The sequence below is a fragment of the Paraburkholderia sp. LEh10 genome (assembly GCF_017814945.1).
Classification (GTDB): Bacteria; Pseudomonadota; Gammaproteobacteria; order Burkholderiales; family Burkholderiaceae; genus Paraburkholderia.
Window position 1 is genome coordinate 57,672 of the sequence record NZ_JAGIPX010000004.1, and the last position, 205,346, is coordinate 263,017.

A 205,346-nucleotide genomic window follows, 5' to 3' on the forward strand; every position below is an offset into this window, starting at 1 on the left:
CGAAGGGCTGCACGTCCATCTGACGCGCGCTGATCTGCACGAGCCGCACAGCGCCGCCGACGTCGTCGAGGAAGCGACGGGCGCCGTCGGACCCATCGACATTCTGGTCAACAGCGCGGGCGCCGCGCGCCGCTACGATCCCGAAACGCTCGACGCCGACGCGTTCAAGGCGACGATGGAAGCCAAGTACTTCCCGTACATCTACCCGCAGCAGGAAGTGCTCAAGCGCATGACCGAGCGCGTGAAATCCGGCGAGGCAAAGGAACCCGGAACGATCGTCAATATCATCGGGATGGGCGGCAAGATCGCGAGCGACATTCATATCGCAGGCGGCGCGGCGAACGCGGCGCTGATGCTCGCGACGGTGGGCCTCGCCCACTACTACGCGCGTTATGGCATACGCATCAACGCGATCAATCCGGGCGCGACGCTGACCGAGCGCGTCGAGGAAGCGCTGAAACTGGAAGCGTCGCGCGAAGGCATCGAGCCCGCCGAGGCGCTGTCGCGCGGCCAAGCGCGCGTGCCGCTCGGACGCTTCGCGAAACCGGAGGAGATTGCGGACGTCGCGCTGTTCCTGGCGAGCCGCCGCGCGAGCTATGTGACGGGCGCGATCGTCCCGATGGATGGAGGCAGCGCGCCGCTGATCTGAGCGGCGCGCCGCTTTCGATACGTTAGAGGAAGCGGTGGCCGAACCACCAGCCGGCCGCCGCGAGCACCGCGGACGCCGGAATCGTCAGCACCCACGCCCACACGATATTGCCGGCGACACCCCAGCGCACAGCCGACAGCTTCCGCGTCGCGCCAACGCCGACGATCGCGCCCGTGATCGTGTGCGTGGTCGAAACGGGAATGCCGAGGAACGACGCGACGAACAGTGTGATCGCGCCGCCCGCCTCCGCGCAAAAGCCGCCGACAGGCTTGAGCTTCGTGATCTTCTGGCCCATCGTGCGCACGATCCGCCAGCCGCCGAACAGCGTGCCGAGCCCCATCGACACATAGCACGCGCCGATCACCCACAGCGGCGGCGCATCGGCCGTGGCCGACGCGTAGCCCGTTGCGATCAGCAGCATCCAGATGATGCCGATGGTCTTCTGGGCATCGTTGCCGCCGTGGCCGAGGCTGTACAGTCCCGCCGACAGCAGCTGGAACCGGCGAAAGCGCCTGTCGACCTTGCTGGGCGGCGTGCGGAAGTAGATCCACGAGACGAGCAGCATGAAGAACGAGCCGAGCACGAAACCGAGCAGCGGCGACACGAAGATAAACGTGACGGTCTTCAGCAGCCCTTCCCAGTTGAGCGCGCTCCAGCCGGACTTGGCGAGCGCCGAGCCCACCAGCCCGCCGATCAGCGCATGCGACGAACTGGACGGAATACCGTAGTACCACGTGACGATGTTCCAGCCGATCGCGCCCGCCAGCGCGCCGAATACGACGTAATGGTCGACGATGCCGGGATCGATGGTGCCTTTGCCGACCGTCTGCGCGACCTTCAGGTGAAAGATGAAATAGGCGATGACGTTGAACGCGGCCGCGAACGCGACGGCCTGTTGCGGCTTCAGCACGCCCGTCGAGACGACGGTGGCGATCGAATTCGCCGCGTCATGGAAGCCGTTCATGAAGTCGAAGACGAGCGCGACGACAACGAGCGTCGCGACCGCCCAGATGGCGAGTTGTATCGAATGCATTACGCGTTTTCCAGCACGATGCCTTCGATGATGTTCGCCACGTCCTCGCACTTGTCCGTGATGGCTTCGAGCAGCTCGTAGATCGCCTTCAGTTTGATCAGCGTCTTGACGTCGTCTTCTTCGCGGAAAAGCTTCGACATCGCCGCACGCAGCACGCGATCGGCTTCCGATTCCAGACGGTCGATGTCTTCGCAGGCTTTCAGAATGTCGCGCGCCTGCTTCATGTCGGACAGCATGCCGACGGCAGCTTGCACGCGTTCGCAGGTTTTCGTCGAAATATGCGCGAGCTGGCTCGCCTCCGACGTGACGGCTTGCACGTCGTAGAGGGAAATGGCCGTGGCGACGTCCTCCATCAGGTCGAGGATGTCGTCCATCGTGGTGATCAGCTTGTGGATCTCGTCGCGGTCCAGCGGCGTGATGAAAGTCTTGTGCAGCAGATCGATGGTTTCGTGCGTGAGTTTATCGGCGGCTTTTTCGGCCGTTTGCACGTTTTGCTTGTGGACATCGGCGTCGCCGAGGTTATCGATCAACAGTTCGAGCTCGCGGCTGCCCGCGACGATGTGCTTCGCGTGAGCGTTGAAGATTTCAAAAAAATTGCCCTCAGTGGGCATGAATCGACCGAACATTGGGTTCCCAGAAAGTGGTCACGGTGAGGCTGTCATAAAGCCGCAATATTGTACCGTTCCATGCCCTTTCGGGTATTGCGCGCGATGCTCCTTTTGGCACGCGCGCAACGGCAAGCGCAGCCGGGTTTTACCGTTTGCGCCTCGTTGTGCTACTCGCCGCCGTAGAAGTTCTGCGGACCAGCAAAGTTGTCGAATTTCGTGAATTGACCGTGGAATGTGAGGCGAACGGGCCCGATCGGGCCGTTACGCTGCTTGCCGATGATGATTTCCGCGGTGCCCTTGTCAGGACTGTCGGGGTTGTAGACTTCGTCGCGATAGATGAACAGGATCACGTCCGCGTCCTGTTCGATTGCACCCGATTCGCGCAGGTCCGACATCACGGGGCGCTTGTTGGGGCGCTGTTCCAGACCACGGTTCAACTGCGACAGCGCGATCACGGGAACGTCGAGCTCTTTGGCGAGGCTCTTCAGCGAACGCGAGATTTCCGAGATTTCCGTCGCGCGGTTTTCGCCCGTCGAGGAGCCGCTCATCAGCTGCAGGTAGTCGATGATGATGAGGCCGAGCTTGCCGCATTGACGCGACAGACGCCGCGCGCGCGAGCGCAGCTCCATCGGGTTGAGGCCGCCCGTTTCGTCGATGAAGATCTGCGCTTCGCTCATTTTCTGGACGGCGTGCGTGAGCTTCGGCCAGTCCTCGTCCGTCAGTCGGCCCGTGCGCATGCGGTGCTGGTCCAGCCGGCCGACCGATCCGAGCATACGCATGATCAGCTGCGTGCCGGGCATTTCCATCGAGAAGACCGCGACGGGCAACCCGTACTCGACAGCCACGTACTCGCCGATGTTCATCGAGAATGCCGTCTTACCCATCGACGGACGCCCCGCCACGATGATCAGTTCGCCGCCGTGCATGCCCGACGTCATCCGGTCGAGATCGACGAAGCCCGTCGGTGTGCCCGTCACGTCGCTCGGGTTGGCCGTGTGGTACAGCGTGTCGATGCGCTCGACGACCTGCGTGAGCAGCGGACCGATCTCGAGGAAGCCTTGCGTGCCGCGCGCGCCATCTTCCGCAATCGAGAAGACCTTCGATTCCGCTTCGTCGAGCAGCTGCCGGACTTCCTTGCCTTGCGGATTGAAGGCATCGGCGGAGATTTCATCGGCCACCGACACGAGACGCCGCAGCACCGCGCGATCCCGCACGATTTCGGCATAACGCCGGATGTTCGCGGCACTCGGCGTGTTTTGCGCGAGCGCGTTCAGGTACGCAAGCCCGCCCACCTCGTCCGCCTTGCCCGACGTCGACAACGCTTCATAGACGGTCACGACGTCGGCGGGGCGCGTCGCCGCGATCAGCCTGCCGATGTGCTCGAAGATGATGCGGTGGTCGTAGCGGTAGAAGTCGCTTTGCGAGAGGAAGTCGGCGATGCGGTCCCATGCGCCGTTGTCGAGCAGCAGGCCGCCCAGCACCGATTGCTCGGCCTCGATGGAATGGGGCGGGACCTTCAGCGACTCGATTTGAGGATCTTTCGACGGTGCGTTCATGGGGTGGAATTATCGGGCAAAGTGGGACAGCGGCAAAGCGCCGAAAACGCGACGCATCAGGCGGGTTAACGGCTGTTGCGCGGAATAAAAAAGGCAGAGGCCGGTTTCCCGGCCCCTGCCCTTCATCGCCAGAAATTTCCTGGCGACTCTACTTCTTGTCCTAGCGACGACTTAGACGTGCTCGCCCAGTACCGACACCGTGACGTCAACCGTGACGTCCGTGTGCAGCGAAACGTGCACGGGATGATCGCCGACCAGCTTCAGCGGGCCTTCCGGCAGACGCACTTGCGCCTTTTCCACTTCGAAGCCCTGCTTGGACAGCGCCTGGGCGATGTCCGCGTTCGTGACCGAGCCGAACAGACGGCCGTCCACCCCTGCCTTCTGCGCGATCTGAACCGTCAGACCAGCCAGCTTTTCGCCTTGAGCCTGAGCAGCCGTCAGCTTTTCAGCAGCGAGCTTTTCCAGTTCTGCGCGGCGAACTTCGAATTCGGCGATCGCTTCCTTCGTGGCGCGGCGAGCCTTCTTGTTCGGGATCAGGAAGTTACGTGCATAGCCGTCCTTGACCTTGACGATGTCGCCCAGGTTGCCGACGTTCACGACTTTTTCGAGAAGAATGATTTGCATTCGGATGCTCCTTGTGACGTCGTCGGGTTAGGCCTTGTGCTGATCGGTGTACGGCATCAGCGCGAGGAAACGCGCGCGCTTGATCGCCGTGTCGAGCTGGCGCTGATAGTGGGCCTTGGTACCCGTCAGACGTGCCGGCGTGATCTTGCCGTTTTCGCCGATGAAGTCCTTCAGCGTATCGATGTCCTTGTAGTCGATCTGTTCGACACCAGCTGCCGTGAAACGGCAGAACTTCTTGCGCTTGAAGAGCGGGTTTTGTTGCTGACGACGCTTGTCGAATTTCTTACCAGTCGGGCGGGGCATGTTCAGTCCTTTCCAATGTCCTGCAATTCTGTGATGTGAAACACCAGAGTTCTCGCGTTGCGGCTTTTCTTCGCCAGGAAGCCGGTGAAGAGCGTTTCGACGCCCATCTCAACCCGCTCCAGCCTGCCGCTCGCCTCGCCGGCCGCGACCGCCTGCATGGTCAGCTCGACGGTTCGGGCGATGCCCGCTTCGACGACCTGCGTGCGGTGTTGCAACGTACAGCCTGCAATCGGAACGCCGGCGGGGGTGTACCGCACCGGTTCGCGTTCCACGACGCTTGCCGTGAGTTGCAGCCGATTCATCGATTCCTTTTACGAACCTTGTTGACGAGAGCGGCGCGTGACCCTGATGGCTTAATGGTTCTGCTTTAAGCCTGCGCTTCGGTCGACTGCGCTGCAGCCGCCTTCTTGGCTTCTTCGCGCTGCACTTCCTTCATCATCGGCGACGGGCCGGTTTCGGCCTTCTTCATCTTGACGATGAGGTGACGCAGAACGGCGTCGTTGAACTTGAACGCGTGTTCCAGCTCGTCGAGCGTAGTCTGGTCGCATTCGATGTTCATGCAGACGTAGTGAGCCTTCGCGAGTTTCTCGATCATGTAGGCCAGTTGGCGACGGCCCCAGTCTTCGATACGGTGGATCTGGCCACCGTGCGACGTGATCGTGGACTTGTAACGCTCGATCATCGCGGGCACTTGCTCGCTCTGATCGGGGTGCACGATGAAGACGATTTCGTAATGACGCATTACACACTCCTTGTGGATTGAAGCCACCCGGGCGTCGGAACCGGTGCGGCAAGTGAGAAGCCGAAGAATATAACCCGAATCGGCCCGACTTGCAAGATAAAGCTTGAAGTGCGGGACTGATTCGGGTGTATTTTCAACGACTTAAGGCTGGCTCGGGGCGACTTGCGGCGTCGCCCGATGGGCTCGAACGGCGTTCGGCCCGCGGTGGCAGTGTCCGATCCGGCTCAACTTCCCGAATAAGGCGTGCCGGGGTCGGCACCGTGCAGCCGCGCCGTCAGCGCGGCCTGCAGCGCGCCCAGCGATTCCGGCGCGGCGTCCGTCACGGCCCACCACATCATGCCGTCGTCGCGCCAGCGTGCGACGGAATACCCGTCGCGCACGAGTGCCGGGCCGGGTTTGCCCGCCGACCGGTCGTCCTCGGGGAACACGTAGACGTCGATCACGTGTTTCGCATGCCGGTAGGTCAGCACGGCGACGCGCCGGTGCCCGACATAGTCGAGCCGCCCGCCCGCCAGCGGAAACCCGCTCGCGGCCAGATCCTCGACGGGCGGCGCGTAGTCGAGCTTGCCGTTGAACCAGGGCTTCACGGTATGCTGATCCGACGACACGACATCGATATCGTGTCCCGACAGTTGTGCGCGCACATGGCTCGCCACCAGTTCGTCGACGAGCGGCAGCGGCTCGCCCGTGCGATGCAGGCTCACCGCAATGCCCGCCGCGACGAGCGCGCACAACGCCAGCGCGAGACCGCCGCGCCAGGCGGCACCTACGTGCGCTCCCCCTGCGCCTGCACCCGCCAGCGACCCGAAGCCGCCGCCCTGGCCCTGCGGCAGCCGCAGCCAGTCGAGCCAGCCTTTGCGTTGCCTCGCGCGCGGCTCTGATCGCCCGATGCGTTCGCGCGCCCTCTCCTCGGGTTCGGCGAAGTCGGCGGGCGGCAGCGCCGCCATGATCCGGGCGCGCAGATCGTCCGGCGCGCGATGATAGGTCGCCGAGCGCACCGCGCCCTTCATCGCCCGCACCATTTCGCTCTCCCTTCGGCAAGCATCGCAGGTTTCGATATGCCGCTGCACGTCGCGCGATTGCGGCGGCGTGAGTTCATGGTCCGCATTCGCATCGAGAAGCGGCCGTGCTTCGTTACAGTCCATCTGGCGCCTCCTGTGCGATACCACCCGGCAACGCGCCGGGAGCGTGCGACATCCAGCCGCTTGCCGTCTTTCTCGTGGGGTCGGATGCGGGACCGCCTGAGGGCGGCCCTTCGGCAGCGCTGCCGTCACGCGCCGGACGAACTGTCCGGGCCGACGCGCGCACGGCGGGCCGCGCCCCCGACACATCGTCGCCCCCGTCCGGCGCGCGCTGCACAGCGCCTCCATCGCGCGCGCCGCTCGCCTGCCGCGCGCTCCCCTTCGCTTGCAACGACGTGATCGCCGTCGCGAGTTTCCGGCGCCCTCGCGCGAGCCGCGACATCACGGTGCCCACGGGCAGATCCGCAATCGTCGCGATCTCGCGGTAACTCAACTCCTCCAGTTCGCGCAAAATCAGCACCTCGCGATATTCGACGGGCAACTGTTCGAGCGCCTCGTGCACGAGCCGCGTGTCTTCGTCGCGGATCATCAGCGCCTCGGGGTCCGGCGAGCTCCCGCTCCAGCCTTCGAACGTCTCGTCATCGAGGTTCTCGTCGAACTCGACGGTCGCGTTCACGCCGCCCGAGCGCCTGCGCCATTCCGTGTACCACGTGCGCCGCACGATCGCGAGCAGCCAGGGGCGCGCCGTCTCGCCGTGGAACGTGTCGAAAAAGCGGAACGCGCGCATGAACGCTTCCTGCACGACGTCGTCGGCGTCGTGCCCGTTGCCGCACAGCCAGCGCGCGAGGTTGTACGCGGCATCGAGATGCGGCAGCGCCATCTGCTGAAAACGCAGACTGCGCACCGCCTCGGCGCGCGCATCGCCTCCAGCGACTTTTCCCGTCTCACTCACCGATCGCCTCCAGGCTCGCCCAGACTTCACGGCTGCAAAACTCATCTGAAATCCAGTTTATTCCCGCCTTTCGCGCGCACCGCAAAAAATAAAATCCGGGAATAGGAAGCATGGCCTCGCGGTATCGCAAACGAGTCTTTCACTCGCGAGGACAACCATGCAAAGCACTCTGCAATGCCTCAAGCGCCGCGATTTCCTGCGGCTCGCGGCCGTCGGCGGCGCGGCGTTCGCGTCGGCGCTGCCCGGCTTCACCTATGGACGCGACGACGATTTCTATTTCGTCCAGTTGTCCGACGCGCACTGGGGTTTCGAAGGCCCCGGCGTCAATCCCGACCCGAAGGGCACGCTGCCGAAGGCGATCGCCGCCGTCAACGCGCTGCCCTCGCCGCCCGATTTCGTGATCTTCACGGGCGATCTCACGCACACCACGGACGACACCGCGGTACGTCACGAGCGCATGCGCCAGTTCCAGCAGATCGTCGCGCAATTGAAAGTGAAACCGCTCTATCTGATGCCGGGCGAGCACGACGCAAGTCTCGATGCGGGCGCCGCTTACAAGGAGCACTTCGGGCAGACGCACTATACGTTCGATCACAAGGGCGTGCATTTCATCACGCTCGACAACGTATCGGACCCGGCGGGCCGCGTCGGCGAGCAGCAGATCGCGTGGCTCGCCGCCGATGTCGACCGTCAGCCGCAGGACGCGCGCATCGTCGTCTTCACGCACCGGCCGCTCTTCGATCTCGCGCCGCAATGGGACTGGGCGACGCGCGACGGCGCGCAGGTGATCGACGTGCTGAGCCGCCGCAAGAACGTCACGGTGTTCTACGGACATATCCACCAGGAACACCATATGTTGACGGGCAGCATCGCGCATCACGCGGCGCGCTCGCTGATGTTCCCGCTGCCGCCCGCGATGTCGCAGGCGAAGAAGCTGCCCGTGCCGTGGGACGCATCGGCGCCGTATCGCGGGCCGGGCTGGCGGCAGGTGGAAGTCGCGAGAACGTCGGGCGCGCTCGCGCTCGATGAAATGCCGATCAGGACGTCATAACAGGGAGACCGCCATGCAGGCTTTTACGATCGAACGCAAGCGCAGGCGCCTCTTCACGCTCGCCGCGCTCGGCGCGGTATTGGCCGTCGCGGGCCGCTTCGACGCGCGCGCCGCCGAGCCGCGCGTCATCACGGTTCACGCGCGCAGGTTCGTCTTCACGCCGAACCAGATCAAGCTCGCGCCGCACGAACAGGTCGTGTTCGAGCTGACCGCGCAGGACACCGTCATGGGTTTCGCGATCCCGCAGTACAACGTGCGCGCCGATGTGCCGCCAGGCGCCGTCGTGCGCGTGCCGGCCCAAGCGGGAGCGGCGGGCACCGTCGATTTTCTGTGCGACATATTCTGCGGATCGGGGCACGAGACAATGAACGGGACGATCGTCGTGGGTTAGATATCGCGAATCGTCACGACGCATTCGCCCAATAATCCGGCCGCGCATAGACGTCTTTCAGATAATCGATGAAATAGCGCACTTTTGCGGGCACATAGCGCTGCTGCGGATACACGGCGAGGATGTCGTAATCAGGCAGCGCGTATTCGTCCAGCACCGTTTCGAGCTCGCCGCGCGCGAGCTGCTGATCGATCTCCCACGTCGAGCGCCAGCCGAGGCCGAGCCCTTCGGATACCCAGCGGTGCAGCAGCTCGCCGTCGTTGCAATCGAGTGTGCCGCCGACGCGCACCGTCGTCAGCTTGCCGTTGCGCCGGAAGTACCAGCCGCGGTTCTGGCCGCCCTGCAGGTTGAACGCAAGACAGTTGTGGCCCGGCAGATCTTCGAGCGTCTTCGGCTTGCCGTGCTTGCGGAAGTATTCGGGCGTGCCGCACACCACGCGCCGGTTTGTCGCGAGCTTCACGGCGACGAAGTTCGGATCGACGGCCCCACCGATGCGGATCGACAGGTCATAGCCTTCGCGCACCAGATCGACGACACGGTCGGTCAGATTGAACGAGACCTGCAACTCGGGCTTGTCTTTCATGAAATCAGGCGCGAGCGGCGCGACGTGCTTGCGCCCGAATGCGGCGGGCGCCGACACGATCAGATGCCCGTTGACGGAGCGCCGCCCCGCCATCAGTTCGTTTTCCGCCTGGTCCCATTCGCTGAGCAGGCCCCGGCAGCGTTCGAGAAACGCCGCGCCCTCTTCGCTGACGACGAGCCGCCGCGTCGAACGGTACATCAGTTTCACGCCGAGACGCTTTTCGAGCGCATCGATGCGCCGCCCGAGAATGACGGGCGACACGCCCTCTTCCAGCGCCGCCGATGCGAGGCTGCCCGCGTCGGCGACGCGCACGAACGTTTCGATCTGCTTGAAGCGGTCCATCTCTCTCTCTCCCGTCCCATCGAGCGCCCCGTCCGGCGGGCGTCTCCCGTGCTCGCGCGGTGATCGCGCGCAAATTGCATTCCATACTTTTTGTTTTGGAATAAGCGACCTTGACTGATCTTATCAAACCTTAGATGCAGTCTTAAAGTGTGTCCAACACCCATTCACGCCCCACCGGCATTCCAGACTTTCAGGAGACACACATGGCCAAGATGAGAGCCGTCGACGCAGCAGTGCTCGTGCTCGAAAAAGAAGGCATCGACACGGCTTTCGGCGTTCCGGGCGCCGCGATCAATCCGTTCTACTCGGCCATGCGCAAGGCGGGCAACATCAGTCACGTGCTGGCGCGCCACGTCGAAGGGGCATCGCACATGGCCGAAGGCTACACGCGCGCCGCGCCAGGCAACATCGGCGTGTGCATCGGCACGTCGGGCCCCGCCGGCACCGACATGATCACGGGCCTCTACTCCGCTTCCGCCGACTCCATTCCTATCCTCGCGATCACGGGCCAGGCGCCGCGCGCGCGTCTGTACAAGGAAGACTTCCAGGCCGTCGATATCGAATCGATCGCGAAGCCCGTGACGAAGTGGGCCGTCACGGTGCGCGAGCCCGCCCTCGTGCCGCGCGTGTTCCAGCAGGCGTTCCACCTGATGCGCTCGGGCCGTCCGGGCCCCGTGCTGGTCGATCTTCCCATCGACGTGCAGCTCGCCGAAATCGAGTTCGACATCGACACCTATGAGCCGCTGCCCCTCTACAAGCCCGCTGCGACCCGCAAGCAGATCGAAGCCGCGCTTACGCTGCTCAACGATTCGGCCAAACCGCTGATCGTCTCGGGCGGCGGCGTGCTCAACGCAGCCGCTGAAGACCTGCTCGTGCAGTTCGCCGAAACGGTCGGCGTGCCCGTGATCCCGACGCTGATGTCGTGGGGCGCGATTCCCGACGATCACCCGCTGATGGCGGGCATGGTCGGCCTGCAGACGTCGCACCGCTACGGCAACGCGACGATGCTCGCGTCCGACTTCGTGCTCGGCATCGGCAACCGCTGGGCGAACCGTCACACGGGCAGCATCGACGTCTACACGAAGGGCCGCAAGTTCGTGCACGTCGATATCGAGCCGACGCAGATTGGCCGCGTGTTCGGCCCGGACCTCGGCATCGTGTCCGATGCGAAGGCCGCGCTCGAGCTTTTCGTCGAAGTCGCGAAGCAATGGAAGGCAGCGGGCAAGCTGAAGGACCGCAGCGCATGGGTCGAAGAGTGCCAGGCGCGCAAGCGCACGCTGCAGCGCAAGACGCACTTCGACAACGTCCCCATCAAGCCGCAGCGCGTCTACGAAGAGATGAACCAGGTGTTCGGCCGCGACACCTGCTATGTGAGCACGATCGGTCTGTCGCAGATCGCCGCCGCGCAGTTCCTGCATGTGTTCAAGGCGCGCAACTGGATCAACTGCGGCCAGGCCGGCCCGCTCGGCTGGACGATTCCCGCTGCCCTCGGCGTGCGCGCTGCTGATCCGCAGCGTCCCATCGTCGCGCTGTCGGGTGACTATGACTTCCAGTTCATGATCGAGGAGCTGGCCGTGGGCGCGCAATTCAAGCTGCCGTACGTCCATGTCGTCGTGAACAACTCGTATCTGGGCCTGATCCGCCAGGCACAGCGCGCATTCGACATGGACTACTGCGTGCAGCTCGCGTTCGACAACATCAACGCGCCGGAAGTCGAAGGCTATGGCGTCGATCATGTCGCGGTGGCCGAGGGCCTTGGCTGCAAGGCGATCCGCGTGTTCAAGCCTGAAGAGATCAAACCCGCGCTCGAAAAAGCACAGTCGATGCTCTCCGAGTTCAATGTGCCCGTGATCGTCGAAGTGATCCTCGAGCGCGTGACGAATATCTCGATGGGCACCGAAATCGACGCGATCAACGAATTCGAAGATCTCGCCGTGACGCGCGCCGACGCGCCGAGCGCAGTCAGCCTGCTCGACTGAGCGACGCATCCGCCGTCTGCGCTTGATCCGGGCGGACGTGCTTCGAACGAAGCGCATCCGCCCGCGCCACGCTTTTCACGCTTTTCACGCTTTTCAATTTGACCGACCAGAGAGAAAAACAGACATGCCGAAATTTGCCGCGAATCTCACGATGCTATTCAACGAAGTGCCCTTCCTCGACCGCTTCGCGGCGGCCGCCGAAGCGGGCTTCAACGCTGTCGAATTTCTGTTCCCCTATCCGTATCAGATCGGCGAACTGTCGGAGCGTCTCGAGCAGAACCAGTTGAAGCTCGTTCTGCACAACCTGCCCGCCGGCAACTGGGAAGCGGGCGAACGCGGCATCGCTTCGCTGCCTGATCGCGTGGGCGAGTTCCAGGAGGGCGTCGGCCGCGCAATCGAATACGCGAAGGCGCTGAAGGTGCCGCAACTGAACTGCCTCGTCGGCATCCCGAAGGGCGTCGATGCCGACAAGGCCCGCGCGACGATCGTCGACAACCTGCGCTTCGCTGCCGCCGCGTTGAAGAAGGAAGGCATCCGGCTGCTCGTCGAGCCGTGCAACTCGTATGACATTCCGGGCTTCGCGTTGAACCGCTCGTCGGAAGGACTCGACGTGATTCAGGCCGTGGGTTCCGACAACCTGTTCCTGCAATACGACATCTATCACATGCAACGGATGGAAGGCGAACTCGCCGCGACGATCAAGAAGCACTTCGCGCAAATCGCTCACATCCAGCTCGCCGACAACCCCGGCCGCAACGAGCCGGGCACAGGCGAAATCAACTATCCGTTCCTGTTCGATCTGCTCGATTCGCTCGGCTATCAGGGCTACGTCGGCTGCGAGTACAAGCCGCGCACGACGACAGCGGAAGGCTTGGGCTGGCTCGAAAGCGTCGCGGGCGTGAAGCGCGCGCATGCGTCGGCCTGACCGCCCCATCTGACTTCGCGATAGCGACGACTTGCGGCGCCAAGCGAGCACATTTTTCGAACTTCATTACCTGGAGACTCACGCAATGGCAAAGATCGGTTTCATCGGCCTCGGCATCATGGGCGCGCACATGGCGCGCAACCTCATCAAGGGCGGCCACTCGCTGTTCGTCAACGGCGCGTACCCGGTGCCGGACGATCTAGCCAAAACGACCACCGTGGTCGCCGATTCGACAGCTGTCGCGCAAGCAGCCGACATCGTCGTGATCATGGTGCCGGACACGCCCGACGTCGCGAACGTGCTGTTCGCCGATGACGGTGTCGCGAAGGGCCTGACGAAGGGCAAGCTCGTGATCGACATGAGCTCGATCTCGCCGCTCGACACGCAGGCGTTCGCGAAGAAGATCAACGAGCTGGGCTGCGACTATCTGGACGCGCCCGTCTCGGGCGGCGAAATCGGCGCACGCGATGCGACGTTGACGATCATGGTCGGCGGCCCGCAAAAAGCCTTCGATCTCGCGAAGCCGCTGTTCGACCTGATGGGCAAGAACATCTCGCTGATCGGCGACAACGGGGCGGGACAGACCTGCAAGGTCGCGAATCAGATCATCGTCGCGCTGAACATCGAAGCCGTCGCGGAGGCGCTGCTATTCGCCGCGCGTTCGGGCGCCGATCCGGAGCGCGTGCGCAAGGCGCTGATGGGCGGCTTCGCGTCGTCGCGGATTCTCGAGGTGCACGGCGAGCGCATGACGAAGCGCACGTTCAACCCGGGCTTCCGGATCGAGCTGCATCAGAAGGACCTGAACCTCGCGCTCGACGGCGCGCGCAAGCTCGGCATCGCGCTGCCGCACACGGCGAGCGCACAACAGCTCTTCAGCGTGTGCGCGGCGAACGGCGGCAAGGCATGGGATCACTCGGCGATGGTCCGCGCGCTCGAAATCATGGCGAACTTCGAAATCGCGCAGTCGCCCGCTGCTGATCAGAAGGCTGCATAAGCGGCGAGGTTCTTCGACGCAACGACAGCTGCCGTGTGTGATTCACGGCAGCGCACAAGTGGGGCGCCCGGTCCGGCGCGCGGCACGCATCGGATCGGGCAAATCATGCCGCTCTGGGCTGAGAGCGGCAAGTGGGGTCCGCAGCGGCACCCGGCGATGCCGGGGAAGCCTTGGTCGGTCAGACGTCATCGTCGGGTGTCCTGCTGTCGGATTGCTCTTCTATTTTTTTGTCTGCGACGGCGTTGGTTTGGTTTGCGTTTGCGCGGGCATTGCGTGATGCGGTCTCGTTTGCCGCTGTCGCTGGCATCCGTGATAGCGGTCTGCTTTGCCGCTGTCGCTGGCATCCGCGATAGCGGTCTGGTTTGCCGCTGTCGCTGGCATCCGTGATAGCGGTCTGGTTTGCCGCTGCCGCTGGCATCCGTGATAGCGGTCTGGTTTGCCGCTGCCGCTGGCATCCGCGATAGCGGTCTGCATTGCCGCTGTCGCTGGCATGCGCGATAGCGGTCTGGTTTGCGCCGCTGCCGCTGGCATCCGCGATAGCGGTCTGGTTTGCCGCTGCCGCTGGCATCCGCGATAGCGGTCTGGTTTGCCGCTGTCGCTGGCATCCGCGATAGCGGTCTGGTTTGCCGCTGCCGCTGGCATCCGTGATAGCGGTCTGGTTTGCCGCTGCCGCTGGCATCCGCGATAGCGCCTCGCGGCGCGGGCGTTGCCCCTGTGCGGGGCGGCACTTACTTTCTTTGCCGCGGCAAAGAAAGTAAGCAAAGAAAGCCGCTCACACCGCCAATGCTGACGTTTATCCACGGGCTCTCGACGTCCCCGTACTTCGCACCACTAAGTGCTGACCTTGCCCGTTGCCAGCGCACTGACTGGCGCCTCACCCGCTTCGTGCACCTACGTTGCAAACCACGCCTTCGATTATCCAGCGCCCCTATGCGGCAAACCTATGCAGGCCTTCGCGCTATCAGAGCACCTTCGCTGCGCGACATGCCTGCTCGGTGCGGGCGCTGCCATGCGAGGCGCGACAACCAACATATGTTTGCCGCAAAAGGGCGATAAAACATCAGGGATGGTTAGCCGTTGTGCGAGCGCATGAAGTGGGTGAGGGTTAGTCAGCGCGTTGGCAACGAGCAAAGTCAGCACGCTGCCAGTCGAAGTGCGGGATGCTACGAGCCCGTGGACAAGGGTCAAGGGTTGGCGGTGTGAGCGGCTTTCTTTGCTTACTTTCTTTGCCGCGGCAAAGAAAGTAAGTGCCGCCCCGCACAGGGGCAACACCCGCGCCGCGAGGCGCATCGCGGATGCCAGCGCAAAGGCAAAACGAACCGCATCGCGCATGCCATCGACAGCCCCAGAAAAAGACGCAGACAACTTCGATCCGAAGGCCTCAATAACGATCGAAAACCTGCTGCAATGCAGCCGCCGTCGTGAGTCCCGCCGCCAGAGCAAGCATCAGCAGCACGCGCGCCTTGTAGGGATTCAACGCGCCCGCAGTGACGAACCCGAGCGCATCGTCGGCTGCCGCGCCGTTGTGCATCACGTGCCCCGAACCGACGCGCGACGAGCGCACGACCGCCACGCCCGTTGCCGCGGCTTCGGCGAGCGCCGTCTGCATAGCCGAGTGAATCGACCCGTTACCCGTGCCCGCGACGACGATCCCCTGCACGCCCGCCGCGACCAGCGCATCGATGGCGACACGCGACACGCCCGCGTAGCTCGTCACCACTTCGACGACAGGCCACGCGTCGCCGATCACGAACGGCGTCGCAAGCGTATGCGGGCGCACGACGCCGCGCTGAAACTCGACGCGTCCGTCCTGCACCCAGCCGAGTGCGCCGATTTCGGGCGACTGGAATGCATCGACGGCATACGTGCTCGTCTTCACGACATCGCGCGCGCTATGAATGCGATTGTTGAACGCGACCAGCACGCCCTGCCCTTTGGCTTCGGCCTTGCCCGCCACCGTCACCGCATTGAGCAGATTCAGCGGACCATCGGCGGACAACGCCGACGACGGCCGCATCGCCGCCGTCAGCACGACGGGCTTGTCGCCCTTGACGGTCAGATGCAGCAGATAGGCGGTTTCTTCGAGCGTATCGGTGCCGTGCGTGATGACGACGCCGTCGATCTCGTCAGAAGCGAGCAGCGCGTTGACGCGCTGCGCGAGCTTCGTCCATAGCGCAAGCGTCATGTCCTTGCTGTCGACGCTCGCGACCTGTTCGGCCTGCACGTTCGCCACCGACGCGAGCGACGGCACGGCGGCAAGCAGTTGCCCAACGCCGACGACGCCCGCCTGATAGCCCGACGTATTGGTCGCATCGGGGGCCGCGCCCGCAATCGTGCCGCCCGTGGCAAGCACGGCGATGCGCGGCAGCGCGGACGATGTTGAAGCAGAGGTGGTATTCATGGCGGCGATTGTAAGCGATGTGCGCACGGCCGCCATCGATGAATACGCGGGCCTTCTGCACGAAAGCCCGGCGGCGAAGAACGCCCTGGCTTAAGGCGGTATCGGACCGTACCGGGCCTTACAGGGCCGTATCGGGCAGTATCAGGCCGCCTCGCGCAACTGGCTCGCAATATCCGCTTCATGCAGCTGCGGCGCGAACATTTCGATCAGCCGGTACGCGTACGCGCGCAGGAACGCGCCCTTTCGCAAGCCGACGCGTGTCGTGCTCGCCTCGAACAGATGCTGTGTGTCGAGCGCGACGAGTTCGGTGTCGCGTTTCGGATCGAACGCCATCGCCGCGACAATGCCGATGCCCATGCCAAGCTCGACGTAAGTCTTGATCACGTCGGCATCGATTGCCGTCAGCACGACGTCGGGCATCGCCCCCACCTTCGCGAACGCCTGGTCGATATGCGAGCGCCCCGTGAAGTCCTGGTCGTACGTGACGATGGGATACTCGGCGATCTCTTCGAGCGTCAGGTTCTCGCGGCCGACGAGCGGGTGATCCTTCGGCACGACGACGACGTGATGCCACGAGTAGCACGGGAACGTGACGATGTCGGGATAGCGGTCGAGCGCCTCTGTCGAAATGCCGATATCCGCCTCGCCATTGATGATCATCTGCGCGATCTGCTGCGGGCTGCCCTGGCGCAGCGCGAGATGCACCTTCGGATAGACCTCGGTGAACTGGCGCACCACCTTCGGCAGCGCGTAACGTGCCTGCGTGTGCGTCGTCGCGACAACGAGGTGGCCGTTGTCCTGATCCGCGAATTGACGCGCGACGCGGCGCAGGTTCTCCGCATCGAGCAGCATCCGCTCGATCAGCTGATGCACCGCCTTGCCGGGTTCCGTGAGGCCCGTCAGACGCTTGCCGCGCCTGATGAAGATATCGACGCCGAGTTCGTCCTCGAGATCCTTGATCTGCTTCGACACGCCCGACTGCGACGTGTACAGCACGTTCGCGACTTCCGTCAGGTTCATGTTCTGCCGTACGGCTTCGCGCACGAAGCGCAACTGCTGAAAATTCATATCGATGTCTCCCGTTCAGCCAGAGTCAATTTGTTGTTACCGAATGGGATGCAATCAGTGCGCGGGAAACACGCGCAATGCACGCGGCACAGCCGTCACGCCATCGCCGACGGCAAGCTGCAGCTCGCGCCATGCTTCGCGATCGAGTTCCGCTTCGAGCACATGCCCTTCGCGCGCTTCGAGCTCCACGCGCACCGACCCGCCCAGCGTCACCACGCGCCGCACGCCGACCACGATGCCATCGCGACGCCCCGACGCCTCGCGGTACAGCACGAGATCGTGCGGACGCACATAGGCGAAAGCAGGACCCTCGAAGTTCGCTTCGATCGCGATCGGCTGCAACGCGCCATCGACGACGAAGCCCTTGCCGTCGACGCTGCCATGCAAGCGGTTCGCCGCACCAAGAAACTCATAGACGAATGACGTCTGCGGATGGTCATACACCTCTTGCGGGCTGCCCACCTGCTCGACCTTGCCGTGATTCAGCACGACAATGCGGTCCGCGACTTCGAGGGCTTCTTCCTGGTCATGCGTGACGAAGATCGTCGAGATATGCAGATCGTCATGCAGACGGCGCAGCCAGCTACGCAGCTCCTTGCGCACCTTCGCATCGAGCGCGCCGAACGGCTCATCGAGCAGCAGCACTTTAGGCTCGACAGCAAGCGCGCGCGCGAGCGCGATACGCTGCCGCTGGCCGCCCGACAGTTCTGACGGATAGCGCTGCGCGAGCCAGTCGAGCTGCACGAGCTTGAGCAGTTCGTGCACCTTCTCGCGGATCACGGCTTCGGACGGACGCTCGTTGCGCGGCTTCACGCGCAAACCGAACGCGACGTTCTCGAACACCGTCATGTGACGGAACAGCGCGTAGTGCTGAAACACGAAGCCGACGTTGCGCTCGCGCGCGCCCACTTCAGCGACGTCCTGGCCTTGCAGCACGACCTGGCCCGCGTCGGCGTATTCGAGGCCGGCGATCACGCGCAACAACGTGGTCTTGCCGCAGCCCGAAGGTCCAAGCAGGGCGACGAGTTCGCCCGGCGGAAAATCGAGCGAGACATTGTCGAGCGCGGTGAAATCGCCAAAGCGTTTTTGCAGATTGCGTACGGTGATGCCCATCTTTGACCACTCTCCTTACTGGACCGATTGCGTGGCGGCCTGGTTCGACTGTGCGGCCGTCTTCGTGACGGGACCTGCGTGCGCGGGCACATCACGCGCGCTCGCCAGCTCCGCCGACATGTGACGCTCGGCAAGCAGCTTGAGGCCGAGCGTGACGAGCGCGAGCAGCGCGAGTACCGACGCCACGGCGAACGCCGCCGAAAAGTTATATTCGTTGTAGAGAATCTCGACGTGCAGCGGCATCGTATCCGTCTGCCCGCGAATATGGCCCGACACCACCGACACCGCGCCGAACTCGCCCATCGCGCGCGCGTTGCACAGGATCACGCCATACAGCAGGCCCCATTTCACATTGGGCAGCGTGACCCGCCGGAAGATCTGCCAGCCCGACGCGCCGAGCACATGCGCGGCTTCTTCTTCGTCGTTGCCTTGCGCCTGCATCAACGGAATCAGTTCGCGCGCGACGAACGGGAACGTGACGAAGATCGTCGCCAGCACGATGCCGGGCACGGCGAAGATGATCTGTACGTTGTGATCGGCCAGCCACGGGCCGAACCAGCCTTGCGCGCCGAACATCAGCACGTAGATCAGGCCGGAAATGACAGGCGACACGGAAAACGGCAAGTCGATCAGCGTCGTCAGCAGCGCCTTGCCGCGAAATTCGAACTTCGCGATACACCATGACGCCGCGAGACCGAACACGAGATTCAGCGGCACGGCGATCGCGGCCGTCAGCAGCGTGAGCTTGATCGCGGAAACGGCATCGGGATCGGCGAGCGACTCGAAATAGAACACGATGCCCTTGCTCAACGCCTGATAAAACACGGCGACGAGCGGCAGCACGAGGAACAGCGCGAGAAACAGCAGCGCGATGCCCGTCAGAACCCAGCGCACGACGCGCGGCTCGGTCACCGGGTCGGGCCGGCGCGACGCATTGGCGCCGCTCGCGGCCGGGCCCGACAGCACCACGGAATCCCGGCTCATTGCGCACCTCCCGTCAGCGTGGCGCCGGGCGTCGTGACAGACGTCGCGGACGGCGCCGTGCGTCCGCGGCTCGTGCGCCGCTGCAGATACCACTGCAGCGTGTTGATCAGCAGCAGCATCACGAACGACACCACCAGCATCACGACGGCGAGCGCCGTCGCGCCCGCATAGTCGTACTGCTCGAGCTTCGTGATGATGAGCAGCGACGTGATCTCCGACTTCATCGGCACGTTGCCCGCGATGAAGATCACCGAGCCGTACTCGCCGAGCGCGCGCGCGAACGCGAGCGCGAAGCCCGTCAGCAACGCGGGGAACACGGCGGGCAGCACGACACGGCGGAACGTCAGCCAGCGCGACGCGCCGAGGCACGCGGCCGCTTCCTCCTGCTCGCGCTCGAACTCTTCGAGCACGGGCTGCACCGTCCGCACGACGAACGGCAAGCCGATGAAAGTCAGCGCGACCAGCACGCCGGCCGGCGTGAACGCGATCTTGATATCGAGCGGTTCGAGAAACTGGCCGACCCAGCCGTTGCCCGAATAGATCGCCGCGAGCGAGATGCCTGCGACGGATGTCGGCAGCGCGAACGGCAGATCGACGACGGCATCGACAATGCGCTTGAACGGGAACCTGTAGCGCACCAGCACCCAGGCGACGAGAAAGCCGAACACGGCATTGATCAGCGCGCCGCCGAGCCCCGCGAAGAACGTCAGCCGGTACGACGCCAGCACGCGCGGCGATGAAACGGCGCGCACGAACTGGCTCCAGTCGAGCGTGGCCGTCTTGAGGAAAGTGGCCGCGAGCGGTATCAGCACCACGAGGCTCAGATACGCCACCGTGATGCCGAGCGTCACGCCAAAGCCGGGTATCGCGCTTGGCTTGCGAAAGGTCAACGTCGTCATGCGAAAAGCTCTTTCAGGTTATGCGTTGCAACGCGCGCACCGCTCAGTGCCGCCCGTCCATTGCCGAAAGCGCGCCCACGGGCGCGCTTTCCTCAAACATCGCCGCACCGTCGCGTCATTGCGGCTGGTAAATCGAATCGAACACGCCGCCGTCGGCAAAGTGCGTCTTCTGCGCATTCGCCCAGCCGCCGAACGAGTCGTCGACCGTGTACAGCTTCAGCTTCGGAAACTTCGCGGTCAATGCCGTGGGCACCTTGGCCGACCGCGGACGATAGAAGTTCTTCGCCGCGATCTCCTGCCCCTCGTCGCTGTAGAGGAAGTTCAGATACGCTTCGGCGAGCTTGCGCGTGCCGTGCTTGTCGACCACCTTGTCCACCACCGCAACGGGCGGCTCGGCCAGGATGCTCGCCGACGGCACGACGATCTCGAACTTGTCGGTGCCGAACTCCTTCACGGACAGGAACGCTTCGTTTTCCCATGCGATCAGCACATCGCCGATGCCGCGCTGCACGAAGCTCGTCGTCGCGCCGCGCGCGCCGGAGTCGAGCACGCCCGCGTTCTTGTAGAGCTTCGTCACGAACTCCTTCGCCTTCTGGTCGTTGCCGCCCGGCTGATGCGCCGCGTACGCCCACGCCGCCAGGTAGTTCCAGCGCGCGCCGCCCGAAGTTTTCGGATTCGGCGTGACGATCGACACGCCCGGCTTGATGAGGTCGTCCCAGTCCTTGATGTGCTTTGGATTGCCCTTGCGCACGAGGAACACGATCGTCGACGTGTACGGCGACGCGTTGTCGGGCAGGCGCGTCTGCCAGTTCCTGTCGACGACGCCCTTGTTGGCGAGCGCGTCGATGTCGTAAGCGAGCGCGAGCGTCACGACGTCGGCCTGCAGACCGTCGAGCACCGCACGCGCCTGCGCGCCCGAGCCGCCGTGCGACTGCTTGAAGGTGACCGATTCGCCCGTCTTCGACTTCCATTGCTTGCCGAACGCCTGGTTGACGTCCTGATACAGCTCGCGGGTCGGGTCGTACGACACGTTCAGCATCGTGGTATCCGCATGCGCCGGGCCGACCAGCGCCAGCGCCGACGCCGCGCCCAGCGCGAGCGCCGCCAAGAGCCGCTTCGCCGCGCCGCGTCTGCCCGCGACGGCCTTCCTTGCCGCCCCCGCCAACCCCGTATTCCGATTGCCCATCGACCTTCTCCGTCTTGTTGGTTTGACTGCGCGTGCCAGCACGCCCTGGTTGTTTCCGCTGCCTGCCGCGATTCGCTGCTTCACAAGCTGCAAGCGGCTCTCGTGCGGCGCCTGTGTTGCTGTTGCATCAGTGGAGGCCAGTCTATCGAAGGGCTTTCATCATTAAAAATAATGTTTCTTCATTTTTTAATATGCAATAGTGGTAAAGGAACCGCTTCTGTTCGCAAACGCAGCACCGGCGACGCTCGGACGCCCGTTTCCGACGTTCCCGCGACACCCGCGGCGACGAACTTAAAGTAAAGCTTGAAATGCGCCGGATACTGTATAAAAATACAGTCACCTGTCTATCCATACAGTGGCGCCATGACCAAACTCACCGCACGACAGCAGCAGGTTTTCGATCTGATCCGCCGCGCCATCGAGCGCACGGGCTTTCCGCCCACGCGTGCCGAAATCGCGGCAGAACTTGGCTTCAGCTCGGCCAATTCGGCGGAAGAACATCTGCGGGCGCTGGCGCGCAAAGGAGTGATCGAACTGGCCGCAGGCGCATCGCGCGGCATCCGCTTGATCACGAGCCAGGACGACGCGCCGCATCAGTTCACGCTGCCGCACGCGAGCATCATGCAGTTGTCGCTGCCGCTGATCGGCCGTGTCGCGGCGGGCAGCCCGATCCTCGCGCAAGAACATATTTCGCAGCACTTCACATGTGACCCGGCGCTCTTCTCCAGCAAACCCGACTACCTGCTTAAAGTGCGCGGCCTGTCGATGCGCGACGCAGGCATCTTCGACGGCGACCTGCTTGCGGTGCAGAAAAAGAGCGAAGCGAAAGACGGTCAGATCATCGTCGCGCGTCTGGGCGACGACGTGACGGTGAAGCGCCTGAAGCGCCGGCCGAACGGCATCGAACTGATCGCCGAGAACCCCGACTACGAGAATATTTTCGTTCAGGCCGGCAGCGCGGATTTCGCGCTGGAAGGCATCGCGGTCGGGCTGATCCGGCCGACGGAATTCTGATCATCAGAGCACTGTCTGGAGAGACTCATGGAACGCCTTGCCCGCTTGCTGCCTTTTCGTCAGTTCGGTCGCCTTCGCCACCTGCGCAATCTCGTGCCCTGCGCGCCGCTCAGTGAGTCGCTCAGCGCGCTTGCATCGAGCGGCGACGCGTCGCATCTCGCAGGCCGCACGGCGTCGCTCTTCGACGACGAGCGTCAGGCGCTGCCCTCCGCGCTGCCCGCGTTCGCGCGCGTGTCATTGAACTCGGCGCTCAATACGGAGCCCGCGCGCCGCGCGCCCGTGCGCGTCTATCACGGTCCGTCGCGCACGATCATGGTCGGCACGGTCGACGCCGTGTGCCAGATGATCGATCGCGCAATCGCGGAAGAAGCCGACCGGCTCGCGACGCAGGCGGCGTGAGCGGCTGCGTGTCGTGTGCATCAGACACACAACATGCAAGCGCGCTAGCAAGCAAATTCGCGGGATCGTTTTAATGCCGATCGGGTCCACATCGGATCGAAACTGAAAACGGAGAGTCCCCGCACAATGGCAGGTCCTGCACGCATGAAAGGCCGGGTTGGCCGGCCGCTTCTGATCGCGTTGATCGTCGTCGTCGTGGTTGCGGTATCGGGTTATGCGTATGCTTCACCCTATATCGCGCTCGACCGGCTCAAACGCGCCGCCGATTCACGCGATGTCGCAACGGTCAACGAATACGTCGATTACCCGGCGCTGCGCGACAGCCTGAAATTGCAGGTCACCGGGCTGTTGACGCGGCGGCTCGACGTGCAGCACAACGGCAATCCGCTTGCCGCAATCGGTGCGATGATCGGCGTGGCGTTGATCGGCCCGCTCGTTGATGCGTACGCGACACCCGATGGCGTTGCCGCGTTGCTCAATGGCATGCCGCCACGTGGCGAACCGGGTGAGCGTCCGCCTCCGCCGCCTGCCGCGCCGGCAGATGGTTCAACAGGGAAACCCGCAGATAATCCAGCGCCGCCGCCTGCGCCCGGCGCCTCGCGCAGCGAGAAGACACCGCCGCAGCCGCCGCAAACCACGGCGGGATATCGGGGCGTCAACGAGTTTGTCGTCAGTTATCAGCACGGTGTCGGCGACACGCGCTACGCAGCGATCTTCCGCCGCCATGGACTCTTCATGTGGAAGCTGTCAGCCGTCGATCTGAACGGCTGATGCGTGATCGAATGCCTGCAATTCGGCGGATGCTTCACGCCGCCGCTTGCGCCTCCTCGGCTCCCGACGAACACGCGACAAGAATGCTGCACGACACGCGGTCCAGCAGCGGCGTGTTGCCCGCGCCCATCCACCAGCGCGACAGGCCCGTACGGCAGCGATGCCCGACCACCACGAGATCGACATGCAGCTCTTCAGCGAGCGACGCAATCTCGTCGATCGGATGGCCGAACGCGAAGTGCCCCGTCGCCCTCACGCCGCGCTCGGTGAGCCAGTCGACGCCTTCCTGCAGAATTTCGCGCGCGGTCTTCTCGAAGCTGCCGCACGCGACATCCGTCAGCAGGCCCGCGCTTTGGGCAATGCTCGAACGCATGTCGACCACCGACAGCAAATGCGTTTCCGCCTTCAGATCCAGCGCCAGATTCGCGCCGCAACGCAGCGCCTTGCGGCCTTCGCGCGAGCCGTCGTAGCACAGCAGAATCTTGTTGTAGCTCGCCATTTCGCTTCCCCCCTTCCCGCGACCATCGCGGTCTCGCTTGAATCATGGTGCGCCGCAATTCGACATGCAAGGGATGGAAAACGCTAAGTGCGGCCTCCCGCGCAGTCGAGCATGACGCACCGCAAGATGGGCGGTCAGCTACGCCAGCAACGCGTATCCATCCGCCAAACGCGGTTCGCCCAATGCCCTACAATGGGCAGCCGCGTCGCGCTTTGCACCATTTGCGAAATCGCGCCTGGCGCGACGCGTCGAACCCGCTGTGCACACTCCGGAGCATCCGTTTTCGTATGTCTGAAGCCGCAATCGAGTTTCGTCAGGTCGAAAAGCGCTATGGCGACAAAACCGTCGTCGACGGCCTGTCCTTTCATGTGCGCACGGGCGAATGTTTCGGACTGCTGGGTCCCAACGGCGCGGGCAAGACGACCACGCTGCGGATGCTGCTCGGCATCGCCGCACCCGACGCCGGCAGCATCCGGCTGTGCGGCGAACCGATTCCAGGACGCTCGCGGTTTGCGCGGGCACGCGTCGGCGTAGTGCCTCAGTTCGACAATCTCGATCCCGACTTCACGGTCCGAGAAAACCTGCTGGTATTCGGCCGCTACTTCGGCCTGTCCGCCGCGAAGTGCCGCGCGATGGTGCCGTCGCTGCTCGAATTCGCACGGCTGGAAAGCAAGGCGGACGCGCGCGTCGGCGAACTGTCGGGCGGCATGAAGCGGCGTCTTACGCTGGCGCGCGCGCTCATCAACGATCCCGATGTGCTCATCATGGACGAGCCGACCACGGGCCTCGACCCGCAGGCGCGCCATCTGATCTGGGAGCGGCTGCGCTCGCTGCTCGCGCGCGGCAAGACGATCCTGCTGACCACGCACTTCATGGAGGAAGCGGAACGTCTGTGTCACCGGCTGTGCGTGATCGAAGAAGGACGCAAGATTGCCGAAGGCGCGCCGAACGAATTGATTGCTTCAGAAATCGGCTGTGACGTGATCGAGGTGTACGGTCCCGACCCGTTGGCGCTGCGCGACGAACTCGCACCGCTCTCCGTGCGCACGGAAATCAGCGGCGAGACGCTCTTTTGCTACGTCGATGATCCGCAACCCGTGCACGCGAGGCTGAAGCAGCGCGCGGGACTGCGCTATCTGCATCGGCCGGCGAATCTCGAAGACGTGTTTCTGCGGCTCACGGGCCGCGAGATGCAGGACTAGCGCTGCGAGCGCAATCACGATAACCAGCGCCACGAAACCGCACCGAACGACAATGGACGCACGCGCCTACGACACCCCCGAACATACCGAGCCGATGCGCGAGCGTTTTGCCGCGCTGCCGGCAAATGCCGTCAACTGGATCGCCGTCTGGCGGCGCAACTATCTGGTGTGGCGCAAGCTCGCGCTCGCGTCGATGTTCGGCAATCTCGCCGATCCGATGATCTATCTGTTCGGCCTCGGTTTCGGCCTCGGGCTGATGGTCGGCCGCGTCGACGGCGTGTCGTACATCGCGTTTCTCGCGGCGGGCACGGTGGCGTCGAGCGTGATGATGTCGGCGAGCTTCGAGTCGATGTACTCGGGGTTTTCGCGGATGCACGTGCAGCGCACGTGGGAGGCCATCATGCATACGCCGCTCACGCTCGGCGACATCGTGCTCGGAGAGATCGTCTGGGCGGCCAGCAAGGCTGTGCTGTCGGGCGTTGCGATCATGCTGGTGGCGGGCGCGCTCGGCTACGCGAGCTTTCCGTCGATGCTCCTCGCGCTGCCCGTCATCGTGCTGGCGGGGCTGGCGTTCGCCAGCGCCGCCATGATCGTGACGGCGCTCGCGCCGTCATACGATTTCTTCATGTTTTATCAGACGCTGGTGTTGACGCCGATGCTGCTGCTCTCCGGCGTCTTTTTCCCGCTGGCGCAAATGCCGCCCGCCGCGCAGCTCGCGGCTCAAGCACTGCCCCTTGCGCATGCCGTGGACCTGATCCGGGCCGCAATGCTCGATCGTCCCGTCGACGATATCGCGCTGCATGTCGGCGTGCTGGCCGTTTATGTGGTGGTGCCGTTTTGCGTGTCGGCGGTGCTGTTCCGCCGCCGGATGATGCGCTGACGGCGCGCGCAAGCCCGCGCCGCGGCGCCCCAACGCCTGTGAGATCCGTTCAGATCAATCTTCGTCGTCGGACCACGGCACGTCGACGTCCGAGATGAACTCGACCGTCGCGAACGGGCCGCCTTCCTGACGCCCGATCTTGCCGTCCGCACGATGCCATTCGACGCGGAAGACCGTGTTGGGATCGTCCGAGCGCAGTCGGATGGTGCGCAGCTCTTCGGGATCGGCCTCCTCGACGGGGCCATCGAGCGACACCAGCAACGCCTGCGGCCACAAGCCGTCGACGGGATCGTAGATGCGGTCGCCGTCGGGAATCGACGTGTGCGCTTCGACGCCGATCGTCGCTGATGCATCGACGATCATCTTGCCCAATGCACGCAGCACCGCCGTTGCGCGCGCCGAGTTGGCCTGACGAATGGCGAGATCCCCGCGCGTCAGCGCCTGCTCGAGTTTCGGATTGGTTTTTTGTTGGGCCATGCGATGTCCTGAATTAACTGATTGGCGGTTGCCCGCCGTGTGAATGCTGCCTTGTACTGCTTCGCGCTCGTTCATGCCGCCTTGGCGCCGCCTTGTGCAGATTGGCGCCATCGGGCGCCGTCCGGGCCGTCCTGCGCGTGCCTTGCGGCAGCTTGCCGCAAGGTGTCGAGCGGGCGTCAGCGTGGATCCGTCCCGTTCCCGCAGCGCCTCGCAGCGCAACGGCAAGCGGGCACAGGCGGGATGCGCGCGCACCCCGCTTGCTTCCCCAGTTTAGGACGAGATTCGGCACAGCGACGCCGCGATTTATTACCGCCGATTCATCAGAAGCCGAGCGCCACCGCGAGCAGCCCGGCGACGATGCCGAACCCGACCACCGCGACAGCCACGATCGTCAGCACGCGCGGACGGAACGAGCGCGCGAGCATCGCGAGCGACGGCACACTGACGGGCGGCAGCGTCATCAGCAGCGCGCCGGCGGGGCCGACGCCCATGCCGAGCGACAGCATCGCCTGAATAATGGGCACTTCGCCCGCTGTCGGGATCACGAACAGCATGCCCGCGACGGCCAGCGCGACGATCCATATGAAGCCGTTGCCGATTTCAGGCCCGACGTGCGGAAAGAGCCACGCGCGCGCCGCGCCGAGCAGCAGGATCAGCACGATGTATTCGGGCACGAGACGCACCGCCATCCGCGCGAAAATCGACAGCCAGCGCGCAAACGGATTGCCGGCGCGCTGTTCGTCGACGAGCTCGACGAGCCGCGTGTTGGCCGCTTGCGCCTCGGCGGGCGTGACGAGCCGGTTCACGAGATAACCGAGGCCGAATACCATGACGATGCCGAGCACGAGCCGCAGTCCCGCCCAGTGCCAGCCGAGCACGAAGCTCATGAACACGAGCGTCGCAGGATTGAGCACCGAGTTGCCGAGCCAGAACGCGATCGCGCCGCCCGGCGAAGCCTGCCGCTCGCGCAAGCCGGCGACGACGGGTGCCGCGCAGCACGTGCACATCATGCCTGGCAGCGCCAGCAGGCCGCCCGCCGCGACGCTGCCGAAGCCAGTCTTGCCGAGCAGCCGCGCGACCCAGTGCGCGGGCAACAAAGCCTGCACAGCCGAGCCGAGCAGCAGGCCGAGCACCATCGCCTGCCAGATCGCCTTGCCGTACGCGAGCGCGTAGCCGAGCGCCGCGTTCCACGACGGCGCAGGCGGGCTCGCCGCCGTGCCCATCAGAATCGACGTGCCGATCGAATGCGTCGATGCCGCCGTGAACGCGCGGTTGTAGTACGGAAACCATTTAACGTAGAAAAGCCCGGCAACCGCGAGCAGCACGAAAATCGGCCAGGTCGAGGCGGCGGGCGAAGGGGCGGAACGCGTGGTGGTCATCGTCGTGGGTCGGTCCTTCTTCTCGATAGCGCGCGTGGCCGCCGATGCGGCGCACGCCAGCGCGCTATCGTACGCGAGTTGTCGAACGGGCGTGACGGTGCGTGCAGGTTTTGCGGCGAAATTCGCATTGGAACGCGCTTTGGAATTCGCTTTGGAACTTGCTTTGGAATTCACTTCGGAACGCGCCGTCAGCCTGCCGCGACACTCATATCGCGGCACGGCCCCGTCAGCCCGTTGGCATGCTCGCGGCCAACCGGCACGTCAAGCGCTCGAACCACGCGACGCACTCAGGGCGCGGGATTCGGCTGCAATTCGTGCAGCGCGTCGATCTCGGCGAGCAGTTCCGGCGAAAGCTTCACGTCGACGCTCGCGATGTTCTCTTTGAGTTGATCGAGCGACGTCGCGCCGATCAGATTGCTCGTCAGAAACGGCCGGCTGTTGACGAACGCGAGCGCCAGTTGCGCGGGCGACAGGCCATGGCGCTTCGCAAGCTCGACATAGCGCGTGGTCGCCTGCACGGCTTGCGGTTTGCTGTAGCGCTGGAAGCGCTCGAACAGCGTGATGCGCGCGCCCGCCGGACGCGCGCCGCCTTCGTATTTGCCCGACAGCCAGCCGAACGCGAGCGGCGAATACGCGAGCAGCCCGACATGCTCGCGATGCGTGAACTCGGACAGCCCCGCTTCGAACGTGCGGTTCAGCAGGCTATATGGATTCTGGATCGTCACGATGCGCGGCAAGCCGAGCTTCTCCGACGCGCGCAGAAACTGCGCGACACCCCAGGGCGTTTCGTTCGACACGCCGATATGACGCACCTTCCCTTCCTTCACGAACTCTGCGAGCACGGCCAGCGTCTCCTCGATGGGCACCGTATAGGCATCGTCGATCCACGGATACGCGGGGCGGCCGAACGTCATCGTGCTGCGATCGGGCCAGTGCAACTGGTACAGATCGACGTAATCCGTTTGCAGGCGCTTAAGGCTATCGTGCAGCGCTTGCGTGAGATTCCTGCGGTCGAACTGGTTGCCCTCGCCGCGAATATGGCGCGGGTTGTGCGGCTGACGCGCGGGCCCTGCGATCTTGGTCGCGAGCACGATCTTGTCGCGCTGGCCGCGATGCTGCGCGATCCACGTGCCGATGTAGCGCTCCGTCGAACCCTGCGTTTCGGGGCGCGGCGGCACGGGATACATCTCGGCGGCATCGATCAGCGTCACGCCCTGATTGAGCGCATAGTCGATCTGCCCGTGAGCGTCGCGCTCCGTGTTCTGCTCGCCCCACGTCATCGTGCCGAGACCGATCAGGCTGACCTGCACATCCGTATCGCCGAGTCTGCGGTATTCCATCGTGTGTTCCTGTTCGCGTACTTGCTGGTTATAAATCGCCAAAGCGCGAAATTACCACGTCCGCGCGCGACGCGTGCGTGGCTAGAATGTCGGGTGGCCGCAGGCAGCCGCGGCCAGTTTCGATGCGCTTACAACGTTCGGAGTGTCATGTCGGACGCCGACGCAGTTGACGATGCGCATGGGCGTCGCGCTTGGGGCGATTGCGCTGCGGCTTGCCGCGTGGCTGCACGGACACGATGTGCAGCCGGTGACGCCTGCCGATTTCAACGTCGCGTTTTTGCTGGTCGCCGCGCTCGGGCTGGTGGCGATCGCCGATGTGTTCGGGCTCGAACGCGACGCGGGCGCGCATGTCAGCGGGCATCGGCGGGAACGGGCTTGAGTGGCTGATGTGGGGCTGGATGCCTCGAATTTTTTTAAACCGGTTTGGTATCGATTACGCGCCGCGATGAATGTCGAACAGTTTGAATTGCTTGTGACTCGAACGATGCCGTTCGGCAAGTACAAAGGGCGCCTAATCGCCGATCTGCCTGGGCATTATCTGAACTGGTTCGCGCGCGAAGGCTTTCCGCCCGGCGAGATTGGGCGTTTGCTCGCGCTGATGCACGAGATCGATCACAACGGACTGAAAGGGTTGCTCGAGCCGTTGCGCAAAAGATGAGGCGGGTCGGTCGGCGCGGCGCGCGTACGGTGCTTCGCGCCGCATGTCATGGACCCCGAAACAAAAACGGCACTGAGATTGCTCTCAATGCCGTTTCGGTACGCTGAATTCTTTGGGGTGGCTGATGGGACTCGAACCCACGACGACAGGAATCACAATCCTGGACTCTACCAACTGAGCTACAGCCACCACTGCCCTACACATTCGCTGCCTGCCGTGAAGCGCTGGTCAGCAACGAAGAAGCGAGATTATACAAACACGAACCGTATTTGCAAAGCCCTTATTCAAAGATTTCGCTGGGCTCGCGCAAATGCTGCCGCGCCTCGTCGAAAATGGCGAGATCGCGAGCCTGCAGCTTTTTGCTATCCGACAGCACCCGTCGCCAGCCACGCGAGCCCGCCACGCCGCGATACAGCCCCAGCGCGTGGCGCACGATCGCGCCGAGATACGTGCCGCGCGCAAGCTCGGCGCGGCAATACTCGATCAGCTTCGCTTCCGCTTCCTCGCGCGTCGGGGCGGCATCGGACGCGCCGTAGAACCGCGCGTCGACATCAGCGAGCACATACGGGTTGTGATACGCCTCCCGCCCTAGCATCACGCCGTCGACATGTTTCAGATGCGCGTCGACTTCGTCGAGCGTCTTGATCCCGCCGTTGATGATGATCTCGAGTTGCGGAAAATCGCGCTTCAGGCGGTACGCGTAGTCGTACTTGAGCGGCGGAATTTCGCGGTTCTCTTTCGGACTCAGCCCTTTGAGGATCGCATTGCGCGCGTGCACGATGAAGACTTCGCAACCGGCATCGGCAACCGTGCCGACGAAGTCGCGCACGAACGAATACTCGTCGACGGCGTCCACGCCGATCCGGTGCTTGACCGTCACGGGCACCGACACCGCATCACGCATTGCCTTCACGCAATCGGCGACGAGTTGCGGTTCGTTCATCAGACACGCGCCAAATGCGCCGCGCTGCACGCGCTCCGACGGGCAGCCGCAATTCAGATTGATCTCGTCGTAGCCCCACCGCTCACCGAGCTTCGCCGAATGCGCCAAATCGTCAGGCTCGCTGCCGCCGAGCTGCAGCGCGACGGGCGCTTCGTCGGCGGTAAACGCGAGATGGCGCGCGACGTCGCCGTGAATCAGCGCGCCCGTCGTCACCATCTCCGTATACAGCCAGGCGTGCCGCGACAGCGTGCGGTGAAACGAGCGGCAGTGGCGGTCGGTCCAGTCCATCATCGGCGCCACGGATACGCGGCGGGGACTGGCAGCAGGCTTCGAAGACATGGGGCGGCGTACCGAAATGGAAACAAACGATTAGCCCACGATTTTACCGCAACCCGCGCCCGCACTCTTCCTTGCGCGCCGCATCATCTTCGGAAGCCCATGATTTTCATGAGTTTTCAGCCGCGCCGACTCGTTTATAAGGGCGCATACGCGCGAAATGCCCGTCCGATGGGCCTCCCAGCATTGTTTCTTATCTCAGAATAGTAATTTCAAATTATCGGCACAAAGAATCGATAGTAGGGGTATACACTGCTTTCCATCGACGTTGCGAACAGACCGCTTCAGAGCACCGCCCGCAACGTCTTACTGAATCAAACATTACGGAGAGTTCATATTATGAAGACCAAGCTTATCGCCGCAGTTCTGATCGCCGCATCCGCCACGCTGGCAGCTCCCGCTTTCGCAAGCGGCTACGGTCCGGCTCCGCACTACAACCCGACGGTTGGCGCGCCGGCTTCGCAGCAAGGCCAGAACGCGCAGACGCTGGCAGCCGAAGCGCAACAAGCCAACGCAGTCGCGTACGGCGGCGTGCAAAACGGTTCGTCGCAAGCTGGCAAGCACGAGCCGGTGACGGGCCCGGGCTCGGTGTTCTTCGGTCACTAAGCCGAAGTACGGATTTCGTAGCAGGCAGTACCGCGCAGTACAGGCAGCACGCAGTTCCGGCAGTGGAAGCATCAGAAGTTCGAAGTTGCAGTACGCAGTCGAGTCATGGCAGTAGCCTGAAGTCGCAGTGCCGCAGTCTCGAAGTTGACAGCAGCTGAAGTCGCAGTGCCGCGGTCTCGAAGTGGCAGTAGCTGAAGTTGCAGTACCGCAGGTGAAGTTGAAATCTCAGAGGTAGCAGTGCCGCAGTTGCAGTTGCAGTTGCAGTACCGGAAGTAGCAACACCGCAGTGGAAGTCGCAGTACCGCAGTCGAAGCCGTACCGTTGATGGCGAAGTTCGAAGTAGCTGGAAGTAACCGCAGTCTGAAGTTGCCGTACCCTGAAGTACCCCGCCGTTCGTTGTTGCAGGTGTAGTCGAGCCGGATGTTCGCCACGGAACATCCGGCTTCTTATTTGCGGCGTCGAAAACAGGCCGGACGTCTATCCGCCTGCGGCGAGCAGTTCGGTATCGATCGCTTCGCGTGCCGCGCGAAAGCCTGCTTCGGCGGCCGCATGCTCCGTCGGCCAGAATCGGTCGATATGCACGAGCCGCCAGTCGAGCATCACCGCCTCGCCCTTGAGCACGCGAAAATGCGCCTTGACGCCCGTCAGCACCTGCTCGACGGCGACCTCCATGTCGAACTCCTTGTAGCGCTCTTCGTAGTCGCCCATGTCGATGCCCTTCGGCTCCATCGCGCCTCCCGTTGTTCGCAATCAGGTCTCGACCGTCCGTCCGATGGCACCGCTGCGCCGCTCGCGCGATGCGCTCAGTCGCAATCGCCGGACAGGTACTTTCTGCCGTCGCAGGTGATTTCGACGCCCGCGCCCTTTGCCGATTTCGCCACCAGCCCCGCGACCAGCAATTCCTTTTCGACCACAGGCTCGACGGCAGGCGGTGTCTGTCCCGTCCCGACGTCGTTGAGTTGCCGCAGCGTATCGATCGCACCCGTGCTCAGGGATTTCGTCATCGCAGCCTCCGCGCTCGTTGACGGCGCCTCGCCCGTATGGCGCTGCGCCAATCGATGATCAATTCATGCTAGCACTTCCTGCCAGGATTGCTGGACGCCTGGCGCCCGCGGACAACAGTCCGAGGCGGAGAAATCGACATCGCACACCGGCCGTCCGCGTAAAAGGCAAGCCGCATATGGAAATGCGAAGACGAGGCCAAGGCTGGCACGCGCCTAGCAACAGCTTGAAAAGCAAACAGCACGGAGAACGCAATGATTCCGACGATGATTGCTTTGAAACGCTACGCATACGCGTTAATCGGCGCCGCCGCCGTGCTCGCGGCATTGGCGGGCGCTGCCCGGACGGCATGGGGCCAGACCGTCACGCCGCAGGCGGGCGGCACGCCGATGGTAAAACCGCCGCCCGCCGCGGCATCGGGCGCGGCGAGCGCGACCAATCCCGACAACATGCCCGTCAAGAAGCCGCGCAAACCGACCAACGACGACATGATGCACGCCCCGCCCGCCAGCGCGACCAACGCGAGATAGCGGGCGGCGGGCGTACGGTCGAGGGCCGCCGCAACGCGCGTTGCCGGCGCGGCGGCAAACGCGGCTGCAACAGCGCAGCCATAAGCATGGCCACGAACGCGGCCACAGGTACGGCTACAAGCACGGCCATAGTACGGCCACAACCACGGCCGCAAGCATAGCTACAAGTACGGCGACCAGCACTGCCGCAAGCACAGGCTACAAGCGCGCGATCGACACCTCCGTCGATTTCACTAGCGCAACGACTTCCGCGCCCACCTTGAGTTCCAGTTCGTCGATCGAGCGCGTCGTGATGACGGACGTGACGATGCCGAACGGCGTATCGACGTCGACTTCGGACACGACGGGTCCGCGAATGATTTCCTTCACTTTGCCTCTGAACTGGTTGCGTACGTTGATCGCGGAAATGCTCATGTCGGATAGCTCCGTGTGTCGATAAAAGAATTGGGGGGCGCCGATACGCGATTCAGACGGCCCAGCGGATGTCGCGCGGATGCACGCTGCGCAGGTCGTCACGCGCGCCGCCTTCCGGCGTTGTCGATTCATCTGCGGCGTGCGCCTTCATCACACGCTGCAGCACGCGCTCTTCAAGCCTCGCGAATGCCGCCGACGCCCGCTCACGCGGACGCGCAAGCGGCACCGGCTGATCGAGTGCGATACTGCCCTCCTCGATCAGCAGGATGCGATCGGCGAGCGCCACGGCCTCCTGCACGTCATGCGTGACGAGCAATGCCGTGAAGCGATGCTCGCGCCACAGTCGTTCGATCAGCGCGTGCATTTCGATGCGGGTCAACGCGTCGAGTGCGCCGAGTGGTTCGTCGAGCAGCAGCAGTTGCGGCCGATGCACGAGCGCACGCGCCAGCGCGACGCGCTGCCGCTGGCCGCCCGACAGTTGCGCGGGCCAGTCGTTCGCGCGCGCGAGCAGGCCGACTTCGGCGAGCACGGCGCGCGCGTTGTCGCGCGACGAACGGGCGAGGCCCAGCATCACGTTCTGCAGCACCGTCTTCCACGGCAGCAGGCGCGCGTCCTGGAACATGATCCGCGTGTCGAACGGCTGCGAGCCGGCCGCGCGCTTTTCCAGCGTGCCCGAAGTCGGCGCTTCGAGACCCGCGATCAGCCGCAGCAACGTCGACTTGCCGCAACCGCTGCGTCCGACGATCGACACGAAGCTGCCGCGCCCGATCGACAGATCGAAGTCCGCGAGCACCGCGCGCTCCCCATAGCGCATGCCGACACCACGCAGTTCAATCGCAGCGTCCTTTACCTTGGCGCCCGCTGTGCGCGGCGTGAGCGGGTCGGCGCGGCCCGGGTCCGCATCCTCGCTCGAACCACGCGAGCGCGCCGCCGCGTGACCACGCGCCGTCGCACCGGCGGCAGATTCCCGCAGCACGCGGCCGTGCGCGCGCGGCTGCTCGCGTTCGGCTTCGAGACTCGCACCCGCGGCACCGCCAGGCGATGCGGACAACGTGCTCGCACTCATGCTTTCGCTCCTCGTTGATAAGCGGGATGCCAGCGCAGCGACACGCGTTCGAGCCATTTCGCGAGCATGTCGGCAAGCTTGCCGAGCGCCGCATACAGCAGAATGCCGACCACCACCACATCCGTTTGCAGGAACTCGCGTGCGTTCATCGTCATGTAGCCGATGCCCGACTGCGCGGAGATCGTTTCCGCGACGATCAGCGTGACCCACATCAGCCCGAACGCGAAGCGCACGCCGACGAGAATTGACGGCAGTGCGCCAGGCAGGATCACGTCGCGATATAGCGCGAAACCCTTCACGCCGTAGCTGCGCGCCATTTCGATCAGGTTCGCGTCGACGGCGCGGATGCCGTGATACGTGTTCACGTAGATCGGAAAGAACACGCCCAGCGCGACGAGAAACACCTTCGCTTCCTCTTCGATGCCGAACCAGAGGATCACGAGCGGAATCATCGCGAGCGCGGGGATGTTGCGGATCATCTGCACCGTCGTATCGAGCGCGATATCGACGGACCGGAAGAGGCCCGTCGCGAGCCCGAGCACGAAACCGATGCCGCCGCCGATCGCGAAGCCCGACACCGCGCGCCATGTGCTGACCTTCACGTCCGCCCACATTTCGCCCGACTCGATCAGCGACCACGCGGCCTTCACGACGGCGAGCGGCTCGGGCAGCACGCGCGTCGACAGCACGCCACTGCGCGCCGCCGCTTCCCACGCGAGCAGGATGATCAACGGCATGATCCACGGCGCGGCCTTGCGCGCGAGCGCCACACCCGCCTGATGGTGGCGGGACACACCCAAAACAGTCGACATCAACAGACTCCTTTCGTCGGGACGCGCGCACGAACGCGTCGTCCGCGCGCTTGAACGCCCGGTTCAGCTTTGCGCTGTCTTCGGCGCATAGTGATTGCCGACGATCTCGCCGAACGGCCCCGAAAGCGGACCGCTCGCGCTCGTGCGCTGGTGTCCCGGCAGCAGCGGGAACACGAGTTCGGCAAACCGGTATGACTCTTCGAGATGCGGATAGCCGGACAGGATGAACGTCTCGATGCCGAGCTCCGCGTATTCGCGCATGCGCGCGGCGACCTGTTCCGGGCTGCCGACGAGCGCCGTGCCCGCGCCGCCGCGCACGAGGCCGACGCCCGTCCACAGGTTCGGATAGATCTCGAGATCCTTGCGCGTGCCGCGCCTGCCGCCGTGCAGCGCGGCCATGCGCCGCTGGCCTTCGGAATCCATCTTCGCGAACGACGCCTGCGCGCGCGCAATGGTGTCGTCGTCGAGCTTGCTGATGAGCGTGTCGGCGGCATCCCACGCTTCTTCCTCCGTCTCGCGCACGATCACATGCAGGCGGATGCCGAAGCGGATCTTGCGGCCATGCTGTGCGGCGCGCTCGCGGATGTCGGCGATCTTCTTCGCCACGGCTTCGGGCGGCTCGCCCCACGTCAGATACGTGTCGATATGCTCGCCCGCCATCTCGTGCGCAGCCGGCGACGAGCCGCCGAACCACAACGGCGGATGCGGATTCTGCACGCCCGGATACAGCACCTTGCCGCCCTTCGACTTCAGATGCTTGCCGATGAAATCGACGGATTCGCCTTGATGCGCGCTCGTCAGCAGGCCGCGCCAGATGCGCAGGAATTCATCCGTGATTTCATAGCGCGTGTCGTGATCGACGAACAGGCCATCGCCTTCCAGTTCGGCCGCATCGCCGCCCGTCACGACGTTGATCAGAAGCCGCCCGCCCGACAGCCGGTCGAAAGTCGACGCCATGCGCGCCGAGAGTCCCGGCGACGAGATGCCCGGCCGGATCGCGACAAGAAACTTCAGGCGCCGCGTGACGGGAATCAGGCTCGACGCGACGACCCACGCGTCTTCGCACGAACGGCCCGTCGGCAGCAGCACGCCTTCATAGCCGAGCGTGTCGGCGGCAACGGCGATTTGCCGGAAGTAATCGTAGTCGGCCGCGCGCGCGCCTTGCGATGTGCCGAGATAACGGCTGTCGCCGTGAGTCGGAATGAACCAGAACACATTCATGTGCTGCTCCTGCTTTGTTCGAGATGAGGTCGACGAATGATTGGCTTTATCGTGGCTGTATCGTGGCTGTATCGCTCGCGATCGTTGCGCCCGTTGCCTCGTTGCATTGGCGACGGGCGTGAGCGCGCGCTGCCACGTATGCGGTGGCGCATCGATAGCGAACGGTCGAAGAAGGTCGCGTCAGCGGCGACAGCGAGGCGGCCTGCGCATCAGGCCCGGGCCGCATGCCGTGCATGGTGCCGGGCACGCGCGAATCGGCATCGGATGAAACATCGCGGCGGGTTCTCTCATGTGAATCGATCGGATAGGCGCACGCATCGCGCGGCGTGCATCGCGCTCATGCGTGTCAACGCAACGACGTCGCGCGCATCAAGCTTCATGTGGCGCGTGAAATCGCGCGTGCTCGCCGCCGTCTGCCTGGAAAAACAGTCTATGGATCGCGCTCTTTCTTTTGAACGATTTTTTTTTGCTTAGGTTTTCCACTTTCCTGATTTACCTGATGCCGCAGCATAGGTCGCGAAAAGCGCATCTCCAGCGCGAGCGCGCACCGAAATCCAACTGCGCCGCCGATATAATGGCGCACGTTTCCGATCAACCCGCGCGGGCTGCGCCTGATTTACGTCGCCCGGCGTCCGTCGCTGTCAAGCATGCAAAAGATCATCCTGCCGTTCGTGTCCGGCTTTCTCGCGTCGCTGTTCTTTCACGAGTCGACGCTCGCGCTTCTGCACGCCGCCGGCATCATCGACCCGACAGGGTTCTCGACCACGCCCTTCGTTCCCATCGGCTTGCCCGAGTTCATCGCGAATGCGATCTGGAGCTCGGTCTGGGCGGTGCTGATGGCGTGGCTGTTGCGCGTGTCACCCGAGCGTCCCGCGCCGTGGGTTCAGGCGTTTCTGTTCGGCGGCATCGTGCTGACGGCGGCGAGTGTGTTCGTCGTCGATCCCATTCGCGGCATCTGGCCGACGGGCAACATCCTGCCGCGCCTTGCGCTCGGCTTCGCGTCGAATGCGGTGTGGGGCTGGGGCGCGCTCGTGTTCATGCGCGCCTTCATGACGGGCGAGGACTGAGCCCGCCTGCTCCGCTGTCGCGTCAGCCCTGCAGGTCGCGCAGCGGATGCTCGTTCGCGGGCCACGGGCTCTCGAACATCTTCTCGACGTCCGCGCGCGTCACGTCCTCGATGCGCGCAATGCGCCACTTCGGCTTGTTGTCCTTGTCGATGATGCGCGCGCGGATGCCTTCCGGCGCGTCGCCCCGCTCGAACGACGAGCGCGTCAGATCGAGGTCGCGCCGCAGGCATTCGGCCATCGTGCCTTCGGCGCGCGTCACCACTTCCAGCGACACCGCCATCGACAGCGGCGAGCGCTCGCGCAGCACGGCGCCCGTCTGCTCGGCCCAGTCCGCATACGCGCAATCGCCTTCGCGATCGAGCGACGCGATGATCCGCGCGACATCGGGCAGCGCGAAGTGCCTGTCGATCATCGCGCGCGCGTCGGCGAGCGGCGAGGTATCGGGTGTCGGCACGACCTTGTGAAATTCCGCCTCGTGCCGGACACAGGCCACCACGTCGGCGCCCTGCTCGAACGCTTGCGACTTCAACCGTTCGATCAGCGCGGGAATCGCTTCGTCGGGGATGTACGCGTCGGCGAGGCCGGCGTAGAGCGCGTCGGCGGGTCCCATCGTCTCCCCCGTCACGGCCAGATAGCGGCCGATCGCGCCCGGCGTGCGCGCGAGAAACCAGCCCGCGCCGACATCCGGAAACAGGCCGATGCGCGTCTCGGGCATCGCCATGCGCGTCGACGAAGTCACGACGCGCAAGCCGCCCGTGCGGTGCGCGCCCTGCGAAATGCCCATGCCGCCGCCCATCACGACGCCGTTCGTGAACGCGATATACGGCTTCGTGTACGTGAAGATCGCGTGATCGAGCCGGTATTCGTCGATGAAGAACGTATCGACGGCATCGCCGTCGCCGCGCCGGAACGACTCGTACAGATACCGGATGTCGCCCCCCGCGCAGAACGCGCGCGCGCTGTTGCTGCGCACGACGACGGCCAGCACGCCGGGATCGTCGCGCCATTGGTCGAGCGCCGCGTGCATTGCGCGCATCATCGGGAGGGAGAGCGCGTTCAGCGCCTTGGGCCGGTTCAGTTCGATGAAGCCAATGCGATTGGCGGTGTACGCGATGAGTTCGTCTGAGGCGCTACGCAGTTCGGGTGTCGACATGGTTCGTGCGTGATGCGATTGATGAGATGTGCGACGCAACGGTAGCACGCGTGTTTGACTTCTTCAGTGAAACTGGCGACGGGCGTGGCAAGGGAGCGTGCGGCTCAGACGCCGTTCGCCTTTGACGGTGCGTTGCGCTTTGCCTTCGTTTTCGTCGCGTTGCGGGCCTCGTTGGCGATTGCGCTCCCGTCTGCTGCGACGTTCGCACCAGCGTTCGCCGCAACATTTGCCGCAGCGTTCGCCGCGCACGGCTGCGCTGCGCCGAACCACGCGACGAGCGCCGCATCCACCACCGCTTCGAGCGGTGCGCGCGGAAACACGGGGCAAGTCAGATGCAGCGCGACGATGCCATGCAGCGTCGCCCACAGCGCTTCGCCGCACACCTCGCTGCTGGCCGCATGCGGCAGGCGTCCGCCCGCCTTGAGCGCATCGATCGCCTCGACGAGCAGCCGGAACGCGGTGTCGCCGGCGTCGTCTTGCGTCCCGGCATCCGCGCCCGCACCGCCGACGAGGGCTGCACCCGTGTACGACGGGTCCTCCATGAAGATCAGACGGTACGTCTGCGGATGCGCAACGCCGAACGCGACATACGCGCGCCCGATTGCCTTCAGCCGTTCGGCGGGATCGGCGATGGCGATCAACGGCTCGAAGGTGGCGAGCAGTTGCGCATAGCCCTCTGTGCAAAGCGCGCGCGCAATGGCATCGCGGCTTTCGAAGTGCAGGTACAGCGTGGCGGGCGAATATTCGATCGCATCGGCGATCTTGCGCATCGACAGCGCGCCAAACCCTTCGTGCATGACGATGCGTCGCGCCGCATCGAGGATGCGCTCGCGCAACGCCTGCTTCTGACGAGTCTTTCTTTCTGCGATTCCCATGCGAGCGATTTTCCGGTTGACAAACTGAAAAGTCAAATTAAACTGAACACCGTTCACTGAACGCTGTTCATTAAATTTCTTACACTCAGTCCGTGCTGAATAAGGACCAGCATCACGTGGTCGGCGGGCGTATTTCGGAAAGGTGTCATGGAAACGGCAGGGCAGATCGGCCTGTTCGGCGCGGCGGGCGCCGCAGGTCTCAGCATTGCGCACGCATTGAGCGCGGCAGGCCGCCGGTATCGGGTGATCGGACGCGGGCGGGCGGCGTTGCAGGCGTCGTTCGGCCAGGATCCGCTCGCGGACATCGCAACGTGGAACCCGGACGACCCCGCGTCGATTGCGGCCGCCGCGACTGGCCTGCAAACGGCTGTGTATCTCGTCGGCGTGCCGTATCACGAGTTCGCGAAGCATCCCGTGCTGATGCAAAAGACCCTCGACGGCTTTCGCGCAGCAGGCGTGCAGCGGCTGATCCTGATCGGCACCGTCTATCCGTATGGGCGCCCGCGCAGCCATCCCGTCACCGAATCGCATCCGCGCGCGCCGCATACGTTCAAGGGCAAGATGCGGCTCGCGCAGGAAAATCTCGTCATCGACGCGCATGGTCGCGACGGGCTCGACACGCTCGTGTTGCGCCTGCCCGATTTCTACGGCCCGGGCGTCGAACGCAGCTTTCTGCATCGGGTGTTCGAGGGCGCCGCGCGCGGCACGCGCGCGCAAATGATCGGCCCCATCGACGTGCCGCACGAGTTCGTGTTCATGCCCGACGTGGGGCCCGTCGTCGAGCGGCTTTCACGCACGCCCGAAGCGTTCGGGCGCGTGCTGCATCTGGCGGGCGCGGGCACGATCACGCAGCGCGAAGTCGCCGCGCGCGCCTATGCGCTCGCTCAGCGCCAGCCGAAGCTGATGGTGGCGGGCAAATCGATGCTGCGCGTGATGGGTCTTTTCGATCCCATGCTGCGCGAACTCGTCGAAATGCACTACCTGTTGACGGACCCCGTCGTGCTCGACGATTCGGCGTTGGCCAGGCTGATTGGCCCCGTGACGAAAACGTCATACGAGGCGGGCATTGCGCAGTCGTTCGAGGCTGCGCTGCGCAGTGCGCAGCAGGCGGCAGCGCAGGCCGCGTGAGTGCGCCGCGAGCGTGCCTGAAAGGGGTGGATGGGGGTGGATGGAAATGGCGGCGCGATCGACGAGCTGCCGGGTGCATGCGCCATGCACGCCCGTCGTGCCTGCGCCTAGGCGCCTGCCAGATTGCCCGGCGGAAAGTGCCCGCTCTTTAGCAGAACCGGGGTGCCGTTGCTGAGCAGCAGATGCTCGCGGGCAACGGCTTCGATGTGCGCCCGGCCCGCGTCGAAAGCGCGGCGCCAGCCTTCCGTGTCGTTCGCCTCGGCGCCGAAGTGATCTTCGAGCGCTTCGACTGAAATCGCGCACGGCACCCGTTCACCATCGACCAGCGCCGGAAACACCAGCGTCAGATTGAAATCGCGATAAGCGGGCGCGTCCGCGGGAAAACGAATCTCCATAGTGACCTCATCGGGAAAATTCGGCGGCAAGGGCGAGCGGCCGCGCATTGCGCGAATGGCGCGAGATGCGGACGACGGGCCCGGTCAGCGCGGTAATGGTACTCGTACCCGCATGCGGCGGTCCAGCACCCATCGTGAAACGCATGTGCGAAATCGGGCTCATCGGGCCCGCCGCGCCGGCGCTGCGATGCGCGATCGTGCGCAGGCGGATGCCGCCTCAATGACCGTCGAGCAGCCGGTCGACATACGCGCGGCCCGCCTGCTCGACGAAAATCAACGCTTCATCTTCCGTCGCGAAGCGATGCTCGTCGCCGATTTCGACCAGCGTTTCCATCCGGTGCGGATCGTCCGGCCCGCCCTCGGACAAACTCACCGCCCCGACGTACAGCCCTTCGCGCTCGCCCGCCCGGCGCGCCTGCTCGTGCGCCGGCACGAAGCGCGCCGACGCGCTGATGTAATAGCCCCTGTAAGGGCCGCTCACCCGCTCTGCCATATTCGCCTCTCGATTGCTCTGTATTCACTCGATCCATTCGATGCTTCAGCCGCGCGCGGCACACCACGTGCGGTACACGGTAAGTCCTCGCGCCGCGCCATAAGTTCGATGCACCGATACTTGCGGGCTCGACGGGCACGCGGCACGTGCGGCGCACAGCCGCCTGCAGCCGCGCAGGCGGGCCGAACGACAGTCGAACAGGCGACGGGCGTAATGGGCGACGCCGGCAAGTTCCGGACGAGCACCGACGATATGGGAAAATATTCTCTTCGAGAGCGCGAAGCCCCCGGACCTGACGCAGCCAATGCATGGTCCGCGTACGCGGAAAATCATGGCATCGACATTCCGAAGCCGATCGGCGTCTGGGAAGATGCCGCGTCGAAGGAAGGCGCCGATAGCCGACGCCTCGTCGAGCAGGCCGGCATCCGCGCCGACCTGCCGGACACAGGACACCTCAGCGTGCGACGGGAAGTCTGAGCGACAAGCGCGATCGTTTCGTGCCCGCATCGGCTGCGCGATGTGCTCGAATTGCAGCGCTGCCGCGCGCACCAACTCCGCGTGCTCTCGTGATGGCATTGGCGGCGTCGCCCACATCCCATTTCCGGAAGGACACACAATGAAGTCGATCGAACGGCGCGCGCGCCCTACCGCTTTTTCACACGCGATCCGCGCAGCCGCCTTGCCGCTGGCCGCCCTTGCGATCGCGAGCCTTGGCGCCTGCGCGTCGTCGAACACGACGAAGCTTATCAACCTGCCCAATGGCGAAACGGGCTTTGCCGTCAGCTGCAGCGGCGCGGATGCGAGTTCGAGCTGGGCCTCGTGCTACGTGCAGGCCGGCAAGGCGTGCGGCGCGACGGGCTACGACATCGTGTCGAAGGATAACGACGAAGGCGGCATGGCGGGCGGCGGCATCACGAACGTCGTGTCGGCGAACGTGAAGAACCGTTCGATGGTGATTCGCTGCAAGTAACGCGCGCATGCGGGCATCCGGCGCGCCGTGACGTCCACTTCGAGCCGCGTCCGGTCGATCCGTCACGCGCCGGGCCGCGTCAATGCGCCTGCATGTTCGAAAAGAGATTGAGCACGACGACGCCCGCGACGATCAGGCCGAGTCCCGCGACAGCGGCGAGATCGGGTATCTGGCGGTACATCACGATCGCCACCACGGTGATCAGCACGATGCCGACGCCGGACCAGATTGCATAGACGATGCCCACGGGCAGGCTCTTGAGCGTGAGCGACAGGCAGTAGAACGAAATCCCGTAGCCGAGCAGCACGACGAGCGCGGGCACGAGACGCGTGAAACCTTCCGACGCGCGCAACGCCGAGGTCGCGATTACTTCGGCGACGATGGCGATCGCGAGCAACGCATAAGGAGGCACACGCATGCGTCACGCCTTTGCAAGCGCGAGCTTGCTGTAGTCGTGGCCGAGTTGCGCGCACAGCGCCTCGACGACGAGTTCATGATCCGCGCGTTGCGGCAATCCCGACACCGTCACCGAGCCGATCACGCCCGCGCCCTTCACGGTCAGCGGAAACGCGCCGCCATGCGACGCATAGTCGGATACGGCGAGACCGTGCTTGTCGGCAAGCGTCGCGTTCGACTGCTGCAGCTTCAGGCCGACTGCGTATGAGCTGCGGCGGAAGTGCGCGACGGTGTTGCCCTTGCGGCGCGCCCAATTGACGTTGTCGGGCGTCGCGCCTTCGAGCGCGCAGAAGAACAGCGGCTGACCGAACGAGCGGATGTCGATGGCGAGCGCGAGGCCGCGCGCTTTCGCGATCTCGTGCAGATACGCGCCGAGCTGCCACGCGCTGTCGGCATCGAAATGAGGAAAGACGAGCGCGTGCTCCTGCGCGGCGATCGACTGCAAATCGTGAGCGATATCCATGGCGTGTCGAAGTAGCGTGAGGGCATGCCGCGCCGGCACGACGGCTTGCGCGGCCCTAAAGAATGGGCATTCTAGCGCAGGCGGTACGCGTGAAGCCGCGCGCCAACGTGCTGGCCGCGCCCCGCGATCTGTTCCGCGTATCGAATGCTCGCACATCATGGACGCGCATTCGATACGCGTGTCGCGGCACGCCAATTCGCCGTCGCATTCCCCTCTTTCATGTCGATCCTTAAAAACCCATTGCATCGACCATGCGTTTGTCCTATAATCTTTTCTTCGACGGACGCGGGGTGGAGCAGTCTGGCAGCTCGTCGGGCTCATAACCCGAAGGTCGTAGGTTCAAATCCTACCCCCGCAACCAAGTACGTCTGCTTCCGTTCTGGTTAGCTCACCGTCGCACCATCAAACCCGCCAATGGCGGGTTTTTTGTTTTGGAGCCGGCGATCACCGGCAATCACATTCCTTCCGCCCGCTGCTTTGGCCAACAGCCGCGCATTCGCGCGACACACACGGCCCGCCCCACGTCCACGCCCCAGGCGTCATCGTGAAACCCCAGCCCGGTGATACACTCCCATCACTGTTCTCCATCCCCTCCCTATGAAATTCTGTTCCATCTGCGGCAACGCAGTGAACCTGAGCATTCCGCCCGGCGACAACCGGGAGCGCTTCGTCTGTGCGAGCTGCGGCACCGTGCACTATCAGAATCCGCGCAACGTGGTCGGCACCATCCCTGTCTGGGACGACAAGGTGCTGCTGTGCCGCCGCGCGATCGAACCGCGCTACGGCTACTGGACACTGCCCGCGGGCTTCATGGAAATGGGCGAGACCACGTCGGAGGCCGCCGCGCGCGAAACACTGGAAGAAGCCGGCGCGCGCGTCGAAGTGCAGAACCTCTACACGCTGCTGAACGTGCCGCACGTGCATCAGGTGCATCTGTTCTATCTCGCGCGGCTCCTCGATCTCGACGTCGAAGCGGGCGAAGAGAGCCTCGAAGTGCGACTCTTCGAAGAACACGAGATTCCGTGGGGCGACATCGCGTTCCCGACTGTCGCGCAGACGCTGCGCTTCTTCTTCACCGACCGCGCATCGGGCAACTACGGCCTGCATACGGGCGACATCTTCCGCTCGCTGCGCGACGGCTGACGTGCACACAACCGGCAGCGCATGGTTCCCTGGCTAGGCCCCGACGATCCGTTTCCGCCCATCGAGCGTGCGCTGTCCGCGACGAGCGGCGCGCCCGGCCTGCTCGCGGCGAGTTCGGACCTGCTGCCGTCGCGGCTCATCGACGCCTATCGTAGCGGCATTTTCCCGTGGTATTCGGACGGCCAGCCTGTGCTCTGGTGGACGCCTGACCCCCGCATGATCCTGCGCCCGCGCGAGTTCAAGATTTCGCCTTCGCTGAAAAAAACGCTCAAGCGTGTGCTGCGCGACGACGCATGGGAAATCCGCGTCGACGCCGACTTTCCCGCGGTGATGCGCGCCTGCGCGCACGCGCCGCGCAACGGCCAGCGCGGCACGTGGATCACCTCGGATGTGATCGACGCCTATACGGCGCTGCACCGTCGCGGCGACGCGCACAGCATCGAAACCTGGCACGCCGGCAAACGCGTCGGCGGTTTGTATGGCGTGTCGTTCGGCAAGATGTTTTTCGGCGAATCGATGTACGCGGAAGTCACGGATGCATCGAAAATCGCGCTCTCCGCGCTCGTTTTCCACTTGCGACGTCACGAAATAGAAATGATAGACTGCCAGCAGAACACGTCGCATCTGGCGTCGCTGGGCGGCCGGGAGATCGCACGCAAGGCGTTTGTCGCGCATGTGCGCGCGGCCGTCGACTCGGCGCCGATTCCCTGGCCGTTCGACAAGACCGTGTTAGGCGATCTTTTCGCGCCGGCCGCCTGAATGTGCGGGACGTCGAGGGCCGTCGGCGCCGCGCAAATGCTGAGCTTCGTCATTGATGTGTTCTGCCCGTACGCTGCAAGCTGATGTCCGGCACGTCGCCGGCAATCGGCCCGGCAATCGTCCGGATGTGCAAAACCAGAAACGCTTCGAGAGCTGCTAACGTGACTCACCCGAATGAGCTGCCGCTTTCACCGCTTTCGGCGCTGCAATTCTATGCAACAGCGCCTTACCCTTGCAGCTATCTGGAAGGGCGCGTCGCGCGCTCGCAGGTTGCGACGCCCAGCCATCTGATCAACTCCGACGTCTACACCGAACTCGTCAGAGCCGGCTTTCGCCGCTCGGGCGTGTTTACGTACCGGCCCTATTGCGACGGCTGCCGCGCATGCGTGCCCGTGCGCGTGCCCGTCGAACGCTTCAAGGCGAACCGCACGCAGCGGCGCGTGTGGAAAAAGCACGGCGGCCTGATCGCCACCGTCGCGCCGCTGCACTATGACGAAGAGCATTACGCGCTCTATATGCGCTATCAGTCGGCGCGTCACGCAGGCGGCGGCATGGACCGCGACAGCCGCGACCAGTACGAGCAGTTCCTGCTGCAAAGCAGGATCAACTCACGCCTCGTCGAGTTCCGCGAGCCGGCCAATCCCGGCTATGCGGGCCATCCGGACATGCCCGGCCCCTTGCGCATGGTCAGCATGATCGACATCCTCGGCGACGGGCTGTCGTCGGTCTATACGTTCTTCGATCCGGACCAGCCGCACACCAGCTACGGCACCTACAACATCCTCTGGCAGATCGAGCAGGCGCGCAGCCTGAAGCTGCCGCACGTGTACCTCGGCTACTGGATACGCGAAAGCCCGAAAATGGCCTACAAGGCCAATTTCACGCCGCTCGAAGGGCTTTTCGACGGCGCGTGGAAGGTGCTCGACCCGGGCGCGCCCGATCTCTCGACCGTCGATGCCGCGAAAGGCGGCCAACGCGTGTTCCGCGTCGCCCGCGATTGATCGCACGCCACGCGCACTCGCTGTTGCCCGCGTGCACGTCACACGGCGGCGCATTAAAACAGAAACGTCGATAGCCGCCGCGCCGAACCGTTAAAATAGCGGGTTCTCATTTTCAGCCGCCAGGCGCCCCGCCGTGTTCAGTTCCCTTTATCCGCTCGTACGCGCCCCACTTTTCCGCATGGACGCGGAAGACGCTCACCATCTGACCTTGCGCCTCCTCGGCGCTGCTGGACGCGCCGGCGTCGCGGGCGCGCTTGCGCCGCGCGTGCCCGATGCGCCGCGTACCGTGATGGGCCTGACGTTCAGGAATCCCGTCGGCCTCGCTGCGGGTCTCGACAAGGATGGCGCGTGCATCGACGGTCTTGCCGCGCTCGGCTTCGGCTTCATCGAAGTCGGCACCGTGACGCCGCGCGCGCAGCCGGGCAACCCGCGCCCGCGCATGTTCCGCCTGCCGAAGGCAAACGCCGTCATCAACCGGATGGGCTTCAACAACGCGGGCGTCGAACAGTTCGTGCAGAACGTGCAGGCCGCGCGCTATCGCGGCATCCTGGGGCTGAACATCGGCAAGAACGCCGACACGCCGATCGAGCGCGCCGCCGACGATTATCTCTACTGCCTCGAACGCGTGTATCCGTTCGCGAGCTACGTGACCGTCAACATCTCGTCACCGAACACGAAAAATCTGCGCCAACTGCAAGGCGCGGACGAACTCGACGCGCTGCTCGCCGCACTCAAGGACAAGCAGCAGCGCCTCGCGGACCTGCATGGCAAGCTCGTGCCGCTCGCGCTGAAAATCGCGCCCGACCTCGACGACGAGCAGGTCAAGTCGATTGCGGACACCTTGCTGCGCCACCGTTTTGAAGGCGTGATCGCGACCAACACGACGCTCTCGCGCGCGGCCGTGCAAGGCCTGCCGCATGCCGACGAAGCGGGCGGCCTGTCGGGGCGGCCCGTGTTCGATGCGTCGAATGAAGTGATCCGCAAGCTGCGCGCGCAAGTCGGCAGCGACGTGCCCATCATCGGCGTCGGCGGAATTTTCTCGGGCGCGGACGCGCAGGCGAAGCTCGATGCGGGCGCATCGCTCGTGCAGCTCTATACGGGCTTCATCTATCGCGGCCCAGCCCTCGTCGCCGAATGCGCGCAGGCGCTCGCCGCGCGCGCCGCCTGAGCGCCGCAGCCTGCGCGACGCGCACACCGCGGGCCTCGCGCTGACGCGGCTCAGCGCGCCGCGACAGCATCGAGCCGCGCGCCGAAGCGCTCCAGCCGTGGCTTGTAGAAGTGATCCAGATCGAGCGAATAGGCGACGCGCCGCGTGCGGCCCATCAATTCGTCGCGCGGAAAGAAGCCGAAATAGCGCGAGTCCGCGCTGTCGTCGCGATTGTCGCCGAGCATCAGATACTCGCCCGCGGGCACCGTGACGGGCCCGAACGAGCTGCGCGGACTCGGCTCCGTTTCCGACAACCGCACGACATGCGCAACACCCGCGAAGCGCTCAGTCAGATAGCCGCCGGGCGAAATCGCGTCGACGGGCAGCGGCGCGAGCGCGAGCAGCTGATAGCTCGCGCGCACGCCGTTCACATAACAGCACGTTGTCGCGCATCGCGACAGTATCGCCAGGCAAGCCGATCAGCCGCTTCACGGTCAGCTCGTGCGCCGCTGACGAATCGACAGTCACGACGTCGCCGCGCTGCGGCTCATGCAAATGCGCAATCGCGATTTGCGTGAGCGGGATGCGCAGGTCGTAGGCCATCTTGTCGACGAGGATGCGGTCGCCTTCGCGTATCGCCGGCAGCATCGAGCCGCTCGGCACGACGTTCCAGTCGGCGATCGCACTGCGAAACAGCACCATCAGCGCGATGAACGCGACGAAACGCTTGTACTCGCGCCACGGCCGGGCCAGCATGCGCATCATCGCGCTCCTCGAAAACGACAGCGGCCGCAAGCACCGCCCTCAGGCCGCGACCATCCTCCCACGGCGCACGAAGACAGCGCAGTTTCACTCGCACGGGAATCGCAGCCCGAGCGCTGCGCGCGCCGCATCGGCCATCGCAATCATCTGACGCGACTTCGCGTGCGTCATGATCGGGCTTTCGAGCTGCCCTGCGCGAATGAGATCGCAGAAGTGCGCGGTCTCGTAGTTGAGGCCGCCGCCTTCGAACGGCGCATCGAGTTCGACCACGCGGCCATCGACATAACGCACCGTCGCGCGCGCCGGGTTCCACCAGTTCTCGTGGATCGTGATGTGGCCGCGCGTGCCCGCGATGAACGCATCGCCCTTGCCGAACAGATCGAGGCCGCAAAAAATCTGGGCAAGCCCGTGCTCATGCCGGCTGTTGAGACTCGCGAACGTATCGACGCCCGTCGGCCCAAGCCGCCCCAGCGTCTGCACGTCGAGCGGCGCGCCGAGCCAGTCGACGGCGAGAAACATCTCATAGATACCGATATCGAGCAGCGCGCCGCCCGCCTGTTCGAACGACAGCGACGGATGATCGTCGGGCACGCCCGGCACCGAGCAGCCCGCGCGCACGAGGCCGATCTCGCCGATGGAATCGGCTGCGAGGTGCGCGCGCAGTTTCTGATAGAGCGGATAGAACGGCGGCTTCATCGCTTCCATGAAGAGCCGCTGCGACGCGAGTGCGCTGGCTGTCACGCGATCGAGTTGCGCCGCGTTCACCGTCGCGGGCTTTTCGCACAGCACATGAAGTCCGGCTTCGAGTGCGGCGATCGCATACTGCGCGTGGCTATCCTGCATCGTCGCGATATAGAGCGCGTCGATGCCGCTTTGAAGCAGTGCGTCGAAGCTGTCGAGCGCTTGCGCGCGATGCTGCTGCGCAAACGTTTCAGTGGGCGCGCGACGGCGTGACCAGACTGCCGTCAGCCGCGTGTGCGGAACATGCGTGAGACTTTGCGCGAAACGTTGGGCAATGCGACCCGTGCCAACGATGCCCCAGCGTATTGTTGCGCGATTCCCGGGCGGGTTGAGGTTTGCTGCGTGATTCATCCGTCGCGAGGCGTTCATCTATCCATTGAGTGATTGTGAGAACCGGCATTGTCGCCGATGTCGACCTCACTTTCCCGGATATCATTCCCGCGGCGCGTTGGCCTTGCTCTGCTCTGTCCTTCTTCTTCGTCTGACTTATCGTTCCGCAGGCCCGTCGGGCATCGCGACGCTCATGCGGCTCATCGAGAAGTCGATCAGCGCGATCGCCGCCGCTTCCGCTTCCTTGGCGTCGTGCTTCTCGATGGCCTCGACCACGCGCGAATGCAGGCGCACCGTTTCTTCCCATGCGCCCTGCGGCATATCGACGAGCGGCTTCAACGCCGACAGCGCGCCGCGAATGATGGCCGCCATCTGCTGGAAGAACTGGTTGCCGCTTGCGGTGACGATCCGCGTATGCAGCACTTCATCCGCAGTCTGATGGCCAGGCTCGCCAGGCGGGCTGTTGCGGAAAGCCTCGAACGCATCGCGGATCGCGGCGATGTCCGAAGCATTGCCGCGCGTCGCGGCCTGCGCGGCGGCGCGCGGTTCGATCAGCACGCGGAACTCGATCACGTCGCGCAGAAACGTCGGATCGGGCTTCGCGCGAAAGCGCCAGTTCACGACGTCCTCGTCGATCATGCGCCAGTCGTGCATCGGCCTGATGCGCGTGCCGATCTTCGGCCGCACGTCGAGCATGTGCCGCGCGAGCAGCATCGACAGCGCCTCGCGCATCACCGTGCGGCTGACGTCGAATTCCTTCGACAATACGTCTTGCGGCGGCAGCACCGCGCCATATTTTTCTTCGACGATCCCGGTCACGAGTCCATCCATGACTTTGCTGACCAAGGAACGTTCTTTATTGGTTTGTTCCATCATGCTTCTCCCCGATGCGGCGTTTTCGCCTGCGATGAATGTGGATCACGTGCCCTCGTGTCATTTTTAATTGTGAACGCTACGTTGCTTCGCTTTATCTGCATGCGCCAATCGGGAACCACCCCGACAGGGTATTCCCTCCGATTAATTGTTTCGTTCGTGCAACGCGTCGTGAAACGAAGTCGGAATCACATCGCAACAAGCCTGCGCAATGGGGAAAAATTGCATTGAAAACACCGCACGCAATCACTGGCAGACGACGGTTACATTCGTTACGTTTGTTACCAATCGAATCAATTAGCAGTCCGCAAGCACTGACGCGTACGTTTGCTCCGCGTCGCTCGCGCAGCCCGCTCTTCGAAGCGCGCAGCGCCCACCCGTCTCGTTACCTATTGCCTCCGTCAACAACCGTCCACCGCACGACGCGTGGCATTCGTCGAAAACGCCAGCGGCTCCTGCCTGTCGAGCGAAAAGACCTGTACTTCACTGATGAATCGCTTCGATCGCCATCACGGCTCGCACCCGACGCTACCGCTGCCAGTGCCATCGCTGCCCTCTCCAGCAGCGTGACTCTGACAATCCGTTTGCGGTCGCATCGCATACGGCATCCGACACTGCCATTCAAGCAGACTTGCATGCCGCTCTTCTGTGCGAGTACACACAGAGAATTATTCGCAATGATGCGGCCGCAAGCATCTGGTTGGACGGCTGCATCATCCGCGAGACGCATTTGCGGCGTCACAGAAATTCGAAGCTATCGACGATGGTGTCGCTCTCGCGTTCGCGGCGCTGCACGGCGAACAGGTTGCGGCTGCCCTTGCGAGGCTGCCATCTGAGGCTGATGTGCGGCGTGCCGCGCTCGAGCAACCGGCCATCCATCTTTCTGAAGCCGAACTGCTCATAGAAGCCGCTCAGCCCCGCAGGGGCCGTCACCCACACCGCGCGTCCTGGCCAGCGTTTGCAGATCACTTGCAGCGCACGCTCGATCAGCGCGTGTGCGGTGCCGTCGCCGCGCCGGCCCGGGCTCGTCAGGATCTTGTCGATCGCGATGTCGGGCTCTTCGCTGTCGCACGGCCGGATGCGCGCGTACGCGAGAATGGGCATCTGGCGCGTCATGTCGTCGACGGCGAACAGATGCAGTGCGTGCTCGTCATGACCGTCTGCGTCGAGATGGACGTGCGATCGTTCGACGACGAACACGGCGCTGCGCGCACGCATGATCAGATACAGCTCGCGCGCGGTGAGTTGGTCGAACTCCAGCGTCTTCCAGTTCATCGCGGCTCCCTATGACGGATGATGATCGGGCACGTTCCGGCGGGCTGTTCCCGTTGATATGGCCACACATTACTGACGGTGCTCCCGTGATTCAGTGCGCAATCGCACCGACCTTCCACCTTGCGCCTGCGCTTTCGACACGCGTGCAGCGGCACGTCATCGTGCCGCTGTCATCGCGATGCCGCGTGTCTGAACGGGTGACGATCGACGTGACGGTGCATTGTCAATTCTCCTTTAGCGGCTCGCATGCCATGAAGACACTTGCTGCAACGCATGCTCGCGAAACGCAACAGGTTCGCTTGCCCGCTAGTCGACTTGCAGGCCGTGTTACAGGCTTGACGCCAAATTGCAAAGCACCGGCGACCCATCCTGGCCGGGCCGTGTTCGCTCCATATTCGCTTCTTGAAAAGGCCGGCTGCTCGACAGGCGCGCGCGAAGCCGTTGTCGTCGGGGCTCGCACCAACACAGGCGCTCGCAATGTTGGGCCGTACCGAACACCTTCATCGCATAAGCCAGCAATTCGATGCCGCAAAAAGACAGTCACCCGCGACAGCGACGCGGGCCATGCAACATATCTGAATCAATTCTGGCGACCCGACGAAACGTTCGCGTGACACACTTTCGGCGCGAGTTTCACCCTTCAAAGCACCTTTGAAGACGCCCATACGCCTCCCCAAACACCAATCCCATCAATGACTTATGGATCGTAGTTAATGAAAATTGCAATAACGCACCGCAAAAAAGCGTTTTGCAAAATTGAAACAAAAGTGCGTGTTTTGCGGTTTATCGACGCGCGGGCGGCGACGCGAGGCCGCGTCGCTGCTCGCTGGCGGGGCGATTGGCATGTTTGTCGCTAAAGATGTCGCACGGCAACAGCGCCAGCACGAACCGAGAGGTGAAGGCGCGAGAAAGCCGGACGGGGCCGGACTGCGTTTAACAGCCGCTTGCCAGGCGGAACAACAACGGACGCAGCGCCGGACAAGAACAGCTATGCGCGTGATGCGCGGCTTCATGCGAGGACCGATCATGTTGACCCTTCAATCCGATCTTCACGGCAACCATTTGCTTGGCTCGCTGCCTTCTCACGAATGGCAGGCGCTCGTCCCCCATCTCGAGCTCGTCCATCTGCGCACCGAACAGTTGCTCTGCGATTCGGGACAACGGATTCATCATGTGTACTTCCCGACGAGCGCGATCGTTTCGCTGCTCTCGACGATGGAAGATGGCGGCTCCGTCGAGATCGCCGCCGTGGGACGCGAAGGGATGACGGGCGTGCCCATCCTCACGGGCGGCGAGACCATGCCGAACCGCGTGCAGGTGCAATGCTCGGGCTTCGCTTATCGCATCAGCGCACAGGCGCTGCGCCAGCAACTGCAACGCTCGGACCTGCTGCGCCGGCTGATGCTGCTCTACATGCACGCACTGCTTACGCAGGTCGCGCAGACGGCGGCGTGCAACCGTCACCACTCGCTGAGCAAGCAGTTGTGCCGGTGGCTTCTGATCGAAGTGGATCGCGTCGCGTCGAACGATCTGACCGTCACGCAGCAGCTCATCGCCGACATGCTCGGCGTGCGACGCGAAGGCATCACGGAAGCCGCGGGCAAGCTGCACGACGAAGGCCTGATCCATCACAGCCGCGGCCATATCAAGGTGCTCGACCGCAAGGGACTCGAAGCGCGTGCATGTGAATGCTATGGCCTCGTGAAGCGCGAGTTCGACCGGCTGCTGCCGCGCCTGCATCAAGCCGAGGCGGTGAACTGAAGCCGATAGCGGGGTTCGGATCCGATTCTGATGTGTCGCTCGCGGCCCGGATATGCGGTTCGTCATCGCAGGCGCTGAATGCGCTCTCGCACCGATCGAACGCCACGGCACCGGGCGGCTGCTGATCGCATTGCCATGCGTGCTCGTGCTGCCGTTCCCGTCGTACCTGCGCTGCCCGTCGGTTTCAAGGAAATGTGCGCGCCGATACGAACGCACCGGGCAACGACCCGCTTTCGACGCAGATGAAGAGCGTGCATTCCTCAATGCCGGCACACCGAATGCAGCGCTGAAACGTGACGCAAGCGAGCCGCAACGACGGGTGCGTCATGTGCCGGGCGTCAGCACGAAGTCGGCCTCTTCAGACTTCCATCACGGCTCATCGAGCAGCCGTTGCATGATACGAACAAAAACGCGCCACCTCGCACGAAGCAAGGCGGCGCGTCGGCGCACGCGGGCGCGCTGCAGCGATCAGCTGCGCGCGTACTCGATCGTCTCGACGCCCTTGCTCGTGCCAAGCAGGCACAGGTCCGCGCCGCGCGCGGCGAACAGACCCACCGTCACGACGCCAGGCCACGCATTGATGTGCGCTTCAACGGTGCGCGGATCGCTGATGCGCAGGCCCTTGACGTCGATGATCTCATTGCCGTTGTCGGTGATATAGGGCGCGCCGTCCTTCGTCACGCGCACGACGGGCACGCCGCCCATTGCCGTGACGCGGCGGCCGATGGCCGTGCGCGCCATCGGCAGGACTTCGATGGGCAGCGGGAACTGGCCGAGCACGTCGACGACCTTGCTTGCGTCGGCGATACAGACGAATTTCTCCGCCACCGACGCGACGATCTTCTCGCGCGTCAACGCACCGCCGCCACCCTTGATCATCGCGCCACCGTGGTCGATCTCATCGGCGCCATCGACATAGACGGTCAGCGATTCGACGTCGTTCAGGTCGAACACCTGAATGCCGTGCGATTGCAGGCGCTGCGTCGTCGCGACCGAACTGGACACGGCGCCGCGATACCGCGACTTGTGCGCGGCGAGCGCATCGATGAAGCAGTTCGCCGTCGAGCCGGTGCCGACGCCGATCACGGCGCCTTCGGGTACGTTCGCGACCACATAGTCGGCGGCGGCGCGGCCGACCAATTGCTTGAGTTCGTCTTGAGTCATGATGGGAATGCTTGAGGCAGGCGGAAAAGCATGAGTTTACCGGAGTCCGCGCGACGGGCCTGATTTATTGCGCGCAAATGCGGTGCTGCCCTTCAGCCTGAATGATGCAATCCTGAACCATTCAGGGTGTGGCTTTGGCGGGTGGCGCGGCGGCATCCGGCAGGTATTTGTCGAGCAGCGCCTGCGCGATCGCATCCGTTTGCGCATCCGGGTTGCCTGAGTAATCGGCGGCACGGAAATGCATCTGGAACGCGGCAATGACGCGCCGCGTCCTGTCGTCGAGCACACCGTCCGTCGCGACTTCGTAGCCATAGCGCGCGAGCTTCTGCTGGAGCGCGCACACGTCGGTGGGCGCATGCGGATCGCGGCCCGCCAAGCCTTTCGTGACGGCGGCGTCGTCCGGCCATGCTCCGATGCCCGCATCGTAGAGTTGCTTCCACGGAAACAGCGGGCCAGGATCGATCTTGCGTTGCGGCGCGATATCGCTGTGGCCGACGACGCGCGTCGGCGCAATCGCGTAGCGTGCGACGATATCCTTCGCGACGCGGATCAGCGCGTCGACCTGCGCGGGCGGATACGGCTGCCAGGTGCGGCCTTGCGGCGTATCGACGGGCCCGAGATTCACATTCTCGATGCCGATCGACGCCGCGTTCAGTTCCGTCGTGCCCTGCCAGTAGCTCAGCCCCGCATGCCATGCGCGCTGCGATTCGGGAACGAGTTGCCAGACGATGGGCTCGCCGTTCTTCTCGCGCGGATGGTCGGGGACGACGTAGTGCGCGCTGACCTGCTCTTGCGTCAACACGTCGAGAGATTGCGCCTCGTCGATTTCGGTGTAGTGCATGACGAGAAAACGGATGCGAGTGTCGGCGTATCGCGCGTGGCGGGACGTGTCGGCGTAGTAGGCGCCCCGATCGATGACGCTGGTCGTGCAGGCAGTGGTGAGGAGCGTGGCAAGTGCGAGCGTTGCCAGCCGTTGCATCGAGAGGGGCCGTTTGGGAAAGGTCATTGGATCGTCTCTTGCGTCGCCGCGTGCCGGCATTTCATTGCTTCGCCCGGGCCTGCACGGACATCCGCGTTGCAAGACGCTATCGCGGATGCCGGCGAATTCGAAGGCAGATCAACATCAGCCGTCGCGAACGACCACCGGGTTACTTCTTCCCCACCCGCTGCCGCACTGCCTCGAACAGACACACGCCGCTCGCCACGGAAACGTTCAGGCTCTCGACCGACCCCGCCATCGGAATCTGCATCACTTCATCGCAGGTATCGCGCGTGAGCCTTCTCATGCCCTCTCCCTCGGCACCCATCACGAGCGCGACGGGACCATCGAGCTTCGTCTCATAGAGGGAAGCCGTCGCATCGCCCGCCGTGCCGACGACCCACACGCCCGCGTCCTTCAGTTCGCGCAACGCGCGCGCAAGATTGGTCACGGTGATGTACGGCACGGTATCCGCCGCGCCACTCGCGACCTTCGCCGCCGTCGCATTCAGCCCGACGGCCCGATCGCGCGGCGCAATGACGGCATGAGCGCCCGCCGCGTCGGCGACGCGCAGGCACGCGCCGAGGTTGTGAGGATCAGTGACGCCATCGAGCACCAGCAGCAGCGCCGGCCCCTGAATGCCATCGAGCAGTTCCGCCAGATTCTGCGCAAGCGGCAGGTCGCCCGCGCGCGCGACGATGCCCTGATGGCGCTCCGTATGCGCGAGGCCCCACAGGCGCGTTTCGTCGGCGGCGATCAGACGCACGCCCGCCTCTTTCGCCACGGCGAGAAACTCGTTCATCCGGCGATCGCGGCGCGTCTGGTCGTAATAGATTTCCTCGACCGTCGATGGATCGTGACGCAAGCGTGCCGTCACCGCATGAAAACCGTAGAGAACCTTGAGACGTGACATGACTGAAACAACCTTTGAATGAGCGCGCCCGATGCAAACGATCAGGGCGCGCCCGATGGAGACGAGCGCCGCGCCGCGAATGCGCGCGGCGATACTGCACAATCAACGCTTCTTGCGCGACGCCTTCGGCGATGATTTTGCGGACGCGCGCTTCTTCGACGCGCCCGCCTTGCGCGCCGCGCGGGCTTCCTTCACGGCGGCTGTCGGCGCCGATGCGGCCTTCTTGCGGCGCGAGCCGTCGACCTGCGCCACGCGCTCGATGGACCGCACGCGCGGGCCGCCGAGATCGCTCGCCTTCTCGGCGGAACTCGCGCGATGCGCCTGCATCTTCACGGGCAAGTCGCGCACGAGGCGGAAATCGATCTTGCGCGCGTCGAGATCGACGCGGCTCACCTGCACGCGCACGCGATCCGACAAACGATAACGGATGCCCGTGCGTTCGCCGCGCAGCTCGTTCTTGATCTCGTCGTACTGGAAGTAGTCCGAGCCGAGTTCCGTCACATGCACGAGCCCTTCGATAAAGAGCGAATCGAGCTGCACGAAAATGCCGAACGACGTCACGCCGCTCACCATCCCGCCATACTCTTCGCCGAGCTTGTCGCGCATGAAGTAGCACTTGAGCCACGCTTCGACGTCGCGCGAGGCCTCATCGGCGCGGCGCTCGTTCGCCGAGCAATGCAGGCCGAGCTCTTCCCAGATCGCCGTGTTCGGGCGTCCGCGGCCGCCGCGCTTCTCGTTTTCCGCCTGCAGCGCGCGGGCGCGCGGCGACAGCGCCGTGTTCAGCTCGACGCCGGGCGGCGTGTGCGGCTCGTACTTGCGGCCCTGCAGGATCGCGTAGATCGCGCGGTGCGTGAGCAGATCGGGATAGCGGCGAATCGGGCTGGTGAAATGCGCATAGGCCTCGTACGCGAGACCGAAGTGACCGATGTTGTCCGGGCTGTAGACGGCCTGCTGCATCGAGCGCAGCAGCATCGTCTGCAGCATCTGCGCGTCGGGACGGTCGCGGATGTGCGCCATCAATGCGGCGTAGTCGCTCGCGTGCGGCGTGTCGCCGCCGCCGAGCGTCAGGCCCATGCCGCGCAGGAACGTGCGCAGGTTTTCGAGGCGCTCCGCTGTCGGTCCCGCATGCACGCGATACAGACCCGGATGCTTGTTGCGCTTCATGAAGTCGGCCGCACAGACGTTCGCGGCCAGCATGCATTCTTCGATCAGCTTGTGCGCGTCGTTGCGCGTGCGCGGCACGATCTGCTCGATCTTGCCCTGCGCATTGCAGACGATGTACGTCTCCGTCGTATCGAAGTCGATCGCGCCGCGCTTCTGGCGCGCGGCGAACAGCGCCTTGTAGACGCCGTACAGGTTCTGCAGTTGCGGCAGAAGCGCGGCGCGGCGCGTCGCTTCCGGACCCTTCGTGTTGGTCAGGACGGCGGCGACTTCGGTGTACGTGAGACGCGCGGCCGAATGCGTCACGCCGGGATAGAACTGATACGCCTTGATCTCGCCGCGCGCGGTAATGACCATGTCGCATACCAGCACGCAGCGGTCCACATTCGGGTTCAGCGAACACAGCCCGTTCGACAGCTTTTCCGGCAGCATCGGAATCACGCGGCGGGGGAAATACACCGACGTGCTGCGCTCGATCGCATCGACATCGAGGCCGGTGTCGGGCAGCACGTAATGCGACACGTCGGCGATCGCGACGATCAGGCGAAAGCCGTCGCCGCGCCCGACCTTGACGGGCTCGCAATACACGGCGTCATCGAAGTCGCGCGCGTCTTCGCCGTCGATCGTGACGAGGGGCACATCGCGCAAGTCGACGCGATGCCGGATATCGACGGGACGCACTTCGTCCGGCAGTTTCGCGGCCTCTTCCACTGCGGCCTGGCTGAACTCGTGCGGCACGCCGTACTTGCGCACCGCGATTTCGATTTCCATGCCGGGATCGTCGATATCGCCGAGCACTTCCACCACGCGTCCGAGCGGCTGCGAATGACGGCTCGGAAAGTCGGTCAGCTCGACCACGACGACCTGCCCGACCTTCGCCTTCTTCGTGTTCTGCGTGATCAGGATGTCGTGGCCGATGCGCTTCTCTTCGGGCGCGACGATCAGCGCGCCGTTCTCGTTGAGAAGCCGCCCGATCACGCGCTTGTTCGCGCGCTCCGTCACCTCGACGATATGGCCTTCGGGACGCCCGCGCCGGTCATAGCCAACGATGCGCGCGAGCACGCGGTCGTTGTGCATGACCTTCTGCATTTCGCCCGTCGGCAGGAACAGATCGTCCTGGCCGTCGTCGCGGATCAGAAACCCGTAGCCGTCGCGATGGCCCTGCACGCGGCCCGCGACGAAGTTCGACGGATGAGTCAGTTGATAATGCCCGCGCTGATCGAGTCTGATCTGGCCATCGCGCTCCATCGCGGCGAGGCGCTTGAAAAACCCTTCGCGCTCCTGGCGCTTGATCGACAGTGCTTCGGCGATGTCGTTCGCTGCAAGCGGCGTTTCACTCGTGCGCAGCACGCCGAGGATTTCTTCGCGGCTTGGAATCGGATACGGATATTTGCTCAAGGGCTTGTCGATGATTGTTCTCGTTGCGTGGACGTCGGCGGGTGTGTTGACGTTGCTCTTTCTGAACTGCAACTGCGCTCGTTCGTGACTGCGACTGCTCTCTTGCTCTCTGACTGACGACAACCGTGCGGCCACCGTGCTGCCCCCGACATGCTGCCCGGGTGGCGGCACGAAGACCCCGTCATTGCACGCGACGGGTCGCCGCACCGTGCCCGCATACTACTGCGGGGATTCTAACACCCGTCTTGCGCGCCACGCGCCGCCTGGCGGGCGATTGCGCGCGCTGCGCGGGCAGCGTCCCACGCGGCGCGTGCGCCCCCGGGCAGTTTTCGCAAAACACTTGACACGATTTCTCGACACGCTATAATCGCTGTCTCTGCTTCAAACGCACCTTGCCCAGGTGGCGAAATTGGTAGACGCACTAGGTTCAGGTCCTAGCGGTGGCAACACCGTGGAGGTTCGAGTCCTCTCTTGGGCACCAGATTCAAATGAAAGCCGCCTTCGGGCGGTTTTTCATTGTTGTGAGAGCACTGCTCTTTCGCTGCGGTTTTCGGATCGTGGAGAAGGCGGTGTGAGAAGTTGCAGTACCTGTTGAGCGCGAGTCATTTGATGCGCGAACAACCAGGCGAAAAGATGAAGCGTTTTTCGAAATACCGATTGACACGCAGATTCTTCTCGCTACAATAGCGGTCTAGCTTGAGACGTGCCCAGGTGGCGGAATTGGTAGACGCACTAGGTTCAGGTCCTAGCGGTGGCAACACCGTGGAGGTTCGAGTCCTCTCCTGGGCACCACGCTCTCAACGCTAAAACAGATCACCCCGCAAAGCAGATAGCTTGCGGGGTTTTTTGTTTCTGGCGGCCGCTCATCATTGGGCGTGCGAGCGTCCTTGCACCACGCTGCGTCGTTTGCATCGCGTCCTCGCAACCGCAACCCTATGTGCCATCGCGATGTAATCGTCGAAATCGGCGGCCGTGCGCGGCCTTGTTGATAACCGCCGCGAATCCAAATGGGCAGCGAGAATTGATTGCCTGGATATTACGAATGCCAAACTCGACTCTGGTAAAAATACTACATTGATTACATTTACCAGACATTGCCGCCTCTGCGGAACGAATTAACCCAGGGGTAAGCACGGATAAGCCTGCGTTGTTCCATGCAGCCGCTTAATGTCCAGCGTACACTCGTTCGGAAGCCTTGATCCACGGGGCGCGGCATGCCGCGCAATCGCCTTTTGAACGCCCTCTAAAACGGCACTGGCCGGCACGAATATCGGAGACAGGAGAACAATCCAATGAGTTGGACTCGGGAACAGAGAAACGTCACGATTGCAGCCTATTTAGGCTGGACACTCGACGCATTCGATTTCTTTTTGATGGTCTTTATTCTGAAAGATATCGCGGCGGAATTTAATACCAAAATCCCGGAAGTCGCATTCGGCATTACGCTCACTCTCGCGATGCGCCCGCTCGGCGCACTCATCTTCGGGCGGCTCGCCGACAAATTCGGTCGCCGACCAACCTTGATGATCAACATTGCGTGCTACTCGCTGCTCGAACTGCTATCGGGCTTCTCGCCCAATCTCACGACGCTGCTGGTCTTGCGCGCCCTCTTCGGGATCGCGATGGGCGGCGAATGGGGCGTCGGCTCCGCGCTGACGATGGAGACCGTGCCCACGCACGCGCGCGGCTTCGTCTCCGGCCTGCTGCAAGCGGGCTATCCGAGCGGATATCTGCTCGCGTCGATCGTGTTCGGCGTGCTCTATCCATACATCGGCTGGCGCGGCATGTTCTTCGTCGGCGTGCTGCCCGCGCTGCTCGTGATGTACGTGCGCGCGCACGTGAAGGAGTCGCCCGCGTGGGTCGCAATGGAAAAGCAGCCGCGCCCGGGTCTGCTCGTCACGCTCAAGCGCAACTGGGTGTTGTCGATCTACGCGATCATCCTGATGACGGCCTTCAACTTCTTCTCGCACGGCACACAGGATCTGTATCCGACCTTCCTGCGCGAACAGCATCACTTCGATCCCCATACGGTCTCGCTGATCACGATCACGCTGAACATCGGCGCGATCGTCGGCGGCCTTGCATTCGGCGCGTTCTCGGAGCGGATCGGCCGTCGCCGCGCAATTTTCATCGCGGCGCTGATCGCACTGCCCGTGCTGCCGCTGTGGGCGTTCTCGAACACGGCCATTGCGCTCGCGGCGGGCGCGTTCCTGATGCAGATCTCCGTGCAAGGCGCGTGGGGCGTGATTCCCGTCCATCTGAACGAGATCTCGCCCGACGAAATCCGCGCGACGTTCCCCGGCCTCGTCTATCAGCTGGGCAACCTGCTCGCTTCCGTCAACGCGACGATGCAGGCGTCGTTCGCCGTCAGCCACAACAACAACTACGCGCTGGCGATGGCGCTCGTCGCGGGCACGGTCGCCGTCGTGATTGCCGTGCTGATCCTGTTCAGCCGTGAACGACGCGGCATAGACATGACGCAATCCGCCGAGCAGGTCGCGGCGACCGCGCACTGAGCGCACGCAACGCGCGCCCGAAGCACAGGCGCGCCGCCGCTCCCTCGCCATGCAGCAGCGACGAGGCCGCTCCGATTCATGTCGGAGCGGCCTTTTTTGTCGGCCGCTTTTAGCGGCGTCGACCGACACGCGTGTTCTTCGACTTGCGTTGCGAGAACTCATTGACGATGCTCGAGGTGTCAGCGCTCGGCAGCACGCCGGAGAGCGCGCCAATCGCGACAATCGCGACAATCGCGAAGATCCGCAACCGGTCGCGCGCCTCGCGTCGCCGATCGCGCTTGCATGCGTCACGGCATCAACCAGGCACGCGGGCTGCAACGAAAGACGGCGAACCCACGCGCCGCGTCACGGACAGCCGAAGCGCACCACTCGAAGAAAAAAGACGAGCCCGCACATCGGGGAACGTGCTCGCCGAACGAGACGAAAAGGAGAAGTCGCCATGTCGTGGTTCATCGTTGCGTTGATCGCCGCCGCTCTCGCGCTCGTCCACGTGCAGGCGCGCGCGTCGTGGTGGCTCGCGTTTCTCGCCGCATGGGTCGCGGCCGCGTATCTGTCGGGCGCAGCGGGCGCGGCGGCGACGCTCCTGCTGGCGCTCGCGCTCGTCATCCCCGCGCTCGTGCTGACGATCAGGCCGCTGCGCCGCGCGTGGCTGAGCCGTCGCGTGCTCGGCACTTTCCGCAAGATCCTGCCCGACATGTCGCAGACCGAGCGCGACGCGCTGGAAGCCGGCACGGTCTGGTGGGACGCGGCGCTCTTCTCGGGACGCCCTCACTGGGACACGCTGCTCGGCCATGGCCCGGCGCGACTGTCGTCCGAAGAGCAGGCGTTTCTCGACAACGAATGCGAGCAGCTTTGCGATCTCGCGAACGACTGGCAAACGACGGCCGTCTGGCAAGACCTGTCGCCGCAGGCCTGGCAGTTCATCAAGGACAAAGGCTTCCTCGGAATGATCATCCCGAAGCAGTACGGCGGCAAACAGTTCTCCGCCTACGCGCACTCGCAGGTCATCATGAAGCTGGCCACGCGCTGCTCGGCGGCCGCCGTCACCGTGATGGTGCCCAACTCGCTCGGCCCCGCCGAACTACTGCTGCAATACGGCACCGACGCGCAGAAGAACCACTATTTGCCGCGTCTTGCCCGCGGCGACGAAATCCCCTGCTTTGCGCTGACAAGCCCGTACGCGGGCTCCGACGCGGCGTCGATTCCCGACGTCGGCATCGTCTGCAAGAGCACGTTCGAAGGGCGCGAGACGCTCGGCTTCCGCGTGAGCTGGAGCAAGCGCTATATCACGCTCGGCCCCGTCGCGACCGTGCTCGGCCTCGCGTTTCGCGCGCTCGACCCCGACCATCTGCTTGGCAGCGAAGACGAGCCCGGCATCACCTGCGCGCTGATTCCGGCACGCCATCCGGGCGTCGACATCGGGCGGCGTCACTGGCCGTTGAATGCCGTGTTCCAGAACGGCCCGAACTCGGGCAACGACGTGTTCATCCCGCTCGACTGGGTGATCGGCGCACGCGCGCAGGTCGGCAACGGCTGGCGCATGCTGATGGAGTGCCTCGCGGCGGGCCGCGCTATTTCGTTGCCTTCGTCGAACGTGGGCATGTCGAAGTCGGCCGTGCGCAGCGTCGGCGCGTATGCGGCCGTGCGTCGCCAGTTCCGCACGGCGATCGGCAAGTTCGAAGGCGTGCAGGAAGCGCTCGGGCGCATGGGCGGCAACCTCTACGTGATGGACGCCGCGCGCCGCCTGTCGGCACAGGCCGTCGATCTCGGCGAAAAGCCGTCGGTGATCTCGGCGATCTCGAAGTACCACATCACCGAGCGCAACCGCGAGGTGATCGACGACGGCATGGACGTCGTCGCGGGCAAAGGCATCTGCCTGGGGCCGTCGAACTTTCTGGCGCGCGCGTATCAGCAGGTGCCCATTTCGATCACCGTCGAAGGCGCGAACATCCTCACGCGCTGCCTTATCATCTTCGGCCAGGGTGCGATCCGCTGTCATCCGTATCTGTTAAAGGAGATGGCCGCGACGCGCGAAGCCGACCACGTGAAGGCGCTGCGCGATTTCGATGAAGCGTTCTTCGCCCATCTGGGCTTCACGCTGTCGAACGGGGTGCGCAGCCTCGTCCACGCCGTGACGGGCGGCGCGATGATCGCCAGGCCGCAGCGCGCGCATACGCCCCTCGCTGGGTATTACCGCGCGGCGACGCGCCTCTCGACGGTGTTCGCGCTGCTCGCCGATGTGTCGATGTTCGTACTCGGCGGCGACCTGAAGCGGCGCGAGTGCATCTCGGGACGCCTCGGCGACGTGCTGTCGCAGCTCTACCTGATCTCCGCGACGCTCAAGCGCTTCGAAGACGAAGGCCGCCAGCCCGACGACCTGCCGCTCGTGCAATGGGGTGTCGAGGACGCGCTGCACCGCGCGCAGACGGCCCTCGACGGCGTGCTGCAGAACTATCCGAACCGCTTCGCCGCGGCGCTCGTGCGCGCGCTCGCGTTCCCGTTCGGCCTGCCGCATCGTGCGCCGTCCGATGCGCTCGGCAGCGCGATCGCCGCGCTGATGCAGACGCCGGGCGCGGCGCGCGAGCGGCTGCTCGCGGATTCGTACGTGCCACACGCCGACGTCGACGCGCTCGGCTACGGCGAGCTGGCGTTCGCGCTGACACCGCGCGTCGCGCAGATCGAGCAGCGGCTGCGCGACGCGATCAGGCATGGCCGCCTCGAGCCGCTTCCGCAAAGCCTCGCGGAGCTCGCCGAGTGGAACGAAGCGGCGCATCAGCGCGGCCTGATCGACGAAGACGAGCGCAAGCTGCTCGAAGACTACGCGCGCTTCGCGGCACAAGTCGTGAAGGTCGACGACTTCCCGGCGGATTTCGGTCTGCTCGCCGACCTGCAAAAGCGCAAGGAGGCGCTCGACAAGGCGATGGATCTGGCCGCATGACCCGTTGCATGACAGCAGCGGCGGCGGCCGCGGGCCGTGCCGAAACAGCGTGCCGGACCCGGTGGGACGGGACCCTGCTTGCGGCAAGTCACGCGCTCCGTGCACACTGACGCCATCCGTCGGGGCCAGGAGCCAATAACGATGAACGATTCCTACCTGAACTTCGTCAATTCGCCGCTGGGCGCGCGGGTCGCGCGCTCGCTCGGCTTGCCGAAGCCCGAGGTGCTGCGCCGCTACCGCGCCGATGCGCCCGAATTCGACGGCATCGTCGCGATCGGCGCGGGACGGTCGCCCCAGTTGCTGGACGCGTTCGCCGGGGTGGTCGCGCATCTCGGCATGACGAGCGTCGCGCATCCGGGCGCGGGCCTGTGGGTGCCCCTCGCCAACCGCCACGGCCTGATGACGGGCCGCTTCGAGCCCGCCGAGCCCAGCGCAGGCGCGCAGGCGCGCGTGCGGGCGCTCGTCTTCGACGCAAGCGGCATCGACGACAGCACGCAACTCGATTCGCTGTACACGTTCTTTCACGACACGCTGCGCTCCCTCGACAAGTGCGGCCGCATCGTCGTGCTCGGCCGTCCGCCCGAAGCGTGCGCGACGCCGCGCCAGTGGACGGCGCAACGCGCGCTCGAAGGGGTGACGCGCTCGCTCGGCAAGGAAGCGCGGCGCGGCATCGCGTCGAATCTTCTGTACGTCGCAGCGCACGCCGAAAGCGGCATCGAATCGACGTTGCGGTTTTTTCTATCGCCGCGCTCCGCGTATGTGTCGGGCCAGGTCGTGCGGATCGGCGCCGCGCCGCTGACGCTCGGCCCGGACTTCGACTGGACCCAGCCGCTCGCCGGGCAGCGCGCCGTCGTGACGGGCGCGGCGCGCGGCATCGGCGCGGCGATCGCCAACGTGCTCGCGGCGCAGGGCGCGCACGTGATCGGCATCGATACGCCCGCCGCCACGGATGCCCTCGACGCCGCCATGCGCCAGATCGCCGGCACGGCGCTCGCCTTCGATATCGCCGCGCCTGAAACGCCCGCGCAGATCGCATCGGCGCTCGACGAGCTCGGCGTCGACATCGTCGTGCACAACGCCGGGATCACGAAGGACAAGACCATCGCGAAGATGAACGCGCCCGCGTGGCGCAATGTGATCGACATCAACTTGTCCGCGCAGGAGCGCATCGACGACGCACTGCTCGAAGCGGGCACGTTGCGCGACGGCGGACGCATCGTCTGCGTGTCGTCGATCAGCGGGATCGCGGGCAATCTCGGGCAGACCAACTATGCGGCGTCGAAGGCGGGCGTAATCGGCCGCGTGCAGAGCATGGCGCCGTATCTCGCCGGCCGGCGCATCACGATCAACGCGGTCGCGCCCGGCTTCATCGAAACGCAGATGACCGCGAAGATGCCCCTCGCGCTGCGCGAAGCCGGCCGCCGGATGAACGCGATGAGCCAAGGCGGCCAGCCCGTCGACGTCGCGCAGGCCATCGCGTGGCTCGCGCACCCCGGCTCGGCGGGCGTGACGGGCCAGGTCGTGCGCGTGTGCGGGCAGAGCCTGATAGGAGCGTGAGCGTCATGGCCGTTTTCGACTCCAGCCCGATGTTTGGCGCGCCTCGCACGAAGACAGTCGTCGTGCCGGAATTGCCCGCGCCCGCGAAGCTGTACGCGCGCGCGCTGACGGGCGTCGCCAAGCACTTTCAGCGCAATCGTCCGACGGATCTGCCCGCGCTTCGCTTCGTGCGCCCGGCGGTGACGCTCGACTCCGTCGCCATCGAGCGCTACGCGCGCGTCTGCGGCTTTTTCCCCGAGCAGGGCATTCCGTTCACGTATCCGCATCTGCTCGCGTTTCCGCTGCATCTGCTGCTTCTGACCGACCCGGCGTTTCCGTGGCCCGCGCTCGGCATCGTCCATCTGGCGAACAGCGTGCACATGCGCCGGCCGCTCTCGTTCGACGACACGCTGCGCGTCGAGGTCGAATTCGGCGCGCGGCTGCGCCACGACAAAGGCCAGGCGTTCGTGATGCAGACGCGCGTCTACCGGCGCGGCGAGGCCGTGTGGGACGGCGACAGCATCTATCTGAAGCGCGGCGTCGCGGCGAGCGGCGATCCCCTTAGCCCGCTGCAGACGGCAAGCGGCACGCTCGCGCGCGCGTCGCGCTGGCAGTTGCCGTCGCAGCTGGGCCGCGACTACGCGAAGGCATCGGGCGACTACAACCCGATCCATCTGACGATGCTCTCCGCGAAAGCGTTCGGTTTTCCACGCGCAATCGCGCACGGCATGTGGACGCTCGCGCGCGCGTGCGCGGCGCTGCAACCGCCGAAGCGGCTCGCCGATGCGACGCTCGCGGGCGAGTTCAAGGCGCCGCTGCTGCTGCCGGGCGACGCGTCGTTGTGGACGTCCGCGCCCTCGCCCACTTCGCGCGAATTCGAAGTGCGTGACCCCGAGGGCGGCAAGCCGCATCTGCGCGGCCGGTTTCAGTGGAACCTGCAATGACGCGGGCGGTACCCGTCGTAGCGCTCATGACGCAGGTAACGCGACTGGCGCACGTAACGGACGTAACGGACGTGATGCACGTAATGCACGTAATGCACGTAATGCACGATAACGCGCAAGCGTCGCCTGGCTGCGCGGAATGCGTCTGACGATGGAATCAACGCCCAGCCCGATTCGTTTTCACTGTCTCGTGCCGGGCGAATCATGCTGCTTCATTTCAACCGCCCGACAGGCGGACACGACCAGGGAGCCACCTGATGCCTCACCCGTCACAACCGCCTTTCGCCGCGCGCCGTGTCGCGATACTGGGCGGCAACCGCATCCCGTTCGCGCGCTCGAACACCGCGTATGCGACGGCATCGAACCAGGACATGCTGACTTTCACGCTGCAGGGTCTGATCGACCGCTACAACCTGCATGGCGAGCGTCTCGGCGAAGTCGCGGCGGGCGCCGTCATCAAGCATTCACGCGACTTCAACCTGACGCGCGAAGCCCTGCTGTCGACCACGCTCGCGAAGCAAACGCCCGCCTACGACGTGCAGCAGGCCTGCGGCACCGGCGTCGAAGCGGCCATCCTCGTGGCGAACAAGATCGCGCTCGGGCAGATCGACGCGGGCATCGCGGGCGGGGTCGATACGACCTCGGATGCGCCCATCGGCGTCAACGAAAAGATGCGCAAGATCCTGCTCGAAGCGAACCGGGGCAAGTCGGCGGGACAACGCGTCGGCGCGCTGACGAAGCTGCGCCCCGGCATGTTCTTCAAGCCGCTCCTGCCGCGCAACAGCGAGCCGCGCACGGGGCTGTCGATGGGGGAGCACTGCGAGCTGATGGCCAAGCGCTGGAACATCTCGCGCGAGTCCCAGGACGTGCTCGCGTACGACAGCCATCGCAAGCTGACGGACGCGTACGCGCGCGGCTTTTTCAACGACCTGATGACGCCGTGTCGAGGCCTGTCGCGCGACAACAATCTGCGCAGCGATCTGACGCTGGAAAAACTCGCGTCGCTGAAACCCGTGTTCGACCGCGACGCGGGCACAATGACTGCTGGCAATTCGACTCCGCTGACGGATGGCGCGTCGGCCGTGTTGCTCGCGAGCGAGGAATGGGCGGCCGCGCGCAATCTGCCCGTGCTCGCCTGGCTGACGTGGTCCGAGACGGCTGCCGTCGATTTCTTCGACAAAAAAGAGGGCTTGCTGATGGCGCCTGCGTACGCCGTGCCGCGCATGCTCAAACGCGCGGGCCTGACGTTGCAGGACTTCGACTTCTACGAGATCCATGAGGCGTTCGCGGCACAGGTGCTGTGCACGCTCGCGGCATGGCAGGACGATGAGTACTGCCGCACGCAACTGGGACTCGAAGGCGCGCTCGGCACGATCGATCACGCGAAAATAAACGTGAACGGCGGATCGCTTGCGACGGGCCATCCGTTCGCGGCAACGGGGGGCCGCATCGTCGCGGGACTCGCGAAGCTGCTCGCGCAGCTCGACAAGCCGGCGGGCACCGCGCGCGGGCTGATTTCGATCTGCGCGGCGGGCGGCCAGGGTGTGGTCGCGATTCTGGAACGTTGAATCGCGCCCCCAGCCGCCTTGCAACCCGAACGATTCACGCACACGACACACATAACGACAATGCTGGGAGACCAAGGAGACGCCATGCCGACCGAGCCAACCACCTCGCACAGCACGCAGACGCAAACACAGACGCAGATGCCGACACGAGCGCAAACACAGGCGCAAACGCCCGCCGCGCAGCGCGCGCCGAACACGGACGGCATCTGGTACGCGTCGTACGCGCCCGGCGTGCCGCATGAGATCGACGCATCGCAATACACATCCATCGTCGAGTTCTTCGACGAATGCACAACGCGCTTTCGCGACCGCGTCGCCTATGTGAGCGTCGGCGAAAGCCTCACGTATGGCGCGCTGGCGCGCAAGGCGACGGCGTTCGCCGCGTATCTGCAGAGCATCGGCGTGAAGCCCGGCGAGCGCGTCGCGATCATGCTGCCCAACACGTTCCAGTACCCCGTCGCCCTTTTCGGCGTGCTGAAGGCGGGCGCGATCGTCGTCAACGTGAATCCGCTCTACACCGTACGCGAGCTGTCGCATCAGTTGAAGGACAGCGGCGCGCAGACCATCGTCGTGTTCGAGAACTTCGCGAAGACCGTCGAAGACTCGCTGCCGGGCACGCGCGTGCAGAACGTGATCGTGACGGGTCTCGGCGACCTGCTCAAGGACGGCCTGAACCTGAAAGGCAAGCTTATCAACGGCATGCTCAGGTACGTGAAGAAGCTCGTGCCCGCGTACAACCTGCCGCAAGCCGTGCCGCTGCTCCATGCGCTCGCGACGGGCTACCAGCGCACGCTCGCGCCCGTGCAGATCGCAAGCACCGATCTCGCGTTCCTGCAATACACGGGCGGCACGACGGGCGTCGCGAAAGGCGCGATGCTCACCCACCGGAACATCGTCGCCAACCTGTTGCAGGCGAAAGTCTGGGCCGAGAGCCAGCTCACCGACGAGATCGAAACGGTGCTCACGCCGCTGCCGCTCTATCACATCTACTCGCTGACCGTGAACGCGATGATCTTCATGGGGCTCGGCGGACGCAACATCCTGATCGCGAATCCGCGCGACACGAAGCGCGTGATGAAGATCCTGCGCCACGAGACGTTCACGGGCATCACGGCCGTCAATACGCTGTACAACGCATTCCTCGACAACGAGGAATTCCGCAGCCGCGACTTCTCGAAGCTCAAGCTCGCGATGGCGGGCGGCATGGCGATGCAGAAAGCCGTTGCCGACCGTTTTCGCGAGGTGACGGGCAAGCCGATCATCGAGGGCTATGGGCTTACGGAATGCTCGCCGATCGTGTCGATGAACCCGGTGGACCTGAAGCAGATGCGCGAATTCGACGGCACGGTCGGCCTGCCCGCGCCGTCGACGCAAGTGCGCTTTCGCAAGGACGACGGCAGCTGGGCGAACATCGGCGAGGCGGGCGAGCTGTGCGTGAAGGGTCCGCAGGTGATGAAAGGCTACTGGAACCGGCCCGACGAAACGGCGAAGGTGCTCGACGAAGAAGGCTGGCTCGCGACGGGCGATATCGGCGTGATGGATTCGCGCGGCTATATCCGTCTGATCGACCGCAAGAAGGACATGATTCTCGTGTCCGGCTTCAACGTCTATCCGAACGAGATCGAAGATGTGATCGCGATGCACCCCGACGTGCGCGAAGTGGCCGCGATCGGCATTCCCGATGCCGCGCAGGGCGAGCGGGTGAAAGTCTTCGTCGTGCGGCGCAATCCTTCGCTGACGGAGGAACAGGTGATCGTGCATTGCCGCAAGAATCTGACGGGCTACAAGGTGCCGAAGGTCGTCGAGTTCCGCGACGAGCTTCCGCAAACGAATGTCGGCAAGATCCTGCGGCGCGAGCTGCGCGATCAGGAGCTGGCGAAGCATCAATCATCGTGACGGCTTTGCGCGTGCCATTGCGCGTCTGAATGCGCTGTTCAGGGCTGGCAGGCGACGAAGCCGTCCGCGCTTTCTGGAGCGATTCATGCATCAGCCGATGACTGGAAAAAAACGCTCGCGCTGGGCCTGGCTTCTCGCCGCTCAGTGCGCCTGCGCGCTGATCGCGGGCTCGGCGGACGCGGCCGTCGCGCAGAACGATGCCGTCGCGAACGCCATCCTGGACGCGCAAGCCGCCGCGTCGAAAGTCGCCAGGCTGCCGCTCGAACAGCAGGTCAAATGGCTGCGCAACGCCGCGCAAAGCGGCGCGCTCGAACAGATGGGCGACGCGCAGCTCGTCGCGCTGTTCGAAGCGTTCGATCCGCTGACGGTGCCACGCTATGTCGCGGAAGGCCCGAACGGCTACCCGTCGTACGAGTTCACGATGCTGCGCCAGGAGCGCATTCGCGGCGTGTGGCCGCGCCGGCCCGACCATATGCTGGTGCGGCGCACGCGCGAGCCGCTGCGCATCTACGGCAAATGGCTGCCCGATGGTCCGCACTCGGGCCAGGAAATCATCTACGACGAGTCCAGGCGCAGCGACGAAATGTATGGCCACCTCGGCGGCCTTTTCAACATCATGCCCTTATGGACATCGATTAACGGGACGCTCGCGCGCACGCAGTCGAATCATCGCGTGAGCGATCTCGGCACCGAGTTCATCGCGCGGCAGTTTCTCGACGAAGGCCGCAAGTCCGCCGACGCGGGTATCACGCATCCCGCGCAGATCGAGGTGAAGACGCTGGACGGCGTGCGCGTCATCGCGTTCACGTATGAGACGCCGACGGGCCAGCCCGAGTTCTATGCGAAGAAGGAAGTGCTCGGGCTGGACCTGCGGCATCCTTATTTCAGAACCGTCGAATCGTACGACAACGACGGGCAGATTTTCGAGCGCATCGTCTTTTTGACCATCACGCCGAAGACATTCGACGACATGGCGTTCGATCCGAGGAACCCGGCGTACAAATTCTGATCAGGTCGCCAGCACGAACGCGAGCGCCGCGCCGTGCGGCACGCTGCGCGCGGGCATCGCCGGCGCGCCCGGTTGCAGCGCGAGACGCGCGAGCACGAAGAAATCGGCGGCGCGCGTGACGCCCAGCAAGGTCAGCCGTCCGCCTGTTTGCGCCGCGCGCGGCGCGAGCGTGTCGTACCAGAGCGTCGCGATGTCCGCGTGCGGCGCGCTGTTCACGTCGAAGGTCGGCAAACGCATGCGCGCCGCGTGCAGCGACAGCGCCGCCGATTCGGGCAGCGTCGCATCGATCAGCGCGAGATCCGCGAGCGTGCCGTCAGGATGAAGCCACGGCGCGCCCCAGGCCGCCATCGCCGACAGCCATGCGCCCGATGCGATAAAGGTGCGCCGCTTCATGCCGCCGTGTCCTCTCGTTGCCTTTGCCGCGGGCCGTCGTGCGCCGTCATGCACGGTCGCGCGCCGTTATGTATAACCCCGCCGGTTGCGCAAAGCCTTCGGCCAGATTCCCTGCTTGCCCGGCGACAGGATGCCCGCCGGGTCGAGCGCGTCCTTGATCGTCTCCGACAGCCGCAGCAGCGCGCCGTCGTTGAAGTTGTAGCGTGCCGCCGCGAAATCCATGTAGACGAGATGCGAACGGTATTCGCCGTATCCCGCGCCGTGCGCGTCGCTCATCCATGCGCGCAGCAGGTCCGCCGCCTGCTCGCTTTGCCGAGCATCGTTGCCGTCGAAGATCGCTGCGGCGATGTGATGCAGATGCCGCTCGCCCGACGTGAAGCCGCCGTAGTAGTCGAAGCCGTATTCGTTCGCGCGCGCTTTCGCCATCGAGTATTGACGCATCGCGTCGCGGCCCGTCGCGGGGCACACGGGCGAGAAGTCGACGTGCGCGCCGCGCCCGCCGCGCCAGTCGAGCATCCGGAAAGCCGTCATCGCGGGAATGCCGGCGAGGTTGCGATCGCCGCCCGCTTCCGGCTCGGCGTTGCCGTCGTAGGTCTTCGACAGCATGCGGGCACCCGCGATGCGGCCGAACGCGCGCCGCACGATCGCCTCTTTCGCGTCGATCACCTCGCGCTCGCCATAAAGCGCGTAATGCAGATTCCAGCGGCCGACCTTCAGCTTGTCGATCATCGCCGCAATCGCGCTTTCGGGCATCACGCCGCGGCCCTGATACCACTGCGAGCGCGGCCCGAGTCCCGCCGCCCGGCGCAGCCCGCCTTCGATCACGGCCTGGTTGCCGATCGTGCCATCGAGGCGCAACGGCCTCAAAGTCTCGACGATCGCCTCCAGGTCGTCGTCGCGCTGAAACTGGATTTCGCCCAGCAGATACGCGCTCGGCGCGGGCATCAGCCACACGCCCATCTTCGTGACGATGCCGTAGTTCGACTGCATGAACATCGGATCGAACGACGGCCCGTAACCATGCTTGAACGCCTGCCAGCATGTGCCGATCTCGATGCCGCCCATCCCCGTACGCACGACGTCGCCATTCGCGAGCACCACTTCCATCCCGCATTGCGTAGCCGCGTGATCGCCATAGGCGGTGGTGCCGAAGCCGCGTTCGAGCGTGTTGCCGACGATGCTGCCCCAGCCCGCCGCGGGTGGATCGACCCACAGTCCGATGCCGTGCTCGCGCAAATAGTGATGCAGATCGAAGTAGCTGACGCCGGGCTCGACGAGCGCGTACGCGAGCCGCTCGTCGACGGCGAGAATGCGGTTCATCCGCTGCAGGTCGAGCACCACCGATCCGGGCAGGCGCGGCGCGGCGCCGCCGTATGCGAAGTTGCGTCCCGTGGAGACTGTCCATAGCGGGATGCCGTACTCGTTCGCGACGCGCAGGATTGCGCGGATCTCATCGACGTTCGCGGGCAACAGCGCCGCCGACGGCACGAACGACGCCGCCAGCGGCCCCGGCGCAAACGGATCGGCATAAGGCGCGAGGCTCGCCGCCGACGCGGCGACCTGGGTCGCGCCGACGATCGCTTCGAATGCGGCGAGCGCGCGATCGAATGTCGCGGCTGAAACGTCCGGCGGCAGAATGCGTGTCAAGGCGCTCCCCTATGGCGTCCATGATGCTGCGTTGCTTCGTGCATTGCTTCGTGCCGTTCTTTCGGCAGCATTCGGCAAGCCGCGGCCAGGGACAACGGGACACGCATCGCGCGTATCTTCAACGTCCGCGCCCGCCTCCCATGCCGCCGTGCATACCGCCGTGCATGCCCCCGCTGCTCCACGCGCTCCCACCGCCCCAGCCGTGCATGCCGCCCGAACCATGGAAAACTCCGTGTCCGTGCATGCCGCCGCCCGGCCGTCCCCAATGCACATGGTTCATGTGATGGAAATGGTGAAAGTGGTCGACGAACACGAACGACCCGCCAATACCGATCGCGACAGGCGGCCCCCAGTACGACGGGTCGTAGTAATAGGAAGGATAGGCTGGAACGGGATAGATCGTGGCCGTGGCCATACCGTCGCCCTGCTGGATCTGCCACGTCCCGTCAGGCTGCCGGCACGCGATGCCGCTGATCTGCTGCATCGTGCCGTCGATTTCCGCCTGCCCTACCACGGGCTGGCACACGTTATCGCTGAACTGCTCCTGCGCGACGGGCTGTGACGCGGGTACCGCGCAACCGGCGCACGCAACCAGCGCGACGCCGATACCAAGAAAAGTATGCATGATTCGTCCTGCTCGACGATGCGGAGTCGCGGCACGACACGCGTGCCGACGCCGTGAAGACGCCATCGATTCGCCTTGCAGGCGGGCGCTCCCGTCCAACGCCGCCACGCGCCGACGCAAGCCAGTGAAACGCGCGCCTGCCAAACGTAAACGAAGCTTTGCGCAACGCTATTCCTCGCGCGCGGGCCGCGGCGCGGCGCCTGTGTTACGCGATGTTTCGGCACACGCGATGAAGCGCTACTGCTGCCACGCCTCCGGACGTCCGCCGAGTTCGCCGCACACTTCGATGGCGATCGAGCGCAGCTTGGATTCCTCGATCGGTCCCGAGAGCGCGTAGCCCATGCGGTCGCTGATCCAGTAGAACGTGCGGCGATTGCCGTCACGGAAAAGGCGGAACACGGTCTCGTCCTTCGGGATGCCCGTCACATACAGCGTGAGCCGCGCACCGCTCGGGTTCTCATACATGAATTGCGCGGCAGGTCCCGCCTCGCCCGGCAACAGCCGCCCGCCGACCAGCGTATAGCCGTACTCCTGCAGCGACGGCACGGACAGATGCCGGTTGAGCCGCTTCGACAGCCAGTTGATCAGATGCTCTTCCTCGGCTGCCGCGACTTCGACGGGATGCCGGCGTTCCGGCGTATAGACCGCGTAGGCGATGTCCGCGCGACGCGCGAACGACATCACATCGCCGTTGCCGTCGCCCGTCAGGCGCGGCACGAGTGGCCCGAGCACGACCGCGAGCCCGGCGCCCACCAGCAGCCAGCACGCCGCCACGCCTACACGCCGCCACCACGGCACGCGCGCGCGCAATACGATGAACGGCGGCTCCTCGCGCTCGGGCGCGCCGCACAGCGCCTGCAGTGCGGCCTTCTGCGCGCGCCACGACGCGACTTGCGCGGCCGCCTGCGGGTCGCGCGCGAGTCGCTCGCGCACCGCTGCGCGCTCGCTTTCGGGCAGTTCGTTGTCGACGAACGCCGACAGCGCGCGCAGATCCGGCGCGTTCGCGGAATCGGTGTGGTTTTCGTCGTTGTTCATGGCGCGCTTTTCACCTGGTTTTCACCACTTTCAGCGAAGGCGACGACTTGTGTAGAGGTCCTTCCGTCAACAGCGCCCGCATATGCTCGCGGGCGCGGGACAGTCGTGACATTACCGTGCCGATGGGCACCCCGAGCGCCGTCGACGCCTCCTGATAGCTCAATTCCTCCACACACACGAGCAGCATCACTTCGCGCTGCTCGACGGGCAGACAATAAAGCGCGCGCTGCACATCGCGCAATACCAGCCCGTCGACTTCGCCGTGCGGCGCTTCGAGATTGCGCCACGGGGCGCTCTCGTCGTCCACCGTGATCTCGCGGCGCACGCGCAACTGGTCGATGTACAGATGCCGCAGGATCGTCAACAGCCACGCGCGCAGATTGCTGTCGGGTCTAAAGCCCTTCCAGCGCGCGAGCGCGCGCTCGGCCGTATCCTGAACCAGATCGTCCGCCCATGCTGGGTCCCCCGTCAGTGCGCGCGCATAGCGCCGCAACTGAGGGAGCCACGAAATCACTTCCGCTTCGAAGTTCACCCGGCGCTAGCCGTCATCCGAGCGCGCGCATCAATAGCCGCCGCTGTTGCCGCTGGTGTTGCCGCTGCTCGCGCCCGACGAATTGTCGGCGGTGGACTGACACGCGGTCAGCGACACAGATGCGACTCCGAGCGCGACGATCATGAAAACGGCCGATACCAGTCTGGATACTTTCATGTAGAACCCTCCTGCACAGCCTGACGCGAAAAAACGCGCGGCCTGCGTTGAACCGGCGAAGCGCGGATCGCTGGCGGCAAAGCCGCGACGCCGATGACCCATTGAGAACTCACGACAGGAAAACCTTCTGCAAAACAGATGCGACGCCAATACGCGCAGCGCACCACTTCGCGTTGCACTTTCGCATCTCTGTGGCCTTGCATGTGGCACCTGACCAATAAACGCTCACATCACGCGATTTATTCCCCGGCATCGGTCATTTCTTGCCCGATTGCTCGCCGCGCGAGCCGCTCGCGGACCACGCCCGTTGCGTGAACCGGCCCCGAACGTGGGCTGCCCCGCATAGCGGCGCAGGATTTCGTAACTCAACGTTACACTTGGATTTTTAAGGATGCTTCCGCGCTCACAAGTGGTTATAGTGGGCGTCAGCAGTTCGACGTTTGGATGCCCGTCGTGTCCGCGTGCAGCGACAACGGGTAAAATCGCGTTGAACAACCGTTTCTCTTTACACAATTGTCCATGCCTTCCGCAGAATCGCATCCACAAAACGACTTTATGAACGCCGCGCGCAAAGAACGTAAGCGCGTCGAAATCTATCTCGTCAACGGTATCCGTTTGACGGGCTGCATTGAGTCGTTCGATCAGTATCTGGTGATGCTGCGCACGCCCGTTGGGCTGCAAGGCATTTACAAGCGCGCCATCTCGACCATCCAGCTTGACACGGGCACGCGTCCCGCGCCGCGCGCAGGCCGGCCGTCACATGGCGATCACGCGGCGCGTGGTCCGCACGGCTCGCGTGAGCATCGCGAGCCGCGCGAACAACGTGAGCCGCGCGAGTCATATGGCTCGCCGCAGGCGCCGTCTGAGCGGTCGGGATCGGACGGCCCCGTTGTCGTCACGCGCCGCAGACGGCTGTATGGCACCGGCACCGGCAACGACCAGGGCAACAACGGCGGCGGCAACACCCAATAAGCCATCCAGGCGATCGGCGCGCTATCGACAGCGCGCCGCTTCTCCAGGCGGCAAGGCTAGCCAGGGCGGCTCGCCAACTGCTTCAGTATCCTCTCGATCCGCACGCCCTGCTGCTCCGTCAACTCATACCCGCATTTCACTTCCAGCACTCTGCGCTGCCAGTAGCGCGCGTTCAGCATCGACAGCACCGGCTGACGCGTCGCCCATTCCAGATGCTCCAGTTCCGACTCGACAACATGTGACGCGTTAAAGCGCTGTCCGCCGCCATATCCGTTCAGTTGCATGGTAGCCCTCGTTAGCCAGCCTGCACCCGGCGCATTGCGCGCCGGTTCTTTGATACGGGAATAACGAACCATCCGGCAATAAATTCCATCCATGCTTGCATGGAACCTACAACATGCTTTCCAGATCTTCAAGGTAAACACGCGGCGGCACGGAGTCTGCATGTCTTATGCCGTTTGGCCAGGCAGTCGCGTGCATGCGATTGCGCTATGCTGGTTTCCCGATACCGTTGAATCTCGATCACGGAGCACACCATGTCCACATCGAAAGCGAAAACCCCGAAGGCCCAAGAGCACCAATCCGCCGACGAACGTCTCGACGAGGCGCTCGACGAAACGTTTCCCGCCAGCGACCCGATTGCGGTCGATCCCGAAGCCGACGACGATGCCGGCAAACCAGGCAAGGAGAAAAAGACGCGTTGAGGGGATCAGACGCGCGGCGACGTCGGCGAACGGAGCGCCCGGCAACTGGCGTTGCGACGGCATCGGCGCGACGCTCGTCGCGGCCGACCCTGAAGCGAACGAAGATGGAAGATGAAAAGCGGCACGCCGTCTGGCGCACGACGCGCGGCCCTCGCGCGGCACTTTTGCAGCGGCAGCGCTGACGGCAGAGCGACGCGCCGCGAAGCCGCAGGGCCGGCCCCGGGCCCTGACGGCTCCATGGAAGTCAGCGCACGGGCAAACCGCTTTCGAGCTGACGCTGGAGATCACGCACCTGGCGCTGGGTCACGCGCAACTGCTCCTGCGCCTGCGCTTTTTGCTGCGCGAGCGCTGCCGCTTCCGCGCGCGTCTGCTGCTGCATGCTATTGACGATCGTCTGCTGCTCGTGCGCGATGTTCAGGTCGGCCTGCAGACGGTTCGCACGTTCCTGCGACAGCGCGACGAGGCGATCCGTATAAGCCTTCTGCGCTTCCAGCTTCGCACGGCGAAGCTCGACGTCGGACAGCTGCACCGTCTGCCGCGCGAAGTCGCGGTAGATCTGCTCGGACCGCGCTTCGTCCTGCGTCTTGATCACGCGCCAGAAGTTCTTTTGCTGGAACAGCGCGACGTAGTACGTCATCTCCTTGCCGTAGAACATCAGACTCGCGCCGTAGCTGCCGTTGTACGTGGTGCGCAATTCCGTGATGTCGTTGCCGCGCATCATCTGTTGCAGTTCCGCGACATTGCCCGCCGCCGACTGCTTCGCTTCGTCGGGCGTCAGCGCAATCGTTTGACTCGCGGGCGTCACGCTGGCTGTAGCAGGCGTCGCTTGCGCGATGATCGTGCCCACTGCATCGGCACTGTCATTCAAACTCTGGGCGGGACCCTGTGCAGAACTCTGCGCGTAGACCCCTTGAATGCCCCCGAAAACAATCAATGCCGACAGCGCGATGCTTCGGCTTTTCGACTTCTGGTCCATGTAATTTCTGCTCGTGTCGTGTTGTAGTTTTGCAAAACCGTCTAATTATTACTCAGTTTCGCGCGTTTCGGGTTCCTCGTCGAAAATTTGGTATTTGCGCATCTTTTGACACAACGCCTTGCCGCTCGTCTTGCAGTATTGCGCCGCGCCGGGGCGGCGCAAAGTGTTCGCATAGAGAGCCACGATGACGCGACCTACCCTCGGCCACGTCCCGCCTGATGATATTGGCGAGCGCATCGCCGCGCTCGCGGCGGGCACGGGCTGCGTGCTTCGCGCGGCGGCGGGGAGCCGATGCAGCCGCGCCGCATCCCACGCGCCGATCTGCGCCACGGTCACACCGATCCGCCCGGCGATTACGCAGTTGACGCACGTTGCCGGGGAAGTGTATCGGCGGCGGCAAGCCATACGGAATATTCGACGGTGCCGCAAGCCGCCACACGGGCGACGGACGCAATGGATGACTGGAACAGCGCTATCTTGTCGAGCTTTCGGTTTGACCGCGGCCAGCCGGTAGCATCGGCACCGCGCGGGACGTCCCGTCCCTTACGGGCTGCTGCAGGCTCTCGTTGGTTGCCGACGCCGAACCAAAGTCGAGCTTCACGGACATTGCCGAGCCGATGCGTGTCACCGCATTGTCTTCGAGCATGCGCAACAACATCACTATCTCGCGACACACGGCGCGCTTCCCAACGCACCGAAGGTATGACCGCGAAGATCGACGCGTCACACTATCGAGTGCAGTCCGAAGGACAATCCGGGCCTGCCCTCTATCGTCGAGCGCACGGTGATCGACAACAAAGCAGGAGTTCGTTGTACTATCCGTTCATGCTGAACAGCACGCGCAGCCTGACGGCGATCAAAGCCTATGCTTCGCACAACGAAGTCACCTTCAACAGGTGGATCACGTACGTCGAGATCGGCTTGGGCTCACAGGCGCGCGTGCTGCAATTGCCGGCCGACTGCGCGAATGCGAAGAGGCGCCCGGTGCGCAGAGCGAGCATCAATGCGGCAAAGGTGCCTTCGACATACTCGGCGCGGGCAAGGGCGGCGACTCGAACATACCGGGCGCCACGGCCGTCAACGCCGATCCCAACAGCGAACGCGGCGAAAGCACCGAAAGCGTAACAGTTGAACTTGACGCTTGAATCAACGGATGAGCGCGCTTTCGTTTAGAGGCTTCATTATCAGACGACTCAGACACTTTTCACGTATCCTGCCGTCTCCAACGCAGCATGACGAACCAACACAAAGGCATGGCGCCGCCTCATCGGCATGCACACGGGCGCCGCGCGACCCGCTCGCGGCGATTTTCACCAAGGAGGAAGACAATGACATCTCTGGTTCAGCGCGCGCGTAGCGCGTTCGGCTTTACCTTGAAACAGGCGGCGATCGCGGGTGTGCTGCTCGCAGGCGCGGTCACCGCCTACGCGCAAGCGAACAGCCCCGTCGGCACATGGCAAACCATCGACGATCACACGGGCCAGCCCAAGGCGCTCGTGCAGATCGCGCAAGACGCGAACGGCACGCTGAGCGGCAAGGTTATCAAGGGCCTCAATCCGAATGATCAGCCGGACCGCCGCTGCACCGCCTGCACGGACGCGCGCAAGGATCAGCCGCTTCTCGGCATGACGATCATCACCGATATGAAAAAAGACGGCGACAATTGGGACGGCGGACAGATTCTCGACCCGGAGAACGGCAAGGTTTACAAGTGCAAAATGCACGTCGAGGACGGCGGCCAGAAGCTGCTGGTACGCGGCTATATCGGCGTATCGCTGCTGGGGCGCTCGCAAACGTGGATTCGGCAGAACTGATAGCGGACCGCGCCCGTCCGTGTTGAACGGCGCGGGTTGAAAGCAGCGGTGATTGAGAAAGCGTGAACGAAAAAAGCCGGCCAGGCGATCAGTGTTGCCTGGCCGGCTCGTATTCGGTGAGTGTGCTCAATTGGTTCGACCCGTCATGCCGCATTCTTGAACGGACTGGTGTAATCGAAGGCGAGCGGAGTCGCGGGTACGCCCGATGGCGGCGTGAAAAACGGAGCGATAGGCACGCCTGACGGAACCGTGAGGGCGTCGTTCGCGGCCGGTTCGGCGGCATTGGGCGCGTGGGTGCGCATGCGCGATTCCATCGTGCTGCACAGTTGCCCGCCCGCCTCGCCGAACAGTTGATCCATCACGCGCTTCAGCACGCCAGCCTTGTGCCACGCCTTGAAGCGGCGGTGACAGGTTTGATACGACGGGTACTTGCGCGGCATTGCGGACCAGGTGGCGCCGCTATAAATCACCCAGAGCACGCCGTTGAGCACGGAGCGCGTGTTGGCAAGCGGACGTCCGCGCAGTTCGGAACGCGGGCGCAGTTCCGGCAGCAGCGGCGCGACCCGCTGCCATTCTTCATCGGTGATATCTCGGTATGGGATCATGTCTTCTCCTTCGTCAAGACTTACTCGACGATATAGAGTCACCCCACTACCGGATATCAGACCAATCCGAATCTTGAAAATGCACCTTGAGCCGCTAGCCGCAAGGTTCCGCGCGAGCCGCGCTATCCCAAACGGCGCCGCCTCGCGCGCGAATCTAATCAGGTTAGCGATGTATCGACGATCCGCCGCGGCGCATCCAGATATTCCTGCGATTGCATCTCGACGATACGCGACACCGTGCGTGTGAACTCGTTGGCCATCGGCCCTTCCGTATAGAGCTGCTCGGGCGGCACGGCCGCCGACATCAGCAGTTTGACCTTGTGGTCATAGAAAACGTCAATCAGCCACGTGAAGCGGCGCGCTTCCGATTGCATACGCGGCGTCATCTGCGGAATGCCGGACAGGATCACCGCATGGAAGCGGCTCGCCAGTTCGAGATAATCGTTTTGCGAACGCGGACCGCCGCACAGCGTCGCGAAATCGAACCAGACGACGCCATCCGCGCGGCGCAACGCCTTCAGTTCGCGCTTCTCGATATGCAGCAGCGGGCTTTCGTCGGGCACGGCGGCGAGCTGCGAGAACGCATCGCGCAGCGCCTTGTCGGCGGCGGCGCCGAGCGGCGCGTGATACACCTCGACCTGCGACAGCGTGCGTCTACGGTAATCGATGCCCGCATCGACGTTGATCACGTCGAGCTTGCTCTTGATCAGCTCGATCGCGGGCAGCAGACGGTCGCGGTGCAGACCATCGGGATACAGCGTGTCGGGATCGTAGTTGGACGTCATCACGAACTGCACGCCGTTCGTAAACAGGCGATCGAGTAGCCTGTACAGGATCATCGCGTCCGCGATATCGGACACGTGGAATTCGTCGAAGCAGATCAGGCGATAGCGCTTGGCGATGCGTCGCGCGAGTTCGTCGAGCGGATCGGCCTGGCCTTTGAGTTCTTCGAGCTCGCGATGTACTTCCCGCATGAACTCGTGAAAATGCAGACGCGTCTTACGTACGAGCGGCACGATCGCGTAAAAGCTGTCCATCAGAAAGCTCTTTCCGCGCCCCACCCCGCCCCACATATAGACCCCCTTCGGCAGATCAGGGTGCATGATCAGCTTCATAAAGGCGTTCGGACGGCGAGCCTTGTACGCGGTCCACTCTTCAAAGCACCGTTGCAGACGATCGACGGCCGCGCGTTGCGCCGGATCGGACTGGTATCCCCGTGTCTGCAGTTCCTGTTCGTAGTATTCGGTGACGTTCATTGTGTGAGGCAGCAATGAAGAAGGCGGGAGGGATTTAACCCACCCGCCTTCGTCGTGTTTCGCTTAAGCCCGAATCAGATCCGGGCAGATGCGTCTTACATGTTCAGCGCGCGTTTATCGACGGCGAGCGCCGCTTCACGCATCACTTCAGACAGCGACGGGTGCGGATGGCAGATGCGGCCGATGTCTTCCGACGCAGCCTTGAATTCCATCGCGACAACCGCTTCGGCGATCAGATCCGACGCATTCGCAGCGATGATGTGTACGCCGAGCAGCTCGTCGGTCTTCGCGTCGGCGACCATCTTGACGAAACCATCCGCCTTGTTGATGCCGAGCGCGCGGCCATTCGCCATGAACGGGAACTGGCCGGACTTGACTTCGCGGCCTTCGGCCTTGAGCTGTTGTTCAGTCTTGCCGACCCACGCAATTTCCGGTTCCGTGTAGATGACCCACGGCACGCAGTTGTAATCGATGTGCGGCTTCTGGCCGTCGATAATTTCCGCAACCATCACGCCTTCGTCTTCCGCCTTGTGCGCGAGCATCGGGCCGCGCACCACGTCGCCGATCGCGTACACGTTCGGCACCGACGTCGCGCAGTGGTCGTCGACGTCGATGAAGCCGCGCTCGTTCGCTTTCAGGCCGATCGCTTCGAGGCCCAGATTATCTGTGTTCGGCACGCGGCCGATCGACACGATCAGGCGGTCGGCGTCGAGCGTCTGCGCGTTGCCGTCCTTGTCCGTGTACGAGATGGACACGCTGTTGTCGGTCGTCTTCACTTCGCCGACCTTCACACCGACGTGGATGTCGAGACCTTGCTTCTTGAACTGCTTCGCGGCTTCCTTCGCGAGCGTCTGGTCGGCGGCACCGAGGAATTCTGGCAACGCTTCGAGCACGGTCACGTCGGAGCCCAGACGGCGCCACACCGAGCCCAGCTCCAGGCCGATCACGCCCGCGCCGATCACGGCGAGCTTCTTCGGCACTTCGGTGAACGACAGTGCGCCTTCGTTGTCGGCGACGATCTTGTTGTCGACAGGGACGTTCGGGAGATGCCGCGCCTTCGAGCCCGTCGCGATGATCACGTTCTTCGCCGTGACCACTTCGGTTTCGCCTTCGCCCGACACTTCGATCTGCACGCCGGCGTCCGTCTTGCCCGTGAACTTGCCGTGGCCCTTGAGCCACGTGATCTTGTTCTTGCGGAACAGGAACTCGATGCCCTTCGTCATCTTATCGACGATGCCTTCCTTGCGGGCCAGCATCTTCACGATGTCGACCTTCACGTTCTCCACGCTGATGCCGTGGTCCGCGAGGTGATGCTGTGCGTTCTCGAACTCTTCCGACGAAGCGAGCAGCGCCTTCGACGGAATGCAGCCGACGTTCAGGCACGTGCCGCCCAGCTTCAGCGCGCCCGCCGGGTTCTTCCACTTTTCGATACAGGCAACCGTCTTGCCGAGTTGCGCAGCGCGAATGGCCGCGATGTAGCCGCCGGGACCGGCACCGATCACGACGACGTCAAATTCTTTGGACATGACTATCCTTTTTGGCTAACCGACGCGGCCGCGCTTCGCGGCGCGCGTGGTTTCAGTACTGCGGAAATGCGAGAGACGCTGTGCTTTTCACATCGCGACGGCGGCGCACGGTTTCAAGCCGTGGCCGCGTCGCGAAACAGGTATTACAGGTCGAGCAGCAGACGAGCCGGATCTTCCAGCGCGTCCTTCATGGCGACGAGCGACAGCACGGCTTCGCGGCCGTCGATGATGCGGTGGTCGTACGACATCGCCAGATAGTTCATCGGGCGGATCACGATCTGGCCGTTTTCGACCACGGCGCGTTCCTTCGTCGCGTGCACGCCGAGGATCGCCGACTGCGGCGGGTTGATGATGGGGGTCGACAGCATCGAGCCGAACACGCCGCCGTTCGAGATCGAGAACGTGCCGCCCGTCATTTCTTCGATCGACAGCTTGCCGTCACGCGCCTTCACGCCGAATTCGGCGATCTTCTTCTCGATGTCCGCGAGGCTCATCTGATCGGCGTTGCGCAGGATCGGCACCACCAGACCACGCGGGGAGCCGACAGCGATACCGATGTCGAAATAGCCGTGATAGACGATGTCGTTGCCGTCGATCGACGCGTTCACCAGCGGGAACTTCTTCAGCGCGTGGACAGCCGCCTTCACGAAGAACGACATGAAGCCGAGCTTCACGCCATGTTCCTTCTCGAACCTGTCCTTGTACTTGTTGCGCAGGTCCATGACAGGGGCCATGTTCACTTCGTTGAACGTCGTGAGGATGGCGTTGGTCTGCTGCGATTCGAGCAGACGCTCGGCGATACGCGCACGCAGACGCGACATCGGCACGCGCTGCTCCGGACGGTCTTTCAGCCACTGGTCGGCCGATGCCGGTGCGCTCACTTGCGGCAGCGCCGGCTTTGCAGCCTTCGGTGCTGCAGCGGGCGCCGGCGCCGGCGCCGGTGCGGCCTTCGCAGCCGGTGCGCCTGCGCCGAGCGCGTCCTGCTTCGTGATGCGGCCATCGCGGCCCGTGCCGGCGACGTCGCCGGCAGCGACGCCCTTCTCGGCCAGGATCTTCGTCGCAGCCGGCGATGCCGCCGTGCTTGCGCCTGCCACAGCGGCAGCCTGCGCGGGAGCCGCGGCGGCGACGGGCTCAGCTTGCGGAGCGGGCTTCACTTCGGCTTCGACAGCCGCTGCGCCCGGCTTGCCTTCCGTGTCGATCTTCGCGATCACTTCGTCGGCGACCACGATATCGCCGTCGTTTTTGATGACTTGCGCGAGCACGCCAGCCGACGGCGCCGGTACTTCCAGCACGACCTTGTCGGTTTCGATTTCGATCAGGATTTCGTCCTGGGCGACGGCTTCGCCCGGCTTCTTCTTCCACTGCAGCATCGTGGCTTCCGAGACCGACTCGGACAGCTGGGGGACCTTGACTTCAACAATAGCCATTTGATTTCTCTGAATACGTATCGGATGACAACGAACCTTGTGCGAACCGCATCTGATGTGTGCGCGTACCAATCGCGCTTACATGGGTTATTCAGACGCGGGGCGGGAAAGCGCTCAGCGCTTTCCCGGTTCGCTCTCTGTGGTTATTTAACGATGGACGCGCCTTTCAGACGGCCAAACGCGCCTTCGACCAGCGCCTTCTGCTGCTCGTAGTGCTTCGCGTAGTAGCCGACAGCGGGCGAGGCCGAAGCGGGACGGCCGCTGTACGCGAGCTTCTGTCCTTCCTTCATGCCTTCGCGCAGGTGATGTTCGATGTAGAACCACGGGCCCTGATTCTGCGGCTCGTCCTGCACCCACACCACTTCGGTTGCGTTGTCGTACTTCTTCAGTTCGGTTTCGAACTGCTTGTGCGCGAACGGATACAGCTGTTCGATACGCACGATTGCGACGTCCTGTGCCTTCGCTTCGCGGCGATGCGCGACGAGGTCGTAGTACACGCGGCCCGAGCAGACCAGCACGCGCTTGACCTTCTTCACGTCGATCGTGTCGTCGGCTTCGCTGAGCACCGGCTGGAACGAGCCCTTCGCGAGTTCCGACAGATCCGACACGGCTTCCTTGTGACGCAGCAGCGACTTCGGCGTGAAGACGATGAGCGGCTTGCGGAACAGGCGGATCATCTGGCGGCGCAGCAGGTGGAACACCTGCGCCGGCGTGGTCGGCTGCGCGACCTGCATGTTGTGGTCAGCGCACAGTTGCAGGAAGCGCTCGATACGCGCCGACGAGTGCTCCGGACCCTGGCCTTCGTAGCCGTGCGGCAGCAGCATCGTCAGGCCCGACACGCGGCCCCACTTTACTTCGCCCGACGAGATGAACTGGTCGATCACGACTTGCGCGCCGTTCACGAAGTCGCCGAACTGCGCTTCCCACGCGACGAACGTGTTCGGCTCAGCCGTCGAGTAGCCGTATTCGAAGCCCAACACCGCCTCTTCCGACAGCACCGAGTCAATTACATTGAACTTCGCCTGACCTTCGGCGATGTTCTGCAGCGGAACGTACGTGCCGCCGTCCCAACGCTCGCGGTTCTGGTCGTGCAAAACGGCGTGACGGTGCGTGAACGTGCCGCGGCCCGAGTCCTGGCCCGTCAGGCGCACGGCGTAGCCCGATGCGACCAGCGACGCGAACGCCAGATGCTCGCCCATGCCCCAGTCGAGCGGCGCCTCGCCACGGCCCATTGCGCGGCGATCGTTGATCACACGCTCGACGAGCGGGTGCAGCTTGAAGCCTTCGGGGATCGTCGTGACGCGTTCGGCCAGACGCTTGAGTTCGGCGAGCGGCACAGCCGTGTCCGCTGCATCCGTCCACTTGCGGTTCAGGAACGGCACCCAGTCGACGGCGTACTTGCTCTTGTAGTTCGACAGCACCGGGTCGACCGTGTGATGACCTTCGTCCATCGCCTTGCGGTACGCCTTGATGAACTCGTCGCCTTCTGCGGCCGTGATGACGCCTTGCTGCACGAGCTTTTCAGCGTACAGCGCGCGCGTGCCCGGATGCTTCGCGATCGTCTTGTACATCAGCGGCTGCGTGACGGCGGGCGTGTCCTGCTCGTTATGGCCCAGCTTGCGGAAGCAGATGATGTCGATCACGACATCCTTGTGGAACTGCATCCGGAAGTCGATCGCGAGCTGCGTGGCCAGCACGACGGCTTCGGGATCGTCGCCATTCACGTGCAGCACAGGCGCTTCGATCATCTTGACGACGTCCGTGCAATACAGCGTCGAGCGCGCATCGCGCGGGTCGGACGTGGTGAAGCCGATCTGGTTGTTGATGACGATGTGCAGCGTGCCGTGCGTGCCGTAGCCGCGCGTCTGCGCGAGGTTCAGCGTTTCCATCACGACGCCCTGGCCCGCGAAGGCGGCATCGCCGTGAATCTGCACGGGCAGCACCTGCAGGCCCTGCTCGTCGCCGCGGCGGTCCATGCGCGCCTTCGCGGAACCTTCGACCACCGGGTTCACGATTTCGAGGTGCGACGGATTGAATGCGAGCGACAGGTGGACGGGGCCGCCTTCCGTCGCGATGTCCGACGAGAAGCCCTTGTGGTACTTGACGTCGCCCGCGGGCAGATCGTCGACGTGCTTGCCTTCGAATTCGGCGAAGAGGTCGGCGGGCATTTTGCCCAGCGTGTTGACCAGCACGTTCAGACGGCCGCGGTGCGCCATGCCGATGACGATTTCCTGCACGCCCGACTTGCCTGCGTGGTGCACGACTTCGTCCATCGACGCGATGAAGCTTTCGCCGCCTTCGAGCGAGAAGCGCTTCTGACCGACGTACTTGGTGTGCAGGAAGCGCTCGAGGCCTTCCGCCGCCGTCAGGCGGTTCAGGATGTGTTTCTTCTTGTCAACCGAGAAGTTCGGCGTGGAGCGGATCGATTCGAGACGTTCCTTCCACCAGCGCTTCTGCTCGGGGTCGCTCAGGTACATGTACTCGGCGCCGATCGTGCCGCAGTACGTGTCGCGCAGCGCCTTGACGATGTCACGCAGCGAAGCCTGCTCGAAACCGAAGTACAGGTTGTTCGTATTGAACACCTGGTCCATGTCGGCTTCGGTGAAGTCGTAGAACGCGGGTTCGAGCTCGGGAATGTTGGGACGTTCGCGGCGCTTCAGCGGATCGAGGTTGGCCCATTGCGTGCCGAGGAAGCGATATGCGCCGATGAGGGACTGCACATAGACCTGCTTGCGCGCGGTAGCGAGATCTTCACCTCCGGCGCGCGGGACGAAGGCATTGGCCTTCGCCCGTTGAGCAAACGATTCGACGATCGGGCCATGGGCCACGTCGTTGGCACTCGTGCCATCCGATGCAGGAACGTTCTGCAGCGCGTCGAAGTAGTTGCGCCAGGTCTCGGGCACTGACGCGGGATTGTCGAGATATGCTTCGTACAACTCTTCTACGTACGGAGCATTGCCGCCGAACAGATACGAGTTCGACTGGAATTGCTTCATCATTTTACGCTCACCTTTCTTCGAGCTTCTCGAGAAATAGCGGGTTACTGAACCTTCCGCGACACGGCCTGACCGTTTAGCGGATTGCGCGAATCAAGTCTTGCTTGGAAGGACCTAAAACTTGCATTCGCGGGAGCATATCACATAACCAATAGTTGACATAGGACAGGTCCCAACCAGAAACCCCGCCGCACGGGGCTTTGCGGCAAGTTTTATGCTTTCGCAACAGTCTATGCGGCAGCGCGCAAGAATGCTTTAGGCGCTTATGAAAGCGTCGACGGGAACATCGTCCGAAACGCCGACGCGAACATAAAAAAAAGCCGCCCAAGGGCGGCTTTTCACTGAGCGTTCGCGCAAACGCGCTGGCTTAGTCGACGGCTGCTTCGCGGCTCGCGCGACGGCGCTCGTGCTCCTTCAGATGACGCTTGCGCAGGCGGATGCTTTGCGGCGTCACTTCGACGAGTTCATCGTCGTCGATGAATTCGACCGCGTATTCCAGCGACATCTGGATGGGCGGAACGAGGCGCACGGCTTCGTCGGTGCCCGACGCGCGCACGTTGGTCAGCTGCTTGCCCTTGATCGGGTTCACGACGAGGTCGTTGTCGCGGCTATGAATGCCTATGATCATGCCTTCGTACAGCGCGTCGCCCGGCTTCACGAACATACGGCCGCGGTCTTGCAGCTTCCACAGCGCGTACGCGACGGCCGCGCCGTCGTCCTGCGAGATCAGCACGCCGTTGCGCCGCTCTCCGAGCGAGCCTTCCTTGAGCGGCAGGTATTCGTCGAACACGTGGCTCATCAGGCCCGTGCCGCGCGTGAGCGTCATGAACTCGCCCTGGAAGCCGATCAGCCCGCGCGCCGGAATGCGGTATTCCAGACGCGTGCGGCCGCGGCCGTCCGACGCCATGTCGAGCATTTCGCCCTTGCGGCGGCCGAGCTCTTCCATCACGCCCCCCTGGTGCGTGTCTTCGACGTCGACCGTCAGCAGCTCGTACGGCTCATGCTTCACGCCGTCGACTTCATGCAGCACCACACGCGGACGCGACACCGCGAGTTCGTAGCCTTCGCGGCGCATGTTCTCGACGAGAATGGTCAGGTGCAGCTCGCCGCGGCCCGACACTTCGAACACGGTTTCGTCGCCCGTGTCCTTCACGCGCAGCGCGACGTTGTGGTTCAGCTCCTTCATCAGACGGTCGCGGATCTGGCGGCTCGTCACGAACTTGCCTTCCTTGCCCGCGAGCGGCGACGAGTTGACGAGGAAGTTCATCGTCAGCGTCGGTTCGTCGACGGTGATCATCGGCAGCGCTTCGGGATTGTCCGGCGCGCAGATGGTAGCGCCGATGCCGACTTCCTCGATGCCGTTGATCAGCACGATGTCGCCTGCCTGCGCCTCATCGACCTGCACGCGCTCGAGGCCCTTGAACGACAGCACCTGGTTGATCTTGCGGTTCAGGATTTCGCCTTCCGGACCGAAGCGCAGCGCGACCTGCTGACCCGGCTTGATGCGCCCGCGCGTGATGCGGCCCACGCCGATGCGGCCGACGTAGGTCGAATAGTCGAGCGACGTGATCTGCAGTTGCAGCGGACCATCCGGATCGGCGGGGCGCACGGGCACGTGCTCGAGGATCGCCTCGAACAGCGGCCGCATGTCGCCTTCGCGCACGCTCGGATCCAGACCGGCGTAGCCGTTCAGGCCCGACGCGTAGACGACCGGGAAGTCGAGCTGGTCTTCCGTCGCGCCGAGCTTGTCAAACAGCTCGAACGTCTGGTTGATCACCCAGTCGATTCGCGCGCCCGGACGGTCGATCTTGTTGATCACGACGATCGGCTTGAGGCCGAGTGCGAGCGCCTTCTTCGTGACAAAGCGGGTTTGCGGCATCGGGCCCTCGACGGCGTCGACGAGCAGCAGCACCGAATCGACCATCGACAGCACCCGCTCCACTTCGCCGCCGAAGTCGGCGTGGCCCGGGGTATCGACGATATTGATGTGCGTGCCTTCATATTCGACGGCGCAGTTCTTGGCGAGAATCGTGATGCCGCGCTCTTTTTCGATGTCGTTCGAGTCCATCACGCGTTCAGCGACCTGCTGGTTTTCGCGGAACGTGCCGGACTGGCGGAGCAGCTGGTCGACGAGCGTGGTCTTGCCGTGGTCGACGTGAGCGATGATGGCGATATTGCGGAGAGCGCGGGACATAGGAACCTGGAGACGCGGGAATACGAGTGGAGTGCGCCACCTGCCCAGCCACCTTCGCCAAGCCCAAAGCGCACTTTTGGGAACCAATAAGTATAGCACGGGCGAATGACGCGTTTCTGTATTCCCTTATGGCGAGACCCACTGTCTTGCCGACGCGACACGCGCGCCTCGCCCCATCGCCCGCCAGTCAAGCCCGCCCGCATTGTGCTCGAACCCGGGAAAGATCCTTGCCTAAGCTGTAATAACGCTTGCCGAGTCAATTAATCGGACCTACAATCGTGCCTAGTCAACCATTGCATTCGCACGAGAATCATGACCGAACCGTCCAACCCGCCCTCGCCTGAAGTCAGCGGATACCAATTCGGCGAAAGCGTCGGCTACCTGATTTCGCGCGTGAAATCGACGATGTCGAACCTCGTCACGCAACGCACGATGGCCGAACTCGGCATCACCGCTCAGCAAGCCAGCGTCCTGTTCATGGTGGCCAGCGGCAAGTGCCTGCTGGCGGCCGAACTCGCGCGGGAATACGGCATCGATGCGAGCGCGGTGACGCGCCTGATCGATCGCCTGGAAAAACGCGGCCTGCTCACCCGGGTGCGCAGCGACGAAGACCGGCGCGTCGTGCGGCTCGCGCTGACGGCCGAAGGCCAGGCGATCGCCGCCCGGATGCCCGCTGTCTTCACCGGCGTGACGGAGAAGCTGCTATCCGGCTTCACGCCGGAAGAAACGGGCTTCCTCAAAAGTTTGCTGAGACGCGTCCTCGCGAACAGCTACGAAGCGTCGGGAGAAAACCGTGACTCGGCAAGCAATACCGATAGCAAATCGTAACAAATTGGTTGCATCGTCCATTAAAGAAAAATGTCATTACATGCAAAGAGTCGAGCGATGAAATTCCCCTCCAGACCCGCACTCGCTTCATCGTGCCGGGCCGCCGCAGCCGCGGCCGTCGCGGCGCTGGCCCTCGTCGGGTGCGCGAACTACTTCGGTCTCAAGGACGACAAGCAGATCGCGCCGAGCTCGCAATTCGAGGCGTCACAAAGTCTGCCCGCCGAAGGCGGTCAATGGCCGACGCTCGACTGGGCCAATCAGTTCGGCGATCCGCAACTGCCGCAGTTGATCACGGAAGCGCTCGAGGGCAGCCCATCGATTGCGCAGGCGCAGGCCCGCATTGCGAAGGCTTCGTCGTATATCGAATCGTCGAAATCCGCGCTTTATCCGAAGGTCGAAGGCAGCTATTCGTGGACTCGCGAGCTGTATTCGGAGAACGCCCTGTTCCCGCCGCCCTTCGGCGGGACGTGGTACAGCGAGAACAACGTGCTCGCCAGTGCCTCCTGGGATCTCGACCTGTGGGGTAAGAACCGACAACGGCTTGGTCAGGCGGTCTCGCAGGAAAAAGCGGCTGAAGCGGACATGCAGCAGGCGCGCGTGACGCTCGCCACGTCGGTTGCGCGCACGTACAACACGCTCGCGCAGCTGTACGCGCTGCGCGATATCGCCGAACGCGAGATCAAGAACCGGCAGACGGTCGGCTCGATCACGAACGATCGGGTCAAGGCCGGCCTCGACACGAACGTCGAACGGCAGACGGCGAACGGCAATATCGCGACGAGCCAGTCGAACCTGACGGAACTCGACGGCCAGATCACGACGACCCGCTACGAGCTGGCCGCGCTGCTGGGCAAGGGCCCGGACCGCGGCCTGCAGATCGCCAACCCGGCATTCAATCGCGGCGGCGCCGTCACGCTGCCCGACAACGTGCCCGCCGATCTCGTTTCGCGCCGCCCCGACATCAACGCGGCGCGCTGGCAGGTCGAGGCCGCGATGCACGACATCAAGGAGGCGAAGGCCGAATTTTTCCCGGATGTGAACCTTGCCGCCGCCTTCGGCTTCGACGCGTTCGGCTGGGGCAAATTCCTGACGTCTTCGAGCCGACAGATCCAGTTCGGCCCCGCCATTCACCTGCCCATCTTCGACGCGGGCGCGCTGCGCTCGCAACTGAAGGGCCGCTACGCCGACTTCGACCTCTACGTGGCGACCTATAACCAGACGCTCATCAACGCGCTCTCCGACGTCGCGACGCAGATCTCGTCGATCCGCTCGATCGACCGCCAGGCGGGCGACGCGCAGCGCGCGCTGGACGCGTCGACGAAAGCGTATGAACTCGCGGTGATCCGCTACAAGGCGGGGCTGTCGCCGCAACTGCAGGTGCTGAACGCCGACGAAAACCGCCTCGCCGCGGAGCAGACGGTGACGAACCTGAAGATGCGCCGCCGCGACCTGCAGATCGCGCTGATCAAGGCGCTCGGCGGCGGCTTCGATGCGACGCAGACGGGCCTCATCGTGCCGACGGATGCGCCTGCTTCGGCTGCGACGGCATCGACGTCACCGGCGACTCACGCGGCATCGAACTGAAGCACAAAACAAGAAAAGCACAGGCGCAGCACATCGCGATCTGAATAAACGATACAGACTGACAGAATCCGGAGCCTATTCATGAGCACGCCCCAACAACCCGCGAACGCGAAGCCGGCCAGCAACGGCAAACGCAAGCGCATGATGACGCTGCTCGTCATCGTGATCCTGATCGCCGCGATCGCGTACGGCCTCTACTACTTCCTCGTCGCGCGCTTCCACGAGAACACCGACGACGCCTACGTGAACGGCAACGTCGTGCAGATCACGCCGCAGGTGACGGGCACGGTGATCGCCGTGAACGCGGACGACACGCAGACCGTCAAGACGGGCGATCCCCTCGTCGTGCTCGATCCCGCCGACTCGCGCATCGCGCTGCAATCGGCGGAGGCCAATCTCGGCCAGGTCGTGCGCCAGGTGCGCGGCCTCTACGCCGACGACAGCCAGTATCAGGCGCAAGTCGCCGTGCGCCAGGCCGATCTGTCGCGCGCGCAGGACGACTTGAAGCGCCGGATGACGGTCGCTCAGACGGGCGCCGTGTCACAGGAAGAAATCTCGCACGCCCGTGATGCCGTCAAGAGCGCGCAAGCCGCGCTCGACGCCGCGCAACAGCAGCTCGCATCGAACCGCGCGCTGACGGCCAACACGACGATCGCCAGCCATCCGAACGTGCAGGCGGCAGCCGCCAAGGTCCGCGACGCGTACCTGAACAATGCGCGCAACACGCTGCCCGCGCCCGTGACGGGCTACGTCGCGAAGCGTTCGGTGCAGGTCGGCCAGCGCGTGTCGCCGGGCAATCCGCTGATGGCGATCGTGCCGCTGAACGGCGTGTGGGTCGACGCGAACTTCAAGGAAGTACAGTTGAAGCACATGCGCATCGGCCAGCCCGTCGAACTGACGGCCGACGTGTACGGATCATCCGTCAAGTATCGCGGCAAGGTGGTCGGCTTCTCGGCGGGCACGGGCTCGGCGTTCTCACTGCTGCCGGCGCAGAACGCGACGGGCAACTGGATCAAGGTCGTGCAGCGCCTGCCCGTGCGTATCGCGCTCGATCCGCAAGAACTCGAAAAGCATCCGCTGCGCATCGGCCTGTCGATGCAGGTCGACGTCAGCATCAAGGACGACACGGGCGGCGAACTCGGCAGCGCGGTCAACAGCGTGTATCAGACCAACGTTTTCGACAAGTACGGCGACGAAGCCGACGCGGAGATCGCCCGCATCATCACCGAAAACGCCGGCCCGAATGCAGGCGTGCCGCAGAAGGCGGCGTCCAGCCCGAAGGCCACGCCGAAGCTGATGTAAGCGGCGTGCATCTGCACATAAAAAGGTTCAAACGATAGATGGCTCAGTCTCAAGCGCAGCTTCCTCATCCGCCGCTCGAGGGCGCGCAGCTGGTGATCGGCACCATCGCGGTGTCGCTCGCCGTTTTCATGAATGTGCTCGACACGTCGATCGCCAACGTGTCGATTCCTTCGATTTCCGGCGACCTCGGCGTATCGGCCGACCAGGGCACGTGGGTGATCACGTCGTTCGCGGTCGCCAACGCGATCTCCGTGCCGTTGACAGGCTGGCTCACTGACCGCATCGGGCAGGTGCGCCTGTTCATGGCGTCGATCGTGCTGTTCGTGATCTCGTCGTGGATGTGCGGGCTTTCGCCGAATCTGCCGTTCCTGCTCGCGTCGCGTGTTCTGCAAGGCGCCGTGGCGGGTCCCATGATTCCGCTGTCGCAAACCCTGCTGCTCGCAAGCTATCCGCGCGCAAAGGCGCCAATGGCGCTGTCGATGTGGGCGATGACGACGCTGATCGCGCCCGTCGCCGGTCCGATTCTCGGCGGCTGGATCTCGGACAACATCTCGTGGCCGTGGATCTTCTACGTGAACATCCCCGTCGGAATCCTAGCCGCGATTGCGACATGGGCGATCTTCCGCAACCGCGATTCCGTCATTAAGAAGGCGCCGATCGACGTCGTCGGTCTCGTGCTGCTGATCACGTGGGTCGGCTCGCTGCAGGTCATGCTAGACAAGGGCAAGGATCTCGACTGGTTCGCATCGACGACGATCGTCGTGCTCGCGTTGACGGCGCTGATCGCGCTTGCGTTCTTTATCGTGTGGGAACTGACGGACAAGCACCCGGTTGTCGACCTGTCGCTCTTCAAGCTGCGCAATTTTACGGGTGGCACGGTGTCGCTCGCGATCGGCTACGGGTTGTATTTCGGCAATCTCGTGCTGCTGCCGCTGTGGCTGCAGACCGACATTGGCTACACGGCAACGGATGCCGGTCTTGTGATGGCGCCCGTCGGCGTGTTCGCGATCCTGCTCTCGCCGCTGACTGGCAAGATCCTGCCGCGCACCGATCCGCGCTATATCGCGACGGCGTCGTTCCTCGTGTTCGCGCTGTGCTTCTGGATGCGCTCGCGCTACACGACGGGTGTCGACACCTACTCGCTGACACTGCCGACGCTGATCCAGGGCATCGGCATGGCGGGGTTCTTCATTCCGCTCGTGTCGATCACGCTGTCGGGCCTGCCGGGCAACCGGATTCCGGCGGCGTCGGGCTTGTCGAACTTCGTGCGGATCATGTGCGGCGGCATCGGCACGTCGATCTTCGAGACTGCGTGGGATCACCGCTCGATCCTCCATCACGCGCAACTGACCGAGCGTGCGAACGCGTATAACCCGGTGTTCAACCAGTCCGTCACGCAGATGGACGGTATTGGCCTTAGCCATGAACAGGCGTACGGACTCGTCAACGCGATGACGACCCAGCAGGCGGCGCAACTTGGCGTGAATGACCTGTTCTATGTGTCGGCGGGTATTTTTGTCGCGCTGATCGCGCTGATCTGGGTGACGCGGCCGGAGCGTGCGGGCGCAGGCGGTGATGCTAGTGCGGCGGCTTCGGCGGCGCATTGAGGTGTCGTCGGTTGTTTTTGCCCTTCGCGGGCATGCCGGCGATGCGGTTTTGTTTTTGCCTTTGCGCGGGCATCCGCGATGCGGTCTGTTTTGCCGCTGTCGCTGGCATCCGCGATAGCGCCTCGCGGCGCAGGCGTTGCCCCTGTGCGGAGCAAAGCAAACCGCAACCGCGAATGCCCGCGCAAAGGCAAAAAACAAAGCCCGCGTCGCGAACCAAAAAACTCTCACACCGTCGTCTTACCCTGCTTCACGATAGTCAGCGCCGCCGCGATCATCGAACTCATATCCGCCATATTGCCCGGCACAATCAGCGTATTACCCGCCTTCGCCAGATTCGCGAACGCATTCACGTACTGCTCGGCGACCTTCAGATTCACCGCTTCCATACCCCCAGTCGACTGAATAGCCGCCGCGATTTTCTGGATTGCCTGGGAATTGGCCTCGGCGACAGCAAGAATCGCCGCTGCCTGACCTTGCGCCTGGTTGATCGCCGCCTGCCGCTCGCCTTCGGACTTCTGGATCGCCGCCTCGCGTCCGCCCGAGGCGATATTAATCTGCTCCTGCTTGCGTCCCTCCGACGCCGCAATCAACGCGCGCTTCTCGCGCTCGGCGGTGATCTGCGCCTGCATCGCGTGGAGGATTTCCTTCGGCGGCGTCAGATCCTTGATCTCGTAGCGCAGCACCTTCACGCCCCAGTTCGACGCCGCTTCGTCGAGCGCCGACACGATCGAATGATTGATGAAATCGCGCTCCTCGAACGTCTTGTCGAGTTCGAGCTTGCCGATCACCGAGCGCAGCGTGGTCTGCGAAAGCTGCGTGATCGCGAACACGAAGTTGCTCGAACCGTACGATGCCTTCATCGGATCGGTGACCTGGAAATACAGCACGCCGTCCACCTGCAATTGCGTGTTGTCGCGCGTGATGCAGACCTGGCTCGGCACATCGAGGGGGATTTCCTTCAGCACGTGCTTGTACGCGATCCGGTCGACGAAAGGCAGCACGAAGCTCAACCCCGGCGTCAGCGTCGCGTGATAGCGCCCGAGCCTCTCCATCACCCACGCGTGCTGCTGCGGCACGATCTTGATGGTCCGCGCGGCGATCACGATGACGACGATCAACAAGACCAATCCAACGATGCTTGATGGTTCCATTCCTGCACCCCCAATCTGTTTTTGAATTGTTGTGCGCATCTGAATGCGCGCTTCAAGCGCGTCTGAACGACGCGTGATTCTGATCCGACTACTTAGGTTCGAGCCGCATGGCGGCTGGCGACAACGACGAGGCAATTGCCGCGCAGCGCGGTGATTTCGTAGATGTTCGCGTCCTCCGGCTCGCCGGGCGCGAGTTCGACTTCCCATGACGCGCCGCGATAGCTCGTGCGCGCCCGTCCGTCATGCCATGAGGGCACAGTCAGCGTCGAGCCGATGTCGATGTTCACATCAGGATTACGCGCGGCTTCGGCGCGTCTTTTTGTCTTGCGCCCATAGCGGGATTTGCGCAGGACTAACACCGCCGTCAGCGCGACAACGGCCGCGATGCCGAACTGCAGCGTCAGGTCCGCGCCCGCCAGACGCGCCAACGCCGCCGCAATAAAGCCCAGCGCCACCATCAGCAGATAGAACGTGCCGTGCATCAGTTCGAGCACGATCAGTATGCCCGCGCCGATCCACCAGAACAGTCCAACGTGCGTCACTTGCGCCTCCACAAAGCAAAACACCCCGGAAACTACCCGGGGTGTTTATAGCATGAAGCGTGAGCCTTTTATCGTTCGTAGCTGCACGTATTACGTACTCTACAAAATAATGCGCAATGTTTACTTCACAGTGTTCTTCGCCAGCGCCTGCCACGTATCGATGATCGTGTCCGGGTTCAGCGAAATCGACGCAATGCCTTCGTCCGTCAGCCACTGCGCGAAGTCAGGATGATCCGACGGGCCCTGGCCGCAGATGCCGACGTACTTGTTCAGGCGCAGGCACGTTTCGATCGCGCGCTTGAGCATGAACTTGACGGCAGGATCGCGCTCGTCGAAATCGACGGCGAGCAGTTCCATGCCCGAGTCGCGGTCGAGGCCGAGCGTCAGCTGCGTCAGGTCGTTCGAACCGATCGAGAAGCCGTCGAAGAACTGCAGGAACTCTTCGGCAAGGATCGCGTTCGACGGCACTTCGCACATCATGATCAGACGCAGGCCGTTTTCGCCGCGCTTCAGGCCGTACTTCGCCAGCAGGCCCACCACGCGCTCCGCCTGCTTCAGCGTCCGCACGAACGGCACCATGATCTCGACATTCGTCAGACCCATTTCTTCGCGCACCCGCTTGAGCGCCATGCACTCCATCTCGAACGCCTGCGCGAAATCTTCAGCGATGTAGCGCGACGCGCCGCGGAAACCCAGCATCGGGTTTTCCTCATCCGGCTCGTAGCGCGAACCGCCGATCAGCTTCTTGTACTCGTTCGACTTGAAGTCCGACAGACGCACGATCACGGGCTTCGGATAGAACGCCGCGCCAATTGTCGCGATGCCTTCCGTCAGCTTGTCGACGTAGAACGCACGCGGCGATGCATGACCGCGCGCGACGCTCTCGACGGCCTTTTTCAGATCCTGATCGACGTTCGGGTACTCGAGGATCGCCTTCGGGTGAACGCCGATGTTGTTGTTGATGATGAATTCCAGCCGCGCGAGACCGACGCCCTTGTTCGGCAGCTGCGCGAAGTCGAACGCGAGCTGCGGATTGCCGACGTTCATCATGATCTTGACGGGGATGTCCGGCAGCTCGCCGCGCTGGATTTCCGTCACTTCCGTTTCGAGCAGACCGTCGTAGATCTTGCCTTCGTCGCCTTCCGCGCACGACACGGTGACGAGCGCGCCGTCCTTCAGCACGTCCGTCGCGTCGCCGCAGCCGACCACGGCGGGCACGCCCAGCTCGCGCGCGATGATCGCCGCGTGGCAGGTCCGGCCGCCACGGTTCGTGACGATCGCCGATGCGCGCTTCATCACGGGCTCCCAGTTCGGGTCGGTCATGTCCGCGACCAGCACGTCGCCCGGCTGCACGCGTTCCATCTCCGACGGATCGTGAATCACGCGCACGGGGCCCGCGCCGATTTTCTGGCCAATTGCGCGGCCCGTCGCCAGCACCTGCGACTGGCCCTTCAGCTTGAAGCGCTGCTCAGCCTTGTTGCCGCCCTGGCTCTTCACCGTTTCGGGACGCGCCTGCAGGATGAAGATCTTGCCGTCGCGGCCGTCCTTGCCCCACTCGATGTCCATCGGACGCTGGTAGTGCTTTTCGATGATGACCGCGTACCTGGCGAGCTCGATGACGTCTTCGTCGGTGATCGAGAAGCGGTTGCGCTGCTCGTGCGGCACGTCGACGGTCTTCACGCGGCCCTGTTCTCCCGCCTTCGTGAATTCCATCTTGATCAGCTTCGAGCCGATCGAGCGGCGGATGATCGGGTACTTGCCCTGAGCGAGCGTCGTCTTGAAGACGTAGAACTCGTCGGGATTCACCGCGCCTTGCACGACAGTTTCACCGAGGCCATAGCTCGACGTGATGAAGACGGCGTCCTTGAAGCCCGATTCCGTATCGAGCGTAAACATCACGCCCGCTGCGCCCACGTCGGAGCGCACCATGCGCTGCACGCCCGCCGACAGCGCGACCTCGGCATGTGTGAAGCCCTTGTGGACGCGATAGGAGATAGCGCGGTCGTTGTAGAGCGACGCGAATACGTGCTTCATGCGATCGAGCACGTCTTCGATGCCGACCACGTTCAGGTAGCTTTCTTGCTGGCCGGCAAACGATGCGTCAGGCAGGTCTTCCGCCGTTGCCGACGAACGCACTGCAAACGACAGCTCTTCAGGCGAGCTCTTCGTCAGCGTTTCGAACGCCGCGCGGATTTCCTCTTCGAGACGCGACTGCAACGGCGCGTCGACGATCCATTGACGGATCTCCTTGCCCGCAGCGGCGAGCGCCTTCACGTCGTCGACGTCGAGCGTCTCCAGACGTTGCGCGATGCGTTCCGTCAAGTTGTTGTGATGCAGGAAATCGCGGAAAGCGAGCGCCGTCGTGGCGAAGCCCGTCGGCACGCGCACGCCGGCTTCGGCGAGCTGGCTGATCATCTCGCCGAGCGACGCATTCTTGCCGCCGACGATTTCCACGTCGGTCATTCGCAACTGCTCGAATGGAACTACATACGCCTGATCCTTGGCAACGTTAACTGCGTTAGTCATACAAGCCCCTAAGTGTGAAAAAAATGCTCGATTGCGCAAGTGGGCTTGAACACGAGGCGCTCATTGGGAGCGTGGCTCGTGCCTTGCGCAACCTGTTGGAGAAGCAATCGCAGAACGGCCTCACGTGCGACACGAAGCCCGACGAAGCAGGTGACTGAACGAACTTGCAGCGTTGCCGTGCAAGATACGAGCAAGTCGCGGCGCAATCAAAGAGCGATCGGAGAGAGTTACGCGCGATTTGACTGCAATTGCTTATCCAACAGGTTGCCGCTATTCTACCGTGCTGACTCTCAAAATGTGACAGTCGGTCGAGAATTGCGCCTCGAACTGCGCGCGCGGCCTGCGGCCCGATTGAACGGGTTTCGCGCGCCCGAGCCAAGGCTCTCGTCAGGGCCCGCGTGCGCGGATTTTGCGCCGCGCACCGCGCCGTTATTGTGCCGCTGTTGCACCGCCGCAAGTTTCCGGCCAGCCACCGGGCAGCGGGCGTGACGCGGCGATGTCTGATTCGAGCGGATTTTGACGCTCACGTTCCCTGCTCCACTGATGCCGCCCACCGTATTCATCGTCTCCGACGGTACCGGGATTACTGCCGAAACCTTCGCGCATTCGATCCTTTCCCAGTTCGATCAGAAATTCCGCCTCGTCCGCGTGCCGTTCGTCGATTCGACGGAAAAGGCCTACGCGACGCTCGAAAAGATCAACGAATCCGCCCATCACGAAGGCCGCCGCCCGATCGTCTTCACGACGCTCGTGAACAGCGCGTCCAACCAGATTGTGAAAGATTCGAACGCGCTCGTGCTCGATATGTTTCAGACGTTCGTCGAACCGCTCGAGCAGGAACTCGAACTGAAATCGAGCCACGCAATGGGTCGCGGTCACCAGAACGCCGACACGGAGGAATACAAGAACCGGATCGAGGCCATTAACTTCTCGCTTGCGCACGACGACGGCCAGTCGAATCGCAACCTCGAGGACGCCGATGTGATCCTCGTCGGCGTGTCGCGCAGCGGCAAGACACCGACGAGCCTGTATCTCGCGATGCAATACGGCGTGAAGGCTGCGAACTATCCGCTCATTCCGGAAGACTTCGAGCGCGGCAAGCTGCCCACGCCGCTGCTTGCACATCGCTCGAAGATGTTCGGTTTGTCGATCGATCCGCAACGGCTTTCGGAAATCCGCAACGAGCGACGTCCGGGCAGCAAGTACGCGGCGCTCGAAAACTGCCGCTACGAGATCAACGAAGCGGAAACGATGATGCGGCGCGAGGGAATCAAATGGCTCTCGTCGACGCACAAGTCGATCGAGGAAATCGCGACGACCATCCTGCAGGAAATCAAGCTGGACCGGTCGTCGTATTGATCGCGGGAAGCGGACGCTAGCGGGCAGCGCGCGGCTGTCCGCGCTGCTGCCGGCACTGCTCGAACAGACATACGGCGGCGGCCGCCGCGACATTCAGCGACTCCATCCCGCCCGGCTGCGGAATCGTCACGCGATACGTCACCGCATCGCGCCACGCCTGCGACACGCCCGCTCCTTCATTGCCGAACACCCACGCGACGGGCTCCGACAGATCAGTGTCGTAGATGGCCTGCGCGCCGTGCGAATCCGTGATGGCGACGGGCACATCGAGCCGCCCGATCAGTGTCTGCGGTTCGACATCCTCATGAATCTGCAGCAGAAAATGCGCGCCCATGCCCGAGCGCAGCACCTTCGACGACCACGCGTACGCGGTGCCTGGCGCGCAGAACACATGGCCGATCCCAGCCGCCGCCGCGCTGCGCAGAATCGAGCCGACGTTGCCCGCATCCTGCACGCCGTCGAGCACGACACAGCCTTGCGACACGCGCTCGGGCAGCGCCTCGTCGAGTTTCTCGACCAGCAGCAGCATGCCGACGCCATTGACGACATTCGACAGTTGCCCGAACAGCGCATCCGGCAGCGTGACGATGCGCCGTTCGTCGATACGCGCGACGATGGCTTGCGCCTCGTCGTGACGCAGCGCGCCTTCCGTCACGACGCAGATCTCCGGCTGATCCGCGACATCGAGATACGCGCTAGCAAGGTGAAACCCTTCGAGCAGCGCATGGCCGCTCTTGCGCTGTTGATGCGTCGAGCCGGCCAGCGCCTTCAGACGCTTGTAGAGCGGATTATCCCGTGAGGTAATGGCTTTCACTGGCAGCGAAGACCGTATCGGTACTTGAAAAAAGCGGTGAAAAGAAAAGCGCCCGAAGGCGCCTCGGTTGCTTCTGCGCGGCGTCAGAACGGCGCGCTGTCGTCGGCGAGCAGCACATCGTCGGCCGCCGCCGCGCCCGGCACGATCACGACGCCCTCCGGCAGATCGATGGCCGTCCCGAGACGCAAATGCGCGTCGCGCACGGGCGCGAACGAGCGCCGATGATGCTCGCACGGACCATGCTCGCGCAGCGCCGTCAGATGCTGCGGCGTGCCGTAGCCAACGTGCGCATCGAAGCCGTACATCGGGAACATCTGATGCAGTTCGAGCAGCATCCGGTCGCGCGTGACCTTCGCAAGGATCGACGCCGCCGAAATGCACGGCACCAGCGCGTCGCCGCTGACGATCGCCTCGCTGCGGATGCTCAGCACAGGACAGCGATTGCCATCAATCTTCACGAGCGTCGGCGCGACTTTCAGGCCCTCGACGGCACGCTTCATCGCGAGCATCGTCGCGTGCAGGATGTTCAGCGTGTCGATTTCCTCGACGGACGCCGACGCGACGCAATACGCCAACGATCGCTCGATGATCTTGTCGTACAGCTCGTCGCGCTTTTTCGCCGTCAGCACCTTCGAATCGTTCAGGCCGCGAATGCGCGGCTTCGCCGGGTCGAGAATCACGGCGGCAGCCACCACGGGGCCAGCCAGCGGACCGCGCCCCGCCTCGTCGACGCCGCAAATGACGTCGTCGGGCGACGAAAAATCGAGGCCGGCCTGCTCCGCCGCGCGCTTCACGGCGTTCGCAGACGCCTTGCGCGGTGCGGCCGGGCCCGTCGCGCGGGTCATGGACGCCCCCTGCGCGCTTCGATGACGCGCACGACCGCTTCCGCGGCCCGTTGCGCTGTGTTCTGCTTCAGCACGTGATGCATCTCGGTGAAGATTTCCGTCAGCGTGCGCCGGTTTGCGTCGTCGCGCAACTGGGTGAGCGTGGCATCGGCCAGCGCCTCGGGCGTTGCGAAATGCTGCAGGATCTCCGGCACGACGAACCGCCCGGCCAGAATATTCGGCAAGCCGACGTACGGCAGATAGCCCTGCCGGCGCATGATCTGCCCCGTCAGCCAGGGCACCTTGTACGAGATCACCATTGGCTTTTTCAGCAGCGCTGCTTCCAGCGTCACCGTGCCGCTCTTCACGAGAATCGCGTCGGCGGCCGTCATCGCGAGTTGAGCGTTGCCGTCCGTCAGCGTCAGCGGCAACTTCGGATGCGCGTCGACGAGCGGCTTGAGCAGCTCGCGCAATGCAGGCGTCGCCGCCGGCATCACGAAGCGCACGCCGGGCTCGCGCTGCAACATCAGCTCCATCGCGTCGAAGAAGGTGGGCCCGATCAGCGAAATTTCCGAGCGGCGGCTGCCCGGCAGCACAGCGATCACGGGGCCGCCGGCCGGCAAGCCGAGCGTGCGGCGCGCGCCCGCCGTGTCCGGTTCAAGCGGAATCTCGTCGGCAAGCGGATGGCCGACATAGGTCGCCGCCACGCCTGATTTCTCGAGCAGCGCCTTTTCGAACGGGAACACGCAGAGCATGTGATCGACGGCCTTGACGATCTTCTTGATCCGACCGCCGCGCCATGCCCAGATCGACGGACAGACGAAGTGGATGGTTGGAATGCCCGCGTCGCGCAACGGATGCTCGAGGCCGAAGTTGAAGTCGGGTGCGTCGACGCCGATGAACGCCGACGGCGGCTCGGCGAGCAACTGCCGCTTCAGCTCGTTGCGGATGCCGAGAATCTCGGGAATGTGCTTCAGTGCTTCGACGTAGCCGCGCACCGATAGCTTTTCCATCGGAAAGTGCGCGTCGAAGCCCTTCGCGATCATGCGCGGGCCGCCGATGCCGAAATACTGCGTGGTCTGCGGCAGACGGGCGGCAAGCCCGTCCAGCAACGACGCCGCCAGCAGATCGCCCGACGGCTCGCCGGCCACCATCGCGAGCTGCAGCGGACTGGTAGGCAACGGCATCGGTTAGCGGATGATGCCGCGTTGCGACTGTTCGACGAATTCGACGAGCGCGCTCACCGGCTCGTCGCCGTCGCCGCCCGCCGAAGCGAGTTCGCGCAACTGCACCTTCGCTTCCTCGAGCGACAGGCCGTTCTTGTACAGCAGACGATACGCGGAGCGCAGCGCCGAAATCGCATCGGGCGAAAAGCCACGGCGACGCAGCCCCTCGACGTTGATGCCGTGCGGCTCCGCCTTGTTGCCCGCCGCGATCACATACGGCGGAATGTCCTGCACGAGCGCCGACGCGCCGCCCAGCATCGCATGCGCGCCGATCCGCACGAACTGATGCACGCCCGACATGCCGCCGATGATCGCGTGATCGCCGATGATCACGTGGCCCGCCATTTGCGCGTTGCTCGACAGGATCACGTTGTTGCCAATCTGGCAGTCATGGCCGATATGCACATAAGCCATGATCCAGTTGTCGTCGCCGAGGGTCGTGATACCCTGGTCTTGCACCGTGCCCGTGTGGATCGTCGTGAACTCGCGGATCGTGTTGCGGTTGCCGATCACGAGCCTCGTCGGCTCGTCCTTGTACTTCATGTCCTGCGGACGTCCGCCAACCGACGCGTAATGGCCGATCCGGTTGTCTTCGCCAATCGCCGTGTGGCCTTCGATCACGCTATGCGAACCGACCGTCGTACGCGCGCCGATCGTGACGTTGGCGCCGACGATTGCGTACGGTCCGATTTCGACTGAATCGTCGAGCTGCGCGCCCGACTCGATGATCGCAGTAGGATGAATCCTGCTCATGCGCCCTCGCTTCTATTTCCGTTACGTGGCGGGGATGACGCTGCCGCGTCATCCGACGCGTTCAGGCGGTCACGACGCAACGCATCTCACGACCGCCCGAGGTTTCGATTGATCCGCCGACGATGCCGCCAGACTGACCATTTCATTGTCCGCCGGCTGCAGGCGTCACTGGCCGTCCGTCTGGCGCACGGCGCACATCAGGTCGGCTTCGGCGGCAACCTGGCCGTCCACTTCGGCGCGCGCCTTGAACTTCCAGATGCCGCGCATATGGCGCTCGAACGTGACGTTCAGGATCAGCTGGTCCCCCGGCTCGACGACGCGCTTAAAGCGCGCATTGTCGATGCCGACGAACAGGTACAGCGTGTTGTCGGGATCGTGTGGTTCTTCCGCGAAGGTCAACAGCGCGGCCGTCTGCGCGAGCGCTTCCAGAATCAGCACGCCCGGCATGACCGGGCGCTTCGGGAAGTGGCCCATGAAGTACGGTTCGTTGATCGACACATTCTTCAGCGCTTTGATGCTCTTGTGCGGCTCGAGTTCGAGCACCCGGTCGACGAGCAGGATCGGATAGCGGTGAGGCAGCAGCGTGAGAATCTTGTGAATGTCGAGGTTGATTTTTTCGGTGCTCATGGTGTTTCTGCTCACGCAGGTATTGCGCGATGATGACTGCGAATGCTGGGTGCGAAGGCCATTGATGATACTGAGCCCTGCCGCCCGTTCCTGTGCCGGCCGCGCGCCGGCTGCCCGCCGCGCGCCGGCGTGTCCTGCCGGTCGTGCCTGAGTTGGTGCCTATCCGCCCGTGTTGCTTACGCCTTGTCTCCGGGGGCGCTGGCGGCTGCGGCTTCGAGCGCCTTGATGCGGTCTCGCAACTTGTCGAGATTGCGCATCAACGCGGCGCTCTTGTTCCAGTCGGCGTGATCCACGGCCGGGAACGCGCTCGTGTACACGCCGGGCTTCAACAGCGATTTCGATACCCCCGACTTGGCCGTGACGATCACGTAGTCGGCCAGCGTGACGTGGCCGGCAATGCCGACCGCGCCGCCGATCATGCAATGACGGCCGATCGTCGTGCTGCCGGCGATGCCTGCGCAGCCCGCGATCACCGTATAGGCGCCGATCTTGCAGTTATGGCCGATCTGCACGAGGTTGTCGATCTTCACGCATTCTTCAATGACGGTATCGGCCATCGCGCCGCGGTCGATCGTGGTATTGGCGCCGATTTCGACGTCCGGGCCGATCGACACGCCGCCCACCTGCGGAATCTTCACCCAGCTACCTGTGCGCGCGTCGCCTTCGCCGATGAAGTCCGGTGCGAAGCCGAAGCCGTCCGAGCCGATCACCGCGCCCGCGTGGATGATCGCGCGCTCGCCGATCCTGCAGCCGTGATACACGGTGACGTTCGGGTACAGGTGCGAGCCCGCGCCGATCGTCGTGCCGCGTCCGACGAACACGTTCGCGTCGATCCGCACGTTGTCGCCGATTGCCGCGCCTGCCTCGACTGTCACGTTCGGGCCGATCACGGCGCTTGCGGCGATCTGCGCGGACGGGTCGATCGTCGCGCCCGGATGCACACCCGGCTTCGCCTTTGGTGCGGCCATGTCGATGAAGGCCTGCGCGAGACGCGCGAAGTAAGCGTACGGATTGGGCGTGACGATGAAGTTGCGACCGTCGCGCGACGCGAGCTTTTCCAGATCTGCTGCGTTGATCAGCACTGCACCCGCGCGCGTCGTTTCGACTTGCGCCAGATACTTCGGGTTGGCAAGGAACGCCAGCTGATCGGGACCGGCCTGATCGAGCGGCGCCAGATTGCCGACGCGGTGCGCGCGATCCCCGACGATCTCTCCGCCGAACCGCTGGACGATCTCCTCGAGCGTGAATGCCATGCGTGTACTGCTCCTGCTGTTCAGTTGCCTAACTTGCGCTTAATTTGCGTACCCGATTGCGTCCACATATTGCGTGCATTTAATGCGTGCTTCTGTTGCATGCATCACGCGCGCAAAGCGTTGGGCCGGACGGCTCGCGTGCGCGCTGTCCGGCCAGGCGTCAATTGGTACCCGACGATGCCAGCGCCTTCAGCACCTGATCGGTGATGTCGATGCGTGGGCTCACGTAGACGGCTTCCTGCACGATCAGATCGTAATGCTGCTGCTCCGCGATCTGCTTGATGACCTTGTTCGCGCGGTCGAGCACAGCGGCCAGTTCTTCGTTGCGGCGCTGATTCAGGTCTTCGCGGAACTCGCGCTGCTTGCGCTGGAAGTCCGTGTCGAGTTGCGACAGGTCACGCTGCTTCTGCGCGCGATCGGCGGGCGACATCGATGCGCCGTTCTTGTCGAGCGAGTCGGACATCGACTTCAGGCGCTGCGCCATGTCCTGCAGATCCTTGTCGCGCTTCGCGAACTCCGCTTCCAGCTTGGTCTGCGCCGCTTTCGCCGCGGCGGACTCGCGCAGGATGCGATCCGAATTCACCGCGGCGATTCGCGCCTCCTGCGCCTGCGCGGCGCTCGCCGCGCCCACGCCGAGCGTCATGGCCAGAGCCATTGCACACGCCACACGTTTCGAAAACATACCAGTTAGCAAAGTCATCCTCTCGATGCTGTAAGGGTTCCCGTTCTGACGCGCGCGATCAGAACGCCGTCCCGATCTGGAACTGGAACTTCTGATACTGGTCGCCCGTGTGTTTCTGCAGCGGGAAGCCCAGCGACAGCTTGAGCGGCCCGATCGGCGAAATCCACGCAAGACCCACACCGTAACCGTAGCGCAGGCCGTTCGAACCCGTCGTCGTATCGCCGCCCTGACGCGAGTCGCCCCAGACGTTACCGGCATCGATGAAGGTGAAGACGCGCAGCGTGCGGTCGTAACCCGTGCCCGGCAGCGGGAACGTCAGTTCGACGTTACTGACGAACATCTTGTTGCCGCCGATCGGGTCGTTCGTGACCTTGTCGCGCGGACCCAGCGAGCTCGGTTCATAGCCGCGGACCGAACCGATACCGCCCGCATAGTAGTTCTTGAAGATCGGGTACGCGTTGCCGATGCCGTTGCCGTAGCCGCCCTGGACGTTGAATCCAAGCACGAAACCGCGAGCAAACGAATAATAGTACTGTGCCTGCAGATCGGCCTTGTAATACTGGACGCCGCCGAGCGGCGTGCCGTACTCGCCGTTCGCCTGCGTGAAGTAGCCGCGGCTCGGGACGAGCGCGCTGTCACGCGCGTCGCGCGACCAGCCGACCGTCAGCGGCACGTTGTTCGACACGCGGCCGAAGTCCTGCACGTAGTTCTTGTAGGCCTGCGGCGTGTTCGCGTCGACGTCGAGCGTGTTCTGCTCGAAGCCCGCGCCGAAGTACACCGTGTCCACTTCCGAGAACGGAATGCCGAACTTCAGGTCGCCACCCATCGTGACGATACGGAAGCTCGAATCCGTTGAGTAGTACAGCGGTTCATACGTGCGGTAGTAGACGTCGGTGATGCGCTTGATGCCGTCGACCGTGAAGTACGGATCGACCTGCGTCACCGTCAGCGTTCGGTAGGTCTTCGCGGTGTTCACGTTCACGGAAAGGCTCGTGCCCGAACCGAACACGTTGTCCTGCGACACGCCCGCCGACAGCACCACCTTGTCCGTCGACGAGAAGCCCGCACCCAGCGTGATCGCGCCCGTCGGTTTTTCGGCGACCTTCACGTCGACGTCCACCTGGTCGGGCGTGCCTTCGACGGGCACGGTCGTCACATCGACATCGGTGAAGTAGCCAAGACGGTTGATGCGGTCCTTCGACAGCGCGAGACGGTTCGAATCGAACCACGAACTTTCGAGCTGGCGCATTTCGCGGCGCACCACTTCGTCACGCGTACGCGTGTTGCCGACCACGTTGATGCGGCGCACGTACACGCGGCGGCTCGGATCGACCTGCAGCGTGAGGTCGACCTTGTGATGCTCCTGGTCGATCTGCGGCAGTGCGTTCACGGTCGCGAACGCATAGCCGTATTCGCCGAGCTTGTCGACGATCGCCTTTGTCGTGGCCTGAAGCTTTTCAGCCGAGAAACGGTCGCCCGGCTTGATCTTGATCAGCTTGTTCAGCTCGGCTTCGCGATCGAGGAGATTGCCCGCGAGTTTGATGCTGTTGATCGTGTACGGCTCGCCTTCGTGCAGCGTCACCGTCAGATACATGTCCTTCTTGTCCGGCGAGATCGACACCTGGGTCGACTCGATGTTGAACTCGAGGTAGCCGCGATTCAGGTAATACGAGCGGACGTTTTCAAGGTCACCGGTGAGCTTTTCTTTCGAGTACAGATCGTTCTTCGTGTACCACGAGAACCAGTTCGGCGTGGACAACTGCATTTCGTCGCGCAGCGTGCCCGTGCTGAATGCCTTGTTGCCGATGAAGTTGATCTGGCGGATCTTCGCGCTCGGACCTTCGATCACGGCGAACAGGACCGCAACACGGTTGCGATCGATCGGCGTGATCGTAGTCGTGACTTCAGCTGCGTAGAAGCCGCGCGTCAGATACTGGCGCTTCAGCTCCTGCTCTGCCTTGTCGACGAGCGCCTTGTCGTAATAGCGGCCCTGCGACAGACCCACGGCGCGCAACGCCTTGAGCAGGTTGTCCTTTTCGAACTCGTGCAGGCCGGAGAAATCGATCGTGCCGATGGCGGGACGCTCCAGCACCTGCACCACCACGACGTCGCCTTCCGTGGCGATCTTCACGTCGTTGAAGAAGCCCGTTGCGTACAGCGCGCGAATGGCTTCGGAAGCTTTCTCGTCGGTAAACGTATCGCCTTGCTTGATGGGAAGATAGGAGAACACCGTACCGGGTTCTACCCGTTGCAGCCCTTCGATCCGAATGTCTTTCACCACAAAGGGTGTCGTCGCGTGAGCTACCAGCCCATGCGCGGCGAATGCCGCGGCTACAACCGTCTTTGGAACAAAGCGATGAGGTTTAAACAACGTGCTTCCCCAGTGTGTATAGCTGCATCAGGTCAGGCGGGCGCCATCGTACGCCGCCAGACACTTTAAAAATGGATTAAACGAGCAAGATCGTTGAACAGCGCGATCGCCGACAAGGCGACGATACAAGCCAGTCCCGCTCTTTGTAGAACGAGCTGCCAGCGATCCGATACGGCTTTGCCGGTAACAGCTTCAACCAGATAATATAACAGATGCCCCCCGTCCAATACCGGTATTGGTAAAAGGTTGAGAACGCCGAGGCTTATGCTGACAAGGGCGAGGAACGAAAGGAATGCTGACGGACCGAGTCTCGCGCTCTTGCCTGCGTAGTCCGCGATGGTCACGGGACCCGACAGGTTCTTCAACGAAGCTTCGCCGACGATCATCCGGCCGAACATACGCACCGAGTACACCGCAAGGTCCCACGTGCGATGCGCGCCGAGGCGCAGGCTTTCGACGGGGCCGTACCGTACGTCGATCGACGGCACCTGTGTCGCGAGCTCGGCGCCGATGCGACCGACCTGCTGGCCCGTCGCTTCATCGCGCTGCGCGCCCGGCACAATCGTCAAATTTTGTAGCACCCCCGCCTGCTGGTTCTTCGCGCCGCGTTCGATCTGCAGCACCACGGGCTTGCCCGCATGCGACTTGATATAGCTGATGAAGGTCGTCGCGTTGTCGGCGGGACGGCCATCGACGGCGCGAATCCTGTCGCCTGCAAGCAATCCTGCATGCAACGCGGCGCTGCCCGGCTGCACGCCCGCCACCGACAGCGTGCCACCGCCCGGCTCGAAGCCGAGCCGCGACATGAAGTCGTCATCGACATCCTTGTCGGTAAGATTCTGCAAGTCGATTGGGAATTCGAACGTGCCGTGCGCATCCTTCGCGCTCAACACCACACGCTTGTGATCGAACGCTGCGCCGAGCAGCTTCCAGCGCAGATCGGACCACGAGCGAACGGGTTCGGACTCGCCGCCATCCGCATCGCGCACGGCGACCACCTTCTCGCCGCCATCGAAGCCCGCACGCGCTGCAACGGTATCGGCGGCGGGTGCGGCAACGATTGCCGCGGGCTCGGTGACGCCCGTCGCGAACACGGCCGCGAACAGCACGACGGCCAGAATGAAGTTGGCGATGGGACCGGCCGCCACGATCGCGATGCGCTTGCCGACGGATTGGCGATTGAACGCGTAGGGCAAGTCCGCGGGCGCAATGGGCGCGCCCTCTTCCCGCTCGTCGAGCATCTTGACGTAGCCACCGAGCGGCAGCGCCGCGATGGTCCACTCGGTTCCCGTCTTCCTGCTGACCCAGCGCGCGAGCGGCTTGCCAAAGCCGATCGAGAAACGCAACACCTTGACGCCGCACAAGCGCGCGATGCTGTAGTGGCCGTACTCATGAACAACCACCAGTACGCCAATCGCGACTGCGAAGGCGACCAGCTCGATCAGCAGGTTCATAAACGCCTCACTGGACGGCGCGTTCCGTAAGGCGTGAGCCCGCCGGCAGACCGTCGATATAAGCGTGGGCGGCGCGGCGCGCAGCGGCGTCGGCATCGACCACGTCTGCGAGGCTCGACGCCTCGCGGTTGGGCAATGTATTCAGCACGGCTTCGACGACCTGGGCGATCGTCATGAAACCGATGCGGCGCGAGAGGAAGGCTTCGACTGCGATCTCGTTGGCCGCGTTCAGCGCCGCGCTGGCGATACCGCCTTCGGCGAGCGCCTTCATCGCGAGCGCGAGACACGGGAAGCGCGCGTAGTCGGGCTTTTCGAACGACAGCGACGCGATTTGCGCGAGATCGAGCTGCGCGACGCCCGAATCGACGCGATCCGGAAACGCCAGCGCGTGTGCGATCGGCGTACGCATGTCGGGGTTGCCCAGTTGCGCGAGCACCGATCCGTCCGCGTACGACACCAGCGAGTGAATCACGCTCTGCGGGTGAATCAGCACGTCGATGCGCTCGCCCGGCAGATTGAAGAGCCAGTGCGCCTCGATCACTTCGAGGCCCTTGTTCATCATCGTCGCCGAATCGACGGAAATCTTGCGGCCCATCACCCAGTTCGGGTGCTTGCAGGCTTCGTCAGGCGTGACGTCGGCGAGCGTCGACGGCTCGCGCGTGCGGAACGGGCCGCCCGAGGCCGTCAGGATGATCTTCGACACGCCGCCATGCAGCGCCGATTCGCGCGGCAGGCACTGGAAGATCGCGTTGTGCTCGCTGTCGACGGGGAGCAGGATCGCGCCGTTATCGCGGACCGCGTCCATGAAGATCGCACCCGACATCACGAGCGCTTCCTTGTTCGCAAGCAGAATGCGCTTGCCGGCTCGCGCCGCCGCGAGACTCGGCTCAAGGCCAGCCGCGCCGACGATGGCCGCGACCACGGTATCGCAGCCGTCGCTCTTCGATACATCGGCGAGCGCCCGCGGACCATAGGCCACTTCTGTCTTGCAGCCCGCAGCGCGCAGCTTTTGCGCCACGTTCGCAGCCGTATCGGCGTCGCCGACGACGGCCACTTCGGGTTTGAAGCGCAGGCACTGTTCGACGAGCTTGTCGCCGTTGCGATGCGCGGTCAGCGCATACACCGAGAAGCGCTCGGGATGACGCGCGACGACGTCGAGCGTGCTGTCTCCGATCGAGCCCGTGGAACCGAGCAAAGTGATTCGTTTTTGCATATCTCTTTCTCTAGCCGAGCAGCAGCATCGCGAGCGGCAGCACCGGCAACAAGGCGTCGATGCGGTCGAGCACGCCGCCGTGGCCCGGCAGCAGGTTGCTCGAATCCTTCACGCCGGCCTGGCGCTTGAGCATCGACTCGAACAGATCGCCTACCACGCTGAACACGACCAGCAACGTCAGCGTGGCAAACGCACGGGCAGCACCGAGGTGCTCGACCAGCGCGGAAAACAGGGTCGGCGCGAACGCATGGGTGGCGACGGCAATGGCCGCGACGATCATGACCGCGAGCCACCCGCCGATCGCCCCTTCCCACGTCTTGCCGGGGCTGATCGAGGGCGCGAGCTTATGCTTTCCCAACGCCTTTCCAGCAAAGTATGCGCCGATATCGGCCAACCAGACCACCAGCAGCAGGGAAAGCACGAACGGCACGCCCGCGATGCGCGCCGCAACCAGCGCATGCCAGCAGCCGGCGAACACGACCACGCCCGCCAGCAGCAGGAACGGCCGCCACGCGCCTTGTGCGAGGGTCGGCTTGCGCAGCAGAACGAACGGGCCGGCGAATATCCAGAAGATTGACGACGCCTCGAACAGCGGCCGCGGCGCGACGAACCCCGTGCCGAGCTTCGTGCTGGCAACCAGCGCCAGCGCCGCGACGATCGCATAGACGACGGGACCGGCGCCCGGCAGCTTGAGCAGCCGCGCCCACTCCCATGCGGCGAACACGACGACGAACGCAATCAGCGCGCCGAAGCCGCCGATCGGCGCCCAAAGCGTGACGGGGAGAAGGATGGCCAGCAGGACGATCGCCGTGATGACACGGGTTTTTAGCATGGAAGCGAATCGGCGTTTTGCGATTGCGGTTCGAGCTGCGCGCTCGTGCGGCCAAAGCGCCGCTCGCGCCCCGTATATGAGGCGATGGCGCGGCCGAGCGCGTCGGCGTCGAAATCCGGCCAGAAGGTGTCGGTGAAATAGAACTCGGTGTACGCGAGCTGCCACAGCAGAAAATTGCTGATGCGCTGCTCGCCGCCCGTGCGGATGAACAGATCCGGCTCGGGCGCGTAAGCCATCGCGAGATGCCCGGCGAAGGCTTCTTCGCTGACTTCGACGGGACGGCCCGCCGCCACCGACTGCTCGACCAGCTTGCGGGTCGCCTGCATGATGTCCCAGCGGCCGCCGTAGTTCGCGGCGATCGTGAGCGTGAGACGGGTATTCTTCGCCGTCTTGGCTTCGGCGCGCGCGATCAGGTCCTGGATCTTCCGGTCGAACATCGACAGATCGCCGACGACCCGCAAACGGATACCGTTGGCGTGCAGCTTGCCGATTTCGCGCTCGAGCGCGGTGACGAACAGGCGCATCAGGAACGACACTTCATCCGTCGGGCGACGCCAGTTTTCGGAGCTGAATGCGAACAGCGTCAGATATTCGACGCCTTGCCGCGCACAGGCCTCGACGGCCGCGCGCACGGCGTCGACGCCGCGCGTATGGCCCGCGACGCGCGGAAGACGGCGTTGAGTCGCCCAACGGCCATTGCCGTCCATGATGATCGCGATGTGACGCGGTACGGCTGCGACGTCTGGAACGCGAACGGTTGAGCTGGTGTAGGTCATGGCCGTTGGGTAAGGCTGCAAGGAAAGAATGGATGATCAATGAAAGTTTTGATGTCTGGTGTGCGCCAGACCTTCAAACCGTCATGATCTCGCCTTCCTTGGTCTGCACGAGCTTGTCGATTTCGGCCACGAACTTGTCCGTGAGCTTCTGGACGTCGTCGCCGGCGCGGCGCTCGTCGTCTTCCGAAATCTCCTTGTCCTTCACGAGCTTCTTTAGCTGCTCGTTCGCGTCGCGGCGCAGGTTGCGCACGGCCACCTTGGCCGTTTCGCCTTCGCTCTTGACGACCTTCGTCAGTTCGCGGCGGCGCTCTTCCGTCAGCGCTGGCATCGGCACGCGGATCAGATCGCCGTGCGTCGCCGGGTTCAGGCCGAGATCCGATTCGCGGATCGCCTTTTCGATCACGGAGACCATCTTCTTTTCCCACGGCTGCACGCCGATCGTACGTGCGTCGACGAGCGTCAGGTTCGCGACCTGCGAGATCGGCACGGGCGAGCCGTAATAGTCGACTTGGATATGATCGAGCAGGCCCGTGTGCGCACGGCCCGTGCGGATCTTCGACAGATCGTTCTTGAACGCGTCGAGCGAGCGCTGCATTTTCTGTTCAGCGCCTTTCTTGATGTCAGCCACAGACATGATTAAACCTCCGAACCTTCAAAACGATGCGGGCCCGCCAGCGCGCGCGAGGCGCAGCCTCGGGCCCGCGTTCAAGCCCACAGACGTGAACGAGAGTTTACACGTGGACGAGGGTGCCCTCGTCCTCGCCCTGCACGATGCGCTTGAGCGCGCCCGGCTTCACGATCGAAAACACGCGGATCGGCAGCTTCTGGTCGCGGCACAGCGCGAACGCCGTCGCGTCCATCACCTGCAGATTGCGTCCGATTGCCTCATCGAAGCTGATCGACGAATAACGCGTCGCCGACGGGTCCTTCTTCGGGTCGGCCGAGTAGACGCCGTCCACCTTGGTCGCCTTCAGCACCACCTCGGCGCCCACTTCCGAGCCGCGCAGCGCCGCCGCCGTATCGGTCGTGAAAAACGGGTTGCCCGTGCCGGCCGCGAAAATCACGACCTTGCCTTCTTCCAGCTGGCGAATCGCGCGGGGACGGATATACGGCTCGACGACCTGATCCATGCGCAGCGCCGACTGCACGCGCGCCTCGATGCCAGCGTGACGCATTGCGTCCTGCAACGCCAGCGCGTTCATCATCGTGGCCAACATGCCCATATAGTCGGCCGTTGCACGGTCCATGCCCGCTGCGCCGCCCGCCACACCGCGAAAGATGTTGCCGCCGCCGATCACCACCGCGAGTTGCGTGCCGAGACGCACCACTTCGGCCACATCCGCCACCATTCTTTCGATCGTCGCGCGATTAATGCCGAATGCATCATCGCCCATCAGGGCTTCGCCAGAGAGTTTGAGGAGGACGCGTTTATAGGCAGTGGGCATAGAGATATCCAGATCGCGCTGAGCAGGGCAAAAAAGCCGCCAAACAACAAGGAACTAACTGTAGGGGTGAAATACGGGTTCGGGCAAGCACCGCCAGATTGACCCGCCCAAACGATCGTTCGAGGCCTGTCAAAGACGGCTGCGACGCGTTTTCGCATGCGCAGCCCGGCGGTGCAGCCGCCGCGGCGAAGTCCAGCCCCGCCGCGGGTGAAACGGTAATGCGTAAAACTTAAACGAAGCTTATTGTTGCTTTGCAGCAGCAACTTGCGCAGCCACTTCAGCCGCGAAGTCGTCCTGGCGCTTCTCGATGCCTTCGCCCACGACGAACAGCGAGAACTTCTGCACGCTCGAGTTCGCCGCCTTGAGCATCTGCTCGATCGTCTGCTTGTCGTTCTTCACGAACGGCTGGTTCAGCAGCGACACTTCCTTTAGATACTTCTGCACCGCGCCGTCGACCATCTTCGCGACGATCTCAGCCGGCTTGCCCGATTCGGCCGCCTTCTGCTCGGCGATGCTGCGCTCCTTGGCGATCAGATCGGCGGGAACGTCGTCCGACGACAGCGAGACCGGCTTCATTGCGGCGATGTGCATCGCGACGTCCTTGCCGACCTGCTCGTCCGCGCCCGTGTACTCGACCAGCACGCCGATGCGCGTGCCGTGCAGATAAGCAGCCAGCTTGTTCGACGTTTCGAAGCGCGCGAAACGGCGGATCGACAGGTTTTCGCCGATCTTGCCGACCAGCGCCGAGCGCACTGCGTCGACCGTCGAGCCTTCGAGCGGCAGCGCCGACAATGCAGCGACGTCAGCCGGGTTCTGCTTGACGACCAGTTCGGCGACCTGCTTCGAGAATGCGTTGAAGTCGTCGTTCTTCGAAACGAAGTCGGTTTCGCAGTTCAATTCGACGATTGCGCCGACGCCGCCTTCAATGAACGAAGCGATCACGCCTTCAGCCGTGACGCGCGACGCCGCCTTGCTCGCCTTGTTGCCGAGCTTGACGCGCAGCAACTCTTCCGCGCGCGCCATGTCGCCGTCGGCTTCCGTCAGCGCCTTCTTGCACTCCATCATCGGCGCATCCGTCTTCGCGCGCAGTTCTGCCACCATGCTTGCGGTAATTGCCGCCATCATTCGCTCCTTGAGTCTGTCTGTCACACGCCGCCCGCATTCGATGCCGGCGACAGAATTTTGCTTCCATGCAGCGCCCGTTTATTTCGTGCGCCGCCGCGCGCATCTCGCTGCGCGCTTATTCGGATCGTCGCGGCTTAAAAAAAGGGGGCCTATATAGAGCCCCCTTTTTTGCCGGACACAGGGCGCTTTACGCTTCCCCGTTGACCTCGACGAACTCGTCGCCGTCGCCGCCGCGGGCAGCCTGCACGACTTCGTTGACCGCGTTAGCACGGCCTTCGAGGATCGCGTCAGCGACGCCTTGCGCGTACAGCGTAACAGCCTTGCTCGCGTCGTCGTTGCCAGGGATCACGTAATCCACGCCTTCCGGCGAATGGTTCGTATCAACCACGGCGATGACGGGCACGCCCAGCTTGTTCGCTTCCGTCACGGCAATCTTGTGGTAACCGACGTCGACGACGAAGATCGCGTCAGGGATACCGCCCATGTCCTTCACGCCGCCGATCGACTTTTGCAGCTTGGCGATTTCGCGTTCGAACAGCAGCGCTTCCTTCTTGCTCATCTTTTCGAGCTCACCTGCCTCGACTGCCGCTTCCATGTCCTTCAGGCGCTTGATCGAAACCTTCAGCGTCTTGAAGTTGGTCAGCATGCCGCCGAGCCAGCGTGCGTTGACGTACGGCATGCCAGCGCGCTGCGCCGCTTCAGCGATCGTGTCGCGCGATTGACGCTTCGTGCCGACGAACAGGATCGTGCCGCGGTTCGCTGCCAGTTGACGCACGTACTTCAGCGCGTCGTTGTACATCGGCAGCGTTTTTTCGAGGTTGATGATGTGAATCTTGTTGCGATGGCCGAAGATGAAGGGCGCCATCTTGGGGTTCCAGAAGCGCGTCTGGTGACCGAAGTGGACACCGGCTTCCAGCATTTGACGCATGGTAACTGCCATGAAAATCTCCGCTAGGGTTGGGTCTTAAGCCGGCTGCCGTATCCGCCGCGCCGCCCCCCATTTTGGGAAGACCTGACGCCGCGAACACCCTGGGTGCGCCGGCTTGCGAATCTCGCGATTTCGGCTGGATTTTGGCTGTTTGCTTCCGCCTTCCAATCCGCGAGGAAGCCCGCCGCCTTATGAACACCGCACACTGCATATTCAGACTGGCGATTGACTTAGCCAATGAGTATAGCATGCACGCATTGCAGGACTCAACCTGCCCGGCAGCACGAGCCCGCCATGCCGGTTGCACCTGCCAGACATGCGACATACGGCCAGGACGCGGCGGACAACCATCAGCAAGACGGCCAACCCCGCCGCGGCAAGCGCCGCCCCCGCCTCGCGCCCGAGCAAAAGCCTGCGACAGCGGAAATAAGGTGCGATAATTCGACGATAGACCGCATTTCAGGCCCGACTCATGGCTATTACGCTCAAAAACGAAGACGATATCGCGCAGATGCGCATCGCCGGACGGCTCGCGAGCGAGGTGCTCGACTACATCACGCCGTTCGTCAAGCCCGGCGTCACGACGGGCGAACTCGACCGCCTTTGCCACGAATACATGACGAACGTGCAAGGCACGATTCCCGCGCCGCTGAACTATCAGCCGCCCGGCTATCCGCCGTTTCCGAAGGCCGTCTGCACGTCGGTGAACGACGTGATCTGCCACGGCATTCCCGGCGACAAGGCGCTGAAGAACGGCGACGCGCTCAATATCGACGTCACCGTGATCAAGAACGGCTATTACGGCGACACGAGCCGCATGTTCATCGTCGGCGAGGGCTCGATCATGGCGAAGCGCCTCGTCCAGACCACGTACGAATGCATGTGGCTCGGCATCGAGCAGGTGCGCCCGGGCGCGCATCTCGGCGACATCGGCTACGCGATCCAGAAGCACGCGGAAGGCCTCGGCTATAGCGTGGTGCGCGAGTATTGCGGTCACGGCATCGGCCAGGTGTTCCACGACGACCCGCAGGTTCTGCACTACGGCCGCCCGGGCACGGGGATCGAACTGCAGGCTGGGATGATTTTCACGATCGAGCCGATGATCAACGCCGGCCGCCGCGAGATCCGCACGATGCCCGACCAGTGGACCGTGAAGACGAAGGACCGCAGCCTGTCCGCGCAATGGGAGCACACCATCCTCGTCACGCCCACGGGCTACGAAGTGCTGACCGTCTCGGCCGGCACGCCCGCGCGTCCGCAGATCGCCGCCACCGCCACCGCCTGATGACCGTTGCCGCCCGCCGCCTATGAGTAGCGTTCCCGCTGTCGCCCGTTCCGATGCCACGTCTCTCAAGGCGGACTACAAGGTGGCCAAGACCCCGCTGCTCGATCGCTTCAAGACCGCGTCCAACGTCGACACACTGATGCGCGCACTCGCGCGCATCACCGACGAAGCGCTGCGCGGCGCATGGGCCGCGTGCGATTTGCCCGCGTCGCTGGCCCTGATCGCGGTCGGCGGCTACGGGCGCGGCGAACTCGCGCCGCACTCCGACATCGACATTCTCGTGCTGCTGCCCGACGAGCCGGTGCCGCACCTCGAAGCTCGGATCGAGCGCTTCATCGGCCTTGCGTGGGACCTCGGGCTCGAACTGGGCAGCAGCGTGCGCACGGTGTCCCAGTGCATCGAGGAAGCCGCGAACGACGTGACCGTGCAGACCTCGCTGCTCGAAGCTCGCCGTATCGTCGGCAGCACGGCGCTGTTTGAGAATTTTTCGCTGCGCTACCGCGACGCGCTTGATCCGCGTGCATTTTTCCAGGCGAAAGTACTGGAAATGCGCCAGCGGCATGCGAAATTCCAGGACACGCCCTACGCGCTCGAACCGAACATCAAGGAAAGTCCGGGCGGCTTGCGTGATCTCCAACTGATTCTCTGGGTCACGCAGGCGGCCGGATTCGGCAGCAGCTGGCGCGAACTGGACGCACGTGGCCTCATCACCGACCGCGAAGCGCGTGAGCTGCGCCGCAACGAGGGCTTTCTGAAGACGCTGCGGGCACGCCTGCATGTGCTCGCCGGACGCCGCCAGGACATTCTGGTGTTCGATCTGCAAAATCCGCTCGCCGAGAGCTTCGGATTCAAGGCCACGTCCGCGCGCCGCGCAAGCGAGCAGCTGATGCGCCGTTACTACTGGGCCGCCAAGGCAGTCACCCAGCTTGCGACCATTCTGATCCAGAACATCGAGGCTCAGCTTTTTCCGAGCACGAGTGGCATCACGCGCGTCTTGTCCGATCGGTTTGTCGAAAAGCAAGGCATGCTGGAAATCACCGCCGACGATGTGTTCGAACGCGAGCCGAACGCGATCCTCGAAGCCTTCCTGCTGTACGAGGAGACGCCGGGCGTCAAGGGCCTGTCGGCGCGCACGCTGCGCGCGCTGTACAACGCACGCGACAAGATGGACCACCATTGGCGCCGGGATCCCGAAAACCGCCGGCTGTTCATGGAAATCCTGAAGCAGCCGCAAGGCATCACGCACGCGATGCGTCTGATGAACCAGACCAGCGTGCTCGGACGTTATCTGCTGAATTTCCGCCGCATCGTCGGACAGATGCAGCATGACCTGTATCACGTCTATACGGTCGACCAGCACATTCTGATGGTGCTCCGGAACATGCGACGCTTCGCCGTCGCCGAGCATGCGCACGAGTACCCGTTCTGCAGCCAGTTGATCGCCAACTTCGATCGTCCGTACGTGCTGTACGTAGCCGCGCTGTTTCACGACATCGCGAAGGGCCGCGGCGGCGATCACTCCGCGCTCGGCATGGCCGATGCGCGCCGCTTCTGCCGTGATCATGAACTGTCCGCCGACGATACCGCGCTGATCGTCTGGATGGTCCAGCATCATCTGACAATGAGCCAGGTCGCGCAGAAGCAGGACACGAGCGACCCCGAGGTGATCAAGCGGTTTGCGGGCCTGGTCGGCACGGAGCGGCGTCTGACGGCGCTGTATCTGCTGACCGTCGCCGATATTCGCGGCACCAGCCCGAAGGTTTGGAACACGTGGAAGGGCAAGCTGCTCGAAGACCTGTACCGCGCGACCCTTGCCGTGCTCGGCGGCGCCCGCCCCGACGCGCACTCCGAACTGAAGCAGCGCCAGGAAGAGGCGCTCGCGCTGCTGCGGCTCGAGACGGTGCCTGAAAACGCGCACCGCACGCTGTGGGACAAGCTCGACGTCGGCTACTTCCTGCGCCACGACGCCGCCGATATCGCGTGGCAGACTCGCGTGCTGCACCGACATGTCGAGACGCAGACGCCGATCGTGCGCGCGCGGCCGTCGCCCATCGGCGAAGCGTTGCAGGTGCTCGTCTACGTAAAGGACCGCCCTGACCTGTTCGCGGGCATTTGCGCGTATTTCGACCGCAATTCGCTGTCCGTCCTCGATGCGCGCGTAACGACCACGCGGCACGGCTACGCGCTAGACAACTTCCTGGTCGCGCATACGGAACGCGATGTCCATTACCGCGATATCGCCAATCTCGTCGAGCAGGAACTGGCGGAGCGGCTGGCGGCCGAAGGCACGCTGCTGCCGGAGCCGTCCAAGGGGCGTCTGTCGCGCCTGTCGCGGACTTTCCCCGTTACGCCGCGCGTCGACCTGCGGGCCGACGAGCGCGGCCAGTATTACATCCTGTCCGTGTCGGCCAACGACCGGCCAGGCCTTCTTTATTCGATCGCGCGCGTGCTGGCCGAGCACCGGGTCGGCGTCCATGCGGCGCGGATCAATACGCTCGGCGAACGCGTCGAGGACGTGTTCCTACTCGATGGACACGGCCTCTCGGACAACCGACGACAAATCCAAGTCGAAACGGAGCTGCTGCGCGCGATCGCAGTGTGAGATTTCATGCGAGTCAAACTGACAGCCAAGCATCCGCGGCCGGCTTCGGCCGAGCGCACTCCAGTGCGTCCGGGCAGCAGCACTGCCCGCAAGCCGACGCGGCCAGCCGCCAAAGCCACTTCTTCCGCCGGGCCGCGCGAGCGCGCCGGGTCCTCGACGGGGCCGTCCGACGGAAGTCGTGGCGCGGCATCGTCTGGCGAAGCGGCGAGCCGTCCTGCCCGCAAAACGGCAGGTACGGCGGGAGAACGCCGCGGCCCGTCGACGGCAACCCGCAGCGGTGCACCGGCTCGCGCGACCGCGAGGCCCGCACGGGCGTCGGGCGCGCCGGGCGCCGCTTCTGCGCGCGAGGGAAGCGCAGCGGGCTCGTACGAGCGCCGTTCGACGACTGACCGTCCTGCGCGAAAGGACGGTGCGGCCGCGAGCGGAGGTTTTCGCCGCGACGCAGGCGCACGAACCGACCGTCCTTCACGCGGCGCCGGTGCGGCGAGCACGGGCGAACGCGCGCCGCGCTTTTCGCGTGACAGCGAAGCTCGCGGCACACGCCGCGTTCCTCGCGACGGCGAAGAGCGCCGCACGACGCCGCGTGCGCCCCGCACCGCGGACGGTGCGCCGCCGCGCGAACGCGCTGAGCGGCGCACTCGCGGGGACGCAGACGGCGCACGTGACACGTTCGCGACACGCACACCGCGCGAACGCGGCGAATCGCCCCGTGCCCGCCATACCGATGAGCGCGGCGGCTTCGACGCGCGCCGTCCCCGCAGCGAAGGCGCCCCGCGTCGTGCAGCCGGCGAGCGATCGTCGGACACGCGCAGCGAGCGCTCGTACGCACGACCCGTCAATGCCACGTATCAGAGTCGCAATGGGCCGTCGGAGCGTCGCCCTCGCGGCGAGGGCGTCACTCAACGCGCGCGCAGTGACGACGCCGAAGCGCACGGCGAGCGCCGCTACGCGAAGCCTGTCAAAGGCGGCTATGCGGAGCGCGACGACGACGCTTCGCGTAAAGCCGCGCCTGCGCCGCGTGCCAGCAAAGCCAAACGCGACACCCGCTCGCTCGAAGACAGCTTCGACCGTCCGGCGCGCTTCAACCGCCCTGCGGAGAAGCCTGCCCGCAAATCGCGCCCAGCTGCAGAACCGCGCCACCGCGACGAAGGCGAATACAACGACGCGCCGGGCAATCTGCGCCTGTCGAAGCTGATGTCCGAACTCGGCCTGTGCTCGCGCCGCGAAGCGGACGAGTGGATCGAAAAGGGCTGGGTCAAGGTCGACGGCGTCGTCGTCGATACGCTCGGCACCAAGGTCCGTCCTGACGCCGATATCCAGATCGACCCCGCTGCCCAGGCCGCGCAGCTCAAGCAGGTGACGATTCTCGTGCACAAGCCCGTGGGCTATGTGTCGGGCCAGGCGGAAGACGGCTATGAGCCGGCTGTCACGCTCGTCAAGCCCGAAAACCGCTGGGACGGCGACCGCACCGACATCCGCTTTTCGGCCGCGCATCTGCGCCAGCTCGCGCCGGCAGGCCGTCTCGATATCGACTCGACGGGGCTGCTGGTGCTGACGCAGGACGGCCGCATCGCGAAGCAACTGATCGGCGGACATTCGGAGGTTGACAAGGAATATCTGGTGCGCGTTGCGTTCGGCGACATCGAAACGGACGTCGAGCATCAATTCCCGGCCGAAAGCCTCGCGAAACTCCGCCATGGGCTCGAACTCGACGGCGTGCCGCTGAAGCCGGCGATGGTCAGCTGGCAGAACGGCGAGCAATTGCGCTTCGTGCTGCGCGAAGGCAAGAAGCGCCAGATTCGCCGCATGTGCGAACTGGTCGGCTTGCATGTCGTGGGTCTGAAGCGCGTGCGGATGGGCCACGTGATGCTCGGTGCGCTACCGCCCGGGCAGTGGCGTTATCTCGGCCCGGACGAGTCGTTCTGAGGCCTGCTTGCCTTGAGGTCTGCGGCGCAACGCGCCTGACGTGAAAAAGCCCGCTTTACGCGGGCTTTTCTATTTCACGGCACAGAACCAACGACGAAACCAGGACAGTGCCGCAGACTCAGTCGTCCGATTTCGGATCGAGGTCGGGAAACAGCACCTCGGTAAAACCGAACTTGGAAAAATCCGTGATCCGCATCGGATATAGCTTGCCGATCAGGTGATCGCATTCGTGCTGGACGACGCGCGCATGAAAACCTTCGGCGACGCGATCGATTGGTTTGCCGAACTGGTCGAAGCCGTGATAGCGGATCATCGACAGACGGCTCACCGCGCCTCGCAGTCCCGGCACCGACAGACAGCCTTCCCAGCCCTCTTCCGTATCCAGCGATACGGGCGTGATGGTCGGGTTGATCAGCACGGTCTCGGGCACCGAGGGCGCATCCGGATAGCGCTCGTTATGGCCGAAGCCGAAGATCACGACCTGCAGATCGACGCCGATTTGCGGCGCGGCGAGCCCCGCGCCGTTCGCGTCGTGCATCGTCTCGAACATGTCCCGGACGAGCTCGTGCAGCTCGGGCGTGTCGAAGTGGTCGACGGGCTTGGCGATACGCAACAGGCGCGGATCACCCATCTTGAGGATTTCGTGGATCATGTTGTGTGCCCCTCCAGGAGCTTACGCATACCATCTTCGTCGAGCACGGGGATGCCAAGTTCCTCGGCTTTCGCGAGCTTGCTGCCCGCTTCCGCACCGGCCACCACGTAATCGGTCTTCTTCGACACCGAGCCAGCCACCTTCGCACCCGCCGCTTCCAGCAACTCCTTCGCTTCGTCACGGCCCATGCCGGGCAGCGTGCCCGTCAGCACGACTGTCTTGCCCGCCAGCACGCCCTGCGGCGCCTTGGGCGCGGGCGGCCCTTCCTGCCAGGTCACCTTGCCGGGCGCGCGCAACTGCTCGATGACCGTGCGGTTGTGTTCCTCGGCAAAGAACTGATGGATCGCTTCGGCGACGATGGGCCCGACGTCGTTGACCTCAAGCAGTTCTGCGACGGTCGCGTTCATGATCGGATCGAGCGCGCCGAAGTGCTTTGCCAGATCCTTCGCCGTCGATTCGCCGACATGCCGGATGCCCAGCGCGTAAATGAAGCGCGCAAGCGTTGTGTGCTTGGCCTTTTCGAGCGAATCGAGCAGGTTCTGCGCGGACTTGTCGGCGAAGCGGTCAAGTTCGGCGAGCGTCGCGAAACCGAGATTGAAAAGGTCGGCGGGTGTGCGCACCAGATTCAATTCGACCAGCTGATCGATGATCTTTTCGCCCAGGCCGTCGATATCGAGCGCGCGCCGCTGCGCGAAGTGCCACAGAGCCTGCTTGCGCTGCGCGGGACAGAACAGGCCGCCCGAGCAGCGCGCAATCGCTTCATCCGGCAGGCGTTCGATCGCGGACCCGCACACAGGGCATTGCGTCGGCATCACGAACTCGCGCGCATCCACTGGCCGACGATCGAGCAGCGCGCTCACCACTTCGGGAATCACGTCGCCCGCGCGCCGCACGATCACGGTATCGCCGATCCGAATGTCCTTGCGGCGAACCTCGTCCTCGTTGTGCAACGTCGCGTTCGTCACCGTCGCGCCGCCGACGAACACGGGCTCCAGCCGCGCCACCGGCGTAATGGCACCCGTGCGGCCGACCTGCACGTCGATCGCCACGAGCTTCGTGAGCGCTTCCTGCGCCGGGAACTTGTGCGCGAGCGCGAAACGCGGTGCGCGCGACACGAAACCCAGCGCGTCCTGCTCGTCGCGGCGGTTCACCTTGTAGACGACGCCGTCGATGTCGTACGGCAGCGTGTCGCGCTTCTCACCCACCTGACGGAAAAAGCCAAGCAGTCCTTCGGCACCCTGAACGACGGCGCGCACGCTGTTCACGGGCAAGCCCATCTCGTGATACCAGTCGAGCAGTTCGCTATGCGTAGCGGGCATCTCGATACCGTCGAGCACGCCGATGCCGTATGCGAAGAACGATAGCGGACGCTGCGCGGTCATCTTCGGATCGAGCTGCCGCAAACTGCCCGCCGCTGCATTGCGCGGGTTTGCGAACTCGCGCTGGCCCGCGTCGCGCTGACGCTGGTTCAGCTTGTCGAAATCGCGCTTGAACATCAACACTTCACCGCGCACGTCGATCAGCTTCGGCACGTGCTTGCCCTTCAGCGTGAGCGGAATCGAGCGTATCGTGCGCACGTTTTCAGTCACGTCCTCGCCCGTTGCGCCGTCGCCGCGCGTCGCCGCCTGCGTGAACTTGCCCTCTTCGTAGCGCAACGAAATGGCGAGCCCGTCGAACTTGAGCTCGCACGCGTAATCGACGGGCGAATGAGCCAGCGTGTCGGCCACGCGCTTGTCGAAGGCTGCGATGTCTTCGTCCGAGAAGCCGTTGTTGAGCGATAGCATCGGCATGTCGTGCACGACGGGGCTAAAGCCGCTCGCCACTTCGCCGCCGACCCGCTGCGTCGGCGAATCCGGCGTGATCAGGTCCGGGTGCTCGCTCTCGATCAGTTGCAGCTCTTTGAACAGCTTGTCGTATTCCGCGTCCGGCAGGTCAGGGTGGTCGAGCACGTAGTATGCGTGGTTCGCGCGTTCGAGCTCTGCGCGCAGCCACAACGCCCGCTCGGCGGGTGCGCTGGTTGCTGGATCCGGGACTTTGGTTCGGGACATCTGTCGGCGTTTCGGCGGAAGTAACGAGATGCCAGATTATCTCAGGAAGCGCTTGCTGTCGCATCGGCCGAATGGCCAGTTAGGTGCGCCCGGAAACCGAACATACAGGCCAGGTGCCCCGACAAATCCTGGCCGAATGGCTAGTCCTCATGCAAAACGTTGACAGTCCTTGTCCCGCGATGCGACCTTGTCGCCTGCCATCCGTCCATCGCATCGCCTGCGTACGCATCGACAAGGGGAACTGTCATCCATGCATTCATCCGTCACCCGCTTCGCGCGGGCTTTGCTCATGCTGCTCGCCGTCCTCGCGGCATGCCACGCGAATGCCGCGCGAGCGAGCGAACAGGTGATCAATATCCCGCTGGAACAAGGCGCATCGATCTCCTGCCTACTCACGCAACAGGACGGCAACCAGCCGCATTGGGTGCTCGTGATGTTCCCCGGCAGCGAGGGCGATCTCGAACTGTCGCAACGGCCTGACGGCACCATCCATATGCGCGAGAAGAACAACTTCCTGATTCGCGCTCGCCATCTTTTCGTAGACTCGCAGTTTGCCACCGCGATCGTCGATACGCCGACGGATCAGCCAGGGGGCTATTCGGACGCGTTCCGCGCATCGCCGCGATCCGCTGCCGATCTCGGGCGGGTCGCGGCAAATCTGCGCGCCCGCTTCCCTCAGGCGAAGCTGGTGCTGGTCGGCACGAGCCGCGGCACGATTTCGACGGCCTATGTGGGACGCGCGTTACCTGACGCGTGGGACGCCGTCGTGCACACGTCGACGCTCAGCAGTCCCACGCGCGGCAAGGCTACGTCGCTGATCGGCTTCGACTACGGCGCGATTCGCGCGCGGCAGCTCTTTGTTCATCACGCCGACGACGGCTGCTTCCTCTGCTCGTACGAAGCGCTCAAGCGCATCGCGGACAGCGGCCAATACGCGCTGATCACCGTGCATGGCGGCGACGCACGTGGCAAGCCCTGCGAAGCGCTGTCGCATCACGGGTTCTACGGAAGGGACGAAGCCGTCGTTGCCGCGATCAAGGCGTGGATCGGCGCGCAGCCGTGGCCGGACGACGTCGGATGACATCGCGCGGGATTGCGCGCATCGCCGGGCAATGCGGGTTGCGCGTCGCAAACGAAAACCGCCCGATGCATCGATCATCGGGCGGCTTGTCCGGTGGCAACGCGCGTCATCACGCGCAAGCGTGCTTACTGACTGAACAGTCGCCGCGTCGCGGGCGAGCCCGCCGGAATGCCCGCTTGCTCGAGCTTTGCGTAGAGCGTCATGAGCTGCTTCTCGATTGCGAGCAACGCGCTTTCCGGCAGCGGCCGGCGGCCGTCGTCGACCACCCGCCCGCCGATGCGCTCCGCCAGCGACTTCGCGTAATCGCACATCAGGCGGAAAGGCAGAATGTCTTCGTCGGCGACGGGCACGTCGAGCACCAGCGTGATCATCTGGCCGCCCTTGAAATTAAGGTCGTCGCGCAGGAAGTTGGTGTCGCCGAACTGCAGCATGAACACGGGGCTCTGCTTCGCGTCGAGCTTGACGAAGCGCGTGCCGTCGCGCGACAGCAGCAGTCCGTCTTGCGACGCCACCGCCTGCACGTAGTTCGCGGACCACGGCGCGCCGTCGGACAGCACGTTGATCGACAGTTGCGCGTCGCACTGCGCGGCAAAGCCGTCGAGCTCGCGCGCCATCGACACCGTCTCCATCATGTCCGGAAATTCGGGCGAAGCGTCGAGCGCGTCAGCGAACTGCTGCACGCCCGTCACGAACTCGGAGAATTCCAGTTCGTTGAGCGGGCCGCTACGGTTCGCGAGTTGCGCGGCCGCGCGCAGGTCTTCGTAGCGCACGCCATTTTGCAGCAGCTCCCACCCACCACCGCCTTCCGGCTTTCCTTCGATATGCACCGGCTTGCTGCCCGCGCGACGCAGCCGCTGCGAGAGCGGCAGCACCTTGTCGCCCGTGACGGGCGCCTGCAACCGGATGGGCACGATGCAGTCGATACGCCTGTCGACGATGGCCGGCGGCGCCGAGGAAATCGTCGTCGCAGCAGGCATGATCGGCTCGTTGCGCGTGTCGTCGGCCTGTTGCTCGACAGCCGGTTGCACTTCGGCTTCTTCTTCGGGGAAGCCGTTCGGCGAGGTGTTCTCCGCCTGGATGTCGGCGGGCGTGTCGAGGGGCGCCACGCCACCGAAGGTCGGCTCGACGCGCGCCGCTTGCGCAGCCTCGCTCGCCGCGGGCTCACGGCGCGCCGTCGGGCGCGCCGGCTCGATGAATGGGCTCTGCTCGGGCTGGTCGTCCCGAGCCAGCGACTCCGCCGTGTCAGTGGGCATCGGGCGCGGCATCCTGCGGCGCACCTTCGCGCCCTGCCATGCGTTGTAGACCACCACACCCCCGACCACCACGGCGCCCGCGCCAATCAAACCGAGTGTCAACTCGTCCATGCACGCTCCATCTGCAATTCTTATCGTCGCTGCACGCCACGCCTCGTCCGCGCGGCCGGCACGCCGCGCGCGCCGCCGCTGCGGGCGCGGCGCGCAGCGAATTCAATTCTGTTTCAGCAACACCCGCTCGCGGCCTGAACGTAGCGCGCGGGTGGACGTTCAAACGATATTCTGGACAAATCCCGCAGCCGTTTCCATGTCGACGGCAACGATCCGCGACACGCCCTGCTCCTGCATCGTCACCCCGATCAGCTGCTGCGCCATTTCCATCGCGATCTTGTTGTGGGAAATGAACAGGAACTGTGTTTTGTCCGACATCGCGCGCACGAGGTTCGCGAAACGCTCGGTGTTCGCGTCGTCGAGGGGCGCGTCCACTTCGTCCAGCAGACAGAACGGCGCAGGATTCAGCTGGAACATCGCGAACACTAGGGCCGTCGCCGTCAGCGCTTTCTCGCCGCCCGACAGCAGGTGAATCGTCGAGTTCTTCTTGCCCGGCGGCTGCGCCATCACCTGCACGCCGGCATCGAGAATCTCGTCGCCCGTCATGATGAGCTTCGCCTGGCCGCCGCCAAAAAGACGCGGGAACAGCTCGCCGAAATGACGGTTCACTTCGTCGAACGTGCCTTGCAGCAGCGTGCGCGTTTCCTGGTCGATCTTGCGGATCGCGTCTTCGAGCGTTTCGATCGCGTTCGTCAGGTCGGCCGATTGCGCGTCGAGGAACGTCTTGCGTTCCGTCGCCGCCTTCAGCTCGTCGAGCGCGGCCATGTTGACGGGGCCGAGCGCCGTGATCGCGTTGTTGATGCGCGTCACTTCGCCCTGCAGGTACGACGGCTTCATGTCCGGCGTGAGCTTTGCCTGCAATTCGGCTTCGTCGACGCCCGCCGCCGTCAGCTGTTCGATGAACTGCTCGGCATTCAGGCGCGCCGCCTGCTCCTTCAACTGCAATTCGGTGATGCGCTCGCGCAGCGGCTGCAACGCCCGCTCCGTCGTCAGCCGCAACTCATCGGACTGACGCAGCTTCGCGGTCAGATCGTCGAGTTCGAGACGCGCCGCGTGCAACGCCTCTTCCTTCGCGCGGCGGATTTCGAGCGCGTCCTGCAAGCCCGTGTGCGCCGTCTGCTCATTGATCGTTTCGAGTTCGGCGCGCGCGTCTTCGAGCGAGCCCGCGACGCGCTCGCTCTGCTCGTGCGCGACCTGGATGCTGCGCTTCAGTTCGTCGATGCGGTTCGCCATGTTGCGAGCGGCGAAGCGTGCGTCGGTGGCGGCGCGCTCGAGCTCGCGCGACTCGTTGCGCGCGCTGCTGAGTTCTTCGTCGAGCGCTTCGAACGCGAGCTGGTTGTCTTCGAAACGCGCCTGCAATTCGGCGAGTTCGGCGTCATGGCGCTCGAAGTTCGCTTCCGATTCCGTACGCAATGCGCGCTGCTCTTCGATCTGCGCGCGGATCTCTTCGAGTTCCTCGCTGATCTGCGTGCTGCGTTGCGTGTAGCGCTCGTGCGCCTGCGTGAGCTTGAGCACGTCCATTTGCAGCGCGTGCACGCGCTGGGTCGCGCGCTCGGCTTGCTGACGCACTTCCGTCAATGCATTCGATGCCTGCGTATGCGCGGCTTCCGCGCGAATCGCCGCTGCCTTCGCTTCCTCGGCGAGCAGCGCCTGCGCGCGCACCTGGCGGTTCAGATTTTCGATTTCCTGCTGACGCGCGAGCATACCCGCCTGCTCGGAATCGGCGGCATACAACTGCACGCCGACGCGCGTCACCACATGCCCCGCCTTCACGACGAACGCGCCGCCTTCGGGCAATTGCGCGCGCATCGACAGCGCCTGCGCGAGGTCGTCGGCGACGAACGCGTTGCCGAGCCAGTCGTTGAGCACGGCGCGAATACCAGCGTCGTCGATGCGCACCAGCGACAGCAGCGGACGCAGCGAAGGCGGCGCGGCGACGGGCTGCCCGGCAGCGGGCGGCGCGTAGAAAGCGAGCTTGGCGGGCGGTGCATCGCTGACGAAGTGCTTCACCCAATCGAGGTTCGACACTTCGAGCGCGGCGAGACGCTCGCGCAACAGCGATTCGAGCGCCGTCTCCCAACCGGCTTCGACATGCAGCTTCTTCCACAGACGCGGCAACGCGCCCAGCTCGTGCTTGTCGAGCCACGGCTGGATCTTGCCTTCCGTCTGCACGTTCTCCTGCAACTGGCGCAGCGCGGCGAGGCGTGCTTCGAGCTGGTGGATCTGCGCGCTTTCGGCCTGCACGCGCTCCTGCGCGGCGCGGCGCTCGCCGTCGAGGCGCGGCAGCGTTTCCTGAGCGTCGGCGAGATGCCCTTGCGCGTCATGCAGAATCTCTTCATGCTCAGCAAGCTGCATGCGCAGTTCTTCGAGCTGCGCCTCATCGGGCGCATCGAGACCACCCGCTTCCGTCTTCAGTCGCTCGTGACGCTGCTGAAGCTGCTGCAATTGCTGATCGGCGTTACGTTGATGCGCCGCTTCGAGCTTGATCGCCTGCTCCGTCTGCGCGATGCCGGCGCGCTCTTCGTTCAGTTGCGACTGCGCATCGCGCCAGCGCGCTTCGAGCGCGGGCAGTGCGTCGTGCTTCGCGGCGGCCGCCTCTTCGGCGATGACGGCTTTTTCTTCGCCTTCCTCGAGTTGCGCCTGCGCGTCTTCGAGATCGTCCTGCGCCTTTTGCGCCTGCGCGAGCCACTGCTCACGCTGCGCCGTCAGCGCGGCGATCTGCGCCTGCACGCGGTTGCGCGACTCGACGATGAACTTGATCTCGGCTTCGAGCCGGCTCACCTCGGCGTTCGCTTCGTAGAGCGCGCCTTGCGCGCCCTGCATCGCGTCGCTGGCCGAATAGTGCGCGACGCGCAGCGTTTCCAGCTGCGCCTCGACTTCGCGCAGCTTCGCGGTATGCGCTTCGAGGTCGATCTGCGCCTGTTCGATCGCGCGCTTCTGCTTGTCCTGCTCGGTGCCCGCTTCGTTCTTGCGCAACAGCCACAAGAGGCGCTGCTTCTCTTCGCCTTCGGCTTGCAGCTCCTTGAACTTCGTCGCGACGACCGCTTGCGCTTCGAGCTTTTCCAGATTCGCCGTCAGTTCGCGGACGATGTCCTCGACGCGCGTCAGATTCTCGCGCGTGTCGTGCAGACGGTTCTCGGTTTCGCGGCGGCGTTCCTTGTACTTCGACACGCCCGCGGCCTCTTCGAGGAACACGCGCAGTTCTTCGGGTTTCGCCTCGATGATCCGCGCGATCATGCCCTGCCCGATGATCGCGTACGCACGCGGGCCAAGACCCGTGCCGAGGAAGATGTCCTGGATGTCGCGGCGGCGCGCGGGAAGATTGTTGATGTAGTAGCTCGACGTGCCGTCGCGCGTCAGCACGCGCTTGACGGCGATTTCGGCATACTGGCCCCACTGTCCGGCCGCGCGGCCGTCGGCGTTGTCGAACACGAGTTCGACGCTGGCGCGGCTGCCCGGCTTGCGGGCCGTCGAGCCGTTGAAGATCACGTCCTGCATCGACTCGCCGCGCAGCTCCGAGGCGCGCGATTCGCCGAGCACCCAGCGCACGGCATCGATGATGTTGGATTTGCCGCAGCCGTTGGGACCGACCACGCCGACGAGCTGGCCCGGAACCTGGAAATGCGTGGGATCGACGAATGACTTGAAGCCAGCGAGTTTGATCGAGGTCAGACGCACGGCGATATCGCTGTTTGGAAAATAATTTATGGAAACGGAACGCGCGGGTTCGATGTGTGAACCGTCTCAGGACGCTTGCCCTTCGAGCGGCACAACGGAGCGCGAGCCCGCTGCGATTCCGGCGCCGCGGCGCGCGCTTCGCTGCACCGCCGGCCAATGAGGGGCAATCATACCATCGCGCGTGGGCGATTCTTACCGTCGTTATCGGGGTTGGCGTCTGCCGGATTGGGATTGGCGCCCATCTTCGCGCTGTCGCCCGCGCCCGCGCCGTCGCCCGCCTTCGTCCGATGCACCCAGCTCGACAGTGCGGAAGCCAGCACGATGCACGCACCACCCGCCCATTCGCGCGGACCGGGCACCTCGCCGGCAAAAAGCCATGCCGTCAGCGCCGTCACGACGATCTCGAACAGCATGATGATCGACGCGCGGTTTGCCGGCACGCGCGCGAGCCCGTATTGCACGAGCATGTTGTTGGTCGCGAGTACCAAGCCGATTGCTAGCACGAGGAACACGGCCATGCCGATGTCAGCGCCCGCTGGCGGCGTCGGCATCGACTCGAACAGCGACGCGCATGAACCGAAGATGGCCGCGCCGCCGAAGATGACGGCCGTGCGCATCTCGGCCTTCATGCGAGGCAACTCGCGGCTCGTCTTCAGGATCAGCACGTTGCTCATCGCGAACGACATGCCCGCCGCGAGCCCTGCCCATTCGGCCAGGCTGCCCGGCACGGGAAGCCCGAGCTGCGGCGACCAGAGCATCATCATCGCGCCCGCAAGCGACAGCGCGGCAAGCCCCGCGCCCGCCCACGTCAGCCGTTCGTGCAGGATGAAATGCGCGAAAAGCGCAGTCCACGCGGGTGTCAGATAGAACAGCAGCAGCACGCGCATCACCTGGCCGTGAATCGCGCCCCACACGAAGCCCAGATTGGTGATGCCCGCGAACAGCGCGAGCGCGGGCAGCAGCCAGTGCCAACGGACCGTTTTGATCGCGCTGCGCCGCACGAGCAGCACGAACAGGCAGCCGGCGCCGCTCGTCAGTGCGCTCGCCGCCGTGCCCGTCACGCCGAGCGCGTTCAGCATGCGCAGCGGATACCAGACCATGCCCCACACCGACGCGCCCATCATGATCGCGAGCGTCGGCCATGCGTTGCGAAGCGAGGGGTTCATCACGCGGCGCTCCCCGCGACGCTCAGCCCCTGTGCCATGCGATGCCTGCCTTGCACTGCCTGCCTGTGTTGCCTGTCACGGACGGCGGCGGCGCGCGGCCGCTGCCTGCCGTGGCCTTCGCATCCTTTACCGTTGCATCGGGGTGTTGCCCGCATTGCTTCTCCTGAATCCTGCTGTTGGCGTGCCTGCCGCTTCGCGCTCGCATTGCCGATGCGCGGCGCTTGCCTGCATTCGCGCATGCTCCCCGCAAACCCTTGTCCAATCGGACGATACGCCGTGCCGCAGCCCGCCGACACGCTATAATCGACCGCTCGTCGCCCGTGCCGCCGTCGCCCGTGCCGATATCCGAGCGCCTCCCGCCGTGCCGCGCGGCTGCTTGCGCAGTCGCTTCGGCACACTGGGATGGTGAGCATCGTAGCCGCCACGCGCCGCCTTCACCTGTGTCAGTCCGTCTCCGAACACGTCCGATCCGCCAAGTGAACCCGCTACTCGATTCCCTTCAGCCCTATCCCTTCGAAAAGCTGCGCGCGCTCTTCAAGGACGTTACGCCGCCCGCAGATCTCGCGCACATCAGCTTCGGGATCGGTGAGCCGAAACATCCGACGCCCGAGCTGATCCGCAACGCCGTGATCGATTCGCTCGGCGGCCTCGCCGCATATCCCGCCACGGTCGGCGCGCCGGCGCTACGCGAAGCGATCGCGAAGTGGGTCATGCAGCGCTACAGCCTGCCGAACGTCGATCCGGCGACGCAGGTACTGCCCGTATCCGGCTCGCGGGAAGCGTTGTTCGCGCTCGCGCAAACCGTGATTGACCCGAAGAAGGACGCGAAGGGCGAGCCTGCGATCGTACTCTGTCCGAACCCGTTCTATCAAATCTACGAAGGCGCGGCGCTGCTGGCGGGCGCGCAGCCGTATTTCGCCAACAGCGACCCGAAGCGCAACTTCGCGTGCGACTATTCGGCCATCCCCGAGGACATCTGGGCGCGCACCCAGCTGCTCTACGTCTGCTCGCCGGGCAATCCGACGGGCGCCGTGCTCACGCTCGACGACTGGCGCGAACTGTTCGACCTGTCGGACCGTCACGGCTTCGTGATCGCATCGGACGAATGCTACTCCGAGATCTATTTCGACGAGGCGCGCCCGCCGCTGGGCGGGCTGGAAGCGGCGCACAGGCTGGGCCGCGGCTTCGAGCGGCTGGTGATGCTGTCGAGCCTCTCGAAGCGCTCGAACGTGCCGGGCATGCGCTCGGGCTTCGTCGCGGGCGATGCGTCGATTCTCAAGCAGTTCCTGCTATACCGCACATATCACGGCGCGGCCTTGTCGACGGTCTATCAGACCGCGAGCATTGCCGCGTGGAACGACGAGACGCACGTGCGCGAAAACCGCGCGAAGTACGTGCAGAAGTTTTCGACCGTCACGCCGATGCTCGCCGACGTGCTCGAGGTCAAGCTGCCCGACGCCGCGTTTTACCTGTGGGCGAACGTTGCGCGCACGGGCCTCTCCGATACCGAGTTCGCCCAGCGTTTGTACGCCGACTATAATGTGACGGTTCTGCCCGGCTCGTATCTGGCGCGCACCGCGCACGGCACGAACCCCGGCCGCGATTTCGTCCGCCTCGCGCTCGTCGCAGGCATCGACGAATGCACGGAGGGCGCACAGCGGATCGTCGACTTCTGCCGCGCTTTACAGGCTTGACCTCGGGCTCGACGCCGGGTTCGGCCTCGGGTCGAGCCCGGCTGGTTGCACGCGCCGCCGTCGCGCTCGACGCTCATCCGCTTTCCCATTTCAACTTTCTCCTGAGACTCCACGAACATGTCGCAACAACTTCAGCAGATCATCGATAACGCCTGGGACAACCGCGCCGAGCTGTCGCCGAAGGCCGCGCCCGCCGAAGTGCGCGAAGCCGTCGCGCATGCGATCGAGCAACTGGACAAGGGCGCGCTGCGCGTCGCCGAAAAGAAGGATGGCGACTGGGTCGTCAACCAGTGGCTGAAGAAGGCCGTGCTGCTGTCGTTCCGCCTCGAGGACAACGCGCCGATGCCCGCCGGCGGCTACTCGCAGTTCTTCGACAAGGTGCCGTCGAAGTTCGCGAACTACACGGCTGAAGACTTCGCGGCAGGCGGCTTCCGCGTCGTGCCGCCCGCCATTGCGCGCCGTGGCTCGTACATCGCGAAGAACGTCGTGCTGATGCCGTCGTACACCAACATCGGCGCGTACGTCGACGAGGGCACGATGGTCGACACGTGGGCCACCGTCGGTTCGTGTGCGCAGATCGGCAAGAATGTGCACCTGTCGGGCGGCGTGGGCATCGGCGGCGTGCTGGAACCACTGCAGGCGAACCCCGTCATCATCGAAGACAACTGCTTCATCGGCGCGCGCTCGGAAGTCGTCGAGGGCGTGATCGTCGAAGAGAACTCGGTGATCTCGATGGGCGTGTACCTCGGCCAGAGCACGAAGATCTACGACCGCGAAACTGGCGAAGTGTCGTATGGCCGCATTCCGGCGGGCTCGGTGGTGGTCGCGGGCAATCTGCCGTCGAAGGACGGCTCGCACAGCCTCTATTGCGCGGTGATCGTCAAGAAGGTGGACGCGAAGACGCGCGCGAAGGTCGGCCTGAACGAACTGCTGCGAGGCGACTGATGGCGGGCGCTGCGGCCAAACGGACCGTCGCGACCGGCGCGACGGGCGCGATCGTCGTGTATGGCATTCCGAACTGCGACACCGTGAAGAAGGCCCGCGTGTGGCTCGAACAACACGGTGTCGAGTTCGAGTTTCATGACTTCAGGAAAGCCGGCGTCAGCGCGCCGCTCGTGAAGGGCTGGCTGAAGGACGTGTCGCTCGACTCGCTGCTGAACCGGCGCGGCACGACATGGCGCGGCCTCGCCGACGACGTGAAGGCGTCCGCCGAAAGCGAAGCCGGCGCGATCGCACTGATGATCGAGAAGCCTTCCGTCATCAAGCGGCCCGTGGTTGTCGTAGACGGCCGCGTGAAGACGCTGGGCTTTTCCGCGGAAAACTACGCGGCGCTGTTCGACTGAACCGGGCCATGCCCGGGCGTTCGTCGCCGCGCATGATGCCGCACCCACATGCTGTTGCCGGCCCTCTCGGGCCGGCATTTTTTCACCCGAGCTTCAAGCGTGGACACCTTGTCCACGTCTGTCCAGTTGGTTGGAAGGAACTGAATCGATGTCCGGCACCCTTGCCCTTACCGAAGCCCTGATCGCCCGTGCGTCCGTCACGCCGGACGACCAGAATTGCCAGCGTCTTCTGATCGAGCGCCTGTCCGCGATCGGTTTCGAATGCGAAACGATCGAATCGAACGGCGTGACCAATCTGTGGGCCGTGAAGCGCGGCGCCGCGGGCAAGGACGGCAAGCTGCTCGCGTTCGCGGGCCACACCGACGTCGTGCCGACGGGCCCGCTCGATCAATGGTCGTCCGCGCCGTTCGAGCCGACTCATCGTGACGGCAAGCTGTATGGCCGCGGCGCCGCTGACATGAAAGCGTCGATCGCGGGCTTCGTGGTGGCGAGCGAGGAATTCGTCGCCGCGCACCCGCGGCATCACGGCTCGCTCGCGCTGCTCATCACGAGCGACGAAGAAGGCCCTGCCACGGACGGCACCGTGAAGGTCGTCGAAGCGCTGCAGGCGCGCGGCGAGCGTCTCGACTATTGCGTCGTGGGCGAGCCGACGTCGAGCGAGAAGTTCGGCGACATGGTGAAGAACGGCCGGCGCGGCTCGATGTCGGGCAAGCTGACCGTCAAGGGCGTGCAAGGCCACATTGCGTATCCGCATCTCGCGAAGAACCCAGTGCATCTGCTTGCGCCTGCCCTCGCGGAACTGGTCGCCGAGCGCTGGGACGACGGCAACGAGTATTTCCCGCCCACCACCTGGCAAGTCTCGAATCTGCACAGCGGCACGGGCGCGACCAACGTCATTCCGGGCCACGCGGAAGTGATGTTCAACTTCCGCTTCTCGACGGCGAGCACGGTCGAAGGGCTGCAAGGCCGCGTGCATCGGATTCTCGACAAGCATGGTCTCGACTACGATCTGAAGTGGACCGTGAGCGGCCTGCCCTTCCTCACCCCGCGCGGCGAGCTGTCGAACGCGCTGGAACAGGCGATCCACGACGAAACGGGCGTCGCGACGGAGCTGTCGACGACGGGCGGCACGTCCGATGGCCGCTTCATCGCGCGTATCTGCAAGCAGGTGGTCGAATTCGGTCCGTTGAATGCGAGCATCCACAAGATCGACGAACATATCGAAGTCGCACATATCGAGCCGCTCAAGAACGTCTACCGACGCGTGCTCGAACAACTGATCGCCTGACGGAGGGCCTCGACCATGACTCATCCGTTTTCCACGGTTCGCGACGTGCTGCGCTACGCGGTGTCGCGCTTCATCCAGGCCGGGCTGTCGTTCGGCCACGGCTCGTCGAACGCTTATGACGAAGCCGCCTATCTCGTGCTGCACACGCTGCATCTGCCCATCGATCTGCTCGATCCGTTTCTCGACGCACGCCTCACTTCCGAGGAAATCGCCGCGGTGCTGAAAGTGATCGAGCGGCGCGCGACGGATCGCGTGCCCGCCGCGTACATCACCCAGGAAGCATGGATGCACGGCTACCGCTTCCATGTCGACGAGCGCGTGATCGTGCCGCGTTCGTTCATCGGCGAGCTGTTGCAGGACGGCCTGCAGCCGTATGTCGAGGACCCCGAGCAGGTTGGCGCCGTGCTCGAGCTGTGCACGGGTTCCGGGTGTCTCGCGATTCTCGCGGCGCACGCGTTCCCGAACGCCGACATCGATGCCGTCGATCTGTCGCCCGCCGCGCTCGAAGTGGCGGCGCGCAATGTCCACGACTATCAGCTCGACGAGCGCATTGCACTGTTCGAAGGCGATCTGTACGCGCCGCTGCCCGAGCGCCGCTACGATGTAATCATCACGAATCCGCCGTATGTGAACGCGGAATCGATGAAGGCGCTGCCCGCCGAGTACAAGCACGAGCCGGAAATGGCGCTCGCGGGCGGCGCGGACGGCATGGATATCGTGCGCCGCATCATCGCCGATGCGCGCAACTGGCTGACAGACGAAGGCGTGCTCGTCGTCGAGATCGGCAACGAGCGCGCGCATGTAGAAGCGGCGTTCGGCGGCCTCGACCTCGTGTGGATGTCCACCAGCGCCGGCGACGACAACGTGTTCCTGATCCAGGCAAGCGACCTGCCCGGCAACTGACTTGAGCGCCCGGCCCGAGCCGGGCATCGCTTCCCGCAACGCACGCCGCCCGCCCAGGCGCCGTGCGTTGCGTGCTTCTGGCCCGAGCGTTCTTTCTGTTTGCATAAGCATCGAATTGCGTAAAAAGCCCCGCGCGCACCGTCGACGCGCGACCGTGACGCGAACGCTTTCGGTAATATGAGCGCGACCGCGCTGCCGCAACCCGAACGCGACGCAAACGCGCCCAGGGCAACTGCAACGGTTACCACGCACCACGCGCAGCGCGACGATCATCGTTCGCACGCTTATGCAATTCGACCTGCTTCACGTCGGCACGCTCGTTTTTCTCGCCCACGCGCTGGGCGTGATCGCGGCTTGTCACGCCATCCTGCACACCCGCACGTCGCAAGGCGCGATTGCGTGGGCGGTATCGCTCGTCGCGATGCCGTACCTGACGCTGATCCCGTATCTCTTTCTCGGCCGCAGCAAGTTCGCTGGCTACGCCGACGCGCGCCGCCTCGAAAATGAAACGCTGCGCACGCGCGCGCATCCGCCCGAGTGGGACACCGAGGCATCGTCACAAGGCCGCCCGACGGAAGCGCTCGGCCATCAGTTCGTGCGCTCGCTCACGCGGCTCGGCGGCATGCCATTCCTGCCCGGCAACAACGTGCGCACGCTGGTGAACGGCGAAGCGACCTTTGCCGCGATTCTCGATGCAATCGAAAACGCGAAGAAGTACGTGATCGTGCAGTTCTTCATCGTGCGCGCCGACGCGCTCGGCGACATGCTGAAGGAAGCGCTGCTCTCGAAGGCCGCGCAAGGCGTGCGCGTGTTCGTGCTGTACGACAGCATCGGCAGCTTCGACCTGCCGCATCGCTATGTCGCGTCGCTGCTCGCGGGCGGCGTGCAGGTGCATCCGTTCGCGACGAACCGCAGGTTCGTCAACCGTTTCCAGCTCAACTTTCGCAACCACCGCAAGATCGTCGTGGTGGACGGCGAGCGCGCGTTCGTCGGCGGCCACAACGTCGGCGTCGAGTACCTGGGCAGCAAGCCGCCCCTTTCGCCGTGGCGCGATACGCATATCGAAGTGCGCGGGCCCGCTGTTGCGAGCATTCAGTTCGTCTTCACGGAAGACTGGTACTGGGCCACGCAGCAACTGCTGCAATTCGATTCGCCGCCGTTCGCGCCGGGCGACGGCATGCACTGCCTCGTCCTGCCGACAGGCCCCGCCGACAAGCAGGAAACCTGTTCGCTGTTCTTCGTCGAAGCGATCAACGCGGCACGCGAGCGCATCTGGATCACGACGCCGTACCTCGTCCCCGACGAGGCCGTGTTCGCGGCGTTGCGGCTCGCGGCGCTGCGCGGCGTCGATGTGCGCATCCTGATTCCGAGCCGGCGTGATCACCGGGTCGTGTTCGAGGCGTCGAAGCTCTACGCATATGACTCCATCCGCGCGGGCGTGCGGATCTTCCGCTATCTTCCGGGCTTTTTGCACCAGAAGGTGGTGCTGATCGACGACGTCGCCGCCGCCGTCGGCAGCGCGAATCTCGACAACCGGTCGTTTCGCCTGAACTTCGAGATCATGGTGCTGACCGTCGACCGCGGCTTCGCCGCCGAGGTCGAAGGGATGCTACAGCGCGACTTCGCCGAATCGTTCGAGATCGACCGCGGCGAATATCGCAACGCGCCCGCGTTGCGGCGCGTCGTGATGCACGTGGCGCGGCTTTTTGCGCCGATCCTGTAGCGCGCGGCATTTTGCGCCGATCCTGGCGCGCGGCTTTTGCGCCCTGTTTGCGCCCGTTCCGTAACGCTTGCCGCGCGTCACGCGCTCAGAGCAGCGCCTCGATATCATCGATGATCGTTTCGGGCTTCGTGGTCGGCGCATAACGCTTGACGACCTTGCCGTCGCGATCGACCAGAAATTTCGTGAAATTCCACTTGATCGCCTCGAGCCCGAGCACGCCGGGCGCCTCGTCCTTCAGGTATTTGAAGAGGGGATGCGCGTCCGAGCCGTTGACCTCGATCTTGTCGAACATCTGGAACGTGACGCCGTAGTTCTTCTCGCAGAAGTCGCCGATCTGCGCAGCGTCGCCGGGCTCCTGCTTGCCAAACTGGTTGCACGGGAAACCCAGCACCTCGAGCCCGCGCGCCGCGTACTGCTCGTGCAGCTTCTGCAAGCCTGCGTATTGGGGCGTGAAGCCGCATTCGCTCGCCGTGTTGACGATCAGCAGCACCTTGCCGTCGTAACGTTCGAGACTGATCGGCTCGCCGCCCAATGCGCGCGCCGAAAAGGAATAAATCGAAGACTTGTCCGTCATCTGTTGCCCTCCACGAATGTTGTTCAGTCTAAAGACTCCGGTGGCGCGCGCCACCTGGCCGAACGGCCAATGCCTGAGCGCGCGCTGCGCAGTCTAAAATAGCGTTTTTCCTCAAGCCGGCCTTCCGTTGTGATCCGCTTCAACCAGTTCAGTCTCGCGCGCGGCACGAAGCCGCTCTTCGAACAAACCACGTTCACGCTCAATCCCGGCGAGAAAGCCGGTCTCGTGGGCGCGAACGGCGCGGGCAAATCGACTCTGTTCTCCGTGCTGCTCGGCGAGCTGCACGCGGACGGTGGCGATTTCTCGATGCCGCCGTCGTGGCAAACCGCGCACGTGGCGCAGGAGACGCCCGCCGTCGACAAGACCGCGCTCGACTACACGCTCGACGGTGACGCGGCGTTGCGCGCGATCGAAGCGCGCATCGCGTCCGCCTCCGCCGCGCATGACGGCGCCGCCGAAGCCGAAGCGCACGCCGCGTTCGCCGATGCCGACGGCTACACGGCGCCCGCGCGCGCCGAAGCGTTGCTGCTCGGCCTGGGCTTCACGCTCGAACAGACGCGTGCGAGCGTCGGCAGCTTCTCGGGCGGCTGGCGCATGCGCCTTAATCTCGCGCAGGCGCTGATGTGCCGCTCGGACCTCCTGCTGCTGGACGAGCCGACCAATCACCTCGACCTCGACGCAATCGTCTGGCTCGAAGAGTGGCTGCATCGCTATCCGGGCACGCTCATCGTGATCTCGCACGACCGCGAATTTCTCGATTCGGTCTGCAATGTTACGCTGCATCTCGAGAACCAGCAGATCAAGCGGTATGGCGGCAACTACTCGCAGTTCGAAGTGCTGCGCGCGCAGCAACTCGCGCTGCAACAAAGCGCTTACGAGAAACAGCGCAAGACCATCGAGCATCTGCAGAGCTTCGTCAACCGCTTCAAGGCGAAGGCGACCAAGGCGCGCCAGGCGCAAAGCCGCATGAAGGCGCTCGAAAAGATGGAGCTGATCGCGCCCGCGCATATCACTTCGCCTTTCACATTCGAATTCCGCGCGCCCGACTCCGCGCCGAACCCGATGATGGTGATGGAAGAGGTGCGTTGCGGCTATCGCGCGGCGGACGGCGGCGAGATTCCGATCGTCGAGCGTGTCGCGCTGTCCATCCAGAACGGCCAGCGCATCGGCCTGCTCGGCGCGAACGGCCAGGGCAAGTCCACGCTCATCAAGACGCTTGCGGGCACGCTCGAACCGCTCGGCGGGCACGTTCGCGAAGGCAAGGGCCTGAAGATCGGCTATTTCGCGCAACATCAGCTGGAAACGCTGCGGCCCGACGACTCTGCGTTGCAGCACCTGTCGCGCCTCGCGCCCGACACGCGCGAACAGGAACTGCGCGACTTCCTCGGCAGCTTCAACTTCTCCGGCGACATGGCGACCGCGGCCATCGCGCCCTTCTCCGGCGGCGAGAAGGCACGGCTCGCGCTCGCGTTGATCATCTGGCAAAAACCGAATCTGCTGCTGCTCGACGAGCCGACCAACCACCTCGACCTCGAAACGCGCCATGCGCTGACGATGGCGCTCGCGCAGTTCGAAGGCACGCTGATCCTCGTATCGCACGACCGTCATTTGCTGCGCGCGACCACGGACCAGTTTATGCTCGTCGCGAAGCACAAGCTGCAGCCGTTCGACGGCGATCTCGACGATTATCGCGACTGGCTGCTGCAGCACGCCGCCGAGCAGCGCGCCGCGCTGAAGGCTGCCGATGTATCCGCGTCCGGCAACGGCAGTGGCGCGAACGGCGCGGACACGTCGGTGAACCGCAAGGAGCAGCGCCGGCAGGAGGCGGAAACGCGCCAGAAACTGGCGCACCTGAAGAAGCCGTTGCAGAACCGCATCGCGAAGATCGAGAAGGAAATGGACGCGCTCAACGCGGAAAAGGCGACGCTCGATACCTTCGTCGCCGATCCCGCAAGCTACGCCGCCGACCAGAAAACGAAGCTGACGGAGGCGATCCGCCGTCAGGCAGATGTCAATGCACGCCTCGAAACGCTCGAAGCCGATTGGCTCGAAGCGCACGAGGAACTCGAACAAATCGGCTGACGGCCCTCCGCGCTGGCGAAGGACAACACGGGGGGAACTTAGGCCGACGGGCAATTCAGGGAGGGCTGTGCCTTGTCGTCTACTGCTGCCGCACTGAAGGGCTTGCGCGTGCTCGATCTGTCGCGTCTGCTGCCCGGTCCCGTCGCGACGCTCAGGCTCGCGGAAATGGGCGCCGACGTACTGAAGATCGACGCGCCCGGCGCCGGCGACGCGACACGCACGATGATGCAAAGCAGCGCCGACCGCTTGGCGGGACGTCCGGGCGCGTTCTACCGGCTCGTGAATCGCGGCAAGCGCGAAACCCGGCTCGACCTGAAGTCCGAAGGCGGACGGACCGTGCTGATGGCGCTTGCGCGCGAAGCGGACGTGCTGATCGAAAGCTTCCGGCCCGGCGTGATGGAGCGGCTCGGCCTCGGCTACGACGTGCTGCGTGTGATCAATCCAAAGCTCGTCTATTGCGCGATTTCGGGCTATGGCGCGCACGGGCCCTACGCGCAGCTGGCCGGGCACGATCTGAACTACATCGGTTATGCGGGCGTGCTCGACCAGCTTGCGTCGCGCGACGGTGCGCCCATCCTCCCCAATTTCCAGATCGCCGATCTGCTGGGCGGCGCGCTGTCCGCCGTCAGTCAGATACTCGCCGCCTTGTGGGCGGTGGCGCGCGGCGGCGATGGGCGCTTTGTCGATGTGTCGATGGCGCATTGCACGTACGCGAACAACGTCGTCGCGCAGGTGGCGCTCGCCAACGACGGCACGTCGCCCGTCGCGGGCAGCAGCCTGCTGAACGGCGGCGTCCCCTGCTACAACCTGTATCGCACGCTCGACGGACGCTGGCTCGCCGTCGGCGCGCTCGAACTCAAGTTCTGGGAAACCCTCTGCATGGCGCTCGACCGCCCCGAGTGGGCGACGCGTCACTGGAGTCTCGGCCAGGCGATTGCCGGCCCTGACGCCCTGCAGCTGGTCAAGGAGATGGCCGACGTGATCGCGACGCGCCCGCTCGACGAATGGGCCGCATTGCTGGTGCCGCTGGATTGCTGCGTGTCGCCCGTGCTGACGGCGGCGGAAGCCGCGCAGCATCCGCTCTTCAATATGCACGCGCGCGACGCGCTGACGGCTCAACAGCAGGGATCTTGCACGGGCCCCGAATAGCGGCCTGAAGCTTCAGCTCTGGCAGACAGGACAATGGCGCCGGCATCGGATGGGGCCGGCGCTTCGTTTTGCCGGGCCGGGCATCGCGTCAACGTCGCGGCAGCGTCTGCCTCGGCTCGCGTTCGTCATCGACCAGCCGATGCCTGCGCCCTTCCACGTGATGGCGGATCGTTGCCCGGACTTCGTCTGCCGTCACGTTCTCCGCGACCACGCGCCGCGAAATCTGCCCGGCCGTGTCGATCCATTCGACGATCCGGCATCCGCCGCCCCACGGCTGCTGAATAGGCGCGGACACACGGCAGCCGCGCAAATTCGAGAGACGCTCACCCGACGATTCATGAGACTGTTTCAAGACGTCTTCCTTTTCTACTCGTCACATTGCATTGACGAGGATAGGGAAAACGAAAGTCCGCTGGGTTACAGCCACGGTTGAGATATTTACGGCAGATTACGGCGGCAAGCCGACGTAGGCAGACGCCGCCCGATATTGCGCCGAATTCGCTACTCCAGGGTGCGCATTCGGTCAATGGCCTGCTCAATGCGTTCGACGGCGATGACCTGCAATCCGTCGATGGTTTGCTTGGGCGCGTTTGCCTTCGGAATCAGCGCGATTGAGAACCCGAGCTTTGCGGCTTCCTTCAGACGTTCCTGGCCGCGCGGAGATGGACGGATTTCGCCCGCCAAACCGACTTCGCCGAACACGATCAAGCCCTTCGGCAGCGGCTTGTTGCGCATCGAAGAATGAATGGCGAGCAGCACGGCGAGGTCGGCGGCGGGCTCGGTGATCTTCACGCCGCCCACGGCGTTCAGGAACACGTCCTGATCGAAGCATGCAATGCCCGCGTGCCGGTGGAGCACGGCGAGCAGCATCGCGAGCCGGTTCTGTTCGAGGCCGACGGCAAGCCGCCGCGGATTCGGCACGTTGGCCGTATCGACGAGCGCCTGCACCTCGACCAGCAGCGGCCGCGTGCCCTCCTGCGTGACGAGCACGCACGAGCCCGGCACGATCTGCTCGTGCTGCGACAGGAACAGCGCCGACGGATTCGCGACGCCGCGCAAGCCGCGTTCCGTCATCGCGAACACGCCCAGTTCGTTGACGGCGCCGAAACGGTTCTTGAACGCGCGCACGAGGCGGAACGACGAATGCGTGTCGCCTTCGAAATACAGCACGGTATCGACGATGTGTTCGAGCACGCGCGGGCCCGCCAGATTGCCCTCCTTCGTCACGTGGCCGACCATGATGATGGCCGTGCCCGACTGCTTCGCGACGCGCGTCAGTTGCGCCGCGCATTCGCGCACCTGCGCAACCGAGCCCGGCGCCGAGGTCAGCGCTTCCGAATAGATCGTCTGGATCGAGTCGATCACGGCGACGTCCGGCTTTTCGTCGGCGATGGTCGCCTGGATTTTTTCGAGCTGGATTTCGGCGAGCAGCTTGAGTTCGCTCGCGTGCGCCCCCGGTTCGAGCAGCGACAACCGTTGCGCGCGCAACGCAATCTGCGCCGCCGACTCTTCGCCGCTCACATAGAGCGCGCGCCGCTCGCTGGCGATTTCCGCGAGCGACTGTAACAGCAGCGTCGATTTGCCGATGCCCGGATCGCCGCCGATCAACACGACGCCGCCCGCCACCAGGCCGCCGCCCAGCACCCGGTCGAACTCCCCGACGCCGGTCGAGAAACGCGGCACGTCCGACGCCTCGATATCGGCGAGGCGCTGCACCGGCTGGCTCTTCGCGAGCGCCTGAAAGCGGTGCGCGGAAGGCGACTCCGCGACGCTTTCCACGAGCGTGTTCCACGCGTGACACGCCGGGCACTGGCCCTGCCACTTCGGTGCCTGCCCGCCACATTCCGTGCAGGTGTACAACGTTTTCTGTTTAGCCAACTTGTGTCGTCACGCGTGGTTGTTGTTGATGTCGTCAAGCGGTGCGAGCACGCGCGTCATTCGGCGCGCACCGGCACGCGCGGCGCGACGGCGCACATCAGCTCGTAGCCGATCGTGCCGCACGCCTGCGCGACGTCGTCGATGGGCAGTTGCGCGCCCCACAGCTCGACCCGCGAGCCGACGCTCGCCTGCGGACAGGGTGTGAGATCGACAGTGATCATGTCCATCGACACACGGCCGACGATCCGCGTGGGGATGCCGTCGACGATCACGGGCGTGCCTTCTGGCGCGATGCGCGGATAGCCATCCGCATAGCCGCACGCGACGACGCCGATGCGCATGCCGTCGCTCGCGGTGTAGATCGAGCCGTAGCCGATCGTGCTGCCTTCCGTGAGCGTCTGCACCGCGATGATTTCGGAAGCGAGTGTCATGGCCGGCTGCAGGCCCGTGTCCTTGATCGCCGCGTTCACGCCCGACGGCGATGCGCCGTACAGCATCACGCCCGGGCGCACCCAGTCGAAATGCGATTCCGGATACCAGAGCGTCGCGGCCGAATTGGCGAGGCTGCGCGCGCCCGCGATACCCTGCGCGCCGCGCTCGAACGCTTCCATCTGGTGTGTGATGCCGCGCTCGCTGTCGGCATCCGAGAAATGGGTCATCAGCGTGATCTGGCCGACGCCCTGGCATGCCCGCGCGCGTTCCCACGCGGCGCGGAACCTGTCCGGCGTGTAGCCGAGACGATTCATGCCGCTGTTCATCTTCAGCTGGATATTGACGGGTTTGGACAGGCGCGCCATTTCCAGCATGCGCAATTGCTCGTCCGAATGCAGCGCTGTAGTGAGGCTGTAGCGGTCGATCACGTCGATGTCGGTGGGCCGGAAAAAGCCCTCGAGCAGCAAAATCGGCCCCGCCCACCCCAATTCACGCAACTTCACGGCTTCTTCGAGGTCGAGCAAACCAAAGCCGTCGGTTGCGCGCAAGCCGGGGAACGCCCGTGCGAGCCCGTGACCATAGGCATTGGCCTTGACGACGGCCCAGATTTTGGACTTCGGCGCATAACGGCGTGCGACTGCGAGATTATTGGCGAGAGCGGCGGTATGGATCGTGGCTGAGACTGGGCGCGGCATGGGATATTTTCGTAAAGACATCGTCGAATCAGTAGCTTACAGTGCGTTTTCAATACACCGGAGGCAACCGTGACAATGCGATCAAGGATTCTGCTAGTCGGGATTCGGCTATTTTCATGATATAAAGCCGTGCGCACAACCCATTTCGAACGGAATAAGCCCGGATGCCCACTCGGCGGCCGGGGCGGACAGACCGCAGCGAGGAAAGCATCGCATCAGATGAAAAAAGGTTTTTACACCATTATGGCCGCGCAGTTTTTCTCCTCGCTGGCCGACAATGCGCTTCTGATCGCTGCTATTGCACTGCTGAAAGATCTTCACGCCCCGAACTGGATGACGCCGCTGCTCAAGCTGTTTTTTGTGCTGTCGTACGTCGTGCTCGCGGCTTTCGTCGGCGCCTTCGCGGATTCCCGTCCGAAGGGCCGCGTGATGTTCGTCACCAACACGATCAAGGTGGTCGGCTGCGTTGCGATGCTGGTCGGCGCGCATCCTCTCATCGCGTATGGGATCGTCGGCTTCGGCGCGGCCGCGTACTCGCCCGCCAAGTACGGCATTCTCACCGAACTGCTGCCGCCTGACCGGCTCGTCGCCGCGAACGGCTGGATCGAAGGCACGACCGTCGGCTCGATCATTCTCGGCACCGTGCTCGGCGGCGCGCTGATCAGCCCGCACATCGCGTCGCACATCATCAAGCACACGCCCGCCGCCATCAGCACGCCGGCGGAAGCGGCGATGCTGATCATCATTCTGATCTACGCAATCGCGGCGCTCTTCAATCTGCGCATTCCGGACACGGGCGCCCGCTATCCGCGCCAAGAGCACGGCCCCATCAAGCTGATCACCGATTTCGCCGACTGCTTCCTCGTGCTCTGGCGCGACAAGCTCGGCCAGATCTCGCTCGCCGTGACGACGCTCTTCTGGGGCGCGGGCGCGACCCTGCAGTTCATCGTGCTGAAGTGGGCCGAAGTGTCGCTCGGCATGTCGCTGTCGGAAGGCGCGATCCTGCAGGCTGTCGTCGCCGTCGGCGTCGCGGCGGGCGCGATGATCGCCGCCGCGCGCGTGCCGCTGAAGAAATCGCTGTCGGTGCTGCCCGTCGGTATCGTGATGGGCATTGCCGTCATGCTGATGGCCTTCTATACGAAGCACCTGTTTCCGTCGCATTGGGGCATCAACTACGGCCGGATGCACATCCCCGGCTATCTGATCTTTGCCTATATCTTCCTGATGGTCGTCGGCGCGCTGTCGGGCTTTTTCGTGGTGCCAATGAACGCACTGCTTCAGCATCGCGGACACGTGCTGCTGTCGGCGGGCCACTCGATCGCCGTGCAGAACTTCAACGAGAACCTGTCTGTGCTCGTGATGCTGTGTCTGTACGCGGTGCTCGTGTGGCTCGACGTGCCCGTCGCCATCGTCATCGTGCTGTTCGGCACCTTCGTCTGCGTGATGATGTGGCTCGTGATGCGCCGCCATCAGGCGAACCAGCGCGCGTTCGATTCGGTGGCGCTGATCGGCGAAGCGCGGCACTGACGCCCGCGCTGCGTCGTCCCTGCGCGCGCTCCGCTTTTCAGACTTTCCCATGACCCGACCGATACCCAATGTTCTGACGATCGCCGGCTCCGATTCCGGCGGCGGCGCCGGCATCCAGGCCGACCTCAAGGCTTTCTCGGCGCTCGGCGCATATGGCGCAAGCGTGATCACCGCCTTGACGGCGCAGAACACGCGCGGCGTGACGGCCATTCATACGCCCGATCCCGCGTTCGTCGTCGCGCAACTGGACGCCGTCTTCGACGACATCCGCATCGATGCCGTGAAGATCGGCATGCTGGCGAATGCGTCGATCGTGCGCGCCGTCGCCGATGCGCTGCGCCGTCATCAGCCGAAACACGTGGTGCTCGACACGGTGATGATCTCGAAGAGCCATCATGCGCTGCTCGCGCCCGACGCCGTCGATGCCGTGCGTGACGAACTGCTGCCGCTCGCCGATCTATTGACGCCGAATCTGCCCGAAGCGGCCGCGCTGCTCGGCACGGCAAGCGCGGCGGACGAAGCGGCGATGGTCGATCAGGGTGAAGCGCTGCGCAAGCTGGGCGCGCGCGCCGTGCTGATGAAAGGCGGCCACCTGGCTGCCGCCGACAGCCCCGACTGGCTCATTCAGGACAGCGGCGCGATGCGCGTCGCCGGTCCGCGCGTGCCCGTGAAGAACACGCACGGTACGGGCTGCACTTTGTCGTCGGCGATCGCGGCGCTGATTCCGCAGCGCGACGATCTGGCGAGCGCCGTCGCCGACGCGAAAAGCTGGCTCACGGGCGCGCTCGAACAGAGCGGCCGACTCGACGTCGGGCATGGCGTCGGGCCTGTGCATCATTTTTATCGCTGGTGGTAACCGGGCCGCGCCGGCAGTCCATCAGTCGCGCGCCGGCCGGCGCGCAAACGCCTGCGCCCGCTCGGGCCAGTCGTCGGGCACGATGAAGCCGCGCGAGCGCTCGATCCACTTCCCTTCTGCATGCCCGACGAAAGCGGCCACCATCGTCGGTCCCGTCTGATGCGCGAGTTGCTGCTCGAGCGTCGCGGCGGACACGAAGCTCGATGCATGGCCCGCGTCATGAACACGCGGCGCGAGCCACTCGAGCCTTGGCAGCAGAATCCACGCATCGGCGTGATCCGCCGAAAACGACGGCCACTCAGCGCGTGTCGACCACCAGCCGCGAGCGTGCGCGGGATCGATCTCGACAGGATCGCGCGCGCCTGAGCCGTTGCGATAGAAGAGCCAGCCTTTGACGAACATCTGCGCGTCCCACGGCCCGCGATGACCGAGCGACGCGAACTCTTCGCGCGCGCTCAGCCGCAACTGGTGATCGAGCAGGTGCGCGAGCTTCAGATCGAAACGATCCTGCAGATTCGGGCCGACGTAACTCGCCAATGCGTTGGCCAATGCGCCGGATGACGCGTCCAGGCCGTCGCCCGCGTGCAGATAGCATTTGACAGCCAGCTCCCAATGCAGCCGTCTGCCCGTCTGCGTCTCGACGAGGAAATCGCATTCGCCGAGCGTCACGCCCGCGCGCCGCAGCGGCACGTTGGCTGCGATCAGCCGCGCGGCCGGGCCGTGCTTCAGAAACCACGCGAGCAGACACTCGGCATAGCGGCCGAGGCGCGTCACGCGCGCCGCCGCGATGTGACGATGCAACGGAGCGGGATCGGCGTCCTGCGCTTCGAGCCAGTCCATCGTCGCGGCGGCTTGCTCAGGCGATTCGAACGGCGCGGCGAGCACGCCTCCCGGCGGTTGCGCGCGCAACAGGTCCGGGCTGAACAGAAGCCATCCGATGTCGCGCACGGCGGCATCGGACAGCGCATCGAGCCGCGCCGCTGACGGCGCCTCGAACGAAGCGGTCGGCCCGGCCGCGTCCATCATTTCGCCGCGTCCCGTTGCGCTGCCGCGTCGCGCCAGGTGTCGCGGGCAAGGCACAGGTCCTGCCACGACTTCGCCTTGTCGCCGAGGCTGCGCAGCAGATACGCGGGATGGTAAGTAACGATGACGGGCACGCCCTCGTATTCGTGGACGCGTCCACGCAGCGACGAAATGCTCGCTTCCGTCTTCAGAAGGCTCTGCGCGGCGAAGCGGCCGAGTGCGACGATCAGCTTCGGCTTGACGAGCGCCACCTGGCGTTGCAGATACGGCTCGCAACGCGCGACTTCGTCCGGCTCCGGATTGCGGTTGCCGGGCGGACGGCACTTGATCACGTTGGCGATGTAGACGTTCGTGCCACGCGCGAGATCGAGCGAGCGCAGCATGTTGTCGAGCAGCTTGCCCGCCTGGCCGACGAAGGGCTCGCCTTGCCTGTCCTCGTTCTCGCCGGGCGCTTCGCCGATCAGCATCCAGTCGGCTTCGCGATCGCCGACGCCGAACACCGCGTTCGTGCGCTTCTCGCACAGACGGCAGCGCTCGCACGCCGACACGCGCGCTTCAAGCGCGGTCCAGTCGAGCGTCTCGATGGGCGGCTGCGCGGAGTGGTCCGCTTTCGCGTCGACGTGTATTGGCGCTCCGGCAGGGAGATCGTCGAACCATGCGAAATCGTCATCGGGCAAAGGCGGCGCTGCGTCGGCCGCAGGCTGACGTGCGCTGCGCTCAGGCTGCGCATCGGCGGGAGGCGTGCTGACCGGCTCAACCGGCTGACGTTCGGCTTGCGTGGCAATGCCGGGCGCGGTGCGTTCGTCTATGGCCGCGCCGCTTTCATGTGAAGCAGCGGCTGCGTACGAATCGCGGTTCGCGAGTGTCGCGGCCGTGCCGGCTTCTGCGCGCGGCGCCCCGGCAGCATGTCCGGCTTGTGTGGCCTGCTCGTCCCCTGACGCGGCGGCGGCCCCCGCCCCGGCGTCCGGCCGGCGATCCGCAGAAGCAACGTGCGGCGCCTGCTGTCGTTCGCTCACCGCAACATCGGCGGCGCCATTGCGCGCCTGTGACTCGACGGCGGCGCCCAGTGCGAGCCCGCGCCGCACCCACATCGGCGCGAGACCCAGTACTTCCAGCGCGGATTCATGCAGCGCCATCGGCGCCCTCCTTCACGAAACTGAAACGCATGACGATGGCGTCCTCCCGGCTGCGATGCCGCGCCGGATAGTAGTTCTTGCGGCGGCCAATCGACGCGAAACCAAAGCGCTCATACAGCTTGATCGCGCGATGGTTCGACGGCCGCACTTCGAGCAGCATTCCCGCGAGCTTTTCGCCGCGCGCGATGCGCACGGCTTCGCGCAGCAGCGCGAGGCCCGCACCCGCATGCTGCGCAACGGGTGCGACGCACAGATTGAGCAGATGCATTTCATCGACGACGGGCATCAGCACGCAATAGCCGATCAGCGTGCCCGTCACATGCCGCAGACACACGCCGAAGTACCCATTGCGCAGCGAGTCTTCGAAATTGCCGCGGCTCCACGGAAACTCGTAGGCGAGCTTTTCGATGGCGGCAACCTCGTCGAGATCGCCCTCCGTCATCGGCGACATGTAGCGGTCCGCGAGCAGCACGCCGCTCATCGCGCGCCCTCGTCGTCGGCGGCATCGGCCGAAGCGTGGGTGGCACGAGCGCGCTGCGCCGAACCGGCTGCCGGCGCGTGCTGCGCGGCTTTCGCCGCGAGCCGTTCTTGCGTGGTTTGCGCGACCTTGTCGCGGATGTATTCGGGCGCGGCCTGGTCAGCGGGCAGCGTGCGGCCCGCGCGAAACGCCCGCAGCGCCGCGAATGCGATGGGCAGCGCGTGCGGCACTGCCTCGTGATCGACGCCGCGCGCGACGCCCGCCGCCTTCAGACGCTCGCCGAATGCCGTTGCGGCATTGCCCGCCAGCGTGAACGGCTGATCAGGCAAGACGAGCGCATCGGGCGCGGCGAGCGAAGCGGGATGGACCGTGCGCCACTCGCCGAGGTGTTCGTCCCACGCGTAGTCGGCCCAATAGACTTCGTCCATGCGGGCGTCGAGCGCCGCAATCACGCGCGTAGCCGACGGGTCGCGCCTGCGCGCGCTCTCGGCGCACGCGAGCAGCGTGCCGATGGGCACCACCGGGCAATTCAGCCCGAAGGCCAGTCCTTGCGCCACACCCGTCGCGGTGCGCAGCCCCGTGAACGAGCCCGGGCCCGCGCCGAACGCAATCGCGTTGCAGGCGGCGAGCGCGAGGCCCGCTTCGTCGAACAGCTCGCGGATGGCGGGAAGAAGCCGCGTGCTGGAGACGGCGCCCGTCGCCTCATGCCGCACCCAGACGCGCGGCTCGGCAGCAGGCGCGTTCGTCTGGGCCGATGACGCATCATCGGCGCAATGGGTGGACAGCAGTGCGACCGAGCAGAATTCGGTCGAAGTATCGAGGGCGAGCAGCACGGTTTTCGTCATGACCGCTATTGTAATGCGGCGCCCAGCGTCGCCGGATGCCAACACGACACGACCGGCGACGCGCCGCGTCTGGAAGGATCGCTCCAGCCGCGCGCCGGATGACCCTTGCTATGATCGACGCCCTATCTCGAATAAAGCATGGAGGATCTGATGAGCGACGTGGACGGTCTCTTCGCAAAGGCACAAGAAGATGTGAAGCAACTGCCGGAGCGTCCGGGCAACCTCACGCTGCTGCGCCTGTACGCGCTCTTCAAGCAGGCCACCGACGGCGACGTGCACGGCGACAAGCCCGGCTTCACGGATATCGTCGGCAAGTACAAGTACGACGCCTGGGCCGCGCTGCAAGGCACCGCGCCGGACACGGCCAAACAGCAATACGTCCAGCTGGTCGAGTCGCTGAAAAGCGGCACGGCAGCCTGATTCCCGGCAATAGCCGCAATCGCTTAATTCCTCTTACCATTTCGACGGCTTCATTCGGAAAGCTCTTAACGGTGGCGCAGTGCAGCAATTATCGATATAATGCTGGCTGCGCTTTCACCGCTTCCATCCGGTCCGATGCTGTGGCCGTTGTGGGAAAAGCGCCTCGTAGCGTTTAGCTCCAATCCAGTTTAGAACCTGTCCCCTCCTGCAAGGCCCCACCGGCCGTCAAGTCCAGGCTGGCGGCAAGCCAATCCCGGCCTGTCGCATTCGATACAGCTTCTAACAAGAAACTCGCCTTCATTGTCGCGAGTTGCCCCCGTTTTTCGATTTGCTCGCTGCTTCTTTGCTCGCTGAATCCGACGACTTGGGTATGCCGATTGGCGTTGACGTGTTATTCCCCATGTTTCAAGGATTCTCATGACTTCGAGCAATACCTCCAGCCCGCTGAACGCCATCGCCGATCAAGCCCTCGGTCTCGACACGCCGGAAACGGCCGTGCAAGCTCCCGAAGCTGAAGGCCCGACGTTCGCGTCGCTGGGTCTGTCGGCGGAGATCGTCTCGGCACTGACGGCCGCCGGCTACAAGGCGCCGACGCCCGTGCAGCAGCGCGCGATCCCGGCCGGCATCGCGGGCCGCGACCTGCTGGTGTCGAGCCCGACGGGTTCGGGCAAGACGGCGGCGTTCATGCTGCCCGCCATCGAGCGTTTCGCCCAGCTGCAAAAGGCGCAAGCCAACCAACCGCGCGAGCCGCGCAGCGACAGCAATGGCGGCGGCCGCGGCCGCCGTCCGATGCCCGTCGCGCGTCCGGGCCTGCTGGTCCTCACGCCGACCCGCGAACTCGCGATGCAGGTTACGACGGCCGCTTCGACCTACGGCAAGCACCTTCGCCGTCTGCGCACCGTCAGCATCCTAGGCGGCGTCGCGTACGGCCAGCAGTTGATGCTGCTCGCGAAGAACCCCGAAATCCTCGTCGCCACGCCCGGCCGTCTGCTCGACCATCTGGAGCGCGGCCGTATCGACCTGTCGCAACTGCAGATGCTCGTGCTCGACGAAGCCGACCGCATGCTCGACATGGGCTTCATCGACGACATCGAAACAATCGTCGCCGCGACGCCCGCCACGCGTCAGACGATGCTGTTCTCGGCGACGCTCGACGGCAAGATCGGCTCGCTGACGGGCCGTCTGCTGAAAGACCCCGAGCGTATCGAGATCACGCAGAAGATCGAGTCGCGCGCCAACATCGCGCAGAGCGTGCATTACGTCGACGACCGCGATCACAAGGACCGCCTGCTCGACCACCTGTTGCGCGACGTGAGCCTCGACCAGGCAATCGTGTTCACGGCGACCAAGAGCGACGCGGACATGCTGGCTGGGCGTCTCGCCGATGCTGGCTTCGAATCGGCTGCGCTGCACGGCGACCTGCCGCAAGGCGCGCGCAACCGCACGATCCGCGCGCTGCGCGAGCGCCGCGTGCGCGTGCTGGTCGCGACGGACGTCGCGGCCCGCGGCATTGACATCCCCGGCATCACGCACGTGTTCAACTATGATCTGCCGAAGTTCGCCGAAGACTACGTGCACCGTATCGGCCGCACCGGCCGCGCGGGCCGCTCGGGTATCGCGGTGAGCCTCGTGCATCACGCGGAACAGGGCGCGTTGAAGCGCATCGAGCGTTTCGTTCGCGCGCCGCTGCCCGTCAACGTGGTCGCCGGCTTCGAGCCGCGTAAGGCGCCGCCCGCCAACGGTCGCGGCGGCTTCGGCGGCCGTGGCCGTCCGGGCGGTAATGGCGGCGGCGGCCGTCGCTACGGCGGCAAGCCGGGCTATGGTTCGCGCGACGGCAACGGTGGCGGCTACGGCGCACGCGAAGGCGGTGGTGGCTACGGCGCACGCGAAGGCGGTGGTGGCTACGGCGCCCGCGAAGGCGGCAACGGCGGCGGCCGCGGCTGGGGCGGCAAGCCCGCGGGCGGCTCGCGTGAAGGCGGCTACGGTGGCGGTTCGCGCGAAGGCTATCGCAGCGAAGGCTATCGCGGCAATCGCGAAGGCGGCTACGGTGCACGTCGCAACGACGGCCCGCGCAACACGCGCCGCGGCGACTAAACGTTCTTCTCGGCGCTGACAACGCCCCGCCAGCGGCGTGCAATAATCCGCTGCACAACCAAAACCGACGCCCCGCGTCGGTTTTTTTTCGTCGCGCCCTCATTTCACGATGCGGAAAATTTTTTTGCGTCGTAAAAAATCGTGCTGCGAAGCACAAGAAGCGCGGTTGCAACATGGAAAATCTCGTTTCTTATTGCGGAATGTTCCGCATAAGCATTTGATTTACAACAAATAAAAATCATCAAAAAAGCCGGTCCGGTGTCTGTTCCGGGCACTGCCTTTTGCCTAGACTCTTATATAAGACCTCGCGAAACGAAACGCTCCCCGAAGCCCACGCTTCGCGAAAGTCAAAAGTCCATCGAACCCCTTTTCAAGGCAAAAAAGGAGCACACCATGACGCGCACCGAACAGGCAAAACAACTTCAGCAGCAATGGGAAACGGATAGCCGCTGGAAGGGCATCAAGCGCGGCTTCACGGCGGAAGACGTCGTGCGCCTGCGCGGCTCGCTGCAGGCCGAACACACTATCGCGCGCCACGGCGCTGAAAAGCTCTGGAACGCGATGCAGGAAGAACCGTTCGTCAACGCGCTCGGCGCGCTGACGGGCAACCAGGCGATGCAGCAGGTCAAGGCCGGCCTGAAAGCCATCTATCTGTCGGGCTGGCAGGTCGCGGGCGACGCCAACGTGGCGGGCGAAATGTACCCGGACCAGTCGCTGTATCCGGCGAACTCGGTGCCGCTCGTCGTGAAGCGCATCAACAACACGCTCACGCGCGCTGACCAGATTCAATGGTCGGAAGGCAAAAACCCGGGCGACGAAGGCTATATCGACTACTTCGCCCCGATCGTGGCCGACGCGGAAGCCGGTTTCGGCGGCGTGCTGAACGCGTTCGAGCTGATGAAGGCGATGATCGAAGCGGGCGCGGCGGGCGTGCACTTCGAAGACCAGCTCGCTTCCGTGAAGAAGTGTGGCCATATGGGCGGCAAGGTGCTCGTCCCGACGCGCGAGAACGTCGCGAAGCTGACGGCCGCGCGTCTCGCCGCCGACGTCTGCGGCGTGCCGACCGTGCTGATCGCGCGCACCGACGCGGAAGCCGCCGATTTGATCACATCGGACATCGATGACAACGACAAGCCGTTCCTCACGGGCGAGCGCACGGTGGAAGGCTTCTTCCGCACGAAGCCCGGCCTCGAGCAGGCCGTGTCGCGCGGTCTCGCGTATGCGCCTTACGCCGATCTGATCTGGTGCGAGACGGGCAAGCCGGACCTCGAGTACGCGAAGAAATTCGCCGAGGCGATCCACAGGGAATTCCCGGGCAAGATGTTGTCGTATAACTGCTCGCCGTCGTTCAACTGGAAGAAGAACCTCGACGACGCGACGATCGCCAAGTTCCAGAAGGAACTCGGTGCGATGGGCTACAAGTTCCAGTTCATCACGCTTGCGGGCTTCCACGCGCTGAACTACTCGATGTTCAACCTCGCGCACGGCTATGCGCGCCAGCAGATGAGCGCGTTCGTCGAACTGCAGCAAGCCGAGTTCGCCGCCGCCGAGAAGGGCTTCACGGCCGTCAAGCATCAGCGCGAAGTCGGCACGGGCTACTTCGACGCCGTCACGCAAACGGTGGAACGCGAAGCCTCGACGACGGCCCTGCATGGCTCGACGGAAGACGAACAGTTCTTCGACAACAAGAAGGTCGCCTGAAACGGCTGACGTCATCCGACGTCGGCGGATTTAGCGGCTAGACGAGCAGCATCATGAAGCACGGCCCCGCAGAGGGCCGGTTTCAATCTCTTCCCAGCGAGGAAGGCCGGACGGCGCGACGTTTGACGAGCGCCGCCCGCAATTCCAAGCGTCGAATCTGCGCGAGCCTCGATTACACGATTACACGAGACGGGAGGCAACGCGCATGCGACCGTGCTGTCCGCTGGCGTGCGTCCTTTCAGAAGTATCAGGTCAAGGCTTAGAACTGTGGTCAACGCATGCGGGGAAGCCAGAGAAAAGCTCGCTACCGATAGACGATCACGGGGATTTTCGTATGCGTGAGCACGCGCTGCGTCTCACTGCCGATCAGCAGACTGCCGAGTCCGCGCCGCCCGTGCGACGCCATGAAGATAACATCGCAGCCGCCCTGCTCGGCCGCTTCAATGATGCCGAGATACGGCGACGGATGGACACTCGTCTGGCTCGTGCATTCGACACCCGCGCCGCGCGCCGCCTCCTCGACTTCCTGCAGATGTTGACGCGCTTCGCGCTCGCTGCGGTCCTGAAAATCGACAGGTGGTTCGATCACGACTTCGGAAAACGGCGAGTACGGATACTGCGGCAGGCACGCATACGCAGTGACGCGCGCTCCGACGGCCTGAGCGAGATCGATCGCGCCGTCGATCGCCTTTTTAGACAGGTCCGAACCATCGGTCGGAACGAGGATGTGCTTGAACATGGTGCCCTCCGTCGTCGACTGCAGGTGTGGAATACGCACGCATGCGGCTTGCCGGTATGGATAACGAACCATGCATCCCGCATCGGCACGCGCGCGCAACCGCCTGCGCCGCAGCGGTTGCACGGCCGTGCGGCGGGCTGTCAAAACGATTGTAATGCGCCGAAATGCCGTGCAAGGGGCGCGTGCGGGCTTCTCCGCATATCGGAAACCCGCGCGCGAACTGACATCCCGCTTGCAGCACGACGCGCGTCGCGATCAGCCCCAATAGGCCGGATTGCCATACGTATGCTTGAGAAAGTCGAGGAAAAGCCGCACGCGCAACGGCAAATGACGCCGCTGCGGGAACACGGCATGAATGCCGATCGGGGGCGCGGCGAAGTCGTCCAGCACGCTGACGAGCCGACCCGCCGCGATGTCCGTGCCGACTTCCCACCACGAACGCCACGCGAGTCCGTGGCCTTCGAGGCACCACTCGTGCAGCACCGCGCCGTCCGAACATTCCATCGTGCCCGACACCTTGATCGTCACGACCTTGTCGCCCTGCTGGAACACCCAGCCACGCTGCTGGGTCGCGCTCGCGCCGAGCGCGAGGCAATTGTGATGAGCGAGATCCGCAAGGGTCTGCGGCGCTGCGCGCTTCGCCAGGTACATCGGCGACGCGACACATACGCGTTTGTTCTCCCCGAGTCTCAACGATACCAGCGACGAATCGGGCAATTCTCCAAGCCGTATCGCGCAATCGAAGCCTTCATTGATGAGATCGACCATGCGATCGGAGAGATCGAGAGAAATCGACACATCCGGATGCGCGACGGTGAATGCGGGCACGAGTGGCGCGACGTGCCGCCGGCCGAAGCCCGCCGGAGCGGACACGCGCAGATGGCCGCTCGCCTTCACGCCGCCAGCAGACACACTCGCTTCCGCGTTCTGCATGTCGTGAATGATGCGCTGACAGTCTTCAAGGAACGCCGAGCCTTCGTAGGTCAGCGTAATGCGGCGCGTCGTGCGCACGAGCAACTTGACGCCGAGGCGCTCTTCGAGCGCGTCGATGCGCCGGCCGATGATCGCGGGCGCGACGCCCTCGGCTTGCGCTGCTGCGGACAGACTGCCGCGCGCCGCGACGGTCACGAAAGTCTCGATCTGCTTGAACCGGTCCATCTGCGAGCGGGTGGCGCATGCATCGCGCACGAATAAGGGGATGCGCGCCAGATTAGGGTGATGAAAGTAAAAGATCAAGTGATCTTTACAGTCTTTTTTAGCACAAGCCGTCACGAATAGAATCGATCCCGACCTCTGATGGAGCGCAAGGCAATGTCGGCCACAACGACACTCTTCCCAAAAGCAGTGATCTTCGACGCATACGGCACGCTGTTCGACGTGCATTCGGTCGTCGCTGCGGCGGAGCAGATGTTCCCGGGCCACGGCGATACGCTCTCAAAGCTGTGGCGGCAAAAACAGATCGAATACGCGCATTTGCGCACATTGTCCGACCCGGCCGGCGCGCGTTACCTGCCGTTCTCGACCATCACACTCGACGCGCTGCGCTACGCCGCGCGCAAGCTCGGCCTCACGTTGGATGCGGCAGGTGAAAAACGTCTGATGGACGAATACGCATGCCTGTCCGCGTTCCCCGACGTCCTGCCCGCGTTGCGGCAGCTGCGCGCCATGCGCGCCGCCCGCGGCGATGCGCAGCTCGGTCTCGGGATTCTCTCGAACGGCAATCCGCAGATGCTCGACATTGCTGTCAAGAGTGCGGGCATGTCGGGAATGTTCGATCGCGTGCTCTCGGTGGACGCCGTGCGCGCGTTCAAGCCCGCACCCGCAGCGTATGCGCTCGGCACGCAGGCGTTCGGCGCGGCCGCCGGCGAGATCGTGTTCGTGTCGTCGAACGGCTGGGACGCGAGCGGTGCGAACTGGTTCGGCTACACCGTCTTCTGGCTCAACCGCGAGGGCGCGCCCGCCGAGGAACTGGGCGTCGCGCCGCATGGCACGGGCAGCACCATGAGGGAACTGATTACTTTTATCGACAACCACGCATCGTCAGAGAAAACGCAGAGAACGGGAAAAGCCGAGAAAGGCAGCAGCCGCGCGCGCCACAGCCCTGGCGCATGACGGCATGTTTTCCCGTCTCGCCGCTCATCGAGACGAAGCATTGCAATTGCATCAACAACATCTTTGAAACTGACCGACCAAGGAGAAATCATGGCGAACACGTTGTCGCTGCCGCAGGGCATGAAAATCACGGGAGAAATCAAGCCCGGTTTCGAGACGATTCTGACGCCGCAAGCGCTCGAACTCGTCGCGAGCCTGCACCGCACGTTCGAGTCGCGCCGCCAGCAGTTGCTGAAACTGCGCGCCGAGCGCGCAAAGCGTCTGGATGCCGGCGAGCGTCCGGACTTTCTCTCGGAAACGAAGCGCATCCGCGAAGGCGACTGGACGATCGCGCCGCTGCCACAAGACCTGCAATGCCGCCGCGTCGAGATCACAGGTCCCGTCGACCGCAAGATGATCATCAATGCGCTGAACTCGGGCGCGGACTCGTACATGACCGATTTCGAGGACTCGAATGCGCCGAGCTGGGACAACCAGATCACGGGCCATCTCAACCTGAAGGAAGCCGTGCGCCGGACGATCTCGCTCGAGCAGAACGGCAAGTCGTACAGGCTCAACGACAAGATCGCGACGCTGATCGTGCGTCCGCGCGGCTGGCATCTTGACGAGAAGCACGTCACCGTCGACGGCCAGCGCGTGTCGGGCGGCATCTTCGACTTCGCGCTGTTCCTGCATCACAACGCGAAGGAACAGTTGTCGCGCGGCACGGGCGCCTACTTCTATCTGCCGAAGATGGAAAGCCACCTTGAAGCGCGCCTGTGGAACGACATCTTCATCGCCGCGCAGGAAGCCGTCGGCGTGCCGCGCGGCACGATTCGCGCGACCGTGTTGATCGAAACGATCCTCGCCGCGTTCGAGATGGATGAGATTCTCTACGAACTGCGTGAACACAGCTCCGGACTGAACGCGGGACGTTGGGACTACATCTTCTCGGCAATCAAGAAGTTCAAGAACGATAAGGACTTCTGTCTTGCGGATCGTTCACAGATCACGATGACGGTGCCGTTCATGCGTGCGTATGCGCTTCACTTGCTGAAGACCTGCCATCGACGCAATGCGCCCGCGATCGGCGGCATGAGCGCGCTGATTCCGATCAAGAACGACGCGGCCGCAAACGACAAGGCGATGGCGGGCGTGCGTTCGGACAAGGCGCGCGACGCGACGGACGGCTACGACGGCGGCTGGGTCGCGCATCCGGGCCTCGTTCCCATCGCGATGGAAGAGTTCGTGAAGGTGCTCGGCGACAAGCCGAACCAGATCGGCAAGCAACGCGACGACGTGCAGGTGACGGGCAAGGATCTGCTCGACTTTCGTCCGGAAGCGCCCATCACCGAGGCAGGCCTGCGCAACAACATCAACGTCGGCATTCACTACCTTGGCTCGTGGCTCGCGGGCAACGGCTGCGTGCCGATCCACAACCTGATGGAAGACGCGGCGACGGCCGAGATTTCGCGCTCGCAGGTCTGGCAGTGGATTCGCTCGCCGAAAGGCAAGCTCGACGACGGCCGCAAAGTCACGGCCGATCTCGTGCGCGCACTGACGGCGCAGGAACTGGACAAGGTGAAGGCCGTGATCGCCGGCGATACGACGCCGTACGATCGCGCCGCGCAAATCTTCAGCGAAATGTCGACGTCGGAGGCATTCACCGAGTTTCTGACGCTGCCGCTGTACGAAGAACTCTGAGCACGGCGACGCGTGTCGAAGGGCTGACGCCTGCTTGTATTCCGACACGCGGCGCTGAAGCTCAACGGTTGACCGACCGGGAATGGCCTGGCGGGCGTCGTGCCTGTTGGGCCGTTCTTTTTCCTGCCTATAGACCACCAGCATGACCGCCAGCATGCACGCGATGCACGATGCCCTGGTGTTTCGATCACCGGCCGTTCGCACGCCGATGCGTGACCCAGTCGCCGCAACGAATTTCCGGCAACCCTTTGACCGAGTCACGCTGCACCGGATAGTAGCGGCATGTCACGGGTGTGCCTTTCACTTCGACGGTCACTTCGCGCGGCACGAACAGCCCCTCGACGCCCGGATAGACCTCCTCGATCTTGTCGAGCACGGCGACCAGTTCGTCGTCGATTTCATAGACGTCGCCCCGCACATGAATGCCCGCGTCATCCGGCACGAAACCGGGATAGGCGCCGAAGTCGAACAGACGGCCACGCACGGTGGCCGAACCGACAAGGGTCGGCGCGGCGATGTCGTTGCGTGCCGCCGCGGCGCCGATATCGTTGATCTCACCGGCACGCAAGGTGCCGTACACAAACACGTTCTGCATCAGTCCATTGTCCTCCGTCCAAACATGAGCCACGATGAGTGACGGTTAGCGCCGCGCGTCACGCGAGCGACGCGCTCGCGATCAGCACGCCATCGATGTCCGCATACACCCATTCACCCGGCCGCACCACCGAGCCGGGCAGACGCACGGGTACGTCCCGCTCGCCGCCGCCTCGCTTCTGGCTGCGCTGTGGATGCGTGGCAAGCGCGACGACGCCGAGGTTGCATTCGTTCAGTTCGAGCGTGTCGCGTACGCAGCCGAACACGACGATGCCGGCCCAGCCGTTCTTTTCACCGAGCTTGCCGAGATTGCCTCCGACCAGCGCGCAACGCAGACTGCCGCCGCCATCGACGACCAGCACACGCCCCGCGCCTTTCTCTTCGAGCGTTGCACGCACCAGCGTGTTGTCTTCGAACACCTTCAGTGTCACCGCCTCCCCGCCAAAACGCGCGGCGCGGCCAAAGCGGCTGAACACGGGATCGAGCACGCGCAGCGTGCCCGCCGCGAGCTGGTCTTCGTGTGCATCGCATAGATCCGTAGTGGCGAAATTCATTGGCTTCTCCTCATCGGCGCCATAAATCCGGTGCATTATGCCGCGCCATTTTCGCGGTGTCGCATCGGCCATTCGGCTAATGTCCGGATGACGCGCCCGATCCTACAATGACAGGCGTCATGCGGCCCGACACACGCCGCCTTCCAAACCGATATGACATGACAGAAGCCACCCATTCACCGCCGTCCGCCGCAAAAGCGCCCTCCGGGCTTTCGGAACGCGTCGACTTCGCCGACATCCCACCGGAGTTCGCGCCCACACCCACGCATCCGATCCGAGTGCGCTCGCGGCCCATGCCGGCAGGCGTGCGCATCGCTCGACACACGCACGCATGGGCGCAAGTCGCGTATGCATCGCGCGGCGTGCTCCGCGTCGGCACGTTTGGTACCACGTGGATGGTGCCGCCGTCGCGCGCGATCTGGGTTCCGCCGTATGTGCTGCACGAGGTCGTCATCGTCGAAGATGCGTTCCTGCGCACGCTCTATGTCAACGAAGCGGCCGTCCCGGCTGGGCTGGATGCGTGCAGGGTCGTCGAGGTTTCGGGGCTGCTGCGCGAAGTCATCGCCGCGCTCGATACACCGGGCTTGCCGCCCGGCCGCGAGCGGCTGCTCGGCTCGCTGGCGCTGGATGAGATCACGCGCTCGCAGCCCCTGCCGCTGTCCGTGCCAATGCCCACGGAAAAGCGTCTACGCGCGCTATGCGAAGCGGTGCTCGCCGACCCGGCGAATGCGGATTCGCTGGAGCGCTGGGCATCGACGGTCGGCGCCAGCACGCGCACCATTGCGCGACTCTTTCGGCAGGAACTGGGCGTGAGCTTTTCGCAATGGCGCCAGCAGGCCGTGCTGGCCCGCGCGATTCCGTTGCTTAGCCAGGGTCGAGCGCTGTCGCATGTCGCGCGCGAGTTGGGCTATCAGAGTCAGAGCGCGTTTTCCGCGATGTTCCGGCGCGCGTTTGGAGAAAGTCCCCGGGCGTTCATGGAGCGCGGCGCGGAGCACCGGCGCAATGAGCCAGAGCATGAGGACGCCGACGATGCGCCGACGTGACGGAGAGACGCCCATACAAAGGCCCCACGGACGGGCGTTCTGTTCGCGATGGGCTCGACGGCTGCGGAAACGTCGATGCGCCCGCAACACACTCAGACGCGCCGCGCCATATGACGGATTGAGCCAAGCTGCGCGAGACGCGGACCCGCGAGCCGGTAACCCAGGCGCTGATAAAGACGCGCAGCGGGATTGTCGACGAAGACGCGCAACTGCAGTTCGGAAAGGCCGCGCGCCCTGGCCCAGCGATGCGACGTATTCAGCAGGTAGGTGCCCGCGCCGCGCCGGCGATGGCCTTCGGCAATCTGCACATCGCGGATGTGCAGCGAGTCGCCCTCCTCCGTAATGCGCAGCACGCCGATCCTTTCACCGTCCACTTCGAGAATGAAATTTTCCGACTCGCGCCAGCTTGCAAGGAACAGGTCGCTGCGCCACACGAGATGGTGCCGACGGTAGTAGCCGCCCATGTTATTGCGCGTCAGCGCCTCGGCGAACTGAAAGTCGTCCATGCTGGCCTTGCGCAAATGGAAGGGAGACGGAACGTCGGTCGGGTCGAGCATCGCGCGGAGGACGGAAAAGTCGGTCCGCTCAACGTTAAGGCACGCGCAACGCGCTGGCAATGGCTGTTTGCCCCACGCCGTGCGATCGGTCTGACAACGAAGGCCTGGCGGCGATAATCAGGGCATCGGCTCGAACTTGACGAGCACAAAACAAAAAGCCCGCTGACGTTTCAGCGGGCTTCTCGATTGTGGCGGAGCGGACGGGACTCGAACCCGCGACCCCCGGCGTGACAGGCCGGTATTCTAACCGACTGAACTACCGCTCCAGTCTTGCTACCTGACTTGCGAGCGTCGGTTATTTCTCGCAAGCGCATCGCCTGATTTACAGACAACGCCAGTATTTGGCGTCCCCTAGGGGATTCGAACCCCTGTACTCACCGTGAAAGGGTGATGTCCTAGGCCTCTAGACGAAGGGGACAACGTACTTCACACACTACTGCTTACACCTTTAACGAAAAAGCCCGCTCACCGAACGGGCTTAATCTGGCGGAGTGGACGGGACTCGAACCCGCGACCCCCGGCGTGACAGGCCGGTATTCTAACCGACTGAACTACCACTCCAGTCTTGCTACCTGACTTGCGAGCGTCGGTTATTTCTCGCAAGCGCATCGCCTGATTTACAGACAACGCCAGTATTTGGCGTCCCCTAGGGGATTCGAACCCCTGTACTCACCGTGAAAGGGTGATGTCCTAGGCCTCTAGACGAAGGGGACATAATCTTTTCAGATCTGTCTCGTTCTTGCTGCTAACTTCATTCATCAGCAGCGAAGACCGCTATCATAACTGCTTTGTTACTACTTGTGAAGTCTTTTTTTCTACAACTCCCTGCTAACCGGGACAACTTCACTTGTTCTGATGGTGGAGGTAAGCGGGATCGAACCGCTGACCTCTTGCATGCCATGCAAGCGCTCTCCCAGCTGAGCTATACCCCCTTGCAGAACAGAAGCGAGATTGTAGAGAGCAATTTTCGCTTTGTAAATACCTCTTGAGTCGCTTTCTACAATTTTTTTGCGAAGCCGCGCAATCATCGCGCAGCTTCGACAGCCAGTGCAGGCCAGCCCCCACCCGCTCAGGCAAGCGCCTTTTCGATACGGCTGACCACGACGTCGCGACCAAAAAGCATCAGCACGCTGTCGATCGACGGCGTATGCGTCGTTCCCGCGATCAGCAGACGCACGGGCATCGCGAGCTGAGGCATTTTCAGCTTGTGTGCGCCAAGCGTCGCCTTCAGCGCGGCAGCGATGCCCTCCTTGGTCCACTCGCAGCGCTTGAGCGCACCGGCGAGTTCGGCGAGCGCCGGACGCACCGCGTCCGTCACGTGCTGCGAGAGCGCGTCCGCATCCGGATTCGGCTCGCGATAGAACATCGCGGCATTGTCGGCAATCTCCTTCACCGTCGACGCGCGATCCTTCAGCAGCGCGATGACGCTCGCCAGATCCGCGCCCTTCGCGAGCGTCGCTTCGTCGATACCGAGCGCAGCGAAGAACGGCTTGCTCAGGTCGGCGAGACGCGCGTTGTCCGCTTCCTTAATGTAGTGATTGTTCAGCCAGTTGAGCTTGTTGTGGTCGTACTGCGCCGGCGACTTGCCCAGGTGCTCGAGATCGAACCATTCGACGAACTGCTCGCGCGAGAAAATTTCGGCGTCGCCATGCGACCAGCCGAGTCGCGCGAGATAGTTCAGCACGGCTTCCGGCAGATAGCCGGCATCGCGATAACCCATCACGCTCATCGCGCCGTGACGCTTGCTCATCTTCTCGCCCTGTTCGTTCAGCACGGTAGGCAGGTGCGCATAGACGGGCGGCTCGGCGCCGAGCGCGCGCAGGATGTTAATCTGGCGCGGCGTGTTGTTCACGTGATCGTCGCCGCGAATCACGTGCGTGATCTTCATGTCGAGATCGTCGACGACCACGCAGAAGTTGTAGGTCGGCGTGCCGTCGGGACGCGCGATCACGAGGTCGTCGAGTTCTTCGTTGGAGATTTCGACGCGGCCCTTCACGGCATCTTCCCACGCGACCACGCCCGTCAGCGGATTGCGAAAGCGCAGCACGGGCTCCACGCCCGCGGGTGGCGTCGGCAACACCTTGCCCGGCTCGGGCCGCCACGTGCCGTCATAGCGCGGCTTCTCGCCCGCGGCGCGCTGGCGCTCGCGCAACGCGTCGAGTTCTTCCGTCGACATGTAGCACGGATACGCGAGCCCCTGCTCCTGCATCTGCTTGAGCACTTCGCGATAGCGGTCCATGCGCTGCATCTGGTAGAAGGGACCTTCGTCGTAATCGAGGCCGAGCCATCGCATGCCTTCGAGAATCGCATCGACCGATCGCTCACTCGAACGCTCGACGTCGGTGTCCTCGATACGCAGCACGAACACGCCCTTGGACTTGCGCGCGAACGCCCACGGATACAGCGCGGAACGGATGTTGCCGAGGTGGATGAAGCCGGTGGGACTCGGTGCGAAGCGGGTGCGAACGGGAGTGGTCATGTGCGGTAACTCGAAGACGGACGACGGCGCCGGCGGACATCGAGGCCGGACGCGGCAACGAAAACGGATCGCGCCGGACACCGGCAACCGCGGCTGACGACGGCGCGAACGCGATCAAAAAAGAGAGAGCCGAAATTATACCCGCCGACAGCGTATTCACCGGACCCGGCACTCGCGCTGCGCATCGGACGAAGCGCGCAGCGTCCCAGAGAGGCGGTTCCCTCAGCCGATTGTCGCCCCGCTGCCGCTTTGCATTATGATGTGCGCGCGCCGCCGCTCGCCTGTGCACGGCGCGCCACGATCGCCACCGTCGATCACCTTTGCAAGACCCGCGGCGCGATACTTTCAGGTGAATATTCGCGCCGTCGCTGGAGAAATCGTTGAAACCGTCATCGCCCCATCTGTCCCGCCGCACGTTCTCGATTGCCGCGGCCTCGGCTGTCCTGTCAGCCTGCGCGTCGACGGGCAGCAAGCCCGAGAATGTCGCGCCCACGCCCAGCACCGCGTCCACGTCGCCGGCCCCGCCCGCCGTCAAAGCGCAACGGCCACTGCGCGTGGGACTCGCGCTCGGCGGCGGCGCTGCGCGCGGCTTCGCGCATATCGGCGTGATCAAGGCGCTGGAGGCGCGCGGCATTCAAATCGATCTGGTGTGCGGAACGAGCGCCGGCTCGGTCGTCGGCGCGCTGTACGCGTCGGGTCTGAACGGTTTCGCGCTCAACAAGCTCGCGCTGACAATGGATGAAGCATCGATCAGCGACTGGGCCATGCCGTTTCGCACACGCGGCTTTCTGCAAGGCGTCGCGTTGCAGAATTATCTGAACAAGACGCTCGATAATCGTCCGATCGAGAAGATGGCGAAGCCGCTCGGCGTCGTGGCGACGGATCTGAAAACGGGCCAGCCGATCCTCTTTCAGCGCGGCAACACGGGCATTGCGGTGCGCGCGTCGTCGAGCGTGCCGTCGGTGTTCGAGCCGGTGAAGATCGGCGGACACGAGTACGTCGACGGCGGCCTGGTCAGCCCGGTGCCCGCCTCGTTCGCGCGCAAGATGGGCGCGGACTTCGTGATCGCCGTCGATATCTCTGCGCGGCCCGAGACAGCCGTCACGGAAAGCTCATTCGATGTGCTGATGCAGACGTTCACAATCATGGGGCAGACGATCAAGGCGTACGAACTCGACAAATACGCCGACGTCGTGATTCGTCCGAATCTGAACGCAATGAGCGGCACCGACTTCGGACAACGCAACACAGCGATTCTGGCGGGCGAAGAAGCGGCGGCGCGTATCGTGTCCGAACTGCAGCACAAGCTCGCGTCGGCGCGCGCGACTGCCTGATCGCGTCATCGGCCGCACGGCGCGTGCTACGAAGCGGCGTGCGCCGCCGCGGCGAGCCTGACGTTCGCACCTGACGTTCGCACCTGACAAAGCAAAAGGCCCGCTTCGTTCGAAGCGGGCCTTTTGCTTAAAACGGTCGAGAACCGATCGTCTTAGTTGTTGCCACCGATCGTCGCGCTCACGCGCTGACGTAGATCCTGCTGTTGCGGCACCGTCGTCTCGATGCGGCGCGCGCCCGTGAAGCGCTTTTCCCAGTAGCCGTCATCCAGATCGTCGACGCGGATCGTGCTGCCCGTCGACGGCGAATGCACGAACTTGTTGTCACCGATATAGATGCCCACGTGCGAGAACGTGCGGCGCATCGTGTTGAAGAAAACGAGGTCGCCCGGCTTCAGATCGGCGATGCGAACCTTTTCGCCGACGCGGCTCATTTCTTCGGCGCGGCGCGGCAGCGCCATGCCGAGCGTGTCCTGGAACACATAGCGCACGAAGCCGCTGCAATCGAGGCCCGAATCCGGCGTGTCGCCGCCCCAGCGGTAACGCACGCCGATCATGTTCAGCGCGCCGACCACGACGTCGCCTGCCTTGCCGGCCATGCCCGACAGAAAGGAACGAGCGCCGCTCTCCGAATTCGAGACGGCGCTTTGTGCATTTTGTGTGGTGGAGGACACAGAGTTCGACCCGGAAGAGGCCGAGAATGACGCGTTCTGGTTAAAGCTGCTTACTTCATCGGCGAAAGCGCCGGGAGCTGCGGCCATCAGTACGCCAATGAACATCCCGGCGACGACGCGCGTGCAAGCCTGGGTCAGAGTGTGGTGCTGCATTGGTCTGGTGGTTGGTCTTGGGTTAGGGCTGGGGGTGCTGCGGCAGTTTTTGCCTGAAAATCAATGGGCTACGAAAAGTTTGGTCGATACTAGCCAGTAAGTATTCCAATGTCAAAACAAATAGAAAAAAACAATGACGGACCGCACCCAATTGGGGAATGTCAAGTCGTGAATGCCGCTTTCAATAGCTTGCGCGTGTAAGGATGGGCCGGCTCGGCGAAGATCTGTTCGACGGCGCCCGTTTCCACGATGGCCCCGTTTTTCATTACCGCGACGCGATGCGCCATCGCGCCTATCACGGCCAGATCGTGGCTGATGAAGACGAATCCGAGGTTGTATTTCCGCTGCAGACCGGCGAGCAGCCTCAATACCTGCTGCTGGATCGACACGTCCAGGGCGCTCGTTGGCTCGTCGAGAATCAGGATGCGGGGCTCCAGCACGAGCGCGCGCGCGATCGCGATGCGCTGCCGCTGTCCGCCCGAAAATTCGTGCGGGTAACGATGCAGCGCCGTACGGTCGATCCCCACTTCGCGCAGCACGGCGACCACCTTGTCGCGCCGCGCGTCGGTGCCGAGTTGCGGCCGGTGCAGCGCGAGTCCTTCGCCGACGATCCGCTCGATCGTCTGGCGCGGCGAAAGTGAACTAAAAGGATCCTGAAAGACGACCTGCATATTGGAACGCAGCGCCGTCTGCTCGCGCCCGCGATAGCTGCCGAGCGCCCTGCCCTGAAACTCGATCGCGCCGCGCGACATGCGCTGCAGGCCGAGCAGCGCCATCGCCAGCGTCGATTTGCCCGAACCCGATTCCCCGACAATGCCAAGCGTCTCGCCCTGCCGCACGGAAACGCTCGCATCGTCCACCGCGCGAAAATGCCCCGACTGGAACCAGCCGGAGAAGCCGGGCAGCTTCGTCTTGAAGTCGACGCAGACGTCGCGCGCGTCGAGCAGCACGGGCGAAATCGGTAGCACGGGCACGACGGTGCGCTCCGGGCGGCTTTGCAGCAGCCGCTGCGTGTACGGATGCTGCGGCGACGCGAACAGCGTCTCGACGGGTCCGCTCTCGACGAGCACGCCCTTCTCCATCACCGCGACACGGCGCGCGAAGTGCCGCACGAGATTGAGATCGTGCGTGATCAGCAGCACGGCCATGCCGCGCTTTTCCGCTTCGTCGCGCTGCAACTCGAGCAGCAGTTCGACGATCTGCGCGCGGATCGTCACGTCGAGCGCCGTCGTCGGCTCGTCGGCGAGCAGCAATCGAGGACGGCACGCCAGCGCCATCGCGATCATCGCGCGTTGCCGCTGCCCGCCCGACAACTGGTGCGGATAGCTGTTCACCCGCTTGCCCGGCTCCGTGATGCCCGTGCGTTCGAGCAGCGCGACGGCGCGCTTGCGCGCCTCGTTGGCGGCGACGCCGTCGTGCAGCACGATCGTCTCCGCGATCTGGTCGCCGATCGTGTACAGCGGATTGAGGGCTGTCATCGGCTCCTGGAAGATCATCGCGATGTCGGAGCCGCGCAGTCCGCGCATTTCACGCTCGCTCTTCGCGAGCAGATTCTCGCCGTCAAAGCGCACGGCGCCGCTCGTCTGCGCGTCGTTCAGCAAGCGCAGGATCGACAGCGCCGTCACGCTCTTGCCCGAGCCGGACTCGCCGACGAGCGCGACGCGCTCGCCGCGTGCGATCGTAAGCGACACGTCGTCGACGGCGACCGTGTCGCCGAACGTCACACGCAGACGATCGATTTCGAGCAGCGGCCCGCCGCCGGTTGCCGGATTCGCGCTCACTGATTGCCTCCCGCCTTCATCGCGTCGGAGATGCGCGTGTCGAGCGCGTTGCGCAGCGCGTCACCCATGAAGGTCAATAGCAGCAGCGTCACGACGAGCACGCCGAACGTCGCGACGGAAATCCACCACGCGTCGAGATTCGCCTTGCCTTGCGCGAGCAGCTCACCGAGACTCGGCGTCGGCGGCGGCACGCCAAGGCCGAGAAAGTCGAGGCTCGTCAGCGCGAGAATCGCGCCGCTCATCCGGAACGGCAAGAACGTGATGACGGGCGTGAGGCTGTTCGGCAGCACATGCCGCCAGATGATCTGCCAGTTCGACAGGCCCATCGCGCGCGCGGCGCGCACGTAGTCCTGCTGCCGGTTGCGCAGAAACTCCGCGCGCACGTAGTCGGAAAGCCCGAGCCAGCCGAACAGCGACAGCAGCACGATCAGCAGAATGAAGCCTGGCTCGAAGATCGACGCGAAGATGATGAGCAGATACAGCTCCGGCAGCGCGCTCCAGATTTCGATCAGCCGCTGCCCGACGATGTCCGTCTTGCCGCCGAAATAGCCCTGCACGGCACCCGCCAGCACGCCGAGCACGGTGCCGATGAACGTCAGCACCAGCGCGAACTTCACCGACACGGCAAAGCCGTAGACGAGGCGCGCGAACAGATCGCGCCCGCGGTCGTCGGTGCCGAGCCAGTTGTCGCGCGAAGGCGGCGCCGGATTCGGCACCTTCGAAAAATAGTTGAGCGTGTCGTAGTAGTAGCGGTTCAACGGATAGATCGCGAAATTGCCCGGCGCGTCGAAACGATGCTTGATATAGGGATCGAGATAGTCGGCGGGCGTTGGGAAGTCGCCGCCGAACGCCGTCTCCGGGTACGACTTCACGAGCGGAAAATAATAGTGGCCGTCGTAGCGTACGACGAGCGGCTTGTCGTTCGACCACAGCGGCGCGGCGAGGCTCGCCGCGAACGCGACGACGAACACGATCAGACTCCAGTATCCAAGGCGCTGTTGCCGAAAGCGCGACCACACGCGGCGCGCAGGCGACGGCGACACGAACGCGCGTACCGGCTGCGCGCGCGACGACACTTCGGCATCTGTACGAACGCGGCTCAAATCAGCGCTCCAGTTGTTCGAATTGAATGCGTGGATCGACCCACACGTAGCAGAGATCGGAGATCAGCTTGGTCGCGAGCCCGATCAGCGTGAAGAGATAGAGCGTGCCGAGCACGACGGGATAGTCGCGCCGCACCACCGACTCGTACGACAGCAGCCCCAGCCCGTCGAGCGAGAACAGTGTTTCGATCAACAGGCTGCCCGTGAAGAACGCGCCGATGAACGCCGCCGGAAAGCCTACGATCAGCGGCAGCAGCGCGTTGCGGAATACGTGCTTCCACAGCACGCGCCGCTCGGACAGCCCTTTCGCGCGCGCTGTCAGCACGTATTGCTTGCGGATTTCGTCGAGAAACGCGTTCTTCGTGAGCATCGTGACGACGGCGAAGCTGCCGACCACGGAGGCCACGATGGGCAGCGTGATGTGCCACAGATAATCGAGAATCTTGCCGGACAGGCTCAACTGGGCCCAGTTGTCGGATGTGAGATTGCGCAGCGGAAACAGCTGCAGAAACGTGCCGCCGCCGAACAGCACGAGCAGCAGCACGCCGAGCACGAAACCCGGAATCGCGTAGCCGATCAGCACGATCAGGCTCGTCGCGAGATCGAAGCGCGAGCCGTTGCGCACCGCCTTCGCGATGCCGAGCGGCACCGATATCAGATACGTGAGGAAGAAGGTCCATAGCCCGATGCTGATCGACACGGGCAGCTTCGAGACGATCAGCGACCACACGCTTTGGTGGCGGAAATAGCTTTGCCCAAGATCGAAGTGCGAGAAGCGCTTGAGCATCAGCCAGTAGCGTTCGAGCGGCGGCTTGTCGAAGCCGTAGAGCGCTTTCAGTTGCGCGACCTGCTGCGCGTCGACGCCGCTATGCGCGCGCAGCCCGAACGGCGCGCCGCCTTCGGCCGTATTGCGCCGCAGTTCGTGCACCGCCTGCTCGACGGGCCCGCCCGGCACGAACTGGATCACGACGAACGTCAGCGTCAGCACGCCGATCAACGTCGGGATCATCAACAACAGACGTTTGAGGATATAGCTCCACATGGCGGCCATCCGAAATCAAAAATGCGTGACGCGGCAAAGTCAGAGCACGCGGTCAATGCGGCTGCGCGAACCACCACATCGAAGTGATCCACCCTTCCGCCGTATAGTACAGCGGCAAGGTCTTCGGCCAGGCAAGGCCTTGCTTGAACGCCACGCGATGCGTCGCGCTGTACCAGTGCGGCACCATGTAATAGCCATTGATCAGCACGCGATCGAGCGCATGAACGGCATCGACGAGTTGCTCGCGCGTCTGCGCGCCGACGAGCGCGCGCAAGATCGCATCGATGGCGGGCGACCGGAGCCCGATCAGATTGCCCGAGCCCGGTTCGTCGGCGGCCTTGCTGCCGAAACGGTCGATCATGTCCGCACCGGGCACCTGCACATCAGGGAATCGGATCGTCGTGACGTCGAAGTCGAACGCGTCGAGACGCTTCTGATACACCGCGAAGTCCGCCGTGCGCGTGCGCGCCTCGATGCCGAGCTTCTGCAGATTGCGGATATATGGCGCGTACACGGGATCGAAGGTCGCCGACGAACCTGAGTCGTCGAGGATCTCGAACACGAACGGTTCGCCCTTCGCGTTGCGCAGCGCGCCGTCGCGATACGTCCAGCCCGCCTGCGCGAGCAGCGCACGTGCTTCGAGCAGATTCGCGCGCAGCGAACGCGGCGGGTCGGTGTGGGGCTGCTGCGGCGGCGCGCCGAACACGCCGGGCTCGATCTGCGCGCGCCACGGTTCGAGCAGCTTCAGTTCGCCCGGCGACGGCAGGCCCTTCGCCTGCAGATCGGTATTGACGAAGTAGCTGTCGATGCGCCTGTACTGGTTGTAGAACAGCTGCCGGTTGAGCCACTGGAAGTCGAGCGCGAGATCGAGCGCCTTGCGCACGCGCACGTCGGAGAAAAGCGGCCGGCGCTGATTCAGGATGAAGCCCTGCATCCCCGTGCCGTTGTGCTGGGCAAACTCGCGCTTGATCAGCTCGCCACTGTCGAACTTCTTGCCGACGTCGCGCCGCACCCAGTTGCGCGCGACGTACTCGACGAGCGCGTCGTATTCGCCCGCCTTGAACGCTTCGAGACGCGCGGTCGCATCCGAATACAGCTTGTAGTTGATGCGCTCGAAATTGTACATCCCGACGCGCACGGGCAGCTTGTCGCCCCAGTAGTTCGGATCGCGCTTATATGTGATCGTGCGTCCGTTGTCGTAGCCCTCGATCAGATACGGCCCGCTGCCGATCGGCTTTTCGAATGCGAGCTGATCGAACGGCGTGCGGCTGCCGCCCGGCTTCATGCCCCACTTGCGCGAGAACACGGGCATGCCGCCCGCGAGCAACGGCAACTCGCGATTGTGCTGCTTGAACTCGAAGCGCACCGTCGCCGGATCGACGATCACGGCACGCGTGATCTCCGCGAAATACGCGGCGAATTGCGGCGCGGCTTGCGGGCTCTTCAACGTGTCGAACGAGAACTTCACGTCTTCGGCCGTGACGGGATCGCCGTTCGAAAAGCGTGCGCGCGGGTTGATATGGAACGTCGTCGACAGGCCGTCCGGTGCGATGTCGATGTCGTCGGCGAGCAGGCCGTATGCGGACGCGACTTCATCGGCGCTGCCCGTCGTCAGGCTTTCGAACAACAGGCCAATGCCCGGCGCCGCGCTGCCGCGCAGCGTGAACGGATTGAACTTGTCGAAGCTCGTCGAGCGGTCGGGATTCGCGAGCACCAGCGTGCCGCCTCGCGGCGCGTCGGGATTGACGTAGTCGAAATGCCTGAAGTGGGGCGGATACTTCGGGTTGCCGTACTGCGCGATCGCATACGCAGCGTGCGCGTGCCGCACAGTCACGGGCGACATGGCGATCAGCGAACCCGCGCACACGGCCAGCGCCGCGCGCGGCAACGCCTTGCAACGAACACGCGACAGCAGACGAATCACGATGCGCCATGCCGGGCGCGGCGCTTCAACCCGTCGCATGCCTGTTGTCATAGGGGCCTTGTTGGTCAGTGGGCGGTTGCAATGTGAGAGAATTCTACCCAAAATCCCGCGCGCTCCCGCACTTCGTCATAGCGGCGCGCTGACCTCATTAGGAGAATTCATGGGCTTCCTCGCTGGTAAACGAATCTTGCTGACAGGCCTTCTGTCGAACCGTTCCATTGCGTACGGTATCGCGCAGGCCTGCAAGCGCGAAGGCGCAGAACTGGCGTTCACGTATGTCGGCGACCGCTTCAAGGATCGCATCACCGAGTTCGCGAACGAATTCGGCAGCAACCTCGTGTTTGCGTGCGACGTCGCCGACGATGCGCAAATCGACGCGCTGTTCGCTTCGCTCAAGGAGCACTGGGACAGCCTCGACGGCCTCGTTCATTCGATCGGCTTTGCACCGCGCGAAGCGATCGCGGGCGATTTTCTCGACGGCATGACGCGCGAAAACTTCCGCATCGCGCACGACATCTCCGCGTACAGCTTCCCCGCGCTCGCAAAGGCCGCGCTGCCGATGCTGTCGAACAACGCAGCGCTGCTCACGCTGTCGTACCTCGGCGCGGAAAAGGCGATCCCGAACTACAACACGATGGGCCTCGCGAAGGCCTCGCTCGAAGCGAGCGTGCGTTACCTGGCTGTGTCGCTCGGCGGCAAGGGCATTCGCGTCAACGGCATCTCGGCGGGCCCGATCAAGACGCTCGCGGCAAGCGGGATCAAGGGCTTCAGCAAGATTCTCGACTTCGTCGAAGATAACGCGCCGCTCAAGCGCAACGTGACGATCGATCAGGTCGGCAACGCGGCTGCGTTCCTGATGTCGGATCTGGCGGCGGGCGTGACGGCCGAGATCATGCACGTCGATAGCGGCTTTAGCGCGGTCGTCGGAGGAATGGCGGCTGTCGGCGAGTGACGTCGCCTGGCCGGCTCGCTCAGACACGCGCGTCGTTGCACGTGCAACAGATAAAAAAACCGCCCCAAGGGGCGGTTTTTTGTTGGGGCGCAGGCGCCGCAGCGGAATCAGTGCCAGCCGTTGTGGCGACCGTTGTCATGGTGGCCATGGCCATGATCCCACCCACCATGATGACGATACCAGTCGTCGCGGCCCCAGTAACGGCGGCCATCCCAGTAACGATCGCCGTGCCAGCCGACCACGACAGCGGGCGCCACCACGACGGGCGCCGGCTGATACACGACGGGCGGCGGTGGCGGGGGCGGCGGCGCATACACGGGCGCCGGCGCGACGTAGACAGGAGCGGGAATACCGATGTTGACACCGACGTTCAATCCCCCTGCCATCGCCGCACTCGAAGCGCCAATTGCCAGCACGCCGGCGATCAACGGGATAAGACGCATGGACTTCATGGTTTCACCTTTCTTGCGGGAAGTGTGTTTATCGACTGCTTGAATCGACTATAACAAAGCGACGCTATGCGCATATTTCAACTGTGTAATAACTGATGCATAACTTCGCGTCTCGACGCAGGCTGTAACTTGTCGTTACACGCGACAGTGTTTGGTGATACTGCCCGCCTGCGCGCCGTTGCGTGCGTGCAAAGCATGCACTTGCGGTTCCGTCGTTGGCGCGGCGTGAGTTTTCGCCTGGCGATGTTTGGTTATGCCAGGCAAAAACATATTCGACATGTTTTGCATGCTCCGCCTGTTCGCACAAACCGACTTCGCTAATACCGACGTTTATGGATTCACGAGCACAAGGTTGAATCCGAATGGTCCATTCGACGCCCGTATTCGCTCTGCGTCGATATAAGAGCTCGGCGTCGTGACGGGAAACACACGCGCAAAAACAAAACCCCGCAGAGCCGCGGCTCTACGGGGTTCCACCGCCATTTCTGGCGGAGACGGAGGGATTCGAACCCTCGATCCAGGTTTTGGCCCAGATGCTCCCTTAGCAGGGGAGTGCCTTCGACCTCTCGGCCACGTCTCCCAAATCTTCGCTTGCGCCAGGGAGGCAGCGCAACGAAGCCAAGATAATAGCGGGTTCGCGAGCCAAGGTCAATTTTTACTTCACACTTTTTATGCCAGAAGTGTCATTTCAATATCACTTCTTCTACCCGACTGCCCTGCCCGCTCTTATCGTCAACCATCTTCACTCAAATGCCCGTTGCCGAGGCAAACGGGCGTGAGTGTACGCATTATCAAGCCTGATCGAGCTCGAATGCCTTATGCAGCGCGCGCACGGCGAGTTCCATATACTTCTCGTCGATCAGCACCGAGATCTTGATTTCCGACGTCGAGATCATCTGGATGTTGATGCCCTCTTCCGACAGCGTGCGGAACATCTTGCTCGCGATGCCGACATGCGAGCGCATGCCGACGCCGACCACCGACACCTTCGACACCTTCGGATCGCCCAGCACCTGTTCCGCGTCGACGTGGCCCTTGACCTGGTTCGTCAGGATGTCCATTGCGCGCTGATAGTCGCCGCGGCCGACCGTGAACGTGAACGCCGTTTTGCCTTCGACGCTTTGATTCTGGATGATCATGTCGACATCGATATTCGCGTCGGCGACGGGACCGAGGATCTGATACGCGATGCCCGGCTTGTCGGGCACACCCATCACGGCGATACGGGCTTCGTCACGCTGAAACGCGATTCCCGAGATGACTGCTTTTTCCATGGTTTCATCTTCTTCAAAAGTGATCAGGGTGCCCGACTTCATTTCTTCGTCGAGCGACATCATCGGATCGGTCAGGCTGGAGAGCACGCGCGTCTTCACCTGATATTTGCCGGCGAATTCCACCGAGCGGATCTGCAGCACCTTCGAACCGAGGCTGGCCATTTCCAGCATCTCTTCGAACGTCACGCGGTCCAGCCGGCGCGCTTCTTCGACCACACGGGGGTCGGTCGTGTAGACGCCGTCGACGTCCGTGTAGATCAGGCATTCGTCGGCTTGCAGCGCCGCGGCCACCGCGACAGCCGACGTGTCCGAGCCGCCGCGGCCGAGCGTGGTGATGTGGCCTTCGGGATCGATGCCCTGGAAACCCGTGATGACGACGACCTTGCCTTCGTCGAGATCGCGCAGCACGCGCTCGCCGTCGATGTCGCTGATGCGCGCCTTCGTGAACGCGCTATCTGTTTTGACGGGCACTTGCCAGCCGGCATAGCTGACGGCATCGACGCCTGCGTCGTGCAGCGCGATGGACAGCAGGCCGACGCTGACCTGTTCGCCCGTCGACGCGATCATGTCGAGTTCGCGCGGGCTCGGCTGCGGCGAAATTTCTTTCGCGAGGCCCAGCAGGCGGTTCGTTTCGCCGGACATCGCCGAAGGCACGACGACCATCTTGTGGCCTGCCTTGTGCCATTTCGCGACGCGCTTCGCGACGTTCTTGATGCGCTCGACCGAGCCCATCGATGTGCCGCCGTATTTGTGTACGATGAGTGCCATTGTCGTTCTGAACTGAAGGAGAAACTGGAACTACGCGAACCGGCGCGCATCGCGCGCTGGAGACGGCCGCACAAAACGCACAGGGCACAACGTTCGGGAACGACGGCAGAGTGTGGCGGCACAGATGCAGCGCGCGTGCAGTACGCGCGGGATTTGCCCTGTAACCTGTCGATCGACAGGACTGACGGACGCTAACGGGGTGGCTAACGGCTTGGAGCGCGCCCGGGCATTCGCATAAGAACAGCCGGGTAACACGACAAAAAGCGAGTCGGGCAAACAAGTTACCCTACCTGATCGGCAATAAAAAGACAAGCCGAAATCCGGGCAAAAGGCATTGCAAATGCTTGTCGGAGAAGGATTTGCGGCCGATGTTGCGTGCGTATGACAGTGGCCGTGCGGTGGGTCTGGCCGCCGTCGAAGCACGCGCAGCGTGACGTGCGCCGCGACCCATCGCCTGCGCGTTACGCGAGCGTCAGATCCTCGCGCCATTCGATCCGCAGGTAACGGCTGCTCGCCTGCCGCGCGTCATGCGCGAGCGCCGCGCGGTTCACGCCGATCAGCGGCACGAACAGCAGTTCGCCGCCGACGAAAAGCAGTGGCACATCGCGTTTCCACGACGGCACGCCGCCTTCCTGAAAGAGATTCTTCAACGTGCGGCTCGGGCCATTCACGACACAGCGCATCCGTTCGCCGCCACCGCGCGCGCGCGCGACGAGCGGGCCTCGCGCAACGGCTTCGACGGGAATCGCGTCGGGATCATCGGCGCTCGCGTCGCTGAACACGAACGTGCCGCGCCATTGCGGCAAGCGCCATACGCTCTCGCCTTGCCACGTGAGCACGCTTTCCGCCCGTTCGACGAACGCGGTTTCGTCGGCAGGATCCGCGCTGTCGCCGGCTTCCCAATAGACCTGTCCACGGTAGCTGCGCAACGCCTGACCCGCGTGATCGATGCGCAGACTGTGCGCATCGCCGATCTCGCGCAACTGGCGCAATGCGTCCGTCAGGCGCGCCGTCGATGCTGCAGGCAAGCCGAGCGTGCGCATCCAGTACCGCAGCAGGTTCGCCGCGCGCTCGTCGTCGAGCGCGAGCAGCGCATCGTGCGACAACGCGCCCTCTTCGTCGCCGCGCACCGTTTGCAGATCGATTTGCGCGAGCGCGTCGAGCAGACGCTGCGCCGCGGCCGCATGAGCAGCCGTGCGCGCCAGCGCGTCGCGAAAGCCGGGAAAGTGCACGGCGAGGCCGGGCAGAACATCGTGACGCAACGCGTTGCGCGCATAGCGCGTGTCGGCGTTCGATTCGTCGTCGATCCAGCGCAGATCGCGCGCATGCGCATAGTGTTCCAGTTGTGCGCGCAGCAATTGCAACAGCGGACGCGCGCGCGCCGCCCGTGCGCCCGACGGCAGATACTCGGGCGCCATTGCCGCGAGACCCGAAAGCCCCGCACCGCGCAGCAACTGAAGCAGCACCGTTTCCGCCTGGTCGTCCGCATGCTGCGCGAGCCAAAGCGTGTGCACGCGATGCTGCGCGCACAACGCATCGAGCGCGCGGTAGCGGGCATCGCGCGCCGCCGCTTCGACGCTCACGCCCGGCGCGCGCGAAACCTCGACGTGCCACGACGCGAACTCGACGCCCCGCTCGTGCGCGAACGCCTCACAGTGCGCGAGCCATTCGCCGGCGTTCAAACTGAGACCGTGATGAATATGAAACGCGATGCAGCGCGACGCGCCACCGACGCGCACAGCCGCATCGAGCAGCACGGTCGAATCGACGCCGCCGCTGAATGCGACCGCGACGCGCGCGTGTTCAGGCAGAGCCGTAAACGCCGCGCCGACCGCGTCGAGAACGAGGCGGTCGGCGGGTGTGTCAGCAGAGGGAGTCACGATGTGGTGGCGCGCGAAGCGCCTTCGGAGAGTCCAAGCGCGCTTATGCGCCCGGCGTGGTTTCCTTGAACTTGCCGTAGGCCATCAACCGCTCGAAACGGCGCTCACGCAGATCGGACGTGCTCATGCCCTGGAACTGGCGCAGCGAATCGGCGAGCGCGCGGCGCAGCAATGCAGCCATGCCCTTCGGATCGCGATGCGCGCCGCCCAGCGGCTCGTTGACGATCTTGTCGATCAGGCCCAGCGCCTTCAGGCGATGCGCTGTCAGGCCCAGCGCTTCGGCGGCCTCGGGCGCCTTCGCCGCGCTCTTCCAAAGAATTGACGCGCAGCCTTCCGGCGAAATCACCGAATACGTCGAGAATTGCAGCATCAGCACGCTGTCCGCGACGGCGACAGCCAGTGCGCCGCCCGAACCGCCTTCACCGATGATCGTCGAGATGATCGGCGTCTTCAGTTCGGCCATCACGTACAGATTGCGGCCGATCGCTTCCGACTGACCGCGCTCTTCCGCACCGATGCCGGGATACGCGCCCGGCGTGTCGATGAACGTGAACAGCGGCAGGCCAAATTTCTCGGCAAGACGCATCAGCCGTTCGGCCTTGCGATAACCCTCCGGGCGCGGCATGCCGAAGTTGCGCAGCGCGCGCTCCTTCGTGTCGCGGCCCTTCTGATGGCCGATCACCATGCACGGCTGGCCATTGAAACGCGCGAGGCCGCCGACGATCGACAGATCGTCCGCAAACGAGCGGTCGCCGTGCAGTTCGTGGAAATCGGTGAACAGTTCGCTGACGTAATCCAGCGTGTACGGGCGCTGCGGATGACGCGCGATTTGCGAAACCTGCCAGGGCGTCAGGTTCGTGTACAGATCCTTCGTGAGTTGCTGGCTCTTCTTCGACAGCCGCTCGATCTCTTCCGAAATATCGACGGCCGAATCGTCCTGTACGAAGCGCAATTCTTCGATTTTCGCTTCGAGCTCGGCGATCGGCTGCTCGAAATCCAGAAAGGTGGTCTTCATTGGTTTTTAATCCTTGGACTTACCGGCAGCGCGTATTCTAACCGCGCCCGCCCGTGTCAAAACCGTCTTGAATCTATTGATTCTAGCAAATCAATAGGCCCCGGCGGTTTTCGTCATTTCATCAGCTGCCAGCGGGTGCTGGATCGAGGCTGCGCCACATGTACCACGTCGCGACGGTGCGCCATGGCTCCCAGTTCGCGGCAACTTCGCGCGCCTCGCTGCGCGTCACCGGTTCGCCGCTGAAATAGTTCTGGCTGATCGCATGAATGAGATTGGGATCGTCGAGCGGCAACACGTCTGGACGCGACAGGTCGAAGATCAGAAACATCTCGGCCGTCCAGCGGCTGATGCCGCGAATCTGCGTGAGCTCGGCGATCACGTCCTCATCTTCCATCGACGTCCACTTGCCGACGTGCAACGCTCCCGAAACGAAGTGATGCGCGAGATCGAGAATGTATTCGGCCTTGCGCTTCGACACGCCGCAGTTCATCAGGTTGTCCTGGCCGAGCTTGATGATCTGCTGCGGCACGAGCTTCGGACACGCAGCGACAATGCGCTGCCACATCGCCTGCGCGGAAGCGACTGAGATCTGCTGGCCGACCACGGAGCGCGCGAGCGTGACGAACGGATCGGCACGGCTCGACAGATGCACGGGGCCGAATTTCGGAATCAGCTTCTTGAGGATGCGGTCGCGCTTGACGAGGTCGGCGCAGGCCTTGTCCCAATACGCCGGGCGCGTGACGGCGGCCCCTTGCGCATTGTCTTGCACGGACGGGGCGGCGTCCACATCCGACGCGACGGCCGCGCGCGGCTTGCGCGCCGTTTCGCGGTCAGGGTCATCCTCGGCATCGCGCGCGGGTTCGCGCAAATCGTTCCCGAGTCCGGCGGGCAGCGCTCCGTTGCCCTTTGCCTGCGCAGCACGCGCAGTCGACGGCTTCACAGCGGCGGCTTGCTCGGGTACATCCGCTCCGTTAGGCAGCCGCTTCGACGATACGTGCTTCGCGAGCGCGCCGGATGTGTCCGTTTTGCGCCCGGCATTGAGGCCAGCCTTGACGCCTTTCGCCGACGCCGATTTCACCGCCACCTTCGTTGCGCCCTTCGCGGCGACGCCGCTTCGCGCGCGCACTGCCCTTGCCTTAGCTGCCGCGTCAGATTCAGACGTGGCTCGTTTAGCCGGCGTCTTCGTGGCCGTTGCCATCCTGCCTCCTGCCTGGCGAGTCGATCAGTGGGAAGTACGAGGTGCGCTCAAACGCGCCGCCACTCGGTCAACCCGCCCGGTTTGTCTTCGAGTGCAATACCGGCATCCAGCAAATCCTTGCGGATCCGGTCCGCCTCGGCGTAGTCCTTGGCCTGTTTCGCGGCGACGCGCGCGGCGACCTTCGCTTCGATCGCTACCACAGCCAGCGCGCCTTCGCCTTCAGTCCCCGCCGCCTGCTGCAAATAAGCGCGCGGCTCGCGCCTGAGCAGCCCGAGCACGTGCGCAAGACCGCGCAATTGCCGTGCGAGCGCCGCATCGCGTGTGCGATTCACTTCGCTCACCAGTTCGAACAGCAACGAGACGGCGACAGGCGTATTGAAGTCGTCGTTCATCGCCGCGCGAAAGCGCTGCGCATGCGCTTCGTTCCAGTCGATCTCGCCTGCGTCGGGCGCCGTGTCCTTCAATGCCGTGTACAGGCGCGCGAGCGCGCTGCGCGCGTCGTCGAGGTGCGTGTCGCTGTAGTTCAGCGGCGACCGGTAATGCGCGCGAGCAATGAAGAACCGCACGACTTCGGCATCGTACTTCGCGAGCACTTCGCGAATCGTGAAGAAGTTGCCGAGCGACTTCGACATCTTCTCATTGTCGATCTGGACGTAGCCGTTATGCATCCAGTAATTGACGAACGTTTGGCGCGTTGCACCTTCACTTTGCGCGATCTCGTTCTCATGGTGTGGAAACTGCAGATCCTGGCCGCCGCCATGAATGTCGAACTGCTCGCCGAGCAGCGTGCAACTCATCGCCGAGCACTCGATGTGCCAGCCCGGACGTCCGCGTCCGTATTTCGAATCCCAGCCGGTATCGGCGGGCTCGTCGGGCTTCGACTGCTTCCACAGCACGAAGTCGAGAGGGTCCTGCTTCGCGTCGTTGGCGGCCACGCGCTCGCCTGCGCGCAGGTCTTCGAGCGACTTGCCCGACAGCGCGCCATAGTTCGCGAACTTGCGCACCGCGTAGTTCACGTCGCCGTCGGCGGCCTGATATGCGTAGCCGTTCGCCTCGAGCTTCTCGATCATGCCGAGCATCTGCGGAATGAAATCCGTCGCGCGCGGCTCGAGATCGGGTCGCTCGATGCCGAGCGCGTCGGCGTCTTCATGCAGCGCCGCGATGAAGCGATCCGTCAGCGCGCGAATCGACTCGCCGTTCTCGACCGCGCGGCGAATGATCTTGTCCTCGATGTCCGTGATGTTGCGCACATACGTGACCTTGTAGCCGAGCGTGCGCAGCCAGCGCTGCACAATATCGAACACGACCATCACCCGCGCATGACCCACGTGACAGTAGTCGTACACCGTCATTCCGCAGACATACATCCGCACTTCGCCTTCATGAAGCGGCACGAAATTTTGCTTGTCACGCGCGAGCGTGTTGTAGATGCGCAGAGATTCCATAGAGACGATGCATGGGCCGAAAGAAATCCGCTTGGTGTTCGTTCATACCGCGCCCGATGAATGTATGCAACCAAATGCGCAAACACGGGCGGTGCGGCACGACTGACGGCATGTCGCGCCACTGGTGCGGGATCAGGCTGACGTCAAGGCGGAGACGACCACGAGTGGCGAAAAGACAGTCTGTGGTTCCACGGAACGCGCAGACGTTTTGTTAGAATGGGCCGAAGTATAACACCCCGACCTGAGCCTATGAAACACTCCAGCGGCCGCGCGCGAGGCGCCACGCCCCTCTTCGCGACGACGCCTCGTTCGACCTGTGGCGCTTCGTCACGTCCGGGCCTGCTGGCCACTTTGAGCGCGGCAGCGGGCACAGCCTGCTGCGCTCTCGCCCTCATGGCCGCGCCCGGCGCGCCCGCTTTCGCGCAGAAAACGCCGACGATTTCTCACGGCCCGGCCGTGCGCGACGCCACCCCGGACGCCGACGCATCCATCGAGCAGAAGAACTGGACGGCCGCCCTCGCGCAGCTCGACGCGCGCATCGCCGCGAACCCGCGCGACGCCCAGGCCAGATTCAAGCGCGCCACCGTGCTTGCGCGCCTGAACCGCGATGACGACGCGATCGCCGCCTTCACCGAACTCACGCAGACCTACCCGGAGCTGCCTGAACCGTACAACAACCTTGCTGCGCTCTATGCGAAGCAAGGCCGCTACACGGAAGCGCGCGCCGCGCTCGAAACGGCCGTCAAGGCAAGCCCCGGCTATGGTCTCGCCTACGAAAATCTCGGCGACCTCTATCTGCGCATGGCCGATCAGGCCTATCGGCGCGCACAAAGCCTGGGCGCCGGCAACGGCACGACGAGCCAGCGCATCGCCGACATCGAAAAAATCGTGTCGCCGCGCAAGGCCGCTGTGAAAAAGACCAGCCAGGCTGCGCCAGACGCCAACGACTATACGAATCGCGCCACGTCGAACATCACCAACACGCCGGGCTTCCAGTTCGGCGGCCCGAACGGTTCGCTGGCGATTCCGCCGTACGTCGCGCCGTCGCAGTGAGCGCGCTTGCGCGCATGCTGCCCGACGGCGGGTTTGCCGTTATTTTCCCCATTTGAGCTCATCCGAGGATTTACATGAAATGGTTGACGTTGGCGCTCGGCAGCGCCGCCCTGATCGCGAACGCACCCGCTTTTGCGCAAAACGGAACCCAGGCTGTGCACCCGTCCGTTCTCTTGAAGACATCGGAAGGGGATATCCGCGTCGAGTTGTATCCCGACAAAGCGCCGAAAACGGTCGCCAACTTTCTCGACTATGTGAAGGCCGGTCAATATAACGGGACGATCTTCCATCGCGTGATTCCCGGCTTCATGATCCAGGGCGGCGGCTACACGACGAGCTATGCGGAAAAGCCGACGCGCGCGCCGATCCCGCTGGAAAGCCGCACGGGGCTGAAGAACATGACGGGCACGATCGCGATGGCGCGCACGAGCGATCCGAATTCGGCCACGACACAGTTCTTCATCAATACGGTGGACAACGCCGGCCTTGATTACCCGAATCCGGACGGCAACGGCTACGCGGTGTTCGGCAAGGTGACCTCGGGCATGGACGTCGTGAAGAAGATCGAAGGCACGGCGACGACCTCGCGCGGCCCGATGAGCGATGTGCCGCAAAAGCAGATCGTGATCCAGTCGGCGACAATAGTCAGCAAGTAAGCTCGGCAGGCAGCGGCCGCGCTTTGCGTCGGGGCCGCCCAGCCGTGAACAGGCGGCGAGGCACCTGAAGCAGGCAATAGCCGACGACGCATTTGCAACAGGGTGACGCGCGAACCGCACGCCCGGCTTAAACCCGGCACGTGCGGGCGCGCTGCGCCGGAATGAACCATGCCACGGGCGCGCCCGTCGCCATCGGGCCGGCGACGCGCCGCCTCTCTCCACTCACCTAGCCCCAAAGGAAATCATCATGGTTGAACTGCACACGAACCACGGCGTCATCAAGCTGGAACTGGACGCCGGGAAGGCGCCGAAAACGGTCGAAAACTTCCTCGCCTATGTGAAGGCGGGCCACTACGACAACACGGTGTTCCATCGTGTGATCGACGGCTTCATGATCCAGGGCGGCGGCTTCGAACCGGGCATGACGCAGAAGCCGACCAATGCGCCAATCGCCAACGAGGCGAACAACGGCCTGAAGAACGTCAAGGGCTCGATCGCGATGGCGCGCACGAACGATCCGCACTCGGCAACGGCCCAGTTCTTCATCAACGTCAACGACAACGACTTCCTGAACCACTCGTCGCCGACGCCGCAAGGCTGGGGCTACGCAGTGTTCGGCAAGGTCGTCGAGGGCCTCGATGTCGTCGATGCGATCCGCAAGGTGAAGACGGGTTCGAAGGGCTTCCATCAGGACGTCCCCGTCGACGACGTGATCATCGAAAAGGCCGTCGTGGTCGAGTAAGGCCATTGCTCACACGTTCGGCATATTCTTAACGAAAGAGCTGAGTAACTGAGAGAAGCGCACTTCAATGCTGCAAGAAACGCCGCTGCGAAGCGTCGCTGCGGGCGTGCCTGGCGAGGGCAAACGCCCGCACGCGGCGCGCCCGTTTTTCTTCATTTCGGACCTGCACCTGAGCGAGGCGATCCCGCACACGGTTGCCGCGTTCGAGCATTTCATCCTCGTGACGGCCGAGCACGCGGACTCCGTTTTCATTCTCGGCGATCTGTTCGAATACTGGATCGGCGACGACATGCTCGCCGAGCCGTTCCCCGCCCGCATGGCCAAGCTGATGCACACGCTGTCCGAGCGCGGCATCGCGCTGTACATCATGCACGGCAACCGCGACTTCCTGCTGGGCAAGCGCTTTATGAAGGCGGCGGGCGCGATCTGGCTACCCGATCCGTTCGTCATCACCGCGTTCGGCACGAAGATCGCGCTCACGCATGGCGACGCGCAATGCACGGCGGACCGACGCTATCAGCGATTTCGCGGCTTCGCGCGCAACCGTCTCGCGCAATGGCTGTTTCTGGCGTGGCCGTATCGCTGGCGCAAGGCGCTGGCGCAAAAGATGCGCAGGTCGAGTGAAGAAGGACGCGTGCGCCCCGCATCGCCGCGCTACGACGTGACGTCGGAGGGAATCGCCGCGCTCTTCAAGAAGACGAAGACGGCGACCATCATTCACGGCCATACGCACCGCCCCGCGCTGCATCACGAAGCGGGCGGCATGCGCTGGGTGCTGCCCGACTGGGACCTCGACCACGGCGAGCGCCGCGGCGGCTACGTGCGCATCGATTCCGAAGGGATCAAGGCGCTGCGACTGGACAAGTAAAACGCGCGGCGTTCGCGCTCGCGCAACGTGCATTCAGCGCGACGTCGCCTCGACCTTCCCTTCGAGCACAGCAGACAAACGACGCAGATCCAGCAACGCCGCATCCGCGCCGTGCAGCGCTTCGAGACTCGCGCCGAGGCGCTCGAGCGCGGCGACGATTTCGTCGATGCGCAGCGACTGTGTCGCCGCATGGTCGATCAGCCCGTGAATAGCGAGCGACACCGGATCGTCGGCATTCGGCGTGATCCCATATGCGCAGAAAGCCGAGCGCGCCGTGGCCGGCTTTGCGTTGCCGCCTAGCGCTGCCACCGCCGCCGTCGCCGGCATCACGACGCGCGCCGGATTGCCCACAGCCGTGCCGCCCGCGGGCACCGGCTTCACGACAACCGCGTTCGAGCCGATCTTCGCGTCCGCGCCGACCGTGAACCCGCCGAGCACCTTCGCACCCGCGCCAACGATCACGCCGCGCTCGAGCGTCGGATGGCGCTTGGCGCCGCGCGTGAGCGACGTGCCACCGAGCGTGACGCCCTGATAGATCGTGCAGTCGTCGCCGATTTCGGCCGTCTCGCCCACCACGACGCCCATGCCGTGGTCGATGAACACGCGACGTCCGACCGTCGCGCCCGGGTGAATCTCGATTCCCGTCATGAAACGGCCGATCTGCGAAACGAAGCGCGCGAGCCAGCGGCGCTTCGCGCGCCAGCACGCATGCGCGAAGCGATGGAACATCAGCGCGTGCAGACCCGGATAGCACGTGAGGACTTCCCAGGCGCTGCGGGCGGCGGGATCGCGCTCGCGAATCGTGGCGATGTCTTCGCGGAGTCTCGTGAACATGGCAATGAAGCTGTCGTAGGGAATGAACACCGCCGCGACTCGCGCGGACGGCAGCCGCTGTCCTCGCTATTGCAGACGGACAGCTTTGCTTATGACGTTTCGGGCCATTGTAGGGCGAATGGGCGAAACCTGCCGGAAGTCCATTCGGGCAACGAGGTTTGGTCTCAGGCTTGCGTTTCGCGACGTGCGCATGAGGGGCGGCAATGCGCGTGCCTGCCGCAAAAACGCATGGAAATCGCCTGAAGATCTCAGCGTTGCGGCCCTGATGGACAGCCGGCCTTATTCGCCGTCGCGCCCTTTTGCCTTCAGCAAAATGTGCTTCGCGATGCCCCGCACGATGTTGACCTCCTCGCGCTCGAGGCCAGCGCGCGCAAAGAGCCGCCGCAAGCGTGACATCAGTTTTTTCGGATTGCCGGGATCGAGGAAGTCGAGCGCGATCAGCGCATTTTCCAGATGCACATACATGCGCTCGATTTCGTCGCTGGCGGCACGCGCGCCGGCAACGCCCGCCGCCGCTTCGACGCCGTCACCTTCGGCCAGATACGCCATCCTCAACTCGTACGACAGCACCTGGATCGCCTGCGCGAGATTCAGCGAGCTATAGGCGGGATTCGCCGGAATATGCGCGAGCGCGCTGCACCGCTCGACGTCCTCGTTCGACAACCCGGTCCGCTCGTTGCCGAACACGAGTGCGATATCGCCATGGACGGCATGCTCGCGAGCCTGCGTCGCCGCCGCGCGCGGCGCGAGCTGCGGCGGTCCGTACTCGCGGGCGCGCGCCGTCAGCGCCAGCGACCATTGCGCGCCCGACAGCGCGTCGGCGAGCGTCGGCACGACATGAGCGGACGCGAGCACGTCGTCCGCGCCGCTCGCCATCGCAATCGCCTCGGCATCGTTTTTCACGTCCTGCACGCGCGGCGCCACCAGCACGAGACGCGAAAAGCCCATCGTCTTCAGCGCGCGCGCCGCCGCGCCGACGTTGCCGGGATGACTCGGCTCGACGAGCACGAAACGCGTCGACGTAAAGCCTCCGCCGATGCTGGTGTTGTCGGAGGCGATGCTGGAAGTCGGTGAGGAAGGCGTTTGAACCACGATAGGCAGTGAATGGCAAGGAAACAGTAATGGTAGCGCCAACCCGCACCCCGTTTCCATCTGCCATTCGGCCGATCGCGCGCCTCGTCGTTCCCGATCTGCCCGCCGCTCTCCCGCCGGGAACGCCGCGAAACGCCTGCCAACGCGTGGACACGCCCAGAAGGAAGCCATGAGAAGACGAGACTCAGGTAAAATCCCGATATTCGCGCCCCTGCCACATTGCCTTAGCGGGAACCCGGTCACGGCGCATCGCTCTTCTTCAATTCGTCTCCGTCGACGGAATGTGTGCCAGGTTTTGATCAGCAGGTTTCGATCCAATCTTGCCGGGCGCCCGTTTCGCGTGATTAACAGCTTATTTTCAGCTCAACACCGGGCAGCCGCCGTGCGCGTCCGGCACAAGGATTCAGGCTCATGCATCCCATGCTCAATATCGCTGTCAAGGCCGCTCGCCGCGCCGGGCAGATCATCAACCGTGCGTCGCTCGATCTCGACCTCCTGCAGGTCAGCAAGAAGCAGCACAACGATTTCGTCACGGAGGTCGACAAGGCGTCGGAAGCGGCCATCATCGAAACGCTGACCACGGCCTACCCCGATCACGCGATCCTCGCCGAAGAGTCCGGCGAATCGGGCAACGAGTCCGAATACCAGTGGATCATCGATCCCCTCGACGGCACCACGAACTTCATCCACGGCTTCCAGTACTACTGCGTGTCGATCGCGCTCGCGCACAAGGGCATCGTCACACAGGCCGTCGTCTATGATCCGACGCGCAACGACCTTTTCACGGCGTCGCGCGGCCGCGGCGCCTATCTGAACGACAGGCGCATCCGCGTCGGCCGCCGCGACCGGCTCGCCGACAGCCTGATCGGCACGGGCTTCCCGTTCCGCGAAAAGGACACACTCGAAGCGTACACGCAGCTTTTCGCCGACATGACCAAGGCCTGCGCGGGCCTGCGCCGTCCGGGCGCGGCGGCGCTCGACCTCGCGAACGTCGCGGCGGGCCGCATGGACGGCTTCTTTGAGCAAGGCATCAGCGCGTGGGACATGGCGGCGGGCAGCTTGCTGATCACCGAAGCGGGCGGTCTCGTCGGCAACTACACGGGCGATTCGGACTTCCTGCACATGCATGAGATCGTCGCGGGCAACCCAAAGGTTTATGCACAGATGATTCCGATCCTGTCGCGCTACACGCGGACGAAGGAGCGAACAGCCTAAGACGCTGCGTGCTTTCGACAAGCGGCTTCGGCCGCTTTTTTCTTTTGGCGCCGCCGCGCGCGCTGCAAGGCGTCAATGACGGAAAGCTGGCCGGAAAACTCTCCGGGAAGCGCGCTAGCCACGCAAGAATGCGAGCACTGTGTTCCAATCGGGACCATGAAGAAAGGCTTCTACACGATTATCGGGGCGCAGTTCGTGTCGTCGCTCGCCGATAACGCGCTCCTGATCGCGGCGATCGCGCTGCTCACCGAGATCCGCTCGCCTGCGTGGGTCACGCCGCTGCTGCAGATCTTCTTCACGATTTCCTACGTGCTGCTCGCGCCTTTCGTCGGCGCATTCGCCGACGCGCTGCAAAAGCGCCACGTGATGTTCATCTCGAATGCGCTGAAAGCGGGCGGCTGCCTGATGATGATCGGCGGCGTGCATCCGATGATCGCGTACGGCGTGGTCGGCTTCGGCGCAGCTGCCTACTCGCCCGCGAAATACGGCATTCTCACCGAGCTGCTGCCCGCCGAACGGCTCGTGGCGGCGAACGCGTGGCTCGAATCGGCGACGGTGCTGTCGACGATCGTCGGCACGATGCTCGGCGGCGCGCTGATCAGCACGTACGCAGCGCGCTTCGTGCAGCACGCGCACCTGCCGCTGATCCATTCCGCCGCCGATCTCGCGATGCTTGCCGTAATGGTCACGTATGCGATCGCGGCAGCGTTGAACGTCGGCATTCCCGACACGGGCGCGCGCTATCCAAACCGCCTTGTCGAGCCCGGTCAACTCGTCGGCGAATTCGTGCGCTGCTTCAACGTGCTCTGGTCCGACCGTCTCGCGCAGATCGCGCTGTGGGTCACGACGCTGATGTGGGGCGGCGCGGTCACGTTGCAACTGCTCGTGCTGAAGTGGGCGGACGCGAACCTCGGGCTGTCGCTGTCGAAAGCCGCCGTGATGCAGGGCGTGGCGGGCCTGGGCATCGCCATGGGCGCAGCCGCCGCGGCCGCGTGCGTGCCGTTGCGCAGTTCGCTCAAAGTGCTGCCCGTGGGCCTGCTGACGGGTGCCGTCGCCATCGCGATGGCCTTCTACAGCAAGAACCTCTTTCCTCCCGGCGCGGGCCTGCGCGCCGGTCCGCTGTTCGCGCCCGCCTACATCCTGCTCGCCTACCCGCTGATGATCCTGCTCGGCACGCTGTCGGGCTTCTTCATCGTGCCGATGAACGCGATTCTCCAGCATCGCGGCGCCACGCTGCTGAGCGCGGGCCACTCGATCGCCGTGCAGAACTTCAACCAGAATCTCGCCGTGCTGCTGATGCTCGGCGCCTACGCGATCCTGCTGACCGCGAAAATGCCCGTGCAGTGGATCATCGCCGTGTTCGGACTCTTTATCACGGGCATGATGTGGCTCGCGAAGCGACGCAGCGCGGCGAACGCGCACAAGGTCGACATGCGCGCACTGATCGAAGAGTGAGCGTTGCACTGCGAAAGCATACGCATGTGAATATCGCAACGGCAACCTGGCCATCCGGCCAGGTTCGCGCGGCGCGTCGACGGGTTAAACTCTCGCCCTGAACAGTCACGCAAGAAAGACACGAGGATGGGCACTCAAACCGCAACGGCAACCGACATCGCGCAACACACTCCGATGATGCAGCAGTACCTGCGCATCAAGGCGGAGCATCCGGGCACGCTGGTGTTCTACCGGATGGGCGATTTCTACGAGCTGTTTTTCGACGACGCCGAAAAAGCCGCGCGCCTGCTCGATCTGATACTCACGCAGCGCGGCGCGTCGAACGGCAACCCGATCAGGATGGCGGGCGTGCCACATCACGCCGTCGAGCAGTATCTGGCGAAACTGGTCAAGCTCGGCGAGTCGGTCGCGCTCTGCGAGCAGATCGGGGACCCCGCGACGTCGAAGGGCCCTGTCGAGCGCAAGGTCGTGCGCGTCGTGACGCCGGGCACGCTGACGGACGCGGCGCTTCTTTCCGACAAGAGCGATACGTATCTGCTCGCGGCCTGCCCCGCGCACAACCGGCGCGGCGTGGTGACAACCATCGGCCTCGCCTGGATGAACCTGGCAAGCGGCGCGCTGCGGCTCGCGGAAGTCGCGCCCGACCAGGTCGCGGCCGCGCTGGAGCGCATCCGTCCCGCGGAAATTCTCATTGCTGACGCGCCCTCGTCGAGCGAGTCGAACGCATGGACGCTGCCCTCCGGCTTCGGCGCGGTTACGCGCGTGCCCGTCTGGCACTTCGATGTCGCCTCGGGCACGCAGCGGCTGTGCGACCAGCTGGAGGTCGCGAGCCTCGACGGCTTCGGCGCGCATTCGCTATCGAGCGCTTGCGGCGCGGCGGGCGCATTGCTGCTGTACGCGGCGGCGACGCAAGGCCAGCAACTGCGCCACGTGCGCAGCCTGAAGGTCGAGTACGAATCGGAGTACATCGGGCTCGATCCCTCCACACGCCGCAATCTCGAACTGACGGAAACGCTGCGCGGCACTGATTCGCCGACGCTCTGCTCGCTGCTCGACACCTGCTGCACGACGATGGGAAGCCGTCTGCTGCGTCACTGGCTGCATCATCCGCCGCGCGACGCGTCGTTTGCGCAGGCACGCCAGCAGGCCATTGGCGCGCTGCTCGACGCGCCGCCTCACGCGAGCCTCGACGCGCTGCGCAGCGCATTGCGGCAGATTTCGGATATCGAGCGCATCACCGGGCGGCTCGCGCTTCTGTCGGCGCGTCCGCGCGACCTGTCGAGTCTGCGCGACACGTTCATCGCATTACCCGAGCTACGCACTCAACTGACGGCCGTCGCGGCCGCTGCCGATTCGCTTGCGCGCATCGATACGTCGCTGGAACCGCCCGCCGAGTGCGTCGATCTCCTCAAGCGCGCCGTCGCACAGGAGCCCGCCGCGATGGTTCGCGACGGCGGCGTGGTTGCGCGCGGCTACGACACAGAGCTCGATGAGCTACGAGATATTTCGGAGAACTGCGGACAGTTCCTGATCGACCTCGAAACGCGGGAACGCGCGCGGACGGGCATCAACAATCTGCGCGTCGAGTACAACAAGGTGCATGGCTTCTATATCGAAGTGACGCGCGGACAGACAGATAAGGTTCCCGACGACTACCGCCGCCGTCAGACGCTGAAGAACGCCGAGCGCTACATCACGCCCGAACTGAAGACGTTCGAAGACAAGGCGCTGTCCGCGCAGGAACGCGCGCTGTCGCGCGAAAAGGCGCTGTATGACGCGCTGCTGCAAACGCTGCTGCCCTTTATCGCCGATTGCCAGCGCGTCGCTTCGGCGCTGGCCGAACTCGATCTGCTCGCCGCATTCGCCGAACGGGCGCGCGCGCTCGACTGGGTCGCGCCGAGCTTTACCGCGACGGGCGGCATCGAGATCGAGCAGGGCCGGCATCCCGTCGTCGAGGCGCAGGTCGAACAGTTCATCGCGAACGACTGCGTGCTCCATCCCGAGCGCAAGCTGCTGCTGATCACAGGTCCGAACATGGGCGGTAAATCGACCTTCATGCGTCAGACCGCCCTGATCGCCTTGATGGCGCATGTCGGCAGTTATGTGCCGGCGCGCCGCGCGTCGTTTGGCCCGATCGATCGCATTTTCACGCGCATCGGCGCCGCCGACGATCTGGCGGGCGGACGCTCGACCTTCATGGTCGAGATGACGGAAGCCGCCGCCATCCTGAACGACGCGACGCCGCAAAGTCTCGTGCTGATGGACGAAATCGGCCGCGGCACGTCGACGTTCGACGGCCTTGCGCTCGCGTGGGCCATCGCGCGGCACCTGCTCGCGCACAACGGCTGCCATACGCTGTTCGCAACGCATTATTTCGAGCTGACGCAATTGCCCGCCGAGTTCCCGCACGCGGCCAACGTCCATTTGTCGGCGGTCGAGCATGGTCACGGCATCGTGTTCCTACACGCCGTCAACGAAGGCCCTGCGAACCAGAGCTATGGCCTTCAGGTCGCGCAACTGGCGGGCGTGCCGAATGCGGTGATTCGCGCCGCGCGCAAGCACCTCGCGTATCTGGAGCAGCAGTCGGCGGCGCAGCCCACGCCGCAACTCGATCTGTTCGCGGCCCCCGTTGCGATGCTGGAAGACGCCGACGACGAACCCGCCGCGCCGGCACCGGACACCGCCACGCAGGCACTCGTCGAACGGCTGCGTGCGATCGATCCGAATGATCTGCGCCCACGCGACGCGCTCGATCTGCTGTACGAACTGCATGAACTGGCCAAGTCGCCAGATGCACACCACTGACGCGCGGATTGCTCACGCGCGGCCGCACGGTCGCCGCTTGCGCGGCGGACCGCGCGCTGTTGCGCTTGCTGCCGCCCTCGCTGCCGCGCTGTCGGTCGTCACGTCAGGCCAGACGTCGTATGCAAAGGAACCCGCGCCGCACTACGCATTCGCTGTCATCGGCAGCACGCTGCAGCGCCCCACCGACGAGCCGCTCACGCAGCGCCTGCTCGATGCCATCGGACGCGACCCCGACGTGTCGTTCGTCGTCTACGACGGCAATCTGAAGAGCGGCAAGGAAGCGTGTCACGACTCGCTTTTCGAAACGCGCCATACGCTGCTCGAAGCGTCGAAGCCCGCGCTCGTCTTCATTCCCGGCCAGCACGACTGGGCCGATTGCGGTACGGCGGAAGCAGGCGGCTACGATCCCGTCGAGCGTCTTGATCTGTTGCGGCAAACGCTGTTCGCCGATGCGTCGTCAATGGGACAGAATCCAATCCCGCTCGCGCGCGAAAGCGAAGTGTCGCGTTTCCGGTCCTTTCGTGAAAACGTGCGCTGGCAGTTTGGCGATACCGTGTTCGTCGGGCTGAACGTGCCCGGCCCGAACAATCACTATCTGTACGCTGGCGGGCGCAACGGCGAGTTCGAAGACCGCGTGATCGCGAATGCATTCTGGCTCGACCATGCCGCCGAGTACGCGAAACGCCGCGATGCCCGCGCGATCGTCGTACTGGTTCAAGGCGACTTCGATCCCGAGCGCTATGAGCGCCCGGAGCGCTTCGCGTGGCTGCGCTTCGGGCATCGATCGAAGCGTGATGGCTTTCTCGAGTTCAAGCGCAGTCTGGTCAAGCTGGCCGACACGTTTCGCGGTCCCGTTGTCGTGATTCATCAGGATGACGATCGAACGCACGCGGGCTTTATGATCGATCAGCCGCTGCGCAACGATAAAGGCGATCTGGTGACGAATCTGACGCGCATCGCATTCGCGCCGCGTAGTCCTCAGAATCAGTGGATACAGGTCAGTGTCGATCTTGCGAAGCGGCCGCCGCTTCGCGTCAGCGTGCGCGATGTTCCGAAGAATCTGCCACTGCCGACCGCGCCCGCCCTGCCGTCGCACAGCGACTATGCGCCGACGCCGTTGCCACCGTCGATGCCCGCCGTGCCGGGCTCCGCGCCCGCTTCCGAATTGCCGCCCATCCTTCCCGAACCTGCGCGTCCGGCGTCGGCGGACCCCGGCAACGGCATCAACGGCTCGAACTACCGATACGGACCGCCAGATGCGACAACGGGCGCTTACGCGCCCGCTTCTGGAACTGCTTCACGTTCCGGCCTTGCCCCAACCTACCCCGGCCCGGGCGTCACCCCTGCGAGTTCAGTGCAGCGTGGGCCGTGACGGTTCGGCATCGTCGGAATCGTCTTCGTCATCGTCTTCATCAACGATTTCGAGACCGCTCGCGCCATGTGCGTGCTCGTGCTGGATTTCGTCTTCCGTCGCCTCGCGCACGTCCTTCACCGTCAGCTTGAAACGCAGCGCCATGCCTGCGAGCGGATGATTGCCGTCGAGCACGACCTTGTCTTCGGCGACGTCCGTCACCGTGTAAATCAGCGAATCGAGGTCTTCATCGCCCTCTTCCGGCGTGCCTTCGAATTGCATGCCGATTTCGAGCGGCTCGGGGAAACGGCTGCGCGGCTCGATCTTCACGAGTTCGGGGTCGTATTCGCCGAACGCGTCCTGCGGTTCGAGCTGGATCTGGGTTTCGAAGCCGGGCTCATGGCCGTCGAGCTCTTCCTCGATCTTGGGGAACGTGCCATCATAGCCGCCGTGCAGATAAACCATCGGCTCGTCGCTTTCCTCGATCAGATTGCCTTGCGCATCCGACAGCTTGTAAGCGACCGATACGACGGTGTTCTTTGCGATTTTCATTCGATTCTCCAGATTACGACTCACATTATACGATGCCCGTGCGGCCCCCTGACTACCCCGCTGGCAAAGCTTCAGCGCGCGCTCTCCCGACTTCCGTCTTCGCTTCTCCAGCACCCTCGCCCGACGAGCCTACGGCACTTCTGGGCAATCTGACGCCGTCGCAATTCATGCGACGTTATTGGCAGAAAAAGCCGCTTCTGATCCGCCAAGCCATTCCCGGTATCGCAGCGCCGCTTGCGCGTGACGAGCTGTTCGAACTGGCCGACCAGGACGAGGTCGAATCGCGCCTCATCACGCACTTTCGCAACAAGTGGCAGCTTGAGCATGGCCCGTTTGCTGCAGACGAGCTGCCCTCTGTCAAACAACGCGCATGGACGCTGCTCGTGCAAGGCGTCGATCTGCATAACGACAGCGCTCGCGCATTACTTGACCGCTTCCGCTTCGTTCCCGACGCGCGCCTCGACGACCTGATGATCTCGTACGCGACAGATGGCGGCGGCGTCGGTCCTCATTTCGACTCCTACGACGTGTTCCTGTTGCAGGTGCATGGCAAACGCCGCTGGCGGATCGGCGCGCAACGCGATCTGTCGCTGCAGCCGGGACTGCCGCTGAAAGTCCTGCAACGCTTCGAAGCCGACGAGGAATGGCTGCTGGAACCCGGCGACATGCTTTATCTGCCGCCGCACATCGCGCATGACGGCGTCGCGGAAGGCGAATGCATGACCTGTTCGATCGGTTTTCGCGCGCCGTCCACGAACGAGCTGACGGCGCAATTCCTCTACTACCTTGCAGAACGCGGCGAAACGAGCGGGTCGCGCGACGGCGCAGCGCCGCTCTATCGCGACCCGCAGCAACCGGCCGTCTCGCGGCCCGCCCAACTGCCCGCCGCGCTCGTGGACAAGGTGGGCGCGATCCTTGCAAAGATCGCCTGGAGCGAAAAGGACATTTCATCGTTCCTCGGCACGTATCTGAGCGAGCCGAAGCCAAGCGTCGTGTTCGATCCGCCCGAAAAGCCGCTCAATGAAGCCCGCTTTGTGAAGCGCGCAATCAGCCAAGGCGTGCGTCTCGACCGCAAGACAGTGCTGCTTTATGACAATCTTTCTTTTTATCTGAATGGAGAAAAAAGCAGGCTTGCGGACGTCAAAAATTGGGTGATTGAACTCGCCGACACGCGTTGTCTGAGTGCGAAACGCTTTGTAACACTCTCACAGCAATCGTCGGTGACAGCACTACTACACGAGTGGTATCGTGCGGGCTGGATACAGATGGGTGAACTGAGATAAGATTCGCTCCGCTGTCATACCGTATAGCGAAAAATTGTCTGAGAAAGACAACGTATTGGCCCCGGATTTGTCGACGGTCAGTATGAAAGTGCATATAATTTCCGCCCAAGCCGTAGGGAAGATTCACGCTCATGAAGTGCGGTCTCCACCAGCGGCCCAGGTCGGTGTTGGAGCACATTACCGGTATTATTTTGCGCTGTTGCTTACCTTTAACCATAAAAGGACGTGATCATGAAGAAATCCCTCCTCGTAGCATCCCTGTTGGCAGCTGTGGCACTGGCTGCATGCAACAAGAGCAGCGAACAGGCAGCTGCCCCGGCTAGCGACGCTGCTGCCGCCTCGGCACCGGCTGCTGCCGCTTCGGAGTCGGCTGCTGCCGCTTCGGGCGCTGCTGCTGCTGCGAGCGACGCTGCTGCTTCGGCTTCGACGGCTGCTTCGGACGCAGGCGCTGCTGCTTCGGACGCTGCTGCTTCGGCAGCTGCTCCCGCTTCGGGCGCAAGCCAGTAAGCTGTAGCACAGGGTTCGCCTCAGGGCGAAAACTGCAACGGGAAGTCCAAGGGCTTCCCGGGCGAAAAACAAAACGCCACGGTTCATACCGTGGCGTTTTGTTTTATGCGTCGTCTTTTATATCGCGGTTATTCCGGCTGCATGCCGCATTAGATCCATTTGGCTTCAGGCATTTTTAATGCGACATCACGCGGTATTACCTTGTGCGCAATAACTCGCCCGTTGCATCGGCAACATTGTGTATTGATGCAACGGACGCTCGCATTCAAGCCTGCGCGTTCTCTTCGAAAAATTCCCGCACGACATCGAACTCGCGCGTGCGTTTGAACGGCGGCAGGCTCTGCCAGATCCGGCGCCCGTACGGCTTATCGACGAGCCGCGTATCGCAGATCATCAGCACGCCGCGATCGGTCTCCGAGCGGATAAGACGCCCGGCGCCCTGCTTGAGCGTAATCACCGCCTGCGGCAGCTGATGGACGGCAAACGGACTCAAGCCTTTCTTCGCCAACGCGTCGAGCCGTGCGGACAATACGGGGTCGTCAGGCGGCGCGAAAGGCAGCTTGTCGATGATGACGAGCGACAACGCATCGCCGCGCACATCGACGCCTTCCCAGAAGCTCTGACTGCCCACGAGAATCGCATTGCCGTATGCGCGGAAGCGATCGAGCAACTCCGTGCGGCTCGCATCGCCCTGCACGAGCAATGGCATGTTCCAGCCGCGCGATTCGATGACGTCGCGCAGCTTCGACGCGATGCGATCGACGGCGCGCAGCGTCGTGCACAGCATGAAAACGCCGCCGCCCGATGCTTCGATTGCGGGCAACGCGGCATCGAATACGGCGTCGGTGAACATCGGCGACGACGGCTGCGGCAAATTGCGCGGCACGTACAAAAGCCCCTGCGCGTCGTAGTCGAACGGGCTCGGCAGCGTCATCGAGCGACGCGAATTGAGGCCCATCTGCGCCGCATAGTGCGTGAAGTCGCCGCGCACCGACAGTGTCGCCGACGTGAAAATCCATGCGCGCGGCACGCCCGCGCGCTGCTTCGCGAAGATTGGCGCGACGGACAGTGGCGTTTCATGCAACTGCACGGTATGCGAGAACACTTCGATCCAGCGGACCTTTTCGTTTGGGTCGCCGTTCGGCTCGGTGGATGCGGAACCCGACGCCGCGTCACGTTCCGTTTCCGTGGGCGGCGTCGTCCAGCCCGACAATACGTCCTGCAACTCACGCGCGCGACGCAGCAGCGCGGCCAGCGACTCGGCGCGTTCCGACTGGCCCGCGAGCGCGGCGGCAAGCGCGTCGAGCTCCGTTTCGACGGTTTCGAGCGCCGGGAACAGCGGATGATCGTCGGGCAACTGCCCGATCGACAGGCGTACCGAATCTTCCTTGAACGCCAGACGCACGTCGCGAGCTGAACGTTCGAGCGCCGCGCCGAGCTTCACCCAGTCGACGGCATCGCGCGCATGGCCGAGACCTTCGGCGACCGAGTCGCGCGCGAGTTCGAGAAACTGCGTGGTCGACAGCGTCTCGCCAAAAAAGAGCGTCGCGGTTTCGGGCAACTGATGCGCTTCGTCGAAGATGACCGTGTTCGCCATAGGCAGCAGCTCCGCCATGCCCGTATCGCGCAGCATGATGTCGGCGAAGAACAGATGGTGATTCACGACCACGATGTCGGCCTGCTGCGCCTCGCGGCGCGCCTGCATCACGAAGCAGTCCTTGTAATGCGGACATTCCTGGCCGAGGCAGTTGTCGCGCGTGGACGTCACCATCGCCCAGACGGCTGCCGTTTCAGGCACGCTCGCGAGTTCAGCCTTGTCGCCCGTGCGCGTGATCTTTGCGAAACGGACGATGTCCTGCAAATACGACGTTTCTTGCCGCGACGGCAGACGGCCGTTGTCGGCTGTGCGCTGCAGATAGTAGTGACACAGATAGTTCGCGCGGCCCTTGAGCATCGCGACGGACACGGGCACGGCGAGGGCATCGCGCACGGTCGGAATGTCGCGTTGAAACAGCTGATCCTGCAGGTGCTTGGTGCCCGTCGACACGATGACCTTGCCGCCCCACAACATCGCGGGCACAAGGTACGCATAGGTCTTGCCCGTGCCCGTCCCTGCCTCGACGATCAGCGTGTTCTCACCGCCCTCGGGATTGCCCTCTGCGGCGGCTGCCTCGTTTGGCGCGGACTGTCCCGCCGAAGCCGCTGACGACTGCTGCAGACGCCGCGCCGGACGCTTTTGCGCCTCGAACATCGCGGGCTCGGGCATCGCGCGGCCCGATGCTTCCATCGCGGCGGCCACGGCGCGCGCCATCTCGATCTGCGACGCACGCGGCCGATAGCCGTCGATCTGACGCGCGAGCAGCCCCTCGGCGGCGAAGATGTCGGCGAGCTCGGACGCTCGCTTGTGAGTCAGCGTCGCGGCGAGCGCGCCGCCACCCGACGCGGCTTTTGCGGCGCGCTCGTCGCGCGCAGGCGCATCGTCGGCGCTCGCCGGACGGGAAGAAGATTGAAGCGGTGAATTCAAGGCAAGCGGTTCCTGCAAAGTCGGGCGCGCGCCACAAACTGAACGAGGCCGGCGCCTGCCTGGCCGCTTTCGTCAGCTGCGCGCTTCCGGTTCAAGCTGCAATTGCAGCAGGATGATGGTGTCCTTGACCTTGAGTTTGCGCTTTTTCAGGCGCTGTATCTCGAGGTCGTCGATGCCGGGTTCCTCGGACATCCGGTCGATCAACCGGTCGAGTCCACTGTGCTCCGACTCCAGTTGCAGAATGCGGTCGCGCAGTGTGTCCGCGTTGATGACGCGATGATGGTCGCGCATGCTCGCCTCCTCTTTCGATACGGCGAAGGCCGCGCCGCGCGGTCGCTCCGCTCGAGGTTGCTGTCCGGCCTGAAACGCGTTGATGCTCGTTACTGCTGCTTTTGTTGCTGCTTTTGTTGCTGCTCGAGCTGCTGTTGCTGCTTCGCCTGCTCTTCCTGCTTCTGCTTCGTCTTTTCGGCCGCCTGCTTCTGGCGCGCCTCGACGTCGGCCTTGTGCTGCGCGGCGTCCGTCTGCTTCTGCTCGAAGCGCTGCTGCTTCTCGACGCGCTCCTGCGCCTTCTGCGCGGCCTGCTGGTGCGCTTGATCGAGCTTGCGCTGGAAGTCGGCCTGCTTCGCATCGTAGGCCTTCTGGTTCGCCGCCGCCTGCGACGGCGAGATGCCGCGTTGCGCCTGATCGATTGCGTGCTGCTGCTGCTTTTGCTGGTACGCCTGCGCGTTCGCGGCGCGCTGCGGCGCTTCCGCCTCGCGCTGCGCCTCGTTCAACTGATGCTGGCGCTGCTTGTCCTCATACGCCTGCGCATTGCGCGCATCCTGCGCGGCGCGCGCCGGCGCATCGGCCTCATACTGCGCGCGCTTGACGGCCGCCTGCTCGTCGCGTTGACGCGCGTGCTCCACACGCTTTTCGTCGTCCAGCGCGAGTTGCTCCTTGCGGATGTCGGCCGCGACGACGCGCATCTCGTCACGCGCCGAGTTCAGGCAGTGATTGACGAAAAACTTGCTATAACAGTTGTGCTGGGCAACGGCGTAGCGGTAGTCGTTCTCCGCCGTGCGGGCGTCGAGCGCTTTCTGCCGCGCATCGAAGTCGTTCGCTGCCAAAGCCTGCCCGCTGCCCTGCGCCGATACGTCCGATGCAGCGGACACCGCCGCGGCCGTTGGCGCATCGGGCGCCTCCTGCGCAAAGACAGGCGCACTCATGGCCAACGCCAGTGACGCCGCGAGCGCGGCAAACCCGATGGCAGCCGAAGCAACCTGCGGCCTGCGGACGGGCGATGCAAGCGGAGATCGGAACGAAGATCCGGGCAGAATTCCGGACGTGAGGCGTGAGGTCGGCAACGTCGTAGATGGGCAACGGAACATGCCTGAAATTCTATCATCCCGCGCTTGAGCGCTCGGTCATTTATGGCAAAATGCCCCGCTCCAGCGAGCTTTCACGAGCTTTGGCGACTTTTCCGCAACCCGGCCGCCGCACGCTTCGCGCGAGAGCGGCCACAGTCGAATCCGGCAGGAACATCAAGACCCTATGACGGACAACGTAGCACTCAAGATCGTACAGCGCATCGCCACCGAACTGACCGTGCAGCCGCGCCAGGTCGCGGCAGCAGTCGAACTACTCGATGAAGGCGCGACTGTTCCGTTTATCGCCCGGTACCGGAAGGAAGTCACCGGCAACCTCGACGACACGCAACTGCGCACGCTCGAAGAGCGCCTGCTCTATCTGCGCGAACTCGAAGACCGGCGCGCCGCGATCATCGCGAGCATCGACGAGCAAGGCAAGCTGACGGACGAACTGCGCGCCGCGATCGAAGGCGCCGACAGCAAGCAGGTGCTCGAAGACCTCTATCTGCCGTACAAGCCGAAGCGCCGCACGCGCGCGCAAATCGCCCGCGAAGCCGGCCTGCAGCCGCTCGCCGACGCGTTGCTCGCCAATCCTCTGCTCGATCCGCAAACGGAAGCCGCGCAATACGTCGATGCCGAGAAAGGCGTCGCGGACGTCAAGGCCGCGCTCGACGGCGCGCGCGACATTCTCTCCGAGCAGTTCGGCGAAACAGCCGAGGTGCTCGGCAAGCTGCGTGATTATCTGTTCAATCAGGGCGTCGTGGCGTCGACGGTCGTGGAAGGCAAGGAAGGCGAAGAAGGCGAGAAATTCCGCGACTACTACGACTATTCGGAAACGATCCGAACCGTGCCGTCGCATCGCGCACTCGCGCTGTTCCGCGGCCGCAATGCGGGCGTTCTGACGATCAAGCTGGGGCTCGGCGAAGAACTCGACGCACAGGTGCCGCATCCGGGCGAAGCGATGATCGCGCGCCACTTCGGCATCGCAAACCAGGGCCGGCCCGCCGACAAGTGGCTGTCCGACGTGTGCCGCTGGTGCTGGCGCGTGAAGGTGCAGCCGCATATCGAAAACGAACTGCTGACAAATCTGCGCGAAGCCGCCGAGAGCGAAGCGATCCGCGTGTTCGCCCGCAACCTGAAGGACCTGTTGCTCGCCGCGCCGGCGGGCCCGAAGGCCGTGATCGGCCTCGATCCCGGCCTGCGCACGGGCGTAAAGGTTGCGGTCGTCGATCGTACGGGCAAGCTGCTCGCCACCGATACGATCTACCCGCACGAGCCGCGCCGCGACTGGGACGGCTCGATTGCGAAGCTCGCGCGCATCGCCGCGCAGACGCACGCGGAACTGGTCAGCATTGGCAACGGCACGGCATCGCGCGAAACGGACAAGCTCGCGAGTGAGCTGATGTCGCGTCACCCCGAACTGAAGCTGCAGAAGATCGTCGTGTCGGAAGCGGGCGCTTCCGTGTATTCGGCGTCGGAACTCGCGGCGAAGGAATTCCCGGAACTGGACGTGTCGCTGCGCGGCGCGGTGTCGATCGCGCGCCGTCTGCAAGACCCGCTCGCCGAACTCGTGAAGATCGAGCCGAAGGCAATCGGCGTCGGCCAGTATCAGCATGACGTGAACCAGCGCGAGCTCGCGCGTTCGCTTGATGCCGTCGTCGAAGATTGCGTGAATGCCGTCGGCGTGGATGCGAACACGGCGTCCGTCGCGCTACTCGCGCGGGTGTCCGGCCTGAACGCGACGCTCGCGCGCAACATCGTCGATTACCGCGATACGAACGGCCCCTTCCCGACGCGCGAGCATCTGCGCAAGGTGCCGCGTCTGGGCGACAAGACATTCGAGCAGGCTGCGGGCTTTTTGCGCATCAACGGCGGCGAGAACCCCCTCGACCGCTCGTCCGTGCACCCGGAGGCGTATCCCGTCGTCGAACGGATGCTCGCGAAGATCAGCAAGAGCATCGGTGAAGTGCTGGGCAATCGTGATGCGCTTGGCCGCTTGTCACCCGGCGAGTTCGTCGACGATCGCTTCGGTCTGCCGACCGTGCGCGACATTCTCGTGGAACTTGAAAAGCCGGGCCGCGATCCGCGCCCCGAGTTCAAGACGGCGACCTTCCGCGAAGGCGTCGAGAAGATTTCCGATCTTTCGCCGGGCATGGTGCTCGAAGGCGTCGTGACGAACGTGGCTGCATTCGGTGCCTTTATCGATATCGGCGTGCATCAGGACGGACTCGTGCACGTGTCGGCGATGTCGACGAAGTTCATCAAGGACCCGCATGAAGTCGTGAAAGCGGGGCAGATCGTCAAGGTGAAGGTGCTCGAAGTCGATGTGAAGCGCCAGCGGATCTCGCTGACGATGCGCCTCGACGATGATTTCGCCGCGGGTGCCGCGGGCCGTGTCGGTAGTCAGCCGGACCGGAATATGGGTCGGGGCGCGCGCCCGCACCAGCAGCGTTCGCGGGAAGCGGAGCCGGTCAATGCCATGGCGGCGGCATTTGCAAAGTTGAAGAGGTAGGCATCGGCGAAGCGGCTCGCCTTGGCTTGCGCGGATATCCGCGATGCGGTTGGTTTTGCCGCTGTCGCGGGCATCCGCGAATGCGGTTTGCTTTGCCACTATCGCGGGCATCCGCGATGCGGTTTGTGTTTTGCCGCTGTCGCTGGCATCCGCGATGCGGTTTGTCTTTTGCCGCTGTCGCTGGCATCCGCGATGCGCCTCGCGGCGCAGGCGTTGCCCCTGTGCGGGGCGGCACCTACTTTTCTTTGCCGGCTGCAAAGAAAAGTAGGCAAAAGAAAGCAGCTCA

General features: G+C 64.1%; 184 protein-coding genes, 10 tRNA genes and 1 pseudogene (1 of these 195 only partly in view). 76 read left to right on the top strand and 119 right to left on the bottom strand.

From position 1 onward, the window contains the following. Positions 1-649 carry the 3' portion of an SDR family NAD(P)-dependent oxidoreductase gene (locus J8I87_RS04460; RefSeq protein ID WP_209930246.1) on the top strand. It extends 158 nt beyond the left edge of the window, so only the last 649 of its 807 coding nucleotides appear in the window; its start codon lies beyond the left edge, outside the window; the stop codon is at positions 647-649. Between the two features lie 22 nt (positions 650-671). Here the strand turns inward: J8I87_RS04460 and J8I87_RS04465 are convergent, their stop codons facing one another. From J8I87_RS04465 to J8I87_RS04505, 9 genes are all read right to left on the bottom strand, one after another. Continuing rightward, a complete protein-coding gene (locus J8I87_RS04465) occupies positions 672-1,682 on the bottom strand; it encodes an inorganic phosphate transporter (RefSeq protein ID WP_209930247.1) in 1,011 nt (336 codons plus the stop codon). Continuing rightward, entirely contained in the window at positions 1,682-2,308 is a 627-nt protein-coding gene (locus J8I87_RS04470) for a DUF47 domain-containing protein (protein WP_209930248.1), read from the bottom strand. Before J8I87_RS04470 ends, J8I87_RS04465 begins: the two co-directional genes overlap by 1 nt. Before the next feature lie 149 nt (positions 2,309-2,457). Next, positions 2,458-3,846: a replicative DNA helicase gene (locus J8I87_RS04475; RefSeq protein WP_209930249.1), complete on the bottom strand. Its 1,389-nt coding sequence runs from the start codon at positions 3,844-3,846 to the stop codon at positions 2,458-2,460. Between the two features lie 171 nt (positions 3,847-4,017). Next, on the bottom strand, positions 4,018-4,470 hold the full coding sequence (rplI, locus tag J8I87_RS04480) for a 50S ribosomal protein L9 (protein ID WP_209930250.1): 453 nt from the start codon (positions 4,468-4,470) through the stop codon (positions 4,018-4,020). A gap of 27 nt (positions 4,471-4,497) precedes the next feature. Continuing rightward, the gene (gene rpsR / locus J8I87_RS04485; RefSeq protein ID WP_012400321.1) at positions 4,498-4,773 is read right to left on the bottom strand and encodes a 30S ribosomal protein S18; all 276 of its coding nucleotides are present in this window, start codon (positions 4,771-4,773) and stop codon (positions 4,498-4,500) included. Between the two features lie 2 nt (positions 4,774-4,775). Beyond that, positions 4,776-5,075 (bottom strand): primosomal replication protein N, encoded by a 300-nt coding sequence (gene priB, locus J8I87_RS04490; protein ID WP_054926851.1) that lies wholly within the window; start codon positions 5,073-5,075, stop codon positions 4,776-4,778. 65 nt (positions 5,076-5,140) lie between these two features. Next, on the bottom strand, positions 5,141-5,515 hold the full coding sequence (gene rpsF, locus J8I87_RS04495) for a 30S ribosomal protein S6 (protein ID WP_087735835.1): 375 nt from the start codon (positions 5,513-5,515) through the stop codon (positions 5,141-5,143). Between the two features lie 224 nt (positions 5,516-5,739). Beyond that, positions 5,740-6,660: an anti-sigma factor family protein gene (locus J8I87_RS04500; RefSeq protein WP_209930251.1), complete on the bottom strand. Its 921-nt coding sequence runs from the start codon at positions 6,658-6,660 to the stop codon at positions 5,740-5,742. Continuing rightward, a complete protein-coding gene (locus J8I87_RS04505; protein WP_313063820.1) occupies positions 6,650-7,489 on the bottom strand; it encodes an RNA polymerase sigma factor in 840 nt (279 codons plus the stop codon). The genes J8I87_RS04500 and J8I87_RS04505 overlap by 11 nt, the downstream gene beginning before the upstream one ends. A gap of 157 nt (positions 7,490-7,646) precedes the next feature. On the opposite strand from J8I87_RS04505, the gene J8I87_RS04510 reads away from it, so the two are divergent. Together J8I87_RS04510 and J8I87_RS04515 are read left to right on the top strand one after the other, a co-directional pair. Then, positions 7,647-8,540 (top strand): metallophosphoesterase family protein, encoded by an 894-nt coding sequence (locus J8I87_RS04510; RefSeq protein WP_209930253.1) that lies wholly within the window; start codon positions 7,647-7,649, stop codon positions 8,538-8,540. 13 nt (positions 8,541-8,553) lie between these two features. After that, complete coding sequence (locus tag J8I87_RS04515) at positions 8,554-8,931, top strand: cupredoxin domain-containing protein (RefSeq protein WP_209930254.1); 378 nt, start codon at positions 8,554-8,556, stop codon at positions 8,929-8,931. 13 nt (positions 8,932-8,944) lie between these two features. Here the strand turns inward: J8I87_RS04515 and J8I87_RS04520 are convergent, their stop codons facing one another. Continuing rightward, positions 8,945-9,856, bottom strand: coding sequence for a LysR family transcriptional regulator (locus J8I87_RS04520; protein ID WP_209930255.1), 912 nt, complete (start codon positions 9,854-9,856; stop codon positions 8,945-8,947). Positions 9,857-10,059: 203 nt separating this feature from the next. Between J8I87_RS04520 and gcl the strand changes: the two genes are divergently transcribed. The 3 genes from gcl to J8I87_RS04535 all read left to right on the top strand — a co-directional run bounded on the left by gcl (position 10,060) and on the right by J8I87_RS04535 (position 13,754). Further along, the gene (gene gcl, locus J8I87_RS04525) at positions 10,060-11,835 is read left to right on the top strand and encodes a glyoxylate carboligase (RefSeq protein WP_209930256.1); all 1,776 of its coding nucleotides are present in this window, start codon (positions 10,060-10,062) and stop codon (positions 11,833-11,835) included. Between the two features lie 124 nt (positions 11,836-11,959). Next, the gene (gene hyi / locus J8I87_RS04530; RefSeq protein WP_209930257.1) at positions 11,960-12,760 is read left to right on the top strand and encodes a hydroxypyruvate isomerase; all 801 of its coding nucleotides are present in this window, start codon (positions 11,960-11,962) and stop codon (positions 12,758-12,760) included. A gap of 85 nt (positions 12,761-12,845) precedes the next feature. Further along, entirely contained in the window at positions 12,846-13,754 is a 909-nt protein-coding gene (locus J8I87_RS04535) for a 2-hydroxy-3-oxopropionate reductase (protein WP_209930258.1), read from the top strand. Positions 13,755-15,135: 1,381 nt separating this feature from the next. Here the strand turns inward: J8I87_RS04535 and J8I87_RS04540 are convergent. The 6 genes from J8I87_RS04540 to J8I87_RS04565 all read right to left on the bottom strand — a co-directional run bounded on the left by J8I87_RS04540 (position 15,136) and on the right by J8I87_RS04565 (position 21,405). Next, on the bottom strand, positions 15,136-16,191 hold the full coding sequence (locus tag J8I87_RS04540) for an asparaginase (RefSeq protein ID WP_209930259.1): 1,056 nt from the start codon (positions 16,189-16,191) through the stop codon (positions 15,136-15,138). A 105-nt stretch (positions 16,192-16,296) separates the two neighbouring features. Continuing rightward, the gene (locus tag J8I87_RS04545; protein WP_209930260.1) at positions 16,297-17,223 is read right to left on the bottom strand and encodes a CysB family HTH-type transcriptional regulator; all 927 of its coding nucleotides are present in this window, start codon (positions 17,221-17,223) and stop codon (positions 16,297-16,299) included. A gap of 54 nt (positions 17,224-17,277) precedes the next feature. After that, positions 17,278-18,336 carry a sulfate/molybdate ABC transporter ATP-binding protein gene (locus J8I87_RS04550; RefSeq protein WP_209930261.1) on the bottom strand — a complete coding sequence of 353 codons (1,059 nt, stop codon included), beginning with the start codon at positions 18,334-18,336 and terminating at the stop codon, positions 17,278-17,280. 15 nt (positions 18,337-18,351) lie between these two features. Beyond that, positions 18,352-19,320 (bottom strand): sulfate ABC transporter permease subunit CysW, encoded by a 969-nt coding sequence (cysW, locus tag J8I87_RS04555; RefSeq protein ID WP_209930262.1) that lies wholly within the window; start codon positions 19,318-19,320, stop codon positions 18,352-18,354. Continuing rightward, positions 19,317-20,219, bottom strand: coding sequence for a sulfate ABC transporter permease subunit CysT (gene cysT, locus J8I87_RS04560; protein WP_209930263.1), 903 nt, complete (start codon positions 20,217-20,219; stop codon positions 19,317-19,319). The genes cysW and cysT overlap by 4 nt, the downstream gene beginning before the upstream one ends. Before the next feature lie 115 nt (positions 20,220-20,334). After that, positions 20,335-21,405, bottom strand: a complete 1,071-nt coding sequence (locus J8I87_RS04565; protein WP_209930264.1) for a sulfate ABC transporter substrate-binding protein — start codon at positions 21,403-21,405, stop codon at positions 20,335-20,337. A 363-nt stretch (positions 21,406-21,768) separates the two neighbouring features. Here J8I87_RS04565 and lexA point away from each other — a divergent pair, with 363 nt between their 5' ends. The 3 genes from lexA to J8I87_RS04580 all read left to right on the top strand — a co-directional run bounded on the left by lexA (position 21,769) and on the right by J8I87_RS04580 (position 23,589). Continuing rightward, positions 21,769-22,419 carry a transcriptional repressor LexA gene (gene lexA, locus J8I87_RS04570; protein ID WP_209930265.1) on the top strand — a complete coding sequence of 217 codons (651 nt, stop codon included), beginning with the start codon at positions 21,769-21,771 and terminating at the stop codon, positions 22,417-22,419. A 27-nt stretch (positions 22,420-22,446) separates the two neighbouring features. Then, a complete protein-coding gene (locus J8I87_RS04575; protein WP_209930266.1) occupies positions 22,447-22,818 on the top strand; it encodes a hypothetical protein in 372 nt (123 codons plus the stop codon). Positions 22,819-22,944: 126 nt separating this feature from the next. Continuing rightward, the gene (locus J8I87_RS04580) at positions 22,945-23,589 is read left to right on the top strand and encodes a DUF2939 domain-containing protein (RefSeq protein WP_209930267.1); all 645 of its coding nucleotides are present in this window, start codon (positions 22,945-22,947) and stop codon (positions 23,587-23,589) included. A 34-nt stretch (positions 23,590-23,623) separates the two neighbouring features. Here J8I87_RS04580 and J8I87_RS04585 read toward each other — a convergent pair whose 3' ends face one another. Continuing rightward, on the bottom strand, positions 23,624-24,088 hold the full coding sequence (locus tag J8I87_RS04585) for a universal stress protein (RefSeq protein ID WP_209930268.1): 465 nt from the start codon (positions 24,086-24,088) through the stop codon (positions 23,624-23,626). Between the two features lie 287 nt (positions 24,089-24,375). Between J8I87_RS04585 and nodI the strand changes: the two genes are divergently transcribed. Together nodI and J8I87_RS04595 are read left to right on the top strand one after the other, a co-directional pair. Continuing rightward, positions 24,376-25,290 (top strand): nodulation factor ABC transporter ATP-binding protein NodI, encoded by a 915-nt coding sequence (gene nodI / locus J8I87_RS04590; protein WP_209930269.1) that lies wholly within the window; start codon positions 24,376-24,378, stop codon positions 25,288-25,290. A gap of 52 nt (positions 25,291-25,342) precedes the next feature. Further along, entirely contained in the window at positions 25,343-26,170 is an 828-nt protein-coding gene (locus J8I87_RS04595) for an ABC transporter permease (RefSeq protein WP_280923050.1), read from the top strand. A gap of 54 nt (positions 26,171-26,224) precedes the next feature. Here the strand turns inward: J8I87_RS04595 and J8I87_RS04600 are convergent, their stop codons facing one another. The 3 genes from J8I87_RS04600 to J8I87_RS04610 all read right to left on the bottom strand — a co-directional run bounded on the left by J8I87_RS04600 (position 26,225) and on the right by J8I87_RS04610 (position 29,366). Beyond that, entirely contained in the window at positions 26,225-26,647 is a 423-nt protein-coding gene (locus J8I87_RS04600; RefSeq protein WP_209930270.1) for a hypothetical protein, read from the bottom strand. A 320-nt stretch (positions 26,648-26,967) separates the two neighbouring features. Further along, the gene (locus J8I87_RS04605; protein WP_209930271.1) at positions 26,968-28,026 is read right to left on the bottom strand and encodes a permease; all 1,059 of its coding nucleotides are present in this window, start codon (positions 28,024-28,026) and stop codon (positions 26,968-26,970) included. A 287-nt stretch (positions 28,027-28,313) separates the two neighbouring features. Continuing rightward, positions 28,314-29,366, bottom strand: coding sequence for an NADP(H)-dependent aldo-keto reductase (locus tag J8I87_RS04610; protein WP_209930272.1), 1,053 nt, complete (start codon positions 29,364-29,366; stop codon positions 28,314-28,316). A 172-nt stretch (positions 29,367-29,538) separates the two neighbouring features. Between J8I87_RS04610 and J8I87_RS04615 the strand changes: the two genes are divergently transcribed. Both J8I87_RS04615 and J8I87_RS04620 read left to right on the top strand, forming a co-directional pair. Beyond that, entirely contained in the window at positions 29,539-29,745 is a 207-nt protein-coding gene (locus J8I87_RS04615; protein WP_245253696.1) for a hypothetical protein, read from the top strand. Between the two features lie 66 nt (positions 29,746-29,811). Further along, the gene (locus J8I87_RS04620) at positions 29,812-30,024 is read left to right on the top strand and encodes a DUF3820 family protein (protein ID WP_209930412.1); all 213 of its coding nucleotides are present in this window, start codon (positions 29,812-29,814) and stop codon (positions 30,022-30,024) included. A 113-nt stretch (positions 30,025-30,137) separates the two neighbouring features. Here J8I87_RS04620 and J8I87_RS04625 read toward each other — a convergent pair. Then, positions 30,138-30,213, bottom strand: a tRNA-His gene (locus J8I87_RS04625). A gap of 91 nt (positions 30,214-30,304) precedes the next feature. Next, positions 30,305-31,306 carry a tRNA dihydrouridine(20/20a) synthase DusA gene (gene dusA, locus J8I87_RS04630; protein WP_209930273.1) on the bottom strand — a complete coding sequence of 334 codons (1,002 nt, stop codon included), beginning with the start codon at positions 31,304-31,306 and terminating at the stop codon, positions 30,305-30,307. Positions 31,307-31,642: 336 nt separating this feature from the next. On the opposite strand from dusA, the gene J8I87_RS04635 reads away from it, so the two are divergent. Continuing rightward, the gene (locus J8I87_RS04635) at positions 31,643-31,909 is read left to right on the top strand and encodes a hypothetical protein (RefSeq protein ID WP_209930274.1); all 267 of its coding nucleotides are present in this window, start codon (positions 31,643-31,645) and stop codon (positions 31,907-31,909) included. A gap of 477 nt (positions 31,910-32,386) precedes the next feature. On the opposite strand, the gene J8I87_RS04640 is transcribed toward J8I87_RS04635, so the two are convergent. Next, positions 32,387-32,638 (bottom strand): hypothetical protein, encoded by a 252-nt coding sequence (locus J8I87_RS04640; protein ID WP_209930413.1) that lies wholly within the window; start codon positions 32,636-32,638, stop codon positions 32,387-32,389. A gap of 74 nt (positions 32,639-32,712) precedes the next feature. Beyond that, positions 32,713-32,913 (bottom strand): hypothetical protein, encoded by a 201-nt coding sequence (locus J8I87_RS04645; RefSeq protein WP_209930275.1) that lies wholly within the window; start codon positions 32,911-32,913, stop codon positions 32,713-32,715. Positions 32,914-33,177: 264 nt separating this feature from the next. Here J8I87_RS04645 and J8I87_RS04650 point away from each other — a divergent pair, with 264 nt between their 5' ends. Beyond that, on the top strand, positions 33,178-33,441 hold the full coding sequence (locus J8I87_RS04650; protein ID WP_245253697.1) for a hypothetical protein: 264 nt from the start codon (positions 33,178-33,180) through the stop codon (positions 33,439-33,441). 198 nt (positions 33,442-33,639) lie between these two features. Here the strand turns inward: J8I87_RS04650 and J8I87_RS04655 are convergent, their stop codons facing one another. From J8I87_RS04655 to ssuD, 4 genes are all read right to left on the bottom strand, one after another. Next, the gene (locus tag J8I87_RS04655; RefSeq protein ID WP_209930277.1) at positions 33,640-33,855 is read right to left on the bottom strand and encodes a molybdopterin-binding protein; all 216 of its coding nucleotides are present in this window, start codon (positions 33,853-33,855) and stop codon (positions 33,640-33,642) included. A 52-nt stretch (positions 33,856-33,907) separates the two neighbouring features. Next, a complete protein-coding gene (locus J8I87_RS04660; protein WP_209930278.1) occupies positions 33,908-34,921 on the bottom strand; it encodes an ATP-binding cassette domain-containing protein in 1,014 nt (337 codons plus the stop codon). Next, complete coding sequence (ssuC, locus tag J8I87_RS04665) at positions 34,918-35,733, bottom strand: aliphatic sulfonate ABC transporter permease SsuC (RefSeq protein ID WP_209930279.1); 816 nt, start codon at positions 35,731-35,733, stop codon at positions 34,918-34,920. The genes J8I87_RS04660 and ssuC overlap by 4 nt, the downstream gene beginning before the upstream one ends. A gap of 63 nt (positions 35,734-35,796) precedes the next feature. Further along, on the bottom strand, positions 35,797-36,954 hold the full coding sequence (ssuD, locus tag J8I87_RS04670) for an FMNH2-dependent alkanesulfonate monooxygenase (protein WP_209930280.1): 1,158 nt from the start codon (positions 36,952-36,954) through the stop codon (positions 35,797-35,799). Positions 36,955-37,601: 647 nt separating this feature from the next. On the opposite strand from ssuD, the gene J8I87_RS04675 reads away from it, so the two are divergent. Continuing rightward, entirely contained in the window at positions 37,602-38,021 is a 420-nt protein-coding gene (locus J8I87_RS04675) for a hypothetical protein (RefSeq protein ID WP_209930281.1), read from the top strand. Between the two features lie 22 nt (positions 38,022-38,043). Here the strand turns inward: J8I87_RS04675 and J8I87_RS04680 are convergent, their stop codons facing one another. Both J8I87_RS04680 and J8I87_RS04685 read right to left on the bottom strand, forming a co-directional pair. Further along, positions 38,044-39,174 (bottom strand): enoyl-CoA hydratase/isomerase family protein, encoded by a 1,131-nt coding sequence (locus J8I87_RS04680; protein ID WP_209930282.1) that lies wholly within the window; start codon positions 39,172-39,174, stop codon positions 38,044-38,046. A gap of 104 nt (positions 39,175-39,278) precedes the next feature. Further along, positions 39,279-40,049 carry a TetR/AcrR family transcriptional regulator gene (locus tag J8I87_RS04685; RefSeq protein ID WP_209930283.1) on the bottom strand — a complete coding sequence of 257 codons (771 nt, stop codon included), beginning with the start codon at positions 40,047-40,049 and terminating at the stop codon, positions 39,279-39,281. Between the two features lie 147 nt (positions 40,050-40,196). On the opposite strand from J8I87_RS04685, the gene J8I87_RS04690 reads away from it, so the two are divergent. Next, positions 40,197-41,177: an NAD-dependent epimerase/dehydratase family protein gene (locus tag J8I87_RS04690; protein WP_209930284.1), complete on the top strand. Its 981-nt coding sequence runs from the start codon at positions 40,197-40,199 to the stop codon at positions 41,175-41,177. A gap of 107 nt (positions 41,178-41,284) precedes the next feature. Here the strand turns inward: J8I87_RS04690 and J8I87_RS04695 are convergent, their stop codons facing one another. Both J8I87_RS04695 and J8I87_RS04700 read right to left on the bottom strand, forming a co-directional pair. Beyond that, a complete protein-coding gene (locus tag J8I87_RS04695; RefSeq protein WP_209930285.1) occupies positions 41,285-41,572 on the bottom strand; it encodes a DUF1488 domain-containing protein in 288 nt (95 codons plus the stop codon). A 217-nt stretch (positions 41,573-41,789) separates the two neighbouring features. Then, positions 41,790-42,065: a hypothetical protein gene (locus tag J8I87_RS04700; protein ID WP_209930286.1), complete on the bottom strand. Its 276-nt coding sequence runs from the start codon at positions 42,063-42,065 to the stop codon at positions 41,790-41,792. Between the two features lie 213 nt (positions 42,066-42,278). On the opposite strand from J8I87_RS04700, the gene J8I87_RS04705 reads away from it, so the two are divergent. Beyond that, on the top strand, positions 42,279-42,542 hold the full coding sequence (locus tag J8I87_RS04705; protein ID WP_313063837.1) for a hypothetical protein: 264 nt from the start codon (positions 42,279-42,281) through the stop codon (positions 42,540-42,542). A 139-nt stretch (positions 42,543-42,681) separates the two neighbouring features. After that, positions 42,682-43,035 carry a hypothetical protein gene (locus J8I87_RS04710; protein WP_209930287.1) on the top strand — a complete coding sequence of 118 codons (354 nt, stop codon included), beginning with the start codon at positions 42,682-42,684 and terminating at the stop codon, positions 43,033-43,035. 79 nt (positions 43,036-43,114) lie between these two features. On the opposite strand, the gene J8I87_RS04715 is transcribed toward J8I87_RS04710, so the two are convergent. Both J8I87_RS04715 and J8I87_RS04720 read right to left on the bottom strand, forming a co-directional pair. Further along, complete coding sequence (locus tag J8I87_RS04715; protein ID WP_409518724.1) at positions 43,115-43,447, bottom strand: DMT family transporter; 333 nt, start codon at positions 43,445-43,447, stop codon at positions 43,115-43,117. Between the two features lie 9 nt (positions 43,448-43,456). Next, positions 43,457-43,954: a heme-degrading domain-containing protein gene (locus J8I87_RS04720; protein ID WP_209930289.1), complete on the bottom strand. Its 498-nt coding sequence runs from the start codon at positions 43,952-43,954 to the stop codon at positions 43,457-43,459. A gap of 284 nt (positions 43,955-44,238) precedes the next feature. Here J8I87_RS04720 and J8I87_RS04725 point away from each other — a divergent pair. The 5 genes from J8I87_RS04725 (at position 44,239) to J8I87_RS04745 (ending at position 48,025) form a co-directional block, all read left to right on the top strand. Continuing rightward, positions 44,239-44,315: transfer RNA gene (locus J8I87_RS04725), tRNA-Met, on the top strand. A 236-nt stretch (positions 44,316-44,551) separates the two neighbouring features. Then, positions 44,552-45,097, top strand: a complete 546-nt coding sequence (locus J8I87_RS04730; protein WP_209930290.1) for an NUDIX hydrolase — start codon at positions 44,552-44,554, stop codon at positions 45,095-45,097. A 21-nt stretch (positions 45,098-45,118) separates the two neighbouring features. Further along, on the top strand, positions 45,119-45,856 hold the full coding sequence (aat, locus tag J8I87_RS04735) for a leucyl/phenylalanyl-tRNA--protein transferase (RefSeq protein ID WP_209930291.1): 738 nt from the start codon (positions 45,119-45,121) through the stop codon (positions 45,854-45,856). Positions 45,857-46,017: 161 nt separating this feature from the next. Beyond that, positions 46,018-46,857, top strand: coding sequence for an arginyltransferase (locus tag J8I87_RS04740; RefSeq protein WP_209930292.1), 840 nt, complete (start codon positions 46,018-46,020; stop codon positions 46,855-46,857). A gap of 133 nt (positions 46,858-46,990) precedes the next feature. After that, on the top strand, positions 46,991-48,025 hold the full coding sequence (locus J8I87_RS04745) for a quinone-dependent dihydroorotate dehydrogenase (protein WP_209930293.1): 1,035 nt from the start codon (positions 46,991-46,993) through the stop codon (positions 48,023-48,025). Positions 48,026-48,075: 50 nt separating this feature from the next. Here the strand turns inward: J8I87_RS04745 and lepB are convergent. The 4 genes and pseudogenes from lepB to J8I87_RS04765 all read right to left on the bottom strand — a co-directional run bounded on the left by lepB (position 48,076) and on the right by J8I87_RS04765 (position 51,985). After that, positions 48,076-48,766, bottom strand: a pseudogene (gene lepB / locus J8I87_RS04750) (signal peptidase I). An 87-nt stretch (positions 48,767-48,853) separates the two neighbouring features. Further along, positions 48,854-49,858: a Gfo/Idh/MocA family protein gene (locus tag J8I87_RS04755; protein WP_209930294.1), complete on the bottom strand. Its 1,005-nt coding sequence runs from the start codon at positions 49,856-49,858 to the stop codon at positions 48,854-48,856. A gap of 135 nt (positions 49,859-49,993) precedes the next feature. After that, positions 49,994-50,710, bottom strand: coding sequence for a FadR/GntR family transcriptional regulator (locus tag J8I87_RS04760; RefSeq protein ID WP_209930415.1), 717 nt, complete (start codon positions 50,708-50,710; stop codon positions 49,994-49,996). A gap of 738 nt (positions 50,711-51,448) precedes the next feature. Beyond that, entirely contained in the window at positions 51,449-51,985 is a 537-nt protein-coding gene (locus tag J8I87_RS04765) for a GNAT family N-acetyltransferase (protein ID WP_209930295.1), read from the bottom strand. Positions 51,986-53,011: 1,026 nt separating this feature from the next. Between J8I87_RS04765 and J8I87_RS04770 the strand changes: the two genes are divergently transcribed. Further along, positions 53,012-53,746: a Crp/Fnr family transcriptional regulator gene (locus tag J8I87_RS04770; protein ID WP_209930296.1), complete on the top strand. Its 735-nt coding sequence runs from the start codon at positions 53,012-53,014 to the stop codon at positions 53,744-53,746. Positions 53,747-54,214: 468 nt separating this feature from the next. On the opposite strand, the gene rpiA is transcribed toward J8I87_RS04770, so the two are convergent. From rpiA to rnr, 4 genes are all read right to left on the bottom strand, one after another. Then, positions 54,215-54,910, bottom strand: coding sequence for a ribose-5-phosphate isomerase RpiA (gene rpiA / locus J8I87_RS04775; protein WP_209930297.1), 696 nt, complete (start codon positions 54,908-54,910; stop codon positions 54,215-54,217). A gap of 121 nt (positions 54,911-55,031) precedes the next feature. Beyond that, the gene (locus tag J8I87_RS04780; RefSeq protein ID WP_209930416.1) at positions 55,032-55,889 is read right to left on the bottom strand and encodes an N-acetylmuramoyl-L-alanine amidase; all 858 of its coding nucleotides are present in this window, start codon (positions 55,887-55,889) and stop codon (positions 55,032-55,034) included. A 169-nt stretch (positions 55,890-56,058) separates the two neighbouring features. Continuing rightward, a complete protein-coding gene (gene rlmB / locus J8I87_RS04785) occupies positions 56,059-56,802 on the bottom strand; it encodes a 23S rRNA (guanosine(2251)-2'-O)-methyltransferase RlmB (RefSeq protein ID WP_209930298.1) in 744 nt (247 codons plus the stop codon). 102 nt (positions 56,803-56,904) lie between these two features. Next, entirely contained in the window at positions 56,905-59,361 is a 2,457-nt protein-coding gene (rnr, locus tag J8I87_RS04790; RefSeq protein WP_209930417.1) for a ribonuclease R, read from the bottom strand. Positions 59,362-59,755: 394 nt separating this feature from the next. Here rnr and J8I87_RS04795 point away from each other — a divergent pair. From J8I87_RS04795 to J8I87_RS04835, 9 genes are all read left to right on the top strand, one after another. After that, positions 59,756-59,842 (top strand) — tRNA-Leu (locus tag J8I87_RS04795). 224 nt (positions 59,843-60,066) lie between these two features. Further along, positions 60,067-60,153, top strand: a tRNA-Leu gene (locus tag J8I87_RS04800). A 500-nt stretch (positions 60,154-60,653) separates the two neighbouring features. Then, positions 60,654-61,877 carry an MFS transporter gene (locus J8I87_RS04805; RefSeq protein WP_209930299.1) on the top strand — a complete coding sequence of 408 codons (1,224 nt, stop codon included), beginning with the start codon at positions 60,654-60,656 and terminating at the stop codon, positions 61,875-61,877. Between the two features lie 439 nt (positions 61,878-62,316). Next, positions 62,317-64,815 carry an acyl-CoA dehydrogenase gene (locus J8I87_RS04810; protein ID WP_209930300.1) on the top strand — a complete coding sequence of 833 codons (2,499 nt, stop codon included), beginning with the start codon at positions 62,317-62,319 and terminating at the stop codon, positions 64,813-64,815. A gap of 141 nt (positions 64,816-64,956) precedes the next feature. Continuing rightward, a complete protein-coding gene (locus J8I87_RS04815; RefSeq protein WP_209930301.1) occupies positions 64,957-66,372 on the top strand; it encodes a 3-oxoacyl-ACP reductase in 1,416 nt (471 codons plus the stop codon). A gap of 5 nt (positions 66,373-66,377) precedes the next feature. After that, positions 66,378-67,295, top strand: a complete 918-nt coding sequence (locus J8I87_RS04820; protein ID WP_209930302.1) for a MaoC/PaaZ C-terminal domain-containing protein — start codon at positions 66,378-66,380, stop codon at positions 67,293-67,295. A gap of 257 nt (positions 67,296-67,552) precedes the next feature. Further along, positions 67,553-68,863 (top strand): acetyl-CoA C-acetyltransferase, encoded by a 1,311-nt coding sequence (locus J8I87_RS04825; protein WP_209930303.1) that lies wholly within the window; start codon positions 67,553-67,555, stop codon positions 68,861-68,863. A gap of 138 nt (positions 68,864-69,001) precedes the next feature. After that, the gene (locus J8I87_RS04830; protein ID WP_245253706.1) at positions 69,002-70,759 is read left to right on the top strand and encodes an AMP-binding protein; all 1,758 of its coding nucleotides are present in this window, start codon (positions 69,002-69,004) and stop codon (positions 70,757-70,759) included. An 85-nt stretch (positions 70,760-70,844) separates the two neighbouring features. Then, positions 70,845-71,768, top strand: a complete 924-nt coding sequence (locus tag J8I87_RS04835) for a DUF1571 domain-containing protein (RefSeq protein ID WP_209930304.1) — start codon at positions 70,845-70,847, stop codon at positions 71,766-71,768. Here the strand turns inward: J8I87_RS04835 and J8I87_RS04840 are convergent, their stop codons facing one another. The 6 genes from J8I87_RS04840 to J8I87_RS04865 all read right to left on the bottom strand — a co-directional run bounded on the left by J8I87_RS04840 (position 71,769) and on the right by J8I87_RS04865 (position 76,177). Then, positions 71,769-72,161, bottom strand: coding sequence for a hypothetical protein (locus tag J8I87_RS04840; RefSeq protein ID WP_209930305.1), 393 nt, complete (start codon positions 72,159-72,161; stop codon positions 71,769-71,771). A 66-nt stretch (positions 72,162-72,227) separates the two neighbouring features. Continuing rightward, entirely contained in the window at positions 72,228-73,808 is a 1,581-nt protein-coding gene (locus J8I87_RS04845) for an FAD-binding oxidoreductase (RefSeq protein ID WP_209930306.1), read from the bottom strand. A gap of 118 nt (positions 73,809-73,926) precedes the next feature. Further along, positions 73,927-74,433, bottom strand: coding sequence for a hypothetical protein (locus J8I87_RS04850; protein ID WP_245253698.1), 507 nt, complete (start codon positions 74,431-74,433; stop codon positions 73,927-73,929). 237 nt (positions 74,434-74,670) lie between these two features. Next, complete coding sequence (locus tag J8I87_RS04855; protein WP_209930307.1) at positions 74,671-75,468, bottom strand: anti-sigma factor; 798 nt, start codon at positions 75,466-75,468, stop codon at positions 74,671-74,673. Between the two features lie 10 nt (positions 75,469-75,478). Then, positions 75,479-76,000 (bottom strand): sigma-70 family RNA polymerase sigma factor, encoded by a 522-nt coding sequence (locus J8I87_RS04860; RefSeq protein WP_209930308.1) that lies wholly within the window; start codon positions 75,998-76,000, stop codon positions 75,479-75,481. A 30-nt stretch (positions 76,001-76,030) separates the two neighbouring features. Further along, a complete protein-coding gene (locus tag J8I87_RS04865; protein WP_209930309.1) occupies positions 76,031-76,177 on the bottom strand; it encodes a hypothetical protein in 147 nt (48 codons plus the stop codon). Between the two features lie 519 nt (positions 76,178-76,696). Here J8I87_RS04865 and hfq point away from each other — a divergent pair. Continuing rightward, positions 76,697-77,149, top strand: a complete 453-nt coding sequence (gene hfq / locus J8I87_RS04870; RefSeq protein ID WP_209930310.1) for an RNA chaperone Hfq — start codon at positions 76,697-76,699, stop codon at positions 77,147-77,149. 56 nt (positions 77,150-77,205) lie between these two features. On the opposite strand, the gene J8I87_RS04875 is transcribed toward hfq, so the two are convergent. Then, a complete protein-coding gene (locus J8I87_RS04875) occupies positions 77,206-77,433 on the bottom strand; it encodes a hypothetical protein (protein ID WP_209930311.1) in 228 nt (75 codons plus the stop codon). A gap of 252 nt (positions 77,434-77,685) precedes the next feature. On the opposite strand from J8I87_RS04875, the gene J8I87_RS04880 reads away from it, so the two are divergent. Then, positions 77,686-77,853 carry a hypothetical protein gene (locus J8I87_RS04880; protein ID WP_209930312.1) on the top strand — a complete coding sequence of 56 codons (168 nt, stop codon included), beginning with the start codon at positions 77,686-77,688 and terminating at the stop codon, positions 77,851-77,853. A gap of 244 nt (positions 77,854-78,097) precedes the next feature. Here J8I87_RS04880 and J8I87_RS04885 read toward each other — a convergent pair whose 3' ends face one another. The 3 genes from J8I87_RS04885 to J8I87_RS46230 all read right to left on the bottom strand — a co-directional run bounded on the left by J8I87_RS04885 (position 78,098) and on the right by J8I87_RS46230 (position 79,487). After that, complete coding sequence (locus tag J8I87_RS04885; RefSeq protein WP_209930313.1) at positions 78,098-78,829, bottom strand: DUF2968 domain-containing protein; 732 nt, start codon at positions 78,827-78,829, stop codon at positions 78,098-78,100. A 48-nt stretch (positions 78,830-78,877) separates the two neighbouring features. Then, the gene (locus J8I87_RS04890) at positions 78,878-79,159 is read right to left on the bottom strand and encodes a hypothetical protein (protein ID WP_209930314.1); all 282 of its coding nucleotides are present in this window, start codon (positions 79,157-79,159) and stop codon (positions 78,878-78,880) included. A 142-nt stretch (positions 79,160-79,301) separates the two neighbouring features. Further along, positions 79,302-79,487: a sigma 54-interacting transcriptional regulator gene (locus J8I87_RS46230; protein WP_209930315.1), complete on the bottom strand. Its 186-nt coding sequence runs from the start codon at positions 79,485-79,487 to the stop codon at positions 79,302-79,304. A gap of 670 nt (positions 79,488-80,157) precedes the next feature. Between J8I87_RS46230 and J8I87_RS04900 the strand changes: the two genes are divergently transcribed. Then, positions 80,158-80,643, top strand: coding sequence for a DUF2147 domain-containing protein (locus J8I87_RS04900; protein ID WP_209930316.1), 486 nt, complete (start codon positions 80,158-80,160; stop codon positions 80,641-80,643). Positions 80,644-80,786: 143 nt separating this feature from the next. Here J8I87_RS04900 and J8I87_RS04905 read toward each other — a convergent pair whose 3' ends face one another. The 6 genes from J8I87_RS04905 to typA form a co-directional block, all read right to left on the bottom strand. Continuing rightward, on the bottom strand, positions 80,787-81,248 hold the full coding sequence (locus tag J8I87_RS04905) for a transposase (RefSeq protein ID WP_209930317.1): 462 nt from the start codon (positions 81,246-81,248) through the stop codon (positions 80,787-80,789). A 158-nt stretch (positions 81,249-81,406) separates the two neighbouring features. Further along, entirely contained in the window at positions 81,407-82,504 is a 1,098-nt protein-coding gene (zapE, locus tag J8I87_RS04910) for a cell division protein ZapE (protein WP_209930318.1), read from the bottom strand. Positions 82,505-82,599: 95 nt separating this feature from the next. Then, entirely contained in the window at positions 82,600-84,030 is a 1,431-nt protein-coding gene (gene lpdA, locus J8I87_RS04915) for a dihydrolipoyl dehydrogenase (RefSeq protein WP_209930319.1), read from the bottom strand. A gap of 143 nt (positions 84,031-84,173) precedes the next feature. Beyond that, positions 84,174-85,457 carry a 2-oxoglutarate dehydrogenase complex dihydrolipoyllysine-residue succinyltransferase gene (odhB, locus tag J8I87_RS04920; RefSeq protein ID WP_209930320.1) on the bottom strand — a complete coding sequence of 428 codons (1,284 nt, stop codon included), beginning with the start codon at positions 85,455-85,457 and terminating at the stop codon, positions 84,174-84,176. Positions 85,458-85,600: 143 nt separating this feature from the next. Further along, on the bottom strand, positions 85,601-88,456 hold the full coding sequence (locus J8I87_RS04925) for a 2-oxoglutarate dehydrogenase E1 component (protein WP_209930321.1): 2,856 nt from the start codon (positions 88,454-88,456) through the stop codon (positions 85,601-85,603). Between the two features lie 364 nt (positions 88,457-88,820). Beyond that, positions 88,821-90,647 carry a translational GTPase TypA gene (gene typA, locus J8I87_RS04930; protein WP_209930322.1) on the bottom strand — a complete coding sequence of 609 codons (1,827 nt, stop codon included), beginning with the start codon at positions 90,645-90,647 and terminating at the stop codon, positions 88,821-88,823. A 312-nt stretch (positions 90,648-90,959) separates the two neighbouring features. Between typA and J8I87_RS04935 the strand changes: the two genes are divergently transcribed. The 4 genes from J8I87_RS04935 (at position 90,960) to J8I87_RS04950 (ending at position 95,968) form a co-directional block, all read left to right on the top strand. Then, entirely contained in the window at positions 90,960-91,475 is a 516-nt protein-coding gene (locus tag J8I87_RS04935; protein WP_209930323.1) for a MarR family winged helix-turn-helix transcriptional regulator, read from the top strand. A 57-nt stretch (positions 91,476-91,532) separates the two neighbouring features. After that, complete coding sequence (locus tag J8I87_RS04940; RefSeq protein ID WP_209930324.1) at positions 91,533-93,059, top strand: efflux transporter outer membrane subunit; 1,527 nt, start codon at positions 91,533-91,535, stop codon at positions 93,057-93,059. 81 nt (positions 93,060-93,140) lie between these two features. Beyond that, positions 93,141-94,361 (top strand): EmrA/EmrK family multidrug efflux transporter periplasmic adaptor subunit, encoded by a 1,221-nt coding sequence (locus J8I87_RS04945; protein ID WP_209930325.1) that lies wholly within the window; start codon positions 93,141-93,143, stop codon positions 94,359-94,361. A 38-nt stretch (positions 94,362-94,399) separates the two neighbouring features. Then, complete coding sequence (locus tag J8I87_RS04950; protein WP_209930326.1) at positions 94,400-95,968, top strand: DHA2 family efflux MFS transporter permease subunit; 1,569 nt, start codon at positions 94,400-94,402, stop codon at positions 95,966-95,968. A gap of 224 nt (positions 95,969-96,192) precedes the next feature. On the opposite strand, the gene J8I87_RS04955 is transcribed toward J8I87_RS04950, so the two are convergent. The 3 genes from J8I87_RS04955 to ppsA form a co-directional block, all read right to left on the bottom strand. Continuing rightward, a complete protein-coding gene (locus tag J8I87_RS04955) occupies positions 96,193-97,119 on the bottom strand; it encodes an SPFH domain-containing protein (protein ID WP_209930327.1) in 927 nt (308 codons plus the stop codon). Between the two features lie 92 nt (positions 97,120-97,211). Continuing rightward, on the bottom strand, positions 97,212-97,661 hold the full coding sequence (locus tag J8I87_RS04960) for an NfeD family protein (RefSeq protein WP_209930328.1): 450 nt from the start codon (positions 97,659-97,661) through the stop codon (positions 97,212-97,214). Positions 97,662-97,781: 120 nt separating this feature from the next. Next, positions 97,782-100,187, bottom strand: a complete 2,406-nt coding sequence (ppsA, locus tag J8I87_RS04965) for a phosphoenolpyruvate synthase (protein ID WP_209930329.1) — start codon at positions 100,185-100,187, stop codon at positions 97,782-97,784. A 543-nt stretch (positions 100,188-100,730) separates the two neighbouring features. Here ppsA and J8I87_RS04970 point away from each other — a divergent pair. Then, positions 100,731-101,546, top strand: a complete 816-nt coding sequence (locus J8I87_RS04970) for a pyruvate, water dikinase regulatory protein (protein ID WP_209930419.1) — start codon at positions 100,731-100,733, stop codon at positions 101,544-101,546. Between the two features lie 16 nt (positions 101,547-101,562). Here J8I87_RS04970 and J8I87_RS04975 read toward each other — a convergent pair whose 3' ends face one another. From J8I87_RS04975 to rpsB, 16 genes are all read right to left on the bottom strand, one after another. Then, entirely contained in the window at positions 101,563-102,360 is a 798-nt protein-coding gene (locus J8I87_RS04975; protein WP_209930330.1) for a TrmH family RNA methyltransferase, read from the bottom strand. An 83-nt stretch (positions 102,361-102,443) separates the two neighbouring features. Next, positions 102,444-103,205: a ribonuclease HII gene (gene rnhB / locus J8I87_RS04980; protein WP_209930331.1), complete on the bottom strand. Its 762-nt coding sequence runs from the start codon at positions 103,203-103,205 to the stop codon at positions 102,444-102,446. Then, positions 103,202-104,371: a lipid-A-disaccharide synthase gene (gene lpxB, locus J8I87_RS04985; RefSeq protein WP_209930332.1), complete on the bottom strand. Its 1,170-nt coding sequence runs from the start codon at positions 104,369-104,371 to the stop codon at positions 103,202-103,204. The genes rnhB and lpxB overlap by 4 nt, the downstream gene beginning before the upstream one ends. Positions 104,372-104,374: 3 nt before the next feature. After that, positions 104,375-105,163: an acyl-ACP--UDP-N-acetylglucosamine O-acyltransferase gene (gene lpxA / locus J8I87_RS04990; RefSeq protein ID WP_209930333.1), complete on the bottom strand. Its 789-nt coding sequence runs from the start codon at positions 105,161-105,163 to the stop codon at positions 104,375-104,377. Positions 105,164-105,328: 165 nt separating this feature from the next. Continuing rightward, positions 105,329-105,790 carry a 3-hydroxyacyl-ACP dehydratase FabZ gene (gene fabZ, locus J8I87_RS04995; protein ID WP_054926381.1) on the bottom strand — a complete coding sequence of 154 codons (462 nt, stop codon included), beginning with the start codon at positions 105,788-105,790 and terminating at the stop codon, positions 105,329-105,331. A gap of 176 nt (positions 105,791-105,966) precedes the next feature. Then, positions 105,967-107,043: a UDP-3-O-(3-hydroxymyristoyl)glucosamine N-acyltransferase gene (gene lpxD, locus J8I87_RS05000; protein ID WP_209930334.1), complete on the bottom strand. Its 1,077-nt coding sequence runs from the start codon at positions 107,041-107,043 to the stop codon at positions 105,967-105,969. A 160-nt stretch (positions 107,044-107,203) separates the two neighbouring features. Next, positions 107,204-107,743, bottom strand: coding sequence for an OmpH family outer membrane protein (locus tag J8I87_RS05005; protein WP_209930335.1), 540 nt, complete (start codon positions 107,741-107,743; stop codon positions 107,204-107,206). 40 nt (positions 107,744-107,783) lie between these two features. Continuing rightward, complete coding sequence (gene bamA / locus J8I87_RS05010; RefSeq protein ID WP_209930336.1) at positions 107,784-110,096, bottom strand: outer membrane protein assembly factor BamA; 2,313 nt, start codon at positions 110,094-110,096, stop codon at positions 107,784-107,786. A gap of 65 nt (positions 110,097-110,161) precedes the next feature. Beyond that, positions 110,162-111,550: an RIP metalloprotease RseP gene (gene rseP / locus J8I87_RS05015; protein WP_209930337.1), complete on the bottom strand. Its 1,389-nt coding sequence runs from the start codon at positions 111,548-111,550 to the stop codon at positions 110,162-110,164. 7 nt (positions 111,551-111,557) lie between these two features. Next, positions 111,558-112,763 carry a 1-deoxy-D-xylulose-5-phosphate reductoisomerase gene (locus J8I87_RS05020; RefSeq protein ID WP_209930338.1) on the bottom strand — a complete coding sequence of 402 codons (1,206 nt, stop codon included), beginning with the start codon at positions 112,761-112,763 and terminating at the stop codon, positions 111,558-111,560. 10 nt (positions 112,764-112,773) lie between these two features. Then, a complete protein-coding gene (locus J8I87_RS05025; RefSeq protein WP_209930339.1) occupies positions 112,774-113,595 on the bottom strand; it encodes a CDP-archaeol synthase in 822 nt (273 codons plus the stop codon). After that, complete coding sequence (uppS, locus tag J8I87_RS05030; protein WP_209930340.1) at positions 113,589-114,371, bottom strand: polyprenyl diphosphate synthase; 783 nt, start codon at positions 114,369-114,371, stop codon at positions 113,589-113,591. Before uppS ends, J8I87_RS05025 begins: the two co-directional genes overlap by 7 nt. A 73-nt stretch (positions 114,372-114,444) precedes the next feature. Beyond that, positions 114,445-115,005 carry a ribosome recycling factor gene (gene frr, locus J8I87_RS05035; protein ID WP_209930341.1) on the bottom strand — a complete coding sequence of 187 codons (561 nt, stop codon included), beginning with the start codon at positions 115,003-115,005 and terminating at the stop codon, positions 114,445-114,447. A gap of 97 nt (positions 115,006-115,102) precedes the next feature. Further along, entirely contained in the window at positions 115,103-115,816 is a 714-nt protein-coding gene (gene pyrH / locus J8I87_RS05040; RefSeq protein ID WP_209930342.1) for a UMP kinase, read from the bottom strand. Between the two features lie 240 nt (positions 115,817-116,056). Beyond that, on the bottom strand, positions 116,057-116,938 hold the full coding sequence (gene tsf / locus J8I87_RS05045) for a translation elongation factor Ts (protein WP_209930420.1): 882 nt from the start codon (positions 116,936-116,938) through the stop codon (positions 116,057-116,059). Positions 116,939-117,128: 190 nt separating this feature from the next. After that, on the bottom strand, positions 117,129-117,881 hold the full coding sequence (gene rpsB / locus J8I87_RS05050) for a 30S ribosomal protein S2 (protein ID WP_087735373.1): 753 nt from the start codon (positions 117,879-117,881) through the stop codon (positions 117,129-117,131). A 460-nt stretch (positions 117,882-118,341) separates the two neighbouring features. Here rpsB and map point away from each other — a divergent pair, with 460 nt between their 5' ends. Genes map through J8I87_RS05065 form a run of 3 tightly spaced genes read left to right on the top strand, consistent with a single transcriptional unit; the run spans position 118,342 to position 123,682 of the window. Continuing rightward, positions 118,342-119,154, top strand: a complete 813-nt coding sequence (map, locus tag J8I87_RS05055; protein WP_209930343.1) for a type I methionyl aminopeptidase — start codon at positions 118,342-118,344, stop codon at positions 119,152-119,154. 22 nt (positions 119,155-119,176) lie between these two features. Beyond that, positions 119,177-121,756: a [protein-PII] uridylyltransferase gene (locus tag J8I87_RS05060; RefSeq protein WP_209930344.1), complete on the top strand. Its 2,580-nt coding sequence runs from the start codon at positions 119,177-119,179 to the stop codon at positions 121,754-121,756. Between the two features lie 6 nt (positions 121,757-121,762). After that, positions 121,763-123,682 (top strand): pseudouridine synthase, encoded by a 1,920-nt coding sequence (locus J8I87_RS05065; RefSeq protein ID WP_209930345.1) that lies wholly within the window; start codon positions 121,763-121,765, stop codon positions 123,680-123,682. A 118-nt stretch (positions 123,683-123,800) separates the two neighbouring features. Here J8I87_RS05065 and def read toward each other — a convergent pair whose 3' ends face one another. Continuing rightward, entirely contained in the window at positions 123,801-124,334 is a 534-nt protein-coding gene (gene def, locus J8I87_RS05070) for a peptide deformylase (protein WP_007580570.1), read from the bottom strand. Further along, a complete protein-coding gene (ligA, locus tag J8I87_RS05075) occupies positions 124,331-126,382 on the bottom strand; it encodes an NAD-dependent DNA ligase LigA (RefSeq protein ID WP_209930346.1) in 2,052 nt (683 codons plus the stop codon). The genes def and ligA overlap by 4 nt, the downstream gene beginning before the upstream one ends. Before the next feature lie 250 nt (positions 126,383-126,632). Here ligA and J8I87_RS05080 point away from each other — a divergent pair, with 250 nt between their 5' ends. After that, complete coding sequence (locus J8I87_RS05080) at positions 126,633-127,463, top strand: hypothetical protein (RefSeq protein WP_209930347.1); 831 nt, start codon at positions 126,633-126,635, stop codon at positions 127,461-127,463. A gap of 125 nt (positions 127,464-127,588) precedes the next feature. Here the strand turns inward: J8I87_RS05080 and J8I87_RS05085 are convergent, their stop codons facing one another. From J8I87_RS05085 to J8I87_RS05095, 3 genes are all read right to left on the bottom strand, one after another. Further along, positions 127,589-128,827, bottom strand: a complete 1,239-nt coding sequence (locus tag J8I87_RS05085; RefSeq protein WP_209930348.1) for a cell division protein ZipA C-terminal FtsZ-binding domain-containing protein — start codon at positions 128,825-128,827, stop codon at positions 127,589-127,591. A 159-nt stretch (positions 128,828-128,986) separates the two neighbouring features. Beyond that, on the bottom strand, positions 128,987-132,505 hold the full coding sequence (gene smc, locus J8I87_RS05090; protein WP_209930349.1) for a chromosome segregation protein SMC: 3,519 nt from the start codon (positions 132,503-132,505) through the stop codon (positions 128,987-128,989). 167 nt (positions 132,506-132,672) lie between these two features. Then, positions 132,673-133,671, bottom strand: coding sequence for a DMT family transporter (locus tag J8I87_RS05095; protein WP_209930350.1), 999 nt, complete (start codon positions 133,669-133,671; stop codon positions 132,673-132,675). 476 nt (positions 133,672-134,147) lie between these two features. Between J8I87_RS05095 and dapC the strand changes: the two genes are divergently transcribed. The 6 genes from dapC (at position 134,148) to cls (ending at position 140,622) form a co-directional block, all read left to right on the top strand. Beyond that, positions 134,148-135,365: a succinyldiaminopimelate transaminase gene (gene dapC / locus J8I87_RS05100; RefSeq protein WP_209930351.1), complete on the top strand. Its 1,218-nt coding sequence runs from the start codon at positions 134,148-134,150 to the stop codon at positions 135,363-135,365. Between the two features lie 117 nt (positions 135,366-135,482). Next, positions 135,483-136,310, top strand: coding sequence for a 2,3,4,5-tetrahydropyridine-2,6-dicarboxylate N-succinyltransferase (gene dapD, locus J8I87_RS05105; protein ID WP_209930352.1), 828 nt, complete (start codon positions 135,483-135,485; stop codon positions 136,308-136,310). Continuing rightward, on the top strand, positions 136,310-136,708 hold the full coding sequence (locus J8I87_RS05110; RefSeq protein WP_209930353.1) for an ArsC family reductase: 399 nt from the start codon (positions 136,310-136,312) through the stop codon (positions 136,706-136,708). Before dapD ends, J8I87_RS05110 begins: the two co-directional genes overlap by 1 nt. A gap of 148 nt (positions 136,709-136,856) precedes the next feature. Further along, positions 136,857-137,996 carry a succinyl-diaminopimelate desuccinylase gene (gene dapE, locus J8I87_RS05115; protein WP_209930354.1) on the top strand — a complete coding sequence of 380 codons (1,140 nt, stop codon included), beginning with the start codon at positions 136,857-136,859 and terminating at the stop codon, positions 137,994-137,996. Positions 137,997-138,011: 15 nt separating this feature from the next. Continuing rightward, the gene (prmB, locus tag J8I87_RS05120; RefSeq protein ID WP_209930355.1) at positions 138,012-138,899 is read left to right on the top strand and encodes a 50S ribosomal protein L3 N(5)-glutamine methyltransferase; all 888 of its coding nucleotides are present in this window, start codon (positions 138,012-138,014) and stop codon (positions 138,897-138,899) included. A 286-nt stretch (positions 138,900-139,185) separates the two neighbouring features. Next, complete coding sequence (gene cls, locus J8I87_RS05125; protein ID WP_209930356.1) at positions 139,186-140,622, top strand: cardiolipin synthase; 1,437 nt, start codon at positions 139,186-139,188, stop codon at positions 140,620-140,622. 85 nt (positions 140,623-140,707) lie between these two features. On the opposite strand, the gene J8I87_RS05130 is transcribed toward cls, so the two are convergent. Beyond that, positions 140,708-141,196 (bottom strand): glutathione peroxidase, encoded by a 489-nt coding sequence (locus tag J8I87_RS05130; RefSeq protein WP_209930357.1) that lies wholly within the window; start codon positions 141,194-141,196, stop codon positions 140,708-140,710. 129 nt (positions 141,197-141,325) lie between these two features. Between J8I87_RS05130 and J8I87_RS05135 the strand changes: the two genes are divergently transcribed. Further along, complete coding sequence (locus J8I87_RS05135; protein ID WP_209930358.1) at positions 141,326-143,278, top strand: ATP-binding cassette domain-containing protein; 1,953 nt, start codon at positions 141,326-141,328, stop codon at positions 143,276-143,278. Between the two features lie 93 nt (positions 143,279-143,371). Continuing rightward, entirely contained in the window at positions 143,372-144,427 is a 1,056-nt protein-coding gene (locus J8I87_RS05140; RefSeq protein WP_209930421.1) for a CaiB/BaiF CoA transferase family protein, read from the top strand. An 88-nt stretch (positions 144,428-144,515) separates the two neighbouring features. Here the strand turns inward: J8I87_RS05140 and J8I87_RS05145 are convergent, their stop codons facing one another. From J8I87_RS05145 to alr, 3 genes are all read right to left on the bottom strand, one after another. Then, entirely contained in the window at positions 144,516-144,779 is a 264-nt protein-coding gene (locus tag J8I87_RS05145) for a DUF2866 domain-containing protein (RefSeq protein WP_209930359.1), read from the bottom strand. Between the two features lie 149 nt (positions 144,780-144,928). Beyond that, positions 144,929-146,305: a DNA repair protein RadA gene (gene radA / locus J8I87_RS05150; protein WP_209930360.1), complete on the bottom strand. Its 1,377-nt coding sequence runs from the start codon at positions 146,303-146,305 to the stop codon at positions 144,929-144,931. Positions 146,306-146,361: 56 nt separating this feature from the next. Continuing rightward, the gene (gene alr / locus J8I87_RS05155; RefSeq protein ID WP_209930361.1) at positions 146,362-147,432 is read right to left on the bottom strand and encodes an alanine racemase; all 1,071 of its coding nucleotides are present in this window, start codon (positions 147,430-147,432) and stop codon (positions 146,362-146,364) included. Between the two features lie 219 nt (positions 147,433-147,651). Here alr and lplT (J8I87_RS05160) point away from each other — a divergent pair, with 219 nt between their 5' ends. Both lplT (J8I87_RS05160) and thiD read left to right on the top strand, forming a co-directional pair. Continuing rightward, complete coding sequence (gene lplT / locus J8I87_RS05160) at positions 147,652-148,959, top strand: lysophospholipid transporter LplT (protein ID WP_209930362.1); 1,308 nt, start codon at positions 147,652-147,654, stop codon at positions 148,957-148,959. Positions 148,960-149,008: 49 nt separating this feature from the next. Beyond that, complete coding sequence (gene thiD, locus J8I87_RS05165) at positions 149,009-149,815, top strand: bifunctional hydroxymethylpyrimidine kinase/phosphomethylpyrimidine kinase (RefSeq protein ID WP_209930363.1); 807 nt, start codon at positions 149,009-149,011, stop codon at positions 149,813-149,815. Between the two features lie 21 nt (positions 149,816-149,836). On the opposite strand, the gene J8I87_RS05170 is transcribed toward thiD, so the two are convergent. From J8I87_RS05170 to tsaB, 4 genes are read right to left on the bottom strand one after another with little or no spacing between them, the layout of a single operon-like run. Continuing rightward, the gene (locus J8I87_RS05170; RefSeq protein WP_209930364.1) at positions 149,837-150,841 is read right to left on the bottom strand and encodes a DUF1853 family protein; all 1,005 of its coding nucleotides are present in this window, start codon (positions 150,839-150,841) and stop codon (positions 149,837-149,839) included. Further along, positions 150,838-151,974 carry a uracil-DNA glycosylase gene (locus J8I87_RS05175; protein WP_209930365.1) on the bottom strand — a complete coding sequence of 379 codons (1,137 nt, stop codon included), beginning with the start codon at positions 151,972-151,974 and terminating at the stop codon, positions 150,838-150,840. Before J8I87_RS05175 ends, J8I87_RS05170 begins: the two co-directional genes overlap by 4 nt. Further along, complete coding sequence (gene rimI, locus J8I87_RS05180) at positions 151,961-152,455, bottom strand: ribosomal protein S18-alanine N-acetyltransferase (protein WP_209930366.1); 495 nt, start codon at positions 152,453-152,455, stop codon at positions 151,961-151,963. Before rimI ends, J8I87_RS05175 begins: the two co-directional genes overlap by 14 nt. Then, on the bottom strand, positions 152,452-153,297 hold the full coding sequence (gene tsaB / locus J8I87_RS05185; RefSeq protein ID WP_209930367.1) for a tRNA (adenosine(37)-N6)-threonylcarbamoyltransferase complex dimerization subunit type 1 TsaB: 846 nt from the start codon (positions 153,295-153,297) through the stop codon (positions 152,452-152,454). The genes rimI and tsaB overlap by 4 nt, the downstream gene beginning before the upstream one ends. A 150-nt stretch (positions 153,298-153,447) precedes the next feature. Between tsaB and J8I87_RS05190 the strand changes: the two genes are divergently transcribed. The 3 genes from J8I87_RS05190 (at position 153,448) to aceA (ending at position 157,512) form a co-directional block, all read left to right on the top strand. Beyond that, entirely contained in the window at positions 153,448-153,717 is a 270-nt protein-coding gene (locus tag J8I87_RS05190) for an acyl-CoA-binding protein (RefSeq protein WP_209930368.1), read from the top strand. Positions 153,718-154,134: 417 nt separating this feature from the next. Next, entirely contained in the window at positions 154,135-155,811 is a 1,677-nt protein-coding gene (locus tag J8I87_RS05195; protein WP_209930369.1) for a DEAD/DEAH box helicase, read from the top strand. Between the two features lie 393 nt (positions 155,812-156,204). Then, positions 156,205-157,512, top strand: a complete 1,308-nt coding sequence (gene aceA / locus J8I87_RS05200) for an isocitrate lyase (RefSeq protein ID WP_209930370.1) — start codon at positions 156,205-156,207, stop codon at positions 157,510-157,512. 304 nt (positions 157,513-157,816) lie between these two features. On the opposite strand, the gene J8I87_RS05205 is transcribed toward aceA, so the two are convergent. Both J8I87_RS05205 and J8I87_RS05210 read right to left on the bottom strand, forming a co-directional pair. Then, positions 157,817-158,251: a universal stress protein gene (locus J8I87_RS05205; RefSeq protein ID WP_012400765.1), complete on the bottom strand. Its 435-nt coding sequence runs from the start codon at positions 158,249-158,251 to the stop codon at positions 157,817-157,819. Positions 158,252-158,506: 255 nt separating this feature from the next. Further along, on the bottom strand, positions 158,507-159,409 hold the full coding sequence (locus J8I87_RS05210; RefSeq protein ID WP_209930422.1) for a LysR family transcriptional regulator: 903 nt from the start codon (positions 159,407-159,409) through the stop codon (positions 158,507-158,509). Positions 159,410-159,562: 153 nt separating this feature from the next. Between J8I87_RS05210 and J8I87_RS05215 the strand changes: the two genes are divergently transcribed. Further along, complete coding sequence (locus tag J8I87_RS05215) at positions 159,563-160,363, top strand: haloacid dehalogenase type II (protein ID WP_209930371.1); 801 nt, start codon at positions 159,563-159,565, stop codon at positions 160,361-160,363. 90 nt (positions 160,364-160,453) lie between these two features. Further along, entirely contained in the window at positions 160,454-162,046 is a 1,593-nt protein-coding gene (aceB, locus tag J8I87_RS05220) for a malate synthase A (protein WP_209930372.1), read from the top strand. Positions 162,047-162,233: 187 nt separating this feature from the next. Here aceB and J8I87_RS05225 read toward each other — a convergent pair whose 3' ends face one another. Next, positions 162,234-162,641 (bottom strand): gamma-glutamylcyclotransferase, encoded by a 408-nt coding sequence (locus tag J8I87_RS05225; RefSeq protein WP_209930373.1) that lies wholly within the window; start codon positions 162,639-162,641, stop codon positions 162,234-162,236. A gap of 58 nt (positions 162,642-162,699) precedes the next feature. Further along, a complete protein-coding gene (gene rraA, locus J8I87_RS05230) occupies positions 162,700-163,194 on the bottom strand; it encodes a ribonuclease E activity regulator RraA (RefSeq protein ID WP_209930374.1) in 495 nt (164 codons plus the stop codon). Between the two features lie 158 nt (positions 163,195-163,352). Here rraA and J8I87_RS05235 point away from each other — a divergent pair, with 158 nt between their 5' ends. Then, positions 163,353-164,237: an AraC family transcriptional regulator gene (locus tag J8I87_RS05235; RefSeq protein ID WP_209930375.1), complete on the top strand. Its 885-nt coding sequence runs from the start codon at positions 163,353-163,355 to the stop codon at positions 164,235-164,237. A gap of 92 nt (positions 164,238-164,329) precedes the next feature. On the opposite strand, the gene J8I87_RS05240 is transcribed toward J8I87_RS05235, so the two are convergent. From J8I87_RS05240 to gltX, 7 genes are all read right to left on the bottom strand, one after another. After that, positions 164,330-164,794, bottom strand: coding sequence for a GNAT family N-acetyltransferase (locus J8I87_RS05240; RefSeq protein ID WP_209930376.1), 465 nt, complete (start codon positions 164,792-164,794; stop codon positions 164,330-164,332). 189 nt (positions 164,795-164,983) lie between these two features. Next, positions 164,984-165,060, bottom strand: a tRNA-Asp gene (locus J8I87_RS05245). Between the two features lie 76 nt (positions 165,061-165,136). After that, positions 165,137-165,212: transfer RNA gene (locus tag J8I87_RS05250), tRNA-Glu, on the bottom strand. 66 nt (positions 165,213-165,278) lie between these two features. Then, positions 165,279-165,355, bottom strand: a tRNA-Asp gene (locus J8I87_RS05255). 76 nt (positions 165,356-165,431) lie between these two features. Then, positions 165,432-165,507: transfer RNA gene (locus tag J8I87_RS05260), tRNA-Glu, on the bottom strand. 143 nt (positions 165,508-165,650) lie between these two features. Continuing rightward, positions 165,651-165,726 (bottom strand) — tRNA-Ala (locus tag J8I87_RS05265). Positions 165,727-165,863: 137 nt separating this feature from the next. After that, positions 165,864-167,273, bottom strand: coding sequence for a glutamate--tRNA ligase (gene gltX, locus J8I87_RS05270; RefSeq protein WP_209930377.1), 1,410 nt, complete (start codon positions 167,271-167,273; stop codon positions 165,864-165,866). A gap of 380 nt (positions 167,274-167,653) precedes the next feature. Between gltX and J8I87_RS05275 the strand changes: the two genes are divergently transcribed. Continuing rightward, positions 167,654-168,607 (top strand): patatin-like phospholipase family protein, encoded by a 954-nt coding sequence (locus J8I87_RS05275; RefSeq protein ID WP_209930378.1) that lies wholly within the window; start codon positions 167,654-167,656, stop codon positions 168,605-168,607. A gap of 152 nt (positions 168,608-168,759) precedes the next feature. Here J8I87_RS05275 and J8I87_RS05280 read toward each other — a convergent pair whose 3' ends face one another. The 5 genes from J8I87_RS05280 to J8I87_RS05300 form a co-directional block, all read right to left on the bottom strand. Next, on the bottom strand, positions 168,760-169,431 hold the full coding sequence (locus J8I87_RS05280) for a C40 family peptidase (RefSeq protein ID WP_209930379.1): 672 nt from the start codon (positions 169,429-169,431) through the stop codon (positions 168,760-168,762). A 161-nt stretch (positions 169,432-169,592) separates the two neighbouring features. Next, positions 169,593-171,212: an ABC transporter ATP-binding protein gene (locus J8I87_RS05285; RefSeq protein WP_209930380.1), complete on the bottom strand. Its 1,620-nt coding sequence runs from the start codon at positions 171,210-171,212 to the stop codon at positions 169,593-169,595. Beyond that, complete coding sequence (locus J8I87_RS05290) at positions 171,209-172,315, bottom strand: ABC transporter permease (protein WP_209930381.1); 1,107 nt, start codon at positions 172,313-172,315, stop codon at positions 171,209-171,211. Before J8I87_RS05290 ends, J8I87_RS05285 begins: the two co-directional genes overlap by 4 nt. Before the next feature lies 1 nt (position 172,316). After that, positions 172,317-173,357: a microcin C ABC transporter permease YejB gene (locus tag J8I87_RS05295; protein WP_209930382.1), complete on the bottom strand. Its 1,041-nt coding sequence runs from the start codon at positions 173,355-173,357 to the stop codon at positions 172,317-172,319. Positions 173,358-173,409: 52 nt separating this feature from the next. Next, entirely contained in the window at positions 173,410-175,332 is a 1,923-nt protein-coding gene (locus tag J8I87_RS05300) for an extracellular solute-binding protein (RefSeq protein WP_209930383.1), read from the bottom strand. 109 nt (positions 175,333-175,441) lie between these two features. Here J8I87_RS05300 and fabI point away from each other — a divergent pair, with 109 nt between their 5' ends. Further along, positions 175,442-176,233 (top strand): enoyl-ACP reductase FabI, encoded by a 792-nt coding sequence (gene fabI, locus J8I87_RS05305; RefSeq protein WP_209930384.1) that lies wholly within the window; start codon positions 175,442-175,444, stop codon positions 176,231-176,233. A gap of 107 nt (positions 176,234-176,340) precedes the next feature. Here the strand turns inward: fabI and J8I87_RS05310 are convergent, their stop codons facing one another. The 7 genes from J8I87_RS05310 to cysS all read right to left on the bottom strand — a co-directional run bounded on the left by J8I87_RS05310 (position 176,341) and on the right by cysS (position 184,265). Next, positions 176,341-176,685 (bottom strand): hypothetical protein, encoded by a 345-nt coding sequence (locus J8I87_RS05310; RefSeq protein WP_209930385.1) that lies wholly within the window; start codon positions 176,683-176,685, stop codon positions 176,341-176,343. 486 nt (positions 176,686-177,171) lie between these two features. Next, positions 177,172-177,265: transfer RNA gene (locus J8I87_RS05315), tRNA-Ser, on the bottom strand. A 211-nt stretch (positions 177,266-177,476) separates the two neighbouring features. Beyond that, entirely contained in the window at positions 177,477-178,727 is a 1,251-nt protein-coding gene (locus J8I87_RS05320) for an aspartate kinase (protein WP_209930386.1), read from the bottom strand. Between the two features lie 461 nt (positions 178,728-179,188). Beyond that, positions 179,189-180,607 (bottom strand): tRNA lysidine(34) synthetase TilS, encoded by a 1,419-nt coding sequence (gene tilS / locus J8I87_RS05325; RefSeq protein ID WP_209930387.1) that lies wholly within the window; start codon positions 180,605-180,607, stop codon positions 179,189-179,191. Between the two features lie 43 nt (positions 180,608-180,650). After that, positions 180,651-181,622, bottom strand: coding sequence for an acetyl-CoA carboxylase carboxyltransferase subunit alpha (locus J8I87_RS05330; RefSeq protein WP_209930388.1), 972 nt, complete (start codon positions 181,620-181,622; stop codon positions 180,651-180,653). A 121-nt stretch (positions 181,623-181,743) separates the two neighbouring features. After that, positions 181,744-182,820, bottom strand: a complete 1,077-nt coding sequence (locus J8I87_RS05335) for a DNA-3-methyladenine glycosylase family protein (RefSeq protein WP_209930389.1) — start codon at positions 182,818-182,820, stop codon at positions 181,744-181,746. Positions 182,821-182,867: 47 nt separating this feature from the next. Continuing rightward, positions 182,868-184,265 (bottom strand): cysteine--tRNA ligase, encoded by a 1,398-nt coding sequence (cysS, locus tag J8I87_RS05340; RefSeq protein WP_209930390.1) that lies wholly within the window; start codon positions 184,263-184,265, stop codon positions 182,868-182,870. 249 nt (positions 184,266-184,514) lie between these two features. On the opposite strand from cysS, the gene J8I87_RS05345 reads away from it, so the two are divergent. The 4 genes from J8I87_RS05345 (at position 184,515) to J8I87_RS05360 (ending at position 187,584) form a co-directional block, all read left to right on the top strand. Beyond that, positions 184,515-185,318 (top strand): tetratricopeptide repeat protein, encoded by an 804-nt coding sequence (locus J8I87_RS05345; protein WP_209930391.1) that lies wholly within the window; start codon positions 184,515-184,517, stop codon positions 185,316-185,318. Between the two features lie 74 nt (positions 185,319-185,392). Continuing rightward, the gene (locus tag J8I87_RS05350) at positions 185,393-185,974 is read left to right on the top strand and encodes a peptidylprolyl isomerase (RefSeq protein WP_209930392.1); all 582 of its coding nucleotides are present in this window, start codon (positions 185,393-185,395) and stop codon (positions 185,972-185,974) included. Positions 185,975-186,221: 247 nt separating this feature from the next. Then, a complete protein-coding gene (locus J8I87_RS05355) occupies positions 186,222-186,716 on the top strand; it encodes a peptidylprolyl isomerase (protein WP_209930393.1) in 495 nt (164 codons plus the stop codon). 67 nt (positions 186,717-186,783) lie between these two features. Further along, entirely contained in the window at positions 186,784-187,584 is an 801-nt protein-coding gene (locus tag J8I87_RS05360; RefSeq protein WP_209930394.1) for a UDP-2,3-diacylglucosamine diphosphatase, read from the top strand. A gap of 33 nt (positions 187,585-187,617) precedes the next feature. On the opposite strand, the gene cysE is transcribed toward J8I87_RS05360, so the two are convergent. Both cysE and J8I87_RS05370 read right to left on the bottom strand, forming a co-directional pair. Beyond that, positions 187,618-188,418 (bottom strand): serine O-acetyltransferase, encoded by an 801-nt coding sequence (gene cysE / locus J8I87_RS05365; RefSeq protein WP_209930395.1) that lies wholly within the window; start codon positions 188,416-188,418, stop codon positions 187,618-187,620. A gap of 279 nt (positions 188,419-188,697) precedes the next feature. Next, complete coding sequence (locus tag J8I87_RS05370) at positions 188,698-189,510, bottom strand: RNA methyltransferase (protein WP_209930396.1); 813 nt, start codon at positions 189,508-189,510, stop codon at positions 188,698-188,700. Positions 189,511-189,921: 411 nt separating this feature from the next. Between J8I87_RS05370 and J8I87_RS05375 the strand changes: the two genes are divergently transcribed. The 4 genes from J8I87_RS05375 to J8I87_RS05390 all read left to right on the top strand — a co-directional run bounded on the left by J8I87_RS05375 (position 189,922) and on the right by J8I87_RS05390 (position 196,357). Continuing rightward, entirely contained in the window at positions 189,922-190,725 is an 804-nt protein-coding gene (locus J8I87_RS05375) for an inositol monophosphatase family protein (RefSeq protein WP_209930397.1), read from the top strand. A 156-nt stretch (positions 190,726-190,881) separates the two neighbouring features. Next, on the top strand, positions 190,882-192,180 hold the full coding sequence (lplT, locus tag J8I87_RS05380) for a lysophospholipid transporter LplT (RefSeq protein WP_209930398.1): 1,299 nt from the start codon (positions 190,882-190,884) through the stop codon (positions 192,178-192,180). 126 nt (positions 192,181-192,306) lie between these two features. After that, on the top strand, positions 192,307-194,985 hold the full coding sequence (gene mutS, locus J8I87_RS05385) for a DNA mismatch repair protein MutS (protein ID WP_209930399.1): 2,679 nt from the start codon (positions 192,307-192,309) through the stop codon (positions 194,983-194,985). Next, on the top strand, positions 194,972-196,357 hold the full coding sequence (locus tag J8I87_RS05390; RefSeq protein ID WP_245253699.1) for a hypothetical protein: 1,386 nt from the start codon (positions 194,972-194,974) through the stop codon (positions 196,355-196,357). Before mutS ends, J8I87_RS05390 begins: the two co-directional genes overlap by 14 nt. Here J8I87_RS05390 and J8I87_RS05395 read toward each other — a convergent pair. Continuing rightward, positions 196,337-196,888 carry a peptidylprolyl isomerase gene (locus J8I87_RS05395; RefSeq protein ID WP_209930400.1) on the bottom strand — a complete coding sequence of 184 codons (552 nt, stop codon included), beginning with the start codon at positions 196,886-196,888 and terminating at the stop codon, positions 196,337-196,339. The two genes, J8I87_RS05390 and J8I87_RS05395, sit on opposite strands and share 21 nt — an antisense overlap. Before the next feature lie 32 nt (positions 196,889-196,920). On the opposite strand from J8I87_RS05395, the gene J8I87_RS05400 reads away from it, so the two are divergent. After that, positions 196,921-198,171, top strand: coding sequence for a cupin domain-containing protein (locus tag J8I87_RS05400; RefSeq protein WP_209930401.1), 1,251 nt, complete (start codon positions 196,921-196,923; stop codon positions 198,169-198,171). A gap of 231 nt (positions 198,172-198,402) precedes the next feature. Beyond that, positions 198,403-198,678 (top strand): hypothetical protein, encoded by a 276-nt coding sequence (locus J8I87_RS46235; protein ID WP_409518722.1) that lies wholly within the window; start codon positions 198,403-198,405, stop codon positions 198,676-198,678. A gap of 265 nt (positions 198,679-198,943) precedes the next feature. Here the strand turns inward: J8I87_RS46235 and J8I87_RS05410 are convergent, their stop codons facing one another. From J8I87_RS05410 to J8I87_RS05420, 3 genes are all read right to left on the bottom strand, one after another. Continuing rightward, the gene (locus tag J8I87_RS05410) at positions 198,944-201,202 is read right to left on the bottom strand and encodes an ATP-dependent DNA helicase (protein WP_209930402.1); all 2,259 of its coding nucleotides are present in this window, start codon (positions 201,200-201,202) and stop codon (positions 198,944-198,946) included. 72 nt (positions 201,203-201,274) lie between these two features. After that, entirely contained in the window at positions 201,275-201,493 is a 219-nt protein-coding gene (locus J8I87_RS05415; RefSeq protein ID WP_028368561.1) for a DUF465 domain-containing protein, read from the bottom strand. Between the two features lie 89 nt (positions 201,494-201,582). Continuing rightward, positions 201,583-202,569 (bottom strand): colicin transporter, encoded by a 987-nt coding sequence (locus tag J8I87_RS05420; protein WP_409518723.1) that lies wholly within the window; start codon positions 202,567-202,569, stop codon positions 201,583-201,585. 163 nt (positions 202,570-202,732) lie between these two features. Here J8I87_RS05420 and J8I87_RS05425 point away from each other — a divergent pair, with 163 nt between their 5' ends. Together J8I87_RS05425 and J8I87_RS05430 are read left to right on the top strand one after the other, a co-directional pair. Then, positions 202,733-205,060 (top strand): Tex family protein, encoded by a 2,328-nt coding sequence (locus tag J8I87_RS05425; protein ID WP_209930403.1) that lies wholly within the window; start codon positions 202,733-202,735, stop codon positions 205,058-205,060. A 21-nt stretch (positions 205,061-205,081) separates the two neighbouring features. After that, positions 205,082-205,346, top strand: a 265-nt coding sequence (locus J8I87_RS05430; RefSeq protein WP_209930404.1) for a hypothetical protein, incomplete at its 3' end; no start/stop codon positions are given.

What these genes read in the sequence shown, in the direction of transcription:
- J8I87_RS04465 (WP_209930247.1), bottom strand. Translation starts at nt 1,682, where the DNA reads ATGCATTCGATACAACTCGCCATCTGGGCGGTCGCGACGCTCGTTGTC.
- J8I87_RS04470 (WP_209930248.1), bottom strand. Translation starts at nt 2,308, where the DNA reads ATGTTCGGTCGATTCATGCCCACTGAGGGCAATTTTTTTGAAATCTTC.
- J8I87_RS04475 (WP_209930249.1), bottom strand. Translation starts at nt 3,846, where the DNA reads ATGAACGCACCGTCGAAAGATCCTCAAATCGAGTCGCTGAAGGTCCCG.
- rplI (WP_209930250.1), bottom strand. Translation starts at nt 4,470, where the DNA reads ATGCAAATCATTCTTCTCGAAAAAGTCGTGAACGTCGGCAACCTGGGC.
- rpsR (WP_012400321.1), bottom strand. Translation starts at nt 4,773, where the DNA reads ATGCCCCGCCCGACTGGTAAGAAATTCGACAAGCGTCGTCAGCAACAA.
- priB (WP_054926851.1), bottom strand. Translation starts at nt 5,075, where the DNA reads ATGAATCGGCTGCAACTCACGGCAAGCGTCGTGGAACGCGAACCGGTG.
- rpsF (WP_087735835.1), bottom strand. Translation starts at nt 5,515, where the DNA reads ATGCGTCATTACGAAATCGTCTTCATCGTGCACCCCGATCAGAGCGAG.
- J8I87_RS04500 (WP_209930251.1), bottom strand. Translation starts at nt 6,660, where the DNA reads ATGGACTGTAACGAAGCACGGCCGCTTCTCGATGCGAATGCGGACCAT.
- J8I87_RS04510 (WP_209930253.1), top strand. Translation starts at nt 7,647, where the DNA reads ATGCAAAGCACTCTGCAATGCCTCAAGCGCCGCGATTTCCTGCGGCTC.
- J8I87_RS04515 (WP_209930254.1), top strand. Translation starts at nt 8,554, where the DNA reads ATGCAGGCTTTTACGATCGAACGCAAGCGCAGGCGCCTCTTCACGCTC.
- J8I87_RS04520 (WP_209930255.1), bottom strand. Translation starts at nt 9,856, where the DNA reads ATGGACCGCTTCAAGCAGATCGAAACGTTCGTGCGCGTCGCCGACGCG.
- gcl (WP_209930256.1), top strand. Translation starts at nt 10,060, where the DNA reads ATGGCCAAGATGAGAGCCGTCGACGCAGCAGTGCTCGTGCTCGAAAAA.
- hyi (WP_209930257.1), top strand. Translation starts at nt 11,960, where the DNA reads ATGCCGAAATTTGCCGCGAATCTCACGATGCTATTCAACGAAGTGCCC.
- J8I87_RS04535 (WP_209930258.1), top strand. Translation starts at nt 12,846, where the DNA reads ATGGCAAAGATCGGTTTCATCGGCCTCGGCATCATGGGCGCGCACATG.
- J8I87_RS04540 (WP_209930259.1), bottom strand. Translation starts at nt 16,191, where the DNA reads ATGGCGGCCGTGCGCACATCGCTTACAATCGCCGCCATGAATACCACC.
- J8I87_RS04545 (WP_209930260.1), bottom strand. Translation starts at nt 17,223, where the DNA reads ATGAATTTTCAGCAGTTGCGCTTCGTGCGCGAAGCCGTACGGCAGAAC.
- J8I87_RS04550 (WP_209930261.1), bottom strand. Translation starts at nt 18,336, where the DNA reads ATGGGCATCACCGTACGCAATCTGCAAAAACGCTTTGGCGATTTCACC.
- cysW (WP_209930262.1), bottom strand. Translation starts at nt 19,320, where the DNA reads ATGAGCCGGGATTCCGTGGTGCTGTCGGGCCCGGCCGCGAGCGGCGCC.
- cysT (WP_209930263.1), bottom strand. Translation starts at nt 20,219, where the DNA reads ATGACGACGTTGACCTTTCGCAAGCCAAGCGCGATACCCGGCTTTGGC.
- J8I87_RS04565 (WP_209930264.1), bottom strand. Translation starts at nt 21,405, where the DNA reads ATGGGCAATCGGAATACGGGGTTGGCGGGGGCGGCAAGGAAGGCCGTC.
- lexA (WP_209930265.1), top strand. Translation starts at nt 21,769, where the DNA reads ATGACCAAACTCACCGCACGACAGCAGCAGGTTTTCGATCTGATCCGC.
- J8I87_RS04575 (WP_209930266.1), top strand. Translation starts at nt 22,447, where the DNA reads ATGGAACGCCTTGCCCGCTTGCTGCCTTTTCGTCAGTTCGGTCGCCTT.
- J8I87_RS04580 (WP_209930267.1), top strand. Translation starts at nt 22,945, where the DNA reads ATGGCAGGTCCTGCACGCATGAAAGGCCGGGTTGGCCGGCCGCTTCTG.
- J8I87_RS04585 (WP_209930268.1), bottom strand. Translation starts at nt 24,088, where the DNA reads ATGGCGAGCTACAACAAGATTCTGCTGTGCTACGACGGCTCGCGCGAA.
- nodI (WP_209930269.1), top strand. Translation starts at nt 24,376, where the DNA reads ATGTCTGAAGCCGCAATCGAGTTTCGTCAGGTCGAAAAGCGCTATGGC.
- J8I87_RS04595 (WP_280923050.1), top strand. Translation starts at nt 25,343, where the DNA reads ATGGACGCACGCGCCTACGACACCCCCGAACATACCGAGCCGATGCGC.
- J8I87_RS04600 (WP_209930270.1), bottom strand. Translation starts at nt 26,647, where the DNA reads ATGGCCCAACAAAAAACCAATCCGAAACTCGAGCAGGCGCTGACGCGC.
- J8I87_RS04605 (WP_209930271.1), bottom strand. Translation starts at nt 28,026, where the DNA reads ATGACCACCACGCGTTCCGCCCCTTCGCCCGCCGCCTCGACCTGGCCG.
- J8I87_RS04610 (WP_209930272.1), bottom strand. Translation starts at nt 29,366, where the DNA reads ATGGAATACCGCAGACTCGGCGATACGGATGTGCAGGTCAGCCTGATC.
- J8I87_RS04615 (WP_245253696.1), top strand. Translation starts at nt 29,539, where the DNA reads ATGCGCATGGGCGTCGCGCTTGGGGCGATTGCGCTGCGGCTTGCCGCG.
- J8I87_RS04620 (WP_209930412.1), top strand. Translation starts at nt 29,812, where the DNA reads ATGAATGTCGAACAGTTTGAATTGCTTGTGACTCGAACGATGCCGTTC.
- dusA (WP_209930273.1), bottom strand. Translation starts at nt 31,306, where the DNA reads ATGTCTTCGAAGCCTGCTGCCAGTCCCCGCCGCGTATCCGTGGCGCCG.
- J8I87_RS04635 (WP_209930274.1), top strand. Translation starts at nt 31,643, where the DNA reads ATGAAGACCAAGCTTATCGCCGCAGTTCTGATCGCCGCATCCGCCACG.
- J8I87_RS04640 (WP_209930413.1), bottom strand. Translation starts at nt 32,638, where the DNA reads ATGGAGCCGAAGGGCATCGACATGGGCGACTACGAAGAGCGCTACAAG.
- J8I87_RS04645 (WP_209930275.1), bottom strand. Translation starts at nt 32,913, where the DNA reads ATGACGAAATCCCTGAGCACGGGTGCGATCGATACGCTGCGGCAACTC.
- J8I87_RS04650 (WP_245253697.1), top strand. Translation starts at nt 33,178, where the DNA reads ATGATTGCTTTGAAACGCTACGCATACGCGTTAATCGGCGCCGCCGCC.
- J8I87_RS04655 (WP_209930277.1), bottom strand. Translation starts at nt 33,855, where the DNA reads ATGAGCATTTCCGCGATCAACGTACGCAACCAGTTCAGAGGCAAAGTG.
- J8I87_RS04660 (WP_209930278.1), bottom strand. Translation starts at nt 34,921, where the DNA reads ATGAGTGCGAGCACGTTGTCCGCATCGCCTGGCGGTGCCGCGGGTGCG.
- ssuC (WP_209930279.1), bottom strand. Translation starts at nt 35,733, where the DNA reads ATGTCGACTGTTTTGGGTGTGTCCCGCCACCATCAGGCGGGTGTGGCG.
- ssuD (WP_209930280.1), bottom strand. Translation starts at nt 36,954, where the DNA reads ATGAATGTGTTCTGGTTCATTCCGACTCACGGCGACAGCCGTTATCTC.
- J8I87_RS04675 (WP_209930281.1), top strand. Translation starts at nt 37,602, where the DNA reads ATGCAAAAGATCATCCTGCCGTTCGTGTCCGGCTTTCTCGCGTCGCTG.
- J8I87_RS04680 (WP_209930282.1), bottom strand. Translation starts at nt 39,174, where the DNA reads ATGTCGACACCCGAACTGCGTAGCGCCTCAGACGAACTCATCGCGTAC.
- J8I87_RS04685 (WP_209930283.1), bottom strand. Translation starts at nt 40,049, where the DNA reads ATGGGAATCGCAGAAAGAAAGACTCGTCAGAAGCAGGCGTTGCGCGAG.
- J8I87_RS04690 (WP_209930284.1), top strand. Translation starts at nt 40,197, where the DNA reads ATGGAAACGGCAGGGCAGATCGGCCTGTTCGGCGCGGCGGGCGCCGCA.
- J8I87_RS04695 (WP_209930285.1), bottom strand. Translation starts at nt 41,572, where the DNA reads ATGGAGATTCGTTTTCCCGCGGACGCGCCCGCTTATCGCGATTTCAAT.
- J8I87_RS04700 (WP_209930286.1), bottom strand. Translation starts at nt 42,065, where the DNA reads ATGGCAGAGCGGGTGAGCGGCCCTTACAGGGGCTATTACATCAGCGCG.
- J8I87_RS04705 (WP_313063837.1), top strand. Translation starts at nt 42,279, where the DNA reads ATGGGCGACGCCGGCAAGTTCCGGACGAGCACCGACGATATGGGAAAA.
- J8I87_RS04710 (WP_209930287.1), top strand. Translation starts at nt 42,682, where the DNA reads ATGAAGTCGATCGAACGGCGCGCGCGCCCTACCGCTTTTTCACACGCG.
- J8I87_RS04720 (WP_209930289.1), bottom strand. Translation starts at nt 43,954, where the DNA reads ATGGATATCGCTCACGATTTGCAGTCGATCGCCGCGCAGGAGCACGCG.
- J8I87_RS04730 (WP_209930290.1), top strand. Translation starts at nt 44,552, where the DNA reads ATGAAATTCTGTTCCATCTGCGGCAACGCAGTGAACCTGAGCATTCCG.
- aat (WP_209930291.1), top strand. Translation starts at nt 45,119, where the DNA reads ATGGTTCCCTGGCTAGGCCCCGACGATCCGTTTCCGCCCATCGAGCGT.
- J8I87_RS04755 (WP_209930294.1), bottom strand. Translation starts at nt 49,858, where the DNA reads ATGAATCACGCAGCAAACCTCAACCCGCCCGGGAATCGCGCAACAATA.
- J8I87_RS04760 (WP_209930415.1), bottom strand. Translation starts at nt 50,710, where the DNA reads ATGGAACAAACCAATAAAGAACGTTCCTTGGTCAGCAAAGTCATGGAT.
- J8I87_RS04765 (WP_209930295.1), bottom strand. Translation starts at nt 51,985, where the DNA reads ATGAACTGGAAGACGCTGGAGTTCGACCAACTCACCGCGCGCGAGCTG.
- J8I87_RS04770 (WP_209930296.1), top strand. Translation starts at nt 53,012, where the DNA reads ATGTTGACCCTTCAATCCGATCTTCACGGCAACCATTTGCTTGGCTCG.
- rpiA (WP_209930297.1), bottom strand. Translation starts at nt 54,910, where the DNA reads ATGACTCAAGACGAACTCAAGCAATTGGTCGGCCGCGCCGCCGCCGAC.
- J8I87_RS04780 (WP_209930416.1), bottom strand. Translation starts at nt 55,889, where the DNA reads ATGCAACGGCTGGCAACGCTCGCACTTGCCACGCTCCTCACCACTGCC.
- rlmB (WP_209930298.1), bottom strand. Translation starts at nt 56,802, where the DNA reads ATGTCACGTCTCAAGGTTCTCTACGGTTTTCATGCGGTGACGGCACGC.
- J8I87_RS04805 (WP_209930299.1), top strand. Translation starts at nt 60,654, where the DNA reads ATGAGTTGGACTCGGGAACAGAGAAACGTCACGATTGCAGCCTATTTA.
- J8I87_RS04810 (WP_209930300.1), top strand. Translation starts at nt 62,317, where the DNA reads ATGTCGTGGTTCATCGTTGCGTTGATCGCCGCCGCTCTCGCGCTCGTC.
- J8I87_RS04815 (WP_209930301.1), top strand. Translation starts at nt 64,957, where the DNA reads ATGAACGATTCCTACCTGAACTTCGTCAATTCGCCGCTGGGCGCGCGG.
- J8I87_RS04820 (WP_209930302.1), top strand. Translation starts at nt 66,378, where the DNA reads ATGGCCGTTTTCGACTCCAGCCCGATGTTTGGCGCGCCTCGCACGAAG.
- J8I87_RS04825 (WP_209930303.1), top strand. Translation starts at nt 67,553, where the DNA reads ATGCCTCACCCGTCACAACCGCCTTTCGCCGCGCGCCGTGTCGCGATA.
- J8I87_RS04830 (WP_245253706.1), top strand. Translation starts at nt 69,002, where the DNA reads ATGCCGACACGAGCGCAAACACAGGCGCAAACGCCCGCCGCGCAGCGC.
- J8I87_RS04835 (WP_209930304.1), top strand. Translation starts at nt 70,845, where the DNA reads ATGCATCAGCCGATGACTGGAAAAAAACGCTCGCGCTGGGCCTGGCTT.
- J8I87_RS04840 (WP_209930305.1), bottom strand. Translation starts at nt 72,161, where the DNA reads ATGAAGCGGCGCACCTTTATCGCATCGGGCGCATGGCTGTCGGCGATG.
- J8I87_RS04850 (WP_245253698.1), bottom strand. Translation starts at nt 74,433, where the DNA reads ATGCATACTTTTCTTGGTATCGGCGTCGCGCTGGTTGCGTGCGCCGGT.
- J8I87_RS04855 (WP_209930307.1), bottom strand. Translation starts at nt 75,468, where the DNA reads ATGAACAACGACGAAAACCACACCGATTCCGCGAACGCGCCGGATCTG.
- J8I87_RS04865 (WP_209930309.1), bottom strand. Translation starts at nt 76,177, where the DNA reads ATGAAAGTATCCAGACTGGTATCGGCCGTTTTCATGATCGTCGCGCTC.
- hfq (WP_209930310.1), top strand. Translation starts at nt 76,697, where the DNA reads ATGCCTTCCGCAGAATCGCATCCACAAAACGACTTTATGAACGCCGCG.
- J8I87_RS04875 (WP_209930311.1), bottom strand. Translation starts at nt 77,433, where the DNA reads ATGCAACTGAACGGATATGGCGGCGGACAGCGCTTTAACGCGTCACAT.
- J8I87_RS04880 (WP_209930312.1), top strand. Translation starts at nt 77,686, where the DNA reads ATGTCCACATCGAAAGCGAAAACCCCGAAGGCCCAAGAGCACCAATCC.
- J8I87_RS04885 (WP_209930313.1), bottom strand. Translation starts at nt 78,829, where the DNA reads ATGGACCAGAAGTCGAAAAGCCGAAGCATCGCGCTGTCGGCATTGATT.
- J8I87_RS46230 (WP_209930315.1), bottom strand. Translation starts at nt 79,487, where the DNA reads ATGTTGTTGCGCATGCTCGAAGACAATGCGGTGACACGCATCGGCTCG.
- J8I87_RS04900 (WP_209930316.1), top strand. Translation starts at nt 80,158, where the DNA reads ATGACATCTCTGGTTCAGCGCGCGCGTAGCGCGTTCGGCTTTACCTTG.
- J8I87_RS04905 (WP_209930317.1), bottom strand. Translation starts at nt 81,248, where the DNA reads ATGATCCCATACCGAGATATCACCGATGAAGAATGGCAGCGGGTCGCG.
- zapE (WP_209930318.1), bottom strand. Translation starts at nt 82,504, where the DNA reads ATGAACGTCACCGAATACTACGAACAGGAACTGCAGACACGGGGATAC.
- lpdA (WP_209930319.1), bottom strand. Translation starts at nt 84,030, where the DNA reads ATGTCCAAAGAATTTGACGTCGTCGTGATCGGTGCCGGTCCCGGCGGC.
- odhB (WP_209930320.1), bottom strand. Translation starts at nt 85,457, where the DNA reads ATGGCTATTGTTGAAGTCAAGGTCCCCCAGCTGTCCGAGTCGGTCTCG.
- J8I87_RS04925 (WP_209930321.1), bottom strand. Translation starts at nt 88,456, where the DNA reads ATGATGAAGCAATTCCAGTCGAACTCGTATCTGTTCGGCGGCAATGCT.
- typA (WP_209930322.1), bottom strand. Translation starts at nt 90,647, where the DNA reads ATGTCCCGCGCTCTCCGCAATATCGCCATCATCGCTCACGTCGACCAC.
- J8I87_RS04935 (WP_209930323.1), top strand. Translation starts at nt 90,960, where the DNA reads ATGACCGAACCGTCCAACCCGCCCTCGCCTGAAGTCAGCGGATACCAA.
- J8I87_RS04940 (WP_209930324.1), top strand. Translation starts at nt 91,533, where the DNA reads ATGAAATTCCCCTCCAGACCCGCACTCGCTTCATCGTGCCGGGCCGCC.
- J8I87_RS04945 (WP_209930325.1), top strand. Translation starts at nt 93,141, where the DNA reads ATGAGCACGCCCCAACAACCCGCGAACGCGAAGCCGGCCAGCAACGGC.
- J8I87_RS04950 (WP_209930326.1), top strand. Translation starts at nt 94,400, where the DNA reads ATGGCTCAGTCTCAAGCGCAGCTTCCTCATCCGCCGCTCGAGGGCGCG.
- J8I87_RS04955 (WP_209930327.1), bottom strand. Translation starts at nt 97,119, where the DNA reads ATGGAACCATCAAGCATCGTTGGATTGGTCTTGTTGATCGTCGTCATC.
- ppsA (WP_209930329.1), bottom strand. Translation starts at nt 100,187, where the DNA reads ATGACTAACGCAGTTAACGTTGCCAAGGATCAGGCGTATGTAGTTCCA.
- J8I87_RS04970 (WP_209930419.1), top strand. Translation starts at nt 100,731, where the DNA reads ATGCCGCCCACCGTATTCATCGTCTCCGACGGTACCGGGATTACTGCC.
- rnhB (WP_209930331.1), bottom strand. Translation starts at nt 103,205, where the DNA reads ATGACCCGCGCGACGGGCCCGGCCGCACCGCGCAAGGCGTCTGCGAAC.
- lpxB (WP_209930332.1), bottom strand. Translation starts at nt 104,371, where the DNA reads ATGCCGTTGCCTACCAGTCCGCTGCAGCTCGCGATGGTGGCCGGCGAG.
- lpxA (WP_209930333.1), bottom strand. Translation starts at nt 105,163, where the DNA reads ATGAGCAGGATTCATCCTACTGCGATCATCGAGTCGGGCGCGCAGCTC.
- fabZ (WP_054926381.1), bottom strand. Translation starts at nt 105,790, where the DNA reads ATGAGCACCGAAAAAATCAACCTCGACATTCACAAGATTCTCACGCTG.
- lpxD (WP_209930334.1), bottom strand. Translation starts at nt 107,043, where the DNA reads ATGGCATTCACGCTCGAGGAGATCGTCCAGCGGTTCGGCGGAGAGATC.
- J8I87_RS05005 (WP_209930335.1), bottom strand. Translation starts at nt 107,743, where the DNA reads ATGACTTTGCTAACTGGTATGTTTTCGAAACGTGTGGCGTGTGCAATG.
- rseP (WP_209930337.1), bottom strand. Translation starts at nt 111,550, where the DNA reads ATGAACCTGCTGATCGAGCTGGTCGCCTTCGCAGTCGCGATTGGCGTA.
- J8I87_RS05020 (WP_209930338.1), bottom strand. Translation starts at nt 112,763, where the DNA reads ATGCAAAAACGAATCACTTTGCTCGGTTCCACGGGCTCGATCGGAGAC.
- J8I87_RS05025 (WP_209930339.1), bottom strand. Translation starts at nt 113,595, where the DNA reads ATGCTAAAAACCCGTGTCATCACGGCGATCGTCCTGCTGGCCATCCTT.
- uppS (WP_209930340.1), bottom strand. Translation starts at nt 114,371, where the DNA reads ATGACCTACACCAGCTCAACCGTTCGCGTTCCAGACGTCGCAGCCGTA.
- frr (WP_209930341.1), bottom strand. Translation starts at nt 115,005, where the DNA reads ATGTCTGTGGCTGACATCAAGAAAGGCGCTGAACAGAAAATGCAGCGC.
- pyrH (WP_209930342.1), bottom strand. Translation starts at nt 115,816, where the DNA reads ATGCCCACTGCCTATAAACGCGTCCTCCTCAAACTCTCTGGCGAAGCC.
- tsf (WP_209930420.1), bottom strand. Translation starts at nt 116,938, where the DNA reads ATGGCGGCAATTACCGCAAGCATGGTGGCAGAACTGCGCGCGAAGACG.
- rpsB (WP_087735373.1), bottom strand. Translation starts at nt 117,881, where the DNA reads ATGGCAGTTACCATGCGTCAAATGCTGGAAGCCGGTGTCCACTTCGGT.
- map (WP_209930343.1), top strand. Translation starts at nt 118,342, where the DNA reads ATGGCTATTACGCTCAAAAACGAAGACGATATCGCGCAGATGCGCATC.
- J8I87_RS05060 (WP_209930344.1), top strand. Translation starts at nt 119,177, where the DNA reads ATGAGTAGCGTTCCCGCTGTCGCCCGTTCCGATGCCACGTCTCTCAAG.
- J8I87_RS05065 (WP_209930345.1), top strand. Translation starts at nt 121,763, where the DNA reads ATGCGAGTCAAACTGACAGCCAAGCATCCGCGGCCGGCTTCGGCCGAG.
- def (WP_007580570.1), bottom strand. Translation starts at nt 124,334, where the DNA reads ATGATCCACGAAATCCTCAAGATGGGTGATCCGCGCCTGTTGCGTATC.
- ligA (WP_209930346.1), bottom strand. Translation starts at nt 126,382, where the DNA reads ATGTCCCGAACCAAAGTCCCGGATCCAGCAACCAGCGCACCCGCCGAG.
- J8I87_RS05080 (WP_209930347.1), top strand. Translation starts at nt 126,633, where the DNA reads ATGCATTCATCCGTCACCCGCTTCGCGCGGGCTTTGCTCATGCTGCTC.
- J8I87_RS05085 (WP_209930348.1), bottom strand. Translation starts at nt 128,827, where the DNA reads ATGGACGAGTTGACACTCGGTTTGATTGGCGCGGGCGCCGTGGTGGTC.
- J8I87_RS05095 (WP_209930350.1), bottom strand. Translation starts at nt 133,671, where the DNA reads ATGAACCCCTCGCTTCGCAACGCATGGCCGACGCTCGCGATCATGATG.
- dapD (WP_209930352.1), top strand. Translation starts at nt 135,483, where the DNA reads ATGTCGCAACAACTTCAGCAGATCATCGATAACGCCTGGGACAACCGC.
- J8I87_RS05110 (WP_209930353.1), top strand. Translation starts at nt 136,310, where the DNA reads ATGGCGGGCGCTGCGGCCAAACGGACCGTCGCGACCGGCGCGACGGGC.
- dapE (WP_209930354.1), top strand. Translation starts at nt 136,857, where the DNA reads ATGTCCGGCACCCTTGCCCTTACCGAAGCCCTGATCGCCCGTGCGTCC.
- prmB (WP_209930355.1), top strand. Translation starts at nt 138,012, where the DNA reads ATGACTCATCCGTTTTCCACGGTTCGCGACGTGCTGCGCTACGCGGTG.
- cls (WP_209930356.1), top strand. Translation starts at nt 139,186, where the DNA reads ATGCAATTCGACCTGCTTCACGTCGGCACGCTCGTTTTTCTCGCCCAC.
- J8I87_RS05130 (WP_209930357.1), bottom strand. Translation starts at nt 141,196, where the DNA reads ATGACGGACAAGTCTTCGATTTATTCCTTTTCGGCGCGCGCATTGGGC.
- alr (WP_209930361.1), bottom strand. Translation starts at nt 147,432, where the DNA reads ATGCCGCGCCCAGTCTCAGCCACGATCCATACCGCCGCTCTCGCCAAT.
- lplT (WP_209930362.1), top strand. Translation starts at nt 147,652, where the DNA reads ATGAAAAAAGGTTTTTACACCATTATGGCCGCGCAGTTTTTCTCCTCG.
- thiD (WP_209930363.1), top strand. Translation starts at nt 149,009, where the DNA reads ATGACCCGACCGATACCCAATGTTCTGACGATCGCCGGCTCCGATTCC.
- J8I87_RS05170 (WP_209930364.1), bottom strand. Translation starts at nt 150,841, where the DNA reads ATGATGGACGCGGCCGGGCCGACCGCTTCGTTCGAGGCGCCGTCAGCG.
- J8I87_RS05175 (WP_209930365.1), bottom strand. Translation starts at nt 151,974, where the DNA reads ATGGCGCTGCATGAATCCGCGCTGGAAGTACTGGGTCTCGCGCCGATG.
- rimI (WP_209930366.1), bottom strand. Translation starts at nt 152,455, where the DNA reads ATGAGCGGCGTGCTGCTCGCGGACCGCTACATGTCGCCGATGACGGAG.
- tsaB (WP_209930367.1), bottom strand. Translation starts at nt 153,297, where the DNA reads ATGACGAAAACCGTGCTGCTCGCCCTCGATACTTCGACCGAATTCTGC.
- J8I87_RS05190 (WP_209930368.1), top strand. Translation starts at nt 153,448, where the DNA reads ATGAGCGACGTGGACGGTCTCTTCGCAAAGGCACAAGAAGATGTGAAG.
- J8I87_RS05195 (WP_209930369.1), top strand. Translation starts at nt 154,135, where the DNA reads ATGACTTCGAGCAATACCTCCAGCCCGCTGAACGCCATCGCCGATCAA.
- aceA (WP_209930370.1), top strand. Translation starts at nt 156,205, where the DNA reads ATGACGCGCACCGAACAGGCAAAACAACTTCAGCAGCAATGGGAAACG.
- J8I87_RS05205 (WP_012400765.1), bottom strand. Translation starts at nt 158,251, where the DNA reads ATGTTCAAGCACATCCTCGTTCCGACCGATGGTTCGGACCTGTCTAAA.
- J8I87_RS05210 (WP_209930422.1), bottom strand. Translation starts at nt 159,409, where the DNA reads ATGGACCGGTTCAAGCAGATCGAGACTTTCGTGACCGTCGCGGCGCGC.
- J8I87_RS05215 (WP_209930371.1), top strand. Translation starts at nt 159,563, where the DNA reads ATGTCGGCCACAACGACACTCTTCCCAAAAGCAGTGATCTTCGACGCA.
- aceB (WP_209930372.1), top strand. Translation starts at nt 160,454, where the DNA reads ATGGCGAACACGTTGTCGCTGCCGCAGGGCATGAAAATCACGGGAGAA.
- J8I87_RS05225 (WP_209930373.1), bottom strand. Translation starts at nt 162,641, where the DNA reads ATGCAGAACGTGTTTGTGTACGGCACCTTGCGTGCCGGTGAGATCAAC.
- rraA (WP_209930374.1), bottom strand. Translation starts at nt 163,194, where the DNA reads ATGAATTTCGCCACTACGGATCTATGCGATGCACACGAAGACCAGCTC.
- J8I87_RS05235 (WP_209930375.1), top strand. Translation starts at nt 163,353, where the DNA reads ATGACAGAAGCCACCCATTCACCGCCGTCCGCCGCAAAAGCGCCCTCC.
- J8I87_RS05240 (WP_209930376.1), bottom strand. Translation starts at nt 164,794, where the DNA reads ATGCTCGACCCGACCGACGTTCCGTCTCCCTTCCATTTGCGCAAGGCC.
- gltX (WP_209930377.1), bottom strand. Translation starts at nt 167,273, where the DNA reads ATGACCACTCCCGTTCGCACCCGCTTCGCACCGAGTCCCACCGGCTTC.
- J8I87_RS05280 (WP_209930379.1), bottom strand. Translation starts at nt 169,431, where the DNA reads ATGCAGCACCACACTCTGACCCAGGCTTGCACGCGCGTCGTCGCCGGG.
- J8I87_RS05295 (WP_209930382.1), bottom strand. Translation starts at nt 173,357, where the DNA reads ATGTGGAGCTATATCCTCAAACGTCTGTTGTTGATGATCCCGACGTTG.
- J8I87_RS05300 (WP_209930383.1), bottom strand. Translation starts at nt 175,332, where the DNA reads ATGACAACAGGCATGCGACGGGTTGAAGCGCCGCGCCCGGCATGGCGC.
- fabI (WP_209930384.1), top strand. Translation starts at nt 175,442, where the DNA reads ATGGGCTTCCTCGCTGGTAAACGAATCTTGCTGACAGGCCTTCTGTCG.
- J8I87_RS05310 (WP_209930385.1), bottom strand. Translation starts at nt 176,685, where the DNA reads ATGAAGTCCATGCGTCTTATCCCGTTGATCGCCGGCGTGCTGGCAATT.
- J8I87_RS05320 (WP_209930386.1), bottom strand. Translation starts at nt 178,727, where the DNA reads ATGGCACTCATCGTACACAAATACGGCGGCACATCGATGGGCTCGGTC.
- J8I87_RS05330 (WP_209930388.1), bottom strand. Translation starts at nt 181,622, where the DNA reads ATGAAGACCACCTTTCTGGATTTCGAGCAGCCGATCGCCGAGCTCGAA.
- J8I87_RS05335 (WP_209930389.1), bottom strand. Translation starts at nt 182,820, where the DNA reads ATGGCAACGGCCACGAAGACGCCGGCTAAACGAGCCACGTCTGAATCT.
- cysS (WP_209930390.1), bottom strand. Translation starts at nt 184,265, where the DNA reads ATGGAATCTCTGCGCATCTACAACACGCTCGCGCGTGACAAGCAAAAT.
- J8I87_RS05345 (WP_209930391.1), top strand. Translation starts at nt 184,515, where the DNA reads ATGAAACACTCCAGCGGCCGCGCGCGAGGCGCCACGCCCCTCTTCGCG.
- J8I87_RS05350 (WP_209930392.1), top strand. Translation starts at nt 185,393, where the DNA reads ATGAAATGGTTGACGTTGGCGCTCGGCAGCGCCGCCCTGATCGCGAAC.
- J8I87_RS05355 (WP_209930393.1), top strand. Translation starts at nt 186,222, where the DNA reads ATGGTTGAACTGCACACGAACCACGGCGTCATCAAGCTGGAACTGGAC.
- J8I87_RS05360 (WP_209930394.1), top strand. Translation starts at nt 186,784, where the DNA reads ATGCTGCAAGAAACGCCGCTGCGAAGCGTCGCTGCGGGCGTGCCTGGC.
- cysE (WP_209930395.1), bottom strand. Translation starts at nt 188,418, where the DNA reads ATGTTCACGAGACTCCGCGAAGACATCGCCACGATTCGCGAGCGCGAT.
- J8I87_RS05375 (WP_209930397.1), top strand. Translation starts at nt 189,922, where the DNA reads ATGCATCCCATGCTCAATATCGCTGTCAAGGCCGCTCGCCGCGCCGGG.
- lplT (WP_209930398.1), top strand. Translation starts at nt 190,882, where the DNA reads ATGAAGAAAGGCTTCTACACGATTATCGGGGCGCAGTTCGTGTCGTCG.
- mutS (WP_209930399.1), top strand. Translation starts at nt 192,307, where the DNA reads ATGGGCACTCAAACCGCAACGGCAACCGACATCGCGCAACACACTCCG.
- J8I87_RS05390 (WP_245253699.1), top strand. Translation starts at nt 194,972, where the DNA reads ATGCACACCACTGACGCGCGGATTGCTCACGCGCGGCCGCACGGTCGC.
- J8I87_RS05395 (WP_209930400.1), bottom strand. Translation starts at nt 196,888, where the DNA reads ATGAAAATCGCAAAGAACACCGTCGTATCGGTCGCTTACAAGCTGTCG.
- J8I87_RS05400 (WP_209930401.1), top strand. Translation starts at nt 196,921, where the DNA reads ATGCCCGTGCGGCCCCCTGACTACCCCGCTGGCAAAGCTTCAGCGCGC.
- J8I87_RS46235 (WP_409518722.1), top strand. Translation starts at nt 198,403, where the DNA reads ATGAAGAAATCCCTCCTCGTAGCATCCCTGTTGGCAGCTGTGGCACTG.
- J8I87_RS05415 (WP_028368561.1), bottom strand. Translation starts at nt 201,493, where the DNA reads ATGCGCGACCATCATCGCGTCATCAACGCGGACACACTGCGCGACCGC.
- J8I87_RS05420 (WP_409518723.1), bottom strand. Translation starts at nt 202,569, where the DNA reads ATGTTCCGTTGCCCATCTACGACGTTGCCGACCTCACGCCTCACGTCC.
- J8I87_RS05425 (WP_209930403.1), top strand. Translation starts at nt 202,733, where the DNA reads ATGACGGACAACGTAGCACTCAAGATCGTACAGCGCATCGCCACCGAA.